This is a genomic window from Sporosarcina sp. P37 (assembly GCF_002109365.1).
Lineage (GTDB): Bacteria > Bacillota > Bacilli > Bacillales_A > Planococcaceae > Sporosarcina.
Genome location: NZ_CP015349.1, coordinates 57672 through 288357, shown reverse-complemented (window position 1 = coordinate 288357; position 230686 = coordinate 57672). Strand labels below are relative to the sequence as shown.

The 230686-nt window shown below is 44.5% G+C and carries 235 protein-coding genes, 1 pseudogene and 1 riboswitch (1 of these 237 running past the window's edge); of the genes and pseudogenes, 75 read left to right on the top strand and 161 right to left on the bottom strand.

Annotated elements, in window-relative coordinates; all coding sequences use genetic code 11:
• The first annotated feature begins 340 nt into the window (after positions 1-340).
• From SporoP37_RS01545 to SporoP37_RS01520, 6 genes are all read left to right on the top strand, one after another.
• The gene (locus tag SporoP37_RS01545; RefSeq protein WP_081242038.1) at positions 341-814 is read left to right on the top strand and encodes a DUF4825 domain-containing protein; all 474 of its coding nucleotides are present in this window, start codon (positions 341-343) and stop codon (positions 812-814) included.
• Between the two features lie 88 nt (positions 815-902).
• Positions 903-1301 carry a VOC family protein gene (locus tag SporoP37_RS01540; protein ID WP_085431620.1) on the top strand — a complete coding sequence of 133 codons (399 nt, stop codon included), beginning with the start codon at positions 903-905 and terminating at the stop codon, positions 1299-1301.
• A 356-nt stretch (positions 1302-1657) separates the two neighbouring features.
• On the top strand, positions 1658-4177 hold the full coding sequence (locus tag SporoP37_RS01535) for an EAL domain-containing protein (protein WP_085430040.1): 2520 nt from the start codon (positions 1658-1660) through the stop codon (positions 4175-4177).
• A 176-nt stretch (positions 4178-4353) separates the two neighbouring features.
• On the top strand, positions 4354-4680 hold the full coding sequence (locus SporoP37_RS01530) for a YnfA family protein (RefSeq protein ID WP_081242036.1): 327 nt from the start codon (positions 4354-4356) through the stop codon (positions 4678-4680).
• Positions 4681-5023: 343 nt separating this feature from the next.
• Positions 5024-6073: a threonine aldolase family protein gene (locus SporoP37_RS01525; protein WP_081242035.1), complete on the top strand. Its 1050-nt coding sequence runs from the start codon at positions 5024-5026 to the stop codon at positions 6071-6073.
• Between the two features lie 247 nt (positions 6074-6320).
• Positions 6321-8000, top strand: a complete 1680-nt coding sequence (locus SporoP37_RS01520) for a sulfite exporter TauE/SafE family protein (RefSeq protein ID WP_081242034.1) — start codon at positions 6321-6323, stop codon at positions 7998-8000.
• A 57-nt stretch (positions 8001-8057) separates the two neighbouring features.
• On the opposite strand, the gene SporoP37_RS01515 is transcribed toward SporoP37_RS01520, so the two are convergent.
• Positions 8058-8756: a pseudouridine synthase gene (locus SporoP37_RS01515; RefSeq protein ID WP_085431618.1), complete on the bottom strand. Its 699-nt coding sequence runs from the start codon at positions 8754-8756 to the stop codon at positions 8058-8060.
• Between the two features lie 367 nt (positions 8757-9123).
• Entirely contained in the window at positions 9124-10374 is a 1251-nt protein-coding gene (locus tag SporoP37_RS01510) for an amidohydrolase family protein (RefSeq protein ID WP_085430039.1), read from the bottom strand.
• A 189-nt stretch (positions 10375-10563) separates the two neighbouring features.
• Here SporoP37_RS01510 and SporoP37_RS01505 point away from each other — a divergent pair, with 189 nt between their 5' ends.
• The 7 genes from SporoP37_RS01505 to SporoP37_RS16790 all read left to right on the top strand — a co-directional run bounded on the left by SporoP37_RS01505 (position 10564) and on the right by SporoP37_RS16790 (position 18308).
• Entirely contained in the window at positions 10564-10977 is a 414-nt protein-coding gene (locus SporoP37_RS01505; protein WP_085430038.1) for a hypothetical protein, read from the top strand.
• A 194-nt stretch (positions 10978-11171) separates the two neighbouring features.
• Positions 11172-13118 (top strand): sigma-54-dependent Fis family transcriptional regulator, encoded by a 1947-nt coding sequence (locus SporoP37_RS01500; RefSeq protein ID WP_085430037.1) that lies wholly within the window; start codon positions 11172-11174, stop codon positions 13116-13118.
• A 261-nt stretch (positions 13119-13379) separates the two neighbouring features.
• Entirely contained in the window at positions 13380-14726 is a 1347-nt protein-coding gene (gene lpdA, locus SporoP37_RS01495; protein ID WP_081242030.1) for a dihydrolipoyl dehydrogenase, read from the top strand.
• Between the two features lie 23 nt (positions 14727-14749).
• On the top strand, positions 14750-15697 hold the full coding sequence (locus SporoP37_RS01490) for a thiamine pyrophosphate-dependent dehydrogenase E1 component subunit alpha (RefSeq protein WP_085430036.1): 948 nt from the start codon (positions 14750-14752) through the stop codon (positions 15695-15697).
• A gap of 18 nt (positions 15698-15715) precedes the next feature.
• Positions 15716-16756, top strand: coding sequence for an alpha-ketoacid dehydrogenase subunit beta (locus tag SporoP37_RS01485; protein ID WP_081242028.1), 1041 nt, complete (start codon positions 15716-15718; stop codon positions 16754-16756).
• Between the two features lie 27 nt (positions 16757-16783).
• Positions 16784-18034 (top strand): dihydrolipoamide acetyltransferase family protein, encoded by a 1251-nt coding sequence (locus SporoP37_RS01480; protein ID WP_085430035.1) that lies wholly within the window; start codon positions 16784-16786, stop codon positions 18032-18034.
• Positions 18035-18149: 115 nt separating this feature from the next.
• Positions 18150-18308, top strand: coding sequence for a hypothetical protein (locus SporoP37_RS16790; RefSeq protein WP_155961284.1), 159 nt, complete (start codon positions 18150-18152; stop codon positions 18306-18308).
• Between the two features lie 423 nt (positions 18309-18731).
• Here the strand turns inward: SporoP37_RS16790 and SporoP37_RS01470 are convergent, their stop codons facing one another.
• The 3 genes from SporoP37_RS01470 to istA all read right to left on the bottom strand — a co-directional run bounded on the left by SporoP37_RS01470 (position 18732) and on the right by istA (position 22160).
• Entirely contained in the window at positions 18732-19913 is a 1182-nt protein-coding gene (locus tag SporoP37_RS01470; protein WP_085430034.1) for an amidohydrolase, read from the bottom strand.
• 106 nt (positions 19914-20019) lie between these two features.
• Complete coding sequence (gene istB / locus SporoP37_RS01465; RefSeq protein ID WP_085430033.1) at positions 20020-20745, bottom strand: IS21-like element helper ATPase IstB; 726 nt, start codon at positions 20743-20745, stop codon at positions 20020-20022.
• Positions 20742-22160 (bottom strand): IS21 family transposase, encoded by a 1419-nt coding sequence (istA, locus tag SporoP37_RS01460; protein ID WP_335696860.1) that lies wholly within the window; start codon positions 22158-22160, stop codon positions 20742-20744. The genes istB and istA overlap by 4 nt, the downstream gene beginning before the upstream one ends.
• A gap of 376 nt (positions 22161-22536) precedes the next feature.
• Between istA and SporoP37_RS01455 the strand changes: the two genes are divergently transcribed.
• Positions 22537-24822 carry a S9 family peptidase gene (locus SporoP37_RS01455; protein ID WP_232329788.1) on the top strand — a complete coding sequence of 762 codons (2286 nt, stop codon included), beginning with the start codon at positions 22537-22539 and terminating at the stop codon, positions 24820-24822.
• A gap of 43 nt (positions 24823-24865) precedes the next feature.
• A complete protein-coding gene (locus SporoP37_RS17675; RefSeq protein ID WP_099662741.1) occupies positions 24866-25141 on the top strand; it encodes a hypothetical protein in 276 nt (91 codons plus the stop codon).
• Positions 25142-25348: 207 nt separating this feature from the next.
• Here SporoP37_RS17675 and SporoP37_RS16785 read toward each other — a convergent pair whose 3' ends face one another.
• Complete coding sequence (locus SporoP37_RS16785; protein ID WP_143565461.1) at positions 25349-25549, bottom strand: hypothetical protein; 201 nt, start codon at positions 25547-25549, stop codon at positions 25349-25351.
• A 469-nt stretch (positions 25550-26018) separates the two neighbouring features.
• Here SporoP37_RS16785 and SporoP37_RS01445 point away from each other — a divergent pair, with 469 nt between their 5' ends.
• A complete protein-coding gene (locus tag SporoP37_RS01445; protein WP_081242022.1) occupies positions 26019-26276 on the top strand; it encodes an autorepressor SdpR family transcription factor in 258 nt (85 codons plus the stop codon).
• A gap of 254 nt (positions 26277-26530) precedes the next feature.
• On the opposite strand, the gene SporoP37_RS01440 is transcribed toward SporoP37_RS01445, so the two are convergent.
• Both SporoP37_RS01440 and SporoP37_RS01435 read right to left on the bottom strand, forming a co-directional pair.
• Complete coding sequence (locus tag SporoP37_RS01440; RefSeq protein ID WP_198160041.1) at positions 26531-28951, bottom strand: ATP-binding protein; 2421 nt, start codon at positions 28949-28951, stop codon at positions 26531-26533.
• Positions 28952-29263: 312 nt separating this feature from the next.
• Entirely contained in the window at positions 29264-30325 is a 1062-nt protein-coding gene (locus tag SporoP37_RS01435; protein WP_085430030.1) for an acyltransferase family protein, read from the bottom strand.
• A gap of 408 nt (positions 30326-30733) precedes the next feature.
• Between SporoP37_RS01435 and arsC the strand changes: the two genes are divergently transcribed.
• The 4 genes from arsC (at position 30734) to SporoP37_RS01420 (ending at position 34208) form a co-directional block, all read left to right on the top strand.
• A complete protein-coding gene (gene arsC / locus SporoP37_RS01430; RefSeq protein WP_081242020.1) occupies positions 30734-31153 on the top strand; it encodes an arsenate reductase (thioredoxin) in 420 nt (139 codons plus the stop codon).
• 13 nt (positions 31154-31166) lie between these two features.
• A complete protein-coding gene (locus SporoP37_RS16780; RefSeq protein ID WP_155961280.1) occupies positions 31167-31322 on the top strand; it encodes a hypothetical protein in 156 nt (51 codons plus the stop codon).
• 45 nt (positions 31323-31367) lie between these two features.
• On the top strand, positions 31368-31580 hold the full coding sequence (locus tag SporoP37_RS01425; protein WP_081242019.1) for an alpha/beta-type small acid-soluble spore protein: 213 nt from the start codon (positions 31368-31370) through the stop codon (positions 31578-31580).
• Positions 31581-32117: 537 nt separating this feature from the next.
• Positions 32118-34208 (top strand): DUF262 domain-containing protein, encoded by a 2091-nt coding sequence (locus SporoP37_RS01420; RefSeq protein ID WP_085430029.1) that lies wholly within the window; start codon positions 32118-32120, stop codon positions 34206-34208.
• A gap of 205 nt (positions 34209-34413) precedes the next feature.
• Here SporoP37_RS01420 and SporoP37_RS01415 read toward each other — a convergent pair whose 3' ends face one another.
• Both SporoP37_RS01415 and SporoP37_RS01410 read right to left on the bottom strand, forming a co-directional pair.
• Complete coding sequence (locus tag SporoP37_RS01415) at positions 34414-35448, bottom strand: S-layer homology domain-containing protein (protein WP_085430028.1); 1035 nt, start codon at positions 35446-35448, stop codon at positions 34414-34416.
• A gap of 223 nt (positions 35449-35671) precedes the next feature.
• Complete coding sequence (locus SporoP37_RS01410) at positions 35672-37855, bottom strand: YhgE/Pip domain-containing protein (protein WP_085430027.1); 2184 nt, start codon at positions 37853-37855, stop codon at positions 35672-35674.
• 244 nt (positions 37856-38099) lie between these two features.
• Here SporoP37_RS01410 and SporoP37_RS01405 point away from each other — a divergent pair, with 244 nt between their 5' ends.
• The 7 genes from SporoP37_RS01405 to SporoP37_RS01375 all read left to right on the top strand — a co-directional run bounded on the left by SporoP37_RS01405 (position 38100) and on the right by SporoP37_RS01375 (position 43994).
• Complete coding sequence (locus SporoP37_RS01405; protein ID WP_081242015.1) at positions 38100-38984, top strand: D-alanyl-D-alanine carboxypeptidase family protein; 885 nt, start codon at positions 38100-38102, stop codon at positions 38982-38984.
• A 182-nt stretch (positions 38985-39166) separates the two neighbouring features.
• Positions 39167-40177 carry a PIN domain-containing protein gene (locus SporoP37_RS01400; protein ID WP_081242014.1) on the top strand — a complete coding sequence of 337 codons (1011 nt, stop codon included), beginning with the start codon at positions 39167-39169 and terminating at the stop codon, positions 40175-40177.
• Positions 40178-40279: 102 nt separating this feature from the next.
• Positions 40280-40711 carry a BrxA/BrxB family bacilliredoxin gene (locus tag SporoP37_RS01395; RefSeq protein ID WP_085430026.1) on the top strand — a complete coding sequence of 144 codons (432 nt, stop codon included), beginning with the start codon at positions 40280-40282 and terminating at the stop codon, positions 40709-40711.
• Positions 40708-41487, top strand: coding sequence for a class I SAM-dependent methyltransferase (locus SporoP37_RS01390; protein ID WP_085430025.1), 780 nt, complete (start codon positions 40708-40710; stop codon positions 41485-41487). The genes SporoP37_RS01395 and SporoP37_RS01390 overlap by 4 nt, the downstream gene beginning before the upstream one ends.
• 372 nt (positions 41488-41859) lie before the next feature.
• Complete coding sequence (locus SporoP37_RS01385) at positions 41860-42447, top strand: YpjP family protein (protein WP_085430024.1); 588 nt, start codon at positions 41860-41862, stop codon at positions 42445-42447.
• Positions 42448-42557: 110 nt separating this feature from the next.
• A complete protein-coding gene (locus SporoP37_RS01380; RefSeq protein WP_085430023.1) occupies positions 42558-43499 on the top strand; it encodes a thymidylate synthase in 942 nt (313 codons plus the stop codon).
• A gap of 12 nt (positions 43500-43511) precedes the next feature.
• Positions 43512-43994: a dihydrofolate reductase gene (locus SporoP37_RS01375; RefSeq protein ID WP_081242009.1), complete on the top strand. Its 483-nt coding sequence runs from the start codon at positions 43512-43514 to the stop codon at positions 43992-43994.
• A 9-nt stretch (positions 43995-44003) separates the two neighbouring features.
• Here the strand turns inward: SporoP37_RS01375 and trhA are convergent, their stop codons facing one another.
• Positions 44004-44639, bottom strand: coding sequence for a PAQR family membrane homeostasis protein TrhA (trhA, locus tag SporoP37_RS01370; protein ID WP_081242008.1), 636 nt, complete (start codon positions 44637-44639; stop codon positions 44004-44006).
• Between the two features lie 82 nt (positions 44640-44721).
• Between trhA and SporoP37_RS01365 the strand changes: the two genes are divergently transcribed.
• From SporoP37_RS01365 to SporoP37_RS01320, 10 genes are all read left to right on the top strand, one after another.
• Positions 44722-45558, top strand: coding sequence for a DegV family protein (locus SporoP37_RS01365; RefSeq protein ID WP_085430022.1), 837 nt, complete (start codon positions 44722-44724; stop codon positions 45556-45558).
• A gap of 25 nt (positions 45559-45583) precedes the next feature.
• Positions 45584-46387 carry a GDSL-type esterase/lipase family protein gene (locus SporoP37_RS01360; RefSeq protein WP_085430021.1) on the top strand — a complete coding sequence of 268 codons (804 nt, stop codon included), beginning with the start codon at positions 45584-45586 and terminating at the stop codon, positions 46385-46387.
• A gap of 8 nt (positions 46388-46395) precedes the next feature.
• Positions 46396-46968: a YpmS family protein gene (locus SporoP37_RS01355; protein WP_085430020.1), complete on the top strand. Its 573-nt coding sequence runs from the start codon at positions 46396-46398 to the stop codon at positions 46966-46968.
• A gap of 13 nt (positions 46969-46981) precedes the next feature.
• Positions 46982-47512, top strand: coding sequence for a peptide-methionine (S)-S-oxide reductase MsrA (gene msrA, locus SporoP37_RS01350; protein ID WP_081242004.1), 531 nt, complete (start codon positions 46982-46984; stop codon positions 47510-47512).
• On the top strand, positions 47509-47934 hold the full coding sequence (gene msrB, locus SporoP37_RS01345; RefSeq protein WP_081242003.1) for a peptide-methionine (R)-S-oxide reductase MsrB: 426 nt from the start codon (positions 47509-47511) through the stop codon (positions 47932-47934). The genes msrA and msrB overlap by 4 nt, the downstream gene beginning before the upstream one ends.
• A gap of 15 nt (positions 47935-47949) precedes the next feature.
• Positions 47950-48174, top strand: a complete 225-nt coding sequence (locus SporoP37_RS01340; protein WP_081242002.1) for a YozE family protein — start codon at positions 47950-47952, stop codon at positions 48172-48174.
• 77 nt (positions 48175-48251) lie between these two features.
• Entirely contained in the window at positions 48252-48956 is a 705-nt protein-coding gene (gene deoD / locus SporoP37_RS01335; protein WP_081242001.1) for a purine-nucleoside phosphorylase, read from the top strand.
• Between the two features lie 81 nt (positions 48957-49037).
• A complete protein-coding gene (locus SporoP37_RS01330; protein ID WP_085430019.1) occupies positions 49038-50534 on the top strand; it encodes a lmo1851 family serine protease in 1497 nt (498 codons plus the stop codon).
• 62 nt (positions 50535-50596) lie between these two features.
• Positions 50597-51496, top strand: a complete 900-nt coding sequence (locus SporoP37_RS01325; RefSeq protein WP_085430018.1) for a CobW family GTP-binding protein — start codon at positions 50597-50599, stop codon at positions 51494-51496.
• A 179-nt stretch (positions 51497-51675) separates the two neighbouring features.
• Positions 51676-52335, top strand: a complete 660-nt coding sequence (locus SporoP37_RS01320) for a CAP domain-containing protein (RefSeq protein WP_085430017.1) — start codon at positions 51676-51678, stop codon at positions 52333-52335.
• A gap of 288 nt (positions 52336-52623) precedes the next feature.
• Here SporoP37_RS01320 and SporoP37_RS01315 read toward each other — a convergent pair whose 3' ends face one another.
• Positions 52624-53976, bottom strand: coding sequence for an MATE family efflux transporter (locus SporoP37_RS01315; protein WP_099662739.1), 1353 nt, complete (start codon positions 53974-53976; stop codon positions 52624-52626).
• 88 nt (positions 53977-54064) lie between these two features.
• On the opposite strand from SporoP37_RS01315, the gene SporoP37_RS01310 reads away from it, so the two are divergent.
• From SporoP37_RS01310 to SporoP37_RS01295, 4 genes are all read left to right on the top strand, one after another.
• Entirely contained in the window at positions 54065-55141 is a 1077-nt protein-coding gene (locus SporoP37_RS01310; protein WP_085430015.1) for an undecaprenyldiphospho-muramoylpentapeptide beta-N-acetylglucosaminyltransferase, read from the top strand.
• A gap of 187 nt (positions 55142-55328) precedes the next feature.
• A complete protein-coding gene (locus tag SporoP37_RS01305) occupies positions 55329-58139 on the top strand; it encodes a 2-oxoglutarate dehydrogenase E1 component (protein WP_081241995.1) in 2811 nt (936 codons plus the stop codon).
• 96 nt (positions 58140-58235) lie between these two features.
• Positions 58236-59465 carry a 2-oxoglutarate dehydrogenase complex dihydrolipoyllysine-residue succinyltransferase gene (odhB, locus tag SporoP37_RS01300; RefSeq protein WP_081241994.1) on the top strand — a complete coding sequence of 410 codons (1230 nt, stop codon included), beginning with the start codon at positions 58236-58238 and terminating at the stop codon, positions 59463-59465.
• Positions 59466-59537: 72 nt separating this feature from the next.
• Positions 59538-59735 (top strand): DUF6501 family protein, encoded by a 198-nt coding sequence (locus SporoP37_RS01295; protein ID WP_081241993.1) that lies wholly within the window; start codon positions 59538-59540, stop codon positions 59733-59735.
• A gap of 337 nt (positions 59736-60072) precedes the next feature.
• Here the strand turns inward: SporoP37_RS01295 and SporoP37_RS01290 are convergent, their stop codons facing one another.
• Both SporoP37_RS01290 and SporoP37_RS01285 read right to left on the bottom strand, forming a co-directional pair.
• The gene (locus tag SporoP37_RS01290; RefSeq protein WP_081241992.1) at positions 60073-61260 is read right to left on the bottom strand and encodes a toxic anion resistance protein; all 1188 of its coding nucleotides are present in this window, start codon (positions 61258-61260) and stop codon (positions 60073-60075) included.
• Positions 61250-61909 carry a 5-bromo-4-chloroindolyl phosphate hydrolysis family protein gene (locus SporoP37_RS01285; RefSeq protein WP_085430014.1) on the bottom strand — a complete coding sequence of 220 codons (660 nt, stop codon included), beginning with the start codon at positions 61907-61909 and terminating at the stop codon, positions 61250-61252. Before SporoP37_RS01285 ends, SporoP37_RS01290 begins: the two co-directional genes overlap by 11 nt.
• A 235-nt stretch (positions 61910-62144) precedes the next feature.
• Between SporoP37_RS01285 and SporoP37_RS01280 the strand changes: the two genes are divergently transcribed.
• Positions 62145-62441 carry a DUF1033 family protein gene (locus SporoP37_RS01280; RefSeq protein WP_081241990.1) on the top strand — a complete coding sequence of 99 codons (297 nt, stop codon included), beginning with the start codon at positions 62145-62147 and terminating at the stop codon, positions 62439-62441.
• 208 nt (positions 62442-62649) lie between these two features.
• Complete coding sequence (locus SporoP37_RS01275) at positions 62650-62850, top strand: cold-shock protein (RefSeq protein ID WP_081241989.1); 201 nt, start codon at positions 62650-62652, stop codon at positions 62848-62850.
• A gap of 59 nt (positions 62851-62909) precedes the next feature.
• Here SporoP37_RS01275 and SporoP37_RS01270 read toward each other — a convergent pair whose 3' ends face one another.
• The gene (locus SporoP37_RS01270) at positions 62910-63599 is read right to left on the bottom strand and encodes a hypothetical protein (protein WP_085430013.1); all 690 of its coding nucleotides are present in this window, start codon (positions 63597-63599) and stop codon (positions 62910-62912) included.
• A gap of 287 nt (positions 63600-63886) precedes the next feature.
• Here SporoP37_RS01270 and SporoP37_RS01265 point away from each other — a divergent pair, with 287 nt between their 5' ends.
• A complete protein-coding gene (locus SporoP37_RS01265; protein WP_081241987.1) occupies positions 63887-64252 on the top strand; it encodes a helix-turn-helix domain-containing protein in 366 nt (121 codons plus the stop codon).
• Positions 64253-64370: 118 nt separating this feature from the next.
• Here the strand turns inward: SporoP37_RS01265 and SporoP37_RS01260 are convergent, their stop codons facing one another.
• Positions 64371-65972 carry an ABC-F family ATP-binding cassette domain-containing protein gene (locus tag SporoP37_RS01260; protein WP_081241986.1) on the bottom strand — a complete coding sequence of 534 codons (1602 nt, stop codon included), beginning with the start codon at positions 65970-65972 and terminating at the stop codon, positions 64371-64373.
• A gap of 130 nt (positions 65973-66102) precedes the next feature.
• Here SporoP37_RS01260 and SporoP37_RS01255 point away from each other — a divergent pair, with 130 nt between their 5' ends.
• The 3 genes from SporoP37_RS01255 (at position 66103) to SporoP37_RS01245 (ending at position 69583) form a co-directional block, all read left to right on the top strand.
• Positions 66103-67308, top strand: coding sequence for an MFS transporter (locus tag SporoP37_RS01255; RefSeq protein ID WP_158233608.1), 1206 nt, complete (start codon positions 66103-66105; stop codon positions 67306-67308).
• A 70-nt stretch (positions 67309-67378) separates the two neighbouring features.
• Positions 67379-68335 carry an LCP family protein gene (locus SporoP37_RS01250; protein WP_085430011.1) on the top strand — a complete coding sequence of 319 codons (957 nt, stop codon included), beginning with the start codon at positions 67379-67381 and terminating at the stop codon, positions 68333-68335.
• Between the two features lie 27 nt (positions 68336-68362).
• Positions 68363-69583, top strand: coding sequence for an AI-2E family transporter (locus SporoP37_RS01245; protein ID WP_231293272.1), 1221 nt, complete (start codon positions 68363-68365; stop codon positions 69581-69583).
• A gap of 87 nt (positions 69584-69670) precedes the next feature.
• On the opposite strand, the gene SporoP37_RS01240 is transcribed toward SporoP37_RS01245, so the two are convergent.
• Positions 69671-70621 carry a substrate-binding domain-containing protein gene (locus SporoP37_RS01240; RefSeq protein WP_369922632.1) on the bottom strand — a complete coding sequence of 317 codons (951 nt, stop codon included), beginning with the start codon at positions 70619-70621 and terminating at the stop codon, positions 69671-69673.
• A 157-nt stretch (positions 70622-70778) separates the two neighbouring features.
• Between SporoP37_RS01240 and modA the strand changes: the two genes are divergently transcribed.
• The 5 genes from modA (at position 70779) to SporoP37_RS01215 (ending at position 74575) form a co-directional block, all read left to right on the top strand.
• On the top strand, positions 70779-71600 hold the full coding sequence (gene modA / locus SporoP37_RS01235; RefSeq protein ID WP_085430010.1) for a molybdate ABC transporter substrate-binding protein: 822 nt from the start codon (positions 70779-70781) through the stop codon (positions 71598-71600).
• Positions 71601-71618: 18 nt separating this feature from the next.
• Positions 71619-72302, top strand: coding sequence for a molybdate ABC transporter permease subunit (gene modB / locus SporoP37_RS01230; RefSeq protein WP_081241982.1), 684 nt, complete (start codon positions 71619-71621; stop codon positions 72300-72302).
• Positions 72303-72319: 17 nt separating this feature from the next.
• Complete coding sequence (locus tag SporoP37_RS01225) at positions 72320-72988, top strand: ABC transporter ATP-binding protein (protein ID WP_085430009.1); 669 nt, start codon at positions 72320-72322, stop codon at positions 72986-72988.
• Between the two features lie 137 nt (positions 72989-73125).
• Positions 73126-74157, top strand: a complete 1032-nt coding sequence (gene fni, locus SporoP37_RS01220; RefSeq protein ID WP_085430008.1) for a type 2 isopentenyl-diphosphate Delta-isomerase — start codon at positions 73126-73128, stop codon at positions 74155-74157.
• Positions 74158-74200: 43 nt separating this feature from the next.
• The gene (locus tag SporoP37_RS01215; RefSeq protein ID WP_085430007.1) at positions 74201-74575 is read left to right on the top strand and encodes an rRNA methyltransferase; all 375 of its coding nucleotides are present in this window, start codon (positions 74201-74203) and stop codon (positions 74573-74575) included.
• Positions 74576-74842: 267 nt separating this feature from the next.
• Here SporoP37_RS01215 and SporoP37_RS01210 read toward each other — a convergent pair whose 3' ends face one another.
• From SporoP37_RS01210 to parE, 14 genes are all read right to left on the bottom strand, one after another.
• Positions 74843-76840 (bottom strand): helix-turn-helix domain-containing protein, encoded by a 1998-nt coding sequence (locus SporoP37_RS01210; protein ID WP_085430006.1) that lies wholly within the window; start codon positions 76838-76840, stop codon positions 74843-74845.
• A 170-nt stretch (positions 76841-77010) separates the two neighbouring features.
• Positions 77011-77997 carry an electron transfer flavoprotein subunit alpha/FixB family protein gene (locus tag SporoP37_RS01205; protein ID WP_085430005.1) on the bottom strand — a complete coding sequence of 329 codons (987 nt, stop codon included), beginning with the start codon at positions 77995-77997 and terminating at the stop codon, positions 77011-77013.
• A 28-nt stretch (positions 77998-78025) separates the two neighbouring features.
• Positions 78026-78799: an electron transfer flavoprotein subunit beta/FixA family protein gene (locus SporoP37_RS01200; RefSeq protein ID WP_085430004.1), complete on the bottom strand. Its 774-nt coding sequence runs from the start codon at positions 78797-78799 to the stop codon at positions 78026-78028.
• Between the two features lie 34 nt (positions 78800-78833).
• Positions 78834-80276: an MFS transporter gene (locus SporoP37_RS01195; RefSeq protein WP_085430003.1), complete on the bottom strand. Its 1443-nt coding sequence runs from the start codon at positions 80274-80276 to the stop codon at positions 78834-78836.
• 149 nt (positions 80277-80425) lie between these two features.
• Positions 80426-81913: an aldehyde dehydrogenase family protein gene (locus tag SporoP37_RS01190; protein ID WP_081241974.1), complete on the bottom strand. Its 1488-nt coding sequence runs from the start codon at positions 81911-81913 to the stop codon at positions 80426-80428.
• Positions 81914-81931: 18 nt separating this feature from the next.
• A complete protein-coding gene (locus SporoP37_RS01185; protein WP_085430002.1) occupies positions 81932-83062 on the bottom strand; it encodes an acyl-CoA dehydrogenase family protein in 1131 nt (376 codons plus the stop codon).
• A gap of 18 nt (positions 83063-83080) precedes the next feature.
• Positions 83081-84277: an acyl-CoA dehydrogenase family protein gene (locus SporoP37_RS01180; RefSeq protein WP_085430001.1), complete on the bottom strand. Its 1197-nt coding sequence runs from the start codon at positions 84275-84277 to the stop codon at positions 83081-83083.
• A 31-nt stretch (positions 84278-84308) separates the two neighbouring features.
• Positions 84309-84731: a Zn-ribbon domain-containing OB-fold protein gene (locus SporoP37_RS01175; protein WP_081241971.1), complete on the bottom strand. Its 423-nt coding sequence runs from the start codon at positions 84729-84731 to the stop codon at positions 84309-84311.
• A 10-nt stretch (positions 84732-84741) separates the two neighbouring features.
• The gene (locus tag SporoP37_RS01170; protein WP_085430000.1) at positions 84742-85902 is read right to left on the bottom strand and encodes a thiolase C-terminal domain-containing protein; all 1161 of its coding nucleotides are present in this window, start codon (positions 85900-85902) and stop codon (positions 84742-84744) included.
• A gap of 30 nt (positions 85903-85932) precedes the next feature.
• Complete coding sequence (locus tag SporoP37_RS01165; protein ID WP_085429999.1) at positions 85933-86358, bottom strand: MaoC/PaaZ C-terminal domain-containing protein; 426 nt, start codon at positions 86356-86358, stop codon at positions 85933-85935.
• Between the two features lie 15 nt (positions 86359-86373).
• The gene (locus SporoP37_RS01160; protein WP_085429998.1) at positions 86374-86817 is read right to left on the bottom strand and encodes an FAS1-like dehydratase domain-containing protein; all 444 of its coding nucleotides are present in this window, start codon (positions 86815-86817) and stop codon (positions 86374-86376) included.
• Between the two features lie 19 nt (positions 86818-86836).
• The gene (locus SporoP37_RS01155) at positions 86837-88987 is read right to left on the bottom strand and encodes an acetate--CoA ligase family protein (RefSeq protein WP_335697517.1); all 2151 of its coding nucleotides are present in this window, start codon (positions 88985-88987) and stop codon (positions 86837-86839) included.
• A 467-nt stretch (positions 88988-89454) separates the two neighbouring features.
• The gene (parC, locus tag SporoP37_RS01150; RefSeq protein WP_085429997.1) at positions 89455-91881 is read right to left on the bottom strand and encodes a DNA topoisomerase IV subunit A; all 2427 of its coding nucleotides are present in this window, start codon (positions 91879-91881) and stop codon (positions 89455-89457) included.
• Positions 91878-93893: a DNA topoisomerase IV subunit B gene (gene parE / locus SporoP37_RS01145; RefSeq protein ID WP_231293270.1), complete on the bottom strand. Its 2016-nt coding sequence runs from the start codon at positions 93891-93893 to the stop codon at positions 91878-91880. The genes parC and parE overlap by 4 nt, the downstream gene beginning before the upstream one ends.
• Positions 93894-94123: 230 nt before the next feature.
• On the opposite strand from parE, the gene plsY reads away from it, so the two are divergent.
• Both plsY and SporoP37_RS01135 read left to right on the top strand, forming a co-directional pair.
• On the top strand, positions 94124-94726 hold the full coding sequence (gene plsY, locus SporoP37_RS01140) for a glycerol-3-phosphate 1-O-acyltransferase PlsY (RefSeq protein WP_081241966.1): 603 nt from the start codon (positions 94124-94126) through the stop codon (positions 94724-94726).
• A gap of 29 nt (positions 94727-94755) precedes the next feature.
• Entirely contained in the window at positions 94756-95049 is a 294-nt protein-coding gene (locus SporoP37_RS01135; protein ID WP_085429996.1) for a HesB/YadR/YfhF family protein, read from the top strand.
• 27 nt (positions 95050-95076) lie between these two features.
• On the opposite strand, the gene SporoP37_RS01130 is transcribed toward SporoP37_RS01135, so the two are convergent.
• The 3 genes from SporoP37_RS01130 to acnA all read right to left on the bottom strand — a co-directional run bounded on the left by SporoP37_RS01130 (position 95077) and on the right by acnA (position 98853).
• Positions 95077-95394 (bottom strand): hypothetical protein, encoded by a 318-nt coding sequence (locus SporoP37_RS01130; RefSeq protein ID WP_081241964.1) that lies wholly within the window; start codon positions 95392-95394, stop codon positions 95077-95079.
• Complete coding sequence (locus tag SporoP37_RS01125; protein WP_081241963.1) at positions 95394-95819, bottom strand: acyl-CoA thioesterase; 426 nt, start codon at positions 95817-95819, stop codon at positions 95394-95396. Before SporoP37_RS01125 ends, SporoP37_RS01130 begins: the two co-directional genes overlap by 1 nt.
• A 319-nt stretch (positions 95820-96138) precedes the next feature.
• Positions 96139-98853, bottom strand: a complete 2715-nt coding sequence (gene acnA / locus SporoP37_RS01120; protein WP_081241962.1) for an aconitate hydratase AcnA — start codon at positions 98851-98853, stop codon at positions 96139-96141.
• Positions 98854-99218: 365 nt separating this feature from the next.
• Here acnA and SporoP37_RS01115 point away from each other — a divergent pair, with 365 nt between their 5' ends.
• Together SporoP37_RS01115 and SporoP37_RS01110 are read left to right on the top strand one after the other, a co-directional pair.
• A complete protein-coding gene (locus tag SporoP37_RS01115; RefSeq protein WP_081241961.1) occupies positions 99219-99767 on the top strand; it encodes a cysteine hydrolase family protein in 549 nt (182 codons plus the stop codon).
• Between the two features lie 132 nt (positions 99768-99899).
• Positions 99900-100154 (top strand): GlsB/YeaQ/YmgE family stress response membrane protein, encoded by a 255-nt coding sequence (locus tag SporoP37_RS01110; RefSeq protein ID WP_081241960.1) that lies wholly within the window; start codon positions 99900-99902, stop codon positions 100152-100154.
• A 232-nt stretch (positions 100155-100386) separates the two neighbouring features.
• Here SporoP37_RS01110 and SporoP37_RS01105 read toward each other — a convergent pair whose 3' ends face one another.
• From SporoP37_RS01105 to SporoP37_RS01085, 5 genes are all read right to left on the bottom strand, one after another.
• A complete protein-coding gene (locus tag SporoP37_RS01105) occupies positions 100387-101070 on the bottom strand; it encodes a lytic transglycosylase domain-containing protein (protein WP_081241959.1) in 684 nt (227 codons plus the stop codon).
• Positions 101071-101090: 20 nt separating this feature from the next.
• Positions 101091-101681: an SCO family protein gene (locus tag SporoP37_RS01100; RefSeq protein ID WP_081241958.1), complete on the bottom strand. Its 591-nt coding sequence runs from the start codon at positions 101679-101681 to the stop codon at positions 101091-101093.
• 119 nt (positions 101682-101800) lie between these two features.
• A complete protein-coding gene (locus SporoP37_RS01095; RefSeq protein ID WP_081241957.1) occupies positions 101801-101929 on the bottom strand; it encodes a YvrJ family protein in 129 nt (42 codons plus the stop codon).
• 70 nt (positions 101930-101999) lie between these two features.
• On the bottom strand, positions 102000-102218 hold the full coding sequence (locus SporoP37_RS01090) for a DUF2922 domain-containing protein (protein WP_081241956.1): 219 nt from the start codon (positions 102216-102218) through the stop codon (positions 102000-102002).
• 23 nt (positions 102219-102241) lie between these two features.
• Complete coding sequence (locus tag SporoP37_RS01085; RefSeq protein ID WP_081241955.1) at positions 102242-102463, bottom strand: DUF1659 domain-containing protein; 222 nt, start codon at positions 102461-102463, stop codon at positions 102242-102244.
• A 133-nt stretch (positions 102464-102596) separates the two neighbouring features.
• Here SporoP37_RS01085 and SporoP37_RS01080 point away from each other — a divergent pair, with 133 nt between their 5' ends.
• Positions 102597-103007, top strand: coding sequence for a DUF2621 domain-containing protein (locus SporoP37_RS01080; RefSeq protein ID WP_081244700.1), 411 nt, complete (start codon positions 102597-102599; stop codon positions 103005-103007).
• A 74-nt stretch (positions 103008-103081) separates the two neighbouring features.
• Here the strand turns inward: SporoP37_RS01080 and SporoP37_RS01075 are convergent, their stop codons facing one another.
• The 8 genes from SporoP37_RS01075 to SporoP37_RS01040 all read right to left on the bottom strand — a co-directional run bounded on the left by SporoP37_RS01075 (position 103082) and on the right by SporoP37_RS01040 (position 111230).
• On the bottom strand, positions 103082-103615 hold the full coding sequence (locus SporoP37_RS01075; RefSeq protein WP_231293269.1) for a CcdC family protein: 534 nt from the start codon (positions 103613-103615) through the stop codon (positions 103082-103084).
• Complete coding sequence (locus tag SporoP37_RS01070; RefSeq protein WP_081241954.1) at positions 103608-103937, bottom strand: thioredoxin family protein; 330 nt, start codon at positions 103935-103937, stop codon at positions 103608-103610. The genes SporoP37_RS01075 and SporoP37_RS01070 overlap by 8 nt, the downstream gene beginning before the upstream one ends.
• A gap of 37 nt (positions 103938-103974) precedes the next feature.
• Positions 103975-104685 carry a cytochrome c biogenesis protein CcdA gene (locus SporoP37_RS01065; protein WP_081241953.1) on the bottom strand — a complete coding sequence of 237 codons (711 nt, stop codon included), beginning with the start codon at positions 104683-104685 and terminating at the stop codon, positions 103975-103977.
• A gap of 131 nt (positions 104686-104816) precedes the next feature.
• Positions 104817-106589: an ABC transporter ATP-binding protein gene (locus SporoP37_RS01060; protein WP_081241952.1), complete on the bottom strand. Its 1773-nt coding sequence runs from the start codon at positions 106587-106589 to the stop codon at positions 104817-104819.
• Positions 106582-108342, bottom strand: coding sequence for an ABC transporter ATP-binding protein (locus SporoP37_RS01055; RefSeq protein ID WP_085429995.1), 1761 nt, complete (start codon positions 108340-108342; stop codon positions 106582-106584). Before SporoP37_RS01055 ends, SporoP37_RS01060 begins: the two co-directional genes overlap by 8 nt.
• Positions 108343-108531: 189 nt before the next feature.
• Entirely contained in the window at positions 108532-109782 is a 1251-nt protein-coding gene (locus tag SporoP37_RS01050; protein WP_085429994.1) for a Y-family DNA polymerase, read from the bottom strand.
• Between the two features lie 202 nt (positions 109783-109984).
• Positions 109985-110398: a pyridoxamine 5'-phosphate oxidase family protein gene (locus SporoP37_RS01045; RefSeq protein ID WP_081241949.1), complete on the bottom strand. Its 414-nt coding sequence runs from the start codon at positions 110396-110398 to the stop codon at positions 109985-109987.
• A gap of 79 nt (positions 110399-110477) precedes the next feature.
• On the bottom strand, positions 110478-111230 hold the full coding sequence (locus tag SporoP37_RS01040; protein WP_081241948.1) for a DUF2087 domain-containing protein: 753 nt from the start codon (positions 111228-111230) through the stop codon (positions 110478-110480).
• A gap of 226 nt (positions 111231-111456) precedes the next feature.
• Here SporoP37_RS01040 and SporoP37_RS01035 point away from each other — a divergent pair, with 226 nt between their 5' ends.
• On the top strand, positions 111457-112236 hold the full coding sequence (locus tag SporoP37_RS01035) for an NRDE family protein (RefSeq protein ID WP_085429993.1): 780 nt from the start codon (positions 111457-111459) through the stop codon (positions 112234-112236).
• 51 nt (positions 112237-112287) lie between these two features.
• Here SporoP37_RS01035 and SporoP37_RS01030 read toward each other — a convergent pair whose 3' ends face one another.
• The 5 genes from SporoP37_RS01030 to SporoP37_RS01010 all read right to left on the bottom strand — a co-directional run bounded on the left by SporoP37_RS01030 (position 112288) and on the right by SporoP37_RS01010 (position 117857).
• The gene (locus SporoP37_RS01030; RefSeq protein ID WP_085429992.1) at positions 112288-112743 is read right to left on the bottom strand and encodes a helix-turn-helix transcriptional regulator; all 456 of its coding nucleotides are present in this window, start codon (positions 112741-112743) and stop codon (positions 112288-112290) included.
• Between the two features lie 203 nt (positions 112744-112946).
• On the bottom strand, positions 112947-114401 hold the full coding sequence (locus tag SporoP37_RS01025) for a carbon starvation CstA family protein (RefSeq protein ID WP_085429991.1): 1455 nt from the start codon (positions 114399-114401) through the stop codon (positions 112947-112949).
• 135 nt (positions 114402-114536) lie between these two features.
• On the bottom strand, positions 114537-115265 hold the full coding sequence (locus tag SporoP37_RS01020) for a LytR/AlgR family response regulator transcription factor (RefSeq protein WP_085429990.1): 729 nt from the start codon (positions 115263-115265) through the stop codon (positions 114537-114539).
• Positions 115266-115271: 6 nt separating this feature from the next.
• Positions 115272-116990 carry a LytS/YhcK type 5TM receptor domain-containing protein gene (locus SporoP37_RS01015; RefSeq protein ID WP_081241943.1) on the bottom strand — a complete coding sequence of 573 codons (1719 nt, stop codon included), beginning with the start codon at positions 116988-116990 and terminating at the stop codon, positions 115272-115274.
• Positions 116991-117023: 33 nt separating this feature from the next.
• Positions 117024-117857: a squalene/phytoene synthase family protein gene (locus tag SporoP37_RS01010; RefSeq protein ID WP_085429989.1), complete on the bottom strand. Its 834-nt coding sequence runs from the start codon at positions 117855-117857 to the stop codon at positions 117024-117026.
• Positions 117858-118118: 261 nt separating this feature from the next.
• Between SporoP37_RS01010 and SporoP37_RS01005 the strand changes: the two genes are divergently transcribed.
• Positions 118119-118802 (top strand): MOSC domain-containing protein, encoded by a 684-nt coding sequence (locus SporoP37_RS01005; protein ID WP_085429988.1) that lies wholly within the window; start codon positions 118119-118121, stop codon positions 118800-118802.
• A gap of 239 nt (positions 118803-119041) precedes the next feature.
• On the opposite strand, the gene SporoP37_RS01000 is transcribed toward SporoP37_RS01005, so the two are convergent.
• From SporoP37_RS01000 to bluB, 6 genes are all read right to left on the bottom strand, one after another.
• Positions 119042-119323: a YrhK family protein gene (locus SporoP37_RS01000; RefSeq protein WP_085431608.1), complete on the bottom strand. Its 282-nt coding sequence runs from the start codon at positions 119321-119323 to the stop codon at positions 119042-119044.
• 167 nt (positions 119324-119490) lie between these two features.
• The gene (locus SporoP37_RS17365) at positions 119491-119649 is read right to left on the bottom strand and encodes a hypothetical protein (protein WP_232329786.1); all 159 of its coding nucleotides are present in this window, start codon (positions 119647-119649) and stop codon (positions 119491-119493) included.
• A 140-nt stretch (positions 119650-119789) separates the two neighbouring features.
• On the bottom strand, positions 119790-120515 hold the full coding sequence (locus SporoP37_RS00995; protein ID WP_335698132.1) for an enoyl-CoA hydratase/isomerase family protein: 726 nt from the start codon (positions 120513-120515) through the stop codon (positions 119790-119792).
• Between the two features lie 204 nt (positions 120516-120719).
• On the bottom strand, positions 120720-121790 hold the full coding sequence (dctP, locus tag SporoP37_RS00990; protein ID WP_081241938.1) for a TRAP transporter substrate-binding protein DctP: 1071 nt from the start codon (positions 121788-121790) through the stop codon (positions 120720-120722).
• A gap of 1206 nt (positions 121791-122996) precedes the next feature.
• Complete coding sequence (locus SporoP37_RS00985) at positions 122997-124607, bottom strand: catalase (RefSeq protein WP_085431606.1); 1611 nt, start codon at positions 124605-124607, stop codon at positions 122997-122999.
• A gap of 204 nt (positions 124608-124811) precedes the next feature.
• The gene (gene bluB, locus SporoP37_RS00980; RefSeq protein WP_085429986.1) at positions 124812-125462 is read right to left on the bottom strand and encodes a 5,6-dimethylbenzimidazole synthase; all 651 of its coding nucleotides are present in this window, start codon (positions 125460-125462) and stop codon (positions 124812-124814) included.
• Positions 125463-125625: 163 nt separating this feature from the next.
• Between bluB and SporoP37_RS00975 the strand changes: the two genes are divergently transcribed.
• Positions 125626-126465 (top strand): pyridoxamine kinase, encoded by an 840-nt coding sequence (locus tag SporoP37_RS00975; protein ID WP_085429985.1) that lies wholly within the window; start codon positions 125626-125628, stop codon positions 126463-126465.
• 92 nt (positions 126466-126557) lie between these two features.
• On the opposite strand, the gene SporoP37_RS16775 is transcribed toward SporoP37_RS00975, so the two are convergent.
• Together SporoP37_RS16775 and SporoP37_RS00970 are read right to left on the bottom strand one after the other, a co-directional pair.
• Complete coding sequence (locus tag SporoP37_RS16775; protein ID WP_155961274.1) at positions 126558-126695, bottom strand: hypothetical protein; 138 nt, start codon at positions 126693-126695, stop codon at positions 126558-126560.
• A 48-nt stretch (positions 126696-126743) separates the two neighbouring features.
• Positions 126744-128207, bottom strand: coding sequence for an MDR family MFS transporter (locus tag SporoP37_RS00970; RefSeq protein ID WP_085429984.1), 1464 nt, complete (start codon positions 128205-128207; stop codon positions 126744-126746).
• Between the two features lie 699 nt (positions 128208-128906).
• Here SporoP37_RS00970 and SporoP37_RS00965 point away from each other — a divergent pair.
• A complete protein-coding gene (locus tag SporoP37_RS00965; RefSeq protein ID WP_081241934.1) occupies positions 128907-129071 on the top strand; it encodes an aspartyl-phosphate phosphatase Spo0E family protein in 165 nt (54 codons plus the stop codon).
• Positions 129072-129645: 574 nt separating this feature from the next.
• Here SporoP37_RS00965 and SporoP37_RS00960 read toward each other — a convergent pair.
• The 3 genes from SporoP37_RS00960 to SporoP37_RS00950 all read right to left on the bottom strand — a co-directional run bounded on the left by SporoP37_RS00960 (position 129646) and on the right by SporoP37_RS00950 (position 134274).
• On the bottom strand, positions 129646-131403 hold the full coding sequence (locus SporoP37_RS00960) for a GMC family oxidoreductase (RefSeq protein ID WP_085429983.1): 1758 nt from the start codon (positions 131401-131403) through the stop codon (positions 129646-129648).
• A gap of 25 nt (positions 131404-131428) precedes the next feature.
• Complete coding sequence (locus tag SporoP37_RS00955) at positions 131429-132220, bottom strand: gluconate 2-dehydrogenase subunit 3 family protein (RefSeq protein WP_085429982.1); 792 nt, start codon at positions 132218-132220, stop codon at positions 131429-131431.
• Positions 132221-133008: 788 nt separating this feature from the next.
• Positions 133009-134274: a YbfB/YjiJ family MFS transporter gene (locus SporoP37_RS00950; RefSeq protein WP_158233606.1), complete on the bottom strand. Its 1266-nt coding sequence runs from the start codon at positions 134272-134274 to the stop codon at positions 133009-133011.
• Positions 134275-135315: 1041 nt separating this feature from the next.
• Between SporoP37_RS00950 and SporoP37_RS00945 the strand changes: the two genes are divergently transcribed.
• The gene (locus SporoP37_RS00945; protein ID WP_081241930.1) at positions 135316-135678 is read left to right on the top strand and encodes a hypothetical protein; all 363 of its coding nucleotides are present in this window, start codon (positions 135316-135318) and stop codon (positions 135676-135678) included.
• A 434-nt stretch (positions 135679-136112) separates the two neighbouring features.
• Entirely contained in the window at positions 136113-136241 is a 129-nt protein-coding gene (locus tag SporoP37_RS17520; protein ID WP_255414208.1) for a hypothetical protein, read from the top strand.
• A gap of 126 nt (positions 136242-136367) precedes the next feature.
• Here the strand turns inward: SporoP37_RS17520 and SporoP37_RS00935 are convergent, their stop codons facing one another.
• Both SporoP37_RS00935 and SporoP37_RS00930 read right to left on the bottom strand, forming a co-directional pair.
• A complete protein-coding gene (locus SporoP37_RS00935) occupies positions 136368-137123 on the bottom strand; it encodes an SDR family NAD(P)-dependent oxidoreductase (protein ID WP_081241928.1) in 756 nt (251 codons plus the stop codon).
• Entirely contained in the window at positions 137110-138051 is a 942-nt protein-coding gene (locus SporoP37_RS00930; RefSeq protein WP_081241927.1) for an MBL fold metallo-hydrolase, read from the bottom strand. Before SporoP37_RS00930 ends, SporoP37_RS00935 begins: the two co-directional genes overlap by 14 nt.
• Before the next feature lie 190 nt (positions 138052-138241).
• Here SporoP37_RS00930 and SporoP37_RS00925 point away from each other — a divergent pair, with 190 nt between their 5' ends.
• The 3 genes from SporoP37_RS00925 (at position 138242) to proC (ending at position 141479) form a co-directional block, all read left to right on the top strand.
• The gene (locus SporoP37_RS00925; protein WP_085429979.1) at positions 138242-139378 is read left to right on the top strand and encodes an SPFH domain-containing protein; all 1137 of its coding nucleotides are present in this window, start codon (positions 138242-138244) and stop codon (positions 139376-139378) included.
• Between the two features lie 9 nt (positions 139379-139387).
• A complete protein-coding gene (locus tag SporoP37_RS00920; RefSeq protein WP_081241925.1) occupies positions 139388-140494 on the top strand; it encodes a TFIIB-type zinc ribbon-containing protein in 1107 nt (368 codons plus the stop codon).
• A gap of 175 nt (positions 140495-140669) precedes the next feature.
• Positions 140670-141479 carry a pyrroline-5-carboxylate reductase gene (gene proC, locus SporoP37_RS00915; protein WP_081241924.1) on the top strand — a complete coding sequence of 270 codons (810 nt, stop codon included), beginning with the start codon at positions 140670-140672 and terminating at the stop codon, positions 141477-141479.
• Between the two features lie 315 nt (positions 141480-141794).
• Here the strand turns inward: proC and rnz are convergent, their stop codons facing one another.
• From rnz to mce, 6 genes are all read right to left on the bottom strand, one after another.
• Positions 141795-142742 (bottom strand): ribonuclease Z, encoded by a 948-nt coding sequence (gene rnz, locus SporoP37_RS00910; RefSeq protein WP_085429978.1) that lies wholly within the window; start codon positions 142740-142742, stop codon positions 141795-141797.
• A 19-nt stretch (positions 142743-142761) separates the two neighbouring features.
• On the bottom strand, positions 142762-143949 hold the full coding sequence (locus tag SporoP37_RS00905) for a DNA polymerase IV (protein ID WP_081241922.1): 1188 nt from the start codon (positions 143947-143949) through the stop codon (positions 142762-142764).
• 107 nt (positions 143950-144056) lie between these two features.
• Positions 144057-144539 (bottom strand): chemotaxis protein CheW, encoded by a 483-nt coding sequence (locus SporoP37_RS00900; RefSeq protein WP_081241921.1) that lies wholly within the window; start codon positions 144537-144539, stop codon positions 144057-144059.
• Positions 144540-144554: 15 nt separating this feature from the next.
• The gene (locus tag SporoP37_RS00895; RefSeq protein WP_085429977.1) at positions 144555-145682 is read right to left on the bottom strand and encodes a M20/M25/M40 family metallo-hydrolase; all 1128 of its coding nucleotides are present in this window, start codon (positions 145680-145682) and stop codon (positions 144555-144557) included.
• An 18-nt stretch (positions 145683-145700) separates the two neighbouring features.
• Entirely contained in the window at positions 145701-147248 is a 1548-nt protein-coding gene (locus SporoP37_RS00890) for an acyl-CoA carboxylase subunit beta (protein WP_085429976.1), read from the bottom strand.
• A 3-nt stretch (positions 147249-147251) separates the two neighbouring features.
• On the bottom strand, positions 147252-147659 hold the full coding sequence (mce, locus tag SporoP37_RS00885) for a methylmalonyl-CoA epimerase (RefSeq protein ID WP_085429975.1): 408 nt from the start codon (positions 147657-147659) through the stop codon (positions 147252-147254).
• 124 nt (positions 147660-147783) lie between these two features.
• Between mce and prli42 the strand changes: the two genes are divergently transcribed.
• Positions 147784-147879: a stressosome-associated protein Prli42 gene (gene prli42 / locus SporoP37_RS16770; protein ID WP_155961272.1), complete on the top strand. Its 96-nt coding sequence runs from the start codon at positions 147784-147786 to the stop codon at positions 147877-147879.
• 85 nt (positions 147880-147964) lie between these two features.
• On the opposite strand, the gene SporoP37_RS00880 is transcribed toward prli42, so the two are convergent.
• The 10 genes from SporoP37_RS00880 to SporoP37_RS00835 all read right to left on the bottom strand — a co-directional run bounded on the left by SporoP37_RS00880 (position 147965) and on the right by SporoP37_RS00835 (position 159846).
• Positions 147965-148147 carry a hypothetical protein gene (locus SporoP37_RS00880; protein WP_085429974.1) on the bottom strand — a complete coding sequence of 61 codons (183 nt, stop codon included), beginning with the start codon at positions 148145-148147 and terminating at the stop codon, positions 147965-147967.
• Positions 148148-148158: 11 nt separating this feature from the next.
• A complete protein-coding gene (locus tag SporoP37_RS00875; RefSeq protein WP_081241916.1) occupies positions 148159-148599 on the bottom strand; it encodes a BrxA/BrxB family bacilliredoxin in 441 nt (146 codons plus the stop codon).
• 116 nt (positions 148600-148715) lie between these two features.
• Positions 148716-149765, bottom strand: coding sequence for a methylmalonyl Co-A mutase-associated GTPase MeaB (gene meaB / locus SporoP37_RS00870; RefSeq protein ID WP_085431604.1), 1050 nt, complete (start codon positions 149763-149765; stop codon positions 148716-148718).
• 32 nt (positions 149766-149797) lie between these two features.
• Positions 149798-151954 (bottom strand): methylmalonyl-CoA mutase, encoded by a 2157-nt coding sequence (gene scpA / locus SporoP37_RS00865; RefSeq protein ID WP_081241915.1) that lies wholly within the window; start codon positions 151952-151954, stop codon positions 149798-149800.
• Positions 151947-153620 (bottom strand): methylmalonyl-CoA mutase family protein, encoded by a 1674-nt coding sequence (locus SporoP37_RS00860; RefSeq protein WP_081241914.1) that lies wholly within the window; start codon positions 153618-153620, stop codon positions 151947-151949. The genes scpA and SporoP37_RS00860 overlap by 8 nt, the downstream gene beginning before the upstream one ends.
• A gap of 222 nt (positions 153621-153842) precedes the next feature.
• Positions 153843-155192 carry a dihydrolipoamide acetyltransferase family protein gene (locus SporoP37_RS00855; protein WP_085429973.1) on the bottom strand — a complete coding sequence of 450 codons (1350 nt, stop codon included), beginning with the start codon at positions 155190-155192 and terminating at the stop codon, positions 153843-153845.
• Positions 155193-155210: 18 nt separating this feature from the next.
• Positions 155211-156194, bottom strand: coding sequence for an alpha-ketoacid dehydrogenase subunit beta (locus tag SporoP37_RS00850; protein WP_081241912.1), 984 nt, complete (start codon positions 156192-156194; stop codon positions 155211-155213).
• Positions 156194-157198: a thiamine pyrophosphate-dependent dehydrogenase E1 component subunit alpha gene (locus SporoP37_RS00845; RefSeq protein ID WP_085429972.1), complete on the bottom strand. Its 1005-nt coding sequence runs from the start codon at positions 157196-157198 to the stop codon at positions 156194-156196. Before SporoP37_RS00845 ends, SporoP37_RS00850 begins: the two co-directional genes overlap by 1 nt.
• A 13-nt stretch (positions 157199-157211) precedes the next feature.
• Complete coding sequence (lpdA, locus tag SporoP37_RS00840) at positions 157212-158639, bottom strand: dihydrolipoyl dehydrogenase (RefSeq protein WP_085429971.1); 1428 nt, start codon at positions 158637-158639, stop codon at positions 157212-157214.
• A 112-nt stretch (positions 158640-158751) separates the two neighbouring features.
• Positions 158752-159846, bottom strand: a complete 1095-nt coding sequence (locus SporoP37_RS00835) for a Leu/Phe/Val dehydrogenase (protein WP_085429970.1) — start codon at positions 159844-159846, stop codon at positions 158752-158754.
• Between the two features lie 209 nt (positions 159847-160055).
• On the opposite strand from SporoP37_RS00835, the gene SporoP37_RS00830 reads away from it, so the two are divergent.
• Complete coding sequence (locus SporoP37_RS00830; RefSeq protein WP_081241908.1) at positions 160056-160298, top strand: DUF2627 domain-containing protein; 243 nt, start codon at positions 160056-160058, stop codon at positions 160296-160298.
• 15 nt (positions 160299-160313) lie between these two features.
• Here the strand turns inward: SporoP37_RS00830 and SporoP37_RS00825 are convergent, their stop codons facing one another.
• The 22 genes from SporoP37_RS00825 to SporoP37_RS00725 all read right to left on the bottom strand — a co-directional run bounded on the left by SporoP37_RS00825 (position 160314) and on the right by SporoP37_RS00725 (position 179530).
• Entirely contained in the window at positions 160314-161033 is a 720-nt protein-coding gene (locus SporoP37_RS00825) for a glycerophosphodiester phosphodiesterase (RefSeq protein WP_081241907.1), read from the bottom strand.
• Positions 161026-162588 (bottom strand): flagellar assembly protein A, encoded by a 1563-nt coding sequence (locus tag SporoP37_RS00820; RefSeq protein WP_085429969.1) that lies wholly within the window; start codon positions 162586-162588, stop codon positions 161026-161028. Before SporoP37_RS00820 ends, SporoP37_RS00825 begins: the two co-directional genes overlap by 8 nt.
• Before the next feature lie 271 nt (positions 162589-162859).
• Positions 162860-163654 carry a sporulation transcription factor Spo0A gene (gene spo0A, locus SporoP37_RS00815; RefSeq protein WP_085429968.1) on the bottom strand — a complete coding sequence of 265 codons (795 nt, stop codon included), beginning with the start codon at positions 163652-163654 and terminating at the stop codon, positions 162860-162862.
• Positions 163655-163880: 226 nt separating this feature from the next.
• Positions 163881-164834: a SpoIVB peptidase S55 domain-containing protein gene (locus tag SporoP37_RS00810; RefSeq protein WP_085429967.1), complete on the bottom strand. Its 954-nt coding sequence runs from the start codon at positions 164832-164834 to the stop codon at positions 163881-163883.
• Between the two features lie 110 nt (positions 164835-164944).
• A complete protein-coding gene (gene recN, locus SporoP37_RS00805) occupies positions 164945-166645 on the bottom strand; it encodes a DNA repair protein RecN (RefSeq protein ID WP_081241904.1) in 1701 nt (566 codons plus the stop codon).
• Positions 166646-166662: 17 nt separating this feature from the next.
• Positions 166663-167112, bottom strand: coding sequence for a transcriptional regulator AhrC/ArgR (gene ahrC / locus SporoP37_RS00800; protein ID WP_081241903.1), 450 nt, complete (start codon positions 167110-167112; stop codon positions 166663-166665).
• A gap of 78 nt (positions 167113-167190) precedes the next feature.
• Positions 167191-168012 (bottom strand): TlyA family RNA methyltransferase, encoded by an 822-nt coding sequence (locus SporoP37_RS00795; RefSeq protein WP_085429966.1) that lies wholly within the window; start codon positions 168010-168012, stop codon positions 167191-167193.
• The gene (gene dxs, locus SporoP37_RS00790) at positions 168009-169907 is read right to left on the bottom strand and encodes a 1-deoxy-D-xylulose-5-phosphate synthase (protein ID WP_081244695.1); all 1899 of its coding nucleotides are present in this window, start codon (positions 169905-169907) and stop codon (positions 168009-168011) included. The genes SporoP37_RS00795 and dxs overlap by 4 nt, the downstream gene beginning before the upstream one ends.
• 139 nt (positions 169908-170046) lie before the next feature.
• Positions 170047-170931, bottom strand: coding sequence for a polyprenyl synthetase family protein (locus tag SporoP37_RS00785; RefSeq protein WP_081241901.1), 885 nt, complete (start codon positions 170929-170931; stop codon positions 170047-170049).
• Positions 170924-171166, bottom strand: a complete 243-nt coding sequence (locus SporoP37_RS00780) for an exodeoxyribonuclease VII small subunit (protein ID WP_081241900.1) — start codon at positions 171164-171166, stop codon at positions 170924-170926. The genes SporoP37_RS00785 and SporoP37_RS00780 overlap by 8 nt, the downstream gene beginning before the upstream one ends.
• 2 nt (positions 171167-171168) lie before the next feature.
• Positions 171169-172518, bottom strand: a complete 1350-nt coding sequence (xseA, locus tag SporoP37_RS00775) for an exodeoxyribonuclease VII large subunit (RefSeq protein ID WP_081241899.1) — start codon at positions 172516-172518, stop codon at positions 171169-171171.
• 67 nt (positions 172519-172585) lie between these two features.
• Entirely contained in the window at positions 172586-173452 is an 867-nt protein-coding gene (folD, locus tag SporoP37_RS00770; protein ID WP_081241898.1) for a bifunctional methylenetetrahydrofolate dehydrogenase/methenyltetrahydrofolate cyclohydrolase FolD, read from the bottom strand.
• Between the two features lie 79 nt (positions 173453-173531).
• On the bottom strand, positions 173532-173906 hold the full coding sequence (gene nusB, locus SporoP37_RS00765) for a transcription antitermination factor NusB (RefSeq protein ID WP_081241897.1): 375 nt from the start codon (positions 173904-173906) through the stop codon (positions 173532-173534).
• Positions 173907-174248: 342 nt separating this feature from the next.
• Entirely contained in the window at positions 174249-174635 is a 387-nt protein-coding gene (locus SporoP37_RS00760) for an Asp23/Gls24 family envelope stress response protein (protein WP_081241896.1), read from the bottom strand.
• Between the two features lie 16 nt (positions 174636-174651).
• Positions 174652-175998, bottom strand: coding sequence for an acetyl-CoA carboxylase biotin carboxylase subunit (accC, locus tag SporoP37_RS00755; protein WP_081241895.1), 1347 nt, complete (start codon positions 175996-175998; stop codon positions 174652-174654).
• A gap of 13 nt (positions 175999-176011) precedes the next feature.
• A complete protein-coding gene (gene accB, locus SporoP37_RS00750; RefSeq protein ID WP_081241894.1) occupies positions 176012-176524 on the bottom strand; it encodes an acetyl-CoA carboxylase biotin carboxyl carrier protein in 513 nt (170 codons plus the stop codon).
• A gap of 281 nt (positions 176525-176805) precedes the next feature.
• On the bottom strand, positions 176806-177357 hold the full coding sequence (locus SporoP37_RS00745) for a SpoIIIAH-like family protein (protein WP_081241893.1): 552 nt from the start codon (positions 177355-177357) through the stop codon (positions 176806-176808).
• Positions 177344-177766, bottom strand: coding sequence for a hypothetical protein (locus SporoP37_RS00740; protein ID WP_085429965.1), 423 nt, complete (start codon positions 177764-177766; stop codon positions 177344-177346). The genes SporoP37_RS00745 and SporoP37_RS00740 overlap by 14 nt, the downstream gene beginning before the upstream one ends.
• A gap of 65 nt (positions 177767-177831) precedes the next feature.
• On the bottom strand, positions 177832-177999 hold the full coding sequence (locus tag SporoP37_RS16765) for a hypothetical protein (protein ID WP_155961270.1): 168 nt from the start codon (positions 177997-177999) through the stop codon (positions 177832-177834).
• A gap of 9 nt (positions 178000-178008) precedes the next feature.
• Complete coding sequence (locus SporoP37_RS00735; RefSeq protein WP_081241891.1) at positions 178009-178923, bottom strand: stage III sporulation protein AE; 915 nt, start codon at positions 178921-178923, stop codon at positions 178009-178011.
• A gap of 20 nt (positions 178924-178943) precedes the next feature.
• The gene (locus tag SporoP37_RS00730; RefSeq protein ID WP_081241890.1) at positions 178944-179321 is read right to left on the bottom strand and encodes a stage III sporulation AC/AD family protein; all 378 of its coding nucleotides are present in this window, start codon (positions 179319-179321) and stop codon (positions 178944-178946) included.
• Positions 179321-179530 carry a hypothetical protein gene (locus tag SporoP37_RS00725; RefSeq protein WP_029054553.1) on the bottom strand — a complete coding sequence of 70 codons (210 nt, stop codon included), beginning with the start codon at positions 179528-179530 and terminating at the stop codon, positions 179321-179323. The genes SporoP37_RS00730 and SporoP37_RS00725 overlap by 1 nt, the downstream gene beginning before the upstream one ends.
• 74 nt (positions 179531-179604) lie before the next feature.
• Between SporoP37_RS00725 and SporoP37_RS16760 the strand changes: the two genes are divergently transcribed.
• Positions 179605-179745: a hypothetical protein gene (locus SporoP37_RS16760; RefSeq protein ID WP_157118602.1), complete on the top strand. Its 141-nt coding sequence runs from the start codon at positions 179605-179607 to the stop codon at positions 179743-179745.
• A 75-nt stretch (positions 179746-179820) separates the two neighbouring features.
• Here SporoP37_RS16760 and efp read toward each other — a convergent pair whose 3' ends face one another.
• The 4 genes from efp to SporoP37_RS00705 all read right to left on the bottom strand — a co-directional run bounded on the left by efp (position 179821) and on the right by SporoP37_RS00705 (position 182402).
• Positions 179821-180378 (bottom strand): elongation factor P, encoded by a 558-nt coding sequence (efp, locus tag SporoP37_RS00720; protein ID WP_081241889.1) that lies wholly within the window; start codon positions 180376-180378, stop codon positions 179821-179823.
• A gap of 24 nt (positions 180379-180402) precedes the next feature.
• The gene (locus tag SporoP37_RS00715) at positions 180403-181461 is read right to left on the bottom strand and encodes a M24 family metallopeptidase (protein WP_081241888.1); all 1059 of its coding nucleotides are present in this window, start codon (positions 181459-181461) and stop codon (positions 180403-180405) included.
• The gene (gene aroQ, locus SporoP37_RS00710; protein ID WP_081241887.1) at positions 181458-181904 is read right to left on the bottom strand and encodes a type II 3-dehydroquinate dehydratase; all 447 of its coding nucleotides are present in this window, start codon (positions 181902-181904) and stop codon (positions 181458-181460) included. Before aroQ ends, SporoP37_RS00715 begins: the two co-directional genes overlap by 4 nt.
• A gap of 72 nt (positions 181905-181976) precedes the next feature.
• Positions 181977-182402, bottom strand: a complete 426-nt coding sequence (locus SporoP37_RS00705) for a hypothetical protein (protein WP_081241886.1) — start codon at positions 182400-182402, stop codon at positions 181977-181979.
• Between the two features lie 122 nt (positions 182403-182524).
• Between SporoP37_RS00705 and SporoP37_RS00700 the strand changes: the two genes are divergently transcribed.
• Positions 182525-183520: a DUF1385 domain-containing protein gene (locus SporoP37_RS00700; RefSeq protein ID WP_081241885.1), complete on the top strand. Its 996-nt coding sequence runs from the start codon at positions 182525-182527 to the stop codon at positions 183518-183520.
• Between the two features lie 82 nt (positions 183521-183602).
• Here SporoP37_RS00700 and SporoP37_RS00695 read toward each other — a convergent pair whose 3' ends face one another.
• From SporoP37_RS00695 to SporoP37_RS00685, 3 genes are all read right to left on the bottom strand, one after another.
• Positions 183603-185030, bottom strand: coding sequence for a carbon starvation CstA family protein (locus SporoP37_RS00695; protein ID WP_085429964.1), 1428 nt, complete (start codon positions 185028-185030; stop codon positions 183603-183605).
• 245 nt (positions 185031-185275) lie between these two features.
• Positions 185276-187837, bottom strand: a complete 2562-nt coding sequence (locus tag SporoP37_RS00690; RefSeq protein ID WP_085429963.1) for a vitamin B12-dependent ribonucleotide reductase — start codon at positions 187835-187837, stop codon at positions 185276-185278.
• A gap of 163 nt (positions 187838-188000) precedes the next feature.
• Complete coding sequence (locus SporoP37_RS00685) at positions 188001-188834, bottom strand: lipoate--protein ligase family protein (protein ID WP_081241883.1); 834 nt, start codon at positions 188832-188834, stop codon at positions 188001-188003.
• A 129-nt stretch (positions 188835-188963) separates the two neighbouring features.
• Between SporoP37_RS00685 and SporoP37_RS00680 the strand changes: the two genes are divergently transcribed.
• Together SporoP37_RS00680 and SporoP37_RS00675 are read left to right on the top strand one after the other, a co-directional pair.
• A complete protein-coding gene (locus tag SporoP37_RS00680; RefSeq protein ID WP_081241882.1) occupies positions 188964-189359 on the top strand; it encodes a rhodanese-like domain-containing protein in 396 nt (131 codons plus the stop codon).
• Positions 189360-189414: 55 nt separating this feature from the next.
• Positions 189415-190680 carry an ATP-binding protein gene (locus tag SporoP37_RS00675; RefSeq protein WP_085429962.1) on the top strand — a complete coding sequence of 422 codons (1266 nt, stop codon included), beginning with the start codon at positions 189415-189417 and terminating at the stop codon, positions 190678-190680.
• An 80-nt stretch (positions 190681-190760) separates the two neighbouring features.
• Here the strand turns inward: SporoP37_RS00675 and SporoP37_RS00670 are convergent, their stop codons facing one another.
• Positions 190761-191231 carry a peptide-methionine (S)-S-oxide reductase gene (locus tag SporoP37_RS00670; protein WP_085429961.1) on the bottom strand — a complete coding sequence of 157 codons (471 nt, stop codon included), beginning with the start codon at positions 191229-191231 and terminating at the stop codon, positions 190761-190763.
• A gap of 169 nt (positions 191232-191400) precedes the next feature.
• A complete protein-coding gene (locus SporoP37_RS00665; protein ID WP_085429960.1) occupies positions 191401-191949 on the bottom strand; it encodes a DUF7010 family protein in 549 nt (182 codons plus the stop codon).
• A gap of 379 nt (positions 191950-192328) precedes the next feature.
• Between SporoP37_RS00665 and SporoP37_RS00660 the strand changes: the two genes are divergently transcribed.
• Positions 192329-192586, top strand: a complete 258-nt coding sequence (locus SporoP37_RS00660; protein WP_085429959.1) for a hypothetical protein — start codon at positions 192329-192331, stop codon at positions 192584-192586.
• 174 nt (positions 192587-192760) lie between these two features.
• Positions 192761-193027: pseudogene (locus SporoP37_RS00655) on the top strand (catalase); the annotation flags it as partial.
• Between the two features lie 54 nt (positions 193028-193081).
• Here the strand turns inward: SporoP37_RS00655 and SporoP37_RS00650 are convergent.
• The 3 genes from SporoP37_RS00650 to SporoP37_RS00640 all read right to left on the bottom strand — a co-directional run bounded on the left by SporoP37_RS00650 (position 193082) and on the right by SporoP37_RS00640 (position 195747).
• Entirely contained in the window at positions 193082-193918 is an 837-nt protein-coding gene (locus SporoP37_RS00650; protein ID WP_085429958.1) for a malate synthase, read from the bottom strand.
• A gap of 538 nt (positions 193919-194456) precedes the next feature.
• Entirely contained in the window at positions 194457-195302 is an 846-nt protein-coding gene (locus tag SporoP37_RS00645; RefSeq protein WP_085431602.1) for a metallophosphoesterase, read from the bottom strand.
• 88 nt (positions 195303-195390) lie between these two features.
• Positions 195391-195747 (bottom strand): hypothetical protein, encoded by a 357-nt coding sequence (locus SporoP37_RS00640; protein WP_196796822.1) that lies wholly within the window; start codon positions 195745-195747, stop codon positions 195391-195393.
• A 241-nt stretch (positions 195748-195988) separates the two neighbouring features.
• On the opposite strand from SporoP37_RS00640, the gene SporoP37_RS00635 reads away from it, so the two are divergent.
• Positions 195989-196801 carry a hypothetical protein gene (locus tag SporoP37_RS00635; RefSeq protein WP_085429957.1) on the top strand — a complete coding sequence of 271 codons (813 nt, stop codon included), beginning with the start codon at positions 195989-195991 and terminating at the stop codon, positions 196799-196801.
• A 210-nt stretch (positions 196802-197011) separates the two neighbouring features.
• On the opposite strand, the gene SporoP37_RS00630 is transcribed toward SporoP37_RS00635, so the two are convergent.
• From SporoP37_RS00630 to SporoP37_RS00415, 46 genes are all read right to left on the bottom strand, one after another.
• Complete coding sequence (locus SporoP37_RS00630; RefSeq protein ID WP_075528296.1) at positions 197012-197212, bottom strand: cold-shock protein; 201 nt, start codon at positions 197210-197212, stop codon at positions 197012-197014.
• 605 nt (positions 197213-197817) lie between these two features.
• Positions 197818-198744, bottom strand: coding sequence for an alpha/beta hydrolase family protein (locus SporoP37_RS00625; protein WP_085429956.1), 927 nt, complete (start codon positions 198742-198744; stop codon positions 197818-197820).
• Between the two features lie 265 nt (positions 198745-199009).
• On the bottom strand, positions 199010-199468 hold the full coding sequence (locus tag SporoP37_RS00620) for a GNAT family N-acetyltransferase (RefSeq protein WP_085429955.1): 459 nt from the start codon (positions 199466-199468) through the stop codon (positions 199010-199012).
• A gap of 346 nt (positions 199469-199814) precedes the next feature.
• Positions 199815-201302, bottom strand: a complete 1488-nt coding sequence (gcvPB, locus tag SporoP37_RS00615; protein ID WP_081241872.1) for an aminomethyl-transferring glycine dehydrogenase subunit GcvPB — start codon at positions 201300-201302, stop codon at positions 199815-199817.
• Positions 201295-202641: an aminomethyl-transferring glycine dehydrogenase subunit GcvPA gene (gene gcvPA, locus SporoP37_RS00610; RefSeq protein ID WP_085429954.1), complete on the bottom strand. Its 1347-nt coding sequence runs from the start codon at positions 202639-202641 to the stop codon at positions 201295-201297. Before gcvPA ends, gcvPB begins: the two co-directional genes overlap by 8 nt.
• Positions 202642-202662: 21 nt before the next feature.
• Complete coding sequence (gene gcvT / locus SporoP37_RS00605; RefSeq protein ID WP_085429953.1) at positions 202663-203763, bottom strand: glycine cleavage system aminomethyltransferase GcvT; 1101 nt, start codon at positions 203761-203763, stop codon at positions 202663-202665.
• A gap of 164 nt (positions 203764-203927) precedes the next feature.
• Positions 203928-204020, bottom strand: a riboswitch (glycine riboswitch).
• Positions 204021-204154: 134 nt separating this feature from the next.
• Positions 204155-204661: a shikimate kinase gene (locus tag SporoP37_RS00600; RefSeq protein WP_081244692.1), complete on the bottom strand. Its 507-nt coding sequence runs from the start codon at positions 204659-204661 to the stop codon at positions 204155-204157.
• 162 nt (positions 204662-204823) lie between these two features.
• Positions 204824-205258, bottom strand: a complete 435-nt coding sequence (gene comGF / locus SporoP37_RS00595) for a competence type IV pilus minor pilin ComGF (RefSeq protein WP_158233573.1) — start codon at positions 205256-205258, stop codon at positions 204824-204826.
• The gene (locus SporoP37_RS00590) at positions 205255-205554 is read right to left on the bottom strand and encodes a hypothetical protein (RefSeq protein WP_085429952.1); all 300 of its coding nucleotides are present in this window, start codon (positions 205552-205554) and stop codon (positions 205255-205257) included. The genes comGF and SporoP37_RS00590 overlap by 4 nt, the downstream gene beginning before the upstream one ends.
• Positions 205547-206002 carry a competence type IV pilus minor pilin ComGD gene (comGD, locus tag SporoP37_RS00585; protein ID WP_198160040.1) on the bottom strand — a complete coding sequence of 152 codons (456 nt, stop codon included), beginning with the start codon at positions 206000-206002 and terminating at the stop codon, positions 205547-205549. The genes SporoP37_RS00590 and comGD overlap by 8 nt, the downstream gene beginning before the upstream one ends.
• Positions 205989-206264 carry a competence type IV pilus major pilin ComGC gene (gene comGC / locus SporoP37_RS00580; RefSeq protein ID WP_081244691.1) on the bottom strand — a complete coding sequence of 92 codons (276 nt, stop codon included), beginning with the start codon at positions 206262-206264 and terminating at the stop codon, positions 205989-205991. The genes comGD and comGC overlap by 14 nt, the downstream gene beginning before the upstream one ends.
• Positions 206265-206553: 289 nt before the next feature.
• Entirely contained in the window at positions 206554-206796 is a 243-nt protein-coding gene (locus SporoP37_RS00575; protein WP_085429951.1) for a DUF3006 family protein, read from the bottom strand.
• Positions 206793-207857 (bottom strand): MBL fold metallo-hydrolase, encoded by a 1065-nt coding sequence (locus SporoP37_RS17645; protein WP_085429950.1) that lies wholly within the window; start codon positions 207855-207857, stop codon positions 206793-206795. Before SporoP37_RS17645 ends, SporoP37_RS00575 begins: the two co-directional genes overlap by 4 nt.
• Before the next feature lie 119 nt (positions 207858-207976).
• Entirely contained in the window at positions 207977-208303 is a 327-nt protein-coding gene (locus SporoP37_RS00565; protein WP_232329785.1) for a YhjD family protein, read from the bottom strand.
• 199 nt (positions 208304-208502) lie between these two features.
• Entirely contained in the window at positions 208503-209630 is a 1128-nt protein-coding gene (locus SporoP37_RS00560) for a HEPN domain-containing protein (protein ID WP_232329784.1), read from the bottom strand.
• 55 nt (positions 209631-209685) lie between these two features.
• Entirely contained in the window at positions 209686-210411 is a 726-nt protein-coding gene (locus tag SporoP37_RS00555; protein ID WP_085429948.1) for a M15 family metallopeptidase, read from the bottom strand.
• Position 210412: 1 nt separating this feature from the next.
• Positions 210413-210697, bottom strand: a complete 285-nt coding sequence (locus SporoP37_RS00550; RefSeq protein ID WP_085429947.1) for a phage holin — start codon at positions 210695-210697, stop codon at positions 210413-210415.
• Positions 210698-211234, bottom strand: coding sequence for a phage holin family protein (locus SporoP37_RS00545; protein ID WP_085429946.1), 537 nt, complete (start codon positions 211232-211234; stop codon positions 210698-210700). It abuts the gene before it with no gap.
• 73 nt (positions 211235-211307) lie between these two features.
• A complete protein-coding gene (locus SporoP37_RS00540; RefSeq protein ID WP_085429945.1) occupies positions 211308-211526 on the bottom strand; it encodes a hypothetical protein in 219 nt (72 codons plus the stop codon).
• A 53-nt stretch (positions 211527-211579) separates the two neighbouring features.
• On the bottom strand, positions 211580-211711 hold the full coding sequence (locus SporoP37_RS17515; RefSeq protein WP_252118139.1) for a CD1375 family protein: 132 nt from the start codon (positions 211709-211711) through the stop codon (positions 211580-211582).
• A gap of 58 nt (positions 211712-211769) precedes the next feature.
• On the bottom strand, positions 211770-211895 hold the full coding sequence (locus SporoP37_RS17720; RefSeq protein ID WP_369922305.1) for a CD1375 family protein: 126 nt from the start codon (positions 211893-211895) through the stop codon (positions 211770-211772).
• A complete protein-coding gene (locus SporoP37_RS00530) occupies positions 211892-212137 on the bottom strand; it encodes a hypothetical protein (protein ID WP_085429943.1) in 246 nt (81 codons plus the stop codon). The genes SporoP37_RS17720 and SporoP37_RS00530 overlap by 4 nt, the downstream gene beginning before the upstream one ends.
• The gene (locus SporoP37_RS00525) at positions 212134-213954 is read right to left on the bottom strand and encodes a DUF6273 domain-containing protein (protein ID WP_085429942.1); all 1821 of its coding nucleotides are present in this window, start codon (positions 213952-213954) and stop codon (positions 212134-212136) included. The genes SporoP37_RS00530 and SporoP37_RS00525 overlap by 4 nt, the downstream gene beginning before the upstream one ends.
• Before the next feature lie 2 nt (positions 213955-213956).
• Positions 213957-214562: a hypothetical protein gene (locus SporoP37_RS00520; protein WP_085429941.1), complete on the bottom strand. Its 606-nt coding sequence runs from the start codon at positions 214560-214562 to the stop codon at positions 213957-213959.
• Between the two features lie 16 nt (positions 214563-214578).
• Positions 214579-214791, bottom strand: coding sequence for a hypothetical protein (locus SporoP37_RS00515; RefSeq protein WP_085429940.1), 213 nt, complete (start codon positions 214789-214791; stop codon positions 214579-214581).
• Positions 214791-215825, bottom strand: coding sequence for a hypothetical protein (locus SporoP37_RS00510; RefSeq protein ID WP_085429939.1), 1035 nt, complete (start codon positions 215823-215825; stop codon positions 214791-214793). The genes SporoP37_RS00515 and SporoP37_RS00510 overlap by 1 nt, the downstream gene beginning before the upstream one ends.
• Positions 215815-216141 carry a hypothetical protein gene (locus SporoP37_RS00505; protein ID WP_085429938.1) on the bottom strand — a complete coding sequence of 109 codons (327 nt, stop codon included), beginning with the start codon at positions 216139-216141 and terminating at the stop codon, positions 215815-215817. The genes SporoP37_RS00510 and SporoP37_RS00505 overlap by 11 nt, the downstream gene beginning before the upstream one ends.
• On the bottom strand, positions 216141-216896 hold the full coding sequence (locus SporoP37_RS00500; RefSeq protein ID WP_085429937.1) for a putative phage tail protein: 756 nt from the start codon (positions 216894-216896) through the stop codon (positions 216141-216143). Before SporoP37_RS00500 ends, SporoP37_RS00505 begins: the two co-directional genes overlap by 1 nt.
• Positions 216889-217935, bottom strand: coding sequence for a baseplate J/gp47 family protein (locus SporoP37_RS00495; RefSeq protein ID WP_085429936.1), 1047 nt, complete (start codon positions 217933-217935; stop codon positions 216889-216891). The genes SporoP37_RS00500 and SporoP37_RS00495 overlap by 8 nt, the downstream gene beginning before the upstream one ends.
• Positions 217935-218357 (bottom strand): DUF2634 domain-containing protein, encoded by a 423-nt coding sequence (locus SporoP37_RS00490; RefSeq protein WP_085429935.1) that lies wholly within the window; start codon positions 218355-218357, stop codon positions 217935-217937. The genes SporoP37_RS00495 and SporoP37_RS00490 overlap by 1 nt, the downstream gene beginning before the upstream one ends.
• A gap of 14 nt (positions 218358-218371) precedes the next feature.
• The gene (locus SporoP37_RS00485; protein WP_085429934.1) at positions 218372-218755 is read right to left on the bottom strand and encodes a DUF2577 domain-containing protein; all 384 of its coding nucleotides are present in this window, start codon (positions 218753-218755) and stop codon (positions 218372-218374) included.
• Positions 218755-219732 (bottom strand): XkdQ/YqbQ family protein, encoded by a 978-nt coding sequence (locus tag SporoP37_RS00480; RefSeq protein ID WP_085429933.1) that lies wholly within the window; start codon positions 219730-219732, stop codon positions 218755-218757. Before SporoP37_RS00480 ends, SporoP37_RS00485 begins: the two co-directional genes overlap by 1 nt.
• A complete protein-coding gene (locus SporoP37_RS00475) occupies positions 219729-220400 on the bottom strand; it encodes a LysM peptidoglycan-binding domain-containing protein (RefSeq protein WP_085429932.1) in 672 nt (223 codons plus the stop codon). Before SporoP37_RS00475 ends, SporoP37_RS00480 begins: the two co-directional genes overlap by 4 nt.
• On the bottom strand, positions 220393-224316 hold the full coding sequence (locus SporoP37_RS00470; protein WP_085429931.1) for a hypothetical protein: 3924 nt from the start codon (positions 224314-224316) through the stop codon (positions 220393-220395). Before SporoP37_RS00470 ends, SporoP37_RS00475 begins: the two co-directional genes overlap by 8 nt.
• Positions 224316-224477, bottom strand: coding sequence for a hypothetical protein (locus SporoP37_RS17190; protein ID WP_099662708.1), 162 nt, complete (start codon positions 224475-224477; stop codon positions 224316-224318). Before SporoP37_RS17190 ends, SporoP37_RS00470 begins: the two co-directional genes overlap by 1 nt.
• Positions 224478-224518: 41 nt before the next feature.
• Positions 224519-224968: a phage tail assembly chaperone gene (locus tag SporoP37_RS00465; RefSeq protein WP_085431598.1), complete on the bottom strand. Its 450-nt coding sequence runs from the start codon at positions 224966-224968 to the stop codon at positions 224519-224521.
• A 113-nt stretch (positions 224969-225081) separates the two neighbouring features.
• Complete coding sequence (locus tag SporoP37_RS00460; protein WP_232329783.1) at positions 225082-225534, bottom strand: phage tail tube protein; 453 nt, start codon at positions 225532-225534, stop codon at positions 225082-225084.
• 41 nt (positions 225535-225575) lie between these two features.
• On the bottom strand, positions 225576-226970 hold the full coding sequence (locus SporoP37_RS00455) for a phage tail sheath family protein (RefSeq protein ID WP_085429930.1): 1395 nt from the start codon (positions 226968-226970) through the stop codon (positions 225576-225578).
• Positions 226967-227221 (bottom strand): YqzN/YkzM domain-containing protein, encoded by a 255-nt coding sequence (locus tag SporoP37_RS00450; protein ID WP_085429929.1) that lies wholly within the window; start codon positions 227219-227221, stop codon positions 226967-226969. The genes SporoP37_RS00455 and SporoP37_RS00450 overlap by 4 nt, the downstream gene beginning before the upstream one ends.
• On the bottom strand, positions 227218-227658 hold the full coding sequence (locus SporoP37_RS00445) for a phage portal protein (RefSeq protein WP_085429928.1): 441 nt from the start codon (positions 227656-227658) through the stop codon (positions 227218-227220). The genes SporoP37_RS00450 and SporoP37_RS00445 overlap by 4 nt, the downstream gene beginning before the upstream one ends.
• A gap of 12 nt (positions 227659-227670) precedes the next feature.
• A complete protein-coding gene (locus tag SporoP37_RS00440; protein ID WP_085429927.1) occupies positions 227671-228171 on the bottom strand; it encodes an HK97 gp10 family phage protein in 501 nt (166 codons plus the stop codon).
• Positions 228168-228521, bottom strand: coding sequence for a DUF3599 family protein (locus SporoP37_RS00435; RefSeq protein WP_085429926.1), 354 nt, complete (start codon positions 228519-228521; stop codon positions 228168-228170). The genes SporoP37_RS00440 and SporoP37_RS00435 overlap by 4 nt, the downstream gene beginning before the upstream one ends.
• A complete protein-coding gene (gene yqbG, locus SporoP37_RS00430) occupies positions 228518-228895 on the bottom strand; it encodes a protein YqbG (protein WP_085429925.1) in 378 nt (125 codons plus the stop codon). Before yqbG ends, SporoP37_RS00435 begins: the two co-directional genes overlap by 4 nt.
• A gap of 4 nt (positions 228896-228899) precedes the next feature.
• A complete protein-coding gene (locus tag SporoP37_RS00425; protein ID WP_085429924.1) occupies positions 228900-229094 on the bottom strand; it encodes a hypothetical protein in 195 nt (64 codons plus the stop codon).
• 15 nt (positions 229095-229109) lie between these two features.
• The gene (locus SporoP37_RS00420) at positions 229110-230057 is read right to left on the bottom strand and encodes a phage major capsid protein (RefSeq protein WP_085431594.1); all 948 of its coding nucleotides are present in this window, start codon (positions 230055-230057) and stop codon (positions 229110-229112) included.
• Positions 230058-230083: 26 nt separating this feature from the next.
• Positions 230084-230686: the 3' portion of an XkdF-like putative serine protease domain-containing protein gene (locus SporoP37_RS00415; protein ID WP_085429923.1), read on the bottom strand. Its footprint extends 537 nt past the window's final position; only the last 603 of its 1140 coding nucleotides appear in the window; the start codon falls outside the window, past its right edge; the stop codon is at positions 230084-230086.

Sequence of the window (230686 nt, the reverse complement as noted above, 5' to 3'; positions counted from 1 at the left end):
GAAATCGACGAAATGCGGGCGAAACGAATCGCTGCTTCATTATCAATGAAAGTACTACTTACCTGTGATTTCGGTTACATATAAGCTCGCATGCAGAATCATTCATTCCCCAGGAAATGAATATAGCGCCAAAGGAAATGCCTTTTGCAGCAGCTGTTCAATGAGGTGCAAAACCAAATCGACCACTTCTTTTATACGGCATAAGACACCAGGCAGACCGACATAACAGCGGCTGTCTTGTATCTTTGTTATAATATTAAGGAATAAAATAACTGCAATGCTGGGATTGGATAAGTATTGAGACGGTTTCTGTATAAAATGCAGTACGGGGGGAATGCCTATGAAGCAAATAACTGCACTTCTGTCTTTTTTATTGTTGGCAATTTTATTTATAAGCGGGTGTAATACAAGAAGTGCGGATGAAGATGTATTTATATTTAAAGGATCATACGTCGGAGACAACAGTGCGGTGGGGAACATTGTAAACCACCTGAGGTTTGCGGGCCATTTCAAAGAATTTGAACTTAAGACAAAAGAAGAACCGTATGGCATTGTATTGAATTATGATGAAGCGGAAACAGAACAACACAATAAAGAGACGGCTATTTATAACGCCACATTTTTATTTGCGCTGATTCAGAATGCTGACTGGATCATCTGTAACTTTGATGGTGAAGAGTACAAAATAACAAAAGAAGATCTGCAAAGCTGGTACGGAGAAGATTTCAGCGCATTTGAAAGTGAAGACGAACTAAAAACATTCATACAAAAACATTTGGATGATAAAGATAAATTGAACCAGATATTCGTTTAATGTGCGCCGCTATTACAGAAGAATGCGTCGGATACACGGTCAAAGGGAGATTAGACGAAGCAATTTAGAGGAGAAAGGAAAGTTGAATATGAAGAGTGCAACACCATTTTTAATGTTTCAGGACGGTACAGCAGAAGAATTTATGAACGTTTACACATCGCTTATAGAGGATTCAGAAATTAAACATATTACAAAATACGGAGCTGAAGGTCCCGGAGAAGAAGGTACAGTTATGCAGGCTGTATTTACGTTAAAAGGACAGGAATTCATGTGTATAGACAGTCATGTGAAACATGAGTTTACTTTTACTCCGTCATTTTCCATCTACCTTACCTGTGACACCGAAGAAGAAATAGACAGGCTTTATAATAAAATGATGGAAAACGGCACAGCGCTTATGCCTATAAATAACTATGGATTCAGTAAAAAATTTGGATGGCTGAATGATCATTTCGGTGTATCCTGGCAGTTGAATTTGCCTGAGTGACTAGGTGGCATTATCTGATCAGATCCAGACATATCATAATCACGCAAGACAATAACGACATCAGATATCAGGCATAGGACCTACCCTCACTGTAAGGAATATATTCTGCAGCTATAGCGACAGCTGGGCGTAAAATAGGCCGTTTAATAAAAGAAGACCGTCAAAGTGATGGTCTTCTTTTATTGTCCGAATCATTCAAAAAATTTTACGGTATAATTTGAAATATATACTTCAATTAATATTTTCTTACTATTTAGTATCAATAAAAATAATATCTGGTACTATAATAGGTATTATTATAATATTTTAACTAGTTGAAAGTGAGTATTTAGACTGAATGTGAGAGGAAGCTGTGAATGGAAAATGTAGATAAAGATACATTTTATAACTCCATGTTTGAGAATAATCCTGATATTGTACTTTATTTAAATAGTGATAATCTAATAGATCATGCAAATAAGAATTTGGAAATACTGATCGGTTATTCAGTTGAAGAAGTTTTGAACACACCGCTAACCGGCTATTTCCTGACTGACGAACGGATAAATTATCAGGAAAACCTCACAAAAGTTCTTGACGGAAAAACAAAGAGCATGGAATCTTTTCTAGTTCATAGAAACGGAAAGAGTATACCGATTCATATTACCCTTATTCCCGCGATTATAGAGGGAAATGTAACCGGTGTGTTTGGAATTGTGAAAGATCAAGCGGAAGCCAGGAAAATTGAAAATCAATTGCTGGAGTCCGAGGAGAAATTCAGGGGTATTGTGGAAGAAGCTTTGGCAGGTGTGTTTATTTTACTGGATGGGAATCTCTTGTACGGTAATCCATACTATCATCAGCTTCTCGGAACTAAGTATCCTGACACCGGTTTCAGTGTGTTCCATTATGTTCATCCTGAAGATCTAAGTGAACTGCAATCTGACTTCGATTGGCTGCAAGGTAAAGAGGAAGGTCTGACACATTATACTCGCGTTTTGCGTGAGAATGGATCTGTCATAAAAGTCGAATTACATTCCAAAATGATCCATATAGACAAGGGACCGATCATTTTAGGTACAGCCATTGATATTACCGAGAGAGAAAAATCTTGGGAGCAAATTAATTATCTTGCCTACTATGACCAATTAACTGAACTGCCAAATCGAAAATCTTTTGAAGAAAACCTAGAAAAAGAATTACTGATAGCCGAAACGTTGGATCAAAGACTGGCTATTGTGTATCTGGATTTGGACCGATTTAAATATACAAATAATACACTTGGCCATCGTGTCGGAGATGAGTTACTGAAAGCAATTGCCAAACGCTTAACGGCAGTACTTGGGGATGAACACCAACTGTACAGGATGAGCGGTGACGAGTTTGCAATCATTTCTCCCGACTGCAAAACCAGCAATAGAGTAATTGAAACAGTAAACCAAATTATCAGTTCAATGGAAGAAGAATTTACCATAGACCCATACCGGCTTTTTATGACGGCGAGCTTCGGGATCAGTATGTTTCCGACTGATGGGAAGGATTCAATCTCTCTCATGAAAAATGCGGATATAGCCTTGCACCACGCAGAGCGGAAGGGGAAAAGCACCTTTAAAATATATTCTTCTACTATGGATATCAGGAAATTCAGAGCCTTTAAGTTAGGGGCAGACATTCGGCAAGCGCTTGAAGAGAATCAGCTGGAATATTACTTTCAGCCAAAGGTCAGTACAAAAAATTACGAAATTGTCGGCGCTGAAGCGTTAATTAGATGGAATCACCCGGAATGGGGAATTCTGTCTCCAGACGAATTCATCCCGATCATAGAAGAACAAGGATTGACAGCTGAAGTAGGCCGTGAAATGAATAAGAGGGCAGCTCAACAAATGAAGAAGTGGCAAGAAATGGGTTTGCCGTCCATTCCTCTTTCAGTGAACTTATCGGCAAAACAATTTATGGATAAAAGTCTTGTTGAGGACTTCCAGGAGATTTTGACGGATGCCCAGCTTGGATCTGAATTTATCGAAATAGAAATTGTTGAGACTTCGATGTTAGAAAATGAGAAGATTGTGCTGTCAACTTTAAGTGACTTGATCAGCACAGGAGTAACTATCTCCTTGGATGATTTCGGGACAGGTTATTCCTCACTGTCTTCTTTAACCAAGTTTAATAAATACATCCATACATTGAAAATTGACCGTTCTTTTGTAGCTGACTTAAGCACCGATGATGAAAATGAAACGAATCTTATTACTCAGGCTATAATTACACTTGCCGAAAGCCTGAACATGAGCGTTGTAGCGGAAGGCGTAGAAACATATGAGCAATATCATATTCTAAAACAAATGGGATGTAAGATTATTCAGGGCTATTTATTCTCAAAGCCTGTACCCGCTGATGAATTTGAAGAATTATTAAGGATGAAGACTATTAATATACCAAATGAGCATACATCAGAAAATGAAGTGTTCGAAGAAAAAAGAAAATTTTTCCGGGTTCCTCTTCATTACCCGCTAAGCGGTTCAATGACTCTCACACGCATCAATGGCCGTGCGGTGGATGTAGGCAAAACAGCAGTATTAATCGAAAATATCGGAATGGGCGGCCTTCGCTTTTTAACGGATTTAAAGCTCACAGTAAATCCCAATATCATTCTGAAATTTGAGACGTATATATTCGGAGAAACAATTACGCTGCTTGGCTCAATTGTATGGATGAATGAAATTAAACCGGATATTTATCAATATGGTTTGGAATTCACCATTAATGAAAGTGAACGGGCAATGATTACCCTTGTTTTACACAAATTGGCTATAGAACTTCGAAGGAATTCTTTAGTCCCTGACTGTAGTTTTGAAACCGGGAATCGTTATACTTTTATTAAAAAATTACGCGGCTGATTAATTGTGTCATACTTTTTTAAGCGAGTTCAGTCATGATAGGTGCGGATCACCATTAAGCGGACGCGCAGTTGTCTGCAGCAGGTAACAAGGTTCCCGGACAGGTTCAGCAGCTGCAAAAAGACAGCGCTGCGACAAGACGATTTTAATCAGATGAATAAAGTGAGGTTTTATGGATGTTTAAGGTGGCTGTCATTTTCATTTTAGCTGGCTTAGCTGAAATTGGCGGAGGTTATCTTATTTGGCAATGGCTGAGGGAGGGGAAATCCGCTGTTTTAGGACTGTTAGGGGGAATCGCCTTAATTTTATACGGTGTAATCGTCACCTTCCAAATGTTCCCGTCATTTGGAAGGGTGTACGCTGCCTACGGAGGGGTTTTTGTTTTTCTGTCCGTATTATGGGGATGGGGTATTGATAAAAAAACGCCAGATGTGTACGACTTTCTAGGTGCAGCAATCTGTCTGATCGGTGTTTCAGTAATCCTATTTGCGCCGCGCCAATAAGATCGCTGATTGGTGTGAAAAGCATCTGCCCGAAACGGCGCTCGACGGAGTACGATTAAGATTCAGAGAGCAGTTAAAGAAATTATCAAACGGCAGAGTCTTAACTGAATGAACTGCAAATTAAAAAAATGGTCCCGTATATACATAAAATGCATAAACAAGCAAAGACCTGACTGACGGTTTTTCGCTTGTTTATGCATTTTTTCATTAACTATTTTTTGTAAGAAAATTCACGCTTAACGGAAGAGTTTTATCATTTTATAAGCAGTACTTCAACGAATAATAGTACGTGTTTTTATGTTATACTGACAAACAAACTAAGCAGTTTGGAGAGGGACGTATCATGATACGATTTGATAATGATTATACAGAAGGAGCACATGAACGCATTTTACAACGATTGATCGAGACGAACGAAGAACAGACGGCCGGATATGGAACAGATGAACACTGCGAAGTTGCCCGTGAATATATCCGCAGAGAGTGCGGAGCTGAAGATGCAGATATACATTTCCTAGTAGGCGGGACTCAAACGAACACTACGATTATCGCGTCAATATTGCGTCCCCATCAAGGCGCAATATCTGCAGTCAGCGGACATATCGCATCGCATGAAACGGGAGCCATTGAAGCTGCGGGACATAAAGTGCTGACTTTGCCGAGTGAAGACGGTAAAATTAGTGCGGCGCAAGTGAAAGATTTATATGACGCGCATTTTACTGATGATTCCCAAGTGCATATGGTGCAGCCAGGTTTAGTTTACATTTCTAACCCTACTGAATTTGGTACCACGTATAATAAAGCTGAATTAGAAGCCTTACGTGACGTTTGCAGGGAATGTAAGCTGCCGTTAATCATGGACGGCGCCAGACTGGGCTACGGGTTAGCTTCTGCCGATAATAATCTGACGTTAGCGGACTATGCCAGATTATGTGATGTGTTTTATATTGGCGGTACGAAAATAGGTGCCATGTTTGGTGAGGCAGTCGTGATCATAAACGAATCATTAAAGAAAGATTTTCGATACTTTATCAAACAGCGCGGCGGTTTGCTGGCTAAAGGCAGATTATTAGGGATACAATTTGAAACCCTATTTGAAGATGGTTTGTATTACGAAGTTTCAAAACACGCTGTGGAAATGGCTTCGATTATTCGGGAGGCATTTATTGAGAATGGATTTACATTGCGTTATGATTCTCCGACAAATCAACAATTCCCGATTTTACCTGATTATGTCGTGACAGAATTAAGTAAAAAGTATTCCTTCACCCATTGGGAAAAATTTGACGCGACCCACAGTACGATTAGAATCTGTACTAGCTGGGCTACAAAAAGAGAGCATGTAGACATGCTGATAAATGATTTACATCATATATGCGTTACTTCATCATAACGCCAATATACAATGAAAAAATATCTGTGTAAGAACAATTACATGTTCTTCACAGGTGTTTTTTATTATATGTTCATATATGAAACATCTTCCGTTTAAGAACAGCAAACGTCATGGATATGATCTGGAGAATAAAACATCTGATGCTTAAGGACATGAAGAATTGAGCATATGTTGAAACGATTTCCAATCTCGCACGTATATGTAGCAAGGAATAAAATCTTGAATGCGGAAAAGAGTGTTGTTTATGTGGAATTTGCTGATATTTTCATTACTTGCGGGTGTTGTCGCCAGTGTTATTCTGGTTCCAATCCTTTCTGTAACTGCAAAAAAAGAATCCTTGTCTTTTAACCGCTGGACTGCTTTGGTGATGATCACAGCGATTAGCACAATTGGTGTCTTTATCTTTTATTACGTAACGAATCTAGATCGTAATTGGACCTCACTTTGGGCATTGCTGCTCGTTGCCGCAATTGCAGGCGCAGTTGTTTCGACAGGTATCGAACGCAAAGTGAAAATGATCGTATCGCTGGCCGCACTGATGATTGGTGCATATGTGTTAAGTGCACCGCTATTCAACGCGAATAAAAAGTATGACATAGTGGAAATGTCCCAAAAAGTAGAGATTACTGCATTTGACGAAACGAAAACACCGGCCAGTGTACCTCCGAAATTTGCGCGAAATAAAATGAAAAAGGCTTTTGGTCAGGTGCCCAATACGAGCTATTATGAGCTGGGTCATTTACAGATTCAAAGAGTAAATAATCAATTTGTGTATATTGCCCCTGTTGAATTTTCAGGTTTTTTTAAATGGTTTAATGGAAAAACGACACCGGGTTATTTTACGATGAGCGCAACAGATTCAGCGGATAATCCGAAATTTATCCAATCGGAAATGGCCTACACACCATCATCTTTTTTCCATAAAAAAGTGGACCGTAAAATGCGGATGGAAATGCCGGATTTAATATTTTATGGAGACGTACAATTGGAAGTCGATGATGAAGGAAAGCCGCATTATATTCGCACATACGGTGAATTCATATCTGCGCGGAACGGGTTCAATGCTAAAGGAATTGTGATGCTGGATCCTGAAACGGGTGCAACGAAAAAGTTTGCGCTGCAGGATATTCCTGAATTTATTAATGGAGCGGTTTCCCCTGAAGCAGTAAGCCTTCAAAATAGTTATTTTGGAAATTATATTCATGGTTTCTGGAATTCACTAGTCGGGAAAAAAGATGTGAAGATTCCTTCAGATGAAGGTACGGAAGCAAATGTCAGCCCTATTTTTGATGCGGATGGACATATGTATTACTTCACTGATTTCACTAGCCCCAAAGAAGGCGTTGATTCAATGCTTGGCTATTCATTAACAGATGGGCGGACTGGGAAAGCAACGTATTATACGGGAAATCTGGAAGAATCATATATGGATTCCCAAGGGGCTCTTCAGATCATTGAAAAGAAGTTTATAGAAAAGAAATGGAGCGGAGAAATGCCGGTTCTGTACAACTTTTATGGTGAAGCCAGCTGGTTAACGCCGGTACTTGATTCGAATGGATTTCTGCAAAACTACTTCATCGTATCCGCTGCAAATCCTGAGATCTCTGTATTTGCAAATTCACCGAATGAAGCGTTGAAATTGTATAAAACGGCACTTCAACGGGGCGGCAGTACAGTTGATGGAAGTTCCGGTGCAGAAGAAGCGAAGGCAAATATTACAGTTACACGCGTATTCAAAGAACGGGTCGGTGATTTCACGCTAGTCTCTATCCTGGCAGAAGATGGCCGCAATTTCCTGGTATCATCAGAACTAGAGCCGCTGTCAATTTATATTGAAGCAGGCGATCAGCTGTCTATAACGTATTTAGAAACGGGAGAACTGTTCCTGCCTGTAAAAATAGTAAAAAATAATAGTATGAAATAAGTAAAATAACCTGGCATCGCATTTGCGTTGTCAGGTTATTTTTATGAAGGTATATGTTTACACTTTGAGTCCTGCAATTTCCTCATCAGTTAAATAGCGCCAGTGACTGCGCTCCAGCGAACCAAGTTGAATGTTTTTGATCCGGACTCTTTGCAGGCGCGTGACGGTATATTGATATCGTCTGCACATTCTGCGGATTTGCCGGTTCAATCCTTGTGAAAGCGTCATACGGAATGAGTATTCATCCAGCTGAATGACACGGCAAGGATTGGTTCTCGTATAGTCTTTCTTTTTCGGGTTATAAATATCTACGCCGCTTGATAAATTTGTAATAAATTCATCTGTGATGATTCTGTCGACAGTTACGATATACTCTTTTTCCTGATTGTTTTCCACTCTCATTAATGCGTTTACAATACTTCCGTCATTTGTTAATAAAATGAGGCCTTCTGTTTCTTTATCCAGACGCCCTACTGGAAAGATGCGTTCCGGATAGGATACAAAGTCTAAAATATTATCCGAAACAGCAGGAGATGCTGTACAAATAATTCCACGCGGTTTATTCAGCATAATATAAACTGTTTCAACAGTATGTGTGATTCTATGACCGTCAACTTCGACCTGGTCATCATCTTGAACAAAATAAACATGAGACGCAACTATTCCGTTTACCAGAACTTTTTCAGCAGTAATATACCGCTCTGCCTGTCTTCTGGAACAGAATCTTGAAGAACTAATGTATTGATTCAACCTCAATATTTCCGCCCCTTGTCTGTCTGCCGCTTCATTTTCTTTAATTATAGCACGAGTACCTATACGCAATATGCATCCATTTGAATTCAGCCGCTGTATGAAATCTGCTTGTCCTTGATTTCTTATGGAATTATTCATAACGACGACATGAATCCCGAAAATGTTTGGTATAATCATAAGAAGGAAGTATGTGGAAGATAAAAGGTATGATTTAACTGGGCTTGACTTTTAAGATGATAACAAGTGAGGGCAGTTTACCGAAAGGCCTCAGAAAGCAAAAGTTCAAGTCGATTAAAAACTGATCGATCAGCAAATAAAAAATTCTCCTCAACATAAAGTTTGAGGAGAATAAATTCTTCAGGTAATTTTATTATTGTTTTAAGAAATCTATTTCTATTTCATTTCTTCGCGGTTCACGTTTGAATAAATACTTGCCATTCCTGACGGACATTAGTACTTCCGATCGCTCGCGAATTGCTTCATACGCGTCTTGTGCATCCAGCACGATAAAATTAGCCGGTTTTCCTGCTTCAATACCATACTCATCAGTAACCCTCATAATATTTGCGCCGTGATAAGTGATAAGATTGAACGCCTTATTAATTTCATCAATATGTGTATAATGTGCTAAATGAATTCCATTGTCTAAAATATTCATCATATTTCCATTGCCTAACGGATACCAGTAATCAGCAATTGAATCTTGAGCAAATGCGACGTTATTTCCGTTTTCCAACAACTCTTTTACCCTGGTTAAGCCGCGGCGTTTAGGATAACTGTCGCCGCGTCCTTGCAGATGTGCATTTTCAGTTGGGCAAGAAATAAAGTTAATCTGTGATTCTTTAAATAACCCCAACATTTTATTGGCATAACTGTTATCTACTGAACCGAAGCTGCATGTATGACTGGCTGTTGTATATTTCCCATAATTCTTCTCCATAACGAGCGCATTGAGCACTTCCAAAAATCGGCTATTAGGGTCATCATTCTCGTCGCAGTGAATATCGATCATCACATTATTTTTTATTGCCATATCAACAATTCTTTTCAATGATTCAACACCATGTTCATATGAAATTTCAAAGTGGGGGATTCCACCTACTACGTCAGCACCCATTTCAAGTGCTTCTTCCATTAAACGTTCGGCGCCTTTGTATCTGAAGAAACCTTCTTGAGGAAATGCTACAAGCTGTAATGTAACAATATCTTTTAATTCCTCGCGCAGTTTAACTAAAGCCTTCATCCCTGTTAAATTAGGGTCAGTAATATCTACATGTGTACGGATAAATTGAACGCCTTTACTTAATTCTTTTTGAATTCCTTTAATTGCACGCTCGCGCACCATTTCTTCAGTCAGTGATTTCTTATTATCACTCCAGCGCTGTATACCTTCAAATAATGTACCTGAAACGTTCGCATTTCCTTCTCCAAGGCCTGAGAAAATATAGTCTAAATGTAAATGCGGATCAACGTAAGGAGGCAGCACTAAACGGCCTTGTAAATCAATTACTTCATCTGCTCCATGTAAGTCGTTGCCAATTTCTTTAAACTGGCCATTTTCCACTAAAAATTCACGGGATTCCGAATCCCCATATATAGTCGCATTAATAAACTTTTTCATAGTATCCATAACTCCTTTGTCAATTCTGCTATACTGCCCGGTTACATGATCCAGTATAACAGTTGTGAAAGATAAACCAAAAATCTTACCCTTCGCATAACATAATACATCTGCACAGAAGCGAAGTAGTTGAAGATCATTATGTCAAAGCGCGGAAGAGTCATTATAAAAACGAGAGGGGGCAAGTTTATGAGAAAGTTCTTTTACTATTTTGGATGGACGATCGTTTTGGGAATTATAATTTATGCAAGTGCCCAATACCAGATGGTGTTGAAACAAGAATATATGAAAAACTATAATCCATCATCCTTTGTATTATTTTCAGCAATATTTCCTATTCTGATTGGTATACTGCTCAGGTTGCCAAAACTTATACAGGAAATCAAAGTAAGTAAACAATGGACCTTTAATTGGGCAAAATTCATAGGGGCAGGGCTGCCGTCTCTTTGTATTTTAGCATTGCCTGTCTTTGTACTTTCGCCGTTCGGAGTAAATTTTTTGCCGCTTTTGCCGGAGTTGATGTATGCGGGGAATTCAACAATCCAAACGATAGCTGGTTTGGTATTTGGATTTATCTTTTTAGACAGTGTAAAGATTGCATGATAGTGAGCCGTCCTCAATCGGTTAGGGAGGACGGCTTATTAAGTGATTTGCAAAGTATGAATATACCCTTAACCAAACTATTTCTATTACAATGTGTATTTGAATACGCTTACATTTTATTATTCAAATTATGGTATAGTGTACATAATAAGCGGCAGCTGCCAACCAATGAAGAACAGTATGGGGGTAATGATATGAATCAATTACTTAGAAAAGCTATTCTTGAGCCGAATGAATTCAATCTTTCCACTAAAACTGCTTGGAAACAATATCATGAGATAGGATCACTTACTGACGGATCAGTAAGAAAGGAAATTTCTGATTCTTGGGAAAACTCGAAGTCCATTGGTGTTAACCCATTTCAAACTTCCATTGAAGAAATTTTGACACATCATGAACTGGAGAATTGTTTGCTGCAAAATGAACAATTACTATCGTTTGCCACTCCACGTGCAGAAAGTCTATTGGATATACTGCATGAATCGGAAACGATGCTATCCTTTACTGATTTTAACGGCACAATATTACAATCATTTGGTCATCGAAAAACATTGAAACGTGCGGAACTGCTCAATATTTTTACCGGCGGTACGTGGACTGAACAATCTGCCGGTACGAATGCTGTAGGTGTCGCATTAAAAACCAAAAGTCCTGCCCAAGTGCTTTTCTCTGAACACTTTTGTAAGAAAAATCATGAATGGTATTGTGCAGCCGCCCCTATGATTGCACCCTTCACAAGGGAAGTGTTGGGCGTTGTCAATATTGCAGGTTCCAATCCTCATATTCATCCGCATACATTGAGATTAATTATATCGGAAGCGCACAATCTGTCTAATACGATCATTAACCAAGTATATGAAAGCATTTTACATGACAATCTTTCCCTTACAAATTCAATGGAAGATTCGCAAGATGCAGTTTTAATAGTCGACAGCAAGAAAAACATAGTACAAAGAAACGCTGTTGCAAATAACCACTCTTATATTTCCGATATCCTGCATACTCAATTCCTGGAAGGATTAGATGAACTTGTACATTATGCGATGCTCAGCGGGAAGGCGGTTATAAGAGAAGTAATACAGGATCAGCGGCTAAAACAATTGTATCAATGTTCAGTACAACCCGTCTTATTTCAAAATATATATTTAGGCGCTATCATTTTTTTGAAAGCTGGTAATTCAGCAACTCATGCTAAAAAGCAACACAGTCTAACATTTGATGAAAAGAAACAAACGGACCCGTTTCAAAAGATGATCGGGTCATCTGATTCCTTTTCATATGTTCAGAAGCAGGCGAAAAAGGCAGCGGCAATTGATGCGACAATTTTTCTTGCTGGGGAAACAGGTACCGGAAAAGAAGTATTTGCCCAAGCCATTCACCAGGCAAGCAATAGAAAAGACAAACCATTCATCGCTATTAACTGTGGTGCAGTGCCGCGCAATCTGTTAGAAAGTGAACTTTCTGGATATGAAGCCGGCGCATTCACCGGCGCCCGTGCTAAAGGAAGTCCGGGGAAGTTTGAAATGGCTCAGGGCGGAACCATTTTCCTCGATGAAATTGGTGACATGCCGTTGGATCTCCAAGTCCATTTGTTGCGGATTCTTGAAGAACGCGAAGTGACCAGAATCGGCAGTTCAAAAGCTATTCCAATTGATGTGAGAATTATTGCGGCTACACATCGCAATCTGTCAGAAGCTGTGTCAGATGGACATTTTCGTGAAGATCTGCTGTATCGTTTAAAAGTTATTCAATTAACTGTTCCGCCGCTTCGTGATAGGGCTGAAGATATATCAGCGTTAGCGTCTCATTTTGTTAAGGAGTTAGCTGGTGAATTTGGAAAGCAGCTCATGCACATTTCTCCTGCGTTCATAACATGCCTCCTTGAATACCATTGGCCCGGTAATGTCCGTGAGTTAAAAAATGTTATCCAACAAGCTTTATTTAATGCAGATGGAAATATCTTAACGCCGTCTCATTTGCCACCTGAGATGACCAGAAACACACAATTAACAGAAAAAGAGCAACTTCAAGAAGCTTTACGAGCCGATAATGGAGTGGTCGCTCACGCAGCAAAGCGTATGGGTATATCACGTGCTACCATGTATCGAAAAATGAAACAATATAATGTGGTTGCCCATTAATACAGCCCTGAACTAACCCATGGTTTAGTTCAGGGCTTTTTTTGATACACTGAGACACTTCTCTGTCTTAATGAGACACTTTATTCAAGTGGAGAAACCTACAGAATATTGTCAAGTGCCTAATTAATATGATGGATTCAAGGCTTTTTACTATATCTGAACTTATTTGGCACGCTTCTTGCATTTATTATAGATGAACCTCAAGTAACGAAATGAATAGAGAACTTGGGTAATTCTGGCGAAAGCAGGTGATGCGAAGTTATGCAAAAGTTTGATGTAACGGTAATTGGCGCAGGGCCCGGCGGTTATGTAGCGGCAATCCGTGCAGCGCAGTCAGGTAAAAAGGTAGCGCTGATTGAGAAAAATAAACTGGGCGGCACTTGTCTGAATGTCGGATGTATACCGTCCAAGGCGCTTCTGCAACATAGTGAAGTGATTCAAACTATCAATCAAGCGAATGAGTGGGGTATTACCACAGGCGAGGTATCAATTGATTTCCCGAAATTAATGAAACGGAAAGATCAAGTGGTAACGGCGTTAGTACAAGGTATACAGTATTTGGTTAAGAAAAACGAAATTACTTTGTTTCATGGCACTGCTTCGGTCAATCAAGAACAGATCATCACGGTAAATGAGCAACAGCTGCAAACAGAAAACTTAATCGTCTCTACAGGAAGCAGACCTTTTGTTCCACCCATCCCCGGTCTGGAACAAGTCGATTATCTGACAACGGACACGTTTTTTGATATTCAGAAATTGCCTGCTTCACTGGTAATTATAGGAGGCGGTGTGATTGCGATTGAACTCGCTTTTGCTATGGCGCCGCTTGGTACAAAGGTAACTGTAATCGAAGCAGCAGATGACATTTTAATGACTGAAGATGCGGATGCCCGAAAGATTATAAGACAGCGCTTGCAAGAACTGCATGTGGATGTCTTAACCAATGCAAAGATCGAACACATCACAAAAGAATACGTGTTAGTGAAAGACAAGCGCTACCCATTTGATCATTTACTTGTGGCAACTGGCAGAACCCCTACTCTTGATGCAGTTACAGAATTGAAACTTGACTTAAAAGAAGGCTATATTTCTGTCAATGAACGCTATGAAACGAGCGTCAAAAATGTATACGCAATCGGAGATGTAATTGGCGGCTATCAACTCGCTCACGCGGCCAGCGCTGAAGGATTGACAGCTATTTTAGCCATTTTAGAAGAGGACGTTCATCCGTTAGATCAATCTGCTATCCCGCGCTGTGTTTACACGCAGCCCGAAATCGCTTCGTTCGGGTTAAATGAAAAAGACGCAGCAGCAAAAGGATACCAAGTCAGAACTTCATTTTCCCCTCTTTCTGCAAACGGCAGAGCACTCGCAATGGGTGAGACGGAGGGATTTATTAAGATCATTGCGGAGGAAACGTATGGAGAAATTCTCGGTGCAGTGATCGTTGCGTCGAATGCAACAGAATTGATTCATGAAGCAGCGGTGTTGAAGCATGCGGAAGGAACGATGCACGAATTGGCAAATTTCGTACACGCTCACCCAACTGTTTCAGAAGCAATCGGTGAAAGCGCGAACGCATTTTTCGGACGGGCTATTCATCAATAAAATTTATAGAGGGAGGAATTTTTATGGTTCAGCAAAAAACATTGTGGATTTACCAGAAGATGAATGAAATTCGATTTTTCGAAGAGGAAGTACATCGTACATTTGGAAAAGGGCTTATTCCTGGATTCGTTCACTTATACGCAGGAGAAGAAGCTGTCGCTACTGGTGTAATGGCACTTCTTGACGACGACGATTATATTACGAGTACCCATCGCGGTCACGGGCATGCGATTGCAAAAGGCTGTGACATTAAAGGTATGATGGCTGAAATTATGGGTAAACGGGATGGACTTGGCGGAGGAAAAGGCGGATCGATGCACGTTGCTGATGTAGACAAAGGCATGCTTGGTGCGAATGGAATTGTCGGCGGCGGCTTTGGTTTAGCAGCTGGTGCCGCATTGACTATTAAAACACTTGGACAAGACCATGTAGCCGTTTGTTTCTTTGGTGACGGCGCATCCAACGAAGGAACATTCCATGAAGGACTTAATTTAGCTTCTATTTTAGACTTACCTGTTATTTTCGTTTGTGAAAATAATCAATTTGGGGAAGGTACACCTTTCCGTTATGCATCTGCTTCAGAAACGGTTGCTGAAAGAGCACCTGCCTACAATATGCCCGGCATTCGTGTAGACGGTATGGATGTGGAAGCGGTATATGAAGCTACTAAAAAAGCAATTGAACGTGCAAAATCCGGTGAAGGCCCTACTTTAATCGAATGCGATACGTATAGACATTACGGACATTTTGAAGGGGATGAACAGAAATATAAAACAGATGATGACCCAAACAAAGATCGTGATCCGATCACAGAATTCCGCGAAAAAGCTATTAAAAATAAATGGATGACAGAGAAACAAGCCGATGAAATTGAAGAGAATGCCAAGAAAACAATCGATGAGGCAGTAGCGTTCGCAGAGAAAAGTCCGCTTCCGGATATCTCTACTTTGTATACGGATATTTTTGCATAAGAAAAGGGGGAACTTACGATGACGGAAAGAAAACTTACATTCATGACAGCAATTAACGAGGCGATGGCACAGTCTATGCGCAATGATGAAAAAGTAATTTTAATTGGAACAGATGTAGCAGGCGGTGCTGAAGTGGATCACTTAGTTCAAGATGACGGAAGATATGACGATGCATTCGGCGGCGTGTTTGGATTATCGAGAGGTCTGGTAACAGAGTTTGGACGGGAACGTGTAATTGATACACCGATTGCAGAGCACGGGTATTTCAGTGCAGCTGTCGGTGCAGCTGCAACTGGCTTGCGTCCAATTGCGGAATTAATGTTCAACGACTTTGTAGGTTTCGCGCTGGATCCTATTTTGAACCAGGGAGCGAAAATGCGCTATATGTTTGGCGGCAAAGCAAAAATACCGCTTACTGTACGAACAGTTCACGGAGCCGGAGCAGGGGCGGCGGCACAACACTCACAAACATTGTATGGCCTATTCGGTGCCATTCCGGGTGTAAAGGTCGTAGTGCCTTCCAACCCGTATGATGCAAAAGGTCTTATGCTAGCGGCGATTGAAGATGATAATCTAGTGGTCTTTTCAGAAGATAAGATGCTGTATGGAATGAAAGGTGATGTTCCTGAAGAATATTACACCGTTGAAATTGGTAAAGCGAAAGTGGTGCGTGAAGGAAGTGATCTTACCATTGTCGCCATTGGGAAAATGGTTCAAGTCGCGGAAGAAACAGCAGACCGCTTAAGCAGTGACGGGGTAAAAGTGGAGGTAATTGATTTACGCACCATCTCGCCGTGGGATCAGGAAACTGTCATAGAGTCAGTTAAAAAGACAGGACGCCTCATCGTAATTGATGAATCGAATCCACATAATAACACCGCGACCGATGTGGCGTCCGTTGTAGCTGATAAAGCATTTGATTACTTAGATGGACCTATTAAAACAGTATGTGCGCCTAACACACCGGTGCCTTTTGCAGCCAATTTAGAAAAAGCATATATTCCAGATGCGGACAAAGTATTACGTGTAGCTGAAGAAATTATCTCAGATTTAAAGTAATTGAGACGATCCAGGAGGTGAATACTAATGAGCGAAACAATTGTAATGCCAAAGTTAGGTATGACGATGACAGAAGGCACTATCACGGAATGGTATAAAGAAGTGGGTGATTCAGTTACGAAAGGTGAACCGGTGCTGATGATCAGTTCAGAGAAACTAAATCAAGACGTGGAAGCTCCGTGTTCAGGTGTTTTACTGGAACAACTCGGTGATGTGGAAGATGAACTGAAAGTTGGGGAGGCACTTGCAATAATTGGAGAAGAAGATGAAAAAGCTTCTGCAGCAGACAAACAGGATACGAATGCCGTCAGCGTAGAAGTTACAGAATACGAAAAGCCCGGCTCTTCAGCAAAGCAACCTTCAATGAACGCAAAAACGGAACAAACGTCCCGTGAACGAATTTTTATTACACCGCTTGCCAGACGAATGGCAAAGGATCAGGCGATTGATATTGAAACAATAAAAGGTTCTGGCGGAAACGGCAGAATTACTAAACGCGATATTGAGCGGGTGCTGGCCAGTGGCTCGTTCAAGAATACACAGCAGCCAAAAGAATCTTTACCACCACAAACAGTATCTGGCACATCTATCGGCGAAGGGCTACCACCTATGAGAAAAGCCATCGCGCGCAATATGCGGGAAAGTTTAGCACAATCTGCGCAGCTTACGTTACATCGTAAAGTTGACGCGGATCAGCTGATCGAATTCCAGCAAACATTGCGAAATAAAGTAAGTGCCAGCCATCCAGACATAAAACTAAGCATAACTGTTTTATTGGCAAGGGCAGCCGTATTAGCACTGCAGGAAGTGCAATCGATGAACTCCAAATATCATAATGGGCAATTAACAGTGTATAACGAAGTTCACTTGGGAATCGCAACGTCACTAGACGATGGCTTACTCGTCCCTGTCATTAAAAATGCACAGCAAAAAACTATTGGGACGCTTGCCGATGAAATGAAGAAGATTACAGAAAAAGCACGAAGCGGTGAAGCAGGTTCAGACTTACTTTCAGGTTCGACATTCACTATCACAAACTTAGGTGCAAGTGGAATTGAATATTTCACGCCGATCTTAAATCCAACTGAAACAGGTATTTTAGGTATTGGATCTCTCCAAGAGGAGCTGGCACTTACGAATGAGGGAACCGTTACTGCGTGCAAGAAGATTCCACTCAGCATAACATTCGATCATCAAATCGTGGACGGTGCTACGGCGGCAGAGTTCTTATCTGCTTTAGCAAAATATATCGAGTCTCCTTACCTTTTAGTTTTATAATACCGGCCGCAGGAAGTAATTCTTCCTGCGGATTTTTTGTCTACTTAAATGAAATAAAGATATACTGCAGGTTTGATGCGCTGCTAAAAAATGTATAGAGGCTACGGAGAAGGCTATGGAGAAAGCAACTCAAAAGGCAGAGGAAGAGAAGAATAGAACGGCTCAAAGTCTCTTAGCAATGGGAGTAGAAGTTGAGAAAATTGCTGTGGCTGCAAAACTTGATAAACAGGTTGTTCTTGATTCCAGGAAGACAGGCACTGTGAATGAAAAGTGAAAAGTACCTGTACAAGAAACAAACGTGAATGTGTAAACAAACACGAAAGTTTTCTGCACGGGTACTTTTTTTACTGAAAGGAAGTGATGGGTGTTGGCAGGGGCTATTAAACTGGTTGTAGCGGGTGTAGTGCTCTTTTTGTTCTTTATTGCTTTGCGAAAAGATATAAAAAATCTTACGGAAGATCAACGCAAGCGTCCATTCTTATTTATTTGGGAGTTGCTTCCTATTATTGGACTCTCAGGACTTTGCAGATTTTCATTTACAGTTCTTCCTAGTTCACGGAAATTTTTTAAATGTCCCAATGTTACCTATAGCTTCTAATGAGTAACGCAATATAAGCTCATCATGACCTTCAAATAGGATTGAGTACCCAAGAAAGGCAAAAGACTGGCCACACCTAGCTAGTCTTTTGTTGCTATCCTATTTATTATAACTGCAAACAACTTCTGCCACTGCTTTTGCTGCAACAAGTAGGGCATCTTCATCAATATCCCATTTCGGATGGTGGTTAAAATATGCTTTTTCTGCGCCTTTCGGTTTGCTGCCAATAAAGAAGAAGCAAGCCGGGAATTTTTCTGCGTAGTATGCAAAATCTTCTGATCCCGAGAAACGTGGAAATTCAACGATCTTATGAATTTCTGGTTCACTCGAATTTTCAATGGTCTTTACAACATCGGCTGTGATTTCAGGATCGTTGTAAAGTGGGGGATAATCCGGAACGTACTCCAGTTCGCATGTAACGCCGAATTCTTCTTCAATGCCCTTTACGATTCGATGTACTTCGTTGTCGATCAATTTCTGTGTAGCCGAGGTCATATAACGTACATCACCTTCAATTGCAATAGAATCTTTGATGATGTTAAATTGCCCTTTACCATCGAAGGATCCAATGGTTATCACGCCCATGTCAAACGGATTCAATCGACGGCTGATCACGGTTTGAACGGCTGTCACGAAATGCGCACCCGCTACAATCGCATCATTTGCTAGATGAGGAAACGATCCATGCCCACCGACACCTTGTATTTTTAATTTGAAAAAGGAACGGCCTGCCATTGTATAGCCGCTGCAGTAACCCACATCTCCAGCAGGATTTGTTGGAAAAAGATGAATGCCATATACCGCATCCAGGTCGTCAAGAAGTCCGGATTCAACCATACTTTTGGCGCCACCAGGCGGTACTTCTTCCGCGTGCTGATGAATTATTTTATAAGTCCCAGACAACTTTGATTGCAGTTGAATCAAACAATCCGCCAGAACGAGTAAATACGCTGTATGTCCATCATGTCCACAAGCATGCATAACGCCTTCATTTTTTGATTTGAATGGTACATCTGTTTCCTCATGGATGGGGAGTGCGTCAAAGTCCGCACGAAGACCAATTGTTTTACCGGGGCGTTCACCTTTGATCGTAGCGATGATCCCGTAGCCATTCCCAACATTTGTTTGAATGTCAACATCTTTTCCTTTGTAAAAATCGATGATATATTGCGCTGTCTTTTCCTCTTCAAAGGATAACTCAGGATGTTCGTGCAAATAACGCCGGATTTGAATCATTTCTTCTTTTCTATCCTCAAGCATTTTCATGAGTTGTTCTTTCATTATAAATCGCCCCTTCGTTTATAAGGTTCACTTATGTGTTTTGCAAGATAAAAGTGCAGAAGAATGCAAAGTAAAATACATAAGCTTGCCAGCCTTCATTTCAGTATTATTTTTGACGTGATAAAGCGTTTGTTACTCTAAAACTATCTCCCGTAAAATTCAATATATGGGCATGATGTATCACCCGATCTACTAATGCTGCAGTCAATCTAGAATCGCTAAAAACGCGATTCCACTGACTAAATTCCAAGTTTGATGTGATGATTAAACTTTTTTGTTCGTACCAGTCAGAAATCAGCTGAAAGAGGAGTTCTGCCCCTTCCTTATTGAATGGTATGTACCCCATTTCATCCAATATGATAAGGTCTACGTTTTTAAAACGCGCTCTAAACTGCGTTGACTTTCCCTCCTGCCAGGATTTCTCCAATGCTTCTGCTAGATCTGAAACCCGGTAAAATCGTACTTCAAGCCCTCTTTTACACGCATCATAACCAATGGCCGTAGCTAAGTGAGTCTTTCCTGTACCGGGCGCACCGGTTAGAATGACATTCTCTTTGCGCCTGATGAAACTTAACGTACATAATTCTTGCGAATCAATATGAGAGGGAAAATGAATCTGTTCATTCCATTGAAATGCCGAAAGGGACTTCTTTTGCAGAAATCTTGCTTTCTTAATCAATCTCTCGGCTTTCGTTTCTTCCCGTAACTGCAGCTCTTTTTTTAATAAAGCTTCAAGAAATTGAGCAGAATTTTCAAATGGGATATCTGAATAAACATCATGCACGTGCGCTAAGCGCAATGCTTTGCACATGGTCTGTAAATCTTGGGTCATTTCCCCTCACCTTCAATCTGAGGAGCACTCTGAAGCTGATCATACTTGCTCCAATCAATGTTATAGGGATGCGCATCTGGCTCTTTTAACTCGTCCGATTGACCACTTAAGAGTTCGTAGAATTGATTATTGATTTCATTCATTTCATACGTAGCTAAAAGCCCGATAATCCATTGAATACGCTCTTTGCGAATCGAAAGATTAGAGATGTTTAGATATTCAAAGAGTCGACCAGGTAAATAAGCTGAATAACGTGAATAGCTTACTGCCCGTGGTTTACTCAACCATGCTTTCAAGATGGATTGCCAAGGAATCTCGCGATTCTTATGCATATAGGGTCGGTTGTCTTGATATAACGGCTCTCCGTGAGGAGACACCACCTTAAAGCGATCCCAGTACTTCACTACGGATAATTGACTGTAATTATATCCTTTTGGAACATACACCTTCGTTTTATCTAACGTGATTTCTCCATACTTATTCGCTTTTGTTTTCTCCTCTTTGAATACTGGATATTCTTCTTCAGGTAATGCTAAAAGATATTGATGCTCCTCCTCCAGTAACTCTTGTAACGGAACTTGCTTCTTATAGTGAATACGTTGTCGATCTGTCGTTAGTTGCTCTTGCAGTAGCTTTGTCAAGTGGTCTAAGTCCTCTATAACAGGGGCCGGAGTGATAAAGTTATATCGAACATATCCCACCTTATTTTCTACATTTCCTTTTTCGTGACCAGAATATGGATTACAGGCTTGTGGTTCAAATCCATAATGAGTGGCGAACTGTAAAAATTCTTGGGTAAAAGCAGCCTCTTCATTTCTATTCCTTGGTTTCACCACTGCAGTTTTCATGTTATCAATACGGATTGTTCTTGGAATACCACCAAGTTGATCGAAGATAAGTTTCATACCGTGTAAAAGACACTCTTGATTTTCTGCTGGCAATGGGATGGCAAATGCACTGTTACTAAAAGGAAGCGTCATAACCAAACAATGAACATCTCGGTATTTTCCATCCTGCACAGCTTGCATCAATCCGAAATCTAATTGTGCCTCAGCAGGGGGATGGATGAGTCTCTCATAGCTTTTGTCTTTCGTTTCATCCTCCAGGTCTTCTCTTCCTTCACGCCATTCTTGAATATAGTTTGAAACAGTCCGATAGGACCCCTCGAATCCCATCTCTTGCAAGGCCTTAAAAATTCCTTTATTAGTTCTTCTATCTTTTCTTTTAAGCTTCTGATCTTCCCAAAGCCAATCTCCAACAATTTCTCCCCATTTTTCTCTATACATCATTCCCGATCTTTTTCTCTTTGCTTCTTTAGGTAATAGATCACCATCAGCATACTTTTTAGCAGTTCTCCAATTAATTCCTAAGGTTTTAGATATCTTGTTGATAGATAATGATTTCTGATTTCTCATTAGTTTGATACAATTAATTTCAGGCATTGTCAGCATTCCTTTCAACCTCCACTGGTTTTGATTCGACACCAATACAGTAGAGAAGTTTGAAGAGGCTGGCAAGCCTTTTTTTATTGAAACTTACGTTGCAATGTTATGTACTTTTTCATTTCAAAACTATGTACTTCTATTTTGCACTAAACAACTTACTTATCCTTCCACAATGCTATACGATTAAAGCACCCATTTATAGTAATCGCTACTTATTTTTCTTAATGGAATCCCTCATGACTGCATGTCATATAGCTCATTCCCGACATATTTCTGTATTGAAAACAAGCCAATGAAACATACTACATTACCGCAATTATTACTACAGAAAAGGGGGGATTAACCAGTGAAAAAACAAGCTTTACTAGCAGCAATGGCTTCCGCACTTCTTGTATCCTATCCACTCGGTGCCAAGACCAATGAAATGGTTCGGTCGCTTAGCTGGGAGACTGCAGGTGTTGCGGGAAATATGAAAGTTAATGATACTGTGTCTGTTCATGACTTTATCCAATTCGCTTTAAATGAACTAACGTACCAGCATGGATCAAAAGAAATGAGAGATGAGCTCGTTCAGCAGTGGGTTGGGGCAGATAGATTGGATTTTGAAGAACAAATCACAAAGGGTCAAATCGCTAAAATCTTAGTCCACGCTCTTCAGATTGAGGAACAGGAGAAGTCCGCAGCAGATTATATGCATTCTGCACAAATCTATCAGCTTTTAAAGGTTTACAGCCAAGAGGATGAAACCGTAACTGCTAAAGAAATGGAAAGCATTATTAATAATGCAAAGGAAATTGCTTCAAAAGAAGTTAACAATAAAGGGGTAAAAGAAATCTCCGTAGAAGGTTTCATGAAAAACCCAGGAGACTTCGGTTATCAAATATCGCCGGATGGTGAGTATATCTCGTATAGTTCCGAATGGAAGAACCGAATGAATGTCTTTGTCAAAAAGATGCATAAGGAGGATGAACCTATTCGGGTGACGAGCTCAACCGATCGGGACGTCGCTTCGTCGTTCTGGAAGGATAATCACATCCTTTATTTGAAAGATAACGGTGGTGATGAAAATTTTCATATTTATGCGTCCAGATTCAATGGCCAGGAAGAACGGGATTTGACACCTTATCCGGGTGCCAAAGTGCAATTGATCAGCAACTTATCTGGTGTTGAAAATGAAATTCTTATTGGCTTGAATAAAGACGATCCGACGGTCTTTGATGTTTACCGATTGAATGTTAAAACGGGTGACCTAGACCATGTGGCGAAAAACCCCGGCAATATTACCGACTGGCTCGCAGACCATGACGGCAAAATCCGAATTGCGATTGAAACGGATGGTGTAGATAGTACAATTCTTTATCGAGAAACGGAAGAGGATGATTTCAAACCGTTTGTCCAAACAGAAGAAAGTGATGTCATTTCACCAATCGCATTTTCAAAAGATAATCAATCCATTTATGCTTTATCCAATAAAGGTCGGGATAAGATGGAAGTCGTTGTGTTCGATTTAGATGCAAATGAGAAAGTCCTTTATTCCCACCCACAGGCAGACGTGACGAACACTCTCTACAATAAGAAAAAAGATGCACTTGCAGCAAGCATGTATGTAACAGACAAATCGCATTATGAGTTTTTCGATAAAGAATTAGAACGCATTTTCCACAAGGTGAAAGACGAACTTCAAGTGGATGAAAGCGAACTGACGCTTAAGGATTATAATGAAGATATGAACAAATTTATTGTACTTGTTTCAAGTGATAAAGATTATGGCACGTACTACTATTACGATTCGACAACAGATGAACTGACGAAATTGACGGAACTCTCTTCGTGGCTCGATCAAGATCAATTAGCCGACATGCACCCCATTTCCTATACAAGCAGGGACGGGCTCACCATCCATGGCTATTTGACAGTGCCAAAAAATAAAAAAGTGGAACAATTGCCGCTTATCGTCAATCCGCATGGCGGTCCTTGGGCACGGGATGTGTGGGGTTTCAATCCGGAAGTGCAGCTACTTGCCAACCGCGGATACGCAGTGCTTCAAGTGAACTTCCGTTCTTCGACTGGTTACGGTAAAGCATTTACTGATGCGGGCAACAAGGAATGGGGATTAAAGATCCAAAATGATATTACGGACGGTGTGCAATGGGCCATCGATCAAGGTATTGCAGATCCCGATCGGGTGGGAATTTACGGGGCGTCCTTTGGGGGCTATGCGACCTTAGCCGGCATCACTTTCACCCCGGATCTTTATGCTGCAGCTGTAGACTATGTGGGCGTCTCCAATATCTTTACGCTGCTCGAAACCATGCCGCCATATTGGGAAACGATTCGGAATGACCTATATAAAAGGGTTGGCCATCCAGTCAATGACAAAGAATTGTTGGAATCTGTCTCACCCGTCTTCCACGTTGATAAAATTAAAACACCTTTATTTGTAGCACAAGGTGCAAATGATCCACGTGTCAACCAAGCTGAATCGGACCAAATCGTAGAAGCTTTGCAGAAGCGAGGCATTGATGTGGAATATATGCTTAAAGAAAACGAAGGTCATGGCTTCCGAAATGAAGAAAATCGAATTGAGTTTTATCATGCGATGATCGAGTTTTTTGATAAGCATTTGAAGTGACATTTTATTGAAAGTACGCATGTAGATACAAGCATTCCACTACTTGATAAAAGGTCTGTTGCTGAAAGCCATTAGCGACAGTCTTTTTCTTGTATTCGTGCAGGGGGAGGCAACGCGCCAAAGTGTATGCGAACCGAGCGAAAAAACGGGGAAACGCGCCAAAGCTTCGCCTAACCGAGCGTTAGGCGAACAATTGACTACGACATTTGATGCGGCGAAATATACGGATGAGTATCGATCGGCCCTAATGGAGTTGATTGAACAGGAGAAATCTGACAAGACCGTAACACCAAGTGAGAAAGGGCCGGGCAAGCCGTAAAGTGTAATGGATCTAATGACTGCTCTTTAGGCTTCTCGTTATTGCAACGAGAAGCTTTTTAATAGAGGGAAAAAAGCGAGATGACTTTGCTGTTCTTCGTTCAACTGTTATGCTCATATAAACTAAAACAGTTCTAATCAGATGTTTCTTCTGACTAGAACTGTTTTTCTTGTGTACGGTTATGGTGTGGTTTCTATCTCTACGTAGTTACTTATGATCTAGTTCAGACCCACTTTCGATTTTTTTTGCTAGTACTTCATAGATCTCATTGTACGTTAAACCGGAGTTTGCATTTTGCTTTTTTACTTCTTCAATATTCGTGCCTGCAACCGTATACTTGTCTGAATTGGAGTTTTTTTCTTTCATCCCTATCACCTCAATGCTTGTCGGTTTTTTTATTCGACACAACTTATGATGTCCTTAATAGTGAAAGTTATGTAGCATGGTACATCGAGTGTCCTTATTTTTTTATAATACCGGTCGCAGGAAGTAATTCTTCTTGCGGATTTTTTGTCTACTTAAATGAAATAAAGATATACTGCAGATTCTTAAACGGCATACATAATTTTCACTCTTACAAAGCGACTGTGTAAAGTGAATGTAAAACATAATTGAATAGGAGGAAAAGCAGGAAGGCTGGCACGGTATGATCTCGTCAAACAGTTAATCCTGCAAATGAAAGCTGAAACAATACAGACAGAACAGGGAGAATTATTAAGGGTTATAGAATCTTAACGGGAAGGTCAATTGAGATTAATTCACTATTCATATAAGTATTCAGAAAAGACTTTCTTAATTTATTAGATTGGTATATAATTAGTTGAATACCTAATTAGATAATAATCTAATTAGACTTTCAGCGGAGGAGGAACTCACTTTGAACGAAATTTTTAAAGCATTAAATGATGAAACAAGGCGTAACATATTAACCATTCTCAGCGAAAAAGGTTCTTTGTCTGCCAGTGAAATACACGACCAATTCGAGATGAGCAAGCCCAGCATTTCCAATCATTTAACGATCTTGCGAAATGCGGGGCTTGTCACATCTGAAAAGAAAGGGCAGTACATATACTACACTCTTCATACTGCAGTTCTTCAAGATCTTCTGGTTTGGATGATAAAATTGAATAAATGAGCGCGACGGGAGATGGGGGACAGGTCCTGGCATATGTTAATTATAACGAGGGGGCTGGCTCACAATATATAAGGAAAAATATCAAGAACCTATTTCTAATATGGTTGAAAACTCCAAGTAGAATTAAAAAGCAAACAAACCTTTAATTTGTTTACTTTTTAATTTTCGAAGGATGATCCTGTTCAAGAATGTCTATGTTACAAACATCTAAATGTTTTACATCAATAGTGTTTCCTTATACACAGAAGGGGCAATCACTTCTCCTGCTCCTTCGCCAGTTCCATAAACATCCGTAACTTTTCAGCAACTTTTCCATATACAGTTTCTTTATCATAGTCGCCGTGTTCATTCGGCTGTCCGGCTGGAATTCCTGTTAATATTTCTATCCCTTCTTCTATAGTTTGCACTTTATAGATATGGAACTGACCATCACGGACTGCCTGAATCAATTCGTCATTCAGCATCAAATTTTTTACGTTTTGGTGGGGGATCAGCACACCTTGTTTGCCTGTAAGCCCTTTATTTTTACATACATTATAAAATCCTTCTATTTTCTCATTGACGCCGCCTATTGGCTGAATTTCGCCGTTTTGATTCACGGAGCCGGTTACAGCCAGCCCCTGATCAATTGGAACTTCGGCCAGGCTTGACAGAATTGCGTACAGCTCTGTACTTGAGGCGCTGTCACCGTCGACACCGCCATACGATTGTTCAAATGCAATATGCGCTGTCAAAACTAACGGATATTTTTGAGCGAACTTTTGTCCTAAATATCCCCCTAATATATACACACCTTTATTATGCGTATTGCCGCTCATTTGGCTTTCCCTTTCAATATTGACAAAGCCTTTCTTTCCCATAAAAGTTGTTGCTGTAATTCGCGAAGGTTTGCCGAAACGGTATTGTCCTAAGTCATAAACTGCTAAGCCATTAACTTGTCCGATCTTTTCTCCTTCTGTATCAATCAGAATACTTCCTTCATCAATGCTTGCCTGTATCTTTTCTTCATATAAATTTGAGCGGTATCTTTTTTCATTAATGGCTTTTTCAATATGTTTTGCAGACACGATGTCATCGCCCATCATGTCTGCCCATGCATCCGCCTCATACAGTATTTCTGCCTGCAGATTAAACCGTGTCGATAATTTGTTTTGATGCCCGACAATACGTGAGCTGTATTCAATAATTTTTGCTACAGCTGACGGATCAAAATGCCGGAGTCCATTCATTTTACACTGCGTATGAATAAAACTTATCAGCCCTGTAATATTATCCTGGTTGTACTTCATTTCGGTATCGAAATCCACGCGAATTTTAAAGAGTTTACGGAAATCTTCATCGCCATTGTAAAGAATTTGGTAAATGCTCATATTTCCAATAATAATTACTTTGACATCAAGCGGAATGGGGTCTGGATTAACTGAGGCGGTAGCGATCATGCTTGCGTGTTCTCCCAGATTTTCAATTTGCAGTTTATGGATCAATAACGCTCGCTTTAATCCTGACCAAGCCTGGGTTTTTGAAAAAATATCTTTTGCTTGAATGATAATATACCCGCCATTTGCCTCATGAAGATATCCAGGTTTTATTTTTGTGAAATCAGTACTCATCAGACCCATCCGATTTTCATATTCTACCTTGCCGATTAAATTATAAAACGTAGGATTATCCGCTGTGATGACAGGCATGCCTGACGTTTCACTGTTGTCGACAAGCAGGTTGACAGTATATTTTTTAAACGCTTGTTGTTCATCTTTAAAAAGTATGCCAAGATGCTCTTCTTCTTTTTTAGGTTCATGAGGCAGAAACGCGTGAAAATTAGTTACCAGATCTTCTCTGACAGCCTTTAGATAATGGATCACATCAGGACAATCTTTATATATCTTTTTTAACTCGTCAATATGATAATCTATTGCCATTAAAGCAGTTTTGTGGTCAAAGTCTGCTAATAGCTTTTTCAGCTCCTGCTCAAATTGTATGATGGATTTCGTAGCTTCCCGTATGATCTCTTGCAGTTGAGCAGAGCTTTGTTCAATATGTTTCAATTGTTTTTCGTCTAATGCTTTATATGCTTCTTCACTGATCGGCTGTCCATCTTCGCCCATTGGTATGGTCAGAACTGTCGAACCGTTTTGCTTGAGGATAAACCCTGATTCAGCCGCAATTTCTCCTGTTTCCTTATATACTTTCTCCACTTTTTCTTTATATTTATTTATGATTGAAATACGGTTCTTTTGTTGACTGTCTTCCTTAAAACGGTTAGGAATATCTACTTTCAAGTCATTCACAAGACTTTCCATAGATTTTTGCAGTTTCTTGCCGACTCCGACAGGTAATTTCAACACTTTCGGTTTATATTCATCCTCGAAATTATTTACATAACACCAATCGTATAGTTCAGCTTCCCGGTCGGAAAAGCTGTTTACGACCGAATTTACAAAAGCTGTTTTTCCGGTTCCTTCTATTCCGGAGACGTACATATTATAACCGGGTTTATTGACGTGAAGTCCAAAATTCATGACAGAACGTGCGCGTTGTTGTCCGATAATCGTTGTTAATTTTTCAACCTGTTCTGTTGATTCGAATGTAAACATGGAGTAATCTACAACTTTTTTTAATTCGCCAGCTGGTAAAGAAGCACTTTTTTTAATAGGTTGCTCGTTAGATTGCTTCAATTGAACTCACCTCACTATTTTCCTCTATATTCTCTTACTACCCTAAAAAAGGGCGATGCACGCATTGTTTAAAGAATTTTCAGTACACTCAATTTGTAAATTAAACATCACAGGGGCAACTTCTGATCCCGCATGTAAGAATGCTGCTGGACCAAATGAAATATATGCGATTTGTTAAGAGAAATAAAATGAAAAAAGCACTTGTGTCAAAACATTCATGAATGTTTCCTGCACAAGTACTTTTAATTTTGTGTAACGGTGACGCAGTTCGTTACGTTCGTTTCTATATTCACTGCAAATAGGAGAAGTGCCTTACTCAGTTATTGGGCGATTCGCAGTCATCCTTTTTTGTGAAAATCCGCCAAGGAGCACTTTTCCATGTGGTATAAAATTTTGTATAATGACTGAAAGTGCAATTGGCACAGTAATTCCAAATGCTGTGTACCCAAGAATGCCATACGTAATATAATCGTTTAACAATTTATCTGTAAAGATGTGCAAATACATAATCGTTAACGAATGCTTCTCGATATTTTGCAGCCATGTTAAAGACAAATTAGAGGCGACGAGCTGGAAAATCCCGACTATTACAAGTGTGAATGAAAGCGGAATGATCAAATCCAAAATAAAGTGGTCATAACGCAAAAACTTCATGCTCAGATGATAGTCAATCACATGACTCCTATCAAGTAAAACCGCTGTGATACTTGCAATTAATCCAGCCAGCAGCCAGCCTCTGGATACTTTCATCCAAATGTTTTTCATATAATAACCAAAGGCGAAATAGACGACTGCGATGAGTGCAACATCTATGTTCCAAATCATAGGAATCGTTTGGGACGCAGAAGATGGCGTGCCGTCAATGACGCGCATCGCAAATACGCTTTCAACGTGGGCAATACTGTAAAAGACAGCCAATATCACAAATTGTTTCGTGCGGCTAAAATATTTAGTCATCCATAAGAAAATTACATACGTAAAGAAAAGTGTAGTTATAAACCAGAACACACCGTACGCACCACGCACAAAACGTCCGCCGACAGCAAGTGTCCAAAGATCATTTACGTACCAAGAAAAATCCAGATTACCTGAACTAATCTCTATGCCGTAGCGAATCAGTGTAATACTTACCAGGAAAAACAAGTAAGGGACAATCAACTGCATAAATCGTTTTTTTATCGACTGTTTCATTAAACCTTTTTCCGCAGCCGGCTTAAAGAACAAGCCGCTTAAAATAAAAAAAGCGGGCATGTGAAACCAATAGATATACTGATCAAATGGAAAATCAAGCTCTCCAGGATAATGACCAATAACGACAAGAATCATTAAAAACCCTTTGACGGCATCAACCCAGGATAAACGTTTCTTATTCATAATCAGGCTCCTAACGAAAATTGATGTACATCGATTGTACAACCTATCGATAGGCAGGAATGTAATGTTACAAATTTGACTCAAAATTGTAAGCTAGTTGGTAAATATCAGGAGAATTTTATTGATTTATTACGGAAGACTGACTGCTTTGAATATTTTTGAAGTGGCATCAAAAAATATTGACTGCTATTGTTCTTTTATTATTGAAAAAATATCGGTACTAAGGAAGAGGTAAAAACGGAATAGACTCAATCGGCTGATGAGTGAAGTCGGGGATTCTGTTATAATCTAATTCATATAAGTACGGACTTATATGAATGCATAGGAATTAAAGAACCTGCTTGTACGTGGGAGATAGGAATTGAATGAAAGCATTTTTAAAGAAAAATTAAAAAGGGGAATATCATTATGTCTAAAAAAACACTGTACTTTTTATGCACAGGCAATTCGTGCCGAAGCCAAATGGCTGAAGGCTGGGGCAAAAAGATTCTTGGTGAAGAGTGGCGGGTTCTTAGTGCAGGAATTGAAGCTCAGGGCGTAAATCCGAATGCAGTGAAAGCTATGCAAGAAGTAAACATTGACATTTCAAATCAAACTTCTAATGAGATAGACCAGGAAATTTTATTTGCTGCAGATTTTATCGTTACACTTTGCGGAGATGCTGCTGATAAGTGTCCGGTGACGCCGCCTCATATCAAAAAAGCTCATTGGGGTTTTGACGACCCTGCAAAAGCAGAAGGAACAGAAGAGGAAAAATGGGCATTCTTCCAGCGTGTACGCGATGAAATTGGTGCCCGGATTGAACGCTTCTCTAAAACAGGTGAATAAAAAGTATTTGATCATGTACTTAAAAAGAGTACTTGTGTCAGAAACAATCGCGAGTGAAGAAGCAGCCGCGAACGTTTCTGCGCAGGTGCTTTTTTTAGAAATCCGCGCTGTCTGGGCAAGTGCAGATGTTCAGCAATCCTTAATATATTTCCATGCATTGCCAGTATGATATTTCAAATGTGGAGCATTCTAATGTCACAAGGAGGTGGACAACATGCCAAACAGCAACAGCAATAACAACTCAAACCAGCTTTTAGTTCCTGGAGTACAACAGGCGATCAACCAGATGAAGGAAGAGATTGCATCTGAGTTTAACGTGCAGCTAGGACCAGACTCCACATCGCGTGCCAACGGATCCGTCGGCGGAGAAATTACAAAGCGATTAGTGCGTCAGGCTCAGCAGCAAATGAAAGGATACACGGAATAATCAGTTTCGCTGTATCTTGAAAAGGATCTGTATCATAAAAAATTGACAGGTTCTGTTTAACCTCCCGCTTTGTCGTTAACCGACATGGCGGGAGGTTATTTTTATGGAGTAAGTAATGACAATTCCTTATATAACCGTACGAGAACTTACAAATGCACGGATTCCTAAAATCGATGTAGTCATTTTGAAACTTTATCCGCTATTCTCCGTCTGTACGCTGCAGGAATAGCGGGGAAATATAAAAAAGAGACGTCACTACATATGTTGCATTCCTATTTGGATTTTCATACATTGAATTCGTCTAAAAGGCAGCAGAAGCCGGAAGTATTCCACCGAAATGTAAAAGCGCAGGATGTGTAAGCATAGTTTTAAATGCAGACAGAGGGAATATTTCACCAGGAATGTTCGCGGAATTCGGCCGATTCATCTGGCAAATAGCAGACATACTCGTATAATAGAACAAACAGTGCCGTCCTTTTATATAAGCTTCTATACATAGAAAATTTATTCCTATCATGACTTTAGGGGAGTGTCGCAATGAGTAATCTGCAATCATTATCAGAAGTATTTCAAAATAAGTTATTCCGTATCCCTGATTACCAGCGGGGATACGCTTGGAAACGAAGTCAGCTAATTGATTTTTGGGAAGATATTATGAATTTGCGGGAGGGAAGATTTCATTATACCGGCATGCTGTCATTAAAAGCGGTTCCGCGGAAAGAGACGCAGAACTGGGGAAATGATACGTGGCTGCTTGATACGGGATACAAAGCGTATCATATCGTGGACGGCCAGCAGCGGATCACTACTTTTTCTATCCTGATCAATGAAATGGTATCTTTTGTGAAACGGCATGCATGTAATATCGGTAAAAATGAAGAAGACATTGTAATTTGCTATCAAACACTGCAGTCCATACGCACGAAATATATTTCTAAGAAGCGTCCGCCGCAGAATCTGATCACAACGTATTTATTCGGTTATGAGACGGACAATCCAAGCGCTGAATATTTAATTCACAGAGTATTTGACGAACCCTACAGCGGTACGATTAACGAGACATACTATACGCAAAACCTGAAATATGCCAAGGATTTTTTCTCTGCGTGCCTGCAGAAACTGTATGAAGAAGACGGCGTGGAAGGTATCGAAACTCTGTTCCGTAAACTGACGCAGCAATTGATGTTCAATATCCATGAAATAGAAGAAGATTACGATGTTTTCATCGCGTTCGAGACGATGAATAACCGCGGCAAAAAACTGACGAATCTCGAATTACTTAAAAATCGGCTGATTTATTTAACTACGCTATATGATGAATATCAATTGGATGGAATGGATAAAACGGCCTTGAGAAATCGCATAAATGATACGTGGAAAGAAGTATATTATCAGCTTGGCAGAAACCAGAAGTCTCCGCTCTCAGATGATGAGTTTTTACGGGCACATTGGATTTTGTATTTTAAATATACCCGTAAAAAAGGGGATGACTATATTAATTTCTTACTGAATTATTTCTCTTCCAAGAAAATATTTGAAAAGTATGAAGTAGCAGTGGAAGATGAAGTGCCGGACAGTACAGGTCCTGAAGTAATGGAGGAAGATGAAGAAAATCTGCTGCCTGCAGAAGAGGAAACTAAGGCAGAGCACAATAAGCTGCGGCCAGAGGATATTACAGAATACGTGAACAGTTTGAAACATACGGCTGAAAACTGGTTCTATTCCTATTTCCCGCAATATGGAGAGTTTTCCGGCGAAGAAAAAATCTGGTTGGAGCGACTGAATCGTATTGGAATTGGTTATTTCAGGCCATTGGTGACAGTTGCACTTTCTTTACAGACGAAAGTTGCAGAGTCTGAGCGAATTGATTTGTATAAAACGATTGAGCGCTTTATATTTGTAATGTTCAGGATGGGTGTTTTCCAGTCCAGTTTTAAAAGCAGTGACTATTACCGGAAAGCACGCAGTTTATACAGGGGAGAACTGTCAATTGAAGAAGTGACTCAGTCATTAACCGAAATTACTGATGAACGAATGGGCAGTGCTATCAAAAGCTTTATCACCCGTACCGAAAACCGTTTTGCAAATGGAGACGGTTTCTATGGCTGGCGGGATATTCGGTATGTTTTATATGAGTATGAATATGAAAAAGCGAGAAAAACAGGCATTGAAAAAATCGGTTGGACCCCATTTACCAAAGTTGAAAAAGATAAGGTTTCCATCGAACATATTCTTCCGCAAACTCCCGCTGACGATTACTGGAAAAATCAGTTCAAAAACTATACTGCTACTGAAATCAAGATATTGTCCGGTTCGCTCGGAAATCTTTTGCCGCTGTCACAAAGTGTAAATTCCTCTTTGCAGAATACTAGTTTTCCAAACAAAAAATCATCGAAAACTAATGGCAGAAGAGGATACAGCGACGGATCACACTCTGAAATCGAAGTATCTTTGGAAACGGATTGGAATGCGGAAGGTATTCTTGCGCGCGGACTGAAACTGCTGAATTTTATAGAAACCCGGTGGAATGTTCAGTTTACAGACGAAAAACAGAAAATCGAATTGCTTCATATTCCGTTTGTGCGGGATGGACGTGGGGAAGTGGCGGGTGTTGCGCCGGCTGATTAATAAAAGTGGGGTTTTTACGTAAAAAGCAGCTTATTTTATACTGATAGAACAGCAGTCTTTACAAATCGCACTCTAGCTATTCGGCTATCAAACCGGTATAAAGAACTTCTGACTAGAAAAATCGTATGGGGCAGATTACCGCGTCTGCTTCATACGATTTTTTTAATGTGGCGTATAGAATATCTATTTTTCTACTTCTGCTGTATTAGTACGGCATAAATATTAATTCACCGGACGTATATACTTCTTTGTCATGAACTTGCAGCAGGGCATGATACCCTTTCTTTTCCCAAACGGAGATGAATTCTGTATAGCCTTCCTGGCCTTCATACAAGGGAGTGCCTAATTCGTTTTTCGCATTGTCATTCAGGATGACATAAATTGTTTCGATTTCATCTGAACTGTGATAATACGTATCATCAGCGAGAAAATCATAAGCAATTGCGCTCAGTTTATTGTTTTCGAAAATATAAATAAGTTCAGCGTTATAACCGTATTTCGTGACTCTGTACACAAGTGCGACCAGATTTCCTTCGTGAAACTGCCCCATAAAGACTGCCGGCGATGATGCTTCGATCTTCTTCACTTGGCTCAAGTTCATAGAAAAATTAATACCGCGCGTCACTGGAACAGGCGGCACCGGTCTGAATGACGGATCCATTGCTCTTGCGATGAACGCTGCAATGTGTGAACGGGTGAGTGTTTGATTGGGCTTAAACGTGCCATCTGGGTAGCCCGACGTGATGTTGGCATGTGCTAACTTACGTACCGCATGGTAAGAAGTAGAGCCTTTCGGTACGTCTTTGAATGTAATGTTTTTCTCTTCTTTTAAATGAAATGCGTTCGCAATAAAAGCAGCCATATGACCTCTCGTTACGTTCTGTGTCGGTTTGAATGTACCGTCAGGATAGCCGTTAATGATTTTCGCCTTCGCTGCAGAATTGATGTATCCTGATGAAAATCTGCCCGCGGGTACATCTTTAAACTTCGTTTTCGTTTTTCTGCCGTCCAGACCCGTCGCTTTGGCAACCATGATCGCGACTTCCTCCCGCGTGACCTTATCGTCGAGGCCAAATCGTTTCTGCGGAGTGAGTACACCTTGATCCAGCAGATACATAATCGCCGAATAGTTCGGATGATTTTTCGGCACGTCTGTAAATATGTGAGAAGATGCCTCCGTCTTTGGTGCCAAAGAGAATAACAATACGAACGTTACGATCATGATTTGCATTTTCCTCATAAATATCCCTCCTCTTACACTATTAAACCAAATATACTATATCACAGACAGTAAATAATTAGACCTATAATTTGTAAAAATTTAGAATGTCCTTTTAATAAAAATAACCAATAACGTATCGTTGCCTAGCTGCATGGAGTACATGCCAAAAACCTCCTTACACCGTAAGAAGGTTTTGCGATGGACAAGATCCGGAATTTTACAGTCACGGCGATTCGCAAATTTAATGAAACAAATCTGTCTCCCGTGATTTAGCTAACAGCCGGTTCGTAGCTTTGTTCGTTTTCTCCTTACATATTACACCAAATATGATCAGCAAGACGCCAACGCCCGCCAAGAACAAAATATCTTTTACAGCGCGGGCCCAGACGATCCCGCCAACTGCCTCTCTCATTAAATCAATCGCATAGGTGAATGGCAGAAAGGGATTGATCCATTGAAAGAACGCAGGAAGCAGCATAATTGGATACGTGCCGCCTGAGCCGGCAATTTGCAGCACCAGCAACACAATCGCCATCGCTTTGCCGACGTCCCCGAATACCGAAACGAGTGTATAGACGATAGACATGAACACGATGCTGATGAAGAGTCCAAACAGCATGAAGACTATCGGCTCATCGGCTGTTACACCAAGAAGAATGATATCACCAGCCGTTACAATGAGCGTCTGTACGAAACCGATTGTCAGGAACGTCAGCAGCCGTCCGATATAAATTTGCTTCGCCGTAAACGCACCTTCCCTGTGAATATCTGTAGAAAGCAAAGAAATGAGCAATAAACAACCGACCCAAATCGACAGTACGGTATAGAACGGTGTCATTCCTGTCCCGTAGTTTTTAATAGGAAATAGCTTTGTTTCATTCAGAATAATCGGCTCTTCAAAGAAACTGCGTTCAGCTTCTGGATCGTTTTGCAGCAAGTCGATGATTTCGTTAATGTCTGTCTCTCCTTGAATGTCCCTGATCCGTTTTGCGAGCCGGTTCACTTTATCGTAGACGTACGGGTATTGATTCAACGCTTTCTCGGCTTGCTGTTTTCCGTCAGTCAACTGTTGATTGGTGCTGTGTAATACCTTTTCTGCTTCAGGAATGGTTTTCTGTACTTCCTTCAACAGCGAGTTCGCTCTTGATAACGTCTTCAGCGCTTGGGCGATTTCTTTACGGACCAACGGCTCGATGGTATCCGTATATTCCGTCAGAAATGAATTGGCCTTGATAGAAGTATTTTCGGCAATTTTTTGCAGATCATTTATACTGTTTTTCAGCCGTTCTTCTTCGCCCTGCACGAGAGAATTTACCGAATGCGCATTTTGCTGCAGTTCATTCAACAGATTTTTGAGGTCTTTCACTTTTTCTAAAGCGCCATCTATAGGCAGGGGCGGATTGGCATCACCTGTCTGCTGAGTATTCAGCTGCTCAGCTGCCGTTTTTATATTCGTCAGATCCGCTTCAAGTCCATCCAGCTTTTCCATACTCGCTGTCACCTGGGCATCTATTGATTGTTTTGTTCGATCCCATTCAGTGAAGTCCAGCGTTGTTTGCTGAATCTGTTTCAAAAAGTCATTGGTTTCATTTGTAATAGCCGTTATTTTTTCAAGATCTGTCCTGATGCGTGGTGCGGCTGTTTCAAGGCGCTGTTGTGCTAATGTCAGCTGATCGATTGTGTTACTTACGGTTTGCAGACCTGCGGAAGTGGTTTGTTTCGCCTCAGGCAACAGCTTTTGCGCTTTGTTAATAATGTGCTGGGCAGAATTCGCATCGGCTACGATCCCTTCGAGTGTCTGATGAATAGCTGGCAGTTGATTTTGAAGGTCAAAAACATATTCTTCGAACTTCTTAATATCGGGCAAGTTTTTCTCAATCTCGATTCCAAGTTCATTAAACAATTTGAGTACGACACCGTTGACCGTGGAAATGAACTGTCTACTCACTTGATCTACAATGACAGAAGCTCCTTTTTCTGTGATTTTTGGGGCGATAGAATTCAGCTTTTCATTGACATAATAACTGATCTCCGCTTTTTCAGGCTCACCCGCAATGACTGTTCCCAGTTTTCTGGAGAAGTCTTTAGGAATAATAATCGCCGCGAAATAATCGCCATATTCCACACCGTCCATCGCGTCCTGCTTTGCAGTAAATGACCAATCCATATCTTTATTGTCCTGCAGATTTTTCACCAATTCGGCACCGACATCAATCCGCTTGCCGCGAACCATCGCACCTTCATCTTCATTGACAAGCGCAACAGGCAAGTTGTTTGTATGGCCATATGGATCCCACGTCGCATAGATGTTTAGCCAGGCGTACAAAGAAGGCAGTACGGTCAGCCCTCCGATTAATAAGGCGGCTACCCAATTTTTACGAATATGGTGCAAATCCATTTTAAAAATATTCCAGCCTGTTTTCATTACATTGCCTCTTTTCCATTGGATATTCTTAGTAGCCATTATGCCCATCATGATAAAATTCAACTGAATTCTTTTGTAAGTCTTTGCTGGGCTGCGGTGAAAGGAATACGAAAGCAAATCGACATGTGAAAAATATTTCCGCCATAGGTGTTTTTATTGCGTATTCTTCATACAATCTTCAGAAACAACCGCTACTATTGTGCAGACTTCTGCTGCATAATAGACAGTTGAGGAAGGTGAATGTATGAAAAAGCTGTTATTCGCTCTGCTCTTATGTATCAGTGTGTATCTGGTCATTACGGAATGGAAAGATTCACAGCAAACCGTGCAGGAGTGGAGTGTTTCCTCCGATGCGATGATTTTGCTGAACGCGGAGACAGGGAAGGTAGTTTATGAGGAAAACAGTAAAAAGCCATTGCCGATTGCCAGTATGACCAAGTTAATGACACAATATATCGTGTTGAATACAATTGAAAACGGCACACTCACCTGGGATACGATGTATCAGCCGAGTGAAAATGTACTGAACTTAAGCCAGTTTGCGAGTGCAGCCAAGCTGGGCATGAAAGCGAATGAAAACTATTCTGTGCGCGAACTGTTTACCGCAATGACGGTCATTTCCGCAAATGATGCGGCACTTGCCCTTGCTGAACTTGCGGGCGGCACAGAAGAAAAATTTGTCGCAATGATGAATGAACAAGCGCAGGCATTTAACATGAAGGACACAATGTTTTACAACCCGCACGGCTTAGATGGTTTCTATTTAGGGAGAAATCCAAGCGAAAACAATGTGGCGTCCGCCCATAACGTTGCTGTTTTGGCAGATCGCTTAATCAAAAAACATCCCGAAGTGCTGGAATTTACGAAGATGCCGAGTTTTACGTCAAGACAGGGGATGACGATGTGGAACACGAATCTACTGTTACCCGGCATGCGTATGCAAATGGAGGGAATGGATGGATTAAAAACCGGCTATACGGACGCAGCAGGTTCTTGCTTTACCGGCAGCGGGGTGTTTAACGGGCAGCGGATCATAACGGTGCTGATGGGGGTGGAGGAAGTGGATGGGAATACTGTCGACCCGCGCTTTACTCTGACACGGGAAATGATTGAGCGATTTATGAAGTAATGTGAAAGCATATCTGTACAAGCGGCTTGGAAACTGTTGCTTGTACAGTTTTTAATTGCCGCATGTCGTTTCATTTGTAAACGTACCTGTTTATGACTCATTACAATATTCTATAATTGCTTTTCATTCATATGTTATCGTTATGACAGGAAGAGCATGATCAAGAAAGGGGGGCTTGTGCAGTGAAAACATATATTTTCTTGGATACTAATATTCTCGATAAACAATTCACTTTTAACCCGGATATTGAAGAGCTGCTGCGGTATGTACATAGGAATGATGACTGTGAAATTATTCTTCCGGAGATTGTCAGTAAAGAATTGATTGACCATGCAAAAGACATCATCTCCAGTAACAATATGAAAATTCAGTCTGTCAACAGGCTAAAGGAATGGAATGAGCAGAGTCCGGTGCGGATGTTTGAGACGGACCTGCTGCTGACACGGTACGAAAAACAGCTGAATGAAAATTTCACTGTTTTCAAACCGGACTCTGCAGTGTATGAAAAAGTTTTTACACGATACTTTGACGGGCTTAAGCCGTTTGAAAACAGAAAACAAGAGTTTAAAGATGGGCTGCTTTGGGAAAGTCTGCTGCTTTTTAAAGAACAACATCACCTCGAATCTGCCCAATATTTCTTTATTACAAATAACTTCGCCGACTTTGCGGCAGATAAGAGAAATAAAAAAGTCTTGCACACCGATCTGCAAAAAGAATTCCCGCAATTACAATTAGAGAACAGTGTGAAGGAGTTTCTGGCGGCACAAGAATATTACAGTGAATTCGTAATGAATGACTGCGTAAAGTCCTCGCTGCTGCTAGTTTTGCAGCAGAGCATGGAAGATCTCTGCTGGCGGCTCGGTGAAACATTGTACAGTTATGTATTTAAGAAGAATCAATCTTCTAAAGAGGAGTTTTTCTTGAATTCAGTAGGCAGACTGGAAAACATAGCTGTCAGTACGGCATCAGCAGCAAAAAAGTCCGATCACTATGTACATGTTCCCATTACAGCGGACACACAAGTCTCCCTCTATAAGCGGATGTACGTTGATCCGTCGTATGGGTATGCCGATGAACATCAGGAAACAGTCAGTGATCCGGTACGAATAACGTGTGAAGCCGTATTTTCTCTGGAGGGCGGGCAATACGAAGTGAAAGCGTTGGATAAAATCGTTATCACTGAACGGAACTGACCGTCCTGAATCTCGATACTTGGCATTTACTGAATATATGCTTTACTATTAAAAGCGGTACGGTATAAAACATACAACACTATGAAAGGCGGAGATATTCACATGAACGCATACGATGAATACATGCGCGGGATTGTAACCCCGATGCGCGAAGAACTGACAACTGCAGGATTTACAGAACTGACAACAGCTGAGGAAGTTGACAGTACATTAGAGGGTCTGGAAGGCTCTGCTATTATTGTCATCAACTCTGTGTGCGGCTGCGCGGCAGGCCTGGCACGTCCTGCTGTTCGCGAGGCAGTGGAAGAAGTGAAACCTGACCACTTATTTACCGTTTTTGCGGGACAAGACAAAGAAGCAACAGCGGCATTCCGCGCGTACTTCCCGGAAATTCCGCCAAGCTCACCATCTATTGCCATTTGGGATCAAGGCAAAGTGGTCTACTTTATTCCGCGTGAGCAAATTGAGAACTTCCAGAAAGACCAAATTAAAGAACACCTCGTCGATGTCCTGACGAAAGTCGTCGGTCAATGAACGTGATCATTACGACAGCAGGGCGTCCTGATGAACAGTCGGCTGTACTGGTGAAACACGCAGCGGACGCATTGCAGGCGCCTGCCGTCGAACGGAAAAAGCGGTCCGTCCCCAAACTGCAGGACATCTATCAATGTGATGTCCTGGTGGCGGGGAAGGACCGCTATTCGTTTTATAAAAGAGGAAGCGAACAACCATTCTTTTTCCATCCGAACTCTGCAACGTATCGTCTGAAGCGTATAGAGAAAGGTGAAACTGATCCGCTCGCGGCAGCTTCCGGTCTTATGCCGGGAGATGCATTTTTGGATTGCACCTTGGGACTCGGCTCGGACGCGATCATCGCAGCCAGCATAGCAGGAGAAGACGGAACAGTGGAAGGAATTGAAGCAGATAAAGTCATCGCATTTTTGACAAAGACCGGTCTGCACAGCTTTCCGATTGATTTTCCGCTCCTGCAAGAGGCAATGAAACGTATTGAAGTCATTCATTCGGAAGCTGTTACATTCTTAAAATCATGTCCGGACAATTCCCGCGATATCGTCTTTCTCGATCCGATGTTCACCACACCCATCGAGGAATCAGCTAACTTTGAAGTTCTGCGTGAAATCGGCGCGACAAACAGTGTAACAGAAGAGTGGGTGACAGAAGCAGTGCGTGTATGCAGACGCCGGGTGGTGCTCAAAGACCACTATCAGTCGCCGGTGTTTGAGCGCTTCGGCTTTAATCAGCAAATACGGTCCTATACGAAAGTTCACTACGGTGTGCTGGAGAAGTGATAACTAGCTGCGCTGGCGCGGCGGCGGGATGCAATAGCGCGCACAGAAAAAGACAGTATGAGCTTTTTGCTCATACTGTCTTTTTCGGCGTTCACCGCTTTAGGATCAATGTGTAAAGTTAAGGGAGCTCAAGTATAGAGTCAATACAAGCATACCGATACCCAGTAGTAAGTTAACATCCATTGTTGCGACCTCCTTTATGTAGCGCGTTGGTTTCCATCCGCTTAACTTGCAATCAAAGAACAATTTTGTGAAAAGAATGATTGAAGTTTGACTTTATTGTACAATGAAATAGAAAAAGATGAAACCTTTTGTGATGCTTTTCGTATGAGTTATCAAGATGTATGACGGAATGTTGAAGGAGTGACGAATATGAAGCGATGGTTACAGCGGCTGATGATTGCATCCGTCGCCGTACTGACACTGGGCGTCATTACACCCGATCATGAAATTTGGACAAGCTTGCAAGACAAACACGAACCGAATGAAACCGGCGCCCGCGCAGAAGGCACAGCGTATTCACTGGAACTGCGCAGCGAAGCGGCCGATGTACTTGCGCTTGACAGCCGCGCAGAAGATCAGCAGCTGGTCGACCATGCACGGTTATTGTCATATGAAAAATTCGGACAGCGTATTGGCCCGGTCATTCAGCATGAATTTGATACCGAGATTTTTCCGAGAATTGAAGCAGTAATTCAAACGACTGTACATAATGCAGCAGATCGCCGTCTTGCGATTACCGAGCAGCCTTCCGGCGATTACGCAGAGAAGATTTTCCATGTTCATGATCAAACGGCAAATCAGGATCTTATCCGCTTTCATGTACGGACGGAAAAACGTCCCATTGACGGATACTTTTACAACTTCCACTACCACACAGCGGAAGACGGATTTGTTGCACACCACTCAGTGGGCTATATTTACTGGTCCAAAAACACACCACCGAAATGGCTTTCGTAAGCAGCCGTTCCGGGGTGTGTTTTTTTGTGCCCCGGTTCTAGTGTCTTTCTCTTTGTACAAGGGCAAACAATGTTATAATAGGTGTAATTTCAGAAGAGGGAGCTTGAAGCATGAAGCAATATTTAGATCTTTGTCAACATATTCTGGATACAGGCACGAAAAAGGGAGATCGCACGGGCACCGGAACGTACAGTGTCTTTGGCTATCAGATGCGCTTTGATTTGGCGCAGGGGTTTCCTTTGTTAACGACAAAAAAGACGGCTTTTCGTCTGATTGTCTCAGAATTACTATGGTTTATAAAAGGGGATACCAATATTCGCACGCTCATTAAAGAGCGTAACGCAATATGGGATGAATGGGCATTTGAGCGGTATGTACAAAGCGAAGCGTATACGGGTCCGGATATGACTGATTTCGGCCGCCGTGTATTAAAAGACGAAGAATTTGCGAAAGTTTATCAGGCAGAGCTGGCTTCGTTTAAAGAGAACATCCTGGCTGATGAAGAGTTTGCGGAGCAGTACGGCGACCTCGGACCGGTTTACGGCAAGCAGTGGAGAGCGTGGGAAAGTGAGAACGGCGTCATCGATCAGCTTGCACAGGTGATTGACAGCATCAAAAATAACCCGGACTCACGGCGGCACATCGTAACGGCGTGGAATCCGGCGGAAGTGGACGATATGGCCTTGCCGCCATGCCACTTATTGTTCCAGTTCTACGTAGCGGATGGTAAATTGTCATGTCAGCTTTATCAGCGCAGTGCAGACGTCTTCCTTGGCGTGCCGTTTAACATCGCGTCTTATGCGCTGCTCATTCACCTCATTGCACATGAATGTGGTTTAGAAGCCGGCGAATTCGTGCATACATTAGGTGACGCACATTTATATCAGAACCATATGGATCAGGTAAAAGAGCAGTTAAGGAGAGAGCCGAAAGCGCTGCCGACATTGAAGGTTAATTACGGCGGCCGGTCGATTTTTGAATTGACGACGGAAGATATTTCGATCGAAGGCTACGATCCGCACCCAAGAATCAAAGCACCGATTGCAGTATAAGGAGGAATTTCATTGATTTCATTATTAGTGGCACATGATCTCGGCCGGGTAATCGGCAAAGACAATGAGATGCCATGGTATATTCCGGAAGAACTTCAGTATTTTAAAGAAAAAACGATGGGCAAGGCGATGATCATGGGACGCAAGACGTTCGAATCGATCGGCCGTCCGTTAAAAGGCCGTTTAAATATCGTGATTACACGCAATCCAAGTTATGAAGCTGACGGTGTTACGGTCGTGCACGATATGGAGAGCGCGGTACAACTTGCGAAAGATTACGCGGACGAAGTGATGGTCATTGGCGGATCTGAGATTTTCCAAATGGCGATGGACGACGGAGCAGACAGACTGTATGTCACCATCATCGAGAAACATTATCCGGGCGACACGTTTTTCCCGGAATATGAAGAAACCTATACATTAACGAGCAAGTCTGAGCCGCACTATGCGCAGGACGGCACACCGTATACGTATCAAATTTGGGATAAAAAATAACGCCCTTCTCTACACATAGAGAAGGACGCTGAAGTACATTGCCGCACTGCCCGCCATCACGAACAGATGCCAGATCGCGTGATTATACGGCACACGGCGCGTCATATAGAAATATGAGCCCGCTGTATAGAATAATCCGCCGATCACGAGCAGCCAGATACCGGCTGGCGGCAGTGCGTCATATAATGGTTTAATCGCCAGAATGATCAGCCAGCCCATGAAAATATACAGGGCAAGCGATAATTTTGCGAAGCGGTGAATGAAAAAGATCTTGAACAAAATACCGAACAAGGTCAGTCCCCAGATGATGCCAAACAGCGTCCATCCAAGCGCACCTTTTAAGGTGACCAGCAAAAAAGGCGTATACGTCCCGGCGATGAGTACATAAATGGCGGAATGGTCAAGAATAGCGAAAAAAGATTTCACTTTGACCGGCATACTATGTAAGAGTGTACTCGCGAGGAACAGCAGCAGCATGGACACGCCGAATATCGTGAAGCTGACGACGGCGATTCCGGTGCCTTGCTTCACACCTTTTAAGATCAGAAAGACTAATGCAGGTATGCTGAGTAAGAAACCGATTGCATGGGTGATCGCATTCCAGCGTTCTTCATGCAGGTTCTTGTAATCGAATGATTCTTCCAATCGAACTGCACCTCCTGCTACTCACTATACCAAATACACAATGAAAAATCGCAGATAGTCACACGCGAAGGAGATAGAAATCATGAAGAAAATTCATATCGTCACGGATTCCACTGCAGCGTTAACGGATGAACTGATCGATCAATACAATATTCACGTTGTTCCGCTGACGTTAATTATCAATGAAAAATCCTATGTTGACGGCATCGATATACAGGCGGAGGAATTCATGGATTTGATGCGTGATGCTGAAGAACTGCCGAAAAGCTCACAGCCGGCAGTCGGTGTATTCCAGCAGCTGTACGATGAACTCGGTGCAGACGGGTCACAGATTATTTCGATCCATATGACAGGCGGCATGAGCGGAACGGTAAAATCTGCAGAGACAGCTGCCCGCGCCTCTTCCTCAGACGTCACGGTTATTGACTCTATGTTCATCTCGCACGCCCTCTCATTCCAGGTGCTTGAAGCTTGCAGACTGGCAGAAGAAGGAAGAACAGTAGAGGAGATCGCTGCGGCCCTGGAAAGTGTCCGCAAACGCTCATCGCTGTTCGTTGTAGTCGACGTGCTTGATAATATGGTCAAGGGCGGACGAATCGGTAAAGGCAAAGCGATGTTCGGTTCGTTGCTGAATATTAAACCGATCGCTACATTAAAAGACGGTGTCTATACGCCGATTGCAAAAGTGCGCAGCCATAAACAGGTTGTCTCGTATTTAGCGGAAGAGTTTAAGAAGGAAACGGCGGGGAAAGTCATCCGCAGTGTCGGCATTGCGCATGCTAACGGACTGGCGATGGCGGAACCGCTGAAAAAGAAGATTGAAGAAATGGGCATTCAGGTGATGCTGACATTCACGACACCGATCGTCAGTACCCATACGGGAGAAGGCGCAATCGGGTTCATGTATTATACCGATTAATTTCAACGGCAAAGGATATGACATTATGAGAAGAATAGCAGTGTTATTATTTGTCTTCTCATTGTTCTTAGCAGGGTGCCAAGCCCCATTCAGCCAAAAAGATACGACGCTTTCAGAACGGGAGACCGTGGCTTTTGAACCGTTTGTCGTGCCCGAATACTTTGTGCCCAAACGTGTGAATGTTCTTGGATTGGGCGATTCCTTGACACAGGGTGTCGGCGATGAGCGGAAAGAAGGCGGTTATTTCGGACGGTTAACGTCGGATATGGAACAATGGAAAGGCATATTGGAGGTAGACGCCGTAAACTTAGCGAAACGCGGACGGCGCAGTGATCAATTTATCAAACAGCTTGAAAATGAAGATGTCCAAGAAGCCGTCATTCAGGCGGATTACATCGTCTTCACAATCGGCGGAAATGACATCATGAAAGTCGTTAAAGGGAATTTCATGCAGATGAAACTGTCTGATTTCTATAAAGAGCTTGGCAAATTCGAAAACCGCATCGAGGAGTTATTCGATTTATTGCGGTTGTATAATCCGACGGCGCCGATCATTGTGGCGGGACTGTATAATCCGTTCTCCGTTGTAACTAGCGAAGTGCAAGAGTTTGAGCAGATCATCGCAGATTGGAACCTTTCGATTGAAGAACAGGTCGAAAAAGACGGGATGTCCTGTTTCGTCCCGGTGGAAGATTTATTTAATTCGAATGAAAACCTCGTTTATCACACAGACTTCTTTCATCCGAACAGTAAAGGGTATGATCTGATGGAGGAACGATTCGTAGACGAAATCAAGAGTTGTGCAGCCGTTGAGCTGGAAGTGGAGTGAACGATATAATGAATGTTTGGAAAGCAGCATTTTTCAGCCTGGCAGGACTGGTGGCGGCGGCGTTGGTCGTTTTAATCATTTTAATCGGCGGCACCACCGCTTCTTCACCTCTCCCTGAAGACACGGCGAAACAAGACGAAGGGTATACGCTGGCGCTGAACACCACTAAGAAAAATTTTGAAGGCATTGCGAACACTTATATTCGCAAAGCGGTAAAAGACTCATTGCCGGTCGAGCTCGAAATGCGTGATGATGTGCTGCTGACATCGGAACTGACAGTGTTTTCGTATACACTGCCGCTCGCCATGCATTTTGATCCGATTGTACGCGAAGACGGAAACTTAATTTTAAAGCAATCGTCCATGGAATTAGGTGATTTGAATATTCCGCCTTCTACTGTACTCAAGTTGCTGAAAAATTCGGTAGAGCTTCCGTCATGGATGATTGTACGTCCGAAAGAAGAAGAAATTTTCATCGATTTGGAAGATTTGCCGATTTCCGGTGACGTCCAGGTCAGAGCAAAAGAAGTGAATTTAGCGCAGGATGAGATTATATTGGAAGTATTGATACCGAAAAACTAAGGAGGCTACAATTATGGCAACACAATACGCAACATTTGCAGGCGGGTGCTTCTGGTGTATGGTCAAGCCTTTTGACCTATACGATGGTGTGCATTCAGTAACAAGCGGTTATACCGGCGGACATACTGTTAATCCAACGTATGAAGAAGTGTGTTCCAATACAACAGGCCACCGCGAAGCTGTACGAATTGAATTTGATGACACGGTCATCAGTTATGAAGAATTACTGAATATTTTCTGGCAGGTAATTGATCCGACTGACGCAGGCGGACAGTTCCATGACCGCGGCGAATCGTACAAGTCCGCCATCTATACTAACTCTGAAGAACAGCAGAAAGCGGCGGAACAGTCGAAAAAAGAACTGCAGGAAAGCGGGAAATTCAATGCGCCAATCGTGACGGAAATCTTACCGGCCAAGGAGTTTTATGCAGCTGAAGACTATCACCAGCAGTTTTATGAAAAGAACCCAGACCGCTATGCGAGCTACACTGTCGCATCAGGGCGTGCAGGATTTATCGAACAGCATTGGGGGAATCGTTCATGAAAAAAGATTTGCGCGATCGCTTGACAGAAATACAGTATCATGTGACGCAGGAAAACGGGACAGAACCGCCGTTTCGTAATGAATATGATGCGCATTATGAAGACGGAATCTATGTCGATATCGTCTCTGGCAAACCATTATTCAGCTCAAAAGACAAGTATGATGCGGGATGCGGATGGCCAAGCTTTACAAAACCGATTGAAGCGGCAGAAGTGACGGAGCATTTTGATGCGACTCACGGCATGCGGCGAACGGAAGTGCGCAGCAAGACAGCGGATTCTCACCTTGGACATGTCTTCCCCGACGGACCAAGCGAACAGGGCGGACTGCGCTACTGCATTAATTCCGCGGCTCTGCGTTTTATTCCCGTACAGGACCTGGAATCAGAAGGCTACAGCGAATACAAAAGGTTATTTGAGTGAGGGAAGGTGACGGTGATGGATCGATCCTTTTATCATTTCGCGCTGAGATTTCGCGGCGGCGGAAGCGATGATGTAAAAGCGCTGTTTGCAGAAAAAATGTTCCGCGATGCAAGTTTTCCGAAGGATGAAGAGGATTTCGATTCCTTGTCCCGTTACGTTGAAGACAAAGCGGATGATGATTTACGTTCAACAACCTTTGATGAACTTTATGCAATGTATACAGACTTATGCAGCAGGTAACGGCTAAGGCCTTCATTGCATCTCGTTCTAAATCACTGTATGATGAAAACAAAATAATGAAATGAGGCGGACAATGAATGAGTATACATATTGATGCAAAACCAGGTGATATCGCGGAAACGGTTCTTCTTCCCGGAGACCCGCTGCGTGCAAAATATATTGCAGAGACATTTCTAGAAGATGTGGTGCAGTATAACGAAGTTCGGAACATGTTCGGCTTTACCGGCACATACAAAGGAAAGCGTATTTCCGTGCAGGGCACAGGGATGGGTGTACCGTCCATTTCGATTTATGCAACAGAACTGATCCAGGAATTTGACGTACAAAAATTGATCCGTGTCGGTACGTGCGGCGCGATCCAGAAAGACGTGAAAGTACGTGACGTCATTCTGGCGCAAGCGGCAACAACGAATTCCTCATTAAATGATGTGTCATTCGGACCGATCCGTTTTGCGCCGATTGCAAACTTCGACTTACTGTTGAAAGCGTATCATGCAGGGAAGGAAAAAGGTCTGCACCTGCAAGTGGGGAATGTCTACACGGAAGATTTCTTCTATAATGAAGACGCACAGCATGAAAAACTTGCCCGCCACGGCGTATTGGCAGTGGAAATGGAAGCGGCGGCTCTGTATACGCTCGCAGCCCGTTACGGCCGTCAAGCATTGGCAGTGTTAACAGTAAGTGACCATATCATTACAGGCGAAATCACAACACCTGAAGAGCGTCAGACGACATTCAACGAAATGATTGAAGTGGCACTTGACGCAGCGATTGCGGACTAATACAAATGGATAGAGAACTTGTGAACAAAGACCGCTCCTGGCAGCGGTCTTTTCACGGGATTTTAGAAAGTAGGGAAGACAATGAACGAAAACGATTCGCGTGAGAACGGAGAACAGGAGCCGGACGCGCCGAAATCCGGCCGCTATCTCCGAATCAAACCGTTTTCATTGATCATGCTCATTTTTTTCCTTGTGCTGTCGACAGCAGCCGTCACATTCTTCGCGCTGACGGTCGGTGATGAAAAGGTTGTAGAAGTCGTCAAGCCACAGCAAGTGGGAAGTGAACGAAAAGAGTTTAAAAAACTTTTCGATGCATATGATCAACTGAAAGAAAACTATTTTGACGATGTGGATGATCAAGTCGTTATTGACGGTGCGATTAACGGAATGGTTGATTCTCTGGGTGATCCGTATTCCGATTACCTGAATGAAAAAGAAGCGAAACAATTGAATGAAAGTATTTCTTCAAGCTTTGAAGGGATTGGCGCGGAAATTCAAGAATCAAACGGTTATATCAGCATCGTTTCACCGATTAAAAATTCGCCCGCTGAAAAAGCAGGCTTACTGCCAAATGACGTCGTTCTCTCCGTAGACGGCGAAAGCATACAAGGCATGTCTTCATCTGAAGCAGTGCTGCTGATCCGCGGTGAAAAAGGCTCGACAGTTACATTGTCTGTTAGACGCGGTGAGAAATCGGATCCATTTGACGTAAAAATCGTCCGTGACGTGATCCCGATCAATACGGTCTACGCAGAGATGCTTGATGATAATATTGCACATATCAACATTACATCGTTCTCTGAACACACGTATGAGGAATTACTCGAGGCATTCAATGAAATGACCGATAAAGGCATGGAAGGCGTCCTCATTGACGTGCGCCAGAACCCGGGCGGCATTTTAAGCGGTGCCATCGACATTTCCGATCTCTTTGTGGAAAAAGGAAAGATCTTATTCCAGACAGAAGAAAAAGGCATGGCGCCTGAAGCATATCCGGCATCAGACGGACAAAAAGTAACAGTTCCCGTCGCATTGATCGTAGACGAAGGCAGTGCATCTGCTTCTGAGATCTTAGCCGGGGCGCTGAAAGAGTCTGCCGGAATTCCGATCGTGGGTGTGAAAACGTTCGGTAAAGGAACGGTCCAGACACCGACACAATTGCCGGACGGATCAAACTTGAAGCTGACAACTGCTAAGTGGCTGACACCTGACGGCAACTGGATCCATAAAAAAGGCATCGAACCGGATGTGAACGTGCCTTATCCGTCGTATGCATCACTGCCGTACTTGGATTCATCCGAAAAGATGGACGAAGGGCTCGTATCGCCTTCCGTGCAGGCAGCTGAAGAAATGCTTGAAGCGGTCGGCTATGATCCGGGCGAGGCAGATGGCCTTTATGACAGCAATACAACTGAAGCAGTTAAAGCACTGCAGAAAGATCTGTCACAGGATCAGACAGGTGTGCTTACTGGTGATACGACAATTGGCTTAATGCAGAAATTACGGGACAAAATGAAAGAAGATGACCCGCAATTGCTGAAAGCGAAAGAAATTGTCCTGAAAGAAATCAACTCATAATGATCTGAACACGCGTCCAGCTACGGTTGGACGCGTGTTCTCTATGGAAAGGATGAAAATTCATGATGGATGTATATTTACTCAGCGGCTTTCTCGGAAGCGGCAAAACGTCGCTACTTGTTCAATTGGTGGAGCAGGTGAAGAAGTCCGGCAGACAGCCCGCCGTTCTGATGAATGAATTCGGCGAACTGAATGTCGACAGTCGAATTGTAGAGGATGCGGGAGAAGTACCGCTAAAAGAATTATTGAACGGCTGCATTTGCTGTACAGGTGCTGAATCAACAGAGGCGCAGTTACAGGGGCTGCTGACAGATTACCCTGAAATTGATGTGCTGTTTATTGAGACGACAGGCGCTGCACATCCGGTGGAGGCGTTAGACGCTGTCTGCTCTCCGTTATTCGCTGATCAGCTGGATGTTAAGGGGATTGTTACCGTAGTCGATGCAAAGCGCTGGATCGACCGTGACAAGCTCTCTCCGCGCATGCTTACATTATTCCTGGAGCAAATTCGCCACGCGAACTTTCTGCTGCTGAATAAAACCGATCTGCTGACAGACAGCCAGCTGGCATTTGTGACGATGCAGGTAACGCAATTCAACAGCTATGCACCGCTTATACAGACGGTGGAAGCGAAAGCTGATTTCAGTTACATCGAGAAGAGGGTAAACGCGGCAGCGCCGAAGCAACCCGTTGCGACAGGCAGCGGATTACCGCTCACTTCCAAAACGCTGTCATTCGATCAGCCGATCAACCAAGAGCACTTTGAAGACTGGGTGCGGACAATACCGGACTCTGTCTATCGGATGAAAGGGTATATTCAGCTGGAAGGCTCGCGTTACTCTCATTTATTTCAATACGCATACGGAATGGTCAACTGGATGCCGGAATATATCCAGATTCCATCGAAATTAGTGATCATCGGCGAACAGCTCGACAATATCCAATATGTGCCTGAAAACTAGGTGTCAATAGCTTTTTATTGGTAATAGTCAGCTTTGACGGATAATGTTGCCAAAACTCAGGTGACTCAAACTCTCATTTCATAGCTTTGTAGAGTTCACTGGACAAAATGGTTTGATTTACCAAGATTTCTCCTTTTCTCTGACGTTATGATAGGTTGCGTAGAAAAGGAGGGACCAAGATGAAAAAATCGTTATCCGTCATCTTATTAAGCTCAGCTATTCTTTTGCCTGTTCATGCAGCAGAGGCAAGCACGACAAATCAGGTACAAACAAAGACGTACACATGGAATGTATCAAATCAGCAAGTGTACTCGTACTACTGGGGAAATTACCATTATCAAAAAACGGCACCGCAGAAACCAAGCAGACCGGTGCAGAAACCGACACCGCCTGCGCAGCAGCAGCCGGCACAGCCAAGTAAACCGCAAACCAATAATCCGTCCCAGCAGCAAACTGCCAATGTTTCTGCCACGGAACAGGCCGTGCTCGATTTAACAAATGCACAGCGGACCAAAGCAGGCCTCAAGCCGCTGCAGATTGATGCGGCGCTTCAGAAGTCAGCAAAACAGAAATCAGCAGACATGGCGGCGAATAAGTACTTCTCGCATACTAGCCCGACATACGGTTCACCATTTGATCAGATGAAGATGAATGGAGTTACATACCGTTCGGCAGCAGAGAATATTGCGATGGGCCAGCGCGGTGCACAGGAAGTCGTTACTGCGTGGATGAATTCCGCAGGACACAGACAGAATATCCTGACACCGGGCTTCACACACATCGGAATCGGCTATGATGCCAATGGACATTACTGGACACAGCAGTTCATCCAGAAATAAAACGAAAGCCGGTGGAAGCGCTCCACCGGCTTTTTTTGTATATAGTAATTGCTGAAGTTATAGTTTGCCAGAATACGGGGGGCGTATTGAGCGGTTAGGCGGCAAGTATGAGCGTGTGACGTAATTAATGAGCGCTTGCTGAAAGTTATGAGCGCGTAACAAGGTTGAATGAGCGGTTAACCAGTCAGAGTAAGAGCGCTTGACCGAGGTTATTGAGCGTTTATGTGGATTCAGTCTGTTCACTTCATCAAACAACACCCGTTATTCGTAAGCAGAAGGCAGCTCGAATTACATCACGCGGTATTTGTTCTGTATATAGCGTAAACGGAATGACAGAATCACCGCACCGACTGTCAATCCCACGATAAGACCGACCCAGTAGCCATACGCGCCAAGCTCCGTGAAGCGTGCGAGTACGAAACCTGTCGGCAATCCGATGAGCCAGAATGACACTACGCCGACGAGGAATGTCATGGTTACATCCTTATACCCGCGCAGTGCGCCTTGTATCGGCGCTTGTACAGCGTCCGACAGCTGGAAGAATGCCGCATAGACGAAGAAATGAATGGCGAGTGTAATAATCGCAGCGTCTGCCGTATACATAGAAGCAATGGACTCACGGAACGTCAGCAAGATGAATATGGATAGAAAACTGAAGACCACTGCGAATGCGATGCCCAGGTATGTATACTCCCGTGCATCTTTTGATTGATTCGCACCAACCGACTGACCGACCAGTATTGTTGTGCCCATTGATACGCTAAGAGGCACCATATAGAGAAGCGATGTAAAGTTCAGTGCGATCTGATGGGCAGAGATCACCTGGGCAGAATAGCTGCTCATGAGAAGCGTCACGACAGAGAAGATGCTTGTCTCGACGAAGATGGATAAACCGATCGGCACACCAATCAGCAAAATCTCTTTCCACTTGACGAAAGAAATTCCCTGCCAGTTACGAAACAGCATGTACTCCTTGAAATGTCTTGACGACCAGGCAATCAGCACCGCAATGATGAACACCAGCCAATACGTAAAGCCGGACGCATATCCTGCACCCGCGCCGCCGAGTTCAGGGAATCCGAAATTACCGAAGATTAATAGATAGTTCAGCGCAATATTGATCGGCGCTGACAATAAAATAATGAACATTGAGACTCGGGTTGCACCGAGGGCGTCAAAGAATGAACGCAGTACAGTATAGGCCATTAAAGGGACCAGACCGATACTCATTCCGGTCAGATAGGAAGACGCCACTTCAATAACAGGTGCATCAAGCGGCATTCTCGTAATGGCGGGCAGCACCACCCACCTGATCAAAATGAAAATCATTGCCGAAAGAGCGATAGAAACGTATAATGCTTGCTGGACAGTAGGGCGGACATCTTTTTTATTCTTCGCACCGATGAGCTGTGCGATAATAGGAGTCAGACCCATCAAAATTCCTGAGAGGCCGGTATATACCGGTATCCAGAATGAACTGCCGATGGTTACGCCGGCCAGATGGAACGTATCATAACGTCCTGTCATCAGAATATCGAAGAACGACATCAGATAGAGTGCCACTTGCGTAATAACAATCGGAATCATGATTTTAATGAATATAGACGTTTTTTGCTGTAAAGGTTTCGCTGCAGTAGTCATAGTTTTACTATCCTCAACTTTCATTTTTTACATTGACTATTGTAGCATGAAATACATATCGTTAAAGACATAGGGAAGGATGGAATGAATGAAACAGCCGGTAGTGGTGTTAACAGGTGGCGGGACTGCAGGACACGTTTCCGTGAATCAGGCATTAATTCCCGTTTTTTTGGGTAAAGGGTATGGTGTGCACTATATTGGTTCCCATGAAGGAATCGAAAAAGAACTGATCGGGTCAGGGCATCCCGAGGTCGTTTATCACGCAATACAAAGCGGCAAACTGCGCCGTTACTTTTCAATGAAGAATTTTACAGACCCATTCCGGGTAGGGGCAGGGACATTACAGGCTCTCGCGATATTGCGCAAAATTAAACCGGAAATCATCTTTTCAAAAGGGGGGTTCGTTTCAGTTCCTGTCGTAATGGCGGCCAAACTTGCCAACGTGCCGGTCGTTGTTCACGAGAGTGATGTCACACCCGGGCTTGCGAATAGATTGGCACTGCCGTTCTCGTCGCACATCTTCACTGTCTTTGAACAAACATTACAATATGTCCCGGCAGCTAAATCTGCGTGCACCGGCCCGATTATCCGTCCCGAATTATTCAGCGGCGATAAAGAGCGGGGGCTGCGCATGGCAGGATTGACAGCGGAGAAGCCGGTGTTTATCATCATGGGCGGCAGTCAGGGCTCCGCTGTTTTAAATGAGACGATTCGTGCAGAGCTGCCGGAATTGCTGGCACGCTATCAGCTGATTCATTTATGCGGCAAAGGAAATGTGGATCCGCAGCTGTCTGGTGTGGCAGGCTATGCACAGTATGAATATGTCACAGATGAGCTGCCTGATCTGCTGGCGGCTGCAGATTACGCAATTTCACGTGCCGGCTCGAATGCGATATTTGAACTGCTCGCCATACACAAGCCGATGCTTCTGGTTCCGCTTGCTGCGTCAAAAAGCCGCGGGGATCAGATATTAAACGCAAAGTACTTCGCATCCAAAGGTTTGGCGCTGCAAGTGGAAGAGGAACAGTTCGCAGATCAGCCGGTTGCAGAACAATTTGCTGAACTTGTGAAGGAGAAATCCCGATTGCTGTCGAATATTGAAAAGACGACAGAACCAAAAACCCCTGAAAAAATGGCAGATTTGATTTTATCGTTCCAGAAATAAGAAGTGCGCGCAAGTTACCGTGCAGACAGAGTTTTCGCTAATATCGCAATATTTTTCAGTCACTTTGCAGAAAACTTCGGAACTTGGTATTAATCCCTTTCAGTTATAGGTTTTGCGTGCTATTATTGTATAGAAGCAGTGAAAATAAACACAACAAGCCAATAGGCAAATGTGGAGGTCATATTACATGTCGAACAATGTGGATTCCCATCGTTCCCCGTATGCAGCATTTTCGGGTCCAAACCTTGGGTATGTAATGGAAATGTACGATCTGTTCAAAACAGATGCAAATGCAGTAGATCCTGACTTAGCTGAGCTATTCAGGAATTTTGGTGCGCCTCAGATGGATGATTCAGGTCAACAGGCAGTCGTAGCGCAAGGTTCACAAACGGATCTGCGTAAAGTTCTTGCCGTCTATTCGTTACTTGAAGCCATTCGTTCTTATGGGCATCTTGCAGCGGACATTTATCCATTAAACGATCGGCCAAAAGATACAACACGTCTTGAACTGTCATACCATGGGTTGACGGAAAGCGATCTGGTCGGATTGCCAGCAACTTTGTTCTTGAAAAACGTTCCAGCGACAGTGGAAAACGGATTGGATGCGATGAATTATCTGAAGTCTCTTTACACAGGCTCTATCGCATATGAATTCGCTCACTTGATCGATGAAACAGAACGTAACTGGATTCAAACAAAAATTGAAAACGGCGAAGTAACGTCGAATATGTCAGGGGAAGACAAGAAAGAACTTCTTGAGCGTCTGACGAAAATCGAAGGCTTTGAAAAATTCATTCACCGTACATTCGTCGGTGCTAAACGTTTCTCTATCGAAGGTGTAGACACGCTAGTCGTCTTAATCGATGAATTAGTGCGCCGTTCAGAAGAAGCAAAAGTGAAGAAAATGCTGATTGGCATGGCTCACCGCGGACGTCTGAACGTGCTGACACATAACTTAAATAAACCATACGAAATGATGTTTGCAGAATTTGCAGGCGTTCCGGCTTCTCCGTTCTTGCCAAAAGACGGATCATTGGAAGTAACGCGCGGCTGGTTCGGCGACGTGAAATACCATATGGGTGCGCTTCATAAAGGAAAATCTGGGATGGAACGCTTCTTGGCGTATAACCCGTCCCACCTGGAAGTCGTAAACCCTGTAATTACCGGACAGACACGTGCTGCTCAGGAAAACACCGATAAACCCGGTATTCCGCAACAGGATACAAATGCTGCGTATGCAGTGCTTGTACACGGAGATGCTGCATTCCCGGGACAGGGTATTGTTCCGGAATCATTCAACTATTCCCGTGTCCGCGGATTCAGAACCGGCGGATCTATTCACGTAATTGCCAACAATACAATCGGCTTTACGACAGAATATTATGATTCCCGTTCTACACATTATGCGTCCGATCCTGCAAAAGGCTTTGAAGTGCCTGTATTCCACGTGAATGCAGATCATCCTGAAGAAGTGCTTGCAGTAGCAAAACTGGCATTTGAATATCGTCAGAAGTTCGGCAAGGATGTGTTAATCGACTTAATCGGTTACCGCCGTTACGGACATAACGAAATGGATGAGCCGCTAGTGACGAATCCGGTGATGTACCACGAAATCCATAAACATCCGACAGTCCGTGAAATTTACGGACAGCGTCTGGTCGAGCAGAAGATTATGACAGACGATGAAGTTAAGGAAATGGACAAGTCAGTCATCGCAACAATGCAAGAAGCGTACGACCACGTAAAAGAAGCTTCCGCTGACGCACCGGAAATTTCCAATGCCACACCTGAAGGGGTACTGGCCGGACTTCCGCGCGACTTGGAAACAGGCGTACCAGAAGAACGCCTTCGTAAAATGAACGAAGAACTTCTGACCTACCCGGCTGACTTCTCTGTATTCAGCAAGCTGGATAAAATCTTGAAGCGTCGCGAAGAGCCGTTTAAAGGCAAAGGTAAAATTGACTGGGCACATGCGGAGCAATTGGCGTTCGGTTCTATTTTGCAGGACGGCAAGCCGATTCGTATGACTGGACAAGATATTCAGCGCGGTACATTCGCACAGCGTCACTTAGTGCTGCATGATGATAAAACAGGCGAAGAGCTTGTTCCATTGCACCATATCAGCGGATCTAATGCTTCATTCGTGGCGTATAACAGCCCACTGACAGAAGCAGGAATTGTCGGATATGAATTCGGTTATAACCTGGAAGAAGACAAAACAATGTCCATCTGGGAAGCACAGTATGGCGACTTCTCCAACATGGCACAAGTAATGTTCGACCAGTTCGTATCTTCAAGCTACTCGAAGTGGGGTCAGCAGTCAGGATTAGTTCTATTGCTGCCGCACGCATATGAAGGTCAGGGGCCGGAGCACTCCAGTGCACGTATCGAGCGTTATTTACAGCTTTGTGCGGAAAACAACTGGACAGTTGCGAATATCTCCAGTGCAGCAAACTACTTCCACGTATTGCGCCGCCAGTCGAAAATTCTCGGCAGCGAGGCAGAACGTCCGTTAGTTATTGCTACACCTAAGTCACTTCTGCGTCACCCGCTGGTGGGAGCAGATGTTGAAGACTTAACAGAAGGTCACTTCAAGACAGTTCTTGAACAGCCTGGCACGGGAACGAAGCCTGAAAAGGTGAAGAAGATTCTATTCGCAAGCGGGAAGATGGCAATCGACCTGGCTGAGAAAATCAAAGACGGTGAAGGATTCGACTACTTGCATGTGATTCGTGTAGAGCAGCTGTATCCATTCCCATCAGAGAAGATTCAGGAAATTCTTGCACGCTTCCCGAAAGCAAAAGATTTAGTATGGGTTCAGGAAGAGCCGAAGAACATGGGAACATGGTCATTCGCTTCTCCGTACCTGGAACAGCTGGCTGACGGCAAGAAAATTTCTTACGTGGGACGCATTAAGCGTTCAAGCCCTTCTGAAGGTGACGGGGCTTCCCATAAGAAAGAACAGAACCGAATTATTGAAGAAGCATTGAAAAAGTGATATAACAAGTAAGGAAGCTTTACAATTAAATAAAAAACTACTTATACAAAGTAGCCTATCCGTTAAAAACGGTATACCTACGAGGAGGAATTTATTGTGGCAGAGATCAGAGTACCTGAACTAGCAGAATCGATTACAGAAGGTACAATTGCAAAATGGTTGAAACAACCCGGTGAAAACGTGGATAAAGGTGAATTCATCGTTGAATTGGAAACAGATAAAGTGAACGTCGAAGTCATTTCAGAAGAAGCGGGCGTTTTGTCTGAACTATTGGCTGCAGAAGGCGACACAGTTGAAGTTGGCCAAGTAATCGCGATTGTAGGCGAAGGTTCAGGTGCACCGGCACAACAAGCTCCACAAGCTGCAGAGGCAGCACCGGCTCCGGCGCAAAAAGAAGAAGCTCCTGCTCCAGCAGCTGCTGCAGCGGAAGAAACAACTTCTTCTGACCGCACTATTGCAAGTCCGGCAGCACGTAAGCTTGCACGTGAAAAGGGCATTAATCTTGCAGACGTATCACCGGTTGATCCGATGGGCCGTGTACGCGCGCAAGACGTAGCTGCACACGGTAGCGCTCCGGCTCCTGCAGCACCTAAAGCTGCACCGGCTGCAGCAGAAGCAAAAGATGACGGCCGTATCACTCGTCAGAAAATGACTCGCCGCCGTCAGACAATCGCAAAGCGTTTGCTTGAAGTAAAGCAATCCACTGCAATGCTAACAACGTTTAACGAAATCGATATGACAAACGTAATGGCACTTCGTTCACGCAAAAAAGATCAGTTCTTCGAGCAAAACGATGTACGTCTGGGCTTCATGTCGTTCTTCACGAAAGCAGTAGTTGCTGCATTGAAGAAATACCCATACGTTAACGCTGAAATCGACGGCGATGAAATTCTATTGAAGAACTACTTCGATATCGGTATTGCTGTATCCACTGAAGGCGGATTGGTTGTACCAAACGTTGTGGACGCAGACCGTAAGAACTTCGCTGAAATTGAAGCATCTATCGGTGAGCTTGCGAAAAAAGCACGCGACAACAAATTGACAATTGCTGATATGACAGGCGGTTCATTCACAATTACAAACGGAGGAGTATTCGGATCACTATTGTCTACTCCAATCCTTAACGGTACTCAAGTAGGAATTTTAGGTATGCATACTATTCAAAAGCGTCCAGTAGCTGTTGGCGACAACATCGAAATTCGTCCGATGATGTATGTAGCACTATCTTATGACCATCGTGTAATTGATGGTAAAGATTCAGTAGGATTCTTGAAGATGGTTAAAGAGTTGCTTGAAAACCCTGAAGACCTTCTGCTAGGTTCTTAATTCACACAAACAAGCGGCCCGCTAATCAGCGGGCCGCTTGTTCTTTAACGTTTCCAGGAAAGGAGAGATTTTATGTCTTATTTAAATTGGCTGAATGCGCCAACGCTAAAGACGGTGACTTGTACGCATACCGATGCAGAAAAGTATGTGGTGAATCATATGCTGACGGCAGGGAAGTCCTATGAAGTGAAAAATGAAACGGAAGAGTTTATTTTTGTAGTAGATAATTCCGGAAAAGTCGGCGGGTATTACAAAACATATTTTGAATGAGAGCAAAGAGGCGATTCTTAAACGGATCGTCTCTTTTTCATTTGGAAGAAAGGGAAGGACAGGCGGTTCCTATTAACTGTGGGAAGATGTGATGGAATAACGCTCATAATTTACTGGCACCGATCATAATGGATGTCTAGCCGCTCTATGTTCCATATTAAAAGATCATATCGATGGGTGAACCGCTCATAAACTATAATTAAGCGATCATAGACGGCGTCTAACCGCTCATTACGTGTTTTCTTAGTTTCACAGCACATCCGGGTCTTGAACTTACAGAATGTAACTGCACGTCTAACAATGACTGGTCTTTTATTGCAGTTAAAAACCGTCTCTCTTATGAGGGACGGTTTTTGGATTCTTCGTATACGGACAGGAGACGTGTTTTGAGATCTTCTTCCATGCGGGCAATTTCCTGCTCCGCTTCTCTCCGTTTAGCACGGCCGTCTGCCTGGATCACCAATGTTTCTTCAATTGTCTGTATCAGGTTTTCTTGTGTCTTCTTCAAGGTGTCAATTTCAATAATACCTTTTTCATTTTCTTTTGCTGTTTCAATGCTGTTTACTTTCAGCATCTCTGAGTTGCGAAGGAGCAGGTCGTTTGTTGTTTTCGTCACAAGTTTCTGTGACTCCACAGCCTTTTGCTGACGGTTCAGTGTCAAGGCAATGGCAATCTGGTTCTTCCACAGGGGAATAGCCGTCATGATGGATGCCTGGATCTTCTCAGCGAGTGTCTGGTTGGTTTGCTGGATCATCCGGATCTGCGGTGCGCTTTGGATCGTGATCTGGCGTGACAGCTGCAAATCGTACAGACGCTTTTCAAGACGGTCAACGAATTGTGCCATGTCATTAACTTCCTGAACCATCATCTGGTCATTGGCTTCCTGTGCTTTTTTGTGCAGTTCAGGAATGATTGTATTATTAATTTCTTCCACTTTCAATTCGGCAGCTGCGATATAGACGTTCAGCGCCTGGAAGTAGGTTTTATTTTGTTCGTATAAATTATCAAGCATGCGGACATCGTCCATCAGACCTTTTTTAGAATGTTCAAGCTGGACAGAGATCTTATCAATCTGTGTGCCCAGTTTCTGATAGCGTGTCAGTATTTCCTGAACCGGACGTGTTGCTTTGTTAAACAGCCGGCTCAAGCCGGATTTCTTTTTATCCGACAAATCGTCGGGGTCAATTTCCGAAAGCTTGGACATTAATTGATTCAGCACGTCACCGACAGGGCCGATGTCATTGCTTTGCACATGGTCAAGCATCTTATGCGAGAAGCGGGACAGCTCGTTCTGTGCGTTGGCGCCATAAGAAATAATGGACTCATAGTTGCCGACAGGAATTTGTGAAGCCAGTTGCTTTGCTTTGTCCTGCTCTTCAGGTGTCAGACGGTCGATTAATTTTACAGCCGCTTTACTGTCAGATAGCGTATTTTCCATTTCTTGCGGCAGCAGGCTCGCGTCCATATCAAATGGATTGCCCAGCAGATCATCTACCGTTTTTTCTTCTGTGTATTTATCTGTCATTAGATTTTTCCCCTTTCGATTCAAGCAGCGGTTTATCCCTATTGAGTGTAATATCAACGAAATCAATTTCCATTTGCAGCTGCTCCAGATCAGTTGCCACTGCATGGCGCAGATCCTTTTCCATTTCCAGACTCAAGTCAGACAACGTTTCCCGTGTATGCTGCAGCGCCACTTTAATCTCCTGATCCTTCAGCGGCTGGTTGACCAGAAGGCTGTACTTAGAAGTTAATTCTACAGCTGAATCTAAGTGTGCATAAAAAAAGCTTTCCACTTGATAAAACTTTCTCGGGTTAGCCTGGACAATTTTAATGACCCGTCTTGCCATCATAGACATGTCATATACCTGTCTGAATGCCTGAATGGAGCGGACCTGACCATACATACTTGAAAGTTTTTTCAATTTTTGCTTTGACTCATTCACTTGATGCTCTATGTGCTTATATTCAGAGCGCGCCATCCCGAATTGTTTAAGATTGGAGCGTAACTGCAGTTCTTTTATGGCGACATTGCCTCCTGCGTACAGGCCGATTCCGATTAATGAGCTGATGGGGAAGCCAAGGCTTGTCCCGGTTATAAGGAACACCCAAGTCAATAAACTGGTCGGGCCTATAATTGCATGCCGTGTCAGAAAGTTTTTTATATGATTCATTACAGTTCAGGCCACCTTTCATTCTTACTCTATATACTACATACGGATTAACAGCAAAAAAGTTTCATTTAACATGCGAACAGTAAGATTACCGGAGCCTGCTTTAATTATAGCCGAAATGCATCGAAAACTCATATATTACGGCCGCGTCAATCATTTTACTTTGCTATATGTGTATTGTTTGATAAAATTACAATCATTCATGCATAGCGCAGCGAAAAGGGGTGCATACTAAATGTATGAAGTAGTGTACATGAAGGCAGACTTTGAACCTTGGTGGATGTTTGAAGAGTGGAGAGAGTATACCGTCTCATCCAAAACATTTGCGAATAAAACAGATGCAGAAGCATATATTGAAGAAGTGACAGGGAAGATGGAATCCTATTTTGAGCATTATGAGAGACGCAAAGGATGTTTTCATGCATTCTGGTCCACATCTGAAAAACATTATTGCGACGGCTGCGAGGGAGACCTTCAGTTGTATCACGGAATAGTCGTGCTTGTTGATGGTATTCCTGATATATCGTCCTAACTTTCTGTATGTTGTTTACATTTTTAATTGACAATTAAAATGAATATGGTATACTAACTCTTAAGTAAATTAATCGAACGACCGTATGCTAAGTGATTCACCTATTACAAAAGTGATCGGCGTCGTCGGCACCTTTTGTAATACGTGAATTTTTTTATGCAAAGGTTCGTGTATTAACAAGTACTTATTTATTTTTGGAGGTAATCGAATGAAACAAGGTACAGTAAAATGGTTTAACTCAGAAAAGGGCTTCGGTTTTATCGAAGTTGACGGAGAAGAAGATATTTTCGTACACTTCTCAGCTATCCAAGGCGAAGGATTCAAATCTCTTGACGAAGGTCAGCAGGTTGAATTTGAAGTTGTCGAAGGTAACCGTGGTTTACAAGCAGCTAACGTTGTGAAACTATAATCCACTAAGAAAAGGCGCCCATCCCGGCGCCTTTTTGCATGGGAAAAATTCTTCTATTTTTACGGCTGTGTGACGGTTTCCAGTGTAGAGGTAACCACGAACTCTTCTTCGCCTTCCATCGACATGATGGATTCACGTTTAATTTCTCCAAAATCTTTTACCAAGTAAATTCTGTTTACGAAGTCCTGTTCAGCTTGTTCGATTACTACTACGTCTTCAAATTGCTGATAAGGGGTTTCAACCGAAGCATTCATTTCAACAATTTTCCAGTCATCAAATGTTGTACCCACTTCGATCGGTCCTTTTAAATACGTACGAATCGGCTCCATGGCCTTGAGTTCTTCGGTAGTCGGAATCCCTGCATCCAATTCTGCATGTTCTTCCTGAAGCACTTGAATTTCATCTCCGTTGAGTTTATAAACTTTCTGGACGAATGAACCGCCATTATTTTCATGGATGACGACGTAATCTTGTGCAGGCCTTGCTACCGTAATATCAAGCTCGGCGAATTCATTGCCTTCACCCTTGTAATGCGCAGCAGAACCGTCGGGGAGAAAGTAATCAAGCAGAGACACTTCGGTCTTCTCCGAATTTGCATTTGCGTCCTGTTCCGTCGGCTTATCGGAAGTGTCATTGACATTCGTCTCGGGAGCATCTGTCTTGCCGTCAATGGACGTCGCGGGCTTTGAAGTACATCCAGCAAGCACCAGCAACAGTGCAGCCATTAGAAACCAAAGATTGCGTTTCATTGTGAAAAACCTCCTTTTATTTTGTGTTATTCCCCAAATAGAAATAACCATTCATAAATTATAAAAAACAATGGACAGTACACAGTTTTGGAATGGACTTTACGAGAACCAATACAATGAATTGAAATATTTTTGAAAAATATTTGGTCAAGTAGTCACTTAAACTCTTATTTATTCATAATGAACATGGTTCCAAATAATCCTTCTTCACTAGACTAATCCTCGCACAACATAATTTGCTATACTATAACTATCTCACGTACAGCAATCAAGGAGGAGGAATATGGATGAAGAGTACATTTGTAATTCGTCAGAGAGCTTTTCTGAAGCTCTATATGCTCCATAAGGCAGAAGAAGGGAACTTGTATGGCCTGCAAATATTAGATGACCTCCTGGAGCATTTCAGGGACCTTGGATATCGTCCAACTAAATCTGAAATATACAAATCCCTGCATGATTTACTTCACGACGGTCTTATTGTCAGACATCCAATCCACAAGCAGGGGACGGAGATGCAGACACTTTACATATACCGCATAGGTGACAAGGAGAAAGTGAAGGCTTACAAAGATACTATAAAGTTCGAGCTGGATCGATCTGTATCATTACTTAAAAGAGCGCTGGAAGATAATTATTCGCAAAAAAGGCAATGAGAAAGAGAAGCAGATGAACGGTTTCTCCGCGTTAATAAAGTTCATCACATATGACTTACATGAGCAAAAAAGACTGCCTCAGAAGCAATAACTTCTGAGGCAGTCTTATGTCAAATGTTTATTTAACTTTCTGGCCTTTAAATTCTAAATACTCATCGTACGTCATCATCTTATCAAATATCGTTCCGTCATCATGGATCTCGATAATACGGTTGGCGATGGTCTGGATGAACTGATGGTCATGAGATGTAAAGACCATTGCGCCCTTGAATGCGATCAAACCATTATTCAGCGCCTGGATAGACTCTAGGTCCAAGTGGTTTGTCGGCTCATCCAGCAGCAATACGTTTGCACTTGTCAGCATCATTTTAGACAGCATACAGCGAACTTTCTCTCCACCTGAGAGCACGCTTGGCTTCTTATTTACTTCTTCACCCGAGAATAGCATACGGCCGAGGAATCCGCGCAGGAATGTTTCCGTTTCGTCTTCTGGAGAATACTGACGAAGCCATTCAACCAGCGTGGACTCAGATCCTTCGAAGTACTTGGAGTTATCGATAGGGAAGTACGCCTGTGTTGTCGTCACTCCCCATTTGATTGATCCTGTATCCGGTTCTGTTTCTCCTGCCAGCATATCCAGCAGCGCAGACTTCGCAAGCGGGTTGCCAAGCAATACTACTTTATCTTCTTTGCCGAGTGTAAACGATGCATCTTTAATGAATGTTTTGCCATCTATTGTTTTCGATACGTCTTTGATCGTCAAGACATCGTTACCGATCTCGCGCCCCATGGTAAAGTTGACGAATGGATAGCGGCGAGAAGATGGTTTAATATCATCCAAGTCGATTTTTTCCAATGTCTTTTTACGGGATGTCGCTTGTTTGGATTTAGAAGCATTCGCACTGAAACGCGCGATAAACGCCTGTAATTCCTTCACTTTTTCTTCTTTTTTCTTATTTTGCTCCTGCGACAGTTTCAATGCCAATTGGCTTGACTCATACCAGAAATCATAGTTACCGGCATAGATTTGGATTTTACTGAAGTCCAGGTCTGCGATATGTGTACATACTTTGTTCAGGAAATAACGGTCGTGGGAAACGACGATTACTGTGTTTTCAAAGTTGATCAGGAATTCTTCCAGCCAGCGGATCGCTTTGATATCCAAGTGGTTCGTCGGCTCATCCAGAAGCAATACGTCCGGCTTGCCGAATAACGCTTGTGCAAGCAATACCTTTACTTTGTCAGAACCGGTAAGTTCAGACATTTTTGCATGATGCAGGCTTTCCGGAACACCGAGTCCCTGGAGGAGTACAGATACTTCAGACTCAGCTTCCCATCCGTCCATCTCTGCGAATTCACCTTCAAGTTCAGCGGCCCGCATACCGTCTTCATCAGAGAAGTCTTCCTTCATATAGATTGCATCTTTCTCTTTCATCACTTCATACAGACGCTTATGGCCCATGATGACGGTTTCCATCACTTCATATTCTTCAAATTCGAAGTGGTTCTGACTTAATACAGCCAGACGTTCATCTTTGCCTAAAATGACATTACCTGTCTGCGGTTCAAGTTCACCTGATAAAATTTTAATAAAAGTTGATTTTCCCGCGCCGTTTGCCCCAATTAATCCATAGCAATTGCCTGGATTGAATTGTATATTTACGTCTTCAAACAGCTTGCGGTCGCCGAAACGAAGACTTACATTACTCACTGCTAACATATATTAAATCCTCCTAATTTCACAATGCTCCTAGTATACATGAAAATTCATTGAAATGGAATATTTCAACTGGCACTGTTTACAATTTCGGTTTACGATAGACTGGAGACGGTCATTATATCGATATCATATGAAAAAAGGAGTTTTGGCATTGCGTTCGAGATCTACTCAGCTTCTATTAATCGCTGCGATATTCATGGTCACTATCAATTTGCGTCCGGCGATCACTTCGATAGGACCCATGCTGGATATTATCCGCGATGATCTGTCGCTTTCAAATACGCAAGTAAGTCTGCTGACTGTCATTCCCGTAATTTGCATGGGGGTATTTGCCATGCTGGCACCCGTTCTGAATAAAGCGATCGGCCTCAATAAGACCATGTATTTCATGTTACTGCTGCTGGCAGCTGCAACAGGCATCCGATTTTTTGTTGCATCGTTCAATGTCCTGCTTGCGACTGCCTTTGTCGCAGGTATTACAATTGCCGTTATGGGGCCGTTATTGTCTGCTTTAATCAAACAGTATTTCCCAAAGCATGTAGCTGTCGTGGTCGGGATTTATTCATTCGGCATGGGGATGGGGGCGACATTGAGCACAGGGTTAACTGGCGTGCTGTATGAAGCTGCCGGTTCTTCCTACACGACCGCACTCGCAGTCTGGGCCATTCTCGCAGTTGTCGGGATCATCGCATGGACATTCACTGCAATACATCCGATTGAAGTAAAACAAGTGGCGAAGCAGCCGGTGCAAACCGGAGTGAATCCGTGGCGCAGTGCGAAGGCATGGAGCTTCCTCGTCTTTTTTGGACTTCAGTCAGCCTTATTCTTTTCGGTTCTGACGTTTCTTGTACCGATTGCGACGGCGAACGGTATGACACTTTTGAAGGCAGGAACACTGCTCAGCATGATGACCATCGTGCAGATTTTCATGAACATCGGATTCCCGGTGATCCTGCAGAAGTTTAACAGCCGAACACCTGCATTGGTGACGATTCTCGTCCTTGGCATTCTCTCGGTCGGCTTGATGTGGACAGCAGATCCGCTTTGGTTCGCAATCGGTGTACTGATTATGGGGATTCCACTCGGCGGGCTGTTCCCGATTTGTCTGCTGATGCCGATGGATGCGACTGAAACGGCAGACGAGACCAATTCCTGGACGGCGATGATGCAGACAGGGGGATTCATTATAGGGGGAATCTTGCCGTTACTGATTGCCTCTTTATATGATTACACAGCAAATCATCAGGTCACGTTATTCGTATTTCTTCTTTTATTTGTGGCTATGCTAGTACTGGCTTTACAAATCGGCCGATCCGCCGGGAAAGCCCGCAGCTAGACGCAACCCCCCGTGAACATATACGTCCTGATAACAGGATAACTAGTGATAATGGAGGAATGAAGGCCACATGGAAGAACACTTCGAAGAACAACATCCAGAGCGGAAGAGAAAGAGACGTAAATTGCGTGTTGGCAGAGTTTTTATCACAGCAGCAATATTTTTTATGATGGTGATAGCAGCGTACAGTTATTTTCAATATAAGCAAGGCAAGGCATTGACAGCCGGCAGCAAAATTGACCCCGGAGAGTTCCAAGGGGATTTGCTGAATCCGCAAGAACCAACGAGGGAAAATTATTTATTGCTAGGCATCGATAATGACGGTTCCGGAAAATACCGGACGGATACAATGATGGTGCTGTCATGGGACCAAGCCGCCGGAACGGCACATTTGATTTCATTTATGCGTGATATTTACGCACAAATCCCGGGCTATCAGTCGTATAAACTGAATACCGCATATTATTTGGGCGGTGTCCAGACAGCCAAAGAAACCATTTCAGGTATGTTTAATATTCCGATTCATCATTATGCTGTGGTCGATTTCGATAACTTTGAATCAATCATGGATATCGCATTTCCAAAAGGACTGGAAATAAATGTACAAAAAGAAATGTCCGAAAAGATCGGCGTAACACTAAAACCGGGTGTGCAGCGATTGAACGGCAAAGAATTACTCGGCTATGCGCGCTTCCGATCGGATGAGGAAGGTGATTTCGGCCGCGTTGCCCGTCAGCAGGAAGTGATTCAGGCGGTGAAAGACGAACTGTTCAGCGTCTCGACCGTTATGCAGGCGCCAAAAGTTGTAGGCGCACTTGATAACTTTATTGAAACGGACCTGACTTCGAAGGACGAGCTTACGAAAGTGCTGACAGTCATTGCAAAACGTAAACTGGATCTTCAGTCTTTGCGGATTCCGGTAGAGGACAGCTATTCGTTTACTTCATACAGACATGCAGGTTCCGTTATTGAAATCGATTTAGATAAAAACAGGGAAGCAATCCGTTCGTTCTTAGCCACTCCATGACGGGTTGAATAAAGGGGGAGTGAATTCTTGAGGCAGCCACCGAAAAAGAATTCTTTACGGGATTTCTGGTCGATTCGTTCGACATCACCGATTGTCGGATTCCTTGGTGGTCAATCTACATTGTTTGTGCTGCTATGTCTATTGTTCATTGGATTGATCATTTTAGTTTTCACACAAGTTTCATTTATTTTCTATCCGATTCGTGTATTTTTCTCAACTGTTGTACTGCCCGTAGTATTGGCAACAATTTTGTATTACTTAATGCGTCCAATTCTCAGATTTCTGGAAGTACGCTTGAAAATACCGCGTGTCTACGGAATTCTGATCATCCTGCTGGCAACCGCGGGGTTACTGACACTCGTCGTTTTCCTTGTGCTGCCGTTCTTGCGGCTGCAGACCATTAATTTGTTTGACGAGTTTCCGTCATATTTCAAGCAGCTTATATTGGATACAGACCGGTTTTTCCGGAATTCCATATTTGCACCGGTCTATGAAGGATTCAACTTCAATGTTAACACCTTCTTGGATTCGGGTTTTGCCAGTATCGGTGAATTCTTTACCGACACACTCGGCGGGATTGCATCGGGTGTCACTTCATTCATATCAGCGTTTACAGGTTTCATTCTGAGCCTGTTTACCGTGCCGCTCATTCTGTTTTACTTATTGAAAGACGGCGAAAAGCTGCCCCAGATGATTTTGCGCATGCTGCCGCCGCGTCTGCGGGACGATGCATCCATCATCTTCCGCGATGCTGATAAGCAAATCAGTGCATATATTCAGGGGCAGATTCTGGTCGCAATCGCCATCGGTATTATGGTGTCGATCGGGTTCCTGATTATTAAAATGAAATATGCATTATTGCTCGGCGTTCTCGCGATGTTCACAAGTATCGTTCCGTATCTCGGTCCCGTGATTGCAATTACGCCAGCCGTCATCATCGCAATCGTCACATCACCTTTCATGCTCGTAAAGCTGGCGATTGTCTGGACGATTGTGCAGGTGGTGGAAGGGAAGTTCATCTCGCCGCAGATCATGGGCAAGTCGCTGCATATCCATCCGATTACTATTATCTTTGTCTTGCTGACGGCCGGTTCATTGTTCGGCGTAGCGGGAGTGATTCTCGGAATTCCGGCATATGCGCTGCTGAAAGTCGTCGCCAGCCATGTTTTCTACTTATTCACATTGCGTTATAATCGTTTTGAGACAGATGAAGAGATGTATTACGATACGGATACAGTTGAGGAATAGTATGACGATACAGAATAACCCGCCAAGGACGGCGGGTTATTTTTTATGCGGAAGCGGATTGCAGGCTGGGGCAGCCGGTTGCTCTCTTTAGGGTGTTTCATATAAGATCATGCCTGTTTTCGATAAGTCATAGCCGCCGACTGCAGCCAGTTTCTCCTTAAATGATTTAGAGTTCAATGTGCTAATGAGTAATTCACGAAGTTTTTCATTTTCGGCTGTTTTAATCAACACCAGATCATATTGCTCCTGAATCAGCGGGATGAAATCAACATCGATCAGCCGCGCGGTTTTTTCGATACCGATCGCTGCATCTGCCTGTCTGGATGCGACACGTGTTGCTACCGCCATGTGGTTTTGTTCCTCGTCTTCATAACCTAAAACAGAAGACGAGGAAATGCCGGCGAGGCGCAACTGCTCGTCAAGAAGCACACGGGCGCCGGAGCCTATTTCCCGGTTTACAAGCCGGATGCCGAGCTGTCCAAGATCTGCCCATGTTGTCAGTTGTTTCGGATTACCTTTTTGCACATATAATCCTGCCGTCCTGCCGAGCAAATGAATGACCAGATAGGACCGGCCAGTAAGCAGACGGTTAATATACGGCAAGTTATATGTGCCAGTGTCTCCGTCAAACAGATGCGTACTGACGATATCCGCCTGTCCCTGGTACATCTTCACCAGACTGTTGAGACTTCCCGAAAAAGAGCGAAGCGGCCGGTAAAGGCCTGATTCCTCTATGCAGCCTGCAAAGATATCGAGACTCAGATCCTGTCCGCTGATAATAAGTTGCGCATCACTCGGAGACGCGGGCGTCAAAACAGAAGTGCCGGGCGGAACTGCCGCTGCCGGAGCAGAGCCGCCGCTTTTCAGACGTTCTTTATAAGCAGTCAAGTCTACGGCGTCCACCCGCATTTGCCGTCCCACGCGGTATGCCCGGATTTCGCCCTTTTTGATAATATCGTAGACTGTCAGCTTCGAGACTTTCAATAATTGTGCGATTTCATCTGTTGTATAGGATATATCATTATTTATATTTGCCATCTTTCAGCCCTCCAATGATCGTACTTTAATCTTCCGTCATTTCATCAAAAAAAGCAAAATTGACAATTTTTCCAAAGCATATTATGATATTTTAAAACATAACTAGTTATATGTAGTTATATCTAGTTATATATAAAGTGAAGAGGGGGCATTCACAGTGAAACGATGGGTATTTGCTGCTGCGCTGATTATACTGCCGGCTTTGCTGGCCGGCTGCTCTGATTCGCAGCAGACCGAACGTATAGACGGAGCAGATCGGGAAACCCCCAAGGCCAAAACCAACTTGGCAGAAGAAGCCGAGCTATTGATTTCTGCTGCGGCCAGTCTGACAGATGCATTAGAAGATTTAAAAGACTCTTTTGAGAAAACCCATGAAGGAATTACCTTGACCTACAATTTCGGCAGCTCGGGCAAATTGGCTGCCAATATTGAAAACGGCGCACCATCCGATGTGTTCTTATCCGCAAGTTCAAAGGATATGGATACTATGGAAGACAAAGGTCTGATTGTCAATGAATCCAGGACAGATTTCACATCAAACACACTTGTCTTAATCGCACACAAAGATTCTGACAGCACAATTTCTTCATTTGAACAGATTGATCCGGCTTCTATCGGTCACTTCGCGGTTGGTGAGCCTGAATCCGTTCCTGCAGGCCGTTATACAAAAGAAACATTGGAACATTTGAATTTGTGGCAGCCTTTGCAAGACAGTCTGGTTCTCAGTTCGGATGTTCGTCAAGTACTGACATATGTAGCAATGGGTAATGCTGATTACGGTACAGTATATTCAAGTGATGCATTCATTTCAGATGACGTGAAAGTACTCGCCGAATCCAAACCTGAATGGCATGCCCCGATTGTCTATCCCGGTGCAGTCGTGGCAGAATCAAAGCATCAGGAAGCCGCACAGCAGTTCCTGGATTATTTGACTGGAGACGAAGGACAGGAAGCGCTGCAGAAATTCGGATTTAAGTAAAGATAAGGGGGAGAAGGCATGCCCGGAATGGATTATTCACCTTTGTTATTATCGCTGAAAGTGGCTGCCATCTCCACTTTCTTTGTGTTTGTCGCAGGAGTTGTGATTGCTTATTTGTTAGCGAAGCGGGAGTTTTTCGGAAAAAGTATATTGGAAGCACTGTTTTTACTGCCTCTAGTATTGCCGCCGACTGTTGTAGGTTTCGGCTTGCTCATATTATTCGGTAAAAAAGGCTGGATCGGCAGCTGGCTGCTTGAATGGTTCGATTTTCAGATTGTTTTTACATGGATTGGCGCAGTCATCGCATCGATTGTTGTATCATTTCCATTGATGTATCAGAGTGCCGCCGCTGCGTTTGAAAGTCTGGATGAGCGCCTGTCGAATGCAGCACGGACGATGGGCGCTTCTGAATGGCGCGTGTTCTGGTCAGTCGTATTTCCGTTGGCGTGGCCAGGCTTACTGGCAGGATTGGTGCTTTCATTTGCCAGGGGGCTTGGTGAATTCGGAGCGACACTTATGCTTGCAGGATACATACCGGGCAAAACCGATACTATTCCGATGGCGATTTATTTTGCTGTAGAGTCGGGCCAGATGGAAAAAGCGGCATTTTGGGTCGCCATGATCATTACATTCGGATTCAGTTTAATTTTATGGGTGAACTGGTGGAGCAAACGTAATATTCGACGGTTTACAAGGACTTAATGATGGGAGGAATCAAAATGCTGCAAGTGCAAATACATAAACAGCTGGCCCATTACGAGATGAAAATTGATTTTAAGATGTGCGCGGAAATCCTCGTATTGGCCGGCCCATCCGGTTCGGGAAAGACGACGATTTTAAACAGCATTGCCGGTCTTTCCCATCCTAACCGTGGAATGATTCTGTCTGGTGAACGGGTATTTTATCAAAGCGGCGAAAAACCGATGCCGGCACGAGATCGTCAAATCGGCTATTTATTTCAGGATTACGCATTATTTCCTCATATGACCGTGGAAAAAAACATTTGGTACGGTGTGCAAAAGAAGTTGCGCAAGGATAGTAAAGAAATAATTCATCAGCTTCTTCAGGTGCTGGGGATCGAACATCTGCTGCAAAAATATCCGCATCAAATATCAGGCGGGGAAAAGCAGCGTGTCGGCCTGGCGAGAGCGCTGGCTGCACGGCCGTCTGTTTTATTGCTGGATGAGCCGCTGTCCGCGCTTGATAAAGAAACGCGAAAGCAATGTCAGGATGAGCTGTTGAGACTTCACAGTATATGGAAAATTCCATTCATCATCGTTACGCATGATCTCGAGGAAGCAGAACGCCTTAGCGACCGGATTATTTATCTGGATGAAGGACGGATTACAGATGAAAAGCGGAAAAAGCAATTAGTAGCTGCCCATTAATGCGAACGAAGCCCCAATTCCATCAATTGAGGCTTTTCTTTTACTCAAAAAGCCAGCAACACGCGGTGATAACTTGTATTTAGCTAAGAAAATCGCCATACTAAAGGGTAGCAATGTATCGAAATGGAGCTGAATTCATGGGCAAGAAATTGAACGACCGGAAAGCACAGCATATTCAGATTGTGCTGGACGAACAGGTGACTGGACATACGATCACGACAGGTTTGGAAAATTATCATTTCTTGCATAATGCATTGCCGGAACTGCCGTTTGATGATATTGACATCGGGCAAATATTTTTAGATCAACCTTGTAAAACGCCGTTTTTAGTCAGTTCGATGACAGGCGGTGCAGATTTCGCAAAAACTATTAACCGGAACCTGGCGCTTGCTGCGGAAGACAGAGGCTGGGCACTTGCATTAGGCTCGACGCGTGCCTTAATAGAAAGTGAAGCATTCCGGCCGTCGTTTGCGTTGAGAAAATATGCCCCGACCATTCCGATTATCGCAAATTTAGGCGCTGTACAGCTGAATTACGGATTTTCAGCGGATGAATGCCGTCAAATTATTGACTATACCGGCGCTGACGCACTGGTTCTTCATTTGAATGTTCTGCAGGAAGTGATTCAGCCTGAAGGAAACACCAATTTCAGCGATTTGTTGCTGAAGATCGAAAAATTATGCAATGAATTACGCGTACCTGTCGGCGTAAAAGAAGTAGGGTGGGGAATAGACGGATCTACCGCTAATAAACTGCTGGATGCCGGGGTATCATTCATCGATACCGCAGGCGCAGGGGGAACGTCATGGAGCCAGGTGGAAAAATATCGCACAACGCCAATCAAACAGCAGGCTGCCGATGCATTTAGCGAATGGGGTATTCCGACAGCCGATTCTATACAACTCGTCAAACCCTATATGAAAGAAAAGCTGCTGATTGCAAGCGGCGGAATCCATACAGGCGCAGATGCCGCAAAATGTTTTGCCTTAGGCGCAGATTTTGTCGGTTTTGGCCGGGCTATTTTAGAAGAAGCGACTGTGTCAGCTGAACGGGTTTTCCAGTCAATGGAAATTAGAGAGCTCGAATTGCGAATGGCCATGTTTGCGACAGGCTCAGCGAATATTAATGAATTGCAGCAAACCGATCGATTACAAAGAATAAACCCGTAAATGGACAATTTGCGGGTTTATGACAACTAAGGAGGAAATAATAATGTGGAAATTAGTGAACGGGAAAATGATTCAGACAACAGATGAAACGCGAGTTAAATTTCGAACAAACATCAGCAAGGAAATCTTGGAGCAATTAGAAGCATTATCAGAAGAACATAATACATACAGTAATTATTTATTGGAAAATGGATTACTGAATGTATTAGCTGCTGGAAATATTGAATACGATAAAAATTTACGGCCGACAGATCGTATTCAGTACAAAACAACATATGACCAGGAATTGCTGGAATCGGTAAAACAGCTGGCGAAAGATCATAAATTATTTATTAATGATGTAATTGAGTATAGTGCAGGGTTTATCAACACAGAAGATGTTAAAAGAAGAGAACATAAAAATCGCTTGGAAAGCTAGGGCGAGAAGGCTGCGGTGAGAATAGAATATGTATGGATCGTAGAACGCCCCGAACATAATATAAATTATAGGAAGTTATGTATCAGTGCTAAGTATACTTGAGATAGTGAGATAAAATCGGATTTTTCATGGATTTATCCTTAATCACACAATGAATGATTATAATACATTATTGCGTATTTTACGAGCGAATGTTCTGCAGTTCAGCGATTGATCTGCAATTTGACCAATCGCTGCAGTTTTTTCTGATTTTTGAACAGCAGTCTGTCATTCATTACATTCTAACCAATTCTGCATGCGCTGATAGATATTCTTTGACGGTTTTGATGCGCCTCTTTCGATATTGCTTATATAGGACGTGGAGATGTTCAATTGATCAGACACATCCTCCAATGTGTATCCGAGCTGCCGGCGCTTCTTTTTAAATTTGGCTCCAATCTCTCTGTCAGTCTCATCCTTCCCTGCTGCCGGCGTAAGGCGTGCCGCGCCGGCCTTTTTTCGCTCAATCGGCTGATAATAGCTGATAATTTCGTCAGGCGGTGCGATGATAATGGTCGTCTCCAGCCAGATCCGCAGCCATCCTTTCTTCGTCATGCTCTCTTCATTCCATTGGTTGTATTGCCAAAACGTAATAATCCCTTCGTCTTCCAATGAATCAAGGGCTTTTTCGAAACGGTCTCGAATGCGTGAAGGTGTCTGCGAATCCGCCTGTACGCCAATTTTTTCAAGTAGCGTACTGACTTTATGCGGCTGCAGATAGCCGGCATTGCGTGCCTGGGTTCGCCAGCGCCAGCTGATATAGCGGATCAGCTTCTTTTCCCATTTCTGTTGGTGCGGATTAAATTCAATTGCCTGATTCGGCAATAATTTTACTTGTCTTGCCGATCCTTGTAAAAAATGATCAAATACATCGCCAATTGCCATATAGATAGTGTCAGGTATCGTTTCAGCTGTAAATAGATACGGGCTGCCATCCTCATGAAAAAATTCGAATACGCGCCCTTCCATACGTTTGCTGACGGGTTTTCCTTGTTCGTAGATCCGTACGCTGTCCATTTCAATCCATACATACTGAATAACAGAAAGCGCTTTCAATAGACGGATGCGCTGTTCTCTTTCATAACCCCCGCGCCGGCCTGTTCCGCCCAATTTTGTTTTCAATCCCCGGATTTTCAGTAAATCATCCAGACGAATTTCTGTGCGGCCGTCTGTTTGCGACTGCGCCAAATACATATGGCATAGCGAGTCCAGTACATCCACATCAAATTCTGTCAGACTTGCGGCATACTCTCGTGCTTTTGCCAAACTGCCTGCGTTTTTTTCCTTATCCGGCGGCATCAAATATAACGAGCCTGAAAGCGTCGCATTTTTAATTGATGCCTGCGGCCACTCATCCGATGCGCATTGAAACTTTTGGTTGGAGATCGCTTCCGTTACGAATTGATAAAGAGCATTGCTCATGACGGTGAGGTGATTGGATTTTGCTTCAGTTTCCACCGATTGATGGTCAGCTAAACGGGCTCCATCACCGAATAATTCATTAATTTGTTCCATGGAGTCTTTCTCTAATTCAAACAGCGCAAGAATTTCAGACACCATTTTTTCAATATACAGATTGACATCTGCTGTGAATGCATTCAGGAAGCTGTCATCGGAAGCAAAGCTGGCATTCAGTTTTTCCAAAAACAAAAGGTTCAGCTCTTCTCTATCCATGGCATTCAGCTTGCCGTAACCGTATTCTGTTAACAGTTGATTTACCGTATGATTCAGCAGATACGTTCTATACCACGTGCTGAACACACTCCAGGCTTTTTCTTCGTTAAGCCGGGCATGTGAACTCAGCATAGTTTCATACTTGCGGTATAACTTATTGATTATTTCCCATTTAAGCGTCGGCTTATTTTCGAGCAGCGGTGTCAGATGACTTTCATACGTTCTGAAGAACTTTGCTGTCATAAATTCAGTTACTTTTGCCAGCAGTTCGTATCTGGCGTTCAAGCGCAATTTAAAAAACAATTGAATATTTTCCTCATAGTTTTTCTGCCTGACAATAAATGTTTCGTTTTTGACTCTGGGAAAAATTCGGTTTGTATCAATTTTATTTCGGACTTTTTTACTTGGGAAGTTCATTAAATAGTTGTAATCAAAGAAATTAGGCTGGCGATCGTACATGACGATTACCTGGAAGCGGTCGATTTTTTTGGCAATGTTTACATGATCAGTCAATTCATCAGTATTATCATTCAACAGCAAATCATAATTCATCAAACCTATTCCTCCCGGTGTACCGTAATTTTGATTAGTATACCATGAATTCAGAAAATTCCCTATTCAATTATAGTAACAGAGCGTGTTGCCGGATTTGGAGAGTTGCATGAAAAAGCAGCCGGAATGTTCATTTATTGAACATTCCGGCTGCTGTGTGCATTTGCTGATTACTGAATAACTGCACCTTCTAATTTCAACTCTTCAATCAGCAATGGAAGAACTTCAAACAGATCGCCGACAATTCCGTAATCTGCTATGTTGAAGATGTTCGCTTCTGCATCACTGTTAATTGCTACGATGACTTTTGAGTTGGACATGCCGGCCATATGCTGAATAGCTCCGGAAATGCCGACTGCAATATAAAGATCAGGTGTAACCACTTTTCCTGTTTGACCAATCTGCAGGGAGTAATCGCAATAATCGGCGTCACACGCGCCCCGTGAGGCTCCTACAGCGCCGCCAAGCAAGTCTGCCAGCTCATACAACGCCTGGAAGCCTTCCGCGCCCTTAACGCCACGCCCGCCCGCTATAACGACTTTCGCTTCCGATAAGTCGACACCTTCATTTTTTCGGCGGATGACTTCTTTTACAATTGTGCGCAGATCTTTCACATCCAGCTCTAAGGCTGATACTTCACCCGTACGGTTTGGGTTATATTCAAGCGCTGGTATATTGTTCGGACGGATCGTTGCGAAAAGCAGGCCTTCATCTGTTATAACTTTCTTTTCGAATGCCTTGCCTGAGTAGATTGGCCGCGTAAACATTATGTTACCGTCTTCTTTTTCGATTGCCACAGCATCCGAAATTAAGCCCAGTTCCAGACGGCCTGCAATTTTAGGTGTTACGTCTTTACCGACTGATGTATGGCCCATCATGACGCCGGACGGATTTTCTTTCTGCATAACTTCCAGAATGACTTGCCCGTAAGCTTCTGATGTATAATTATTCAAGTTCGCATGTGCGACCGTAATGGCACGGTCTGCACCATAGCGGATCATTTCTTCTGCCGGCTGCTGCAAATTCCCGCCGCCCATCACAAGGGCTACAATTTCTGCATCGGCATCTACTTGTTTCGCAGCCGCGATTGTCTCGTAACTTACTTGACGGAGAACACCTTGCTGTAATTCTCCGATGACCAGTATCTTTTCACTCATAATAAAACTCCTTTCCGTCCGTGGGTGTTTAGAGTACTTTTGCTTCTTTCGTCAATAAGCTGACCAATTCTTTTACCTGGGCTCCTGTCTCGCCCGCCAGAATACGCCCCGCCTGTTTTTTGGGCGGCATGAAGACCGCGACTGTTGCCGTTTTGGCCCGCACATCTTCTTCATCGAGATCCAGATCGTCCAGTTCCAATTGCTCAAGCGGCTTCTTCTTCGCTTTCATAATACCCGGCAGTGATGTATAGCGCGGCTCATTCAACCCCTGCTGACAAGTTACGAGCAGCGGGAGAGGAACTTCAATTTTCTCGAGATCCCCTTCGACATCTTTTTCTATCTTCGCTGTGCCGTTTTCAATTTCCAGTTTGACGGCAGTCGTGATAAAAGGCATGTCTAAACGTTCTGCCAGGCGGGGACCGACTTGTCCGCTCGCCTCATCAATTGCCACATTGCCAGCTAAAATCAAGTCTGCTTCCTTTCCTTCAAAGAACTTCTCCAGAATTTTCGCTGTTGTGAACTGGTCACCTTCGTCCAGATCCGCATCTGTGTCAATGAGAACTGCATCATCCGCTCCCATCGCCAATGCCGTGCGAAGCTGCTTCTCTGAAGACTCATCCCCAACCGTCACGACAGTTACCGTACCGCCGTGCTGATCGCGCTGAAGAATCGCTTCCTCTACCGCATATTCATCGTACGGATTGATAATGAACTCCGCACCGCTTTCATCAATTCGGCCGCCCGACACAGAAATTGTTTCCTCTGTGTCAAATGTTTTTTTCAGCAAGACATAAATATTCATGGTAAAGTCTCCTCTCTATACGTTACAGCGAAATTTATTTTATCCCTTCTGCTTTCAATGGTTTCGGAACTACACGGGTATCGAGTAAATCTTCTTCACTTGTATGAATGCCGGGGATCGCCCGCGGAATCAATGGTAAGAGCAGTAATGCAATGATGATGAAACCGATGATCACCCAAGATGTATTCACTACGGCCGCCACATTGTTGCCGCTTGCACTAAATATGGAGAAAGCAACCAAGGCAAACGATGCGCCCATTCTCTGTGCAAGGTTTTCAATAACCGTATTCGTAAAAGTCACCACATTCATCCGTTCCACTGAAGCTTTAGAAACGATCAGCCCCTTGACAACAGGCGTTTGGAATCCGACCCCAATCCCGACGAAACTCATTGAGATGAACAGATACGCAAATGATGTCGTTAGGGTAACGAAATTCAGCATGATGATTCCCGAAGCGAAGATGAGAATACCGAAACCGATCACGAGACGTGCAGACAATTTTTTGATGATCCTGCCGCTTACATAAGCCGCAGCCGATGTACCGAGGAAAACTGCCATCTGCAGAAAACCGACCGTAGTGGCCGCCTTGCCCTGGACGTTCTGTACGAAGAATGTCAATAAGTACATTACGCCTGTATATCCAAGGAATATAAACACAGCAATCATTGTAGGTGCCCAGAAGTTCCGGTTGACGACATACTCCATATCAAGCAGCGGAGCTTTTTGCTTTTTCTCTACAAAGACCAGAATCAGTAATGCAGCAGCAAAAACAAGCAGTGACGGGATCCACATTCCTGATTCAATACCATAGCTATTGATGAATGTCGGAATTGTCAACAGACTCACTAACAGAAGAAGGACGAAAATTAGACCGAGCACATCCAATTTTTGACGTGCCTGCACTTTCACGTGCGGAACAAAAGTGAATAATGCGATCCCTACGCCGCCCAGCAGCGCAGTGAACAGGAAGCTTGCTTGCCAGTTGACCGCATCGACAATCATTCCGCTCAATACCGGACCGAATACCGAACCAATAGTGATGAATGCGGCAAATGTCCCCATAGCTTTTCCGCGCTGTGTTCCGACCATGTACTTCCCCGCATAAGCAAATCCCGATGGCGCAATCGCCGCTCCGGAAATCCCTTTAAAGAACAAACCGAGCACGAGCACCCAGAAAGAAAATGAGAAAGCCACCAGCACGGAACCGATGATCATAAACACTCCGCCGATCATTAGGACAATTTTTATTCCGAACGAATCCCCGATCCATCCGAGCAGCGGCTGAAAACCCGTCAGCCCGACAGCCAGACCCAGCTGCATCCATACCGCATAACCCGGCGCCAGATTAAATTCTGCAATCATATGCGGATATGCGGGGAGATGCGTTGCTAAACTGAACATAATAAAGAACGCTCCAAAACTGATGAATAAAAAACCTCTAGTAATCGACTGATCCTTCCATGCCGTTTCACTCATAAAATGGCCTCCCTTTATCGATCATGTAATAGTTTGAAAGCTTTATTCATTATGCCGTATTTAGTCAGGGTCTACAGTGAAGATCTGCAGAAGATGTTTCAGGTATATTTGCACCCGGAACACTCTTGCCGCAGATTATGTCCGGCTCATCAGCCGATATTGATGACACAGGCTTTTTCCTGTGTATAATCGAGAATTGAATCTGTTCCATAGCCGCTTTCCTTCATTCCGCTGAACGGCAAATCCGCTCCTACTCTAGCGTACGTGTTGACCCATACATTGCCGGCCTGCAGCTTATCGATCATTCGGTGAGCCAAACCAAGGTTTTGTGTCCATACACCCGCTGCCAGACCGAAATTCGTGTCATTTGCGATTTGTACAGCTTCTTCTTCCGTATCAAACGGAATAGCGACCGCCACAGGCCCAAAGATTTCTTCACGGGCCAGTTTCATACTGTTATCCGCCACCTTTACAAGTGTAGGCTGAACCCAGTAGCCGTCAGCAAATTCCGGCTGGCCAGGCAACACTTCGTTTCCGCCGTATTTTCCGCCGAACACTATTTCATAGCCCTCGTGTGATGCCTCATCAATGTAAGAGCAAACAGACTTATACTGTGATTCATTGGCGATGGGCCCCATCGTGTTATTCGTGTTTAGTATATCGCCGTGCTTAACGAATTCACTATCTGTCATTAAATCCTTCAGCCGTCCGATCACTTCATCATAAATGCTGCGCTGGATAAGCATACGCGAGCCCGCCACACATAACTGTCCGGAGTTGCGAGTGAAGATTCCATGAATCAGACCGTATACTGCCTGATCAATATTTGCGTCTTCAAAGACGATATTCGGGGACTTGCCGCCGAGTTCAAAAATTAATGACTTCGGTGAATGAGCGGTCGCTTTCGTGATGCGTTCCGCTGTCGCTTTTGAACCTGTCAAACTTACCTTATTTACTTCTTTGTGACCTACCAGGTAATCTCCAATTTCTCTGCCAGCACCTGAAATGACATTGAGCACACCCGGCGGCAGAATTTGTGAAATCAGTTCGCCGTACCGCAGCGAACCGACTGCCGCACTTTCAGATGGTTTAATAACGACCGTATTGCCCGCCGCGAGCGCATAGGCTGCCTTAATGGTGAATGTAAACAGCGGTGCGTTCCAGGGCAGGATTAAGACTGCCACTCCGTAAGGCTTGCGTGCTGTAAATCCGAAATCACCCGCACCCATCTGGACAGTACGGCCCTGAGAACCCACTAATGATGCCGCACCTGCCGCGTCATACCAAATTTGCTTCAATACTTCCGCTAAATAGCCATACTCATCAAGCACCCAGCCATTATTTCGTGTTTCCAGTTCCAGCAATTCCGCAGCATACTCGGGAATCATATCCCCAATCTTACGCATATAGTCACCGCGTGTACGGGCCGGCAGATCCGCCCAGTCTGCAAACGCCCCGCGTGCTGCCTGGATCACCATCTCCGCATCTTCTTTTTTACTGGAAGGAATCATGGCCCACACTTTCCCGGTGGACGGATCGATACTGTTTGTCACAGCGCCGTCTTGCGCTTGCATCGTCTTGCCGTTAACGACATTGCCATAGGTCTTCACTTTGGATCTCTCGGTTACATTCGTCATATACTCTCCTCCTTCTGATTACCAGCCCAGTGACGTGACTACTTTTTCCTGATAGAAAGGGGTTGAACCCAGATATTGATCATAATAGCGTGCGCGTTTTACATATAAATGGCAATCGATTTCTTCCGTGAATCCGATTCCGCCATGAATTTGAATGTTTTGAGCAGATGCTTCGATGAATTTCTCTGTTGTGTACGTACGTGCACTGTATACTGCCGCTTCCCGGTCTGCTTCATCGGTGTCTGCCACCCAGTTTGCGTAATAACTTAAAGACCGGGCAATTTCCAAATGCACTTTCATATCTACAATACTGTGTTTGATTGCCTGGAATCGTCCGATTTTCTGACCGAACTGCTCACGGATATTTGCATAGTCCGCCGCCATGCTGACCACACTCTCCATCGCGCCGACCATATACGAACTGAGAGCTGCGTTGAAATACAGCAGACCTTCCTGCAAATTAGCCCAGCCCTTATCCGCTTCGCCTACGATTTGCTCTTCCGTAATCGTATAATCGGTAAAGTCTAGTTTCGCCACGTGCTTCGCTTCATCAAAAGACGCCTGTTTTGTTATTGACAGCTCATCTGTCTTATCGATCAGCACAAGCGCCAAACCGTCTTCCTGATCGCCGCTCGTCCGGACCAGCAGCAGGAATGCCTCTGCGAGTTCTGCTTCAGGCACGAGAAGTTTTGTGCCGTTCAATACGTACTGCCCATCTTTTTGCTGCAAAGTACATTGAATCCCTTGCGGAGAAAAGTCATGGAACGGCTCAAGTGCCGCAAAGGAGATATGTGTTTCCCCCGCCGCAACAGCAGACAAATAATTTTGCTTTTGTGCGTCTGTCCCGTATTTCTTCAGTATTGGCACTGCGAGCGCATTCGTTTCCATGAACAAGCCGGGAACGAGAGACCGTCCGAGTTCTTCGTACGTTGGAACCAAGTCAAGTGATTCGAGATCCAGTCCGCCATACTCCTCTGGAATATTGATGGCCGTACACCCAAGTTCCGCCAATGTATGATAAAGTTTCTTCAAATTTTCCGGTTTGTTTTCAATCATTTCGCGTGCCACTTGCGTACCGCCGAACGTATCCAGCATTTTCCGGATATGTCCGCGGAACGTTTCTTGATCTTCAGTCAGTGAAAAATCCATTTTGCATCCCCCCGTCTATTAACGTCCCATGTCTTTGGGCAGTCCAAGCACTCTCTCACCGATTGTGTTCCGCTGCACTTCACTAGTTCCTCCGCCAATCGTTTGACCGAATGAAGCCAGGAATAAACTTTGCCACTTAGAATCGGCCGGTGCATCCTGATCCCACAGCACACCATGGTGCCCTTGGATCTCTACCGCAAATGAAGACAATTCTTTGTTGAGCTCACTGACAACCAGCTTATCGATCGAACTTTCCGGACCGGGCCGCCCATTCTTTAACGTGGTCGTCAGGTTTCTGTAATAATTCAGCAGTGATCCGCGAATACGTGCGTAGAAGCCCGCCATCTTCTGTCTGATCATCGGATCCTGAATTAATGGCCGTCCGTTAATTTTGTATTGCTGAGACATTTTGACTGTATCGTTAAACTGCTGTTCGAGCGTGAACAGCTCCGCACCAATTCCCGTACGTTCATGCAGCATGAGCGCGATTAATACGTGCCACCCTGAATCCAGCTGGCCGACGATATCTGCGTCGGTCGCTTCCGCATCCGTCAAATACACTTCGTTAAATTCTTTATGTCCATCCATTTGGACAATGGGCAGTGTTTCTACTCCCGGCTGGTCCATATCTATCAAGAATACTGTGATGCCGCGGTGCTTCTTTTCAGGATGATTGCTCGTTCTGGTCAGCAGGAAGCATTTATCCGCCACATGACCGAAGCTCGTCCAGACTTTTTGTCCGTTGATCAGCCAGCGGTCTCCGTCTTTCACAGCACGTGTTTTGATGGCCGTCAAGTCGGATCCGGCGTTAGGCTCTGAATAGCCCTGACACCATATTTCTTCACCTGTAAGGATTTTCTTCAAGTATTTCTCTTTTTGCTCGTCCGTACCCATATCGATTAACGTAGGACCCACCATATGGATACCTATGTAGTTAATCAGCGGCGGTGCTTTGACTCTGACCATCTCCTGATGATAAATAATCTCTTCCATCAGGCTGGCATCCCGTCCGCCATATTCTTTTGGCCAGGCGATGGCTGCCCATCCGCCCTCGTACAATTTATTTTGCCAATCACGCAATACACGTGAATATTCTTCGATATCTTCCGGTAAGTCCCGCTTGCCTTCCAGCCATCCTTCCGGGAGGTTTTTTTCAAGCCACGTCCGCAGTTCGGTTCTGAATTTCTCTTCCTTTTTTGTAAATGTGAAATCCATGATTCATCATCCTTTCTTCCGCGTCTGTCGATCAGTTCGTAACAGGCTGCCATTGCGGCAACGCGCGGTCTTCTGTAATATCAACCCACGTCATTTGAACCGGCATGCCAATCTGCACATCTTGTTCATCGCAATTCAGAATATTTCCCATGATCTTCACTTCCGGCACACGGTCCAGCTGCGCCAACGCAATAATTGTTGGCAGTTCATCCTGGAAGCCGGGCAGGAATGGACGATAAGATACGACATAAGAATAGACGGTCGCTTGCACATCATTCCCCATCTTTTCCCACCCTACATTTGCACTTCCGCAATTTGCGCATGTCGGGCCGGGCGGCTGCGAAAACGTCCCGCAGTCATTACATTTTTGCAGTACGAGCTCATGCTTATCCGCTGCATCCCAGTACGCTTGATTGTCTTGATCTTTCAATGGAATCGGTTTTTGGTACGTCATACTATTCCTCCTAGTTTCGTAAAATCATCGCGCCTGCAATATCCGGACCGGCCCAGCCGGTACAAATGCCGATCTTGCAGTGTTCTACTTGGCGATCAGTTCCTTCATAGTCATGGCGCAGCTGTCTGACGATTTCGATGGCATTATTCATTCCGTGCGTATAGCCTTCAGACAGCATGCCGCCTGCTGTATTGGTTGGCAATTTTCCGCCCATCTTTAAATTTCCTTGTGCAACAAATTCTCCAGCTTCCCCGCGTTTCGCAAAGCCATACGCTTCCAGCTGGCGCAGCACTACCCAGCTGAAACAGTCATAGATGGCGGCAACGTCGATATCTTCCGGAGTCACACCTGCATTTTCATACAGCTCTTTCGCTACGTAATCGGAAGCTACCTGATCAATATCGTTCCAATAATGCGCGTGCGGATGACATTGTCTTGCCGACATGCCCATAATGTAGACGGGTCTTGACGTACAGTTTTTCGCGTTCTCCGCAGAGGTTACGATCAGCGCATTTCCTTCATCCAGCTCCAGGCAGGAATCATGAATGTTAAAAGGCGAACTGATATCCGGTGTTGCCAGATAGTTTTCCATCGTCAGCGGCTTGCCGTGAAGAAACGCTTTCGGATTGCGCTGTGCATGCTCATAAAAACTCAAGCACACGTGTCCGAGATGTTCTTTTGTTGTACCTGTTTCATGCATATGACGCATGGCATACATTCCAAACCACTGGGACGGGCTCGCCGATCCATAAGGAATCACGAAACTTCCGCCTGCAAGAGCACCTTGAAGCATATCGGGATCATAGCCGCGTCCTACACGCGTGCCGGAACTGCCGTTTAATGAACGGTAGATCAACACTGTATTCAGCTGGCCCGCCTCAATGAGTGCCACCGCATCTGCAATCAGCATCTCAGTACTTGCTCCGCCGCCCTGGATATCTTTGACGTATTTTGGCCGCACACCGAGATACGTCGCCAATTGGTGGGACGTACAGGAGTCTCCTTCGTTATAGTTCATGAATCCGTCGATGTCTGTTGCTTTCAAACCTGCATCTTTAATCGCTGCATTTGCCGCATCGAGCGCTAAGTGAAGAGGCGTTGTTCCCGATTTTCTTGAGCGTTCACTTTCTCCTACGCCGACAATGGCATAGCGGTCTTTTATAGTTCCCATAAATAAATTCCTCCTATTTCCCAATTGCTTTTACGTAAGTTGTAAAATGGCACTACCGGAACCGACTGCTCCCCCAGATATCTTCTCGGCTGTCAGGTCCAGAGCGATGCACCGCTTGCCGTCTTCCTCATATATCCGTTCCACTGTACCCGTGCAGCGGATTTCGTCGCCCGGTACAGTCATTTTGCCAAAACGCATCTTGATCGCTGAGACTTGTGCTTCTTTGCCTGCAATCTTCATGACGTATTCGCCAAGGAAGCCCATGATCAGCATGCCGTGTGCAATGACACCCTCCATGCCTATTTTCTTCGCGAATTCATCGTCCAGGTGCAGCGGATTAAAATCTCCGGAAGCACCTGCATACTGTGCAAGCTGCACTTTCGTAATCGGCGGTTTCACCATCGGTTCAAGTTTCTGGTCTACAGTCAGCTCTTCCAACACCCAATCTTTGATCATATGACGTCCCTCCTGTCAGTTCGCCGGTGAGCGATAGACGATATTCATCCGGCTGATACAAACCAGATCGCCTGTTTCGTCTTTCATTTCCGTATCAAGTTTTAAAAACTGCATTTTCCCGCTTTTACCTTCTTTGTCATACAGATCGCTTACTTTGATCTGGCAGCGCAGCCGGTCGCCAATGCGGATCGGCTTGTAGTAAAGAAACTCCTGCTCGCCGTGCAGCATTCTGCGCTGGTCGAGATGAAGCGGCATTTCCGTCTTTCCGTCATTTATCGCAATCGGAAATGTCGGCGGCACGATCAGTCCTTCGTACGCTGATTGCTTTGCGTAACTTTCGTCCGTATAGAGTGGATTATCGTCTCCGATTGCAGCTGCGAATTGACCGACATGCCGGCCTTCTACTTCAAACACATACTCATCGCTCGTTAAACCAATGACGCTGTGATCCAAGTTCATTTTTTATCCTCCCCACGCATTACTTTGTAATAATTAGTGCATCTGCCGCTATAATGCCTTTCTCGTAGACAATTAACGGATTGATGTCAATTTCTTTGATTTCATTAGAATAATCTTGAATCAATTCAGATACTTTCAGCAGCACATCGATAATCGCTTCTTGGTCGACCGGCTTTTTATTTCGTACACCTTTTAATAACTCATAGCCTTTCAGACTTTTCATCTTATCGATTGCATCTGCTCTGGTGATCGGCGCAACACGGAACGATACATCTTTAAACACTTCAACGAATACACCGCCGAGACCGAACATGATAACCGGGCCGAATGTCGGATCATTCGTGACGCCTACAATGACCTCTACGCCTTCTGGCAGCATTTCCTGCACAGCCACACCGTGAATTTCGGCTGCCGGACAGTTCGCGGCCGCATTATGACAGATCTCCTCATACGCCTTTCTGACTTCTGCCGCATTTTTTACGTTTAATCGGATGCCGTCTACTTCGGTCTTATGGGGAATATCAGGCGAATCGATTTTCAGCACGACAGGATATCCAATGCTCTCCGCACACGCCACTGCTTCTGCTGAAGACTGTGCGAGTGCGCGTCTTGCAGTAGGAATTCCATATTCATTCAAAATCGCAGCAGACTGTGATTCACTTAATGTCTGATTTTCCGGGAATAAATGGCGGATGTTCGTTTTATTGACTTTCTCCGGTTCGGCCTGCGTTTTTCGTTCTCTAGCCTTATCGCACGCTTCTCTGTACTCTGCCAGCTTTGCCAGCGAGCGGATAGGATCCATATCACCTCTTACAAACGGAATGCCATGGTCTTCCAGATACTGGACTCCTTTTGGAACGGACATGCCTTCAAGCGGGAACGTAGTCACGAGAATGAACTTATCGGAGTTCTCGCAAAGCGCAACAAATTCCTGCAGTTCGGGTGTGTTTTCATCCCAGTGCATAGGGAATTCAGAAAAAATGATAATATCTGTCTCCGGATCATTGACCAGTACTTTTAACGGCTCCACAAACAGCTGCGGGTGGGTGATGGATGCTGCGGCTGTCAGATCAATCGGGTTGGAAGCGCTTGCGTAACCAGGAATATTTTTTTCAATTGCCTGTTTTATTTTGTCGCTCAGGGGATGGATAGTCAGGCCGAATGATTCACAGCGGTCAGCTTCATTGATCCCTCTTCCGCCGGAGCTTGTAACAATTACGGTATTTCTTCCCGCCGGCATTTTATTCGACATGAACAGTTTTGAGAAAGAAATGATGTCATTGTAATCATCAGCGCGGACAATGCCGGTTTGTTTGAAGAATCCGTCATACACTTGATCGGCTCCCGCTAATGAACCTGTGTGTGATGCCGCGGCACGGCTTCCTGCGCTGCTCCGTCCGGATTTCATGATGACGATCGGTTTGTTGATTTCAAGAGCAAACTTCGCAAGCTTCCGCAGCTTCTCCGGATTTTTCTCTCCTTCCAGATATCCGCTCGCAATTTTCGTGTACGGATCATGCAGCATATACTCGATCACGTCGGAAAAAGCCACATCGACTTCATTGCCAACGCTGACGAAATAGTTGAATGTCAGTCCTTGCTGGGCAGCCGCGATATATGTCAGTACACCAAATGCTCCACTCTGTGTTACGAAGCCTGCTTCCCGTTTTTTATTTAGCGGCATATTCGTCAAGCCCGGTGAGAATGTGCCCATTAAGCCGTTTGTTGTGTTAAGCAAACCGACACAGTTCGGACCGATAATCCGGATATTGTACGTGTCAGCCAGTTCTTTCAGGCGGTCCTGTGCAGCTATGCCTGCTTCTCCGATTTCAGAGTATCCCGCCGCGAAGACGATGGCTGCTTTGACACCGCTTTCACCGCATTCAATTAAACATGTCTCCACTTGATCAATTCCGACACAAAGGATGGCAAGATCTACTTGATCCGGCACATTCTTAACACTTGGATAACACGTCAAGCCTGCGATTTCCTTGGCACTGCGATGAATCGGGAAAATATCCCCTGTAAATCCGCCGTCAAGCAGCGCCTTGAGCTGCAAGTACCCTATTTTATTTGTATTTTCCGAAGTTCCGAGTACGGCAATCGTGCGTGGATGGAATAATGGATCCAATTCTGCATTCAATCTAGTTTTTTCATTCATCAGTTTCATCATCACTTCACCTCTGACGCTTATATTTTGTCTAACTTGTATAGAATCATAGCAAACGGTTTTATTTTCTATTTTTATTTTTTAAGGATTAAGTAATTAATGTTATTAGTGCTGGAAAAATAATGAGTGGCCTTGCTGAAGCGCTGGCAATACAAGGTTTTTTGTTTTCAATATATTCTGAACGGTATAAACAAACCCGACTTTCGCGGGGGATGACCGCGACATTGGAGACAGATCACCGCTCTTTTAACGGATTACACAGGCTATTGTTCTTATATAGAGCTAACACTGAATATGTGCGTCACTGGAGTACATAAAAGGAGCAGCGGACGCATCGGGAAGGCGGCACGTTCCTGTGCAAATGAGATTTCCCGTCCTGTTTTCTGCACAACATCCGAAACATAAAAAAAGAGCCGCCACAGCAAGTCGTCATATAACGACTTGCCGGGCAGCCCGCATGGATCAGCTTATTTACTTTCTTTCTTTATTGTGGAAACTTGTATGACTTTACCACTTTTTGCTTCATCAACTACGGCGCTGCCTGTAGATTGACGATTGGTATTTTTCAAAGCCATTGGATCCACTTCAATTTTCTCGTTCTTTTCAGTCAGCAAGACCATTTCCTCATCGTCTTTTACTGCTTTCATATCAACAATCCGGTGTGGGTTAGATTTTAGCTCTTTTACTATCGTCACGCCGCGGAGTGCTCTAGAGCTGACTTCAAACTCTGATATATTCATTCGCTTTACTGATCCGCGCTGTGTGGCCAGAAAGACATTCTTCGTTTGCGGTGTAATTACTTCAAACGCCGCCAGCTCGTCTTCAGGCTTTAAGTTGATGCCTTTGACACCGGCTGTGCGAATACCCGTAACCGCGAGCTCAGACAATGCAAACCGCAGCGAATAGGCTTGCCTGCTGGCCAATAAAATATCTTCTTCGCCTGTTATTATGCGGGCACCGACGAGCCGGTCATCCTTTTTAACATTCATCGCTCTGAATGAACGGTTAAAACGCTGTACTTGGAAATCCGTCAGTTTCGAGATTTTTACATTGCCGTTCGATGAAGCGGTCAATATACTCTGTTCTTCATCAAACTTGTCAAGGCCTATGACGTCCACCAGCTCTTCGCCCGGCTCCATGCCGACGATACTGGATATATGCTGACCCAGATCACGCCAGCGGATGTCCGGCAGCTCGTGAACCGGCTGATAGATATAATTGCCGAGAGAGGTGAACAGCAGCAAGTGATGCTGCGTGTTCATCGCTGATTCAAGCAGATTATAATCCGATTCTCTCATTTCCTGGCCTTTTCCGTTCGACGCCGAATAAGAGCGCATGCTGGTGCGCTTAATATATCCGCCTTTTGTGACGGAGACCATTACTTCTTCACTCGGAATCAGAATATCCAGATCCACTTTCAGCTCTTCGATTTTCTCCTCGATTACTGAACGTCTTGATTCGGCGAATTGCTTGCGGATCGCCTTGATTTCTTTTACCAAAACCGCCTTTAATTTGGATTCACTCGCGAGGATCTCTTCCAATTCTGTAATCATACTGCGCAGTTCTTCTTCCTCTTTTTTCAATTCCGTAATATCGGTATTGGTCAGGCGATATAACTGCAAGGAAACGATAGCCTCCGACTGAACTTCCGTGAAGTCAAACGCGTTAACCAAGTTTTGTTTGGCGTCCTTCTTATCTTTTGACGCACGGATCGTCTTAATGACTTCATCAAGGATCGATAATGCTTTGATTAGGCCGTCTACGATATGCAGCCGTTCCTTTGCCTTGCGGATATCGAATACAGAACGTCTGGTAATGACATCTTTCTGGTGATCGATGTAGGCATCAAGCAGCATAGGAAGTGACATGAGCATCGGACGTCTGCCAGCGATTGCAATCATATTGAAATTATACGTAATCTGAAGGTCGGTATGTTTCAATAAATACTGCATGATGGCTGTGCCGTCTATTTCCTTCTTCAGTTCGACGACGATGCGCAGTCCGGTACGGTCGGATTCATCCCGAATTTCTGCAATGCCGTCCAATCGGCGGTCATGGCGCAATTCATCCATTTTCTTCACTAAGTTAGCTTTATTGACATCATACGGAATTTCCGTAATAACGATCTGTGATTTGCCTGCTTTCAGCTGTTCAATTTCCCACTTTGCCCGGATAATGAAACGCCCTTTGCCTGTCTCGTAAGCAGTGCGAATTCCATCCGTTCCCTGGATAATAGCTCCTGTCGGAAAATCCGGCCCCGGAATGACCGTCATCAGCTCATCTACACTGACATTTGGCTTTTTCAGCCGCATCAGAACGGCATCGATGACTTCATGCAGTGCGTGCGGCGGTATGTCGGTCGCATATCCTGCAGAAATACCTGTGGATCCGTTCACCAGCAAGTTCGGAAAACGTCCCGGCAAGACAGTCGGCTCCAGCTCCGTATCATCGAAGTTAAATGCGAAATCTACGGTTTCTTTACGGATATCGCGCAGCATTTCACTCGCGATAGCAGAAAGCCGTGCTTCCGTATAACGCATCGCAGCTGCAGAGTCTCCGTCAATTGATCCGTTGTTTCCTTGCATATCCACCATTTCATGGCGCAGTTTCCATGACTGGCTCATCCGCACCATCGCATCGTATACGGACGTATCACCGTGCGGGTGATAGTTACCGATGACGTTACCGACCGTTTTAGCGGACTTACGGAACGCCTTGTCATGTGTATTGCCTTCGTGGAACATCGCATATAAAATACGGCGCTGCACCGGCTTTAATCCGTCCCGGGCATCCGGAATCGCACGGTCTTGAATAATATATTTACTATAACGCCCAAAACGGTCACCAATTACTTCTTCCAAGGGCAGATCTTGAAAAGTTTCTGAATGGGTCATTCCATATCCCCCTCAACATGTATATACGCATTGTCTAGAATATTATGTTCTTCAATCAAGCCGAAATCGACGTTTTCTTCAATCCATTTACGGCGCGGTTCGACTTTATCACCCATCAGTGTTGTGACGCGGCGCTCGGACTTCGCACCATCTTCAATCGTTACACGAATCAGCGTGCGCGTGGCCGGATCCATCGTTGTTTCCCATAATTGATCCGCATTCATCTCACCGAGACCTTTATAGCGCTGAAGCATATAGCCTTTGCCAACCTTTTCAATTGCTTCTTCGAGATCATCATCCGTCCATGCGTAGGCCAGCTTTTCACTCTTGCCGGTGCCTTTAAACACTTTGAATAATGGCGGCAGTGCAATATACACTTTCCCCGCTTCGATCAGCGGCTTCATGTAACGGTAGAAGAATGTCAGCAGAAGCACTTGAATATGCGCACCGTCCGTATCGGCATCGGTCATGATGATGACTTTGTCGTACGCCGCATCTTCAATTTGGAAATCTGCGCCGACGCCGGCACCGATCGCATGGATTATTGTATTAATTTCTTCATTTTTCATGATATCTTCAAGTTTTGCTTTTTCCGTATTGATCACTTTACCGCGGAGCGGCAAAATGGCCTGGAACGTACGGTCTCGTCCTTGTTTTGCTGAACCGCCTGCCGAATCACCCTCAACTAGGTATAATTCATTCTTCGCTGCATTGCGCGACTGGGCCGGCGACAGTTTACCGGACAGCAGTGTATCAGACTTTTTGCGCTTTTTACCAGAACGTGCTTCTTCCCGCGCCTTACGTGCTGCTTCTCGGGCCTGATGCGCACGAATTGCTTTACGCACGAGATTCGCGCTCAGTTCTGCATTTTCTTCAAGGAAATACAGCATTTTTTGCGATATGACAGCGTCTGTCACTGTCCGCGCTTCACTGGTGCCCAGTTTTCCTTTTGTCTGACCTTCAAACTGCAGAATTTCTTCTGGTATACGCACAGAAACAATTGCCGCAATCCCTTCACGAATATCCGCGCCGTCGAGATTTTTATCTTTTTCTTTCAGCAAGCCTGACTTGCGTGCATATTCATTCACCACACGTGTCATCGCAGCTTTCGCACCGGTTTCATGCGTCCCGCCGTCTTTCGTCCGTACGTTGTTGACGAATGAAAGTATCGTTTCAGCATAGCCGTCGCTGAACTGGAAGGCAAATTCGACTTCAATGCCATCGTTTTCGCCTTCAAGATACGCCACCTCATGGAGCACTTCTTTTTCTTCATTTAAATACGCAACAAACGCTTCAATACCTGACTCATAATGGAAGACATCGTGCTTATCTGTGCCTTCTTCTTTCAAGGTAATCTTTAAACCTTTCAACAGAAAAGCAGACTCACGCAATCTCTCTGCCAGTGTGTCGTATTGATATTTGATTGTGGAGAAAATTGTCGTATCCGGTTTAAAATGAATAGCTGTGCCTGTTTCCTTCGTTTTGCCGATCTCTTCAAGTGTCGTAACCGGCTTACCCCCATTTTCGAAACGCTGAAGGAATTTCTTGCCGTCCCGGTAAATCGTCACTTCAAGCCATTCTGACAATGCGTTGACAACAGATGCACCAACGCCGTGCAGGCCGCCGCTTGTTTTATAGCCGCCCTGTCCGAATTTACCGCCTGCGTGCAGCACAGTCAAAATAACTTCTGCCGTCGGTTTGCCCGACTCATGCTTGCCCGTCGGCATGCCGCGCCCATAATCCCGCACACTGACGCTGCCATCTTTATGGATCGTTACATCGATTTCATTTCCGAAGCCTGCCAGCGCCTCGTCCACTGAGTTATCGACTATTTCATACACTAAGTGATGCAAGCCTCGCGTATCGGTAGAACCGATGTACATTCCCGGTCTTTTCCGTACCGCCTGCAGACCTTCTAAAATTTGAATGGAACTGTCATCATACGTATTTTGTATTTTCTGTTTCGTCAAAATGAAACCCCCGTCAAACAAATGTTCTCTTATTTTCATCATACAACTTCTGATAAACCTTGTCAAATCAACGTTTTGTTTCAGCTCAACCTATTGTATAGAAGAAATGTAAGGATTGCAATGCGGAAACGGTGACATCGTTAGGAACGATTTATCCGAATAACGGTTTCGCGCCTGCTCTTTCGCATTCGCTGAAATTCTATTATTGTCCGTCCCTTATGCATCTGCTACACTTATAAACAAACAGTCAATCTTGCACAAAGGGGTTCGCTATGGAAAATTACATTATCATTCTGACAGCCTATTTGCTCGGTTCGATCCCTTCCGCACTATGGATCGGCAAGCTATTTTATAAGACCGATGTCAGACAGCACGGCAGCGGAAATATGGGTGCCACTAATACGTTCAGGGTACTCGGAAAGAAAGCGGGCATTGTCGTCACACTGCTCGATATCTTTAAAGGAACGGCAGCTGTTCTGTTACCGCTGTTGCCGTACTTTCAGGAGACTACGATTCATCCGCTGGCACTCGGCATTGTAGCGGTGCTCGGGCATATCTTCCCTGTTTTCGCGGGTCTGCGCGGCGGAAAAGCTGTCGCAACTTCAGGCGGTGTCTTACTGGGCTATAACTGGCCTATTTTCTTACTTGTCATCATTACGTTTTTAATTGCGCTGAAGCTGACAAAGATGGTATCGTTGACGTCCATCATCGTCTCAGTTCTCGGGCCCGCCTACTGCTTTATTTTCTACCTGATGGGCGGAGATCTGTATTTATTCTTAGTGGTTTCTCTGATGGGCTTCTTTATTTTCTATCGTCATCGCGCCAATATTGCCCGTATTAAAAACGGAACCGAACCAAAAGTGAAGTGGTTATAGGTGTCACTACTGGAAAGGATGTATGCTGCATGAATATTCATATTTCCGAACAAGCAGTTCAATGGTTTGAGAACGAAATGGAAGCTGCTGCAGGCGATTATGTAAAGTTTTTCGCGCGTTACGGCGGTTCGAGTCCTCTGCATGAAGGATTTTCCATCGGAATTACGAAAGAAACCCCTGACGAACCGGTTGCCGAAAAGGTCATCAACGATGTTCATTATTATGTGGAAGAGCGGGATCTTTGGTTTTTTGATGGACATGACCTGCATGTCGATACGGATCCGGCAAGCGAAGAGTTATCTATCCACTACCGCGTTTCGTAATCGCAAATGAAATGGTAAGCACAGCTCCTATAGGGAGTTATGCTTACCATTTTTTAATCGTGTTAATTGGTGTAATTGCTCCTCCTGCTTCAAAATATCTACTTGACGTTTCCCCATCAGGTCAAAATGCGGATATTCTTCGCGCGCATGAATCCATTCCGGCTTTAACCCATATTGTCTGCCCCACTCCGCGAGTGTCCCGATATCGCTGCATCCGACTTTCGTCACTGTATTAATATCCGGAAATCGGTCATCAAGCCAGTAATGAGTCAAAAAAGCAATCTCCCCGCGTTTCACCGCACTCTTCCACTCCCGCAATTGCCGCCGGTTGATTCCAAATGCCATCAGCTGTTCCCCCGCTGAATTTCCAAATAAGCAGCGTCCCACTCCGGATGAATTTTACGCAATGAAACGGGCCGGAAACTGTCTTTCTTCACGAGCACATGCTCTGAAACAGCCGTTGCTGCAATACTTCCGTCCGCATGCAAAATTTCATAGCCATAGACTGTACGAAGCTTGCCATGGGATTCTACCCATGTCTTCACGGTAATCGTCTCACCATATGTAATCGACGTCTTATATTTCACAGACAGCTCCGTTACAGGCGATAGGTAGCCGTCGCGTTCAAGCTGCGCATATTCGTACCCCAGGTCTTTAATAAGCGTTGTACGTCCGATTTCCATCCAAATTAAGTAGTTGGCGTGATAAACAACGCCCATCTGATCCGTTTCTGCATAACGGACCTCAATTTCTTTTTCACTGGAAAACATGTGATCACCTCATGAACTAGTATAGCGAACTGGAAAATGGATTGCTTGAAATACACATTTCATGAAAAGAGTTTTATTTGTTTCAGGTCAAACTCAAGGAGGCGCCGGAGGGCAATGAGCGGCTATGAAGCATGTATGATCGCTTGCAGACTGTGATAGAGCAGCTGCGCGTCTTCATAGAGCGCTTGTCTGTCGCTATAGAGAGGTTTGCCGTGAACGATGAGCGCTTGCGATGGACATATGATCGAGTGCCGCACCGCCTTTGCTCGCCATCAAAAAAGAATGCCCGGCTAAGCCGGACATTCTGATCAGCGTATAATTATTTTGCTGCTAATTTATTACGTAGAACCATTTGAAGGATTCCGCCGTGACGGTAGTAGTCCACTTCAACTTCAGAGTCGAAACGAGCCAATACTTCAAATTCTGTTTCCTTGCCGTCTGGAGCTTTCGCTGTAACTTTAAGGATTGAACGCGGTTTTACGCCTTCTGCGATATTCACACAGATTTCTTCTTCACCAGTTAAGCCTAGAGACTCAACGTTTTCACCATTGATGAACTGAAGTGGAAGTACACCCATCATCACTAGGTTAGAACGGTGAATACGCTCGAAGCTTTCTACGATAACTGTTTTGATGCCAAGCAAGTTTGTACCTTTTGCCGCCCAGTCACGTGAAGATCCCATTCCGTAGTCTTTACCGCCAAGTACTACTAAGCCAGTTCCGTCTTGCTGATACTTCATAGCTGCATCATAGATCGGCATAACTTCTTTAGTTGGCCAGTACGTAGTGAATCCACCTTCAGTGCCTTCTGCGATCTGGTTACGAATACGGATATTCGCGAACGTTCCGCGCATCATCACTTCGTGGTTACCGCGACGTGATCCGTAAGAGTTAAAGTTACGCGGCTCTACGCCGTTTTCACGCAGGTAGATTCCTGCAGGTGTGTTCAAACCGATAGCTCCGGCAGGTGAAATGTGGTCAGTTGTGATAGAATCACCGAACTTACCGATTACACGCAGGCCTTCAAGCGGCTCAATATCAGCCGGTTCTTTCGAAAGATTTTCGAAGAATGGCGGGTTTTGGATATATGTTGAACTCTCATCGAAATTGTACAGAGAATCATCTGTTGTTTCAATTGCGTTCCATGCTTCGTTTTCTGTGAATACACGAGCATATTCTTTGCGGAACAATTCAGGTGTAACTGTTGCATTCAATACATCATTTACTTCTTGAGTAGAAGGCCAGATGTCTTTGAAGAATACATCGTTACCGTCTTGGTCCTGTCCGATTGGATCTTTAGCAAAGTCAATGTTCACTGTTCCAGCCAGTGCATATGCTACAACCAATGGAGGTGAAGCCAAGTAGTTCGCTTTCACGAATGGGTGTACGCGGCCTTCAAAGTTACGGTTACCTGAAAGGACAGATGTTACTAGAAGGTCTTCGTCACCAATTGTTTTTTCGATTTCTGGAAGTAATGGACCGGAGTTACCGATACATGTAGTACATCCGTAACCTACTGTGTTGAATCCGATTTTATCCATATAATCAGACAGACCAGAATCATTCAAGTAGCCAGTTACAACTTTTGAACCTGGCGCCAATGAAGTTTTAACGTATGGCGGAGGTGTCAGTCCTTTTTCAACAGCCTTCTTCGCAACCAATCCAGCCGCCAACATTACGTATGGGTTAGATGTGTTTGTACAAGAAGTGATAGCTGCGATTGCAACGTCACCAGTCTTCAATTCTACTTTACGTCCGTCTTCGAACTTGATCGTACCTTTTTTCTCAAGCTCTTTTGGTGTCAGACCAAAGCCTTGTGTTCCTTCTGGAGCTACAACTGCGTCTTTGAAAGACTGTTGCATTTCAGTCAATGGAATCAAGTCTTGCGGACGTTTAGGGCCTGATAGATTTGCAGCGATATCGCCAAGGTTGATTTCTACAACTTTAGTGAACGTCGGCTCTTCCTTTTCAGGAGTGAAGAACATGTCGTTTTCGATCAAGTATTGCTTAACTACCGCAATATGCTCTTCGTCGCGGCCTGTTAAACGCATATAGTTAAGTGATTCTTCGTCAACCGGGAAGAATCCGCAAGTAGCACCGTATTCAGGAGCCATGTTTGCGATTGTTGCACGGTCAGCAAGCGGTAATTTAGAAACACCAGGGCCGAAGAACTCAACGAATTTACCTACAACGCCTTGTGCACGAAGAGTTTGAGTTACTTTAAGCGCTAAGTCAGTTGCAGTTGTTCCGTCCGGAAGATCTCCAACTAGTTTTACACCGATAACTTCTGGAATTGGGAAGTATGAAGGCTGTCCAAGCATGCCAGCTTCAGCTTCAATACCGCCAACGCCCCATCCAAGTACACCGATCCCGTTGATCATTGTTGTGTGGGAGTCAGTTCCTACTAATGTATCCGGGTATGTTTCGAATGTTCCGTCCTCGTTTTCAACCGCATGAACAACGTTAGCCAGATATTCAAGGTTTACTTGGTGAACGATACCAGTTGCAGGCGGTACTGCACGGTAGTTATCGTATGCTTTTTGTGCCCAGCTCAAGAACTGGTAACGCTCAGCATTACGTTCGAATTCAAGTTCCATGTTCTTTTGCAGAGCTTGCTGTGTACCATAGCTGTCTACCTGTACGGAGTGGTCAATTACAAGATCCACTGGGATTTCAGGGTTGATCTCGTTTGGATCTCCGCCCAGTTCGTTCATTGCAGAACGCAATGAAGCCAAGTCCACTACTACAGGAACTCCTGTGAAGTCCTGAAGGATTACGCGTGATGGTTTGAATGGAACTTCAGCATCTGCGTTTTGCACAGTGCCCCATTTCGCTAAATCTTCAACGTGATCGTCTTTAATCACGTATCCGTCATGCTGACGAAGTACTGATTCTAGTAACACTCTCACTGAATAAGGAAGTTTTGAGACTTTTGTGATGCCTGCTTCTTCTAAAGCTTTCAAACGGTAGTAGTTATACGTCTTGTCGTTTACTTTGAAAGACTGACGGCTATTATGCAAATTGCTTTTTGCCATGATTTGATTTCCTCCCTTTATGTACTGAAAGATAAAAATGCACATCTTTCCTCTATTCCATCTTAGTATAGCAAAGAACAATAGTAAAATACATATAAATTATAAGCAGACATAAGAAAATGTGATGACTAATTGAAATATCATTAAGAATTCTCAATTAGTCGGCTTGATTCTCAAATAGCTTCAGTTTTTCTGATGAAATTTATAGTTTGTGTCAATTTATGTCTTTTATTCTTGTTGCGTCTGCTGACAATCTTTTTATGGATTCCTGTATTTTTGAATTATTTCATCCTTATGATGTCTTTACATTTGTCTGGTCAATCAGCCGCAGCTGTGGCAAAATACTAAGAAAGGAGATGTTCCAGATGAATAAAGCATTACTCGTGATAGATTACACAGTCGATTTCGTAGCGATTGACGGCGCACTGACTTGCGGCGAACCAGGCATCGCATTGGAAGAGTATATTACAAATACGACGGAAGACTTCGTAAAACAGCAGCTTCCCGTATTCGTAATCAATGATCTGCATGAAAAAAATGATCCGTATCACCCGGAAAGCAAACTGTTCCCGCCTCATAACATCAGAGGGACGGAAGGCCGCCGCCTGTACGGGAAACTGCAAAATTTCTGCGCCGCACATACCGGCGATATCATCTGGATGGATAAGACGCGTTACAGTGCATTTGCCGGGACCGATCTCGATATCCAGCTTCGTGCCCGCGGCATTACAGAAATCCATCTTATGGGTGTCTGTACGGATATTTGTATTTTACATACTGCGGTTGACGCATACAATCTCGGTTATACAATCGCCGTTCATGAAGGCGGCGTCGCAAGCTTCAGCGCGGCGGGTCATGACTGGGCACTTTCCCACTTCCAGCATACACTCGGCGCAGCGGTCATCACGAAATAAAATCCGTCAAAAGTTCAGCAGAACTCATTCTGTCTGGACTTTTTTTATTGAAAAATGTTTGATGTATTAAAAAGACGGTTATACAAATACTAAGCAGGAGCTACATACACATTATAAAAGGAGATGAACAGCATGAGCTTTTTATGGTTCTTGATTATCGGAGGTATTATCGGTTGGTTAGCTGGACTTATTGTAGGCAGAGATATTCCGGGCGGTATTATCGGTAACATTATTGCAGGTATTGTCGGTGCATGGATTGGTGGCGCACTGCTGGGCGAATGGGGTCCACAGATTTCCAGCTTCTATTTCGTACCCGCATTAATTGGTGCCATCGTACTTGTATTTATTGTTAGCCTGATTATGAAGAGTATGCGCAAAGCATCATAAGTTTAAAATGGAAAAACGTGAAGTTTGCTAAAACGGCGAACTTCACGTTTTTTTGTAAAAATTGTATAGTCAATGTCAGTCAACTGATGTCTTTCCTATGAGTGACGGCAACTTTTGGAGATGTTGCACATCGGTGCCGCCCATTACACTTTTAACTCCCTTTCCAGCCACAGTTTGATGAAAAACCATCCATAAAAAAACGCAGAGTCACCGGTTAGGTGAACTCCGCGTTTTATTTTTTCGCACGTTTTTCTGACTGCAGACGCTGTTCTTCAAATTCATTGTAATACCATATGACATCTTCTACATACTGATTGCTGTGATTGTAGGTAAACACAGCTTTTTCAATATTCCCGTCAGCTGCCCCGCTTTGGGATAAATAATTGGCAGCGCTGAAGATCGCGTCTTCTATATCGAATGGATCGGCGATTCCGTCACCGTTCGCATCCACGCCGTATCCGCCGTACTGCTCGATTACGGCCGGATCAATTTTGTCGCGTTCCGGAATATCGCCTTTGCCGAGCTCTTTACAGCCGGGATAGTCCCAGCCGACGAATGTGCAGGGCATAAACTGCATTGGACCTTCTGCCCCAACCGGTGAAACATCGGTCTTCATTGTGGAGAAGCGTGTTTCAATCCGGTGATGCGCGGCAAGCAAAGTCCAGGGGATGTCGTACTCCTTAGCGGCCGCGATGTAAATAGGAATAAATTCCTGCGGTATCGCTTCCCCCGTCTTGCGGTCCTGTATATGGAATAACGCAGAAGCCGTTTCTGTTATTTTGTCATGTTTTCCGAAATTTACCCACAGAATGGCGGAAATCGTAAAGAGTGTGACAGCAACAGGTACTAATAAAACCAAAAAAGCGACCATTACGCGTCCCGATCGACTGAGTCTCTTTTTCTTTAATTTCTTCATTGCCTCACCCCTTCCGTAGATTACTTGCCTTCTTTGATGAGTGCTTTTATATCATTGACGATTGTATCATAATCTACATCTTTACTGCCGCCATATAACTTTACAACTTCATTCTGCTGATTGACAAGTCCGAATGAAACGCCGTGTAACACTTGGTCGTCGTTAGGTATCTGTTTCACTAGTTGTTTAAACGAAGATGCGGCTAATTTTTCAATCGTTTTCATGTCATACCCTGTCAGCATCTGCCACTTGCTTTCATCCGGCGCACTGAACATGTCCAGATACTTGGCGAGTTCTTCAGGTGTATCCACATCCGGGTCTACACTGAATGACACGATATTGTAATCCTCAATCTTATTGTCAATTAGCTTTTCTTGTAAAGTAACCATATTACTCATCATCGGCGGGCATACGGTCGTACATTTCGTAAAGACAAATTGTGCCAGCCAGACAGAGCCTTCCAAATCTTTATCGGTTACCGTTTCGTTATGCTGATTGGTGAATTCAAATGAATCCACTTTATATTTATGGTCCGGCTTAAAGCTGCCGCCGCATGCACTCAATATCAGCACGAAAATCAGTGTCAGCGGTAATAAAAACTTTTTATGCATAGTTGATTCCTCCACCTTATACTAGTCACTTTATCATAACTAAAGTTCCCATCCCATACAAGGCGTAGAGCCGCCGCTATTTGGCTAAACATTGACGAAATCATGAAGTTCCGATGAAGTCACCTGTTTTTTATATCCGAGAGAACGCCATGAATCGCTTCAAGCTTTACTTCCAGCCGATGCAGCAGATAAAACGATACGAAAATCGGAAATCCGACATCCTGGATTAGTTGCAGCCAATGTTCCATTGTTCACTCCTCCTTCCTATGAATCAAAAAAGCCGGCTTCCAGTACATGACTGAAAACCGGCTGTATCCGTTAACGAGTGACGAGTGTTTGTGTTTCGCGCAGTAATGTGCGCGCACCTTTAATCGCAGCAAGCGGTGATTCCTCTACAATGAATACATTGCTTGCGATGATTTGCTGCATCGCGGATTCCACTTGCTCTGTTGTGAGATCTTCACGCGGTTCGTCCACCGTTAATTTTACGGGCTTGCCGTCCGCTGTCAAAAATGTCAATTCCAATACTTTTTCCATGCATTTTCTCCTCCTGTACGGGTTTAGTTATGAAGATCTTCTGTCAGAACCTTCTCGAACTGGATTGTCTGATAGCTTGATAAAGAAGACAGTGTAGTAAAAGCCGTATACAAGTTTGCCGGTGTTGCCCCGTTGTGTACAAATCGGTACGTTTTTACTTTGCGGATGAAATTGCCCTTTTCATTCACGCCGGCGTTGAAATGAATCTTCCCTACCGCCTGTTTAAATTCTAGTGCAGCTGCCATGTGTATCACCTCCTTTCACCCGCTATATAGACGCGAAAGAAAGAATCGGATACTTTGTTAGTGAAATATTTCTCAAATGCTTTTATAATGAAGAATAGAATGGAAGAGGTGAAAAACCGTGCAAGACCTATTTATGTGGTTCATCCTGTTTTGGGGTATTGTGTTGATCGGGTTATTCGCCATTGGCGGGTTCTTCATGTTCCGGAAGTTCTTAAAAGTGCTGCCGAAAGAAGACGGTAAATCAACGCTGGACTGGGAAGAACATTATGTCAACGAGTCCCTGCATTTGTGGAATGACGAAGCGAAAGCCATGCTGAATGAACTTGTCACGCCTGTGCCGGAACTGTTCCGTGACGTGGCAAAGCAGAAAATCGGCGCCAAGATCGGTGAAATCGCGCTGGAAGACCGCGCCAAGACTATTGAATTTGACCATATTATTAAGGGCTATATTCTCGCTACTCCCAAGCGCGACCATAATTTCCTTCGCAAGAAACTCAAGCAAATGGAAATAGATGTTCAGCCGTATGAGCATTTATTCATCTGAACATAGCAAAAGGATGTCCGCATAGGTCATCCTTTTTTGCATCAAGTCAACATTCACATGCAAAAAAGGAACCGTCACAAAGACAGTTCCTTTTTTCGCATACATTTTTCCAGTTTTTTATACTTCAGCAGCATTCCAATCCGCCACGGCAGGATCATCGAGAATGCCAAAATGAAGAACATGCCGCCAAGCTCGCCCACATCAATCGAATTGCTGAGCACAATCTTCCCGACTGCGCGGATTACCAGCAAACCGAGTAAAATAATGAGAAACGCCTTGGACTTCTTCAGATAGATTCCGTCATTCTTCAGCTCGAATGTTGTTGTATAAATTAGAAAAGCTGAAAACACGACCCCGACCAGGCTGGCTTCTAGCACTTGCGTCCACGGCACCTGGAATTCATCGAATAAAAACATCAGCATCCCCGTTGACATAAATAGCGGCGGAAGGATGATTTTCCTTGCCTGGATCGGCTTATTCGACGCCTTCGCCCGCATCGTATAGACGAACGTCGTCATAACAATGAAAATCAGCGTAGAGCCAATGATCAAATAGATCGATGGAATACTTGTGAAAATATAATCTATCCATCCCTGTATCTTATTCATCAGCGTCCCTCCACTGCACCAGCTCATCGAGACGTTTCTTCAAATCGTTCATTGGAACAATCCGCGCGAAACGGGCTAATTCCTTCTGCTCGTGAAACAGTAAAACGACAGGTGCGGTAAAGAGTGCCAACTGCCCCGCCATTTCCGGTACTTCCGCTGCATTCACCCGGTAAAAGCCGAAAGGGTAGTCACTTTCAAGTTCCGCCACCTGCGGATACAGTCCTTCGCAGACAGAGCAGTTATTCGTCTTCACAAACAACAAAAACTGCGGCGTTGATTTCAGCACATCCTGCCATTCATCAAATGAAGTGATTTCTTTCATACTACACCTCTTTTCTGCTCATCAGCCTGCATTAAAATTAAAAGCCTTGGAAATCCCCAAAGATCGGGCTAAGCAAACTAGTTAAATAGACCATTCCATTAAAGAATAACAAAATACCAAACACGATCATCAAATAGCCGCCCACTTTTGTAATCTTCATACTGTGCCTGCGGATCCAGCCGATTCTTGTGATAAAGAATGACAAGAAGAAGAATGGAATTGCAAATCCGAGCACATACAGCATCATATACAGCATACTCGACGCAGGGTTGGTGGCTGCGAGATAAATAATCGCACCGATAATCGGCCCCATGCAAGGCTGCCAGCCGGCTGCGAAAGCCAATCCGATCAGCGCCGTGCCAAGATAGCCCGCCGGACGATTTTTAAATTGCAGCTTTTTCTCTTTCATCAGAAATTCGGGTTTAAATACACCAATCGTCATCAGACCAAAGATGATGATAAAGATCGCACCCAGCTGACGAATTAAGTCCTGGTACTGTAAGAAAATAGATCCGATAAATGATGTACTGAATCCAAGAATTATGAATACAATCGAGAATCCGAGTAAAAAGAACAGCGTATGCAGAACACCCGCGCGGCTCATTCCTTTTTTCTTATCTCCCAGATCATCCAGTGACATACCGGTAATGTACGATATAAAGGCCGGGTATAGTGGCAATACGCATGGAGAAATGAAACTCAGGAAACCTGCTCCAAACGCAAAGAATATATTAACATCCGTCCCCAACAAAATTCCTCCTTTAACAGTAGGACAAGTAGAATGCCGGCAAACCGCCAGCATTCCCACTCTATCGTACCAAACAAGTGCATAGATTACGCTTCATTTGATTGTGAAATCTTTTTGACAATCGCGCAATTCTACTCTTGTTCACCGTTCTGTAACTCATACATCGTGTAATACAATCCCTTTTGCGCAAGCAGCTCTGTATGCGTCCCGCGTTCGACGATTTCGCCGTGGTGAAGCACGAGAATTAATTCTGCATCTGCAATCGTACTGAGACGGTGTGCAATCGCAATCGTTGTACGGCCTTCACGCATCTTCGATAGACTTTTCTGAATGGCGACTTCCGTTTCCGTATCAATATTCGCTGTCGCTTCATCGAGCACAAGCACTTTCGGGTTCATCGCAATCGTCCGCGCAAATGCGATTAACTGCCGCTGACCGCTTGACAGCGTCGAGCCGCGTTCCGTCACTTTCTGCTGATAGCCATTCGGCAGCTCATTAATAAAGTGATCAGCCTGCACAAACTCTGCCGCTGACCGTACATCTTGATCGGTCAGCTTTTCATTGTGCAGACGGATGTTGCTCGCGATATCGCCATAAAACATGAACGGATCCTGCAGGACGAGTCCTACTTTTTTACGCAGTTCTTCCATTGGATACTCTTTCAGCGATACCCCGTCAATCAAAATCTCACCGCGCTCATATTCGTAAAAGCGCATGAACAAATTAATGATTGAACTTTTTCCGCTTCCCGTATGACCGACAAGTGCGACTGTTTCTCCTGCATTCGCAGTGAAAGAAATATTTTTCAACACATCATTTTTGCCGTCGTAACTGAATGTCACATTACGGAACTCGATTGTGCCTTCCGTGATTTTCTGATCAGACAGCGCTTTTTGTGCCGGCTCAAGTTCCGGATCATCAATCAGTGCAAATACCCGTGCTGCGGACACGATAGCCTGCTGGAACATGGACAGCCGCTGCATAAGTTGGTGAATCGGCTGGAATAAACGTCTCAGCAGCGTAGTAAATGCATAGATAATACCGACATCTACTGCAGACGTCAGCGATGCCGAACCAAAATACGCCAGCACAGCAATAATAGCACCTGCATACATCAAGTCGATAAATGGTCCAAGCATCAGGCTGTCAAAACGGATATTTCGCAGTCCCGCGCGATAATGCCCCTCATTCACTTCGACAAATTCATCAGACAGACGCTTTTCCTGACGAAACGCCTGAATTATGCCCATGCCGGACAATGACTCCGAGATTTTCGCATTCAATTGACTGAGCCGTTCCCGTATATCCTGGTAGAAGTCGGCACTGTAATAGCGGTAGACTGATACGAGGATCAGGAATAATGGCAGCAGAATCAATGTATAGAGCGCAAGTCTGCCGTCGAGAGTGAACAGCGCAATGTAGACACCCGCAATCCCGAAAATCGCCTGCATGAACGTAACCGCCACACTGACGAACATTTCCTTGATCGACTCGGTATCATTCGTTACACGTGACACGATTCCGCCGGCCGGTGTCTGATCGAAATAGCGCAGCCCGAGCTTCTGGACTTTCGTAAAGACATCAATCCGGATTTGCTGGATGATCGCGAGTGCGAGCTCCTGAAAGCGCAGCGTCTGGAAATACGACCCGACAATATTGACGAGCTGCAGCCCGATATAAACGAGCGCAATAATCCACACGTCTTTTGCCGGAAACTCCAGCGGCACGACATAGTTATCAAGAAACCGCTGAATGACGAGCGGCCCGAGAATCGTCGATGTCACCGTCAGCACTAACAGCAGAATTGCGATTAGGGCGCTTTTCTTCATAGGCAGTATATATTTCGCCAACCGTACAAATGTTTTGAACTGATCTCTGGCGGACATCTTCAGTTTGTTATTCATCTGCGCCGCCTCCTTGCTCTACGATCGACTCCAATTGCTGCAGATCGTACATTTCCTTATATACGCCATTTTTCGCAAGTAAAGTCTCATGGTCACCGATTTCTGCCACTTCGCCTTCTTCCATGACGATGATGGTGTGGGCGTGCTGGATAGCACTTAACCGGTGCGACGTGATAATCGTTGTTTTGCCAGCTCTTTCTTCTTTCAACGAACGCAGAATCGCTTCTTCCGTCCGGGCATCCACTGCGGACAATGAATCATCGAGCAGCAGAAGCTCCGGATCCATGAGCAGCGCACGTGCAATTGATACACGCTGGCGCTGTCCGCCTGATAACGATACACCGCGTTCTCCGACAATCGTCTTGTAGCCGTCTTCAAACGACAATATCTCTTCGTGGATCTGTGCAGATTTCGCTGCTTCGACAATTTTCTCCGGATCAATGGCCGGATTCGTAAAGGCGATATTTTCACCCAGTGTAGTCGAGAATAAGAAATGATCTTGAGGAACATAGCCGATAGCCTGGCGTAAACACTCCTTCTTATAACGCGTGATCGGAATTCCGCCATACGTAATCGTTCCCGTATAGTTTTCAAATTCGCGCATCAGCAGCTTAAGAATCGCTGTCTTGCCTGAACCGGTCTTCCCTACGATACCGAGCGTTTCACCCTGTTTAAGCGTGAAATGCAAATTACAGAGTGACGGCCTTGTATCATCAGGGAACGTAAATGTATCCACGTCAAACACAATATCTCCGTGCGGTAATTGACTGACCGCATTCGGATGGTCTTGGATTCCCGGCTCAACCGAAAGCAAATCCTGTATCCGGCTGTACGACGCATTTCCCCGTTCGACAATATTAAACAGGAAACCAATCGCAAGCATTGGCCACGTCAGCAGTCCTAAATAGGAAGTGAAGGCGACCAGATCCCCAATCGACAGCTCACCCGATAAAATGAAACGCGTGCCGAAATAGAAGGACAAGATGTAGGAAATCGCAAAAACCCCTGCAATCGTCGGATCGAACAGCGCGTCAATTTTCGCAACGCGCATATTTTCTTTCACGACTTGCTCTGAACGTGCCGTGAATGATTCGACATCCTCTTTTTGCTGGCCGAACGTCTTCAGCACTTTGATGCCTGAAATACTCTCCTGCGTTTTATCATTCAGATCAGAGAATGCTTCCTGCGCCACACGGAACCGGCTGCGCAATAAACGCCCGTAATAGCTTGTCAGGAAAATCATCACCGGAATCGGCAAGAGGGCAATCAGCGTTAATTTCCAGCTGATTGTTATCGCCATCATCAAAATAACGAAACCGCCCGTAGATATGGAATCGAAAAGTGTCAGAATTCCTGATCCCGCCGTTTGCTGCACCGCATTGATATCGTTCGTTGCGTGCGCCATCAAATCACCGACCCGGCGCCGCTGATAAAATGACGGCGACATGCGTGTGAAATGCGTGAACAGCCTCTCTCTCATGACACGCGCGAGATATACTGACGATCCGAAAATCATCACGCGCCAAGTATAGCGCAAGACATACATCAGCACACCCGCCACTGCGAGGATAATCATCCAGCGTGTCAGCATCGGTCCGGTCAGTTCATCTTTCGCTACAGCATCGACGATGAAGCCGATAATTTTCGGCGGCGCCAGTTGAAGCAAGGCGACAATCATCAGGGCCGTAATTCCTATGCTGTATTGTTTTTTCCGCTCAGAAAAAAACCAGCGTAAATCCAGTAATACTTTCACCGGCTCTCCTCCTTTTGTCTGCACGTCTCTTGCTGCAGTATGATATAGTACAAGTCCTCTCGCTATTTGATTCTAGCAAAACTTTTATGTTATCGAAAGTTACGGAACTTGGATATTTCAGTTTGTGAAATACAATGCGAATATCCAAACTGCGGCGGGCAATCTGCAGCAGCATATTCGGCCCGTGATTCATTTATAATGGCCGCCGATTAATTTGTTTCTGCGGTAAGCCGTGCCTCCCGGCGTAACCGAAACAGCGCGCAGGATGGCTGTGGATCCGTATTTCACACGCAATTTATCCATCACATGTCCAAGTTTTTGCTGCTTCCAGTCTGACGGGTCAAATAAACTGAGCTGGAAACTGTTTTGCTCTTCAAGATTCGTCAGGCTGACGGAAATATGACGCACCGGCCGCCCGTCATGGCAGAGTTCAAACAGTTCAAGACAGACACGATAGATGGCAAGCGTTTCATTTGTCGCTTCCGGCAAAGTTTTCCTGCGCTGAAACCCGCCGCCGTGCGCGTGCTTCGAGTAGCCGAACGACAGCTGGACCGTACGCCCTTTCTTTTTCGCAAGCCGCGCACGCATCGCCGTATCTTCACACATTTCGAGCACAACAGTCAGGATTTCATCGGTCGTTATGTAATCACGCAGCAAAGTCTGGCCTTTTCCGTAACTCACCTGTCCCTCGATCAATACGGAACCGAGCGTCGAGTAATCAATGCCATGCGCATGATAATACAGCTGATTACCCATCACACCGAATTTCTTCTCCAAATTCTCCAGCGGTGTCTGCGCCAGATCTCCGACCGAATAGATGCCTATTTCTTCCAGTGTGCGCTCAAGCCGCCGGCCAATTCCCCACATTTTATGAAGCGGCGCGACCGGCCACAGTTTTTCGGGCACATCTTCATACGTCCAGTATGCTACGCCTGTTTTCTTCGCTTCAAGATCCAGCGCAAGCTTTGACAGCAGCATATTCGGACCGACCCCGCACGCAGAGCGCAGCTGGAATTGCCGGTACAACTCATCCTGTATGCGGCGAATCACATGATCCAGAGGACCCCATAACAGTTCCGTTCCGGTAAAATCCACAAAACTTTCATCGATGCTGTACACATGAATCGCTTCTTTAGGCACATAGCGATTCAGCAATTTTGTCAGTTCCATTGAAACATCTATAAAAAACTGCATTTTTGGTTCAATCAAATGAATGCTTGGGTCGTTCGGGATTTCATACAGACGCATCCCCGTCGTAATACCAAACTGCTTTTTCAGCGGCGGCGAGGCAGCGAGCACGACACCGCCTTTTCGCTCAATATTGCCGATAATCGCAATCGGCGTTTTCATCACATCCAGTCCTTCCATTGCGGCTGCACAGCTGGCGTAGAAACTGCGCATATCCAAACAGGCAATCTGTCTATTAGGCAATGGCTTCATATGGCTTTCACTCCTCGCAGGAACAAGTGTTCTTACGGGATAGTATACCCTCTTTCGACGCCGTCAATCAATGGAAATTCGCGGGTTTTTCGTATATTTGTGGCTAACTTGCTCAGTACGTAAAAATATCCCGGAAGCCGGAGTATGACCTCCGGCTTCCGGGATACATTATTAAAATATATTTTTTCAGCATACTAATTATTTACAGGGAAATATCCTGCGGCGGCTTTCCTGATTTATTCATCAGCCGGATTGCGTCCGGTTCAATTTTTAAAATGACAAGATTCGGGTCTTCCGGACCATCAAACCAATTCTTCATATGTTCGTTCCAGATTTTCTTTTTCAGTTCTTCATCATCGGAAATAGATACACGGCCAGAATACTCAACAAACGCATCACCGAATCCTTCGCCTTCATAACCGAGCAAGATGTGCGTGTACGGATTATCTTCCAGCTCATCCACCTTTTCCGTCTTTTTATTAGTGGGTGTATACAAAGTCAGGCCATCACTCATGAAGGTCATGTAACGGCTGTACGGCTTATTATTGTCCACCGTCGCCATTGTTCCAATCATACTTTCATCCAAGATTTTCAGTACTGTATCTTTTGCAGTCATGCACTTCCGCTCCTTTCATGATTACTGCTAGTCTTCCCGGCAGCTGAAATTCTAAACATCAGCGGCTGCATCTGTCTGCCTACTTCAGCCAGTACTGACTGCCTGAGCGTGTCTGACCGAAAAAACCATATTCCGTTAAATAATTTCGAAGCGTAATGAAATCTTCATGAATCTCTGAAAGCGCTTCATTCATTTCATGCTTACTGTAAGATACATCACCGTCAAAGCGCTTACTGATTTCCCGGAGAATAACGCGCCGCTGTTTTTCGGTCACCGGCATTTCATTCAGCCGGCCGTCAGTTCCTTCTGGGAAAAACATCCGCAATATCGCGTGCTGTTCCTCTTCAGCCAACTGATCATCATCGTGAAACAGCTGGGCCGCTTTATGCGGAGGTATAAAAGCGGATTCATACTCATCGCGTTCTTTCAGCAGTTCCATCATCGCAAGAAAGACTTTTGCCTGACGTTCTTTTTCCTTCAGTGCAAAGCGGTGATGCCGCACGGTTGCCGCACTGCCAATTTCAAGTTCCTCCTGTACTTCTTTATCGCTTTTTCCCTGATAAAACAAACGCAGCAAATCACCTTGGTGGCCGGTTAGCCCCGTCGATTTTTTGTCGAGTTCAAGCAAGTATGCAAAAACCGACTGATGCGCATGCTCGATATGCACGGCCATAAACCGCTCCGCTTCATAGAGCGTGTTCTCATATGGATAAATAACCCCTTTTTCTATTCGTTTGCCGCAAAGCAAACAATCATATGAATTGTTGCTCTCTGTATATCCTTGTTTTAATTCAATCAGCGTAGCTTCCCAGAACGCTTCCGTATGTCCCATAGTAACAGCACCCCATTAACAAATTTTGCACAACAAACAAACTGATCATTTGTTTGTCCTTTTTGAATCATTATAACGCGTAATTTCAAGCACTTCAACTCGATACTAAACAGTACTGAATTTTGTTTGCCTGAAAGATGAAAGGAATAAATACATAGTCGCCAAATAAAACGGCACATGATACACTAGCGCCATACTGAATTTAGAGATCAATGGGGTGGATGAGATGTGTTTACTGGCTTTTCAACTGCAAAGTCATCCGAAGTACAAATTAGTTCTGATGGCAAACCGGGATGAAGCATACGGACGTCCGACAGCTCCCGCAAATTTCTGGAGTGATCATCCTGAAATTCTTGCCGGACGTGATATGGAGCAGATGGGTACGTGGCTTGGCATCAATAAGCGCGGCAAAGTGGCTGCGCTGACAAATTATCGTGACTTTACATTGCCTGAAACCGGCAAACTGTCACGCGGTCATATCGTGTCGTCTTATTTACAATCCGACGTCAAGGCAGCTGAATTCATGGAGCTGCTGCACATAAACCGGGGTGATTACGCAGGATGCAATGTACTGGCGGGGTCAGCAGAAGAACTGTATTACTACTCAACAATCGGGCAATCTATTAAGCGGCTGACGTCAGGCACACACGGCCTCAGTAATGCGTTTCTGGATACCCCTTGGCCGAAAGTGAATAAAACGAAAGCACTGCTGGCTGATTATTTACAGCAAACGAATGAGATTGATCCCGAAATTTTATTCGCTATGATGCAGCGCGCGGAACGCTTTCCGCCAGAGCAGCTGCCTGATACCGGTGTCGGTGAAGAACTCGAAAGCTTGCTGTCATCGATATTCATCACATCTGAAGATTACGGGACCCGCTGCACAACTGTATTGACGATTGACAGTGATGATTACGTGCAGTTTGAAGAGCGGACCTATACAAACGGTATATTTACGGGCACCCAGAAATTTTTATTCCACATCGAAAAACCGGCAGGCTCCTGATGGGTACAGCCGGTTTTCTTCTGTTTTTCATAAATTATTTTCATATAACTATTACATAATATCCATATACTTTTTGAATTGTGCAAGTGCTTTTTCGCGATCTCCTGTACTGAATAAACGCTTCCCGCCTTCGCCGATAATGCGGTAATGACCGCCCGCTGTGTGCTGCTGAAGCTTATATTGCTGCCATTGACCGACCTCTATCCACCAGTTCACGGAAGCGCTGGCCGCCGTTTCTCGCGAATGAATCTCCGCATGCACAGCGATTTCCGCCAATTCCACCGGATCATCACCCATAACCGAGCGCAGCAATGCACTCTCCCGAAACAGCGCGCAAACAACCACTGCCACTGCCCATCCCAACTCCTGGCGGCCTTTCTCCAGCTGTACGAGGGTCTTTTTCGAGATGCCGATAATGTCCGCCATCTCATCTTGCGTATAGTCCATTTCCGTCCGAATTAACTTCATACGGGGTGACACTAAGTCGATTACCGTCTGCTTATTCAACGCTTTTCACCTCTTTACACAAATAGTGTATAATTACACTATTTATTACTTAAGTTATTTTTAGTGTGTTTGCCGTCTTTTTTTATATTTTTCTTTCATTCGTGCACTTAGGTCTAAACCTGTACGAAAAGTATATCATATCCAAAAAAACGCATAGAAAAAGCCTGCTGAATCAAGGCTCAGCAGGCTGCTTCCATCATATATTAAACCGTTTCCGGAGATTCCCAGTCTGTAATATCTTCCTCAAGCGGAATTTGTGCAGCCCGGGCTTTCACCGCCGCATTAAAGAACAAGGCTACCAAGAAGATGGAAATGACAGTTGCACCGATATAAGAGACATTCATCGGCAACCCAAATCCAATGGCTGCGTTCAGTATATACGTTGTCGTGGCCATCAGCATGAATGTGCCGGGTATGAGTGCAACCCAGTAGTTCTTGCCGGCAATGAAGAGATACATTGCTCCTACAAACAATGCGATCACGGCTGTCGACTGATTCGCCCAGGAGAAGTAACGCCACAGAATATTGAAGTCTATTTGCGTCAATGCAATCGAGACGGCAAACATCGGTACCGCAATCAACAAACGGCTTGTGACTTTCGCCTGCGGATACTTGATATAGTCCGCGATGATCATCCGTGCACTGCGGAACGCGGTGTCGCCAGACGTGATCGGCAGAATGATAACGCCAAGAATAGCGAGAGTACCGCCGACTGCGCCGAGCATAACCGTTGAAACTTCGCTAACAATTACTGCAGGTCCGCCAGCTGCCAGCAATTCACTCAATGTTACACCATTGAACAATGCCATACCGGCCGCTGCCCAGATCATAGCAATAATTGCTTCTGCAATCATCATACCGTAGAAAATCTTGCGTCCCTGACTTTCTTTTTGAGTCGTCCGGGAAATAATCGGAGACTGCGTCGCATGGAAGCCGGACAGCGCTCCGCATGAAATCGTCAAGAACAATAACGGGAAGATAGGCAAATTATCAGGATGTAAATTTGCAAATGTTAATTCAGGAATCGGAACACCTTTAATGACCATCATACCGCCGATACCTACTGCACTGATTACAAGCAGCGCACCGAAGATCGGATAGAAACGGCCAATCACTTTATCGATCGGCAATAATGTTGCCAAAATATAATAAAGGAAAATAAGTGCAACGATAATACCCAATGCCATCCAGCCGTCCATCAGATTGTACAGAAGGCCTGCCGGCGCCGAAACGAATACCGTACCGACCAGCACAAGCAGTAACAGTGCGAAGGCATTCACAACATGTTTCATGAACTTGCCGAGAAATTTACCTGCCAGTTCAGGCAAGTGCGCTCCGCGGTTCCGTATAGAAATCATCCCCGTCAGATAATCATGCACCGCGCCTGCAAAAATTGCACCGACGACAATCCAGACAAATGCGACAGGCCCGTAAAGCGCACCCATGATTGGTCCGAAAATCGGTCCGACACCCGCAATATTAAGTAATTGAATTAATGAGTTCTTACTTGTGCTCATCGGCACGTAATCGACACCGTCCGCGCTGGTATACGCTGGCGTAGCACGGTCTTCTTTTACGCCGAACATTTTGACGATGTACTTGCCGTACGTGAAATATCCGACGATTAATAAAACGATCGAAAATAAAAATGTAATCATAGCTTCTTTCCCTCCTAATGTTAACGCTTACATTAAGTATAATAGATATACACCTGCCTAATGACAAAATCTCGCAACATGTCAAAATCGCGAAGTAAGATGCACTCCGGGAGATTAACAGGTTGCGAGATGTTTTTAGCCTTCTAAACGCTGACGTAATTCCTTTACATAATTCCGGCTGACGGACAATTTTTCGGGCCGCTGATCAATTTCCAGCTGATAGGCACCGTTAAACCAGGGAGTCAAACTGCTGACATGGGCCAAGTTCACGAGGAAGCTTTTATGAATGCGGAAGAAAGATGAAGGAGTCAGCTTCTGTTCCAGCTCTTTTAACGTCATACGTGTTTCATATTCCCGTGAAGCCATGACGATTTTCGTCCATTTCTCTTCCCTGTGCACATAAAGAATGTCGCGGATCGGCAAATAGTGGATTTCACCTTCCGTTTCAACGGGCAGACGGTCAATTCGCTTCGGTGAGGCTGAAACCGCCGGCGGATGAAGCGCTTCTTTAACACGTGCAACAGCCTGACGAAGCTGATCTTCATCATACGGCTTCAATAAATAATCGATCGCATGAATCCGGAACGCTTCCGCAGCGAATTGAGGATAAGCGGTCGCAAACACAATATACGGCACTTTCTTCAGTGCGCTCAGCGTCTTCGCCACTTCCATGCCATCTACTTTCGGCATCTCGATATCAAGAAAAACGACGTCCGGCTGCAATTGCATCACTTTAACAATCGCATGCTCCCCCGAATCCGCTTCTCCGATCACCTTCACTCCGTCACATTGTTCCAGCAAATAAATCAGTTCTTCACGTGCGTAGCGCTCATCATCCACGACCAGCGCACGAATTTGCGGCATGCTTCATCACCTCCTTGGAATCTGGAATGAAATGCTCGTTCCTTCATTCGGCGTGCTCTGTATTTCAAGTCCTGACTTTTCATCAAATGACATCATAAGACGCCGGTTCACATTATACAGACCGAGTCCTGTTCCTTTTTCAGATAGGACCTGCTGCCGGCCGAGCTGCGCAAGCCGCTCGCAGTTGATCCCTTTGCCGTTGTCTTTCACCATAATATGAATGGTGTCACCGTTATCATGTATCGAAATATGGACGACCGCGTTTTCGTCAAGATCTTTGATGCCATGCGTGATTGCGTTCTCGACAATCGGCTGCAGTGTCAGCGGCGGAATTTTCACCTGCATGATGTTCGGGTCCGCATCGATGCGAATCTGTAATTTATCAATGAAGCGCGCTTCTTCAATCATTAAATACGCTTCGACATGTGCAAGTTCCTGCTGCAGCGTCACCATTTTAGCGGTCGTCCCTTCGAGGTTCTGACGCAGAAAGAATGACAGTGACGAAAGCAGTTTACGCGCTTCATCAGGGTTCGTGCGAATTAAGGAGATAATAATATTCATCGAATTAAACAGGAAGTGCGGACTGATCTGCGCCTGCAATGCTTGAATTTCCGCTTCTTTTGCGAGTTGATGCGCACGATCAGCCTCTGCGATTTCGAGCTGATTGCTTAATAATTCCGCAAGACCCGCAATTAATTCAATTGTCACGCCTGTAATTGCTTTGCGTGAAGGATAAAATAATTTCAGCGTCCCTATTGTTTCGCCGCGCGTCTTCAACGGCGCAATGACGATTCCGCCAAACTCGGGCACTTCCGAATGCGCATGGGTTACGGCATCCGTAACGATCAGCCGGCCTTCCTGAATCACTTTTCGCGTCATATCGGTCCGGATGGCACCTTGCATCACATTTCCCCCAGGGCCAACAAATGCCAAAATGTCCGTTTTATCTGTCATCGCGACAGCGCCCGGCTGCAGCTCGTCCATCAAGATGCCGCAGACAGCTGCAGCAGTATCTTTCCGCATGCCTGTCCGTAAATATGCGAGTGTCTGATCCGCAATGCGCAACGTTTTTTGGGCATGCAGCGCTGTGATTTTCTCTTGATCACTGATGACATTATACGCAATCAGCATAAAAAGTGCTGCACCCATGCCGTTGGCGAGAATCATTGGCAATCCGATCGCCTGGACCAATGCAAACGCTTTCTCAAACGGCTCCGAGATGAATAAAATCAGCGCCATTTGCAGACTCTCCGCAGCTGCGCCGATCGCAAATGCGGTGAGCGGGCTGATATGCTTGCCCTTTTTATAGAAGAAACCCGCCAGCACACCAGAAATAATTGTTGAGATCCCGCAAGAAACCGCCGTAAATCCGCCAAGCGATATGCGATGAATGCCGGCAATCAGCCCGGCGCCAATCCCAAGTCTATAGCCGCCAAGCAAACCGGCGACAACAACTCCGATTACCCGCGAGTTCGCAATCGCCTCATCAGTCTCCAGCTGCCACGACATATTTTCAAAATGAAACGTCTGCATGTCAAGTGCCACGCCGAAATAGGTCCCAAAAATACCGAATAAACCAAAAAAGAGAATCGCCGTCAGTTCCTGCCGGCGATCCAATACGTCCTGGTGAATCATATTTGGAAAAAAACGAAAACGGGTCAGCAGGAAAGCGACTGCCACAATCATCCCGACCCGCTCCAGCATAATAATCATCAAATCGAGCATCGCTATCCTCCGTTCGTCCGGTCAGCCGTTCTTTTATTTTAGAATCGCTTTGTTAACGACCGATACAACTTCCATTCGGGACATCTTCTCGCGCCCTTCTTTCAATGCATCCAGCGTTGAATGTGCAAGTGCCAATGGAATATTACAGAAGTTCAAAATTGTCTTCGTCTGAATATCTTCAATATATGCGTCCGCAAGCGCTAAATTCTCTTCTGCATACGCGAACATCTCCGGCAGTTTCCAGTCATTCGGGAAGAAATTCACATCGCGCACTGCATCTTCTTTATAATTGCGCAATATATTCACTGACTGCAGTCCGCGGCCAAAGCCAATCGCCAGGTCCCGGTCTGTTTCCGTGCCGTCATACCAGCGCCAAATATCCGCAAGCATCACGCCGACGAGCCCCGCCACATAGTACGTATAATCATCCAGTTCTTCACGCGTGTTAATGACCCAGTTCTTCCCTGCCCACTTCGCCATGCCTCTGCCCATGATCGCTGTGGATTCAAGAACTTTATTGCGCGCCGTCTCCGGGCAGAAATCTACCCAATCCGCAAGACGCAGCGTCACTTCAGGCAGCTGTTCGCGATGCGGTGCGAATAATTCGTCGAGTGCATGATGCATCGGTTCGCCGGTTGCGATCGTATGATCAAGAATGTCGCTGACGTTATTGAGCAAGTCGATGACAATGTTGACGTCCAGCTGCTCGTGGTCTTCGATTTCATCGATTGCGCGCATGCACAAGTATGCGGACGCAACCGCTTCTCTGACAGTTGGTTCGAGCAATTTGATTGGTATATAAAACGTACGGCTTGTCTCTTTAAGGACTTTCATTGCTTCTTTTTGTAGTTTTGCATCGGTTTTCATGTAAGGTTCCCTCCATCAATCGTTACACAGCACTAGTGAGTTATATAGAATGTGTTTATTATAGCATTGAATGTCGGATCATGAGTACTGAGAAGGTGTTTTGGAAATAGAAAGATAAGAAGCGGAGCAGCATTGTTCCACAGGGAAGCCTCTTTACATTTAGTGGAGGTGAATGTGTAACGCTGGAGATATTTACCGAGATTCATTGAAAGTGATACACTTATCTAAAAGATGATTTACATTATACTGGAGGAGAAATCTATGGAAAAAGCGGAGATTCTTTCGTTAAACGTTGGAAAACCGAAAGAAAAGGACTTTGGAAAGAAATCTGTTACGACAGGCTTTTTTAAAAAGCCGATCCAACAGGCAGTTTTTTTATCTTCTGTGAACTTCACCGGAGACGGCCAGGGAGATCTTGTTCATCATGGCGGTGTCCATAAGGCCGTTTGTGTGTATCCGTTTGCGCATTATGCACATTGGGAAAAAACGTTAGGAAGAACATTATCGTACGGCGCATTCGGAGAAAATCTCACAATCACAGGACTGACAGAGGAAAATGTCTGTATTGGTGACTCTTTTCAGCTCGGTGAAGCGATTGTTCAAGTGAGTCAGCCCCGTCAGCCTTGTTTCAAATTAGGGCTTGTCTATGAACGGAAGGATATGCCGCTCCTTGTACAAAACACGGGCTATACTGGCTTTTATTTCCGTGTGCTGCAAGAAGGTATGGTATCATCAACGGATATGTTATTTCCATTAACGCGTCACGTCCATGGCATTACAGTGGCGGAAGCGAACCGGCTGATGCATCATGATAAGCAAGACTTGGACGCTATTCGCCGTTTGCTGGAAGTGGAAGAACTGTCTCCAAGCTGGCGCAAAACTTTTGAAAAGCGGGCAGCGGGTCAAGAGGTCGATACGAGTGAACGGATTTCCGGAGAAAAATAAACTAAGGGCCAGGAAGGTATTGGATTGATGTCATGCTGTTGCGTAGATCATGAAGCGGAAAATGTAAAAGCAGAAAGCGATATTGGCGGAAAAAACCAATTGACGCGGGCAGTTCGCAAAGAATTAAGGAGATATCTCGTATTCGGTTTTCTCGTTCCTCGCCAGTCCGCTTTCCACTTTCGCCCAACATTTACCAATGACTCAGCTGCTCTCTGATCTTATTTGTCTGTTTTACGCCTCTACTCACTCCATTCTTGCTCTTGACTGGACTGGCTAATTTTCCGCAGCGTGGTAGCATGAAGTATTTTTAATACCGGCCGTATGAAGAGCTGCGCACTGCCTACAATGAATAGAATAATTCCGGCGGTTTTTAAGGTTTCAAAAAAGAAGAACACACTGCCCATTATAAATATAATCCCTAATACTAATTCGTTGATGATGAAAATATAACGGTAGTTTTTGTTGAAGAAAACTACGTGCTTCCCCAGCTTAACTTCATACTGCTGGTTGTTGTTTGTCATTTTTGGCAATTTCGTCCCCTCCTGCTTCTTTAATTTCCCGCATTTCACTGATATAAACGACACTGAAAGTAGAATTAGAGGGGCAGAGCATTCATGAGAAGTCCTCGGATGTTAAGTCTTATTTCCGTTGTGTCTGGTATATAATTTTCACAGCTGCAGTCTAGTTATCAAGTAATGGATTGTTTCGTTTCTGCATAAGTATGCTGCTGGGTTTTATACAGGCACTGTTTCAACTGCGGATGTTTGTAAATTTCAAACAGCATTGTGAAGGCTGATTCGCAATAATGTTCATAGTAATAGTAGAAACTTTTCGGTACCTTGGTCAAGAAGCAGCTCATGCATCTATTGTATTCTCTGGTCAAAGAACGTGTAAGCAACCTGCAGAAAACCTTAAACAGCCTTCTTTGCGATTGAATAATCGGCAAAGAAGGCTGTTTGGCATGTACACTGAAGAGGTTCGTGCTTTCTATTTTGATATAAACTCAGGAGTGCGTTTCTCCATGAAAGCACTAGTTCCTTCATTTTTATCTTCTGTTGAAAAAAGAATAGCTTGCGCCAATTCCTCTAGTAATTGGCCCGTTTTCATATCTGTATCAAAACCTGCATGAATAACCACTTTTGCGAGTTTCACAGCCACTGGACCTTTGGACAAAATTTGGATTGCCGTTCTCTCCACAGCTTCCTTTAATTGATCAGGAGGGACAGCCTCTGAAACCAGCCCTATTTTCTCAGCTTCTTCTGCAGAAATCATTTTGCCGGTTAAAATTAATTCAATGGCTCTTCCTTTCCCGATTAATCTGGCCATTCGCTGGGTTCCGCCTGCCCCCGGTATGACACCCAGATTCAATTCTGGAAGACCAAATTTTGCATTGTCAGATGCAATCCGAATGTCGCACGCCATAGCAAGCTCACATCCTCCGCCCAGTGCGTATCCATTGATCATGGCGATTGTCGGCTTTTCATATGCTTCAATATAATCGTATATATCCTGCATACTGCCGGTTGCAAGTACGTCCAATGGCGAACGATTTTTTAGTTGGCTAATATCTGCTCCGGCTGCAAATGATTTTTCTCCTTTGCCGGTAAAAATTATACACCCTGCGTCATGATCTGTTTGCAGCTTCTCCAGCGCATCTTTTATTTCAGTAAGGGTTGTTTTACTTAATGCGTTTCTTTGCTCTGGCGAGTTAATAATAATGTAGGCTAGCTGTCCCGTTTCTCTACTAGAATTTTTTTATAAGTAATAGCTTTTCACCCCGTCATAAGTTCATTTAATTAGTTATTATTTACATACTTGATTCTTATTATCAAAACAAGTTTCCTATTGGAATTTACAGACAGTCATATGACCCGCCAATCAAAATTTCTCAAACGACGATTAGTACCTTTAGCTTACTCAGCGATACTTCTCTGAAATTTCCTTAAATGCGGTTAACGTCTCTTGAAATTCAGGTTTATTTACTTTATCGACCCAATCCGCTTCAATTTCGGCAAAGTAGTTATTCCACGCTTCTTTATCCGCTTCAGTCAATTCATAAACTTCGATGCCGTCTTCAGTGAACTTTTCAAATGTTTCCGATATATATTCATCTGATCTGATCGCATTACTCTCTGTCAATTCTTCTCCTACTTGCTGAATGATTTGCTGAACATCTTCAGGCAATCCTTGAAACACTTTCTCATTAATAACTAAACCTGCCGCAACACTGCCAAAGCCCATTCCTCTAGTTCCGTACTTTATCAATTCAGCCATTCCATAATCCCTGGTAGATTGAGCATTTAAATTTAACACATCGTAAACTCCTCTATCAAACCCCTCATACATGTCTGACAGTGTAATGTTTACTGGATTTGCATCAAGCGCAATCATTGCATGATTTAACACTTCGCCTGTAACCCTAACTTTTAATCCTTTAATATCTTGCGGAGTTTTGATAGGTTTCTTTTTTGACCATAATTCGTTCCCGGGAGCATCATAATTAAAAATAGGTCTGACGCCATTATTCAGGAAATCCGTTTCCAAAATAGGACTATTATCAATTAAATCATGATACGTCATAGTACCTTCATAAGCAGTTTTATATAAGCCCGGTATCCCCAGCAATGCGCTTGAAATAGGCATTTCATTAGGGGTGTAAGCCGCAACATAGTAACCTATGTCTGCTACGCCGGTACTGACTAAGTCATATAAATCAGCAGCTTTTCCTAATTGCTCTGCAGGATAAAATTCAAATTCAACTTGCCCATCAGTTTGTTCTGTTACTTTTTCCATCAACGGTTTAAAAACGTGTTCAGTCATAGAGTGAGTATCAGCTTGTGCCGTAGCAAGTTTCAGCGTAATCTTTTCTTTCTCATCTGCTGCGACTTTTTCAACTATTTTTTCGCCATCATCAGCGCTGCTGTTGCATGCTGCTAAAATAATAACAGTCAAGATCAGTAAGAATGAAATCAGATAATTTTTTCTCATTTTTATTCCTCCGCATACTCGATTTTTTAGTGTTGAATCGATTCCGACTAGAGACAGATAAATGATTTTTGATTAACAGAAACATACAGCCAAAGCATCATTCCTTTCCTTCTATGTTTTATTCAAAATTAAGTGACTGGCAACAGGATATTCATAGGCATGCATTTGGACTCCCGAATCTGAATTACTTACAGCGTATAATTTGCTGTTGATGTAAGGCAGAAATAGATAAAAACATCTGTCGTCCGCGACAATGCCACACAAATAAGTGAAGCCATTACTTGAATTAAAACCAGTTTTATCATTTTGTTTTATCCTTATATTTCACCCACTCTTCTGAACATGCTGCCTGATCGTCTATTTGTCCAGAGGGCACAAGTTTTCTTATCTGTTTTCTCTTGCAGGTCTCTTTTCAGGTATTTTTCTACGAGTAATTGCCAGGTTAATAACAGTGAGGAAACAGCGATTCTATATGCTTTCCTTCATACCCCTATGTGCATGCAAACATATAATTAACACCGTTTTTATTTGTGCGCCTTTTTCTAGATGGCCGCATTGGAATATCTTTACTACTGCTTATTTTACGTATAAAAAGCAATTTGTCAACGCAATTCCGAATATTTTAACTACTTTAAGCGAGAAAAAAATATTTATTTTACTAGCAAAATAAATAGCATGTTTTGTGTATGCAGATCGCAGTTATTTACCCATTTTCCCTGGTAAACTAAGAAATATTGCAAGCTAACGGTAAAGTCTTGCTGATTGCCAGATAGATCACCTGCTTGCGCTAAAGGACTGGCTTAGCTTCTTTGAGCAATATTGGGACAAAAGGCTGTTAGCCCTTAAAGAATATGCAGAGGAAAAGGAGTAGCAAGTAAAGGAACCGGGATTATACAATTTGTATTCCCCGGTTCTTTTATTTGATGGAAAAGCCTGCATAGTATCTCTGACATGTTAACAGCCACTTCCATTCTCGTTTTAAAACGGTACTTCCAAGTCATAGCAGAAGTGCTGAATATTTATAACTAATGAATTGCCTGTAGTCAGTGAAAAAATTGATGCAGTAGTAGAAAAACACCTGCGTAAGATACAAACGTGATTGCTTGAACAGTAACGTTTGTTTCCTATACAGGTGTAATACATCTCAAGTTTACAACAAATTTTTAGTCAGTTAACCGAGGCTGTCTCTAGCCTTATGACTCTTCGTCAATAAGGATCTGCTTCACGGCCTTTATCCGCTGCATCTGCTGCCGCTTTTGAAGAATCAGGTGTGCCTTGCCCAAATTTTGACTGGCTGGCTTCACGGCCGGGGACGTCCGGCTGTGAAGCAGAGCTTTCTAGTTCTTTCATTTTCTCTTCAATACCCGCTTTGACTAGGCGGCCATACTCTTCGTCTGCTTTACTGAAATGTTCGATCATTGCCTCTTGAATCCGCACATCGCATGCGGCGAGTGCTTCTGAGAGATTTTTGATTAATTCCTCCCGTTCCCACTCTTCGAAACGGCGGAATGTTTCACCTGCCTGCCCATAGTTATTCGGCCGGTCAATTGGCGCGCTCATCGCTGCTGCGTTGTACGTTGGTCTGTGCGGGGGACGCGTTTCTCTAGCAGCTTCCTGTAATCCGCCGAGCATAGAAGGCTCATAATTAATATGCGGATTCTCCCCTGCTTCGCGCCGATCCCGATAATCCATTTGACCGCGCTGCTGGTTTGTCCGCACCTCTTTTTTCGGTGCATTTACAGGTAACTGCAAGTAATTTGTGCCGATCCGATGCCGCTGCGTATCGGAATACGAGAATGTACGGCCTTGCAGCATCTTATCATCGGAAAAATCCATTCCATCCACCAGCACGCCAGTTCCAAAAGCGGCTTGCTCAATATCCATATGAAAATCATCCGGATTGCGGTCTAATACCATCTTACCTACGGGCAGCCAGGGAAACTGTTCTTCCGGCCAGAGCTTCGTATTATCAAGAGGATCAAAATCGAGTTCCGGATGGTATCCGTCTTCCATAAGCTGCACGAACAGTTCCCATTCAGGATATTCTTTACGTTCAATGGCTTCAGACAAATCTTGCGTCGCATGCCCGACGTTTTTCGCCTGCACGGCGTCAGCATCTTCCTGTGTTAAATTTCGGATACCTTGCTTGGGCTCCCAATGATACTTCACCAGAACTGCCTCGCCCTTGTCATTGACCCATTTGTAAGTATTCACACCGGAGCCTTGCATGTGACGGTAGGTGGCAGGAATTCCCCACGGCGAGAATAAAAACGTGATCATATGAATAGATTCCGGCGAACGGGAGACAAAATCAAACATGCGCTGCGGGTGCGGTACATTGGAAGCAGGATCCGCTTTAAACGCATGAATCATATCAGGAAATTTCATCGCATCACGAATGAAAAAGATCTTCAGATTATTACCGACCAAATCCCAGTTGCCGTCTTCTGTATACATCTTTACAGCAAACCCACGCGGGTCCCGGGCTGTTTCAGGCGAATCTTTAGCACCTGCTACAGTGGAGAATCGCGCGACTAGCGGCGTTCTTTTTCCGGCACCAGAAAATACTTTCGCGCGAGTATATTTTTCAACCGGCTCGCCGCCGACTTTTCCGTAGGTTTCAAAATAGCCAAATGCCCCCGAACCTCGTGCATGAACGACCCGTTCAGGTATTTCTTCCCGATCGAAATGTGATATTTTTTCGATAAAATGATAGTTCTCAAGAGTAGCGGGACCCCGGTCACCAATCGTTCGGATATTTTGATTGTCCTGTACAGGATGCCCCTGGCGTGTTGTTAGAATTTCCCGCTTATTCATTTCCGCTTCGCTCTGTTTATGTTCGTTATTCTCCAAATAAATCGCTCCTCCACAACGTACTTTCCGTAAAAGAATGTGTTTCTTTACGGATGTGTATCCATTTCTAACGGGAGTATAACCACCAATCAGACACGATAAACATCTGTACTATGAAGGGTTATCTTGCTTCAGAGCTATGAAAATAAGAAACTTATCCTTTACATTTTATGCTTCAGGTTTCACGCCCCATTTATCCGCAAAAATCAGCTGATCCAACACTCTTCTTTTTTCCCAGTCTGCTGATTCCAATATAGGTTTGGTCGGATAATGTTCCGTGTAGCCAATCGACAGCAGTGCAACGGGGTCGATGTGAGGAGGAATCGCTAAAATGTCACGCACATCATTTTTCTTGTAAAAACTTACCCAGCCAAGAGCCAATCCTTCCGCACAGGCTGCCAGCCACATATTCTGTATGGCGCACGCTGTGGACAGCACATCCGTCTCGGGGATCGAATTGCGTCCGAGTACATGGGATCCGCCGCGCGTCGGGTCGCATGTGACACAGATGGTCAGCGGCGCTTCTTTTAGGCCCTGCACTTTCAGACCTAAAAACTTAGTCTCTTTTTCACCTTCATAATGAATTGCCAGCGCCCGCCGCTCCTTCTCCGCAGCCCAGGATAATTTTTCTTTCACTTCATTTGATGAAACTAAAATGAAATTCCATGGCTGCATAAATCCCACGGAAGGTGCGTGGTGGGCTGCATCCAATATACTGCGAACCGCTGTTTCCGGAATGGGATCCGGCAAAAAGCTTCGCACATCTCTTCTCGTGTAGATGGCTTTGTAGACTGCGTCTTTTTCTTCTTGTGTAAACATTTTTTCTCCCCCTAGTATACGTGCTGCAGTACGTTGATTGTAGCAGATTTTACAGCAGGCCAAAAGGATAAGTATATCTCGAATGCTCCCGTGCATATGCCGTAAAACTATAGAAATTATATGGTATGATACGTATAATACATAGCTGTTTACGGAGGTACTCATGAAAAAAGTTGCTGTTATACAAGATCTGTCTTCATTTGGCAAGTGTTCGCTGACTGCCGCCATCCCGGTGCTTTCTGTGATGGGCGCTCAGGCATGCCCGCTGCCGACCGCGGTTTTATCTGCACAAACGGAATATCCAAGTTATTTCTGCGAGGACCTCACTAGCGCGATACCTGTTTTCAAAGATGAATGGAAAAAACTCGGTGCTTCATTTGACGGTATCCATACAGGCTACATAACCGGTGAAGAGCAACTTCGCCACATTCTTGATTTTCTTGAAGTGTTTTACACCGACGAGACACTTTTGCTTGTAGATCCCGTCCTCGGTGATCAAGGAGAAGCATATAATCATTTTACTGACGGGCTGCTTGAGCAGATGAAAGTTCTAGCTGCGCAGGCAGACATTATAACACCGAATATTACGGAATGCTGTCTGCTGACCGGATCTTCATATGACGCACTGCACCGTTTGACGAACGAACAGGATTACTTGAAAGCCATTGAAGAAGCGGGCCGGCAGATGCAGCAGGAAACCCGCGCTGAGATCATCATCACAGGCATCAATCCGCCCGGCCTGCAAGCCGCTGTCGGCAACATGTACATTAATGATGCACATACGATCTATAGCTCTGTTTCATATAATGGCAAAAGCTATTCCGGCACAGGTGATTTATTTGCTTCTGTACTTATGGGCGGCCGCATGCGCGGCATGAACTTAGAACAGTCTATCACGCTGGCAGAAAATTTCTTGTCTGCCGCGATACAGGACACGGATTTGAGCGAGACGCCAGTCGTCGCGGGAGTGAATTTCGAGAAATACTTACGGATGTTATTATGAAAAAGTACGGGTTCTGAAAACGTTCATTAACGTTTCAAATCCCGTACTTTTTGTTTAGCCGCATCATTTCGATTTACAGCCCCCGCGCACGTTCAATTCGTCAATCGCTTTACGCGGCCATCTTCTTCCATAGGCTGTATGCGGCCAGAACTGCGCATCCTTTTCTGATCTCTCTTCATTACGTGCTGATCCGTAAATGAAATCAATTCTCTTGCCTTACTTACATTCATTTAACAAGAAAAAATCCTCAATCCTGTGAATAGGATTAAGAATCTTAATTAGCGCGTTTCCTGAACATCATCTTCTGGCTTGGCGCGGTATACGATAAACGACAGGATAACTGCCGCAAGGGACATCGCAAATGCAATGAAATAGACAAGTTCCACACCGGCAACCAGCGCCAAATCGGCAGTCAGCGGATCTCCGGGTGCAGCAGATTTCTCCAGGAAGTGTAATTGTCTTGCATTCATAACACTGATGAAAACTGACACACCGATGGCTCCGGCAACAGGCTGCAGCGTTGACATAACCGCTGTCCCGTGCGGATATAAACGCTTCGGCAGCTGATTCAGCCCATTGGTTTCTGCGGGCATCATAATCGCAGATATAGCCAGCATGAGCAGAATATAACTAACCACAACAACCCAAATTGGTGTATCGATGGTCAACCGGCTCATCGTGAACATCGTTCCGCTCAGTACGATCGTTGAAGGAATCATCAGCACCCGAGGTCCAAATTTATCAAATAAAGAACCCATGAACGGTGACATGATGCCATTTAATACACTGCCAGGCAATAAGATCAGGCCCGCGGTCGCGGCAGAAAGTGCGAGAGGGCCCTGCATATAGATCGGCAAGATGATTTCTGACGCAAACATCGCCATGATGATAATCAGGAACATGAACACTGCGTGTGTGAACATCGGATAGCGGAACACGCGCAAGTCCATGACTGGTTCTTTCAGCTTGAATTGTCTTATGGCGAATAATATAATGCCCGCCACTCCGATACCGATGAACAGCAGGACAAGCGGACTTGCAAAACCTTTCGCGCTTTCCCCGACAGAACTGAATCCATAAACGAGAGAGCCGAAGCCCGCCGAGGAAAATACGAGCGACAAATAATCAATTTTCGGCTTCGTAACTTCTGTTATATTGATCAAATATTTATAGCCAAATGCAATGGAGAATAATGAGAAAGGAATGACGAGCAAGAACAAGTATCTCCATCCTAAATATTCCACAATGACTCCGGACAATGTAGGACCGATCGCAGGCGCAAACATGATCACCAGTCCAATGAGTCCCATGACTTTCCCGCGCCGATGCGGCGGATAAATTAGGAGGAATACGTTGAAGATAATCGGCATCAGCAATCCTGTTCCCACAGCCTGAATGAGCCGCCCCGTCAATAAAATCGGAAATGCAGGCGCACTGGCCGCCACAATCGTCCCGACAGTAAATACACTCATCGTCCCAATGAATAATTGACGTGTCGTGAACCATTGAAGCAGCAATGCTGAAATCGGTATGACAACGGCCATGACAAGCATAAAACCCGTTGCCATCCATTGCACTGCCGGTAACGTGATGGAAAACTCATCCATCAATGTGATCAGTGCAATATTCAATAAAGTTTCATTTAAAATGGCAAAGAATGCACCAATGATAAGCGCCAGCATGATGGGCAGCACTTTGACATTCGGATTATCCGCCAGGAATTCATATTTCTTTTCTTCCATTTAACAACCTCTTTCATCGATCCGGAATGCTCTGCAGATAATGTTCGTTCACCACTAATTTTTGATTCGTAATATCTGTCCGACGCATTACTTTATCAACGTTCCGGCACCTATTTTCTTTACGCTTATATCATTATAATTCCTAACCCGCTGAATGCAAGTTTCAGTACGTATATCGCCTTTTATTTCCTTCTTTGCTAAAGTCCAATACAAAGAAATAAAGCGCAGTATGAATGGCATTTATTTTCATATAAGAAAACCATTACAAAATCTGTAGCTTCGATAAACTTCTATACAATATCTCTTTTAACACGAACACGTGACAGTAAGTCAATTAAATTCGCACTATAAATTTTGCAGGACCCTTCCTGCTTATTTTCAGCAGGATTTTGTCTGGTCAACCGTATATAACCTGCTTTCTTCCGCAAGTACAAGCAATTGCTTTTCGCAGAATGTCCGCATGCCATGAAGTGTTTGTAGCTTTTCAGATTATGTGCAGGCCTGTATTTTTCAAACAAAATGCATGAATATTCAATCACCATACACAGTGTTGTCACAAACGGACAATGATTTTACTGTCGGCCATAATCCGACATCCTTTTCAACACAGATTATATATGATAGACAGGTTGCTTCTATGCGCACATCAAGAAAATAGCACCATAGTTGAAGCGTAATTATCATTACGGAGGAATAGAAATGAATATAGCTGTCAAAAAGTATTACTTATTGTGTAGAATTAAGGTAAATAGAATAGTTATGTATAAGAAAGCGGAACATTTCGGATTTACTCATCCAAGTGTTATAAAATGCAGCCAAAAACTGGACAATCTATTGAATAGAGTACAGGGCATTTGCTCATAATTTTAGATGCTAAATTTGCCGCGTCAAGAATAACATTACATACAAAAAGACAGTTCCAATTATTGGGACTGTCTTTTTGTATGTGCTACAGCTTGGTGATGGCATAAAGCTGTAATTTCACGAAAATTTCAGGTACAGTATACCTTGCAAATAGTGAGAACCGAAAAAAAGTAAAAGGACAATTGAACAAAGCTGTGAAGAATCTAAACAATCGCTATGTTAAAAACGTAGAAAGCCTTCTGATATACATGATTCAGATATGATAGATGAAGGTGCTTTAACAGGTGTTCACTCTTACAGTAGGCTGCAGCAAAAATCCGAGAATTCTCAGCCGCAAGAAACGATCCATTCACGCCAGACGTTACTTGAAAGACATAGGGATTTGACAACCGTTTACTTTCATCTGCGGCCAGACTATCCCCGGGCGGATTCACCAGTCGTCTACTATTTACATTCAATAAATGAAAATACCTGCAGGTTGCACACTCTTTTTTCAAGTGTCCAGCTTGCAGGTATTTATATAGAAAAAGAAATAGGAACGGTAAAAGAACCGGTCTATAATATGGTCTTACAATTACGCATTACTCGTTTGTTTAGCTTCCACTAATAATCCGCCGTCTCCTTCGAGATAGGTGATCATCCCTTCTGACGCACGGTAAGCAAACGCACCGATTGTTTCAGTCGGATCGTGGTTACTGTTATGCGGGAACGAAGAACCGCCAAGCACAAACAAATTCTCCATATCCCACATTTGTGAATAAGTATTTACGGCAGACGCAGCAGGATCGTTCCCCATGATCGCACCACCAAGGAAATGGTTGGTATAAAATTTATGATCAAATGTCACATCATCCGGCACATCAATCAAATCCACGATATCGGCGCCCATTTCTGTCATAATTTCTTTGCAGCGTTCGACGCCATGCTGGGCACGTTTAATATCTTGTTCTTCATAATGCACTGTCGCACGGATTAGAGGGTCTCCTAATTCATCTTTATAAGTAGGGTCCAAATCCAGGTACGTATACCTGTTAGGCAGGAATCCCGTTTTGGCTCTGATAATTAAATTGCGGTTATGATAAAATAAGTTCTTCTCTTTATATTCTTTCCCCCATGCCGGTGTTCCTTCTGGCACATGGTTATTATCAATGGGACGCTGCCCTAAATGGTAATAGCGAATCTCATAGCCGTGAAGGAAATCAAGATCAGTATGATCCATATTGTCTCCTGAGAAATCATCGACTGTTGCACCGAGTGCCCCTGTCCCCATCGACAGATTCCATTTTTCATCATTAAAGAAGCCGCGCGCACCAATATACGTACTGATATTGCTGAAGTGTCCTGTAAAGTTTTTACCGATGATGCCTTCCCCTGTTTCAGGGTTATACGGTTTGCCAATTTTTGATTTCAATAATAATTTATTATTTGTAAAGACAAAGCCGGCTAAGACTACAATATCCGCAGGCTGAATAAACTCCTGTCCTGTGATATTGTCAATATATTTTAATCCAATGGCTTTCGTTCCATCATGAATCACCTCTGTAACCGTGGATTCGTTGCGGATTTCAAAATTACCTGTTTTCTTCGCTGTTTCCAATACTGTGACAATTGGATCACCTTTGGCTCCGAAATCACACCCGTATTCTTCACAAAATGCACAATACATACAAGCGTTTATCGTTTCACCGTCAGGATTTGTATATTGCTGGGACATGTTGGCGGCCGGCAAACGATACGGATGGTAACCAAGATTTGTCGCTGCTTTTTTAAACAGCTCAATCGAAGGAGTTGTTTTCAGAGGAGGATTCGGATATCCGTCTGAACGCTTATGTCCGAGGGGATTTACCTCACCTGAAACCCCGGCCGTTTTTTCAAATTTATCATAATACGGCTCTAATTCATCGTATGTAATCCCCCAGTCTTGAATGGTACAGTTTTCAGGAATCTTACTTTCTCCGTATCTCTCAATCGTTTTGCTGCGAATTTCAAAATCATAAGGAAGCCAGCGTAAGCTTACACCGTTCCAATGTACACTTGCACCACCCATGTCATTGCCAATACGCGCATGGCTGTTATTTCGAACCGGTCTGGCCGTTTCCTCCATACTGGTTCTAGTAGTCACAGTATCTTTAGACAAATCCTGCATCATATCATATCGGATGGAATATTTTAATTCATCTTTTGCTCCAATAAAGTCTTCTCTTGATTGTTCTTTACCTCTTTCAAGAGAAACTACTTTATATCCTTTTTTTGTAAGTTCAGCAGCCGTGATTCCGCCGGCCCAGCCAGTACCTACGATGACTGCGTCAACTTTTTTTAATTCTTTCGCCATACACGTTACCTCCTAAAAATAATGATCATTTATTTCTCTGGTATTCTGTCAAACTGACCGGCTCCATTTTCACGAATTCTTCAAACTCTATGACATTTGCATAAGACATCTGTGCGCCCCCAAATTCTTTCATGTGCCAGCCTGCCATATTTTTGTTGCCGCCATACAGCGGATCACAAAATGCCCCTTCCAATGTGGCTTGTTTCAATAATGCAAAGAAACCTTCTGAAGGAATGGACTTCATCTCAAGTTTACCGTTTTCTAAATCACTCATAATCTCAGACTTCTGTTCCTCACTAGCCTCGTCAAAAGAACTATCAAAACGCTTTTTGCTCTCAGCATTCATTTTCCGCAAACCTTCGAGAAAGATTTTCCCCCGGTTACTACGTGTGTGATTTGCTTTGTCGTCATCTTTTAATTTCTTTAACTTTTCAAATTCGGTAAACGGCGCGTGGCGGTAATCATCGCCATTTACCCCCCAAGTGCCTGCCAGTTGTTTATCAATATAATAAGGCACATCTAATTCTATAGCCCCCGGTCCGTTATCATCCTTAGGGAAGATCAGTTCAGTGGCGTGCGCAAGTACAATGAAATCCTCATAGCGTCCAAAGAACATTCGTGCTCTGGCTGGGTGAGCATTTTTACTGTCAGTTGCCGCATTTTCTTTCCCTTCATCACTTGACCGGGACTGATTAGTAAATAAACCGCCCAACAGTGAACCCCCTGCTACACCGCCAACAACCAGACCGGTATTTTTCAAGAAATTCCTGCGACTTGGATCATGACCGTTTTGAGTTGGATTGTTTTTCTCCGTCATTTTATTACCCCTTTACTGGAAAATTAGTAGTTAAATCTAACTTACCTCAATTCCATTATTTTATTTGAATGTGATCCGTTTTCAACTGCAATACTGCATCTAGTCTTCTGAGAATATAGTTCTTATTCCTAAGTTGGTGAGAAAACACCACTGTTTTATCCAGTAATGTTCAAATATTCAATATTGTTCCGACCTTACTATATTTCATTTGGGCGTTCAATATATTATGTAATAATCTATAAATGATTTAATTTTATTTATGTAATTACACATGACAAACGCAGGTCATAGAACCTACTTATGATAAATTAACAAGCAGGCCTTTAGGTCTTACATATAAATAATATTATAGAATTGAGTGGAAAAACTTTATACTACTCATCATCTCTTTTATTTGAAAGAGAACGGCAATGACTTAGTCTTTTATTCAATATTTTTCCCTCATGATGTACTAAACAGATTACGAGATAAAAGTTCTAGCCTTTGAATAAATAAAATTCTGCTGATATGAGCAGTTTTTTATCATATGATAGGACTTCCTCCGTCGACAGACCGTTGATTTAACAAAAATATACTGTTTAATTCCAACATCATCATGTAAAAAGCTGAATAATCTAATCGTTTTTACTCTGCCTTATTAGCCGGTATATAAAATTCATTACGGTTCTGTTGAAATGACCAAATTAAAAAAGGTAACAGATCCACTTTTTTTCAGGGACCTGCTGCCTTTTAATTTATCTTTTTGCCTGAGCACTTTCCTTGCACACGTTTGACATTCAGAGCGCGTATTAGACTTCTTCCGCGGAAGTCTCCTTTATTGAGAAATTAGTTAAGGCAGGTTTTTCTTCCAGTTCAGTTACATCCAAATCCACCGCATGTTTATTCATTCGAATAGACAGCAAAAACGCGAGTGACAGAAGCGCACTGCACATGATCAACGCCAATGGAATCTGCTGAAAATGATCAATCAGCCAGCCTCCTATACCAGGTCCGAGCAACTGACCTGCTGCAAAGAAAAACGTTACATAACCAAGAGCAACCGGGGCATAAGTCGGGTGAACCTGTTCAGTGGAAAGCGCCTGACAGAGTGACAGCATCCCGACAATCGTCATTCCCCACAGGAGCTGACTGACGATGAGGCCGGCATAAACCGGAAATACTGCCGGAATGATCAGCGACACCGCGCCAATTCCGAGTGTTGCAAGCAAGGCAGCTTTCCGTCCGATCCGGTCAGATACCCCGCCCCATAATGGACCGCTAAAAATAGCCATTGTTCCACTAACTGCCATAATCTGACCCGCCTGGAACTTCGTTAATCCTACTTCGAGAATATAACTGAATAAGAAACTTTGCGGCACCAGATACGCAAACCCGACAATACCATATATCACTGCGACACGCAGTACTCGTTTATTTAAGTATACTTTCGTCCAGAACGACTTCTTCTGCTGTTCCTTCCGAAGTAATGGAATTGGAGGATCACGTAAAATTATCACTGCGATGACGATCGATACGATCGACAAGGTGCCATAGAATATCCATAAATAACGCCATCCCATCTCACCAAACCATGTCGTGAAGAATGGGATTAATGTACTCGAAATCAATGTTCCGAGTCCCATGCCGCTGACAAGAAAACCTATCAGCATTCCGCGCTTTCTTGGAAACCAGCCGACTAGTATCGTGATGAGCGGTGTGTACGTGAAAGCGGTTCCGATCCCGAGCAGCAGCATGGCTAACAGCGTCCACTTATAGCCTGCAACGAATCCCAGCATACATAATCCGAATGAAACCAGTCCTGTTCCAAAAATCACTAGCTTCTTCGCGCCGAACTTTGCAGCGAGCAGACCGACGAAGATAACCATCAGTAAATACCCGATGGACACAACTGTCGCAAGCATTCCCGCCTGTTTGTAGGACATCGCCAAGTTCTCCTTCATGAAAGGCATTATGATTCCATACGACATCCGTCCAAAGCCGAGCGTGCTGACAGTAACCGCGACACTTGCAAAGGCATACTTCCAAATATTTTGATCATGCTCTCTGGCTAACATCTGAATCCCACCCTTTCCATGCTTCGTCATGCGTTTTCATCTGAAAGACTTCACTCAGAAGCGCAACGGGGTGTGGAATTCTGGCAGTCTGGCAGCATTTCTGAGACATGATGAGCTTGTGTCAATATTGTGAACTCTTTCACTTATACTATACCATTGAAGCTGGATTATTTAAACTTCTTTTCTATTGGATGAGAGAGAAATAGAAAATCTTTCTTTTCTTCAGCCTATGTCTGTATTCGTTTGATTGCCTCTCTGTCAGCTGATGGTTAACATTTTGTTTGTGCGGTATAGCAAGATCGAACTTTACATAATATTATTATTTTTGGTTTCGGGTCGTTGCTCGACTCGTTATCGGGGATTGAAGTTAGCGAGTGTCCGCTCTTAGGACCCGCGCAGGCACGTGGGGGATTGCCTTTCGTCATGAGCCAGCTGGCGATAGAGCGCGCCAGTTGTCTCATGACTTCGGCCGACCCCGCAGTTGTGTCTGCGCTGCTGAGTGGAAGCAATCCAGGTTGTAGTTTATAGGAGAAGAAGTTCAGTGACACGTTGCCGACTGGCGTATGCTTTAGCAAAAGAAGTGTCATATCTTGCTTCACCCTGACTAAACGGAGGCGCCTCCCAAGCGGTCGGCGAAGTGATGAGACTGACAGGATGCTCTTCCCTGTCTGGCTCATTGCGTAGCCATCCGCTAGCGCCGCAGTGACTTCAATGCCGTTCTGTCTCTGGTTTCGGGGTCGTTGCTCGACTCGTTATCGGGGATCGGAGTTAGCGAGTGTCCGCTTTTAGGACCCGCGCAGGCACGTGGGGGATTGCCTTTCGCCATGAGCCAGCTGGCGATAGAGCGCGCCAGTTGTCTCATGACTTCGGCCGACCCCGCAGTTGTACCTGCGCTGCTGTGTGGGAGCAATCCAGGTTGTGGTTTATAGGAGAAGAAGTTCAGTGACACGTTGCCGACTGGCGTATGCTTTAGCAAAAGAAGTGTCATATCTTGCTTCACCCTAACTAAACGGAGGCGCCTTACAAGCGGTAGGCGTAGCGATGAGACTGACAGGCGCACTTCCTGTCTGGCTCATTGCGGAAGCCATCCGCAAGCGCCGCAGTGACTTCAATGCCGTTTTGTCACTGGTTTTGGTGTCGTTGCTCGATCGGCTGTCGGGGATTGAAGTTAGCAAGTGTCAGCTCTTAGGACCCGCGCAAGCACGTGGGGGATTGCCTTTCGTCATGAGCCAGCTGGCGATAGAGCATGCCAGTTGTCTCATGACTTCGGCCGACCACGCAGTTGTGTCTGCGCTGCTGAGTGGAAGCAATCCCAGTACTCTTTTAAAAGAGAAGAAGTGCAGTGACTCGTTGCCAACTGGTGTACGCTTTAGCAAAAGAAGTGTCATCGTCTGCTTCCCCTAACTGAACGGAGGCGCCTTACAAGCGGTCGGCGAAGTGATGAGACAGCCAGGCGATCTTCCTGTCTGGCTCATTACGTAGCCATCCGCAAGCGCCGCAGTGACTTCAATGCCGTTCTGTCTCTGGTTTTGGTGTCGTTGCTCGATCGGCTGTCGGGGATTGAAGTTAGCAAGTGTCAGCTCTTAGGACCCGCGCAGGCACGTGGGGGATTGCCTTTCGTCATGAGCCAGCTGGCGAAGTGCATGCCAGTTGTCTCATGACTTCGGCCGACCCCGCAGTTGTGCCTGCGCTGCTGAGTGGGAGCAATCCAGGTTGTGGTTTATAGGAGAAGAAGTTCAGTGACACGTTGCCGACTGGCGTATGCTTTAGCAAAAGAAGTGTCATATCTTGCTTCTCCCTGACTAAACGGAGGCGCCTCCCAAGCGGTCGGCGTAGCGATGAGACTGACAGGCGCACTTCCTGTCTGGCTCATTGCGGAAGCCATCCGCAAGCGCCGCAGTGAGTTTAAAGACGCTCCCCTCTCTCATCATAATGCCGTCACCCCGTGTAAACCAGTAATGATGTAAAAAACAAAACCTATATTTCTCTCTCTTACTAAACAGAATCACCTCCTGCCCAAACAAAAAAAGCGCTCCCCCGCAAGCCGCATCATGGCGACTTGCGGGACAGCACTCTGCTGACTGCCTTCGAGTTCACTTCTTATAGAAAAACGGACGCCCGATCGTTTCCACCGCGGAAGGCGCCAAGGCATATAACTTGCTTGTCAGGCCTGTAATCTTCGGCAAATTCACCTCGCGCCGCGGACGCATAATCGTCTCTATTACAGACTGCACCACCGTCTCGATGGAAAGCAACTGGCTGCCCATCGCCTGTTTATAACCGCCTGTCGCGTCCGCCAGCTCAATGAACGGCGTATCGATCGGGCCCGGATGGACAACTGACACATGCACATCATACGGTGCGACTTCCATGCGCAGAGCATTTGTATACCCGATGAGCGCATGTTTCGTTGCCGCATAGACCGATGTCTTCGGTGTCGCGACTTTCCCCGCCTGCGAACCGATATACAATAAATGACCTTGTCTGCGCTTCATCATGGCAGGCACCATGCGTGCCGTCAGCTGCATCGGCACCAGCACATTCGTTTCGAGCATTGCTTCAGTTTCTTCATCTGTCGTTTCATGCGCCAAATGAAATTTCCCGACACCTGCTGAAAAGACAATCAGATCCGGCGTGCCAATGCAAGACACAAGCCAGTCGAGCTGCTTCGGGTCGCGTAAATCTGCACAATATCCTTCGATGCCGAGCGTCCGCAGCTCTTCGAGGGCTTTCGCGTTCCGCCCTGTCGCAATGACCCGATACGCATCATCGGCTGCCAGACGCTTTGCCAGTTCAAAACCGATGCCGCTTGTGGCACCGGTAATCAGCACTGTTTTAGATGCGGACATAATGATGCACTCCCGCCGAATCAGCTGTTTCTGAAATTAGCTCGTGAGCCGTCAAATAATCCAGCTGACCGATGGTTTCCGATAATGTCAGTCCCAGTTCCTTTTCATATACCGCAGGGAATAAACGCTTCGTCACATCAAAGACTGTCTGCGGTTCATCCAGCATCGCCAGCACCTTCATTGCACGTTCCTTTTGTTTGGCGAGACGGTCTGTAACCAGCGCATGAGGCGAATGAATTTCTCCCCCATGCCCCCCGTAGACAAGCGACAAAGGCAGGTCCAGCAAGCGCTCAAGTGATGCATTATATTGCAGCAATGATCTTGGCCGTCCGTGTTCTTCCTTATAAGGCGGCTCAATTAATGGATTGGATGACACTTTCTCAAGCAATAAATCGCCGCCGATCAAAATGCCTTGCTGCTCATGAAACAGCGACAGATGGCTTTGTGCGTGGCCCAGTGACTCTTGTACTTTCCAGCCCGGATGCCCCGGCAGATCATCTCCTTCATTCATCATACGGTCAACAGGACGATCTCCCATCAGATCAACAGAACGGCGGAAACGTTTGACCCATTTCCTGTAATGCTCCGGGACACCTTCTTCAAGAAGCGATTGCTCATAAAAGCGGTCATGTCTGTCTAAGAACTCGGAATCCCGCGCCAGCCAATAGTTCAAATACGGATGACCGAGGATTTCCGCGTTGTCAAACGCCTCTACCCAGCCGCAATGGTCTGGATGGTGGTGTGTCACGAATACTTGTTCAATATCTGCAAATGAATAACCCATTTCTTTTATTTTTTGCTGAAGCACTTCATACGCTTCCGGTGTTTTCGTCGCCGCATCCACCAGCGTCAGCGTGTCGCCTTTCAGTAAAAAGCAATTGACGTCGCCGACCGCGAATGGAGTGGGTGTAATAATTTTGGTGATCATACCTAAATTCCCCCTAAAATGAATGACAGTTCAGTCTATTGTACTCTCTTTTCTTCTCAGCGTCACGTACTGATTCCCGATTAGCCAAAAGAACTTTCGCGCAAAGTGAAACCATTCGATCCATTCTCCGTATGGTATACTACAGGAAATCGCATGATTTGTTAGATCATGTCGAGTTGGAGGGATATTTATGGGGTTTTTTAACTTTTTCAAAAATCAATTCATTGAAGTAATCGAGTGGCAGGCGCAGGATGCCAATACATTGGTTTATCAGTTTCCCGTGCATAATAATGAAATCAAAATGGGGGCAGAACTGACGGTCAGAGAATCACAGGTCGCTATTATGGTGAATGAAGGCGAACTTGCTGACGTCTTCGGACCGGGCCGTCATATTCTATATACGCAAAATATGCCGATTCTGACGAAATTGAAATCATGGAAATATGGATTTGATTCACCTTTTAAAGCAGAAGTCTATTTCATTAATACGAAACAGTTCATTAATCAAAAATGGGGAACGTCTAATCCGATTATGATGCGCGACCCCGACTTCGGCATGATTCGCCTTCGCGGCTACGGAATATACTCCTATCGCGTGTCGGAGCCGACTGTCTTCCTGCGTGAATTATTCGGCACGAACAGCTCGTACGACACAAGTGCTGTAGAAGGTCATCTCAAGAAAATGATCATTTCGGGACTGTCTGATTTATTTGCTGAGTCGCAAATCCCTGCGCTTGATCTTTCTATGCATTATGACGAACTAAGTGAAAAAGGAAAAGAGAAAATGCTGGCGCGCTTTGCAGCTTTCGGATTTGAGATTACGTCTCTTTATATCGAAAATCTGTCCTTGCCAAAAGACGTAGAGGAAGCGATGGATAAACGCACGTCGATGGGTGTGCTCGGCAATATGCAGCAGTATCAGCAATATCAGGCAGCAGAAGCGATGCGTGATGCAGCCCAAAATGAAGGCGGCCTTGCAGGAGCAGGTGTCGGAATGGGTGCAGGCTTCGGAATGGGCCAAATGATGGCAAACGCGATGAACCAAAACGAGCCGCAGCAGCAGGCTCAGCCAGCTATGAAATCTTGCCCGCATTGTCAGTCGACCATTAACGCAAATGCAAAATTCTGCGGACAGTGCGGAAAATCAGGTGAATCAGATAAAGTTCCTTGCGTTCAATGTGAAACACTCCTCCCAAAAGACGCCAAGTTCTGCTTTGCTTGCGGCACACAGCAAGTTACGGAGAAAGTCTGTCCGGCGTGCTCACATGCTAATCTGCCCAGCGCAAAATTCTGTGCAGACTGCGGTGAGACGTTAGATGTGAAGTGAGGGATCTATGTGACTTCATTTGATGAACAAAACACCGTCATAGAAGATACGGAAAATATTAAGTGTCCTTCCTGCGGCGGCAACACGGCCTATAATCCGGAGACGCGCGGTCTGAAATGTCCGTTTTGCAGTCATGAAATGCCAATCGAAGCAACAGTTGATCATCGAATTGAACTCGATTTTAATGAAGCAGGAAATAACTTGCACCATTTATGGAATGAAGAAAAACGGGTCTTTTCCTGCAGCAGCTGCGGGGCTGAATCTGTACTTGACGCCAATATCATAGCGGATTTCTGTTCGTTTTGCGGCTCATCCCATATTACGGTTACCGAACAGAACGCCGGTATACAGCCGGGACTGCTGATTCCGTTTCAAATCAGTCAGGAGCAGGCGCACGCAAAGTTCAGGGAATGGATCACTGGACATTTTTTCGCGCCGAATGCCTTAAAGAAAACGTACCGTCTGCGCAAAATATCCGGTGTCTATCTGCCCTACTGGACCTATGACAGCCAGACACGCTCGCACTATGTCGTGCGAGTCGGGAATTACTATTACGTTACAGAAACGCGCACCGTCTATGAAGACGGCAAAGCAAAAACTGTGACCGAGCAAGTGCGAAAAATCCGATGGCATCAGGAAAGCGGGAATTACAGTGAGTTTTTTGATGATATTTTAATTAAAGCATCCACCACTGTCGATCCAAAGCTGTTGCAGAAAGTGCAGCCCTTTCAATTGAGCAGTCTTACAGATTACAAAGTGGAATATATGTCTGGCTTCCTCGCTGAGCGCTATTCAGTCTCTTTGCAGCAAGGGTTTACGCAGGCACAGGATGTGATGACGAGAGGAATTGTGAATGGAATTGAACGGAGTGTGGCGGGAGATATCGTCGAAGTTGTAAATGTTTCGACAGATTACTCCGACATCACCTACAAGCATATTTTATTGCCAATCTGGATTTCCTCATTTCATTTTAAAGACAAAATCTATCAGTTTATCGTCAATGGCCAGACAGGTAAAGTGTCAGGAAACTATCCGCTCAGTATCATGAAGATCGTTTCACTGTCCATTTCAATTATCATCATAGCTTTGATCGTCTATCTGTTCATTGATGGCTGAGGACCGTTTGACAATTCATTTCGTACATGACATAATCATGAAAATAGAACGGAACGTGCAGGTGGAAATGGTGCAGTCTGTATCAGTGAAATGTAGGCGGCACCGCGGAAACCGAGCGTTTTCGTCCTGAAATGCAGGGCGGAGACGCTTTTTTATGTTGGGGAGGATGTTGGAGATGGAGAAGATTTTATTTGTAGGCGCCGGATCGATGGCTGAAGCAATTATAGCAGGAATCGTTAATAAACGGGTGCTGCGCGAAAAGAATGTTTATGTGATGAACCGGTCTGATAAAAGTCGCCTGGATGAACTGCAGGCGCGTTATGGAATTACCAAAGTATGCGAGGATCGTTCATTCGTCAAGCAGGTTGATCTCGTCGTGCTGGCGACAAAACCGAAGGATATTCATAAAGTAATGCAAGATATTCAGCCGCTGCTCGGAGAAAACACCGCAATTCTCTCCGTAATTGCCGGCGTTTCTATTGATACAATGGAAAAAGGACTTGGCAAACGACCGATTGCCCGCTCGATGCCGAACACATCCGCAACGATTGGTAAATCAGCAAGCGGCATCGCATTCAACAGCACCGTGCCGGAAAGAATGCAGCAGTCCATACTGAGCCTGCTGAACGCAATCGGAATCGTTAAAGTCGTCGAAGAAGATGACTTGCACGCTGTAACGGCTCTTTCAGGAAGCGGCCCCGCCTATATCTACTATCTCGTGGAGGCACTCGAGGAAGCAGCCGTAACACAAGGTCTCGACGCTGCGGACGCACGCGAATTAATTGTCCAGACACTTGAAGGCGCAGCAGCTATGCTGAAGAAAACAGGCGAAGAGCCAAGTACACTGCGCACGAACGTCACAAGTCCCGGCGGCACAACCGCAGCCGGCCTCAAAGCACTCGAGAATCACGAATTCAAAGCAGCGATTGCAGACTGCATCAAAAGCGCAGACGAACGCTCACGTGAACTCGGCGCATTATCATAAAAACAAGGGATGTTCCGGAAGCTATGGCGCTTCATGGACATCCTCTTTTTTTGTGCGGCGAGTTGTTGTGCTGGGCTGTATGAGCGCTTGCAGGGCCGGTATGAGCGCTTGCGGAAGGAGTATGAGCGCTGGCCGGGACTATTGAGCGGTTGCGAGGAAGGTATGAGCGCTTGCCAGAATTAATGAGCGGTTCCAAAGGAGATATGAGCGGTTGGCGCGAATTAATCAGTCACACAAGATTCAGCGCAGCCGGAAACCTGCAATCAATACATTTCACAAAACATTAAGCATCCGCCCCTTAGCGGGAATGGATGCTTAGTTTTTTGCCAGTTTCTTCAGCTCACCGCGTTTCCATTGAAAGCGTGCGAAGTCATCTGCGATATATATATGCGGGAACACTGCTGTGCCTTCTGCTAAAAAGGCAGGCATTTCACTTGGCAGGAAACGCGCACTAATATGATTAGCAATGAGGTTCTTCACATGCGCTTCATTTGCTACAGTCGCCGCGTCTACAATCGTAGAATGTCCAAATTCTCTCGCGCCTTCAGAAAACTCCTCCGTAAATGTAGCTTCGTGAATCAGAATATCCGCATCCTGTGACAGCTCCACCGATGCATCACAGTACGATGTGTCACCGATTACACTAATGACAAAGCCTTTTTTCTTCTCCGTCGTGACGTCTTTACTGTAAACTGTTTGACCGTTTTCCAGTTCTACGTCCTGACCGTCTTTCAGGCGCTGCAATAACGGCCCTTTAGGCACGCCTTGTTCAATCGCTTTATCGATCAGTAACGTCCCGGGCAAGTCCTTCTGTTCGATCCGGTAGCCAAAGCTTCTAACGACGTGCTGCACTTCCTTCGCGAAAACCTTGAATTCATCGGTTTCGAGGATCAGTCCGTCATGTACTTCATGAACGTTCAGCTTATAAGGCAAGTACGTCCCTGTGAGCTGATAAGTGTGCTGCAGCCATTCTTTTAAGCCGGCCGGTCCGTATAAGTCCACAGGGTCTTCTCCCCCCAGAAATGCGCGGGAGCTGAGGAAGCCTGGAAGTCCGAAAATATGATCGCCGTGGAGATGTGTAATGAAAATTTTAGTGATTTTTTTGGGCTTAATCGCGCTGTACAGCAGTTGGTGCTGCGTTGCTTCTCCACAGTCGAACAGCCAGTTTTCATTAATTTCATCCGTCAGATCCAATACTAGGGCGGATGTGTTTCGCTGTTTGGACGGCATGCCTGCACCGGTGCCAAGAAATTCAATATCCATTCGGATTGCCTCCTTCCTATTATTTCGTAAACCCTTTTTTAATAATACCATCGCCGAAGCGCTTCGTCAGATTAGATACAAGCCGTTCCATTTCATATTCTTTTTCCTGCTGTTCAAAATTATCGAAAGACAGCTGTTTGACCATTTCATGCCGTTCGATAACATTTGCGACAGTGATTCCCAGCAAACGGATCGGTTCGTCATTCCAGTGCTGGCGGAATAACTGCAGTGCAATCTTCGTTATATCTTCCTCGAGATAGATTGCCTGCTGCAATGTTTTGCTTCGGGTCGTATTTTGCCAATCGGCATATCGTATTTGAATACTGACTGTAACTCCGGCCAGCTGTTTTGCTTCAAGCCGTGCCGCCACTTTCTTCGCAAGGCGTTCAAATATCGGCACACATTCAGTGTATTCCGTCAGATCAATCGGGACAGTCGTGGAACTCCCGATGCTTTTGCGTTCTTCTGCACTTTCCGGATCTACCGGACGCGCATCCACACCATTTGCGCGCTGTTTCAGACGCAAGCCATTTTTGCCGAGCAGCGCTTCCAGCGTAATCTTTTCAGCGGCTGCCAAATCGCCGATCGTCTTTATATTTTCACTGTGCAGTTTCTCCTCGGTGCGCTTGCCGATGCCGTGCATCTCAATGACAGGCAATGGCCAAAGCACTTTTGGCACCTCGCGTTTGCGCAAAATAGTGATGCCCATTGGCTTTTTCATATCAGACGCTGTTTTCGCAAGAAATTTATTAGGTGCAATGCCAATCGAACAAGGCAAATCTAATTCCTGTAAAATACGCAGTTGAATCTCCTGGGCGAGGTCGTATGCACGCGTCAGTCCGCCGATTTCCGTTGTATCAATATACGCTTCATCAATCGATACCGGCTCCACCCGTTCCGTATAGCTTCTAAGAATTTCAAATACAGAATCAGACATTTGCCGGTATAATTCATGGCGCGGCGGAATAATGGTCAGGTTTGGACAAAGTCTTTTAGCTTCTCCCACTGTCATCGTAGTATAGACGCCGAATGCCCTTGCCTCATATGAACAGGTCACGAGAATTCCCCGTCTTTCTTTTGGATTGCCGGCAACCGCCAAAGGAATGCCCTTTAATTGCGGATTCGCAGCCTGTTCAACAGAGGCAAAGAAGCTGTTCATATCAAGATGCATAATGACACGCGGCGTCGCTGTCGTTGGATGCGTCATGTAAACACCTGTCTTTCCACGGAATAGTTACGTAATAGGAAAAAGCGGCAAACCGAATGCAGTTTGCCACTCTTCCCATTTTATCAAGTTTCTATACTGCTTGCCTACTAATTTGATTGATGCTGTTCCTTCATATAGCGGGAAATTTCATCCATGCCCTGAAGTGAATTTGCCATAATCATCGGATCGATGACGGTCACGACCCGGTGATCCAGATTAGCTACCGTTATGAAATAAGGTGTCTTGGAATAGGCTTTTAACGCTGCGGACGTTAAGCGGTCTTCTGGTAATTCCAGAATTTCTCTTGCATCCAGCACTAATAAACCGATTTCCAGTTGATCTGTTTTTACTACGACCACATGAGATTCTGCATCCCGCGGTGTTGCGCGGCGGTAAAAGATCTGGCTCATATCCAGAATAGGCACCAGTTCGCCGCGGAACCTCATCAAACCGAGTAAATAATCCGGCAGATGGGGAATCGGCGTGACGTATCCAAGTTTCTCAATCGAAATGACTGATTCTACAGGCAATGCATATTCTTCGTTCCCAGTGCGCACAATCACAGTTTGCATAGCTGCACCTTCTTTCATACAGTAGGCTCCGGATCATTCAGCCGTTTTCGCTGCCTGACTGACAATTTCAAGTAATAATTCGGTCAGTACTTCCAGCTCTTTAACCGGCATGCGTTCATTTTTTGTATGAATTTCTTCGTAGCCGACCGACAATGTCACTGTCGGCACGCCCATACCGTTAAAGACGTTTCCGTCACTACCGCCGCCGCTTGTCATGATATTCGGTTCACGGCCGACATTACGGATGGCTTTCATCGCGACTTGTACGACTTCTTCGTCATCTGCAATTGAGAAGCCCGGATACATCAGTTGTGTTTCCGTCTCTGCTCTTCCGCCTAATGAAGTTGAAGTGGAAGAAAACTTCTCCGTCATCATTTCGATCTGTTTCTTCATTTTCTCAGGATTGATGGAACGGACTTCTGACAGGATGAATGCTTCTTCACAGACAATGTTTGTCGCTTTGCCGCCTTCAAACCGGCCGATGTTCGCCGTTGTTTCTTCGTCGATTCTGCCAAGCTTCATACCGGCAATTGATTTTGCAGCTAATGTAATAGCGGAAATTCCTTTTTCAGGAGCCACGCCTGCATGAGCTGTTTTTCCATAAATTGTCGTCCACAACTTCGACTGGTAAGGAGCGGCAGTGACAATGCCGCCCACCTTGCCGTCACTGTCTATTGCAAAGCCATATTTAGCCTGCAAATGAGAAGGATCCATCGCTTTCGCGCCAACCAATCCGCTTTCTTCACCCGCTGTGATTATGAACTGAATCGGACCATGCGGCTTATCTGTCTCCTGCAGCACCTTCGCCATTTCAAGCAGTGCAGCAATGCCAGCTTTATCGTCAGCGCCCAAAATGGTTGTGCCGTCGCTGTAAACATAACCATCTTCTTTGACCACTGGCTGAATAGACTTACCTGGAACGACAGTATCCATATGACAGGTAAAGAAGATTGGATCCGCGTTTGGGGCCGTACCCGGTAAATTGGCAATCAAATTACCGGCACCATGCCCTGTCTTTTTTGCTGAATCATCTTCTGTTACGTCAAAGCCCAGTGCCTGCAGCTTTTTCGTAAGGATATCTGCAATGTTTCGTTCATTTTTCGTTTCAGAGTCGATTTTGACCAGCTCTAAAAACTCTTCCAGTAATCGTTGTGCATTCATGATGAAAGTCTCCCTTACTTATAGAGGTATATTGCCGTGTTTTTTCTTCGGACGGTCCTCATGCTTGTTGCGCATCATTTCAAGCGCCTGTAATAATTTAATACGTGTTTCACGTGGATCAATTACATCATCAATCATACCATGTGAAGCTGCAACATACGGGTTCGCAAATTTCTCACGGTATTCTTCGATCTTCGCTGCACGTGTAGCTTCCGGATTTTCACTCTTCGCAATATCACGTGCAAAGATGATGTTTGCCGCGCCTTCTGCTCCCATAACTGCCACTTCCGCATTCGGCCAAGCGTAAACTACGTCTGCACCAATCGATTTAGAGTTAAGGGCTACATACGCGCCGCCGAATGCTTTTCGCAGGATCAATGTGATTTTTGGTACAGTTGCTTCCGAATATGCATAAAGAATCTTCGCGCCGTGACGGATAATCCCGCCATGCTCCTGTTTGATCCCCGGGAAGAAGCCTGTTACGTCTTCAAATGTGATCAGCGGGATGTTGAATGAATCACACGTACGGATAAAACGCGCGATTTTATCTGAAGAATCGATATCCAGTCCTCCAGCCATTACTTTCGGCTGGTTACAGATGAAGCCGACCGTTTCACCTTTCATGCGTGCATATCCAACTACTGCGTTCTTTGCGAATTCAGGCTGAATTTCGAAGAAAGAACCTTCATCCACGACATGCTCAAGCACTTTGCGTACGTCATATGGGCGAATCGTTTCATAAGGTACGACATCCGCCAAATCTTCACGGTAGTCGTCCTGTTCTTCATATGGCTGAACCGGTGTTTTTTCTGTGTTGTTTTGTGGCAGATAAGACAGCAAGTCACGTACTTTTTCTAGCACGTCTTCTTCGTTTTCCCCGCGAAGGTGTGCGTTACCGCTGATTGAGTTATGAACTTTCGCCCCGCCCAGTCCTTCAGACGTAATTTTCTCGCCCGTTACAGTTTCAATAACTTTTGGTCCCGTAATGAACATCTGGCTCGTTTTATCCGTCATAATAACAAAGTCTGTGATTGCTGGTGAATATACTGCGCCGCCCGCACAAGGCCCAAGAATTACAGAAATTTGCGGAATTACACCAGAATAAATTGCGTTTCGGTAGAAAATCTCACCGTATCCGTCAAGAGATAATACACCTTCTTGAATACGTGCGCCGCCAGAATCATTTAAACCAATGAATGGCGCCCCGTTTTTCGCTGCCAAATCCATTACATTGGCAATTTTCATTGCATGCATTTCCCCAAGTGCACCGCCGAAAACCGTAAAGTCCTGGGAGAATAAATAGATGGGACGGCCATGGATTTTACCGTAACCTGTTACGACACCGTCGCCGGGTCCTTCCAGTTGATCCATGCCAAAATCACGTGTACGGTGAACGACGAATGGATTTAATTCAACGAATGTGCCTTCATCTAGCAATAATTCGATCCGCTCACGTGCTGTAAGTTTTCCTTTTTCGTGCTGCTTGATGATGCGCTCGTCGCCTCCACCCAGCTCAATTTCACGCTTTTTATCGTACAGTTCATTAATTTTATCATAAATATTCATCTATTATTCCCCCTTAGTCTTTTCACATAATTCATATAGCACGCCGTAAGATGACTTGGGATGCAGAAATGCCACTTCTGCTCCGCCGGCACCCGGTTTTGGTTCCTCTGAAAGCAGTTGGACGCCCTTTTCTTCCAATTCCTTCATTCTTGAACGGATGTCTGATACGCCGAATGCGATGTGGTGCACTCCTTCGCCGCGTTTTTCAATAAACTTTGCAATAGGGCTCGTTTCGGTCATTGGCTCAAGCAACTCAATCTTTACATTATGTGCATCAATGAAAGCCACTTTCACACCCTGGCTTGCCACTTCTTCAACCGCTTTCACAGCAAACCCGAGTGTATCTATGTAATATGGTAATGATGTTTCAATACTCTTCACAGCGATCCCGATATGATCCACATTGTTCATATGACATTCCCCTTTTACTACTTTTCTCGTGTCTGTTTCATAGAACAGCCATTCCAGTTGTGAAAATCCTTAATTCTGTTAAAATAGAATCAAACCTATTCCAATGTGTAAGGAGTTATGTTGCATGAGTAACAAAAAAATTCAGAAAACGGTTGTTTACCTGATGATCATCGCAATGATTGCATCGACAATGTTCATGGGTCTCAGCATGTTCTTTTAACTTAATGCAGTTCGCATGTTTGTACATGCGAACTGTTTTTTTTCATCTAGCTGCATGCGCCAGCCTCTCGGAGCGCTTTTAGTCCTCAGGCAAAAATCGCCTTTTGCTTCAGGCCTTCCAGCGACAGTCGGGGCTGGGCAGCGCATTTCGCTTTTGTTTCATCCAGCTGCATGCGCCAGCCTCTCGGATCGCTTCGGTCCTGAGTCAAAAGGCAAAAACCGCCTTTTGTTTCAGGCCCTCCAGCGTCTGTCGTGGCTGAACGGCGCATTCCGCTTTTGTTTATAGTTCTTCGCAGTGTTCTTCAAATTGTTCTTGAAGGTTTACTACTACGGACATCGGGTCATGGCCTTCGATTTCATAACGTCCTACTTCACCGATCAGCTTGCCGTCTTTCAGCAGTGCGAATGATGGGGAGGACGGGATGTGGTCTTCTCCAAAGTGCATGCGCGCCTGTGCTGTAGCTTCTTTATCTTGACCGGCGAACACTGTCACCAAGTGGTCAGGACGCTTGTCGTAGTGCACCGCGTGGGCAGCTGCCGGACGTGCGATTCCTCCTGCACATCCACAAACAGAGTTCACCATTACCAATGTCGTGCCCGGGCGTTTGAATGCCGCCTCTACATCCTCAGGTGTCTTTAGTTGTTCATAACCGCTGGCTTCCATTTCTGCTCTCGCCTGGTTCGTCATATCGTTCATGTAAAAATCAAAGTTCATTGTCATTTTACAGTATCTCCTCTCTAATTGCGTATAATTGTGACAGCCGCTTCAATGGATGCAGTGCGCTCACTGACAGTATGCGGGCCATCCTCTTCAATCATAGCATATTTGGACAGGAATCAAGAAGAAAACAATCGGTCAATTGCACCAGTTACGGTCAAATTTCCTTCAAGCAGCTCTTCTTCAAGCGCTTTTACCTCTGTTTTCCGTCCCTGCTCCGAGAAAAACGAATCAATCAGATGGTCGCGGATCATCGAATGGAACCAGTCCCTTGTCTGATGCTGACGTCTCGTATCCCAATGGTTAAGTTCTTTCATTTTCTTCTCAAACTTCAGCACGGTCTCCCATACTTCTGCAAGTCCCGTATGTTCTATAGAAGAAACGGGCTGCGCGGTCGATGTCCAGTCAGGTGAAGCAGGCTGCAGCATATGCAGGATCCGCGTATACTCCCGAACCGTCTTTTTCACAAGCGGCTTGTTGGCGCCGTCATTTTTATGCACAACAATCCCGTCAGTCAGCTCCATGATTCCTTTTTTCATACCTTGCAGTTCGTCGCCGGCACCAGTCAGCACGAGCAGCATGAAGTAATCGACCATTCCGCGCACAATTGTTTCACCTTGTCCAACACCGACTGTTTCAATCAAAATCACATCATAGCCCGCCGCTTCGCAAAGCAGCATCGTTTCCCGTGTCTTCTTATGAACCCCGCCAAGTGTTCCCGCTGACGGAGATGGGCGGATAAACGCGTTCTTATGCCGCGCCAGCTCCTCCATACGGGTTTTATCGCCTAAAATACTTCCGCCTGTTAATGTCGAGCTCGGGTCAATGGCAAGAACCGCCACTTTATGTCCCATATCCGCAAGCATCAGGCCGAATGCTTCAATGAATGTACTCTTCCCGGCACCGGGCACACCTGTGATACCAATTCGAATGCAGTTTCCTGTCTTCGGAAGAAGGCTGGTCAGCACTTCCTGCCCCACTCTCTTATCACTTGGCTTAGTACTTTCAAGCAACGTAATTCCTCTTGCTAAATGAAGGCGTGAACCGCTCTCTATTTCTTTCTGCAATATATCCAGGTTTTTATGAGATGGATCTTTTTTAACAAAGCGTTTACGGGAAGAGGCAACAAACCCATCATGTGTGGATTCTATTCCGCGCATCACATGCATTGCTGATTCATCTCGTTCGTTTTGTTTATCCGTCAATCCGTCACTTCCTCGTAGCCCAGCTGTCGGTAAATCTCCTCGATGACTTTTTGAGCCGCCACCGGAATGACTGTACCCGGGCCAAAGATTGCTGCTGCACCGTTCGTACGCAAGAACTCATAATCCTGGGCAGGAATTACTCCGCCCACCACCACAAGAATATCTTCACGGCCGATTTTCTTCAGCTCTTCACGCAATGTCGGAACCAGCGTCTTGTGTCCTGCTGCAAGTGAACTGACTCCAATGACATGCACATCATTTTCTGCCGCCTGCAAAGCAGTTTCTTCTGGAGTCTGGAATAAAGGTCCGATATCAACGTCAAAGCCAAGATCAGCGAATGAAGAAGCGATTACTTTTGCTCCGCGGTCATGTCCGTCCTGCCCCATTTTGGCAATTAAAATACGGGGACGGCGACCTTCATTTTCAAGAAACTCGTCTGTCATATCTTTTACTTCCTGAATTTCCTCTTCATTTGAGAAGTTTGAGCTGTATACACCACTCACCGAACGGATCACCGCCTTATGTCTGCCGGATACAGATTCAATCGCATCCGAAATTTCACCAATTGTCGCGCGCGCTCTTGCAGCGTCAACTGCAAGCGCCAACAGATTACCTTCGCCGCTCTTCGCAGATTCTTTAATCGCAGCAAGCGTTGCCTGTACCACGGCCTCATCACGCTTGTCTTTCATGTCATGAATGCGGTCAATTTGCTTTTGGCGCACCAGCGTATTGTCGATATCCAAAATATCAATCGCATCTTCCGTATCCAGGCGATATTTATTCACGCCAACAATTGTCTCGGCGCGTGAATCAATTTTCGCCTGACGCTTCGCCGCAGCTTCCTCGATTTTCATCTTCGGCAAGCCTGTCTCAATTGCTGCAGCCATACCGCCAAGAGATTCGATTTCCCCGATAAGTTCCCATGCTTTTTCTATTAACTCTTCTGTTAATTTTTCCACATAGTAGGAACCGCCCCAAGGATCAATTACTTTCGTCATCATCGTCTCTTCCTGCAGGAACAACTGCGTATTACGCGCAATACGTGCAGAGAAGTCTGTCGGCAACGCAATTGCTTCATCAAGTGCATTCGTGTGCAACGACTGAGTATGGCCCATTGCGGAGGCATTCGCTTCCACTAGTGTACGTGTCACGTTGTTGAACGGGTCCTGTTCTGTCAAACTCCATCCAGACGTTTGAGAGTGTGTGCGCAATGCGAGTGTCTTCGGATTTTTCGGATCAAATGACTGCATCATCTGCGCCCAAATCTTCCGTGCTGCTCTCATTTTCGCCACTTCCATATAGTAGTTCATGCCGATTGCCCAGAAGAATGACAAGCGCGGGGCAAATGAATCAATATCAATGCCCGCCTTCAAGCCTGTCCGAACATATTCCAGTCCGTCTGCCAGCGTATATGCCAGCTCGATATCTGCTGTCGCTCCCGCTTCTTGCATGTGATAGCCCGAAATGGAGATCGAGTTAAATTTCGGCATGTTTTGCGATGTATATGAGAAGATATCCGCAATAATTCGCATCGACATAGCCGGCGGGAATATATACGTGTTCCGAACCATATATTCTTTCAAAATATCATTCTGGATCGTACCCGACAATTTTTCTGTAGGTACCCCCTGCTCTTCTGCCGCTACAATATAAAACGCCATGATCGGCAATACAGCACCGTTCATTGTCATCGACACTGACATTTGATCAAGCGGAATACCGTCGAATAAAATCTTCATATCTTCAATCGAGTCAATCGCAACTCCGGCTTTCCCTACGTCGCCGGTTACACGCGGATGATCGGAGTCATACCCGCGGTGCGTAGCGAGGTCGAATGCTACGGAAAGTCCTTTTTGTCCCATCGCAAGGTTCCGGCGGTAGAACGCATTACTTTCTTCAGCAGTGGAGAAACCTGCGTATTGACGGACTGTCCATGGGCGTGCCACGTACATTGTCGGATACGGTCCGCGCGTATTTGGCGCAATTCCCGGGAAGTCTTTCAGGTGTTCAGTATGTTCGATATCTTTTGCTGTATAGACGGGCGCTACATCGATTCCTTCATTCGTCACGAAGTTCTCTTTTGCTGCTGCCTGCTGTGAGAGTTCATTGAGTGACTGCTCTATATTCACTTTGCGAAAATCAGGTTTACTCAACGGAACGGCCCCCTTTTGTATTAGAAATAATATCATTCAGCTTCTCAATTTTATCCTGACCGGCGAAAATGAAACCATTCAATCCATTTGCCTGCCAGTGATCTGCTGTTTCCTGCGCGTATTTTCCTGCTGCATCAATGACGCAATTCCCTTTATACGATGCCAGGAAGTTCGTCACCGCTTCTTCTGCATCTGCTGAGGACGCACAGATTACTGCATAATCAGGCTGCTGTTCTTTGATCCAATCGAGCGCTTGATCGTTTGACTCGAACGATGGGCTCCAGACGGCTTCGATGCCGCCAACTGCAAGAAATCCGCTGACAAAATCTGCACGCGGTTTATAATCTTTCAGCGCACCAAAGTTGAGCAATACCGTTTTCGGTAATTCGCCCTGCTGCTTTGAACGAAGATTTTCAAAAGGTTCTGCCAGACGTTTCGATACTGAAACTGTTGCCGCGTCTTCGAAGCTCAAATCTGTCAATTCAGCATACACATTCGTACCGATTAACGTCTTCTTGCCTGTGGCCAATTCTTTCTGACGCTGAGCATAGAGCTTACTCAATTCCCCAGATTGCAAGAATGCTTGGCTGCCGCCCATTTCTTCAATTTCAAGGAATTTCTTCCATGCTTTGCGAATTAACTCTGATGTCAATGATTCGATGAAATACGAGCCGCCAGCCGGATCAAGCACCTGGTCAATATGCGTCTCTTCTTTCAGAATTAGCTGGATATTTCGCGCATATCTGTTCGAACTCTGCGATGTGCCAGTCAGCACGTCGTGAGGCAATACAGTCAGCCAGTCCGCGCCGCCAAGCACCGCTGCGAATGCCGAGTTGCCGCCGCGCAATAAGTTGACATATGGATCCAGTTTAGAATATGAACGCAGTGACGTGATGCCGAGCAATGGCACCTGTTGCGGGTGATCCACACCGTATGCTTCATTAAACAGCTTCCAAAGTACACGGAACGCACGGAACTTCGCGATTTCCATGAAGAAATGAGTGTCAGATGCAAAGCGCACATAAAAGCTCTTCGTAAATTCTTCAAATGAAGCGGCTTCTTCCGCACGTTCAGCAGCAATTGCAAGTGATAACGCGAGCTCCGTCACTGCATCCGCTCCTTCATGATGCGCTGTCCATAAATCGGCGCCTTTAGCACGCACACCGTCAAATCCTTCAGGCAGTACAGGGACTTCACTGATACAGATTCCTTGAACTTCTGCACGCTTTGATTCCTCAACATATGTGAATGCGCGCAAAATCGGATCATTACTTTGCACTTCTGTAAATAAAATTGGATACTGCGTCATAAGCTCAGCGACTTGCTTCAGATCTTGTTCCGCCCAGACGAGCGGCTTCAAACCATTGTATGCAATTGCCTGATTGCCTCTATCCAGTGATTCTTTCATTTGCTGCACATACTGCTCCCCATTAGCTGCACTCACCGGCTGCGCAATTGTCCAGCCAAAAGCCGGCTTCGTCACACGTGAAATTTCAAGCTGATCTGTATCCTCTTTTGTGTAAAGAGGTTTCAGTTCAATCCCTTCAGGTGTTTTCGTGTTTAACGACTCAAAAGGTTTTCCCTTTAAAGTGGTTACAGCCGCTTCTTTCCATTCGGTAAAGCTCGGGGCTGTAAACTTGAATGTTTTCATTTTATGTATAGGCATAATGGTGCTCCTTCCCCTTTTTTAAACCATTAATAGTTCAAGTGTACCGTAGACTGCGAAATGATGGAAGAGGAAAAACCGAATTATGGTCTAATTTTTCATAACAATACAAAAAAGGGACCTGTTTTTCATTAGTGAAAATATTACGTGCATTCATCTGTAAACTGCACGTACCGATATATACAAAACAACCCCCAAAGCTTCTTTGGAGGTTGCTGGCTATTAATATAGTGAAGTTTTATCTTTGGACATATTTTCCAGCAATTCTTTCACGCGGGCGAGGAAACGTCCGCAAACTAAACCGTCCAGGACCCGGTGATCGAGTGACAGGCACAGGTTGACGATATCGCGCACTGCGACCATGCCGTTGTCCATGACAACAGGGCGCTTGACGATTGTCTCCACTTGTAAAATAGCAGCCTGCGGATAATTGATGATCCCCATGGACTGAACGGAACCGAATGATCCGGTGTTGTTCACGGTGAATGTTCCGCCCTGCATATCTTTTGCCTGCAGCTTGCCTTTACGCACTTTTGCTGCAAGCTCATGAATATCGCGGGCAATGGCTTTAATCGTTTTCTCATCCGTCTGCTTGATGACCGGAACATATAATGCCTCATCTGTTGCCACTGCAATCGAGATATTGACATCTTTTTTCATGACGATTGTATCACCGGCCCACATAGAATTGACCGCAGGGAATTCCTTCAACGCCTGTGAGACAGCCTTGATGAAGAAAGCGAAGTATGTCAGATTAAATCCTTCTTTTTCCTTAAATTCGGTTTTAACACTCTCACGAAGCAATACCAGTTCCGTTACATCCACTTCTACCATCGTCCAAGCATGCGGCGCTTCTGTCACAGAACGCACCATGTTTTTCGCAATTGCACGGCGGACGCTTGTTACCGGAATCTCGATATCGCCGTTTTCGAGCTGAATGTTCGGCGTGACGTGCTGTGTAAACGACGGCTGGTCCGCCTCAGACAGTGTCAGCTGCTGCTGCGGCTCTTCCTTGGCGGGAGGAACTGCAGCTTCCGGCGCCGGCGTTTGCTGCTGTGCTCCGCCATTATCGATTACAGCCTGAATATCTTTTCGGGTAATTCTTCCTTCACGTCCCGTTCCGCTTACCTGTGTCAGGTCGATGCCGTGTTCCTGCGAGAGTTTCAGCACAGCGGGCGAATATCTGCCTGCCGCTTTGCCGGCAGGCGATGCAGGTGCGTCAGACTGTTTTAGTTCTGAAGCTTTTGGTGCTTCAGCAGCCGGTGCTGATACTGTTTCGGATGGTTCTTCAGGCGCAGAAGCGGATGCGTTTACAGACTGCGGGGCAGTACCGTCTGCTTCGATCAGACAAACTGCTTCCCCCACTTCAATTGTGTCGCCTTCTTTTGCCAGGATTTCTGTGATCGTACCCGAAAATGAAGATGGTATTTCCGCTGTTACTTTATCTGTCGTTACTTCAGCAAGTGAATCATATTTAGCCACTGTATCACCAGCAGCGACGAGCCACTTTTCGATGATGCCTTCTGTAACACTTTCACCCAATTTCGGCATGGTGATTTTTTCAATGCCCATTTTCATACGCCTCCTCAGTTAAAATTCCGCTAAATCCCTAGCTGCCTTTTCGACCTTTTCAGGATTCATCATAAAGAACTTTTCCATAGAAGGGGCATACGGCATCGCAGGCACGTCAGGTCCTGCCAATCGTCTAATCGGGGCATCCAACTCGAATAAACAATTCTCTGCGATAATGGCAGATACTTCACTCATGATGCTGCCTTCCAGGTTGTCTTCTGTCACTAACAATACCTTGCCTGTTTTGGAAGCTGCTTCAATAATGGCTTCTTTATCCAGCGGGTACACTGTGCGCAAATCAAGAAGATGAACCGATATGCCGTCTCCCGCCAGACGCTCCGCAGCCTGCAGAGCGAAATGAACGCAAAGTCCATACGTGATAATCGTCAAATCTTCCCCTTCACGTTTGACGTCCGCTTTGCCGATCGGCAATACATAATCGTCATCAGGAACCTCGCCTTTAATCAGACGGTAGGCACGTTTATGTTCGAAGAATAATACAGGATCTTCATCACGTATCGCTGCTTTCAACAAGCCTTTCGCGTCATATGGTGTAGACGGGATGACGATTTTCAAGCCCGGCGTGGAAGCAAACATAGATTCCACCGATTGGGAATGATAAAGCGCTCCGTGAACACCTCCGCCGAATGGAGCGCGGATGACGATCGGGCAAGACCAGTCGTTATTGGAACGGTAACGGATTTTTGCGGCTTCCGAGACGATCTGATTGACTGCCGGCATAATGAAATCCGCGAACTGCATTTCTGCAATAGGACGCATGCCATACATCGCAGCACCGATTGCCACACCGGCTATGGCCGATTCAGCCAGCGGTGTATCAAGGGAACGATACTCGCCAAACTGATCGTAGAGACCAATTGTCGCCTTAAATACGCCGCCTTTACGGCCAACGTCTTCCCCCAGAACGAAAACTTGGTCATCCCGTTCCATTTCTTCTTTCATCGCCAAGTTGATGGCATCTATAAATGAACGAACGGCCATTACGCGTCGCCTCCTTTTTCATCATAGACGTAGCGCAGTGCATGTTCCGGCTTTGCATAAGGAGCCAGTTCCGCATATTCTGTCGCTTCATCAACGAGCTGTTTTACCCGCTCTTCAATCTCATTGTGCTTCTCTTCTGTCAAGACTTTCTCTTTTTGCAGATAATGAATGAATGTCAATAAAGGATCAAGCTTCTTCTCGTCCTCAAGTTCCTGCGCATCACGGTACAGACGCTGATCATCATCCGAAGAGTGTGCAGTCAAGCGGTAGCATACCGCCTCCACCAGTGTGGGTCCTTCACCGCTTCTCGCGCGGTCTGCGGCTTGTTTCACCACTTCATAGACTGTCAGCGGATCTGTTCCATCCACTGTATAACCAGGCATCCCGTAGCCTACTGCACGGTCAGATACTTTTTCACAGGCAAGCTGCTTCTCGACTGGAACTGAAATTGCATATTTATTATTTTCGACCATCACAATAGTAGGCAATTTATGCACGCCAGCAAAGTTCATTCCTTCATGAAAATCTCCCTGATTGGATGAACCTTCCCCCAATGTGACGAACGTAATGAAATCTTCATTATTCATTTTAGCGGCAAGCGCTACGCCGACAGCGTGCGGTAATTGGGTCGTAACAGGCGAAGATCCTGTTAAAATACGATTCTTGCGCTGACCGAAGTGGCCTGGCATCTGCCGTCCGCCGGAATTCGGATCTTCCGCTTTTGCAAACGCGGACAGCATCAGCTCTTTCGGTGTCATTCCAAAGTGCAATACAATCCCCATATCCCGGTAGTAAGGCGCTATCCAGTCTTTCTCCTGATTCAGCGCGAATGCAGCTCCGACCTGCGCCGCTTCCTGTCCCTGACAGGAAATGACAAAAGGAATCTTCCCGGCACGGTTCAGCAACCACATTCTTTCATCTAATCGACGTGCAATCAGCATCGTCTCATACATGTGCAACACATCTTCATCTGTCAAACCCAGCTCGATATGCCGATTACTCATTCCACTTCCTCCTCTACATATGAATGGCAAGGCCTTCCGCTGCTAATGCGGCTTCGGCGAATGCTTCTGATAACGTCGGATGCGGATGAACCGCTGAAGACACTTCCCACGGAACCGCATTCAATACCATCGCAAGTCCAGCTTCTGAAATCAGATCTGTCACATGTGAACCTGCCATGTGAACACCGATAATATCATCTGTCTGCTGATCAACGATAATTTTAACAAAACCGTCTGCATGGCCATTCACTAATGCCTTACCATTCGCCATGAATGGAAACTTGCCGATTTTCACGTCAATCCCCTTATCTTTCGCCTGCTGTTCAGTTAAACCTACCGCAGCTGTTTCAGGATAAGAGTAGACACATCGCGGCACCAGATTATAATCAATCGAATCCGGCTGCTTCCCTGCTATATGTTCTATCGCGTGCAATCCTTCATGCTCCGCCACGTGCGCCAGCTGAAGGCCGCCGATTACGTCCCCGATTGCATAAATATGATCATCTTTTGTTTGATAATGCCTATTTGTCTGAATCGCTCCGTTTTCTACTTGGATATCGGTATTTTGGAGTCCAATATCCTCAGTGACCGGTGCGCGGCCAACGGAGATCAGCATTTTTTCACTCGTAACAGAATGTTCTTCGCCGCCGATCTGATAGGAAATCGTTACTTCACTGCCGTTATTCTGCAATGAATCTATCAGTATTTCTGCACCGAGAATAAATTTCACTCCGCGCTTTTGCAATGCTTTGTGCACAGCAGCTGCCGCTTCATGATCTTCCGTTGCAAGAATCTGTTCCAGCCTGTCGAGCACCGTAACCTGGACACCGAAGTCCGTCAGCATAGATGCCCATTCAATGCCTATGACACCGCCGCCAATAATCGTAATCGAGGATGGAAGCGCCTTCATTCGCAAAGCCCCGTCAGACGTCATCACATTCGTTTCATCGACTGCCAGACCAGGCAATGTTTTCGGTTTTGACCCTGTCGCAATTACAAGGTTTTTTAGAATTAGGATTTCATTTTCTTCTCCATTATCCATTTCCACGGAAATCGTGCCGGGCATCGGAGAAAAAATAGATGCACCCAGTATTCTGCCTGTACCATGGTAGACATCGATTTTGCCTTTTTTCATCAAACCTTGAATGCCAGCATGCAGCTGATCGATAATTTTATGTTTGCGTTTTTGCACTTGCGTGAAATCAAGTGAGACTTCACCAGTCTGTACCCCGAATTCATTCGCTTCGTCGCGTGTGACACGGTAGACTTCCGCACTTTTGAGCATTGCCTTACTTGGGATACACCCGCTGTGGAGACATGTGCCGCCAAGTTGGGATTTTTCCACAATCGCAGTTTTCAAACCCAGCTGCGCCGCACGGATGGCAGCTACATATCCACCCGTTCCGCCGCCTAAAATCACTACATCATATTCAGTACTCAACGTTTAGGACTCCTTTCGCTGTGCGGCTGTTCATTCTGTCCGCTACAATTGCGCAGGCAAGTTAAGCGGTGGACGGGTGTGCCCCGCCGACCGCTGCATTGTGCCTTGCTGATTATTTATTGGATAAGATGTTTTTTTCGCTGCGCAAGAATGTATTTCTGGTTGCACCGACACGTGCGATGCGTTCTTCAGCCAAGCGGTCAGCTGCCTGGTAGGATGGAATGCCGTCACGTTTTGAAATGGCGAAGATTTTTAGAATTGTGTCGTAAATTCCTTCTACGCGCTTAATTGCACGTTCTTCATTGTAACCGATCAATTCATCGGCGACGTTGATGACGCCGCCTGAGTTGATCACGTAATCCGGTGCATACATGATGCCCATTTCATGCAGCCGGTCTCCGTGCTCAGGATTCTTCAACTGGTTATTGGCAGAACCAGCGACAACTTTAACTTTTAACTGGGGAATCGTTTCATCGTTGATGACAGCGCCAAGTGCACATGGAGCGAAAATATCCGCTTCCTGTGAGTAGATTTCGTCCGTTGCGACAGCCGTGGCGCCAAATGCATCCACCGCACGCTGTACTGCTGCTTCATTGATATCTGTGACAATCAGTTTTGCGCCTTCTTTATGCAAATACTCGCATAGCGTATAAGCCACGTTTCCAACCCCTTGAACCGCAATCGTTTTATCCTGTAAGGAATCGTCGCCGAATGCTTCTTTTGCTGCGGCTTTCATTCCTTTATAGATACCGAGTGCCGTAACAGGAGATGGATTTCCTGAAGTGCCTTCACCTGAAGAGATACCCGCTACGTAATTTGTTTCCAAGTGGATCAGATCCATATCGAATTCGGTTGTGCCTACATCTTCCGCCGTGATATAGCGGCCGTTCAATCCTTCTATGTAGCGGCCCAGCGCCCGGAATAACTCGTCGTTTTTATCTGTCTTCGGATCTCCGATAATGACTGTTTTCCCCCCGCCGAGGTTTAAGCCTGCAGCCGCATTCTTGTACGTCATTCCTTTAGCCAGACGCATTGCATCTTCAATCGCTGCTTCTTCGCTCGCATATGTCCACATGCGTGCGCCGCCGAGTGCCGGTCCGAGAGTTGTGTCATGGATAGCAATGACTGCTTTCAATCCGGATGTTTTGTCGTGGCAAAGAACCAGTTGTTCAAAGTCGTGATCTTCCATATACGTAAATAATTCCATAAGTACCCCTCCAGGCTATTTCAAATTGTAAATATTCGTGCACATGGTACTGATTTTAGAATTCTTGCGGCCAGAATGCAACTCTAAGAGACAATTGAAGTCCCCGCCGCGGGTGTTTATAAACAATCTACCTATATCGTACATGATGACAGAGTCCTTGACAATCCATCACCACACGGTAAAATTAAAAGAGTAAGGAGTTGAATGGTGTGGCACGTCTTGCTGCGTTTATTGTGCTGTTGATTCCAGGGATTGGAGCTGCCCTGGGTATAAAATTAATGCGTGATTCTTTGTTCGGGCATCTGTTCCCGCCGTTTCCGTTTATTTGGCTGCAATTTCTGGGCGGTTTAGTCCTGTTTATTGCAGGCTTAGGATTTTTCGCAGGCTTTCTATTGCGCCGTGACCGCAGAAACGGACGGGCAGCTGACCGATTTAAAAAAGATTTGAAATAAAAGGATTAAGGTACTTTACCTTGATCCTTTTATTTTTTTGCGCACGCGGCTTGGGTAATCTGTAATCCACCCTGTCACTTCAGGTGTACTCGCCAAAAATGCTTCTTTTCCGGTCACTCCATACATTCTCAATATCTTGCCGCTTTCTTTCAGCCGGGTTTTATAAGGTTCTTTCCAGAGACGCTTATGAAAATGGAATGCATGGACATCATAATCGTCCAGATGTTCCCAGTCGACTGTTTTTTTCTTCAGCAATAAGGCAGTCTCCAGCCTCGGATTTTGTTCTGTGACAAGCTGCAGCGTCGGATAATCAAAGGATGAGATGTGTACCTCCTCCAATTTCTCCACGTAATGAAGGATTTGCTCGATGACGGCAGGCTGACCGTAGACTGTTTCTTTCAGTTCGATATTAAGCGCTACATTATGATCCGCGCAGAAAGAAATGACATCGAATAAATCGGGGATGGAATGACCAAACATACGCCGATATCCGCTCTTCCCGATTTTGATATGCTGAAGTTCCGCAGACGTCAATTGATCAATCCGCTGATCAATTCCCGCAACGCGAAGCAGATGATCATCATGAATGACTACCAGCTTGCCGTCTTCCGTTTGTTGCACATCCAGTTCGATACCGTCTGCGCCTTTTTGAACAGCTCCTAAAAAAGCACGCATCGTATTTTCAAAATAGCTGCCTGATGCTCCCCGGTGGGCAAATATTTGAGAGTCAGACATTTAATAACCCCTCGCCTGTCAATTCAAAAACACCTTTTGTCACACTGCCGAGCATCCTGACTTGCTTGCCGATTTCGATTTGCACGCCGGGAAATGCTTGTTTTGTAATTTCAATTTTAGGTGTGCTTGCGATTTGTACGAGCTGCAGTTTATTTTTAATTGTTTGGTCAAGCGACAGGATTTGCTGCTGTTTCATTTGCATAGTTGCGTTCATTTTCTCCAGTATCTCCAATTGCTGCAGCGGAAGATTTGCCTTCATGCTCTCCATCTTATCGAGCGTCACCCGGATTTTCTTCAGTTCCGCATGTTCCACTTTCAGCCTTTCCGCCAGCCGCTGGATTTCTTCTAGTTCAGACTCTTTATTGACACCTTTGACAATCAGCCTTGTCAAGCGTTCATGTGCATTGCCTGCCGAGCCGCATTCGATAGAAAACACAGCCTCCACAATCCCGCCAATCACCCTCCCTTTATGCTTATCGATGGAAATATGGTCGCCGTACAGTTCAGAACCAAGCGAATAAAGACCGACATTGACCTTCTCACCATAAATTTTACAATTATTCGCATGTTTTACGAACACATTCTTTTTGGCTTCGATGACTGTTTCACCGCCGCCGAACACGCCGCCTTTAATATATACGTCGCCTTCTTCCGAATGAATCTCCTTCGCATTCGTCACGCCATCTTTTCCTTCAATGGAAATATCACCTGTGGCATTGACCGAGAAACCTGCCGACACGGTTCCAAGCACACGAACCGCACCATCAAATGTGATTGAACCGGTTTTTGTTCCGACATCTTCCGGTATAATCAGCTGTTTTCCGACACTGACCGCGCCGTTTAGATCTTCCAGCGCACCGCCGTGTAAGGCCCGCAGCACAATCTTGCCTTCCTCTTCAAATTCACCGACAGATTTGCGGTCATACACTAATTTGATATCATCACCTTTTTTTGCCGCTATTGGTTCGCCGAACACATTGCATCCCTCGACTCCTTCTTTAGCAGGCGTTTTCTCACCCAGCCACTCGTCTTTAGCGATTGACGTCACAAAATTTAACTCATAGTGATCAACTGAGCCGTCTTCACGAAGAACGGGTTTACGGTCCGGCATAGCAATGTATTCAATATGTGCATTCTCGCCTTTAATCGGCTCAGTACCTGTCGCTATGATAATCGGGTTGTTCGGAAGATAGGACATGCTGCGCAGACGTTCTTTGTCATATACGATTCCTCTTTGATCGAGCAGTTCTTCCGCCTGTTGCAGAAATTGCTCCTTATTCGCAAGAAATTCATCTGTTTTTGCGTGAATATACAATTCTACTTTCATCTGGCTTGGTGATACATATACTTCACAAGGCGCTGAATACGTGCCTATTTCGTGAGTCCCAATGGTTTGCAGTGCCTTCATCAGCTCTTTGAATGAATTCAGTTTCAATCTGGGAATATCAGCAGTCAGTGCATCAAATGACTTGATTGGAAAGCCTTCTTTTTTTGTATTCATGATAATTTTATTGTTCACTTCTAAAAGTTCAAAATGTTCATTTTCAGCCAACAACGGAATCCCTCCCTGTTTATTTACTAGTATAGAAGATTACCCGCTGTTGGAGATAGACCTTTATGCACAACCGCGGCGTAAATAAGTATTTTCTCACAGCATTTTTCGATTTCTGTAATAGCATCGGTAAATCCTGACTTTCTTCCTACAAATCATACTTCGTATAGTTTATGCATGTATACGCTCTGTTTCATCTGCAGGGATGAAGAAAAACCAACTAACAAAATTCATTAGTTGGTTCAATCGAATAAGTTATCTATTTATTAATGACTTAGCTGACCATATGTTCAAGCCGAATTTTATCAGCGATCATGGCAATGAACTCGCTGTTTGTCGGTTTGCTCTTCAAGTGATGTACTGTATAACCGAACGTTTTCGAAATGAGATCGTAATTCCCTCTGTTCCACGCCACTTCAATCGCATGGCGAATGGCACGTTCTACACGGGATGGTGTCGTATTATACTTCTTGGCGATATCCGGATACAGAATCTTCGTCACAGAACCAAGCAGCTCCACATCGCTGTATACCATCTGAATTGCTTCGCGCAAAAACGCGTAGCCTTTAATATGAGCCGGTACTCCAATTTCCTTAATCATAGATGTAATAGCAGTATCAAGCACTTTTTGGGTCACCGCCCCCGTCGGCTGTGCCGGCTGCTGAACAAAAAATGACGGCGTGCTGGCCTTCGGTTTTCCGGCTACTTTGAATATTTGTCCAATCAGACGGTCAAACTCGAACGGCTTCAGCATAAAGTAAGAAGCGCCGAGGTTTGCAGCCTGTGACATCACAGTTTCCTGTCCGAATGCAGTCAGCATCATGATTTGCATATCCCCCATTTGATTCGTTTCCTGCAATGTTTCAAGGACCCCAATTCCGTCAAGATGCGGCATGATGATATCCAGCAGTAAAATATCCGGTTTCTCCTGTTCCAGCATAGACAAACAGACTTGTCCATTATTCGCTGTCCAAATTACTTCTATTTCAGAATGCTGTTCCAAATAAGACATCATTGTTTTAACAAGTTCTTTATTGTCATCTGCAATTGCGACCTTCACATTTTCCATTACCCATTCCCCCTGATATAAAATCGACGAAGCATTTCATTTCCGCTGTTTGCTCTCTTAATATCGTAAGTCATAATTTTTACAATTTCTACTTTAACTTAAAAGTTTATCTAAAATGATACTTCTGAACGACACTTTCTACCTATTTCGACTTTATTCTGTATTCTTCTCATCGAACACACATACGAAAAAGCAGCTTGCGCAAAAATAAGCGCAAGCTGCTTTTTCATTGCTCATTCGTTCTCATCGTTTCCAGAAAAAGTGCGGCCCCTTTTTCCGGCTCATCCACGAACATATGCGTAATGGCTCCGACAAATTTCCCGTTCTGGATTACGGGACTTCCGCTCATGCCCTGCAAGATACCGCCTGTCTTTTTCAGCAATTTCTGGTCAGTCAAATGGATCTGGAATTGTTCTTCTTCTATCTTCGTAATTTGGATGGTGAATTTCTCAACTGTTGAACCTTCGACCGTCGTATATATTTCTGCCGGTCCGATCATCAATTCAAACGGCTGCATAATTTCAAGCGGTTCTGCCAACACTTTGTGATAAGCGTTTTTCCAAATACCAAAAATCCCATGCACATTATTGATCTGAATATTTCCAAGGAAATTATTCTGATCAATAATGGAGGATATTTTATATCCCGGAAATCCTGGAGAACTTTTCTTTATTTGACTGATTTCCGATAAATAAATTGCACCTTTTTCAAACGAAGGTGCTGACTGCAGTGTACTGTCGATGATTTGATGCCCCAGCGCACCGTACGTTCCGGTCTTTGGGTCGACGTACGTTAATGTGCCGGTACCTTCCGTGCGGTCCTTTAAAAAGGGTGTGACGCGCTTAATGAGCGACGGATCTGCCTGAATGGTTTGGTTTTTCCCATTACGCAAAACGTCGAGCTCCATCGTAGCACTGTCATTTTGCAGCGCACGCTCGAAGTGAACGAGCTGTTTCATTTCAACGCCGTTCAGCCGGCGAATCACATCGCCTTTTTTCAGCCACTCCTGCTGATCGACTTTGACATCACTCGTTACATAAATACCGCTTAAATCCATTTGAATACCGATGGAATGTCCCATTGGTATAAGGGTTTCCTCTTTTGCCAGAGATATGCCGGGCGCCAGGCAGAGCAGTAAGACGAGAGCGATAAGTGTTTTGAAAGTTTTATTCCATCCCATGTTTCACCTCCTCAACGAAAGATACCATTGGTATGTCCGTTCGCTGAGAAAGTATGAAAGGGTAAAATAAACAGTCGCTGTTTCCATGGTAAACCTTGATAATTCAAGCTTTATTTACGGAATTCCTGTTTGCGCTGGGCCGCCAGAATGAGCAATTCTTCTGCGTGCTGCAGCGTCAGCGGTGTAATTTCCGCACCAGAAAGCATGCGGGATAATTCTTCTGTCCGTTCTTTTTGCATCACATCATGGATGGCAGTCGTCGTCCGGCCGTCATGCACTTCTTTTTTAATGAGGTAATGATGGTCCGCCATCGCAGCCACTTGCGGCAGATGTGAAATACAAAGAACTTGCGAATGACTGGAGATCATGGAAATTTTTTCTGCAATTGATTGAGCAACCCGCCCGCTTACACCGGTATCAACTTCATCAAAAATAATTGACGTAATCCCTTGATGCTGTGAGAAAATCGTCTTCAGCGCCAGCATCATTCGAGATAATTCGCCACCAGACGCCACTCGTACCAACGGCTTGAGCGGTTCACCCAAGTTAGTGGAAATCATAAACGTCACTTCATCAAATCCGTTTGCATCAAACTGCAGAGGTTCTTTTTGCTTTATTTGCACTTTGAATGTAGCTTTTTCCATATAAAGCTGTTTTAGCTGCTCTTCTATCCCTTTTTCCAAGGAAAGGGCTGCTTTTTTGCGGATAATGGATAATTCATTTGCTTCAATTGTAAGATCTTCTGTGTATTGTGCCAACAATTCCTGGTTTTGATGCAATCTTTCATCGCGATTCACCAGCTGATCCAGTGCATCGGCAATTTTATCGCGATAAATTAAAATATCTTCCAGCGATTTACCGTATTTTCGTTTCAGTGTCAAAAACAGCGCCAGCCGCTCTTCAACAAAATCCAAACGATCCGGCTGAAATTCCATACTGTCGATCTGACGTTTCAGATCATGTGAGACATCTTGCAGTGCATAAAACGATGAATTGACTGTTTCCGACAATGTTTTAAGCTCTTCATCAATCGAAGCTGCCTCTTCCAGGTCACTCATCGAATTGCCGACCCAGTCGAGTCCGTGCGACTCAAGGGACAATGCTTCATATGAAGTATTCAGGCGGTCGAATAAGCGGTTAAAATGCTGAAGCTTCACACGCTCGGCTTCCAGTTCCTCTTCTTCGCCGATCACTAAATTAGCCGCATCAATTTCTTCCAGCTGAAACTTATATAAATCAATTTTTTGCGCGATTTGCTGTTCATCCTGTGTTTTAGCCGCAATCAGTTGCTGCAGCTTCCTATATTTCTCATAGAGTTCAGTATACGTGGACATCGCACGGTCAATTGGTTCCCCAATAAAAAAATCGAGCAAATGAATATGTCGTTTTTCATTCATCAATTCCTGATTCTCATGCTGGCCATGTATATCGATCAGCAAGGAGCCGATTTCACGCAAAATGGCAATAGTGACCAGTTTGCCGTTGACACGGCATACAGACTTTCCGCTTGCGTTCACATCCCGGCGTAAAATCACAACACCTTCTTCTGCGTCAATTCCGAACTCTGTCAGCTTTTCCGTCACGGCATCGATATTATTATCGATTGTAAACAGGCCCTGAAGCTCGGCCTTTTTTGCGCCGTGACGAATGAATTCCTGTGAACCTCTGCCTCCTGCTAGAAGTTGGACAGCATCAATGATAATCGACTTACCTGCGCCTGTTTCACCGGTCAGTACAGTCAGTCCGTCGTCAAATGCGATTTCAAGCTGTTCGATAATAGCAAAGTTTTTAATCGAAAGTTCGCTTAACAAGGAAATCCTCACCTCACTTATAGCATTGCTAATAATTTATCTTTAACGTAATCAGTCATGGATTCTTCGCGGCAGATAATCAGGCATGTATCATCACCGCAGATTGTTCCTAACATTTCATCCCAGTCCAGGTTATCGACCAATGAGCCGACTGCCTGCGCATTGCCGGGAAGCGTTTTCAACATGATGAAATGGCTTGCACTGTCTATCCCGACAAATGCATCTTCAAGCATTCGCTTCAGTTTTTCTTCCGTATTAAAGCGCGGAACTGTCGGAAGACTGTATTTGTAATTTCCTGACGGTGTTGGAACTTTAATCAGATGCAACTCTTTAATATCCCGGGATACTGTTGCCTGCGTCACATCCACTCCTGCATTTTTCAGGCTGTCGACCAGCTGATCCTGCGTTTCAATTTCGTTGTTTGTGATAATATCTCTAATGCGAATATGTCGCTGTCCTTTATTCAATTTTCTTCACTCCGATTCTCTTGAGTCCCTAACATAAAATTATACATAGCATCTAAAAAACGCGCAACTCATTGCGCGTTATGTTAATTCAGTATGTGCTTGTTTAACTAATTGTTTAAAGTCGTCTGCTGTAAAGTGTGATACTGGCTGTTCTTCGGATACCAGATAAAACAGAAACTCAATATTTCCTTCACCGCCTGTAACGGGGGAATAGGTTGCTCCTTTTACAGAAAACCCTTCAGAATTTGCCATGTCAGCTGTTTTTTCCAGTACTTCAAGATGTGTCGCCTGCTCACGGACAATGCCTTTTTTCCCGACTTTTTCCTTACCCGCTTCGAACTGTGGCTTCACAAGCGCTACTACTTGACCGCCAGGAATAATAATTTTCTTCAGTGCAGGCAAAATTAGCGATAATGAAATGAAGGATACATCTATGGTCGCTATTTCCGGCAATCCTTCAGTGAACATATCTACTGTTGCATGGCGGAAATTTTGCCTTTCCATGACCGTTACTTGTCCATGCTGCCGAATCTTCCAGGCAAGCTGATTGTAACCGACATCCAGTGCATAACAATGCTTCGCACCGTTCTGCAGTGCACAGTCCGTAAAGCCGCCTGTGGAGGCACCGATGTCGAGTACGATCTTCTCTTTCACAGAAATAGGAAAAGACTGCAGCGCCTTTTCAAGTTTTAATCCTCCGCGGCTTACATATTTGATTGCAGGACCTTTGACAGTCAACGGAGCGTCGGCTGCAATTTTTTCTCCTGCTTTTTCAATTCGTGTCGAATCGGAGTAGACGAGTCCCGCCATAATAGAGCGCTTCGCCTGTTCGCGTGATTCTGTCAGCCCGCGTTCCACAAGCAGCAAGTCTACCCGTTCTTTTTTTATATTCGCACTCATACTTTTTCGCTTTCCGCAGTCTGCTGAATAGCCGCTGCAGTAACTTCAGCTACGTGTTCAGGTGTCATATGAATTTCGACTAATAATTTATCAACACTTCCATGCTCGATGAAGTCATCAGGAATACCGATGCGTTCAAAGATCGTTGACGTGTGATTCATTTGTTCTGCATATTCAAGCACCGCACTGCCGAATCCCCCGGCTAATACCGCCTCTTCAACAGTAATAATCGGTTTGCCTTTGGCAAATAACTCGTCCAGCAAATCAGTATCCAACGGTTTAATAAAGCGCGCATTGACAACCGCTACATTTTTCCCCTGCTTTTTCAGCTGCTCGGCAGCGGCAAATGCCATAGGGATCGTCTGACCAAATGTCAGAATGGTGGCATCTTCACCTTCCTGCAGCACTTCCCATGTGCCGATCGGAATCGTATGAAGTTCCTCATCCATCGGTACACCGTAACCGTTTCCGCGCGGGAAACGCATAGCGATCGGTCCTTCATCGTACTCAATCGCCGTCTTCACCATATGCTGGCCTTCATTTTCATCTTTTGGCATCATAATCACGAGGTTCGGCATATGACGCAAGAATGCAATATCAAATACGCCGTGATGGGTTTCTCCATCCGCGCCGACGAGTCCTGCACGGTCGATTCCGATAAAGACGTTCAGTTTCTGACGTGTAATATCATGCAGCATTTGGTCATACGAACGCTGCAGGAATGTCGAATAAATCGCTAGGAACGGCTTCATTCCAGTCGTTGCAAGACCCGCTGCCATTGTGGTTGCATGCTGTTCTGCAATCCCGACATCAAAGAAGCGGTCAGGGAATTCTGCCGCGAACGATTCCAGTTTCGACCCGACTGGCATAGCAGGGGTAATAGCGACGATACGGCGGTCTTTCCTTGCCAGCTTGCGCACTGTTTCAGAAACGAGCGCACTCCAGGCCGGACCTTTAACCGGAGATTTCACGAAATCTCCCGTTTCAATTTTATATGGTCCTGTGCCATGCCATGTACCAATCTTATCCATTTCGGCCGGGCTGTACCCTTTACCTTTTTTCGTGATGACGTGAAGAAGTACCGGGCCTTCCATTTTCTTTGCATACTGGAGAGAACGCTCCAGTTCTGCTAAGTCATGGCCGTCAATCGGTCCGAGATACGTAAATCCGAGCTCTTCAAAGAAGACACCGTTTACGACTAAATATTTCAGGCTGTCTTTCACTCGCTCCGCAGCGGTGGCCACACGCCCGCCAACTGCAGGGATCTTACGCAAGAGGAATTCCAGCTCGTCTTTTACATTATTGTACTTTCCTGCGGTGCGCAGTTTACCGAGAATCGAATGTAATGCGCCGACGTTCGGGGCAATCGACATTTCATTGTCATTCAAAATGACCGTAATATTCGTTTTCTCATGCCCGATATGGTTCAGTGCCTCAAGCGCCATTCCGCCCGTTAATGCTCCGTCGCCGATTACAGGAATGACATAGCTGTCTTCCCCTTTAATATCCCGTGCAACAGCCATTCCCATAGCTGCAGACAAAGACGTCGAACTGTGGCCGGTTTCCCACACGTCATGTTTGCTCTCCGCCATCTTAGGGAATCCGCTCAATCCTTTATACATTCTAAGAGTATCGAATTCGCCGGCACGTCCGGTCAGAATTTTATGAACGTAAGACTGATGCCCCACGTCCCATATAATTTTGTCGGATGGGCTGTCGAAAATACGGTGCAAAGCAATAGTCAATTCCACCACGCCAAGATTTGGCCCGATATGACCGCCTGTCACCGATAAGTTTTCAATTAAGAAATGACGGATATCCGCCGCCAGTGACTCTAATTGTTCTTTATCGAGCTCTTTAATAAAAGATGGATTGGTAATCGTTGTTAGATCCATCATGATCACACACCTTCATCAAGTAAGTAGTTCTTTCCAGTAGGACATCACGTGCTTCTGCTGAACAGTTCCATTCGCTGCTGTTTGTTTTCTACATTATAACAGTAACAACGTGCGACACAAATATAACGGTTCCGAATCACATATTTCGTTCGATAATGTAATCCGCCAGCGATTGCAAAAGAGATTCTCCTAAACCAATGGCCTGCAATGCCTTTAGTGCTTCTTCATGGCGCAACTTTAACTGTTCCTGCGCACCTTCGAGTCCAAGCAATGAAGGATATGTCGACTTCTCACTCGAAGTATCACTGTTTGCCGGCTTGCCCAACTGCTCGGTCGTTGCCGTGACGTCAAGGATATCATCCTGAATCTGGAATGCCAGCCCAATATTGCGGGAGAACCGGCGTAATTGCTCACGCTGTTGTTCTGTAGCCTGTGCCAGTACAGCACCTGCTTCAATACAGTAAGAAAGCAGGGCACCCGTTTTGTGAATATGGACTTCTTCCAGTTCTGCCAGCGGTAATAATTGATGTTCACCTTTCATATCCAGAACCTGGCCTTTTACCATACCTTGTGCGCCGGAAGCTTTTGCCAGCAGTCCGACCAGTTCAATTGCTGCTGCCGGCGGTGTTTCGCGCAGATCTGCAAGTGCCTGAAATGCCAGCGCCTGCATCGCATCACCTGAAAGTGTTGCGACGTCTTCCCCGTAAACTTTATGGTTCGTCGGTTTCCCTCTTCTGAAGTCATCGTCATCCATGCAGGGCAAATCATCATGTATTAGGGAGTATGTATGTATCAATTCAACAGATGCGGCGACTTTTAGGGCATCTGCTGAATCCGCCTTTAAGTCATGAAGCACTGCAAGCACCAGCAATGGGCGGATACGCTTTCCGCCTGCTTCGACGGAGTACGTCATCGATTCATGTAAAGCATCCGGAATATCGGACTTCGCCAGCTGATTGGTCAGTTCACGTTCGATCTCCGGAATCATTTCATCCATAAATGTCTGTAATTTTTCATTCATTCGGCTCACCTGCTGTTGGATCAAATGAGGACTCATTTCCTTCTTGGTCAATCATTCGAATTAATTGTTTCTCTGCATGCTGCAGTTTCTTCTGGCAGTACGCGGAAAGTTCCATCCCTTGTTTATATAACGTAATAGTATCATCCAAAGGCGCTTCTCCAGCTTCCAATTTCTGTACGATTTCTTCCAATTGGTGCATTGCCTGCTCGAATTGCATATTTTTTTCTTCTGCCATCCTTACTTAACCTCCTTTGGAATGATCTGCTCCACTATTGCTGAAACGGATCCGTCTGCTAATTGAAGCGTTAATTTATCTCCGCTCGTCACATCTTGAACAGATTTAATTACTTCGCCGTCTTTATATCCGATGGAAAACCCTCTTTCCATCACTTGTAATGGATTCAGCGCTTGCATCATGCGCATGAGTGATACAAAATGTTGCTGCCGCTGTCTGATCGTTTGCTCTGCTGCGCGATTCAGACGCATTTCAAGCTGCTCCGTCTGCTGTTGTTCAAGCTGAATGCGTCTAATCGGCATGTAATACTGGAATCCAGCATACAGCCGGTCGAAATGCATTCGTTTTTCTTGAATGACGGCGGCGCTGCTGCGCTGAAGCCGGTCTTCCAGATGATCCAGCTTCTCAATAAACGGCCGGTACAGCCGATCCGGATACTGCAGAGGATAGGCGGCCTGCGCGGTTTCTAAACGTTTGTTTAATTGTTTCAGTAACGTCTGGACTGCTAAATACATCGAACGCTGCTGATTTTTCAGATGCCGGAATAGTTGAAGCTGATCTGGAACGGCCATTTCTGCCGCCGCGGTAGGCGTTGGTGCGCGCAAATCCGCGACATAATCCGCAATGGTTGTATCCGTTTCATGACCGACGGCGCTGATAATTGGGATGCGGCTTGAGAAGATGGCACGTGCCACGTCTTCCTCATTGAATGCCCATAAATCCTCTATGGAGCCGCCGCCCCGTCCGACAATCAATACATCCAGTGAACCTGTACGGTTAGCCTGCTCAATTGCTTTGACGATCGATGGCGCAGCTGTCGGTCCTTGCACTAGCGCAGGGAACAGGTGCATTTCTGCCATAGGAAAGCGTCTGTTGATTGTCGAATACATATCACGCAGTGCAGCTCCAGATTCCGCAGTAATGATGCCGATTCGTTGCGGAACTTGTGGAATCGGCTGTTTAAATCTGGCTTCAAACAATCCCTCTTGCTGCAATTTCTTTTTCAACTGTTCAAAAGCTAGGTACAGCGCCCCAATACCATCCGGCTCCATTGTTTGTACGTAAAGCTGATACGATCCCGCCGTCTCGTACACTGTGACGTCACCGGTAATCAGCACATTCATGCCGTTTTCCGGTTTAAATTTCAGCGTGTTGGAACGGGAACGGAACATTGCTGCCTGGATTCTTGTTTTGTCATCTTTCAGCGTAAAATATATATGTCCGGACGGATGCATTTTTACGTTGGATAGTTCGCCTTTCACATAGACATTACGCAAATGCGGATCCGCATCAAATTTACGTTTGACATATTTCGTTAGCGCTTGAACGGTTAAAAAAGTTGGATTGGACATGTTTTTGTCACCTGCCCTCTTATGTATAGAGAGGCGCCCGTAGTTAGGCGTCTCCCTGATTGGTGCATTATTTTTTTGCACGTGCGTTCATTTTATTTTCTGCACTTTCTACTGTGTTCTTCAAAAGCATAGTAATCGTCATCGGACCTACCCCGCCTGGCACCGGCGTGATGGCGCTCGCCTGCTTTTCTGCTGATTCATAATCGACATCCCCGCAAAGTTTGCCGTTTTCATCCCGGTTCATCCCAACATCAATAACTACTGCGCCTTCTTTGATGTAATCGCCTGTAATGAATTTAGCCATGCCGATTGCGACGATCAGAATATCCGCCTGCTGCGTGAACTTTTTCAAATCTTTTGTACGGGAGTGACAATAGGTTACTGTCGCATCTTTTTGCAATAGCAACTGCCCCATTGGTTTCCCGACAATATTACTTCGCCCAATAATAACCGCATGCTTGCCTGCAATTTCGACGCCTGAACGTTCAAGCAGCTGCATGATGCCATATGGCGTACATGGCAGGAATGTCTCCTGTCCAATCAGCATCTTTCCTACGTTCATCGGATGGAATCCGTCAACATCTTTTTCGGGGCTGATTGCGCGGATGACTTTGTTTTCGTCAATATGCTTCGGCAAAGGCAACTGCACCAGAATGCCGTCGATTGTATCGTCCTGGTTGAGTTTTTCCACTTCTGCCAAAAGATCATCTTCCGACACGGTATCCGGCAATTTAATCAGTTCAGATTTCATTCCGGCTTCCAAACTGGATTTCTCTTTGTTTTTGACATATGTTTGCGATGCTGGATTTTCTCCAACTAAAATAACAGCCAGGCCAGGTTGATATCCTTGTTCCACTAATGAAGCGACTTCCGCTTTTAGTTCATTTCGGATTTCTTGCCCTATTGCTTTTCCATCAATTTTTTTACTGGACATGATTTTCCCACCAAACTTTTTGTTTTTTGTGTTGAAAGTTGATCGAGCCCAAACGTATACCTAGCAGTGACGAATTGGCTTACTTAAATTTAGAAAGCACTCCATTGACAAAACGGCCTGATTTCTCATCGCCGAACGTTTTGCACAGTTCAATTGCTTCGTTCAGGATGACCCGGTCGGGAACTTCCTCATTATGCAGAAGTTCATAAACAGCAAGGCGCAAAACAGTCCGTTCGATTTTCGGCAGCCTGTCGATGGTCCAGTTTTCTAATTTATTTGTAATTTCACTATCAATTTCTGTCAGATTTTCCGCTGTGCCGCGAACCAATTGTTCGTAAAATGAATCTAGCGGGCCTTCCACGATATAACCTATCGCTTCATCCACGTTCATTTCGCTGTTATCCAGCTGAAACAGCGTTTGAATTGCTTTTTCACGTGCTTCTCGTCGTTTCATAATTATTGTCTCCTCTACCGCGCATCTTCAAAACCTAATGATAGCACAAAAGGAACGAAAAGAACTAGTGGAATCAGGCGATTTTATGTCATGAGTTTTCATTTCCAGCCGGGATTTGCAGTTTCCCGGCCTTGTCGGCCGGCCACACTTCCCGTTGAACACTCCGCCTTGCTGTGCAGTCACTTCATATCCACAACCGGGAACATCTGGTCAGCCTTTCAGATAGACTGAAACTGAGAAGTCACTGACAAATCAGTTCAACCGCCCTTTTCCACGCAAAAAACTGAAGACATCCTACCGTTCGTAGGAATTGTCTTCAGTTTGTATTGTCCGCAACCCCGCTCAGTCCTCGAAATGAATGCCCGTTATGTGGACATTGACTTCGTGTGTATCGAGTGAGGTCATGTGGTAAATTGCCTGGCGTATTTCGCTTTGAATTTCCGCCGCAACGGTGGGAATGGAATGGCCGTATTCGATAATGCAATACACATCAATTTTCAGTCCTTCATCTGCCCACTCGGTTTTTACTCCTTTGCCGTACATCGTTTTGCCCAATTTCTCCGCAACACCTGTTGCGAAGTTTCCCTGGGTGGCAATTACACCACTGACTTCTGTGGTGGCGATGCCGATGATGACTTCAAGTACTTCGGGTGCAAGTTGAACCCGGCCCAGTGCTGCATTTCCAGACGGTGTCATTCCGACAAACGATGGATTTGTTTTATCAGCCATTACACTTCTCCTCCAATTATTTCATGACGTCGTACTTTTCCAAGAACTTTGTATCAAAATCACCTGACTGGAATACTTCGTTATCCATCAGATTGGAGTGGAAAGGAATCGTTGTATGTACACCTTCCACTACAAATTCGTCCAATGCGCGTTTCATCCGAGCGACCGCTTGCTCACGCGTATCCGCATGAACGATCAGCTTTGCGACCATTGAGTCATAGAACGGCGGAATCGCATAGCCTGGGTAAACTGCTGAATCGACACGTACACCTAAACCGCCTGGAGGCAGATACATAGTGACTTTTCCGGGTGACGGCATAAAATTCTTTTCAGGATTTTCTGCGTTAATCCGGCATTCAATCGACCAGCCGTTGATTTTAATATCTTTCTGTTTGATGGATAACTTTTCGCCAGAAGCTACTTTCAGCTGCTGTTGAATCAAGTCTACGCCTGTGATCATTTCCGTTACAGGGTGTTCCACTTGAATACGAGTATTCATTTCCATGAAATAAAACTTCTGATTTATATGATCGAAAATGAATTCTACTGTTCCGGCACCGCGATAGTTACAGGCTTTTGCAGCTTTAACTGCCGCTTCGCCCATTTCTTTACGCAGTTCAGGTGTTAATGCAGGAGACGGCGCTTCTTCCACTAACTTTTGCATACGGCGCTGAATGGAACAGTCACGCTCACCTAAGTGGATCGTGTTGCCGTATTTGTCTGCAAGTACTTGTACTTCTACATGACGGAATACCTCAATATATTTCTCGAGATATACACCCGGGTTGCCGAATGCTGCGGCCGCTTCTTTTTGCGTGATGTTGACGCCTTTAACGAGCTCATCTTCATCGCGTGCAACACGAATTCCTTTACCGCCGCCGCCTGCTGTTGCTTTGATGATGACAGGGAACCCGATGCTTTTGGCAATTTCTAATGCGTGGTCCGCATCATCAACCAGTCCGTCTGAACCGGGAACGATTGGAACCCCAGCCTCTGCCATTGTATTGCGCGCAATATCTTTGGTACCCATTCTCGAAATCGCATCCGAAGTCGGGCCGATGAATTCAATATTTACTTCTTCACACAACTCTGCAAAACTGGCATTTTCTGCAAGGAAACCATAGCCTGGATGGATGCCGTCGCAGTCAGTCGCCTTTGCAGCGCTGATGACATTAGAGAAATTTAAATAGCTGTCTGTTGATAAACGGGGTCCAATACAAACTGATTCGTCTGCCAGCTGCACATGCAGCGCATCCTGATCTGCTTCAGAATAGACTGCTACAGTTTTGATACCCATTTCTTTACATGCACGAATAATACGTACTGCAATTTCACCGCGGTTTGCAATTAAAACTTTTTTCATTAGTTACTCCCCCTTAGTTCTCTTTTACAAGGAATAAAGGCTGTCCGTATTCCACAAGTTGACCGTCCTGCACTAAGATTTCAACGATTTCTCCAGAAACTTCTGATTCGATTTCGTTGAATAGTTTCATTGCCTCTACGATACAAACGATAGAATCAGCCGTAACTTTATCGCCTTTTTTAACGTACGCTTCTGCGTCCGGAGATGGAGCCTGATAGTATGTTCCGACCATTGGGGAAGTGATTTCATGCAAAGCTTCATCTGCCGCCGCTTCAGCTGCAGGAGCTTCCTGTGCTGCAGGAGCAGGTGCCGGTGCTGGTGCTGCTGCCGGTGCAGGAGCTGCTGGCGCCGCTGCCGGTGCTTGTACCGCTGCTGGTGCTGCAGGAGCTTCTGAAACTGCTGCCGCGCTTTGTCCGTCTTTTTTCTCTAATTTGATTTTCCCTCCGTCTGCTTCAAATGTGAACTTTTGGATGGATGATTGATCAATAAGCTTGATGATTTCTCGGATTTCTTGAATTTTCAACATATCTGATTCTCCTAACTATATTTTCTTACTGCCATTTACTATGATAGTCGTTTTAGAATCAATATGGAATAGCAAATTCGCAAAATAGTCTATATTTCTCGTAAAACATCAGCATGTTTCCAAATCTTATGACTAATTAGTGAAGTTTTTGCAATTGCGTTATCACCGCGCGTTCAAAGGTTAACCTATATGTCCCTTTGGAGAAATTTTTAACTGTCGCTTACCAATTAAAAATCTGGCATGAACGAAAAACGGAAGCTGCAGGAGCTTCCGTTCTTAAATTATTCTTTTGTCTCTGCAAAATCCACTTTGACAGTTTGTGCCCCGTCCCAGCTTGACATGACATACTGTGTAATTTCATCCGCCATTTTTGGTGAATGGCTTTCATTCGATAGCACCGTTACATTCACGCGGTCATTATCAGCCCGTACGAACACTTCCGGATAACCGAGTGCCTGGATTTGCATTTCCATCAACGCTTCAGTGGAGCTGATTTTTCGAAGTTCTGCGATTTCATTGAAAATTTCATTCTTCTGTTCAGCAGTGAAGTCTGAGGAAGTCATTTTTTCAGTCAGCTGCTGTACTGTTTCACTGCGTTCGTTACGGACTTCCATTCGCATATCCTGGAAAATATATGATTCTGCGAAGACCGGCTGCACTTCCTCGGTTTTACCTTCTTTTTCAAGTAACTTTGTTGCGTCCTTTGATTCTTTCGTAAAGATGGCAACTCCGTCAAACGGCATAGGCGCTTCCGTTTTCACATAATAAATGGAGATCACTGCGACTAGACTGAGTAATGTTAAAAACCACACTGTTCGTTTATTGGCTTTCATGTTGATTCCCCCTTTTCTTCATTTCCACGATGACGATACGATGTTCGGGCAGTTGTAGGACATTGGCTAATAATTGTGAAAGTCCGTTTCGCACCGCCGGATCTTCCGCCCCTTCTGCTACGACGAGCAATCCCTGCAAAGGTGAATGGTTTGTCGTATTGGATGAAACGGAAAAGTATCCGGCCAACGGGCTCTCTGCTTCTTTTTCATCATAATGAAAATAGACCGTCACTTTTCCTAGCCCTTCCATTTGTTCAAGTGTTTCTTCAAGTGTCGACAGCATGCGCTTCTCGTCTTTTTTCTGCTTCTCCCCTCCTACATTCGCCGTACTGGTGATGTATAAAACACTAAACACCATGACCATCAAACCGATCACCAACAATCGGGATTTCCCTGCAGGCTTTTCCATAGTTCCATCACCATCTCAACGTGACATTACTAAAAATGAAATCTACATTTGAATAGTATGTACCGTCACAGGTACTTATGACTTGCGAATTGCAAAATATATTGCAAAATCCAAATGCCAATCGCTACCTTACACAAAGGAATGAATATTCTTTCCATCTCCTTGCCCGCCATCAGCTGAATGAGCAATGAGAGTATAACCAGGTTCGCCAGTCCCGCCAGAAACAGATGCATACACTCGCCTCATTTCCCGAGCGTCATCAGCTTAATGAAAGTCACAATAAAAATCGTCGTATAGATGAAGGCAAATGACAGCAAAAATGAAATCGCGCATAACACAAATAATGTGCGTCCGATATCATCCAGTAATCCGCATACTTCTTTTTGTGAAAAAGGTTCGATAATCGCCGCTGTCCATCTGAATAAAAAAGCAATGCATAAAATTCTTACTGCCGGCAATAACGCTATCGTCCAAATTGATACGAGCAGCCAGACACTCATATAAGCCGTTGCACCGGAGGAATAGCGTCCAATCGAACCGAGAGTGTCAGTCAAAAGTGAGCCGATCACCGGAATATTTTGCTTGATTAATTCTTTCAGCGGTTCATTCAAAGCTCCATTCATCGTCCAGGACAGCGCACCGCCCGCCGTAATGAAAATAGAGTACGCTGCAACGAGGGCAGATACTATCGCAAGGAGCGATGTACGAAGTAAATCAGCCATCTTGTTGAAGACAATTTCGGGTACCAGCCGGGTGAAAATATCCAGCAAAAGCGCAGTCAGCAGCACAGGGAGCAGGAATTTATCTGCAAAGACGACTGCCCCTTGCGCAAACAGCAGCAGAGCCGGCTGAAAATTCAAGACGCCAAACGTTGCCCCTGAAGCCAGAATCATTGCCGCAATGAGCGGATACATCCCGAGAAACAAAGAAGCGATCGAATGCGTAATCACTTGAATTTGCTCGAAACTGTCCTTCGCCGGTTCAATCAGTAAGACCAAAATCAGAATGAGCAACAGGAATCTCGTCCATTTTTGGAATGCCGGGAAGAAAAAATCAACGAGTGAGGCGAGCAGCAGCATGATGAGTAACAGGAAAAACGGTCCGACTACACCGGCGATACTTTCATGCAGGAAATTCAGCATAGAGGTCTCGTCCATTCATGTTTGAATTGATTCGTTCACCAAGGAATCAGCGCATGGATTGTCTCGATTAATTGTGTAATATACGGCAGCCACAAGGACATAATGACAATTTTCATCGTGGTCTGGAACAGCTGACCAAATGCCCCGTATCCTTCATCTTTCATTTGAAGCGAGAGAACTTCCGCCATATAATACAGTCCCGCGCTTACCACCAGAAGTGTTGCATACGGCGCCGGCAGCTTTTCAGTCAGTGACAGCAACGTCGATCCGAACGGCACAAGGACCGTTAGTAATACATAGACCGACACCATCAAGAACATTGTGGTATAAAGAATGGGATGCAGGGCGGGTGCCGCAAATGAAAGCAGAAGCAACAACAGATACACGATGAATAATTGAAAGAGAACCGCCATTACATCGCCATCGATAACCAGCTGAAGAATTCCGTGATCTCAGTGAAGAATATTCTGAGGAACATTAATAACTCTATCGAGATGTACAGGTAGGCAAGGAAAAACAAAAAGAATGAAAACTCCTTCTTGCCTGTCTGCTCGAAGAATACATGCAGCACCCCAATCACCAATCCGACGCCGGCGATGCGCAATAAATCATTTAGTTCCATCCCGCTACGCCTCCTCCATAGTCCACTCTATGAAGCTTGGGCAAAAGATATGCAGGCTGCTGAAAATTGAAAAGATGTCACGGACAGGAAAACTTGGAGGAAGACAATACGTGCTGACGCTGCGGGCTGCGCTTTGGAGAGGCGTACATATGAATGGTTTACGTTCATCCGCTGAAATGGCAGGATTCACGCGGATCAAAATGCGCCGCCGGTAAGCGGCCTTTTACATGTAATTCTAAGACATAAAAAAAGGATGCCCCAAAATGGGACATCCTTTTTTATGCGTACTATTATGCGCGGGAAACGTATTCTGCTTCTTCTGTGTTAATAACCAGCATATCTCCTTGGTTCACAAAGAATGGCACTTGTACGATCAATCCGGTTTCCATCTTAGCCGGCTTGGAACCGCCGCTTGCTGTGTCTCCCTTGATGCCCGGCTCAGTTTCCGCCACTTCTAGAGTTACCGTCACCGGCAGCTCTACGCCAAGCACTTCATCTTTATACGTGATGACGTGAACTTCCATATTCTCTTTCAAGAATTTCAGTTCATATTCAAGCTGTTTCTCAGAAAGCTCAAGCTGCTCGTATGATTCATTGTCCATGAAGACGTGCTCGTCACCATTTGCATATAAATACTGCATTTTACGATTGTCAATTTGTGCTCTTGCCACTTTTTCGCCTGCACGGAAAGTCTTTTCATTGACGTTGCCTGAACGAAGATTACGCAGTTTCGAGCGAACGAACGCTGCCCCTTTACCCGGCTTTACGTGCTGGAAATCCATTACGCGCCAAATGTCGCCATCCACTTCAATTGTTAATCCTGTACGAAATTCGTTTACTGAAATCATTTGTATTCCTCCATTTTTAACCGTTTATAAAATAAGCAGTTCTTTAGTAGACTTTGTCAAACGTTCGTTACCTGTTTCTGTGATCAGTATATCATCTTCAATCCGCACGCCGCCTACGCCAGGCAAATAGATTCCCGGTTCCACTGTCACCGTCATGTTCGGCACTAACACTGTGTCTGAACGGAACGACAGCGAAGGGGCTTCGTGGACTTCCAGCCCGATCCCATGGCCTGTAGAATGACCGAAAGCTTCTCCGTAACCTTTCGACTTGATATAGTCGCGCGTAATCGCATCGGCTTCAATCCCTGTCATGCCAGGCTTAATCTGTGCCACACCAAGCTCCTGGGCATGTTGTGTCACTTCGTAGATTTCACGCAGCTTGGCAGAAGGTTCACCGATCGCAACCGTTCTTGTGATATCAGAGATATACCCATTATAGAGGGCGCCGTAATCCATTGTAACTAAATCACCAGTCTCAATCACTTTATCAGAAGCTACCCCATGCGGTAAAGCCCCTCTTTTGCCCGAAGCGACAATTATATCAAATGAGGAGGAAGCTGCACCTTGTTTACGCATGAAGAACTCCAGTTCATTAGCAATTTCCAGTTCTGTTTTACCTGCTTTAATGACCGAACAAATATAAAGAAATGCTGCATCCGCAATAGCTGCCGCCTGCTTTAATACTTCAATTTCTTCAGGTGTTTTAATGAGGCGAAGCTTTTCTACTAAACCGGCGACAGGAACTAGTCTTGCGCCGACCAGCTCTTCATACTGCTCAAACTGGCTGTAGCTGAGATCTTCTTTTTCAAAACCGAGTGTCTCAATTTTCATTTCTTTCACTTGATTTGCAACTTCCTGAATCACCGTGCCGGTATGCTTGACGATGCGGTAGCCCGTCAGCTGTGAATTGGCCTGCTCGACATAACGGAAATCGGTAATGAAAACTGCATCTTCACGTGAAATGACGGCGACGCCTGCTGAACCTGTAAAATTCGTCATATAGCGGCGGTTAAAAGGATTAGTGATCAATAACGCATCCAGCTCGTGCTCTTCCAGTTGTTTTCGTAAATTCTCTATCTTCATGACTTCTTCTCCTTTCTTTGCAGCAGAAATGCTTGGAAGGCGAGATCATAACCCGCCGTGCCGAAGCCGCAAAGCTGTCCTGCAGCTACAGGTGCAATCACAGACGTGTGCCGGAATTCTTCGCGAGTATGTATATTAGAGATATGAACTTCAATTACCGGGACAGAAATAGAAGCGACCGCGTCACGCAGCGCAATGCTGTAATGCGTAAACGCCCCCGGATTGAAGATGATGCCGTCAATTTCCCGCTCGCCTGCATCATGAATCCGGTTGATCAGCTCACCTTCTATATTTGATTGGAAGCACGAAAGCGTGACGTCCGATTCATCTGCCAGTCGGCGGATTCTGTTTTCAATATCAGACAGCGTTTCAGCGCCGTAAATATCCGGTTCTCTCTTGCCAAGCCTGTTCAGGTTCGGGCCATTTAAGAGTAACAGCTCCATGTAATCCCCTCCCACTCTTTTTCTTTCCTATTTTAGCACAATGAGGCAGCGGGACAAACTAATACTATTTGGTCAGCCAAAGGTTTTTCGCATATAAACGGATGTTCCGATGACAAACCGGAAAATCATCGCAAACAGACAAGCGAATGGAATTGAAATTTTCTTAATAAATTGTGTCATCGTCAAATCTGCCTTCACATGAATCATCCATTCAATGAAAAAAATTGCGATGACTGTGACAATCAGCGAAGAAAGAGTCGGCGGAATCTTGAATGTCAGGCGCGCAATGAAATATAGAATAAAAAATAACACAAAGCAGATCACCCATAATAAGATCCATTTAACCAAGCCCGGCGTTTCCGCAAACATTTGGAACTTCTTTGTCCAGCCGACCGGTGACCATTTGATAAATTTAAAGACTTTCAGAAATTTTAATGCAATAACGGATAAAACTGCAGCCATAATCGCTGTCCATACATGTGTTGAAGTGATTTTCATGACAATACCTCCCATTCCAGTGTCGGGTTTTTTACACATTTTTAAACATCTGAATGGTGCATTTTCAGTTTTTTTAGTACACTAGAGATATCGTTTCTAACGAAAGAAAGCGTGGGTATGTTATGAGCCAACCGAAAACCCCTCCTGTATACGGAGGTCAGGCACTTATAGAAGGTGTAATGTTTGGCGGTAAAAAGGATACAGTGACTGCAATTCGCCGGAAAGATGATTCTATTGAGTACTATCACGTGCCGAGAGAATCGCATCCCGTCCGCACAAAACTGAAGAAAATTCCTTTCGTCCGCGGTATTGTTGCATTGATTGAATCGGCGGGTAACGGCTCCAAGCATTTAACGTTTGCGAGTGACCGCTATGATGTGATGCCGGGCGAAGAAGAAGAAAGCGCGAAAGAAGAAGAGACATCGAAGCTTGCGATGATCCTTGGAGTGGCAGCTGTGGGTGTGCTGTCGTTCATCTTCGGAAAGTTTGTCTTCACACTCGTTCCTGTTTTCCTGGCGGAGTTATTCCAATCTGTCGCACCCGGCAAGACCGCGCAGATTATGCTCGAGAGTTTCTTTAAATTATTCCTGCTGCTGACGTATATTGGGTTGATTTCGATGACACCGCTCATTAAACGCGTATTCCAATATCACGGCGCGGAACACAAAGTGATCAATAACTACGAAAATCAGATGGAGATGACAGTAGAAAATGTTCAGTCGCAATCCCGTCTGCATTATCGATGCGGAAGCAGTTTCATTTTATTCACGGTTATTGTCGGGATGTTCATCTACTTCCTCGTACCGACCGATCCGCTCTGGCTGCGCGTGCTCAATCGGATTTTATTAATTCCCGTAGTGCTCGGTGTGTCGTTTGAAGTGCTGCAGCTGACAAATGCGGTCCGAAATGTGCCCGTCCTTCGTTTCCTAGGCTATCCTGGACTTTGGCTTCAGTTACTGACAACAAAAGAGCCGGACGACAAGCAAGTAGAAGTCGCTATTGCTTCATTTGAGAAGCTGCAGGAAGTGGAGCAGCATGGTGTGAGTGCGCTGAATCCAAAAGTTGCGGTTAACGCAGATGAGTCCAATGAACCGAAAGCTATGTCGGTTCTTTCCTAAGTTAACTGGTGATTTTAATCATGCAGCCTGATTTACTGCAAAGAAAGGGTTCCCGGCATACTCGCTGGGAGCCCTTTCTTTTTTAGTTTTCACTGACTATAACCTGAACATGTTTCGATTGAATAGCTTTAACTGCATAAAATACACCGATGGCACCTGATACCGCAATCCCTGTGCCTACAGATAAACTATAGCCGTGATGCAGACCTTCAGGAGCATACATCCAGTATGTCACAACCACTGCCGTCATAAACATCGCAGGAATTCCTGCGATCCAGTGGGCTTTGTTCTCCCTCAACAAATAAGAAGTGGCTGTCCACAGCATAACAGCTGCAACTAACTGATTCGTTCCGCCGACATAACGCCATAAAAATGAGTAGTCGATTGTCGATAGGTAGAACATCGGAACACCGAGCAGCAGTGTGCTGGCAAGAGTTACCCATTTTTTATTCGGATTTACCCATGCAGAAGTTGCTTCCGTAAAAATCATCCGCGCAGAGCGGAGTGCTGTATCGCCCGTTGTAATCGGTAAAATAATTACACCTAAGATAGCCAATAATCCGCCAAACGAACCGAGCAATGTACTCGAGATCTCATTCACCGCACCAGCCGGCCCCCCGGCAGCCAGCGCCTCCTGAAGACCCCCTGTGCCTCCAAAGAATGTCATTCCTGCCGCAGCCCATACCATCGCTATGACGCCTTCCGCAATCATTGCGCCATAAAATACTTTACGGCCTTCCGACTCCTTCTTCATCGTCCGTGAAACAATCGGACTTTGCGTACAGTGGAATCCAGAGATCGCACCGCAAGAAATGGTCACCATTAATAATGGCCAAATCGGCAATTCACCCGGGTGCAAATTCTGCAAAGTAAGATTCGGTATTTTTTCCGGTCCGAATAATAATGCGCCGCCGATTCCTACCGCCATGACGATCAATACGATTCCAAACAGCGGATACAAACGGCCAATAATTTTATTGATCGGCAAAATAGCTGCTAACACAAAATAGCCGAATATGATAATAAGAGAAACCATAAATGACAGCGGTGTAATGGATGAAATCAGTTGTGCGGGACCTGCAGTGAAAGCAGCCGCCACCAAAACCATCAGAACAATCGAAATCACGTTAATAAACCGTCTGGCGATATCACCTAAATACTTACCTACAATTTTAGGGAATTGCGCACCGCCGTGCTTTAAAGACAGCATCCCTGAAAAGTAATCATGTACCGCACCTGCAAAAATACTGCCGAAGACAATCCAAATAAATGCAACCGGACCGTATAATGCACCAGCTATCGCTCCGAAAATCGGACCCAGTCCAGCGATATTCAGTAATTGGATCAGCCAGCCTCTCCACCAGCTCATCGGTACATAATCCATCCCATCCGACTGTGTATAAGCGGGTGTCTTCCTTGCGTCATCAATTACAAACACTTTTTCGACCACTTTTGAATACGTCAGATAACCAATAATTAATAAGACGATGGATGATAAAAACGTCAGCATGAAACCCCTTCTTTCTCGTCTGCTTTTAATTCTTTTAATGAATGAAAATCAAAGAATTTACTATGTTAGTATATAATAGTTAGAAAATTGTATCAACATAGACTTTTGTAATAAATCAATTTTTATCACTGACAGTATTTGTTCAAACCTCACTGAACGAGCAGGAATATGAGTTGCATAAGCTGACGTTTCTCTATAGAAAAAACCCGGATGCAGTTCACATCCGGGGTGCAGCTGTTATTTTATTATAGTCCGCACTTCAATTGCGCCTGGCAATTCGTGCATGTATTACATCCGCCGATTTCTTCTACTGTTCCTTGTCGGCAAACCGGGCAAGTGTCGCCTACTTCTGAACCGATCGTAACATTTGTCGAACGCAATGCCTGAATCGTGTTAACGAGCACCACTTTCGGCTGGTCCGTCACTTCGACCACTTCTTCTGTATCCGGAATATTGTCTTCCGCTTTCAGGGTCAGCACTTGTGAATCACGGCTGCCGTCCACGTAAACAGTTCCGCCTTTAGCTCCGCCTTTATACAATCTTTCATACACACTTTCTACTTGCTTCACTGTATAACCGCGCGGTGCGTTGACAGTTTTTGAAATCGAGCTGTCAATCCATCGCTGAATGATGCACTGCACGTCCGCATGAGCTTCTGGTGCAAGTTCCATAGAAGAAATGAACCAGTCCGGCAAATTATCCGGATCAGCATCAGGATTAGCCTGCAAATATTCTTCTACAATTTCAGCTTTTACTTCAATGAACTTTCCAAGACGTCCGCTTCGGTAGTAAGTAAAGGAAAAGTATGGTTCTAAGCCCGTTGAAACTCCTACCATGGTTCCCGTAGATCCAGTCGGAGCAACAGTCAGTAAATGCGAGTTACGAATACCGTGCTCGAGAATCGATTCCCGAATATCTTCCGGCATACGCTTCATGAAACCGGAATTAATAAACGCCTGACGCAGCGCCATCGTTTCTTCATCCGTTTTCCCGATCAGGAACGGGAAGCTGCCCTTTTCTTTCGCCAATTCAATCGACTCGCGGTAAGCCGTTGTCGCGATAGTTTCAAATACTTCGTCCACTAATTGATTGCCTTCAGGTGAGCCATACGTTTTTTCACAATAGATATGAAGATCAGCAAGCCCCATTACCCCAAGACCTACACGGCGTTCACCAAGGGCTTGTACTTTGTTTTCCTCGAGGAAGTACGGTGTGGAATCGATGACATTATCTTGCATGCGCACACCTGTCCGTACCGTTTCTTTTAACTTTTCAAAGTTAACAGTCTTCGTATCTCTGTCTGCCATTTCAGCCAGATTGACAGCAGCCAAATTACAGACAGAATATGGTGCAAGCGGTTGTTCACCACACGGATTCGTCGCTACAACTTGCTGTCCGTACGCCTTCGCATTCGTTTCATCATTTGCATTATCAATGAAGAAAATGCCTGGTTCAGCTGAATATGTGGCACAGATATTGATTAAATCCCACAGCGCGCGGGCTTTAATAGTGCGGTAGACACGGACTTCATGCCCCTGGCGTTCCCATTCGCGCACATCGCCGACTTCATGCCACTGTTCATTATAATAAGCCATTTCTTCAGGCGAATAATTTTCGACAGCTGGGAATCGCAAATCATAATCCGCGTTTTCTTCCACTGCTTTCATGAAATCATCTGTCAATGTCACGGAAATATTTGCACCTGTCAGGAATTCAGGATTATGAACCGTATACGTTCCGCCGTCCTGCAGTTTCAATTCCGCATCGCGAATAATCGCTGCATTAAAACCGCCTTGGCCCGGGATATGTTTATAATTCGTAATCCCCTGATACATCGCTTCTTCTTGTGCTGTCAATGGCTTGAAATTCAATTTCTCATATGCCAGCTTCTTGATCGTTTCGTCTTCCGTGTTTTCGATCAAATAACGCAAAATTCGCGGATTTTGCATCTTGGAGATGATAAATTCACAAATATCCGGATGCCAGTCTGCCAGCATAATCATTTGCGCTCCGCGTCTTGAACCGCCCTGCTCAACCAAATGGGTCAGCTTCGCGATATCGTCAAGCCATGAAACCGAACCTGATGATTTACCGTTGACTCCGCGCGCCAGTGTGTTGCGAGGACGTAATGTAGAACCATTCGTTCCTACTCCGCCGCCGCGGCTCATAATCTCCATCACTTGCTTGCGGTGATCGGAAATCCCTTCGCGTGAATCCGGTACGAACGGCATGACGTAACAGTTAAAGAATGTAACATCCGTATCCGATCCCGCTCCGTACAGCACGCGTCCTGCCGGAATGAAGTTCAATGCCTTCAGCTGATCGTAAAACATCTCATACGACTGTTTTTTTCTGTCGTCCGTCTTCTCGACAGAAGCAAGTCCAGTCGCATTTCGTTTTGCGATCTGCTCATAGAACACCTCTAGCGGCTTTTCAAGCACATCGAGCGGACGGGTAACGATTCCTTTTTGCTGCTCGTCCATATCATCGATCGAAGAACGGTACTCTTCTTCAATCCAGATATCCGCCTTTCCATTTTCTGCATCAAGTTTCGTAATATAACCAAGTCCGCGCGCCGGAAATTTCGGATCTTCTCTTACCGTCAGAACAACGAAGTCCCCTTCTTTTAGCGTCTTCTTTTCCATATCTTTAAATGAATAACGGTCAATCATGACTAAACGGGAAACCCCGCTGTGTGTCAGTTTCATATCGTCTGTAATCGGGTGCACTTGAGGGAACTTCGCAATGTCCTCATTCAGCTGCTGCTTGTCGAGCAGCGGCTCGCCTCGTTTCGACATCGTAACCATATAACATCCTCCTTCTACCACATCAAACACAATATATAGTGTTTGTCTTACTGAATAATCTACTACATATTGAATGTTTTATCAATCGTCCGTTTTCGTCAAAAATCCTGAAAGACTGATGCAACAATATTTCACCAAAAAAAATAAAACCAAAGCACCAATTTTATTTTTTGAAATTCCAGTGATCATTCGCATACTTTTCATTCTCAATCTGGTGCACCAGAGCGAGCTGTTCATCAGTCAGTTCAAGCGGTTCCAATATGATATCAAGCGACTCTTCAAACCCTTTTGAAAAGGCTTGTTTGCATTCATCCATTGAAATATCGCGGTCAGTTAACCGGTCAATCGCAATCGCCCGGTCCGGCAAGGTTCTGCGGACACGTTCTTTTAATGCAGGAGATGAATACGTGAAGATAGATGTCAATTTATCGACATCCAGACTCATTAAAATCGCACCATGCTGCAAAATTACACCTTTTTGACGTGTTTGTGCACTGCCGGCGACCTTTTTGCCTTCGACGACCAGTTCATACCAGCTCGGAGCATCAAAACAGACACCGCTTTTCGGGCTTCGCAGCTGCTCGGTTACGTCCTTGTCAGGAATCGAAAACTCTGCCTGCAGTCCAAGGTTGCGGAACCCATGCAGCAGCCCCCCGGAAATTACACGGTACGCTTCGGTCACCGTCTCAGGCATATTCGGATATTTCTCACTGACAATGACACTGTATGTAAGCTCATGTTCATGAAGGACACCTCGGCCGCCTGTCGGTCTGCGGACGAATCCAAGTCCTAATTCTTTCACTTTCTCCATATCGATATCTTTTTCAATACGCTGAAAATACCCGATCGATAGCGTAGCGGGCTCCCATTCATAAAATCGCAGTACCGGACCGATTTCTCCTCGGCTATGTAAATCAAGAAGCGCTTCATCCAGCGCCATGTTGAAGGAAGGACTGCATTTTCCCGAGTCAACGTAATGCCAAACAGCTTTTGTCATATTCATTCTCCTTCGTCTGTCATACTGAACTAATAGTATAGGAAATCGTGAACGAAAAAAACAATAACGCTTTTCATTTTAGCATTACGATTGAACTGATGCCAGATAATCTTTATAATAGAGATATTGATGAAGGGGGAAGTTTTTTTGAGTTATTATATTTTAGGGGCAGCTGTGCTCGCGGTCATCTTGTATTTTGTCATTACTTACATACGTGTCGGAAAAGCATTGACTACTTTAACGCAAGAAGAATTTATAAAGGGTTACCGCAAAGCACAATTAATCGATGTGCGTGAGCCGAAAGATTTTGAAGCCGGACATATTTTGGGCGCCCGCAATATTCCATTCACACAGTTTACACAGCGTTATAAAGAAATTCGTCCTGACAAGCCCGTCTATCTTTATGATCAGAACACCAGCCGCACCGGACGTGCTGCATTGTTTTTGAAGAAAAAGGGCTGTACGGAAATTTATCAGCTCCGCGGCGGATTCAAGCAGTGGTCAGGTAAGATCAAAACAAAATAATTTACATAGATCCTCCTTTTAGGGGGATCTACTTATTTATAAGGAGTGTTACACAATGAAGCCATCGTTTTTAATTCCTCTCCATTCGTCACAATACGAAAAGCTTACGCATTATCAGTATTACGGTGTTGTCATTGAGGCGATACTCGAAACCCTGCAGGAACGGTCTCCGGCTGATTGGCAAATAATCCAAGTCGATGAATTCTCTTCATACACGGAAACCATGCTGCCAGAACTGATTCACCGCAAACAACTGCCGTACGAGTCACTTTGTCATATTTATCCCACTCTGCCAACAGAAAAAATCCAGCAAGATGAAACAGTGAATGCGTTTGCCCTGCGAAATGCAGAAACCATCGACAATCAGCTGATTTTCTTTCCGCAGCACCGAATTGCTGTGGCCAATATCAGTTACTATGTCGCAACAGGTTCCACCTGGTCTGAACATACTGTGTTCGCTCCGTCTGCTGCACATGTTAAAAAGTTCATTGAAGCATTAAATGAACTGCAGCGGGAAGCGATGAAAACGAATATTACGTATTTGGTGGACACTGAAGAAGGTATGGAGAAAAAGACATATGCAGCCGGGACACAAATCAATCGATCAGACGTCCTGCTCGATGAAAAATTGAAAAATGACCTATTTCGTTCAATTGATGAATTTTTCCGGGATGGCGGAGCATTTTTCAAAGAGTACGGCTTGCCGTATAAGCGCGGTATCCTGCTGTATGGCTCGCCCGGTAATGGCAAGACGACGCTCGTCCGTTCCATTACAGGCACAACTGATGCACCTGTTGTATACTGGCAAATCACAGAATTTACCGGCAGCCATTCGGTGCAAGAAGTATTTAACACGGTGGAACGCCTTGCCCCTGCCATTCTTGTTATCGAAGACATGGATTCCATGCCTGAACATATGAGAAGCACATTTCTCAATATCCTGGACGGCGTACATGTCCGTGACGGCTTATTTATCATTGGAACGACTAATTACCCCGAACGCATCGATCCGGCCCTGATCAATCGCGCAGGTCGTTTTGACAGCACATATGAAATCAAGTCCCCGACGGAAGAAGTACGGAAGCAATATATGGAAAAACTGGACCGCAAACAGATTCTGTCAGCTGAACAAATTACAGATATTGCCCGGGAAACAAAAGGGCTTTCCGTTTCACAGCTGAATGAGCTGTATATGTCAATTGCACTCACCTATCACTATGAAGCGGTGATTCAATACAAAGATCGTATCCGCCAGCTGCAAAAACAGCATAGACAAACCACAAGGAACGACTGGGAAACGGATTCGCCAATCGGTTATTAAAACACAGAAAAGAGGCCGCACCGTAAAAAGGCAGCCTCTTTTCCAATGTATTAAATGTATACACAGATTCATTGGACCATTCACTTATACTTGGTCAGAATGTCTTCCGGAATATGACAATAATCATCCGGACACTTGTCTAACCTGTTCTGATGCTCTTCTGCACTTCTCACATAATTTGTTAAAGGAAGTACTTCCACCATAATTTTGTCATAGTCATTTCTGCTGCGCAAAAAGACTTTCGCCTCTTGGAGATGTTCGGGCTTTTCACTATAAATCCCGGTTCTGTATTTTACTCCGACATCCTGTCCCTGTTTATTCAAACTGTACGGATCAATGATTTCAAATAAATACTCCATTAAATCTGTTATCGTCATGACGGATGGATCAAATTCCGTTTTTACGCACTCAGCGTATCCATCATACTCCCCTTCAAGTGTATGACCCGTTCCGTTCGCTCTTCCCGCTTCTGTAACTTGGACTCCGGGCAACGTTTTGATAAAAGCCTGTACTCCCCATAAACACCCTCCGGCAACATATACCTCTTCCATATCTCCTGTCCTCCCATCTGCAAAGCAAATTTATTTGTTCCAATCAGTTTGAAGCGCGGGCACAAAGATCAGCAATACACTATATTTCACAGATTGTTTATAGAAAACCGCATTGCCTGATTCCATCCTGTACTGCTGTCTGAGTGCGCAAAGGACAAGACACTGTAAATCACATTCTTTTCTTTGCCGCCCTGAAATCCAGATAAAGAGAAATGACTAACATCAATAATAACACTGTCATGAAGAAAGGCAGCAGCCATAAATGATCCGGAGCTGCATACAGCCCCAAAAACATCATACTCATCGCAATAATGGGTGCCGCGTAATAATAAGGTTTGGCATTATAAAACCAGCCATACGGGAAAAAGTGAGCGCCGGTTATGACAGCAAATATCATAATTGCATCGTACGGGCTTTTTATCATAGCCCAAAACAGAATCGGGAAGTAGATAATCTGCGCCAAGTTTAAAAATAGCCCCAAAACCCCTAACTCGTGATCATCAAATTTCCAATCAGCATTCAGTAATTTGGACAGAGCCAAAGACAGCGGAAACATCAAACCTGTCGAAAACATCATAAATATGTTTTTCTGGCTCATTTCAATCGGCTGCAAAAATATAACGGTAATGATTGACCAGATGACAACGGCAGACAATAAGAACGCGATCCCATTCTTTCCTCTTATCGAAATATCATTTCTGGCTTCAAACAAATTCAAAGAACACCACCACTTTCCCATATATTTCCCACAACACGAAAGACCAGAGTAATAAACTTCCGGGAGCTGCTCTTTTAACATGTAATAGAAACATTGTAATAGAGTATATCATGACAGTTACAATTTATTTACCATACTGCTGGATGAATCTGCTCTGCAGCCTCCTTGCAATTTATGTTCACTATATTTCTTTATTTTAGTTTACGGGTGTTTTTTCTATCCTATTAAAACGATTTCATGCAAATATAAACAAGTATTCAGCGCAGCTGCATTATAAATCAGTATCTATATCCAGGGTGCCAGCTTTTACCGCTTACATGATTTTGTTGCATGTCACATATAAATGGAACACTCAATAACTGACAGAGGTTGTGAAATAATGGATAACATTCAGACAGATAAAAATTTTGAATCAGCAGAAATTTATGCAGCTAAACTGGAGTTTTTGGGCAGTGTGCTGTCCATAGCAGGTGAATCTCTTCAAATAGCGGCCGCAATTACACTGCAGGAATTGGAAAATGAAAAGAAGAACAAACGAAAAGCGCAAAAACAATCCGAACGAACAATTCAATTCGAACTAATACAGAAACAAATTGATGACTTAACTAAAAGGGTGGAAAAGTTAGAGCGGAAATAGGTGTCAAGTCCATTTTACTGTGTAAAAGTGCAGGTGCATTCACCTTATTAGACGATCTTCATAATTATGCAGCTGCTCTTCACTTCTTGACTCCATCGTATTTTCCATTTCTCTGTTTGTGCTATTTTACAGAAACTCCACATACAGTATGGATGAGCTAATCCCATAATAAATGGAGAAAAAACGTTCGTAAAGTTTCATTGCAAACCTGTACTTGGAGTACATTCACTCGTTTGGGATGAGGAACAGAAAATCGCTGGGAAGGATGCAGACTTTCAGCGCAGGGATTTGTGGGAATGAATCGAAAATGGCTATTTTGCTAAATATGAATTTGGCTTACAGTTGATTGCGGAAGAAGATGAGTTCATGATTGACTTTGATATTTTTGACGCGCCAAAACTATGGCCCGAAGAGATTGTCTCTTTGAAAATCATCGATAAAAAGAGCGCCACTCTGCGGGAGAGTGGTGCTCTTTTTCTTATCTACGCATAAAGTTTATTGTATAGCACCGCTTGCTTCAGGAATATTGTCTACATCCAAAGCATTCAGTTTGCAGAAGTATTCCAGAAAATCTTCTGCTTCCTTGACCTCATCTTCATCCGTTCGTAATGCTATGATATCTTTTAGCATCTGAGCAGTCCATACATTGTCAAAGTAACGGAATTTGCCTGAATTCCATGAAGTTCGATGAGGGTAGTTTTTATTTACGTAATACTTCCAGAAGAGCATTTTCTCAGCTTCCTGTTCTGTTAGCTGAATTCTGAAATCTTCATGATATGGCACTAGCCCATCATCGCCTATCGTGCCGGTAAATATGTCATTTACCATGAAGAGACCGACGATCCGTCTTTCTGTTTCCTCTTGATCTGAATTTCGCACAGTCAGAACACCTGCACTGTTCGGACGCAAACGGGTTACCGGGTTTGGCCGTCCTTTATTTTTTCCGCTTTGAATACTGCCGGTCGATATTTGCCAGTCGTTAAACAGGTTAGATTGCTCCTCTTCATCCAGCCAAAAAACAATTTGTGAGCTTACATGAATTTTGTTGTTCTTAAGTATATCTCTTCGCTGCTGTTCAAGTAACCGGATCTTTTTTTCTTCTTTGCGCTTCTTTTCAAGCACCGCTTCTTCCGCTCTCTTTTTTAAGAAAACTTCCTCTAAAGATTTAGCGATCGTTTGATCATTTAGTGTAATGAAATTGTCGAAAGCATCAGGATAAACGAACTTTTTAAGAACGTTATTAAAATCTACGACAATCACCGAGTCCTCGTGTTCGACAATACTTCCTTCACCAAACACGTTGTGTGTTATTCCTTCATTAATTAAATTCATCAGACATCTCCCTTTACATAAATTCGTTAACTGCTCTGAAAATGAAAAAACGCACTCCATTCCTTGCTGGAATAAGTTGCGCGGAACTGCTGATTGCACCCTTAATTATTATTGTATATTGATTATACCATATAATCTGAAATTTTTCAAATTTATGATTGACATTGAGCATTTGTTTATCGTACAATATAGGATTTTCGATTTCTATATGTGTGTATGACACTCGTGATTTATTGAGATAATCAAGCCATTTCTGGAAATCAAAATCTATTAGGCTAAAATTTCATCAGACACTGTATGGGAGCTTAACTGGCAGATGAAATATTTTCAACCAGCCTTATCCTTCACCGGAATTTCGTTCATATGAAAGTTTTCATTTTCCAGCGTAATGAAGCAGTAAAAAAATCGACGCTGCCGTCAGCGCCGATTTGAGTCTTTATACATTACTCCTTACTGCTTACAGTAAATAATGAAATCATCTTACTATCCAACTGTCTTTGCCTTCAGCGAGATCAGCAGATTGGATGACTATATGTGCTTACTCGTCCGCAGCCTCCAATGTTACTGCGACAATCTCAGGACGATTGAATACTCTCAACGGTATAATGCTGTTGCCGAGTCCCCTTCCAACCATCATCACTGTATGATTCAGCACATATTCACCGGCAGTATAAACGGGCAGCACTCCTTGATTTGGCGCAATCAGACCGCCGACAAAAGGAAGTCTGATTTGTCCCCCATGTGCATGACCGGAAAATACTAGATCAAAATCAGACTCCGCGTAAAGCGGCAGCAGCTCGGGACGATGTGCTAACAAAATTGTAAAAGTATCTGTTGTCATTTCTTCTGCCAGTGTTTTTATATCTTCCATGGCTATTTCCCGTTCCGATACACCATTGACACCGTGCGCCGGGTCATCAATACCCGCAATATGGATGTTATCATCCCCCATTGCCAGCGCAGACTGCTCATTACGTAAAACATGCACGCCAATAGTATTCAATGAACGTTCCAATGAATTGAATGTCCCAGACCACCATTCGTGATTTCCTGTCACATAGTATACAGGAGCAACTTTCGTCAGCTCTTTCATTAACAGCAGCCCTGCTTCATCCCCCGTCCTGTTGGAATCGATGAGATCACCGGTATAAACTATGATGTCCGGATCAAACATTGTGACTTTCCGGACTATTCTTTGCTGATTCTTCCCAAAGCTTTTATTGTGAAGATCGGTCAAATGGATAATCTTGAACTGATCAAAACTGGCAGGCAGGTTTGCAGAACGGATCTCTGTCTTGCTCATGGTAAGTGAATTATTTTGAAACCAGAAAAAATAGCTGATTGTTATAATCCCAAGCACACTATAGAGAAGTCTTTTCTTCATTTCCATATCAATTCCTATCCGGAAGCTGTAATAGATTGTTTCTGTAAACCCTTATACATAAAATCCTTTGTTTGCTTTTGGCAAACGTTTATTGGAAGCGGTTCTTCAAAGATTCGACGGACAGGTTAATTGCAGTTAAACGGCGCTCATTTAATGTTTTTTGAGAACTGCCATCCTTTGCCTTAACTAGTTGTTTTTCAATAGACGGAACAATGCCCTGCAAAGTTTTTATAGAAGTTAACATGATTTCATCGTCACAAATAAACTCCTCCGCGTTCCAATCGCACCTAAGGCTTTCTAACCCGGTTTTCACAGCGTCCCTTCTCATTTTTACAAGAGCCGTATTTGATCCCTTTTCTGTCATGCTTTCATACGCAGTTGAAAGCTTATGCAAAGTCGACTCTAACGATCTGATGTACAAATCTTGGAATTCTTGGCTTATCACCTTCTTATGCCACCTTTCTTCTTTATGCTGATTAATAATTTTTCAAATCCTTCAGCTGCTATTAGCATATTTATTCAATTTGATAGTGCATAGAATTCCGGGTAGTAAACTATATAAAATTTAGAGATTTCATGAGGTAAAAGAATGTTTGTCTAACACATCACTAGGTGTTCATACAAACAGGTCTTTCGCATTTGAATATGATAGGTTCTATTGAAAATTATAATAGGAGTGATTCCTTGTGGGTGAAAAACGGAAATCAAAAAAAGGAAATAAGTGCAAATGCTGTTGTAAATGCTGCCGTGAATGTCATAAACCTCAACCTCCAGAAATAGATGATGATCCTATTTCTTTACCAATAACACCAGAACAAGGTCCGACTGATACAGCTGGCCAACTTTTTTCATTTGTTGCTGTTCAAGCTTATTATTTACCTGGTGCCGAAACAACCAGAAACGGGAACGATCGTTTTGGAGAAGATATGACGAATGTGTCTCAGATTTGGGGGTTTCCTATCATAGCAATTCCTGGCGGGCCTGTACAACTTACAGATACAGATCTAGGCGCCGATTTTTCACTGCCATCAAACTTGGGTAATTTGAACTCCGACAATCCCAGCTTCAGAAGATTACAGCAAATCCATGCAGATAGATTTCCAAACACCACAAAAATAATTGCAGTATGGTATGCACCGTTTTCAGAACAAACATCAGGAATAGCTGGTAGAGCTTTTAGTAATATAGATTTAACTAATCAAAATACAGCTTCCCGATTATTTAATCATATTGTAATCTGTAATTTCCCAAATGACTCATTTAATACTTCGCTCTTAAAACATGAACTCGGACATATCTTCTTTGGTACAGCAACTATAGAAACGCCCGGATCAGATAGACTTATTCCCGTGAATAATAATTGTGATCCTTCCTCCCCAAACTGTTCTAATACTCATAGTGCTCAGGCGGGGAATCTAATGGAACCAACACCAGGCAATAAAACCTCTTTAACTCTTGAGCAACGTCAAAAAGCAGGTTCTACTTTTTTAACTCTATAAGAGATGTCTCTTGCAGATTGTTGGATTTTACTGAGTTGCTTTGAACTTCTCATTAAATCAGTTCCAAAAGAATATTAATATTCCTTATCTCTGCGGCTCGCTGAGTCTTAGGGTCCGTCCCAATTTAATCATGCGAGAATTACCAAAGGATATAACATAAATTACGATAAAAAAAAGACCCTAGATGCAGGGTCTTTTTTAAAGCCGTTATTAAGCTTTTTGAACGTTTGCAGCTTGTAGGCCGCGCTGTCCTTCTTCAATTTCAAATGTTACGCTTTGACCTTCGTCTAAAGATTTGAAACCTTCACTTTGAATAGCTGAGAAGTGTACGAATACGTCCTCTCCTGCTTCACGTTCGATAAATCCAAAACCTTTTTCTGCGTTGAACCACTTAACTGTACCTTGTTCCATTATTATTGCCTCCTAGTACGGATATCCGTACAATATGTTACTATTTTTGCTCAAATACCTTAGACGAAAAACAAAACCTCTTCTTTAGCTGAACAGAACAAAAATAACTCTTCCTTAGTATAACAGACCTGTGATGAAATAGATAGTGGATTAATTGACTAATACTGTGGATGCAGCTATTTAATTCCGTCATTACTTAAAAACTCATTATCATACAGCGTTTATCCGTACTTGCCGCACTGAAAAAAGCACAAAAATTTTTTATTAAATCACTCATTAGATGGAATTAGTTCATTTATTGCTATAATCAGGATGAATACTGCGGCAGTGTTCATTTCCTGTGGTCTTTTATGGATAGACAGTTCAGCCCCGCAGCCGCCGCAGTGATGATAATTTCCTGATAGTATTCTTACCTAGGATTTGAGAAATCTGCTGGAGCATCGTTATCTCCTTCTTATATGTTGTGTAAAATCTCATAAATACCATATCCTAGAAATACATTACCCACCTTTCATAAATATAAGCATGCAGTCTGTAATCCCGTATTTCAGCAGCCTTAAACCCCTTCAGCAAGGTCGTTTAGTAATACTGTGCTTACATATTTTTCATAACGAATGAATCCAATCAGAAATATCATGTATTACTTGCTGATCGATATGCTGCGCCACTTTATACTCTTTTTTCGCTTTTCGTATGTCCCCATACACAGATGGCATAAACGCATGGTTCAAATTGGGATACAGTTTATACGTAACAGTTGGTTTGTCACCCAATATTTTTTTATAACCAGTAAAGTCTTTTTCCACTGATACGTGAAAATCCTTTTCCCCTTGCATGATAAATATGGGCTTATGTAATGCAAGAAGATAGTCAGCAGATGGATGGTCACCCATTTCTTTTAAATAGTAGGCCTTCACATGCTTTCCTAAAACCGGAGTTGATTTTGCTTCTTCATCACTCAAATCAGAGATGTTCTCCAGCTTTGACGACAATGCCGCTATTTGTTTTTTTGCAATTGCTTTCAAAAATTTATTCAAAGAATTTAAAACATCATTATTTTGATCCATTAAAATTTCTTCCAACCGGCGGGGAGTCCCGGCCATTATAATGATGCCGGCGAAATTTCCGCCTTCTGCATCGATTCGCGGCGCCAGCATTCCTCCTAAACTGTGACCGATAATAAATATTTTGTCTGAATCAATACGTGAATCCTTTCGCAGCAAATCAGCGGCAAGAATTGCATCTTCTATCGTTTCTTCTTTTACTGACAGTGAACGATTTTTTCTCATTTCTTTGCCATATACGTATGTCCTTTTATCATAACGCAGCACTGCAATCCCTTTTTCAGACAACCCTTCTGCCAGGTCTTTAAAAGGATGTACTTTACCAATTTTTTCATCCATATTGCTTGGACCGGAACCATGAACCAATACAACTGCAGGCACCAATTCATTTGCTCCATCCGGAATCGTTAATATACCATTTAGCGGGTATTTTGTTTCAGCACCTACCACTATTCTTTCGTCAGCCATTATATCTCCTCCTTAAAATTAGACTCTATGTGTCTGACGGGGACCTATTAAAAAACGCTTATATACCAACCGATCTCGTTAGCTCTATACATAGCAGGATAGTACAGACAGCATCCAGCATAGGCAGCTTCTCTCTTTCGGCATATTATCCATAGAAAGATACCCTCAGCCGCCACCCCAGCCCCTATTAGAAAAAATATACCGATTCGCCAGGACTCATCCGTAACCACCCCATTCAAAGCCTTTTATAATTCGGCGGCATGCTTTATCTGGTGAGTTCCTTACTAAAATGAGTAAGGGATAGATTTTCTGCAACTGTTTTTTCCCCTGTTTTAGAAAAACCATTTTTTATATAGAAATTCACGGCTGGTGTATTTTTAGTCCCTGTGGATACCAGAATCGATGTAATTTCTTTCTCATTGCACTCTGCAAAGTCCAGCAGTTTTTGGGCAATTCCCTTCCTGAAATGTGCCGGATGTACGATTAAACGCTGTATTTCCATTACTTCCCCGTCCGTTTGTATGGATATCACTCCGCATAATTCACCATTTGTATAATAGCCATAGAAAGTCTCCCCGCTTTGCTGCAGAGAATGAGCGGTGTCTTGCAAAGGCGGCAGATCAAAGCAGCCAATTAATTCCGCCTCCGCCAGGTAAGAAGGGAGCTGAACAGCTAATACGTCTTCCGCACAATTATTAGCGTTTATATCCAATTTATGAATCACAGCTTTACCTCCAGTTTGAATGATGCAAGAACATTAAAAGGCTGCAGTCGTATTTCAATTAGCAGTTTGTCCAGTTCAAAATAGCAATGCAGAAAGAAGTAATGCCAGCAAAGCAGTTTCTCCGCAGCACTCCCCCGCTTCTAGTTTAACTAAAATTGCATGCAGATTCAGGAATCAAACATCGGATCATGTTTCAGATAAATATGATGAACGACTGATTTAAATATACCACGAATAACCAATAACCCTTTACTGAAATTCAAATTTTCTGCCGATTATTTTAAGCAAGTAAACAAAAAAAGCACCGCTGTAAAATTCAGCGGTGCTGCTTACTTTCCTATTCCTGTCAGCGTACAGTTTCTGCTACTGCTGCAGCTTCTTTTGTGTAACGCAATACCGGTTTACGCGCTGCCTGCGTTTCATCCAGACGGCCGATCACTGTTGTATGCGGTGCTTCCTGAACGATTTCCGGATTTTCTTCTACTTCTTTCGCAATCTGGATCATTGCTTCTATGAAGTTATCCAATGTTTCTTTTGATTCCGTTTCTGTCGGTTCGATCATCATTCCCTCTTCAACATTTAACGGGAAGTAAATCGTTGGCGGATGATAGCCGAAATCCAGAAGTCGCTTCGCCATATCCAGCGTACGCACGCCCAGTTTCTTCTGGCGGCGGCCCGATAAGACAAATTCGTGTTTACAGTGCTGTGTATACGGAAGGTCGAAATAAGGCTCCAGACGACGCATCATATAGTTGGCATTTAACACTGCGTATTCTGTTACTGCTTTCAAACCATCCGGCCCCATGGAACGAATATACGTGTAAGCACGCAGATAAATACCGAAGTTGCCGTAGTATGGTTTGACGCGCCCGATAGACTGCGGTACGTCGTAATTCAATACGAAACGATCGTCCACTTTTTCGATGACCGGCTTCGGCATAAATGCGGCCAATTCATTTGTTACACCCACTGGACCTGAACCTGGACCGCCGCCGCCGTGAGGGCCGGTAAACGTCTTGTGCAAGTTCAAGTGCACAGCGTCAAAGCCCATGTCGCCAGGCCGTGCTTTAGACATAACCGCATTCAGGTTGGCGCCGTCATAATACAGCTTTCCGCCAACGCCGTGAACAACAGCGGCCATTTCCAGAATCTCTTCCTCAAAAAGCCCAAGTGTGTTCGGGTTCGTTAACATCAATGCTGCTGTATCAGGTCCGACTTTTGATTTTAAGTCTTCGAGGTCTACTAAACCATGCTCATTCGATTTTACCGTCACGGTATCAAATCCAGCTACTGTGGCAGATGCAGGGTTTGTACCGTGTGCTGAGTCAGGAACCAATACTTTAGTGCGCCCTGTATCACCGTTTGCTTCATGGAATGCACGGATCATCATTAATGCTGTCCACTCACCATGCGCACCTGCTGCGGGCTGCAATGTAACTTGCGGCATGCCTGTAATTTCAGCTAAATGTTCCTGCAAATCATATGCCACTTCAAGCGCACCCTGTACAGTCGATTCATCCTGCAGCGGGTGAACGCGTGCGAATCCAGGGAAGCGTGCAACCGCTTCATTGATTTTCGGATTGTATTTCATCGTACAAGAGCCGAGTGGATAAAATCCTGTGTCGACGCCATGGTTACGATTGGACAATGCTGTATAGTGGCGCATAATATCCAATTCGGATACTTCCGGCAGCTCGGCATCTTCTGTTCGAATCAGCCCCTGCGGCAAAATGGACGCAACGTCTACTTCCGGCACATCTAATTCAGGCAAACTGTAGCCGATACGTCCAGGCTTGGATAATTCAAAAATGAGTGATTGATTTTCGTTATGCATGGATAGCCTCCAATTCTTGCACGTATGCATCGATTTCTTCTTTCGTACGTTGTTCTGTAACGGCAATCAGCGCGTGATTAGCCAGATTTTCATCGACAAGACTTAGATCATACCCGCCGATAATGCCGCGTTCCAGCAAACGCTTATTTACCTCTTTGACAGGTTCTTTGCAATCTACTACGAGTTCATTGAAATGAGCAGAACCGAACTTCACGTCAAATCCGGCTTTTTCAAATGCCTGTTTTGCATATGCTGTCTTCGCAAGGTTCTGATACGCGATTTCTTTAATTCCTTCTTTTCCGAGAGCTGTCATCGCAACAGATGCCGCAAGAGCATTCAATGCCTGATTGGAACAAATATTGGATGTCGCTTTATCACGGCGAATATGCTGCTCGCGCGCCTGCAATGTCAATACGTAGCCTCTGCGGCCCTGATCGTCATTCGTTTCCCCGACCAAACGGCCCGGAACTTTACGCATCAACTTTTTCGATACTGCGAAATAACCACAATGCGGTCCGCCGAATGATTCTGCAATGCCAAGCGGCTGTGCATCTCCAACTGTAATATCCGCACCAAGTGCTCCTGGCGGCGTCAGTATTCCTAATGCAAGCGGATTTGCCGATACGATAGACAGCGCACCGTTTTCATGGGCAATATCACTGATCGCCTGAAGATCTTCCACTTGTCCAAAGAAGTTTGGATATTGAACAAGCACGCCTGCTGTCCCGTCATCAATTAACTCTTTTAATTGATCGATATCTGTGACGCCGTCTTTATGAGGAATTGTCACAACTTCGATAGACTGACCGTCAGCATAAGACTTCACAACTGCCTGTGACTCAGAATGAACTGCAGCTGATACAAGCAATTTCTTACGGCGTGTATGTCCGGCAGCAAGTGTACCTGCTTCTGCAAGTGATGTCCCGCCGTCATACATAGAAGAGTTCGCAAGTTCCATTCCTGTCAGTTCGCAAATCATTGTCTGGAATTCAAAAATCGCCTGCAATTCACCCTGTGAAATTTCCGGCTGGTACGGAGTGTACGCTGTGTAAAATTCGGAACGCGAGATTACATGATCTACGATAACCGGACGATAGTGGTCATATACACCTGCCCCCAAGAAAGAAGCATAATCTTGCGCGTTGACATTTTTCGCAGCCAAACGGGCAAGTTCTTTCAATAAAGAGGTTTCCGATTTCGCCGGCTTGATGTTATATTCACCCGTGAAACGTACTTTTTCAGGAATATCGGAAAATAGTTCATCGATGGACGACACACCAATTGTGTCGAGCATGTCTTTCTTGTCTTGCTCCGTCATAGGAAGATAACGATGCTTCATAATTGTTTTACCCCTTTTCACTTATGATCTTTTATAGAAAGGTGTTGCAATAACTTTTGCTTTCAGACGTTTTGAGCGGATTTCCACTTCAACCTCTGTACCAGGCTCTGTAAAATCAGCAGACAATAGCGCAAAGCCGATGTTCTTCTTTAATGTAGGAGACTGTGTGCCAGTTGTGACTTCGCCAATTTCGCGGTCGCCCGAAAATACTTTATATCCGGTACGCGGAATCCCTTTATCAATCATTTCGAGCCCGACCAGCTTACGCTCCACACCTTGTTCTTTTTGCTTGATTAATACATCTTTACCAATGAAATCTTCTTCTTTATTCACTTTCACGACAAAACCAAGACCTGCCTCGAGTGGAGAAATATCTTCTCTCAGCTCTTGACCGTATAATGGCAAGCCGGCTTCAAAACGCAATGTATCCCGTGCACCGAGACCGGCCGGCACTGCACCGTCCGCTTCACCCGCCTGCAAAATCTTTGACCACAAATTCTGGATCGCGGCAGGGGCACCGTAGATTTCAAATCCATCTTCACCCGTATAGCCTGTACGTGAAACGAGCACATCTTCCCCGCCTACCTGAACATGATCTTTGAAGCGGAAGAACTTAATTTCTTCCAGTGGCTCATCTGTTAATTTTTGCAATACTTGCTCTGCCAAAGGTCCTTGCAATGCAAGTAACGCATAATTGGAAGACTGATTGTCGATGACAACATTTTCCGACTTCTGCTTTTCCATCCAAGCCACGTCTTTTTCGATATTAGATGCATTTACCACGAGTAAATAGCGCTCATCCTCTAATTTGTAAATTAAGAAGTCATCGATCGTGCCACCCTGCTCATTACACATGACCGTATACTGCGCCTGGCCGATTTTCAGTTTTGAAACATCATTTGTTACGAGCTTCTGCAAATAATCCAGCGCACCGCTGCCGCTGACAAATACTTCCCCCATATGAGAAACGTCAAAGAGGCCTGCTTTCGTACGAACGGCTTCGTGTTCTGCTTTAATACTTGAAAACTGCACAGGCAATTCCCAGCCGCCAAAATCGATCGTCTTGCCTCCATACTTTTTATAACTTTCAAATAATGGTGTCCGTAATAATTGATTCGTCAAACTGTTTCCTCCTTTTTGTTCTGATCAAAAATTGATCAGCGTATAGGTCATCAAAAAAAGGACAGGGGTCTCCTAATAAAAGAGAACCCCTGTCCTTTTGCCTGAAAGCTTTACAGTTTCCATACTTTCTTCGGCCGCTGATTGCTCAGCACTCTCCAGAGATGCGTCATGTATGCGTTTTGTTACCTGAGAGATTCATAACATTTGTTACTTGCTCCTTCGGCGGCGCCTAATGCGCGCTCTCCCCATACAATCATTCGCATTATTAAATTACTTTTTTCTTCACTGATATCTTAACATTTAATTTTAGTAAGCGCAATCTATTTATTAAGAACGCTAAAAAACGAATGATTTATGAGAAATAAATATAATCATTCGTTTTTACGCTCAGTTATTTGTATCTTTCGATTTGAAAGATAATATATTCTGCAATATCCGTCAATGATTTGCCAGTAGTTTCTACCGTGAAATGTGATGCCTGCAAATACTTCGGCTTACGTTTCTTGTAAAGTGTTTCAAGCTGCTGCCGCGAGGATTGCTGTACGATCGGGCGGTTAACATCAGTCGATATTCTTCGCCAAATATCACGGAATGAAGCATTAAGGAAAAAGACGATGCCGGTTTCTCTCATCAGACGAATATTTTCTTCTTTTACCGCGACGCCGCCGCCAGTCGCCACGATACAATACTCTTCCGGAAACTTCTCCAAAAACTCTGTTTCGAGTTGCCGAAAATATAATTCCCCATACTGTTCAAAGATTTCAGGAATCGTCATATTCATTTGTTCTGTAATTTCATGGTCCATATCATAGAACGGGATATCCGTCAGCGTATGCAGCCGCTTGCCGATTGCGCTTTTCCCGCATCCCATGAACCCCACCAAGTAGATTCTTTTCATTTTCATCCATCCCGTTTCATTAATTTAACTGCTTCCTGCTCATAATAGTTTTCGAGCCAGTCGTATATCTTGTAGATACTATCATGCCATGAAACGAGGGAGAAAAGAAAGAGACTTACCAAAAATAATAATACAATGGCGAAAAGAAATGAACCTCCCCTCTCATTCCGAATTTTTCCCAATCGCAAATGTCCTTTCTTTACGGACACCATTCAACATGACAACAACGATATGCAGCTGATCATCTAAAACGGTAAAGTTGCAGTTTTTTACATTCATCAGCAGCGGTACATGCCCTGCACCGTCGACCAGTTTGCGCAGCATCTTGTCATAATGTTGTATGGTAATCCTTCCTCTTTCCGTGCGGAATGCAAAACTTGTTTTTGTCGGCTCAGTTATCGACTCCACTTCTTTTAATAATTCTTGAAGTTCCAAAGAAAATAATTCCCATTCACCAAGCAGTTCTTCCTGATATACTTTTTCCACCGGTGCCTGCCAGTAGAAAAACAGTACAGTCATCTGAATAATGACAGAGAAAATAAGTAAGTGAATAATACTTTCCACAAGCGAAAACCCTTTGTCATTCAGCCCCTTCATAATTTCACACATTTACTGGCCGCGGCATGAAGCACTTCGTAAGCTACACAGATCTGGCCTGGATCCACAGACCAGTCATAATGGATCTCTTCATACGTTCTGCGGCCGGATGTTCGCCCGCTTGTTTTGAAGTGAATAGCGGCCTGATAACTTGTCTCTGCCGCAATCATAGCCTGTTTTTTTGCGGAGATGGAAGACGTCATAGTTGAAGCCATCGGTAACAGCGAACCGTAAATTATTATAACGATCAGTAAAGCCAGCATTGCTTCAGGCCAGGATTGCCCTTTTTCATCCACTGACGATCATCCTCCCTCTTTCCAGCTGAAACGTTATGGACATTTTCCCTCTGCTTTTTGTGTAAAAGATCATTTTACCCGTCTTCTGCAAGTAACCTGTTCCGGCGAAATCCAATTGCCGAAACGCTATAGAAGAACCCAGATACATGCCTGGCGGGAAATCACCTTCTAAAATAACTTCCGATTCACCTGTAAATACTTTGTATGTTGTACCGCCGTTTTCAAATTTCAGAGTTACTCTTTCCCGATGCGTAATCGCATATAATTGTGCCTTATGAACAGTTGTCATAAACTGCTCTAACGCATCATCTTCACTGATTTTTTGCAGACGTTTTTCACTGAAAGGTAAAATAACCGCCGCCAAAATCATGACAATGGAAAGAACCAATAATAGCTCAAGGAACGTGAACCCCAGCTGGTTCCTGATTATACGATTATCCTCCTCCATTTGAAGCTGAAACTTTTCCTTCCGCGTCAATTGCGATTGCACTGCCATTAGGACACGCAGGACTTTCCGGCAGATAACCGCCTTCCGTCAATTTAGTAATTGTCGGTATTTCTTTCTTATCCATTTTATATGCCTGAACCTGTCCTTCGACCATTTTCACGTAGGCGTCACAACCTTTGTCGTCTATTGATTTCGAGTGTTTCGTTACATTCGGAATGGCTATTAAAATCAACACGGTGATGATCAGCAGCACGATCATCATTTAAAACTACTTTTACTGTAGTTTTCAGTACACACAAAAGCTTGATTTAAAGAGGTATAAATCACTTCCTTTGTCTATTTTCTTTGCTACGTTTGTCTGTCCTTGTATATTTCCGTGGTTTTTATGTGAGTTGACCACTTAAAAAGACCACATTCCGTAGTATTAAAATGTGGTCCCCCGAAAAAAGACCACATCTGATTAAGAACCTTCTATATAATGTACCGTTTTTCTAATGCGTCCAAAAATTAAAACAGCCACCTTCTCAATAGAGTCGGCGGCTGTTTTCACATCATTTTTTATTCTTCAGTTTTTCTAATAAATTGTTCACTTTTTCACGAGTGATATGTGTTTCATCAATCAACAGTTCAATTCTGTATTGCTGTTCTTCTGAGCTGATAGAGACTATATCGCCCTCATGAAAGATTTCATCTACTTGATCAACCTGTATCAGGAGTTGATTCTCCTCTTCAGGATATTCTAAAAATACGTATTTTCCTTCTTCAATTCTGTCCAGTGTATACTTTTTGCTCATCGCTCACACGCCCATCCATCTTTATCTCGGTCCATCTCGGACTGATATGCAGGGTGCCCCTTAGATACACCGTTAGGATAAACTTTGCGCAACTCTGTGCAGTTCTTGAAATTAGTCTGAGTCACAGGCTTTGTAACCGGTTTAGGAGGGACTGGCTTTGGTTTGACTGGTGTCGGTTTTGCTACCGGTTTAGATGGTTTAGGCTTCGCAACAGGAGTGGATCCCTTGCCGCAACTATTTGCTACCGAGTGCTTTACACCATTAGTCGTCACCGTGATATTGCAGTGAATAGGTGTTTTGTAAGTCTTCGCTCCAACATTTTTCAAACGCGCTTCGATAGCGGCATGTGGGTGTCCGTAGCTATTCTTTTTGCCATAGCTTAGTATTGCTACACTTGGCTTGACATTGCTGATAAATGCAGCTGAACTACTCGTTTTGGATCCGTGATGACCATTTTTAAGAACTGTAGCTTTGACATCATATTTCGATCTAATATAATCCTCTGTAACAGTATCAGCGTCACCCATAAGCAAGAACGACACTTTATTATAAGTAATTTTCAAAACGATTGATGCAGCATTGCTGTCTTTTCCTTTTTCATCTGCAAATAGTACACGTGTAATTAATTGTGGATCAAGTGCCAACTTGTCCAATTCCTTTGCAACTGTAAACTTAATATTCTTTTTGTCGATTAGCGTCAACAGATTATAGTATGTTTGTGATGTATGTACATATCCAGAGTCAACAAAGTTGGTTACCGGGAACGCATTTAGTACAGCTTCCAGTCCACCGATGTGATCTGCGTCTGGATGTGTCGCTACTACGTAATCCAAACGTTTAACGCCTTTTTCTTTCAAAAACGAAACGACTTTACTTCCAGCAGCCTTAGGACCACCATCTACTAACATGTTTTTACCGTTCGGAGATTGGATTAATACTGCATCTCCCTGACCCACATCAATAAAGTGGACCTTTAATTCTTTTGCGGCCGCATCTGTAGAGATGGGCAGTAGACTGATGGCTAGCACCATAGTCATGAAAATCATTGTTAATTTCTTCATTTCAACACTCCTTTTGACATACTGATATAATCATAGTGCGTCAAAAGTATAATGTCTAGATGATTTTTCCAATTCAGACAAATAAAAAAGCGGCTCTGTCCGGTCATGGATATAGTCGCTTATTTTTTCTTTATTTTAGCTTTTGAAAAGTAAATATTCATTAACTCTTCAGTATGATTTCGCAACCGCACATTTGCGTAATTTCTTCTGTCTTCATAGCCGTTATGTATAAAGATGTATTCTGTGAATATACCCTCTCTTTTACCTTGCGCAAGTTTCATCTGATTTCGCCGTAAGTAATCGTGCGTCTGTTTTAAGTCTGATTGAACTGCCGACATAGTGTCGTCAATAAAATCAATATAAGGTCCAGTAAACTTTAAAGGAAGTTTTTCGATCCGCTGGCGATCACTTGATAAAATCGTCATAATCATTGGTAAGTAAATCATGTTTTCGAAATGTGGAATAGATTCAGTTGGAACCATTGCCAATTAAATCACCACTCTTTCCAATGTTCTCGGCACAAGTGTTCCCACCCTTGAATTAATTATAAGGAATGTACGTTCGTTTGTAAAGAAAATAAAAAAGCAACTCCGTCCGCAAAGATAGAGTCACTTTAACTTGGCATTGTTCATTTCCTAAACTAAGTTACACTTTTGATGTGTTGGTGAATAATAAATCGTTAAAAAAGTCATCTATTTCATTGTCTTTCTTAGAAAACACTTCATGTTCTTCTTTAAGTAACCCTCTCATTATTTCATCCAAACCAATCGAAAGTTCAACTAAACTATCTTCACTACCTTTTAAGCTAGAGCCATGTACTATAGTTGAACGATGACCATACGCTTTTTTTACAGCCTTGAATAACTCCTTTTTCTCTTCTCCGGTTGTACCTAACAAAACAGCAACACGCTCTGCAATTTTATGACTTACCTCTAAAGTTCCTGTAGTGAATAGACATTCAAGCGCAGTACAATAAGATAAAATTTTCATTGGTATAGTTGAATTCAGCCTAGCATTCATAGTAAAATATGTTGCTCTTTCCATGCGAGTAGAGCCACTATTTTTATAAAAATGTTCAGAGCTAGCTTTTTTTAAGTCTTCATAATCCGAACCGTCTTCTGGCCAAGGACTATATTTTTTTATAGCGCTTGATATTTCTTTATCTATAAATATTGAGGGCTCATATGAACCATCAGCTTTAGTAAATATGCCAGATAACGACGCTTTATAAACAAGACCATTCGTAAAATGATCTGTAGAAACAAGTAAATAACCGTCTCTGATATATACATTACTATCTTTTACTTCCCATAACAAAGATGCGAAATGTTGAGCGCTTCTCAAATGATAAAATGCCAGTCTTGCACCTTCCCTATCTCTGTCCTCGTTTTCACCTATCCATGAAGAAAATCCTTCGAATTCACCATCTATATATAAATAAGTTTTTCCTTTAAATTCATTAATCGCATAAGAACCTATTACATTCATAGCTAAAGTATCATGCAACGTTTCCTCCAGAATTCTTGAGCCATTTGTGATTCTTGCTCTAGGAGATAATTGAGTACCTCTATTTTTCGAACTATCTAATTCCAAATTATGTAGTATGGTCATGAATCTATATTTCATGGTTATCTCCTTCCTAAAAGTTATTTGGACGAATGCTAATGCACCTTCCTCTCCTACATCTACTTTCGACAAATTTTTACCTTTCCCTCTAATAATATCAAAAAGCCCTCTCCGTCCGCGATGGATAGGGAGGGCTTTAACTGCCATATGGCCATAACAAAAACCGTTACAAATTAACGTTTGTCATTTGGTCATATGCGTCTTATTTGTTTCTATTTGGATTATGTTCACGAACGGCACCGAGTAATCCAAGCACCGCCTTATCTTCTGGTGTAGCTTTTTTGTCAGTTTTCCACTTCTCTGAAAATCCCTGATCCACCGCAAGATTCACCGCAATCTCCTGATGCGCTTTACTTTCCAAAAATGCTAGAAACTCTTTTTCTAATGTCGGACTTGTCAATTCAATCCACACACGATTACCTCCTTCTTTTTTAGGCTCCTCTTTTTCAGATGGTGCACCTGCAACATTAGTCACCAAATTAACTCGTGTATTACTGCTTGTAGGGATTGTTACCGTACCCTCCAATTGATAACCTTTAGGCATGGTCCAGCCTGGCTTAATCTCGAAGTGTGGACGGTCAATATTTTTAGCCGCCCAATCGCCGCCCCAATTAATGCCTAACTTGCGTGCAATAGCTCCGCATTTGTTTAGTGTAGCGATATCATACAAGTCTTTCGGCGGCGCTACTGCGATATCCCACGCCCTCCTGCTAGCATGGTTGCTGTTTAACGTCCACGTTACTTTGATGCCTGGACGGGTCCGGCCTTGTGCATATAAATATCTTTGCCTTTCCTGACTACGATAGGTTTCCGTGACGAATACATCAGTGATACCGGCTTTGTAAAACTCCTGAAACAGCAGCTTGATAGCCGTCTGTGCAGCTGATGACAACTCCGAAATGTTTCTGCTAGCTTTTGTTACACTCATGTTATTTCTCCTCCTTCTTCCGCGGACGCTGATAAGTCAATGCCTGCCGACTGTCACCGATGCCACCTACTGTCGGATCTGTTAGCGCATTGTAAAAACCATAAATCATAGTACCGATTACAAACGGATTAGAAAACGCATCTTTTAACAACCCAATCAACGCGAGAAAAGAAGTAATATCCGTTGGTACTAAACCATAATAAACAAGCACCGGACCAAATACAGTGAGTAATAGTTGACCGATAAATACCGGATTTTTAAAGCGTACTCTCCAATTAATTTTCATTTATTTATCCTCCTTCTGTTTTTCTTTCTGTAATTCACTTTGCAAATGTTCGTTCTCCCTCATAATCGCAACTTTATCAATACGATCCATATCTGGATTACGAGCTACTTGATTCTCTTTGCCATATGGATCTTTATGGAGCTTTTCCAATGCATTGAATAAAATAGGTGGGATCGGTAAACCTAACTGCGCGCAATTTTCTAATATGCTAATTCCTTCGTTAAGGATAAAGAAACTTGTCACACCTAGAATTAACACACCTTTGCTATCTTGTCCTACCGACTGCATCATGTACTCAATCGCGCCAGCCATACCAATCAATAAGATGACTGCTACCTTTTTAATGATGCCTGACGCGCCTATCGTGCTATTCCAACTCTTGGTCATAAACGACCTCATGACACCTGTGATCATATCTACAAGCATTAAAAAAACGAGGACAATTAGCGCCTCGTTAACAATATCCATCATGTACATAGTAAAGCTGGCGATTAATGCGCCAATACCTTTAATGCCTGTAACTTGCATACGCGTCATCTACCTCCACTCCCTTCATATGCCCACCCCTTATCTCTATATTTAATAAAAAAGAACGCCCCGAAGGACGCTCTCACTTAAATCTTGTTTTAATGTCTATCACCTTGTCATAATCCTCAAAATTTAGATCCATGTAATTAGCAGGGTGATTGATTTCCATGTTGACCACTTGGAGATCCAAGCCGTTAACTTCCCACCTTGCGCCCTTTTTTACGGAATGATTTTGAGAAGTGATATGATCAACCGTTGTTTCTTTGATGATTTCGTCTTTGTATTTGATGTTAACTTTCATAAACTTTCCCCCTTTATGTCTGGTTAATTCGACAAAAGGGGAAGGAATCCTTTTTACTCAGCTAACTCTCCATACCCAAGAAGCTCCAACTGACGCTTAACTTCCGGCTGTACGTGTTTCGGTACTTGCGTATACGTCTTATCCCCACTCATTATAAGAGCTACATAAATCACTGCGATTGGCATATTGTCACCACCCTTCGACACTACTAAAAGTAGCCGTAATAAAAACGCTTGAATGAGCTTACGCATTAGCCTCACCAGCGTCTAGATACTTCTGCACGTCCTTGCGTAGATGTGCGGGCACTTGTTTAATTTTCTTGTCGCCACTCTTTATGAGTTCTGCGTAGATCGGGATAATCGGGTTCATTCAGTAACACCTTCTTCCGCGTACACCTTTTCGTACAGGTCTGTAATGACCATCATGACGTTCCTGTTCATCTCTTGTAGGTCCATGTTTTCCTCATACATATCCGTGACCGTTAACATGAGCGCCTTATTCATGTCCTCTAGCGCCTTTACTTTTTCTTCTGGTGTCATGCCTTTAAAAACATTCTGAAAGTCTCCAAATGTGCCGTCATCCCGTCTTTCTCGACGTTCCAAGAAAATCATGCGAACACCCCCGTGATCTTTGTGATACCCTTTTCACTTGCTGTGCTAGTCCGTTTTTGGGTTATTTCCAAGATGATGTTCGATTTGTCTGCCCCTGCATCAAGCAAATACTCATCTTCTTCGATTCCTTCACTGACAAAGGCTGTTTTGTTTTTCGTCATTGGCACGAAGTGTTCGGGTTCACCCGCTGATGTCATGCTAATTCTGGCATCGACAACCAGATCGCCTACTTCGCGTTCAATCCATAGGAGAACTCCTTTTGCTGTGCCGTTTGGTGGCAGCATCTTGTACCGCGTGACCGCTTGTTTTAGGGGAATTACATTACCCGTCTTGGTAATCGTGATAGTTTTGGCGTCGACTGCGCCGAAGTGGTCAGTTGCGCGAACTGTAAGCGAGTTTGCGCCTACTACCAATTGCGATAAACTAATACGGAACGAGTATTCACCGCCTGCTCCATCGGAAGTGTACACTTCATTAAACGCGCTATTACCAATTTTGTAATGTACTTTTACACCGTTTGCATCTGGATTGTTGACCGTACCCTTGATTTCGAACGAGTCCGAATCAATCATGTCCGACTTTGGCGTGATTGGGTCAACGGTTATTTTAGGCGGTCTATTTGGAACAACGTAGAATGTACGTGTGACTTCCGCTGATTTGCCGCCTTTGTCATCCTCTGCCCATACAGTCAGGACATGCTGCGTCCCTTCTGCGAGTGCAGTTGTGACCGCTGTTGTTCCGTCGAATAATTTTCCTTCTTTAAAGATGAGCGAACGATTGAATGGGAATTCTGCGCCTGTCGAAACGGGTGAAGCGATGGTGCGTGCTGTGCCGTTGTTGATTTTGTATTTGACCATTACTACGTCGCCCGCGTTTGTATCTTGTGCTGTGCCACTGATTGGAAATGTATCGGATTCATAGAAAGTGCGCTCATTTGCTGTAGTGAGAATGGCCGTCGGGCTATCGTTAGTGATTATCACATATGCTCCGTCGGCATCAGGTGAATCTTCTACCATCAAACCATCTGAAACGTTCATCATTGGACGAACACCTCTATAATAATTGGCGAAAGAAGAACCTGCTTTACCATCTTTCACTATATTTTGATTTGACGAACCTCCGCTACCTGATCCAACTGTTGAAACTGACCTGGTCATGTACGAATTTTTCATATCGGCAGTAATCGTGAAAGGCCTAAAGTTTATCTGATTCAGCGACTCGGTTGTTGGGGTGGCTGCTTTTCGGGCGATCGCAAATCCCTCAAAATACTCCAACTCCCCTTCTCCATCAACTACATTGTTAGATGATGAAGGCGGCTGCAAAGCTGATGCGGCAGGAAGGAAAACAAAATCAGAATGGTTTGTGTAGCCCCCACCGTCATTTTTATCTTTCGCTGTCCTTAATGATGTTAAGAGTATATTTTTCTTTAATGCATATGAAATGTTTCTCATAAAACCCGGTTCGTCAAGCAACTCCTGTATAGGCGGTTCATCGTAGGTGTGCTGTTTTTTATACCAATTCACAACATCGGAATTCAACCAATTCCTAATGTTAGAAATGTGATATTGGTTGTTCCCGTATTTGTCGCGTCCGTTGTCCAATTGACCATAGCTGCCAAAAGATAGCGGGTTTGTAGGTTCTCTTTGGTCAAATGGTCGATGTGTGATAATTTTCTTGGTGATCAACGATACTGAATTCGTCGGATAACTAACATGGTTTTTCGCCACTACTAGAAATTCAATAGGAACACCTAAATACAATGTATCTTTATCTTTCACGACGCTGCCGATAGGCAAAGATTTCAATGGTATAGCCATAATCAAACCACCTCCGTAATATCAACCGAATAACTTCCCCAGTTACCGACAGATAGTTTTTTGTTACTTAAAACCGAATTGCTCCGTACAACTCCTGCGCCTTTTTTATACGAATTGACAAGGTCGGCAACTGTAATGTCACTTTCCGAAACGCTCGTAACTGTCACATCTTCTTGCTTTTCATCATCAAAAATTGTCAATACTTCCCCGACTTTGAACGGCACTTTATCAAGTTTGATTGTTGTTTCTCCTGCGCTTATAGCAAGTTGAACAATCGCCGATTCAGTCAATATTGTTAGTGCTTTCGCCGACTCGCCATCCAACGGGTCAAAGAATGTACCGTTGTTTTCCTTCACCCGACCAAGCATTTCAATCTCGATTTTCAGGCGGTCATTTTCCGATTTCAGACGGTCGATGCCGCTGTGAACTCCAACAATTCCATCCTCAATATTATTCATGCGCTGTGCTGCGAACCGTGTGCCTTCTTGAATTACTTTTGGTTTAGGTTTGCCCGTGTATTCGTCTATGATGATGTTGCCGTCTTTGTCCTTTTCGGATTGCGTCGGGTCAACGATATGATCTCGCCATTTTGTTGGTACATACGCCATGCTCTCACTCCTTAAATTATGAAATATCAAATCGAATCAACGTATCGAACGTCAGTTTCCCATCTTTTATAATGCCGGTACTGGACAGCCTGGTCATACCCAATTGCGTTGACATATCATCTGTAAAGTTGATCGGTCTGTAAAAGTCTTTTAAGCCGTTTGTAGTCATCACTTTACCGATGACTTTCCGATACCGTAATCCATCCCATACCTCAATATCTTTCAGCATTAAATCACCTTCAGAACAATGTCATTCGGTTGCAAAGGTGGAATGTCGCTATCGGAATAGGAGACATGAATCCTGTCAGCGTTAGATTTTACATATTCGCTGTCATTTGACAGCTGGCTTGTCTTAGTTGGGATTGTAGGTTTATTCGTTAAGTCTTTGTAGTCGTGTGTATGATTTTCAAGCTCTTCAATTTTGACTAAATCAATTCCTGGCTTGGAACCAGAATATGTCAGCTTGTCGAGCGTGTCTTTATTTTCGTGCGTATGCAATTGACCGCTTGAGTTTTCCAACTCGGCAAGACGCCTCTCCTGATTGGTAATCTCGGAAAATTCACTGTGCATATGATTAGCAGGCGCTTTACTCCGCATCATAGTATCAATTTCCGCAGTGCTGTACTTATCCAAATCGGTGATGTCAGATTCCGTATGCTTGTGATCTGCATCGCTTTTCAGTCGCAACTTGGCATTGACTTCCTCTTGTGTATACTTGTCCAAGTTTGTAATGTCTGATTCGGTGTGTGCGTGAGCCGATGGGATAAACGTCGTAGGCTTTTCTGTAATATTACCCCACGACAGGACGATATTTAGATTTTCAGAGTCTGCAGTTTTGATGTACTCCGCACCGTTCCACACGTATTCTTTCCAACTCTCTCCGAGCATCACCATGACGCGTAAGCCCTCGAATGTTTCTAAGGCGTCGCGCTCTTCTATGCTGTTGACAAGGCGGATCTCTTTTAGATTAGACGGCAACTGCGAAGAAGGGATAATCCCCTCTGCATTAAGCGTTGCAATGCCGTTTGGTTTAGCCTTGCTAGTCTCCATTGCCTCGACACGTTCTTCAACCTGTTGGATATGTTCCTCTTGCGCAGTTAAATCGTTACCGTGAGTTGCGACGGTTGCTGGTAGCTTGTCCAATTCGACCAATTGACCCTCGATCTTATTCATGTTTTCCGCGTTGTACGGCGTGCCTTTTTGCAAGACCTCGCCGTCCGCGTCATATGTCGTATTGATCCACTTTGTCGGATTATAAGGCATCAGAAACACCTCGCTCTCGTACTTGGATATCGAATTCAAACGCGATGATTAGACCGTCATCCTTCTTCTCTATTGAAAATGGTTTGACCGCCCAAACTTCACCGGATGCTGTGAGCAATTGCGCTTCTTCCACATAACCTTCTTCAGTTTCGAGATAGACATAGATACGCAACGTGTTTTCATCTCGCATTTTCTTATAAATCTCATAGTTTACGTATTGCCCGTTGAATTTGACCTTGCTTCGGTGCGCCTTGTCTTCCAGTAACGCACTGATCCAGTCAATGACGACCGGTTTGACCACTTGATTTTCTGCCATTAAATTTCACCTTCTCCTGCGTATATGGTTCCTGCTCGTTTATATAAGATGTCGTTTGCGCGATACTCCGCTGCCAATGTGATATTGATGTGCTCGTTTTGTGAGATAACAGATGATGTCACAAATGTACCGCAGATTGGATAATTAGCATTAAAAGCATAAGAGCGTGTGTCGATTGTTGCCAATAACTCTGACAAGACGCCTGGTATGTCCGCTGTATGAAATGTATTACAGATCGGATAGGTGACGGGGAAGTCATACGCATACCCAGAAACCTGTATTGCCTCAGCTTCAATTAGAGCCAAAATCTCATATTTCAAGTGAGCTGGTTTCATTTCTTCAATAATATTGGTCAGCTTTTTAGGCAACCATTCACCAATTGCATCCAGCGGGATAGTAATTTCCATTGCATATCTACCTTTTATTAGCCGCACCCGAGATAATGCATTCTTTAAGAATCGATTAATTTCATTTTCCAATACCTTATAGTTCGTCGGCGTCTGATTTATCAACTCGCTGATAATTTTGTTGCGCCGATCCTGAATATCGGTAGTTGTTGGCAAAATCTCCAATTCATCTTCCCACTTATCCAGCCCCCAAGTAGCTGTTTCAACAAAAAACTGATTCAGCACATCATCCATTGCACTATCTAACTCGCCGAAACGCCGATCGCCGTCTTCTAATATTGCAACAATCTCAGGGGATTCAGCAAAATGCTCAGGGAGATAGGATTTCATGCGTTCTAACCTATTCATAGAGATCCACCGCCAGTAAATACGGAATTTCTACGTCTTCTAGCTCCAAGTTAGCAGCAAGCCCATTGATCAGCACATCCGAATAGTCGCTGATCCACTTGTTTGCATAAAGAATATTGCTGACTGCAGCTACTTTAACAGCAGCTTTTTCGTTTAAAGGAAAGTCCTTGAACGACAAACCTTTGAACATTAATTTCAATTCTTCTGCCACTTCAGCAGAAACAGCTTCAATCGTATTTCCTCGCAAAGAAACCATCGCACGAATAGTGATTTCTTTATTCTGTGCGCTTTCAACTGTTAAGGTAGCTCCAATCGGTGCCTCACCTTCCCCCATGCCTGGTATGGGATCTATATAATCTTTCACTGCCTGCACTAATTCAGGAGAAGCGGGCTTCATTTCTGAATTGGCAATGATAACTTTTACAGTTCCTTCACCAGCCCATAAAGGAAAGACTTTCGCTTTGCCTACTCCCTCGACTTCCTCAGCCCACTTTTTATAATGAGCCTTGTTAGCGCTAGTGGCTTTTCGTCTTCGCTCAATCAGAAAACGCTCGAGTAGAGACAGGTCTGATTCCTCTTCTTCCCCAGGGATAATGACCTCTCCAAGAATTGCGATTTCCAACTTTGGAATATTACTGACTGGCAAAAGTTCCGAATCATTCGGCGGCCGGTTGCCAATCGTTCCTTCTTTTTCGCATTCCACTATGCCATTTTCAATGACGCGATAAAACAAATCGTCAACAAAAAAACGCTCCCCATTCTCTACCGGAATGTTGAACGTCGCTCTTCTCTTTGCCTTCACCGCCGGATTTCTATCGATTCCTGCCTCGTATGCTCGTTTCTCCAACCACTCACCGCTAGAATCCTGCGCAAAAGCTAACTTCAGTATTCTACCCAGCCAAATATACATCTCTGCCATTTCCATATTATTGACGGCGACTGCTGCATAGATAATACTGCTGGTCCGCTTGTCCAAGTGCAGTGGAATCTCCGGCAAAGACTTCTCCATCAGGTGCTCGAATGTCTTATGTTCAAACATCAATACACCTCCCGGATCGATAGATAACCCTCTACCGTGTCGACTTCAAAACTTACATATAACGAATCTTCTTTTTCGGTAATAATAAAGCCGTACACTCGCTCAATACGGTCATCATAAACCAATGCTTCTTCTATAAGCCGAGGCAATTCAGACTTTTTGAAAGCAATTGTATTAGTTGGATCCTCAACGCAGTCATGGACTTCCTCGCCGATTTCATCTGGATAGACCGGATGAATAAAGCGCCGGGTCCGCAGCGTCAAGTAGATGAATTGTTCAATCGCGTCAATCCCATCAATGACTTCGCTTGTTATTCGATTCGTTTCGAAGTCAAACCGAAAAGTTGCAGACGTTTCCGGTGGACTATTATCATCAAAATCAAAGCCATCCACGTCTATATCTATTTCAGGCGAAATACTCATATCTATCACCTCTTTTATTCATACCTGACCACTCGATCTGCAATGTAATAAGTCTGGCCGCCTTGCAAAGCAGTAACCAGCACTTCATCACCCGCTTTTAGCTCATCTAAGAATGTGACTTCGGCTTCTGTCATGTCGATCGCTTCGTATCCATGGACATGATTATCGGCCGACATTGTAAAACCTTTGATATCACTGCTTTTTATCTGTACTTTACGTTCATGCCGGGTAAGATGCTCTGCTACAATAATGATTTCTTTCGGGATCGGCAGCTTGGAATCGTTCTTCAGCTGAATAGCCAAATCAGGTGGCGCTTGCGTGACAACTGCTCCTATCAACTCGACAGGACCGCTGGCGTTTACCCCTTTGAGCGCATTTCGCTTGATAATATCTAACATCAGGACACCTCCGGCATAGCGTTATTGTCGATCAGAACAAGTGACATGACGTGGCGATTACCGTAAAACTCGTGCACATCGCTATCAATATAGAGGATCTTGTTCAGTTCAATTTCCTTCTCGATGACGCGCACTGGCTCGCCGCTTATTAGATCAGGAATCCCTCTAGCTTCAATCGTTAGTTCCTTCTTGACGCCTTTCTTGCGCTTTAGCGCTTTATCTGCACGATTCTTCAGCTGCGCCTTGTTGACCTTGTCAGTGACCTTCTCATAGTACTGAAGGACACCGTATTTTTTCTTTCCTTCTTCGTCTTTTACGGTTACGGAAATCTGCTTTTTCTCTTCGCCGGCCACCATAGTTACTTGTGTAGCTGTTTCCTCGATGCTGGTCGTGTAGTTATAATCTTCAATATTTACGCCTGTTTCTAGGACCCATACATCATTCGGCAGTTCGAGCGGGCGTAGCATAAACTTACCCTTTTGTGAATACATGCGAAATCGCTTACTGGTTGACTTCAGCGTTTCGATCATTGCATCCAGTATAATGTCATACAGGTTGGTCTCGTTTTTGTGAGTCCGTGTTTTCATGACGTGCCCTGTATTTACAATAGATCCGATCGGTATTTCGAATTCTTTCAGCAGAGTGGTGGCAATCTGGTCTGCTCGCTTATTGACAAATACACGTGCTGTCTCATTGAGCAGTAGGTACTGCATGATGTCATAAGCTACCACGGTCATCATGCCACCTTTAGTTCGGCCCCTTGCAAAGACAGTTCCGCGGAACAGCTCTTTTTTGAACCACTTGAACAGCAGCGTGTCGCCCTCTTCAATTTTCACAATCTTGTGTCCTGTGTTGTGCTTGGCAAGTATTCTAGCTTCGATTTTTCGAGCGGCATTGTAACGCTTCCCAGACCACTTAATAGACTCTGTCGGAATTTCCACTACTTCTTTAGGTGTAACCAAAAATAGCTCCATCATGATGGCAACCTCAGATTGAAACCAATATGGATCCAGCGGCCGGGCTGTTTCTGATTGCGTTTATCCCGCTTGATCAGCGCGGCCTTATTCAGCTTCCAGATGTCATTCCAACGCTTACTGTCGTTATAGTACTTTCGAGCAATCGTAATCAGTGTCTCTCCCTTTTTCACGGTGTGTGATTTAGGAACGTTTTTGGTATTCGGCCTGGTCTTAGTCGGTTTCTTCTGCGTTCTCGGCATCTTGCGCCGTTCAATAAATTGGTACTCCTTGAGCAACAACTCGAAATCATAATCCCCTACATCCTTCTCACCTTCGCGATACGGAAAATCCTCGATAGAGACAGCATAGTTGATTGGTGTGCCCGTCACGATGAAGCGAGCGGGCTTGCCGCTGTTCTTCCATCGTTCAATCATTTTGATATAATCCCATGGATACAGAATTCCTGTATATTCCGTCAAAGGGGATTCCTCACGCGGAAAGAACGAGCTGAAATGAAAAGTTTTCGCGATAGGATCCTGAATAATCGTCACTTCGCCAAGCTTTGAAATCATCACGCTTTCGTTATCAGAGCCGTTACTCACGTTTAAAACGCCTGGCATGACGGGGAAGCGTAACTTTTCTTTCCCGCTGCCAAACGTCAGCCACATTTCATATTTGCTTTTAGACATCGATCACCATCTCTCCTCCCTCGAATTCTTCGGCTAATAAAGCTTTCCGGATATATTCATATGCCGTCTTGCCGACTTTCTCAGCATCCATATCGTTTGAATAATAGTTGTCACCAGTGATTTCTACCTTGACATCACGGATACCGCCTCTTGATGAGCCGCCCCCTCCTGTTGAAGAGGATGTAGCAGCACGAACCTGACCTTCAGAAAGTACAGCTCGCTCTTCTTCAAATCCAATACCTTCCGCATAAGCAGGGGCCTGATTCAGATAAGATACTGTATTTCGGTGCGACAGCACTTCCGTTCCTCTTGGAAGATTCAGCAAGGTATCTGTCGCTGGAGATAGCGCCATTCGTCCGTTAGGGAATCGCATTAATTCCTCTCCGCCACCGTCACCGACGATTGCGTCACCACCCGGGTGGAATCGCGTACCTTTTGCATAGGCTTTTGGGCCACCACCGGGTGCGCTGACTGTAGGAGTCGGTACACTGGCGATACGAGCAGCTAAGTTACTCAGGGCGGATTTAACCGCAGCTGCCCCGCTCTGGATTCCGTTCAGTGTGGACACCCAGCCAGAGGCCTGACCAAGGATGGAAGCAAGTCGCATGGTATTGCCGTGTAACATGGGACCGGATCCAGCCAAAGGCATGAATGCCCCAGCTACTATAACGGATGCTACACCCAGTACCATACCGAGAGCCATAGTGTTTTGATTAGCCATGGCCCCCGAAGCAGCCAGCGGCAGATATGCTCCAGCTACAATCACCGTAGATTCTCCGAGTATGAGACCCAAGGCGGAAGTGTTCTGCGTTAGCGTTGCCCCTGCGCCTTGTAGCGGGAAGAATGTGCCTGCGATCCACCCTGCAGCCTCTCCGGTTGTCATGGTCAACGCACTGATATTATGCACTAATCCAGCGGTCGTACCCTGCAACGGATAAAACGCTCCTACCACCCAGCCGGATGCTTCGCCAGTCACCATGGTCATTGCACTGATGTTGTGAACGAGCCCTTGTGTTGCCCCCTGTAATGGATAAAAGGCCCCGACAATCCAACCGGACGCCTCGCCCATCACCATCGTAATAGCACTGATATTATGCTGCAGACCATCCGTCATACCTTGAAGGGGATAGAAAGCTCCTACCACCCAACCAGCAGCTTCACCAGTCACCATCGTAATAGCATCGAGATTTTGGCTCAGTCCATCAGTCGCTCCCTGTAGCGGGTAGAATGCTCCGACTACCCAGCCGGATGCTTCGCCGGTCGTCATGGTGAGTGCGTCCATGTTATGAGACGCTCCTTGAGCTTTGTCCGCCATTGCTGATAAGGCAGCTGCTAATGCTTCAGCGTATTGATTGAGTGCAGTGAAGTCCGGAAGCTGTCCAGGAACTTCACTACCGACCGGCAAGGTCCCTCCTGCCATATTAGGCATTTCTTCCGCTTCCGCCTTTCCAGGGAAGAATCTGTCTTTGATCCAACCAGCTACCTTTTGACCAAGATCACTGCCGAGCATACTTCCTCCGAACATTCCAAGGACGCCGCCGACGGCTGTGCCAAAACCGGGTATAATGGAACCGACTGACGCTCCGATAGCGGCCCCTGTAGTTCCGCCTGCCACCGCTCCTGCAAAACCCCCTGCCGCCTCTGCTTTTTCACCTTTAGGTGCCATAGCGATTGTAGCAGCACCAAATAAGGTACTTATAAGAGGGACACCCTTTACAAACTTGCCTAACTTCTCAATTCCTTTGGTAAGTTTGGAATTTTTCGGGTTAATCTTGTCGATGAACTTTTTTGTTTCTTTAGTAGAAATTTTCGTTTGGTTGCCGCTGACAGTTTTCTCCGGTTTGGAACTGGTCGTCTTCGTTTGCTTCGTTGAGTTGCTGAATTGTTTCTGCTCTGTTTTTGATGTAACTGTTTGGGGTTGTGGCTTGGTTGATTGAATCGGTCTGCCATGCTGATCCACAATAACCGGTTTAGTACTAGATGTGCTTTGCTTCCTGTCCGGAGTTGACGTCTTGGGTTGCGGTCTGTCATTGGTAGGCACGACCGTAGGTGTAGCGGGTGTTTTTTCTCCTCCCTTACCTCTTCTGACCGTTTTATCTAGAATCCAGCTACCTAAATCTTTTAGCGGTTTGAATTTAGATAATATAGTAGACACGACAGCCAAAGCTACAGTATCTGCCACTACCGCTCCGCCAATAGAACCTGACTTCTGCAGCTCCTCATTCCCTGTCGCATGACCCCAAGCAGACTTTGCTGCATCCACGTTAATGTCTTTTAACTTAGCGCCAATCTTCATGGATAAATCCACTGGATCGATCGCTTCCAAGAAACCTTTCACAAAACTTTTCCCGGAGGTAATACCGGCGTCCACAAAGGCGTTACCAGTTTTATCGGATTCACCGCCAAGCAAAGTAAGAACCGCAGAACGAATGAAGCCACCGTAAGTGCTACCAATACCTTCTCCTACACGTTCAGCATTGGCTTTACCGGTCGTCTGCCACCAATCACCGATAGCATCCTTCGTTGTATCGACTACGAGACGCCAACGAGTCTCAAACGTCATATCACGGTACTTTTCCAGTGACTCAAACCGAGCTTTAAAAGCAGGATCCTCTTCAAACTTTAACTTCATTGTCTGGGTCCACTCTTTAAATTCCTCAGGCTGCATTCTGGCCATGGCCTGCGCTGCATTCTCCCCGGGGAAAAGAATTTTCATCTGATCACCAATAAATTTGAAAGCGGGTTTGAACGGGTTGAGTAGGTTTTTCGCAAAATCAGAACCCGATTTCTTCAATTGTCGCGACATATCCGATAAAACAAATGAATATTCGCCGCGCCACTTTCTAAATGAAAGCAAAGCAGGCTTGAATACATCACGCAAACCTTCTCCCCACGGCATAAGAATGGAGTTTCCGACAAATGACTTTACGCCAAGCAGCAGGTTATTCATGTTGCCTGACATCTTTTCCATCATGCCATTGTATTTGCTGAATTCCTTCGTAACTTGCGGCCAGATTTTCTCAATCTTTCCACCGCTTTCAGCAAGAGCTTCAATCTTCGCGCGAGACTTACCGCTGATCGCGCCCATTTCTTGCAGTCTGCTTGTCGCGGCTCCGATAGGGCGGCCGGATTCTAGCCCGTCATACAAACGACCGAACCACATTGCTGTCTCTTCAAGATCTGTTTGTGTTCCGACTGCTACGTCACCAACTAACTCCATGCCTTCGGCTGTCGCCAAAGCGTTTCCGGTGAATGTCTGCAAGATACGGCTAGAACGGAAGATTTCATCACGAGCCAGCGGTGTTCTGCCTGCAAACTCAGTCAGTTCTTTTAATCGCTTGTCGGCAGCGTCTTTACTACCTAATGTAACTTCAAAAGCGGTGGTCAAATCTTCTCTTTCCGCGACCATCTTAATTGGTACGACGATGCCGCCACCAATACCCCCGGCCACTCCTAACAAACCAAGCGTAGAAGTAGCTGCGCTTGCAATCGCTCGCAGCGGCCTTGTCGCAAGATCCACTACACGAATTGTACTGCTAACCGCTTTTGGCACATTGCGCTGAGTAAAGTTAGAGATATTCCGAACAGTCCGGCTGGCCAAGTCATTCGCCCGAATCGTAATTCGATAGGCTTTCCCAAGCGAAGAACGAGCCAGACGACCGACTCTTGTAATGACAGGAGAAGCCCGGTCAATAGCACGGATAGTCAATGACCGCATCTTCGGAAATCTTCGAGCAGCAAAGGAATCGAAACGTCTCAGTGCAGAAGTAGCCCGATCTCTTACGGTGATCAACATGCGCACCGGTTTGTTGAGCTTGTCTCTTGTCTTTGCCAACGACTCAGCTTCTCCCCGGATTGTCCTGAGGCCCTTACTGATTTTGTCCTTCATATCAAAAATCGCCGTTAACTTTGCCATTATTTTTTACCTCCTTCCTTGTTCATTTTCTCGACTTTTGCACGCTCTTCTTCAAGTTGTTCAAGCTTATAGCTGATACAGCCATTCATGAGCGCTTTAAAATTACGCGGCGCTTCGTGCCATTCTTTTAAATCAGAAGGGGAATAATTCTTTTCCATCATCAGAAAGTAAAAATAGACGGCCTCCTTATTCCCCTCCTCAATTAGTTTTTTGCTGCTTCTTCCAGATCTTCGAGTGTATCATCGAAGCCGTTGACTTCGTTTGCCGCCTTGAGCCACTCTGCGTATTCACCCGCAACGTGCAGCATCTTCTTTGCTACGTCGATCGGATCCTGTTGCTTGTAAGCTTTACGCAATTCTGCAGAACGGAAATTTGGATACAACGTAGTTTCCACAGCAATCAGCGCCATATAACGAGCGTTATTCAGCTGTTCGCCGATTTTCTTCTTTCTGGACCCAGTATAGACCGGCTCCATGCACATTTTTTCAATCTCTTCTACCCGGGCCGTTGAAATAGCTTTGAAACGGAAAGGAATAACCTTGCCTTCTTTGTCTTTAAAGCGTCTGGATACAGGCAGCGCCACTTCTTCTGTTTCCTCTACGTTCTCCGGCAAGAAGAACGATAAGTCATCTACCACTTGTGATAGCTCCATTTCCTCGCGCTCAACCTCTTCATTATGTTCAACTGTTTGTTTGTTTTCTGTCATGTCAATCTCTCCTTTTGTTTTGGTATGTAAAAAAAGAGCGAATCACTCCGCTCTTTCGATCAGTTAAAATCTTCTTCCAACTCTTCTGGCATATCGATGTCTTCGAATGTAAACGGGATTTCTTCCTCGACTGGATCTCCTTCAGCTGATAGGCTGGCTACTTTTGCGCTGTCAAAGTTCACATCAAACAGCGTGACCCGTTCTGTGCCCCGGCGCGATCCTTTATCGTCCAACACTGACTGGAAAGTAAAGTACGGATCAGGCCCGCCCTTTGCGTATTCCATCATGATGCGAACAAATTTGGACGTAACTTTGTAAAAAGTTGCTGTTCCTGTTCCGCTGCCGCCAACCGACTTATGACCCATCATCCGACGGCCCATAATCGGAACTTCCCGTTTGTCTTTTTCAATTGTTGCTTCAAATTCCTTGATATAGGCAAGCTCTTCACCATCAAGGAATAAGCGACCTTCCTTACCGCTGATCGTATCAAACGATCTCATTTTGCTAGTCATTTGTCATTTCCCTCCTTCTTTGCATACAAAAAGAGAGGCGATTAGGCTGCAATCGCGCTCTCTTGTGAAACAGTTGTGTCGATGTAGTATTTCTTCGCTGCGTAAACCGGCTGTGCATGGATTCCGATGTAAAAGCCATCACCGTCTTCGGTAATGCGGACGTCGATGTCTGTGTTAGCATCGAAGTTCTTGATAGCTCCTGCAGTTTGCAGTTCATTCATGTACACAGTGATCAGTGTTCGAATGTATTGAGCTCCATCGTCATCCGTCCCGATACTCCGGTTTGCTTTATTGCGCGTTTTAATCGCATGCTTGATTTCGCGAGTAACGTCGTTATTCATGCCATCCAGCACACGCATAATCTTATTGTCGGAGAACTGCTTGTCTTTTTCGTCGGTGAACGATGTAAAGGAGTTGATGTCCATTTCGACCGTAACTTCCTTGTCGCGCGGATCGTAAGAGAAAATAAACTCTCCATTCCGCACCGCATCCTCCTTCGCATAAGTATCCATTCGGACCGGTACATCCACCGCACCCTCATATTCCACAAATGTAAGAGATTTCAGGGAAGAAGCACCTGCGCTGGCTCCTGTGGCCCAAGCGACCGATTCGGCAGTCGTCAGTTCGCGTTCTACAAACTGCCCTTTCACTGAGCCAGGTACTTTAATCGCCACGTTATTCGTAACATTAGTAATTCCTTCAAAATCAGCCGCATAGTTTGCCATCACAGCCCCGACTTTGATGCCTACCTGATCACGTAGCCGCTTTACGAACGAAGCGAATACTGCTTTTAATTCTTCGTTGTCATCAACCGGCAGACCGATTGTGTCGAAGTATTCCACTTCTGCTGCATCCATGAAGTCCATGTAATCTTCGTTTGTTACATCGCCATTTGCACCACCAGCAAGAAACTTTCCTGCAGTCAGTTCGAGCGGACCAGTACCAGACAATTCGACATAGTCATTCGCTTGGAAGTCAGCGATGTTTTCAATCGTTTGCCTGACAACTCGCCGAAGACCGAGAAATACGGTGACGTCCTGCTTGGCAGGATCCAGTACGTTTTCCGCGACTCGAATTTGCAGTTTGTTCCCGAGCTCTCCGCCATACTTGGCTGTCGCAGTATTACCTGTGCCGAGTTCAGCGGTCGCTTTTGTCCCTTCATTCAGGCGATAGACCAGAACGGTCTTCGCTTCCTTCTTGGCTTCCTTGACGAGAAGTAAAGAGGGATCATCAATTTCAGCCCCCAGATACTTCACTGTATCCTTGTCTTCATTGATGGCAATAAAACTTTTCGGCTTCCCCCAGCTCAATACAAACGGCAAGGCCGCTGTACCGCGTTCACCCACTTGTGCACGCTTTTTAGCTGCAGATTGAAAGCGGAAATAAATACCCGCCAGAATCTTTTCTACGCCTTTTTCAAATGTTCCACCGTTCATTGTTCACCCTCCTTTTCTTTGCCGACTTTCTTCTTCAAAAAGGTGTCGATCTTGTTTTTCGCTTCGGATTTCGTCACCTGATTGGACGGGTGATTCTTAAAAACGCCATCCAATACTTCAGGCTTCACGCCGAACAGCTCACGGCTGTGTTCCCGCAGCTGATGGATATAAAAAAGAGACTCCGTTGATTTGCTTTGATCAGCAACAGGAATCTCTTCTGGTACTTCTTTTTTTGTTTTTTCCTTTGTCATCTTTTCACCCCGTTACTTAATTTGAAATATTGCAGCGGCACATGGTCCGGACGGTCATAGTGGTATCTACTGTCCCAGTTGACCAGCAACGTGACCGCGCCTTCCGTTTGTCTGACGTCAATCCGATTGATGCGGACAAAACCGCCTGCAGAACTGCCGTCTGGATTGATCAGCGGGATCTGCCCGCGTTTCCACCGAACAGTATCGACAATCCGTTCCGCTTCTGCATAAGCCTGCTGTGCGTCCTTATGAAATAGCTTCACAGGCAGCGTGTAGGTCTTCATGAAAGTTGAAGTGGAATCATTCCCATCGAATGACTGCGGAATGGGAAAATACATAGAAGGCACCACAAAGTTCTGCGGCACCTCTTTTGTGTACACTTTGCAAGGAAACAGCTGATAAAAGTACGACATGATGGACCCTACTTCTGGATTCAACCGCTCACCCCCTTAAAAGTTTGCATCAATCCATGCCTGCAGCTTCTGATCCAGATTCTTACCGAACATCTTCTCGAATATAGCAAAGGCAAAATCCCAGTAATGTGTGCCAGGTACCCACTGCTGTTTAAGCAGCATACCTGTATCGGCCCCAGGCTCATAGACAAACCGGTTGCCGCTCCAATGACCAGGCACCCAGCGTGTTTCCACACCGTCAGGGTTGGTCATATGGCCGTCATTGACGTAAACAGCATAGTCTACGTTGGTTCCGACTTCGATTGTCAGGCCGCCGTTAGATGCCCTCCATACGTTGTCGCCGTCGCCCTTGCCAAATGAATTCAACAGCCGGCCGGTGTCCACTGTGCCGGTGCCAATGATCTCATCCTGAACCACATCCAGAAACTCCAAGCCCATCATATCCAGCCACAATGCCATTTCATCCCTTAGACCGCCGTTGGAGGCTTTGTCGAGAGCCTTCATGAAGGCATCCAGTCCTTCGATTTCAAACTTCATAAGCTTCCACTCCTGACTGCCACCACTTCAATGTGATGGTTCTTAATTTTTCGCGGAATCTGCAGTTTGAATTCTGTTTCATTCCATACCACCTTATCATTGACGCGAACATCAGTAGTCGGCATGAAATGCACAAGAAATGACTGGATGACCGTCGGATTAGGCTCGCCCTGAACAATAGATTGGTTCCGTTCCGTGAAATAACAGCGCACTCCTGCATGGTCTGGGTTGTCATGGTATGAATATGACTCGTCCAGATCAGCGCCGGGAATGCCGAAGTCTCCGGCCCCTGTCTCTCTATGCAAGTGATAGACGTCACACCGATGTGTCAGCAGCTCGGCATAACTCATAGCGGCCGCATCCTCATGAAGAACCCCGTCTTGGACTCTCCCACCTTTGCATAATCTTCGAGCAGGGTGGAAACATCCGGTGGAACCAAGCCTGACCCATCGCCCATCGTATAAGAATAGTCGCCAATCTTTTCAGACTTGAAGCCTTTCGAAATGGATTCATCGCTGTTAATCAATGCGAAATACTGCGCCACTTTCAGCGCAGCAAGCCGGATTTCAGCGGGTAGTGGCACATACTCTGCGAGCGGTTTTTCCACTTGCTTCTGTATGTTCGCCTCCGCTTCCAAAATGTCCAGTTTCAGCAGCGTGTCAGCGCGCTCTTTCACCGCTTCGAACGCACTATATTCCTTTAATTCGAGTGGAGTAATGACCATGAGCTCACTCCTTTGATTTCTTGCCTTTTGGTTCTTTAACTTCTTCCTCAGTCTCTTTTATTTCTTCGAGATCTGGATAAGTTTTTAGAAGCTCATCCCGTTCTTTTGCGGTGACCTCGACAGGCTGTTGTCCATAGAAAAAACGCCCGTCACCAATGTGTAGAGCGCCCTTCTCGTTCTTGTATTGAATTTTTGGCAATGGAATCACTCCTTCTTACAATTTTTCGCCAGACATCCAAGCAACTGCATCCACTTCACGCACTACAGCGTCGAGATATGCATACAGCACATGATACGTCGCGTCTTTAGCAGCCGCAGTAGCACCATCAGCCGTGCGAATGTAACGCAATTGACGAGTGAACACAGGCTTCAAGTTACTGCGCGGTGTCAGTGCAGCGAACCCGCTCTGCATTTCCGCTACCACTTCTACCGGATAGCCAGCAATACGAACAATCTTACCGTCTTGCAGGACAGCGTCACCAAAACCTGTCTGACGTTGTGAAATTAGTGCTACCAGTTTGTCGTTTGTCTTCTGCGTAATAAACCAAGCGATGTCCGGATTGCTCTTATATCGCTCAGGTAACAGCTGAATGTGATTAACGAAATCAATAATTGTGGGCTCGTTTGCAGCCAAGTCCGTTTTGTTGGTAGACTTTTTCATTTTTTTGATAAAGCCATCCAAGATAGACAAGAACGGATCAGCAGCCGCATCTGGATCGTCGCTCACTTTCGCTTCCGTATCTCCGTTAAAGATCAGGTCTTGCAAATCTACTCCAAATTGCTGTTGGATCATACTGATGACCTTCTGTTCGACATTATCGCCACGTGCAGCGACAGAGTAGAAGACGTCGTCATTCTGCAGCCATTCATCCCATTTGACCTTACGGACCGCATATGGAATCTTGCGGTTTGCGATTGCATCCGTACCCGTCGGCAAGTCCTCTCGACCCGCTTCACGGATTTTACGGCGTCCAACTGACAACGCGTCCAGATTACCCGCCGCCACGTCGCGATAGATTGGCTGTAGTTTAGGCAGTGTAGAAGCTGTGTTAATCGTATCGACCAAGAACGCTTCTGCATCACTGATCGCCATTGGAATATCAAGATTCTTCTTGATTCGAGCGACGGTAGATTCTTTACTTAAAATAGTTTGATTGCTCATTGGCATGTTCTTTTCCCCCTTTTACATTAGGCACCGAAGTGGCGCATGTATCCTTTTTGAATTGGTTGCCCTTGCTGTCCTGGCAGATGATCAGTATCTGCTTGTTTGGAAATACCTCGAGCTTTCTCTACAGCTTCCAAACGAACATTAAGTGGAGAGACTGCATTCTTGATAACTTCAGTAAATTGCTTCATCAGTTCTGCGTTCTCATCTCCTACTCCTTCCACTCCGCCCTGTCCGGCAGGTTCTTCTGGATTTAATTCTTTCTCCATCGCCGCCAGCTTCTCATTGATTGGAGCCAACGCTTCGTCAACGGCTTTCTTAATATCCTCAGCTTTCATTTCATCCTCACCCTTTCGAATAGTTTCCGGCTTCTCTTCTAATGCTTTCGCAATGTCGCCGGATGATTTGATTTCCTGCAGGATCTCTAAAAAGTCCTGCACCCCTGCTTCCAACCGCTCAAAGTCCGCAACGTCCGGTGTACGATTATCCCACATAGAATCGTAGTACGTGCTCTCCATGCCGTCCCAGACAGCCCAGAGATTACGGCGCTTCTGGTTGTCCTCGTAGCGGTCCCGCACTTCTCCCTTTTGAATCTTTTCTCCAGTGAAAAAGTTTTTCAGCAAAGC

What these genes read in the sequence shown, in the direction of transcription:
- SporoP37_RS01485 (WP_081242028.1), top strand. Translation starts at nt 15,716, where the DNA reads ATGACGGAAAGAAAACTTACATTCATGACAGCAATTAACGAGGCGATG.
- SporoP37_RS00930 (WP_081241927.1), bottom strand. Translation starts at nt 138,051, where the DNA reads ATGATCACCAAAATTATTACACCCACTCCATTCGCGGTCGGCGACGTC.
- SporoP37_RS01320 (WP_085430017.1), top strand. Translation starts at nt 51,676, where the DNA reads ATGAAAAAATCGTTATCCGTCATCTTATTAAGCTCAGCTATTCTTTTG.
- SporoP37_RS00825 (WP_081241907.1), bottom strand. Translation starts at nt 161,033, where the DNA reads ATGTCTGACTCTCAAATATTTGCCCACCGGGGAGCATCAGGCAGCTAT.
- SporoP37_RS00560 (WP_232329784.1), bottom strand. Translation starts at nt 209,630, where the DNA reads ATGGCAGTTAAAGCCCTCCCTATCCATCGCGGACGGAGAGGGCTTTTT.
- SporoP37_RS00945 (WP_081241930.1), top strand. Translation starts at nt 135,316, where the DNA reads ATGAGACTGACAGGCGCACTTCCTGTCTGGCTCATTGCGGAAGCCATC.
- SporoP37_RS16775 (WP_155961274.1), bottom strand. Translation starts at nt 126,695, where the DNA reads ATGAATGTAAGTAAGGCAAGAGAATTGATTTCATTTACGGATCAGCAC.
- SporoP37_RS00845 (WP_085429972.1), bottom strand. Translation starts at nt 157,198, where the DNA reads ATGAGTAATCGGCATATCGAGCTGGGTTTGACAGATGAAGATGTGTTG.
- SporoP37_RS01265 (WP_081241987.1), top strand. Translation starts at nt 63,887, where the DNA reads ATGAAGAGTACATTTGTAATTCGTCAGAGAGCTTTTCTGAAGCTCTAT.
- SporoP37_RS00545 (WP_085429946.1), bottom strand. Translation starts at nt 211,234, where the DNA reads ATGACGCGTATGCAAGTTACAGGCATTAAAGGTATTGGCGCATTAATC.
- SporoP37_RS00440 (WP_085429927.1), bottom strand. Translation starts at nt 228,171, where the DNA reads ATGAAGTTTGAAATCGAAGGACTGGATGCCTTCATGAAGGCTCTCGAC.
- SporoP37_RS00470 (WP_085429931.1), bottom strand. Translation starts at nt 224,316, where the DNA reads ATGGCAAAGTTAACGGCGATTTTTGATATGAAGGACAAAATCAGTAAG.
- prli42 (WP_155961272.1), top strand. Translation starts at nt 147,784, where the DNA reads ATGAGTAACAAAAAAATTCAGAAAACGGTTGTTTACCTGATGATCATC.
- SporoP37_RS01470 (WP_085430034.1), bottom strand. Translation starts at nt 19,913, where the DNA reads ATGAAAGAACAACTCATGAAAATGCTTGAGGATAGAAAAGAAGAAATG.
- SporoP37_RS01500 (WP_085430037.1), top strand. Translation starts at nt 11,172, where the DNA reads ATGAATCAATTACTTAGAAAAGCTATTCTTGAGCCGAATGAATTCAAT.
- SporoP37_RS00905 (WP_081241922.1), bottom strand. Translation starts at nt 143,949, where the DNA reads ATGACGCATCCAACGACAGCGACGCCGCGTGTCATTATGCATCTTGAT.
- SporoP37_RS01135 (WP_085429996.1), top strand. Translation starts at nt 94,756, where the DNA reads ATGAATATTCATATTTCCGAACAAGCAGTTCAATGGTTTGAGAACGAA.
- SporoP37_RS00760 (WP_081241896.1), bottom strand. Translation starts at nt 174,635, where the DNA reads ATGGCTGATAAAACAAATCCATCGTTTGTCGGAATGACACCGTCTGGA.
- parE (WP_231293270.1), bottom strand. Translation starts at nt 93,893, where the DNA reads ATGATGAAAATAAGAGAACATTTGTTTGACGGGGGTTTCATTTTGACG.
- dctP (WP_081241938.1), bottom strand. Translation starts at nt 121,790, where the DNA reads ATGAGAAAAAATTATCTGATTTCATTCTTACTGATCTTGACTGTTATT.
- SporoP37_RS00985 (WP_085431606.1), bottom strand. Translation starts at nt 124,607, where the DNA reads ATGAATAAGCGGGAAATTCTAACAACACGCCAGGGGCATCCTGTACAG.
- SporoP37_RS01075 (WP_231293269.1), bottom strand. Translation starts at nt 103,615, where the DNA reads ATGAATAAGATACAGGGATGGATAGATTATATTTTCACAAGTATTCCA.
- istB (WP_085430033.1), bottom strand. Translation starts at nt 20,745, where the DNA reads ATGACCCAAGATTTACAGACCATGTGCAAAGCATTGCGCTTAGCGCAC.
- SporoP37_RS01020 (WP_085429990.1), bottom strand. Translation starts at nt 115,265, where the DNA reads ATGCCGCAAATTCGTGCGCTGGTCGTGGATGATGAGCGCTACGCACGT.
- SporoP37_RS00880 (WP_085429974.1), bottom strand. Translation starts at nt 148,147, where the DNA reads ATGCGCCGTTCAGCCACGACAGACGCTGGAGGGCCTGAAACAAAAGGC.
- gcvPB (WP_081241872.1), bottom strand. Translation starts at nt 201,302, where the DNA reads ATGCATAACGAAAATCAATCACTCATTTTTGAATTATCCAAGCCTGGA.
- SporoP37_RS00785 (WP_081241901.1), bottom strand. Translation starts at nt 170,931, where the DNA reads ATGAATGAAAAATTACAGACATTTATGGATGAAATGATTCCGGAGATC.
- SporoP37_RS01510 (WP_085430039.1), bottom strand. Translation starts at nt 10,374, where the DNA reads ATGAAAAAGTTTATTAATGCGACTATATATGGGGATTCGGAATCCCGT.
- comGF (WP_158233573.1), bottom strand. Translation starts at nt 205,258, where the DNA reads ATGAAGGGGCTGAATGACAAAGGGTTTTCGCTTGTGGAAAGTATTATT.
- SporoP37_RS01425 (WP_081242019.1), top strand. Translation starts at nt 31,368, where the DNA reads ATGCCAAACAGCAACAGCAATAACAACTCAAACCAGCTTTTAGTTCCT.
- SporoP37_RS00890 (WP_085429976.1), bottom strand. Translation starts at nt 147,248, where the DNA reads ATGAATATTTATGATAAAATTAATGAACTGTACGATAAAAAGCGTGAA.
- comGD (WP_198160040.1), bottom strand. Translation starts at nt 206,002, where the DNA reads ATGGAGGAGGATAATCGTATAATCAGGAACCAGCTGGGGTTCACGTTC.
- SporoP37_RS01060 (WP_081241952.1), bottom strand. Translation starts at nt 106,589, where the DNA reads ATGAATAACAAACTGAAGATGTCCGCCAGAGATCAGTTCAAAACATTT.
- SporoP37_RS00960 (WP_085429983.1), bottom strand. Translation starts at nt 131,403, where the DNA reads ATGGCGAAAGAATTAAAAAAAGTTGACGCAGTCATCGTAGGTACTGGC.
- SporoP37_RS01410 (WP_085430027.1), bottom strand. Translation starts at nt 37,855, where the DNA reads ATGAAAACAGGCTGGAATATTTTTAAAATGGATTTGCACCATATTCGT.
- nusB (WP_081241897.1), bottom strand. Translation starts at nt 173,906, where the DNA reads ATGAAACGACGAGAAGCACGTGAAAAAGCAATTCAAACGCTGTTTCAG.
- SporoP37_RS01390 (WP_085430025.1), top strand. Translation starts at nt 40,708, where the DNA reads ATGAACGTGATCATTACGACAGCAGGGCGTCCTGATGAACAGTCGGCT.
- SporoP37_RS00685 (WP_081241883.1), bottom strand. Translation starts at nt 188,834, where the DNA reads ATGACAAAAGCTGTTTGGCATTACGTTGACTCGGGAAAATGCAGTCCT.
- SporoP37_RS00745 (WP_081241893.1), bottom strand. Translation starts at nt 177,357, where the DNA reads ATGAAAGCCAATAAACGAACAGTGTGGTTTTTAACATTACTCAGTCTA.
- SporoP37_RS00730 (WP_081241890.1), bottom strand. Translation starts at nt 179,321, where the DNA reads ATGGCGGTTCTCTTTCAATTATTCATCGTGTATCTGTTGTTGCTTCTG.
- SporoP37_RS01240 (WP_369922632.1), bottom strand. Translation starts at nt 70,621, where the DNA reads ATGGCAAATATAAATAATGATATATCCTATACAACAGATGAAATCGCA.
- SporoP37_RS00460 (WP_232329783.1), bottom strand. Translation starts at nt 225,534, where the DNA reads ATGACTAGCAAAATGAGATCGTTTGATACGATCAGCGGTAAGGAAGGT.
- SporoP37_RS01540 (WP_085431620.1), top strand. Translation starts at nt 903, where the DNA reads ATGAAGAGTGCAACACCATTTTTAATGTTTCAGGACGGTACAGCAGAA.
- SporoP37_RS00725 (WP_029054553.1), bottom strand. Translation starts at nt 179,530, where the DNA reads ATGGAACTAAATGATTTATTGCGCATCGCCGGCGTCGGATTGGTGATT.
- comGC (WP_081244691.1), bottom strand. Translation starts at nt 206,264, where the DNA reads ATGATGATCGTGCTGCTGATCATCACCGTGTTGATTTTAATAGCCATT.
- SporoP37_RS00500 (WP_085429937.1), bottom strand. Translation starts at nt 216,896, where the DNA reads ATGAATAGGTTAGAACGCATGAAATCCTATCTCCCTGAGCATTTTGCT.
- SporoP37_RS01015 (WP_081241943.1), bottom strand. Translation starts at nt 116,990, where the DNA reads ATGCTCGATTTGATGATTATTATGCTGGAGCGGGTCGGGATGATTGTG.
- SporoP37_RS00540 (WP_085429945.1), bottom strand. Translation starts at nt 211,526, where the DNA reads ATGAAAGTTAACATCAAATACAAAGACGAAATCATCAAAGAAACAACG.
- istA (WP_335696860.1), bottom strand. Translation starts at nt 22,160, where the DNA reads ATGAGAAATCAGAAATCATTATCTATCAACAAGATATCTAAAACCTTA.
- SporoP37_RS00860 (WP_081241914.1), bottom strand. Translation starts at nt 153,620, where the DNA reads ATGCCTATACATAAAATGAAAACATTCAAGTTTACAGCCCCGAGCTTT.
- SporoP37_RS00550 (WP_085429947.1), bottom strand. Translation starts at nt 210,697, where the DNA reads ATGAAAATTAATTGGAGAGTACGCTTTAAAAATCCGGTATTTATCGGT.
- SporoP37_RS00510 (WP_085429939.1), bottom strand. Translation starts at nt 215,825, where the DNA reads ATGCCTTATAATCCGACAAAGTGGATCAATACGACATATGACGCGGAC.
- SporoP37_RS01285 (WP_085430014.1), bottom strand. Translation starts at nt 61,909, where the DNA reads ATGAATCATATAAAAAACTTTCTGACACGGCATGCAATTATAGGCCCG.
- SporoP37_RS01260 (WP_081241986.1), bottom strand. Translation starts at nt 65,972, where the DNA reads ATGTTAGCAGTGAGTAATGTAAGTCTTCGTTTCGGCGACCGCAAGCTG.
- SporoP37_RS01215 (WP_085430007.1), top strand. Translation starts at nt 74,201, where the DNA reads ATGTGGAAATTAGTGAACGGGAAAATGATTCAGACAACAGATGAAACG.
- gcvPA (WP_085429954.1), bottom strand. Translation starts at nt 202,641, where the DNA reads ATGAAGCATCGTTATCTTCCTATGACGGAGCAAGACAAGAAAGACATG.
- SporoP37_RS01170 (WP_085430000.1), bottom strand. Translation starts at nt 85,902, where the DNA reads ATGGGAACTATAAAAGACCGCTATGCCATTGTCGGCGTAGGAGAAAGT.
- SporoP37_RS16765 (WP_155961270.1), bottom strand. Translation starts at nt 177,999, where the DNA reads ATGCATCTGTTTCTGGCGGGACTGGCGAACCTGGTTATACTCTCATTG.
- SporoP37_RS01270 (WP_085430013.1), bottom strand. Translation starts at nt 63,599, where the DNA reads ATGAAACGCAATCTTTGGTTTCTAATGGCTGCACTGTTGCTGGTGCTT.
- SporoP37_RS01355 (WP_085430020.1), top strand. Translation starts at nt 46,396, where the DNA reads ATGAATGTTTGGAAAGCAGCATTTTTCAGCCTGGCAGGACTGGTGGCG.
- SporoP37_RS00780 (WP_081241900.1), bottom strand. Translation starts at nt 171,166, where the DNA reads ATGGCAGAAGAAAAAAATATGCAATTCGAGCAGGCAATGCACCAATTG.
- SporoP37_RS01325 (WP_085430018.1), top strand. Translation starts at nt 50,597, where the DNA reads ATGATGGATGTATATTTACTCAGCGGCTTTCTCGGAAGCGGCAAAACG.
- rnz (WP_085429978.1), bottom strand. Translation starts at nt 142,742, where the DNA reads ATGGATATTGAATTTCTTGGCACCGGTGCAGGCATGCCGTCCAAACAG.
- SporoP37_RS17720 (WP_369922305.1), bottom strand. Translation starts at nt 211,895, where the DNA reads ATGAACCCGATTATCCCGATCTACGCAGAACTCATAAAGAGTGGCGAC.
- SporoP37_RS00645 (WP_085431602.1), bottom strand. Translation starts at nt 195,302, where the DNA reads ATGAAGAAAAGACTTCTCTATAGTGTGCTTGGGATTATAACAATCAGC.
- bluB (WP_085429986.1), bottom strand. Translation starts at nt 125,462, where the DNA reads ATGTTTACACAAGAAGAAAAAGACGCAGTCTACAAAGCCATCTACACG.
- SporoP37_RS01005 (WP_085429988.1), top strand. Translation starts at nt 118,119, where the DNA reads ATGGAAAAAGCGGAGATTCTTTCGTTAAACGTTGGAAAACCGAAAGAA.
- SporoP37_RS00950 (WP_158233606.1), bottom strand. Translation starts at nt 134,274, where the DNA reads ATGTTAGCCAGAGAGCATGATCAAAATATTTGGAAGTATGCCTTTGCA.
- SporoP37_RS01545 (WP_081242038.1), top strand. Translation starts at nt 341, where the DNA reads ATGAAGCAAATAACTGCACTTCTGTCTTTTTTATTGTTGGCAATTTTA.
- mce (WP_085429975.1), bottom strand. Translation starts at nt 147,659, where the DNA reads ATGAACAATGTGGATCATATCGGGATCGCTGTGAAGAGTATTGAAACA.
- msrA (WP_081242004.1), top strand. Translation starts at nt 46,982, where the DNA reads ATGGCAACACAATACGCAACATTTGCAGGCGGGTGCTTCTGGTGTATG.
- SporoP37_RS00690 (WP_085429963.1), bottom strand. Translation starts at nt 187,837, where the DNA reads ATGGTTACGATGTCGAAACGAGGCGAGCCGCTGCTCGACAAGCAGCAG.
- SporoP37_RS00955 (WP_085429982.1), bottom strand. Translation starts at nt 132,220, where the DNA reads ATGACGGAGAAAAACAATCCAACTCAAAACGGTCATGATCCAAGTCGC.
- accC (WP_081241895.1), bottom strand. Translation starts at nt 175,998, where the DNA reads ATGAAAAAAGTTTTAATTGCAAACCGCGGTGAAATTGCAGTACGTATT.
- SporoP37_RS00850 (WP_081241912.1), bottom strand. Translation starts at nt 156,194, where the DNA reads ATGGCCGTTCGTTCATTTATAGATGCCATCAACTTGGCGATGAAAGAA.
- proC (WP_081241924.1), top strand. Translation starts at nt 140,670, where the DNA reads ATGGAGAAGATTTTATTTGTAGGCGCCGGATCGATGGCTGAAGCAATT.
- SporoP37_RS01420 (WP_085430029.1), top strand. Translation starts at nt 32,118, where the DNA reads ATGAGTAATCTGCAATCATTATCAGAAGTATTTCAAAATAAGTTATTC.
- SporoP37_RS01190 (WP_081241974.1), bottom strand. Translation starts at nt 81,913, where the DNA reads ATGACGAATGTAACCGAGAGATCCAAAGTGAAGACCTATGGCAATGTC.
- SporoP37_RS00530 (WP_085429943.1), bottom strand. Translation starts at nt 212,137, where the DNA reads ATGATTTTCTTGGAACGTCGAGAAAGACGGGATGACGGCACATTTGGA.
- SporoP37_RS00485 (WP_085429934.1), bottom strand. Translation starts at nt 218,755, where the DNA reads ATGTTAGATATTATCAAGCGAAATGCGCTCAAAGGGGTAAACGCCAGC.
- SporoP37_RS00970 (WP_085429984.1), bottom strand. Translation starts at nt 128,207, where the DNA reads ATGGAAGAAAAGAAATATGAATTCCTGGCGGATAATCCGAATGTCAAA.
- SporoP37_RS17645 (WP_085429950.1), bottom strand. Translation starts at nt 207,857, where the DNA reads ATGAAGAAATTAACAATGATTTTCATGACTATGGTGCTAGCCATCAGT.
- SporoP37_RS00795 (WP_085429966.1), bottom strand. Translation starts at nt 168,012, where the DNA reads ATGAGTGCGAATATAAAAAAAGAACGGGTAGACTTGCTGCTTGTGGAA.
- SporoP37_RS00515 (WP_085429940.1), bottom strand. Translation starts at nt 214,791, where the DNA reads ATGCTGAAAGATATTGAGGTATGGGATGGATTACGGTATCGGAAAGTC.
- SporoP37_RS01115 (WP_081241961.1), top strand. Translation starts at nt 99,219, where the DNA reads ATGAATAAAGCATTACTCGTGATAGATTACACAGTCGATTTCGTAGCG.
- SporoP37_RS01185 (WP_085430002.1), bottom strand. Translation starts at nt 83,062, where the DNA reads ATGGATTTTTCACTGACTGAAGATCAAGAAACGTTCCGCGGACATATC.
- SporoP37_RS00480 (WP_085429933.1), bottom strand. Translation starts at nt 219,732, where the DNA reads ATGATGGAGCTATTTTTGGTTACACCTAAAGAAGTAGTGGAAATTCCG.
- SporoP37_RS00660 (WP_085429959.1), top strand. Translation starts at nt 192,329, where the DNA reads ATGGATAACATTCAGACAGATAAAAATTTTGAATCAGCAGAAATTTAT.
- SporoP37_RS00835 (WP_085429970.1), bottom strand. Translation starts at nt 159,846, where the DNA reads ATGGAATTATTTACGTATATGGAAGATCACGACTTTGAACAACTGGTT.
- SporoP37_RS00900 (WP_081241921.1), bottom strand. Translation starts at nt 144,539, where the DNA reads ATGAAAGAAGGTGCAGCTATGCAAACTGTGATTGTGCGCACTGGGAAC.
- SporoP37_RS00600 (WP_081244692.1), bottom strand. Translation starts at nt 204,661, where the DNA reads ATGAAAAGAATCTACTTGGTGGGGTTCATGGGATGCGGGAAAAGCGCA.
- SporoP37_RS01305 (WP_081241995.1), top strand. Translation starts at nt 55,329, where the DNA reads ATGTCGAACAATGTGGATTCCCATCGTTCCCCGTATGCAGCATTTTCG.
- SporoP37_RS01405 (WP_081242015.1), top strand. Translation starts at nt 38,100, where the DNA reads ATGAAAAAGCTGTTATTCGCTCTGCTCTTATGTATCAGTGTGTATCTG.
- SporoP37_RS01130 (WP_081241964.1), bottom strand. Translation starts at nt 95,394, where the DNA reads ATGGCATTTGGAATCAACCGGCGGCAATTGCGGGAGTGGAAGAGTGCG.
- SporoP37_RS00420 (WP_085431594.1), bottom strand. Translation starts at nt 230,057, where the DNA reads ATGAGCAATCAAACTATTTTAAGTAAAGAATCTACCGTCGCTCGAATC.
- SporoP37_RS01295 (WP_081241993.1), top strand. Translation starts at nt 59,538, where the DNA reads ATGTCTTATTTAAATTGGCTGAATGCGCCAACGCTAAAGACGGTGACT.
- aroQ (WP_081241887.1), bottom strand. Translation starts at nt 181,904, where the DNA reads ATGGAGCTGTTACTCTTAAATGGCCCGAACCTGAACAGGCTTGGCAAG.
- SporoP37_RS00650 (WP_085429958.1), bottom strand. Translation starts at nt 193,918, where the DNA reads ATGAATTTAATTAATGAAGGAATAACACACAACGTGTTTGGTGAAGGA.
- SporoP37_RS01205 (WP_085430005.1), bottom strand. Translation starts at nt 77,997, where the DNA reads ATGAGTGAAAAGATACTGGTCATCGGAGAATTACAGCAAGGTGTTCTC.
- SporoP37_RS01250 (WP_085430011.1), top strand. Translation starts at nt 67,379, where the DNA reads ATGGAAGAACACTTCGAAGAACAACATCCAGAGCGGAAGAGAAAGAGA.
- SporoP37_RS00555 (WP_085429948.1), bottom strand. Translation starts at nt 210,411, where the DNA reads ATGAGTGTAACAAAAGCTAGCAGAAACATTTCGGAGTTGTCATCAGCT.
- SporoP37_RS00495 (WP_085429936.1), bottom strand. Translation starts at nt 217,935, where the DNA reads ATGTTTGAACATAAGACATTCGAGCACCTGATGGAGAAGTCTTTGCCG.
- SporoP37_RS17515 (WP_252118139.1), bottom strand. Translation starts at nt 211,711, where the DNA reads ATGCCAATCGCAGTGATTTATGTAGCTCTTATAATGAGTGGGGATAAG.
- SporoP37_RS01380 (WP_085430023.1), top strand. Translation starts at nt 42,558, where the DNA reads ATGAAGCAATATTTAGATCTTTGTCAACATATTCTGGATACAGGCACG.
- SporoP37_RS00935 (WP_081241928.1), bottom strand. Translation starts at nt 137,123, where the DNA reads ATGTCCGCATCTAAAACAGTGCTGATTACCGGTGCCACAAGCGGCATC.
- SporoP37_RS01480 (WP_085430035.1), top strand. Translation starts at nt 16,784, where the DNA reads ATGAGCGAAACAATTGTAATGCCAAAGTTAGGTATGACGATGACAGAA.
- SporoP37_RS01490 (WP_085430036.1), top strand. Translation starts at nt 14,750, where the DNA reads ATGGTTCAGCAAAAAACATTGTGGATTTACCAGAAGATGAATGAAATT.
- SporoP37_RS00695 (WP_085429964.1), bottom strand. Translation starts at nt 185,030, where the DNA reads ATGCTGACGTTTTTATCATCCATCGTCTTATTAATTATTGGTTATCTG.
- parC (WP_085429997.1), bottom strand. Translation starts at nt 91,881, where the DNA reads ATGACCCATTCAGAAACTTTTCAAGATCTGCCCTTGGAAGAAGTAATT.
- SporoP37_RS01090 (WP_081241956.1), bottom strand. Translation starts at nt 102,218, where the DNA reads ATGGAAAAAGTATTGGAATTGACATTTTTGACAGCGGACGGCAAGCCC.
- SporoP37_RS01040 (WP_081241948.1), bottom strand. Translation starts at nt 111,230, where the DNA reads ATGGGACATACGGAAGCGTTCTGGGAAGCTACGCTGATTGAATTAAAA.
- SporoP37_RS00520 (WP_085429941.1), bottom strand. Translation starts at nt 214,562, where the DNA reads ATGGCGTATGTACCAACAAAATGGCGAGATCATATCGTTGACCCGACG.
- SporoP37_RS00475 (WP_085429932.1), bottom strand. Translation starts at nt 220,400, where the DNA reads ATGTCTAAAAGCAAATATGAAATGTGGCTGACGTTTGGCAGCGGGAAA.
- dxs (WP_081244695.1), bottom strand. Translation starts at nt 169,907, where the DNA reads ATGGATCTAACAACGATTACCAATCCATCTTTTATTAAAGAGCTCGAT.
- SporoP37_RS01100 (WP_081241958.1), bottom strand. Translation starts at nt 101,681, where the DNA reads ATGCATAAAAAGTTTTTATTACCGCTGACACTGATTTTCGTGCTGATA.
- SporoP37_RS00490 (WP_085429935.1), bottom strand. Translation starts at nt 218,357, where the DNA reads ATGAGTATTTCGCCTGAAATAGATATAGACGTGGATGGCTTTGATTTT.
- SporoP37_RS16780 (WP_155961280.1), top strand. Translation starts at nt 31,167, where the DNA reads ATGTACTTAAAAAGAGTACTTGTGTCAGAAACAATCGCGAGTGAAGAA.
- deoD (WP_081242001.1), top strand. Translation starts at nt 48,252, where the DNA reads ATGAGTATACATATTGATGCAAAACCAGGTGATATCGCGGAAACGGTT.
- SporoP37_RS00740 (WP_085429965.1), bottom strand. Translation starts at nt 177,766, where the DNA reads ATGGAAAAGCCTGCAGGGAAATCCCGATTGTTGGTGATCGGTTTGATG.
- SporoP37_RS00855 (WP_085429973.1), bottom strand. Translation starts at nt 155,192, where the DNA reads ATGGGCATTGAAAAAATCACCATGCCGAAATTGGGTGAAAGTGTTACA.
- SporoP37_RS00875 (WP_081241916.1), bottom strand. Translation starts at nt 148,599, where the DNA reads ATGACAATGAACTTTGATTTTTACATGAACGATATGACGAACCAGGCG.
- SporoP37_RS01530 (WP_081242036.1), top strand. Translation starts at nt 4,354, where the DNA reads ATGTTTAAGGTGGCTGTCATTTTCATTTTAGCTGGCTTAGCTGAAATT.
- SporoP37_RS01160 (WP_085429998.1), bottom strand. Translation starts at nt 86,817, where the DNA reads ATGAACTTGGATCACAGCGTCATTGGTTTAACGAGCGATGAGTATGTG.
- msrB (WP_081242003.1), top strand. Translation starts at nt 47,509, where the DNA reads ATGAAAAAAGATTTGCGCGATCGCTTGACAGAAATACAGTATCATGTG.
- SporoP37_RS00735 (WP_081241891.1), bottom strand. Translation starts at nt 178,923, where the DNA reads ATGGACGAGACCTCTATGCTGAATTTCCTGCATGAAAGTATCGCCGGT.
- SporoP37_RS01200 (WP_085430004.1), bottom strand. Translation starts at nt 78,799, where the DNA reads ATGAATATTTATGTCTTGCTGAAAAAAACATTTGACACAGAGGAAACA.
- SporoP37_RS01165 (WP_085429999.1), bottom strand. Translation starts at nt 86,358, where the DNA reads ATGATCAAAGATTGGGTGTTGGAAGAGCTGACTGTAGACCAGAAACTT.
- SporoP37_RS01395 (WP_085430026.1), top strand. Translation starts at nt 40,280, where the DNA reads ATGAACGCATACGATGAATACATGCGCGGGATTGTAACCCCGATGCGC.
- SporoP37_RS00450 (WP_085429929.1), bottom strand. Translation starts at nt 227,221, where the DNA reads ATGACAAAGGAAAAAACAAAAAAAGAAGTACCAGAAGAGATTCCTGTT.
- SporoP37_RS01360 (WP_085430021.1), top strand. Translation starts at nt 45,584, where the DNA reads ATGAGAAGAATAGCAGTGTTATTATTTGTCTTCTCATTGTTCTTAGCA.
- SporoP37_RS01535 (WP_085430040.1), top strand. Translation starts at nt 1,658, where the DNA reads ATGGAAAATGTAGATAAAGATACATTTTATAACTCCATGTTTGAGAAT.
- SporoP37_RS00810 (WP_085429967.1), bottom strand. Translation starts at nt 164,834, where the DNA reads ATGGGATGGAATAAAACTTTCAAAACACTTATCGCTCTCGTCTTACTG.
- SporoP37_RS01290 (WP_081241992.1), bottom strand. Translation starts at nt 61,260, where the DNA reads ATGACAGATAAATACACAGAAGAAAAAACGGTAGATGATCTGCTGGGC.
- SporoP37_RS01110 (WP_081241960.1), top strand. Translation starts at nt 99,900, where the DNA reads ATGAGCTTTTTATGGTTCTTGATTATCGGAGGTATTATCGGTTGGTTA.
- SporoP37_RS00505 (WP_085429938.1), bottom strand. Translation starts at nt 216,141, where the DNA reads ATGGCAGAAAATCAAGTGGTCAAACCGGTCGTCATTGACTGGATCAGT.
- SporoP37_RS16790 (WP_155961284.1), top strand. Translation starts at nt 18,150, where the DNA reads ATGGAGAAAGCAACTCAAAAGGCAGAGGAAGAGAAGAATAGAACGGCT.
- fni (WP_085430008.1), top strand. Translation starts at nt 73,126, where the DNA reads ATGGGCAAGAAATTGAACGACCGGAAAGCACAGCATATTCAGATTGTG.
- xseA (WP_081241899.1), bottom strand. Translation starts at nt 172,518, where the DNA reads ATGTCCAATCCAACTTTTTTAACCGTTCAAGCGCTAACGAAATATGTC.
- accB (WP_081241894.1), bottom strand. Translation starts at nt 176,524, where the DNA reads ATGTTGAAAATTCAAGAAATCCGAGAAATCATCAAGCTTATTGATCAA.
- SporoP37_RS01000 (WP_085431608.1), bottom strand. Translation starts at nt 119,323, where the DNA reads ATGACAAACAACAACCAGCAGTATGAAGTTAAGCTGGGGAAGCACGTA.
- yqbG (WP_085429925.1), bottom strand. Translation starts at nt 228,895, where the DNA reads ATGGTCATTACTCCACTCGAATTAAAGGAATATAGTGCGTTCGAAGCG.
- SporoP37_RS00705 (WP_081241886.1), bottom strand. Translation starts at nt 182,402, where the DNA reads ATGAAAATCACTTCAACACATGTATGGACAGCGATTATGGCTGCAGTT.
- SporoP37_RS01520 (WP_081242034.1), top strand. Translation starts at nt 6,321, where the DNA reads ATGTGGAATTTGCTGATATTTTCATTACTTGCGGGTGTTGTCGCCAGT.
- SporoP37_RS00575 (WP_085429951.1), bottom strand. Translation starts at nt 206,796, where the DNA reads ATGAGCAAAAAGTATACACTGGACAGAATTGAAGAAGGAAAATACGTA.
- SporoP37_RS01010 (WP_085429989.1), bottom strand. Translation starts at nt 117,857, where the DNA reads ATGAAAACCGATGCAAAACTACAAAAAGAAGCAATGAAAGTCCTTAAA.
- SporoP37_RS01255 (WP_158233608.1), top strand. Translation starts at nt 66,103, where the DNA reads ATGAAAAAAGGAGTTTTGGCATTGCGTTCGAGATCTACTCAGCTTCTA.
- SporoP37_RS01525 (WP_081242035.1), top strand. Translation starts at nt 5,024, where the DNA reads ATGATACGATTTGATAATGATTATACAGAAGGAGCACATGAACGCATT.
- SporoP37_RS00895 (WP_085429977.1), bottom strand. Translation starts at nt 145,682, where the DNA reads ATGAATGCACAACGATTACTGGAAGAGTTTTTAGAGCTGGTCAAAATC.
- SporoP37_RS01435 (WP_085430030.1), bottom strand. Translation starts at nt 30,325, where the DNA reads ATGAATAAGAAACGTTTATCCTGGGTTGATGCCGTCAAAGGGTTTTTA.
- SporoP37_RS00675 (WP_085429962.1), top strand. Translation starts at nt 189,415, where the DNA reads ATGAAGCCATCGTTTTTAATTCCTCTCCATTCGTCACAATACGAAAAG.
- SporoP37_RS01025 (WP_085429991.1), bottom strand. Translation starts at nt 114,401, where the DNA reads ATGATTACATTTTTATTTTCGATCGTTTTATTAATCGTCGGATATTTC.
- SporoP37_RS01125 (WP_081241963.1), bottom strand. Translation starts at nt 95,819, where the DNA reads ATGTTTTCCAGTGAAAAAGAAATTGAGGTCCGTTATGCAGAAACGGAT.
- SporoP37_RS00965 (WP_081241934.1), top strand. Translation starts at nt 128,907, where the DNA reads ATGAATATAGCTGTCAAAAAGTATTACTTATTGTGTAGAATTAAGGTA.
- SporoP37_RS01275 (WP_081241989.1), top strand. Translation starts at nt 62,650, where the DNA reads ATGAAACAAGGTACAGTAAAATGGTTTAACTCAGAAAAGGGCTTCGGT.
- SporoP37_RS01210 (WP_085430006.1), bottom strand. Translation starts at nt 76,840, where the DNA reads ATGAATTATGATTTGCTGTTGAATGATAATACTGATGAATTGACTGAT.
- SporoP37_RS01180 (WP_085430001.1), bottom strand. Translation starts at nt 84,277, where the DNA reads ATGGATTTCACATTTACAAAAAAGGAAGAGAAATTCAGAACCGAACTG.
- SporoP37_RS01085 (WP_081241955.1), bottom strand. Translation starts at nt 102,463, where the DNA reads ATGGCAGCTGCACTAGAATTTAAACAGGCGGTAGGGAAGATTCATTTC.
- SporoP37_RS00525 (WP_085429942.1), bottom strand. Translation starts at nt 213,954, where the DNA reads ATGGCTATACCATTGAAATCTTTGCCTATCGGCAGCGTCGTGAAAGAT.
- SporoP37_RS00455 (WP_085429930.1), bottom strand. Translation starts at nt 226,970, where the DNA reads ATGAACGGTGGAACATTTGAAAAAGGCGTAGAAAAGATTCTGGCGGGT.
- SporoP37_RS01035 (WP_085429993.1), top strand. Translation starts at nt 111,457, where the DNA reads ATGTGTTTACTGGCTTTTCAACTGCAAAGTCATCCGAAGTACAAATTA.
- SporoP37_RS00680 (WP_081241882.1), top strand. Translation starts at nt 188,964, where the DNA reads ATGAAGGGGGAAGTTTTTTTGAGTTATTATATTTTAGGGGCAGCTGTG.
- efp (WP_081241889.1), bottom strand. Translation starts at nt 180,378, where the DNA reads ATGATTTCAGTAAACGAATTTCGTACAGGATTAACAATTGAAGTGGAT.
- SporoP37_RS01280 (WP_081241990.1), top strand. Translation starts at nt 62,145, where the DNA reads ATGTATGAAGTAGTGTACATGAAGGCAGACTTTGAACCTTGGTGGATG.
- SporoP37_RS01045 (WP_081241949.1), bottom strand. Translation starts at nt 110,398, where the DNA reads ATGACTGCAAAAGATACAGTACTGAAAATCTTGGATGAAAGTATGATT.
- SporoP37_RS16760 (WP_157118602.1), top strand. Translation starts at nt 179,605, where the DNA reads ATGTCACGGACAGGAAAACTTGGAGGAAGACAATACGTGCTGACGCTG.
- SporoP37_RS01050 (WP_085429994.1), bottom strand. Translation starts at nt 109,782, where the DNA reads ATGAAGCCATTGCCTAATAGACAGATTGCCTGTTTGGATATGCGCAGT.
- SporoP37_RS01415 (WP_085430028.1), bottom strand. Translation starts at nt 35,448, where the DNA reads ATGAGGAAAATGCAAATCATGATCGTAACGTTCGTATTGTTATTCTCT.
- plsY (WP_081241966.1), top strand. Translation starts at nt 94,124, where the DNA reads ATGGAAAATTACATTATCATTCTGACAGCCTATTTGCTCGGTTCGATC.
- SporoP37_RS01340 (WP_081242002.1), top strand. Translation starts at nt 47,950, where the DNA reads ATGGATCGATCCTTTTATCATTTCGCGCTGAGATTTCGCGGCGGCGGA.
- lpdA (WP_081242030.1), top strand. Translation starts at nt 13,380, where the DNA reads ATGCAAAAGTTTGATGTAACGGTAATTGGCGCAGGGCCCGGCGGTTAT.
- SporoP37_RS00565 (WP_232329785.1), bottom strand. Translation starts at nt 208,303, where the DNA reads ATGATTTACTTACCAATGATTATGACGATTTTATCAAGTGATCGCCAG.
- meaB (WP_085431604.1), bottom strand. Translation starts at nt 149,765, where the DNA reads ATGCATGTGATGCGCGGAATAGAATCCACACATGATGGGTTTGTTGCC.
- SporoP37_RS01225 (WP_085430009.1), top strand. Translation starts at nt 72,320, where the DNA reads ATGCTGCAAGTGCAAATACATAAACAGCTGGCCCATTACGAGATGAAA.
- SporoP37_RS01385 (WP_085430024.1), top strand. Translation starts at nt 41,860, where the DNA reads ATGAAGCGATGGTTACAGCGGCTGATGATTGCATCCGTCGCCGTACTG.
- SporoP37_RS01315 (WP_099662739.1), bottom strand. Translation starts at nt 53,976, where the DNA reads ATGACTACTGCAGCGAAACCTTTACAGCAAAAAACGTCTATATTCATT.
- SporoP37_RS01175 (WP_081241971.1), bottom strand. Translation starts at nt 84,731, where the DNA reads ATGACGTACCAAAAACCGATTCCATTGAAAGATCAAGACAATCAAGCG.
- SporoP37_RS00630 (WP_075528296.1), bottom strand. Translation starts at nt 197,212, where the DNA reads ATGGAACAAGGTACAGTTAAGTGGTTCAACGCAGAAAAAGGTTTTGGA.
- SporoP37_RS01505 (WP_085430038.1), top strand. Translation starts at nt 10,564, where the DNA reads ATGAGAAAGTTCTTTTACTATTTTGGATGGACGATCGTTTTGGGAATT.
- SporoP37_RS01310 (WP_085430015.1), top strand. Translation starts at nt 54,065, where the DNA reads ATGAAACAGCCGGTAGTGGTGTTAACAGGTGGCGGGACTGCAGGACAC.
- SporoP37_RS00435 (WP_085429926.1), bottom strand. Translation starts at nt 228,521, where the DNA reads ATGAGTTATGCCGAGCTGCTGACACATCGGTGTGACGTCTATCACTTG.
- SporoP37_RS01195 (WP_085430003.1), bottom strand. Translation starts at nt 80,276, where the DNA reads ATGAGTGAAACGGCATGGAAGGATCAGTCGATTACTAGAGGTTTTTTA.
- SporoP37_RS01365 (WP_085430022.1), top strand. Translation starts at nt 44,722, where the DNA reads ATGAAGAAAATTCATATCGTCACGGATTCCACTGCAGCGTTAACGGAT.
- acnA (WP_081241962.1), bottom strand. Translation starts at nt 98,853, where the DNA reads ATGGCAAAAAGCAATTTGCATAATAGCCGTCAGTCTTTCAAAGTAAAC.
- SporoP37_RS00700 (WP_081241885.1), top strand. Translation starts at nt 182,525, where the DNA reads ATGAGCCAACCGAAAACCCCTCCTGTATACGGAGGTCAGGCACTTATA.
- SporoP37_RS01095 (WP_081241957.1), bottom strand. Translation starts at nt 101,929, where the DNA reads ATGGAACATTGGCTGCAACTAATCCAGGATGTCGGATTTCCGATTTTC.
- SporoP37_RS00465 (WP_085431598.1), bottom strand. Translation starts at nt 224,968, where the DNA reads ATGGAGCTATCACAAGTGGTAGATGACTTATCGTTCTTCTTGCCGGAG.
- arsC (WP_081242020.1), top strand. Translation starts at nt 30,734, where the DNA reads ATGTCTAAAAAAACACTGTACTTTTTATGCACAGGCAATTCGTGCCGA.
- folD (WP_081241898.1), bottom strand. Translation starts at nt 173,452, where the DNA reads ATGTCCAGTAAAAAAATTGATGGAAAAGCAATAGGGCAAGAAATCCGA.
- SporoP37_RS00625 (WP_085429956.1), bottom strand. Translation starts at nt 198,744, where the DNA reads ATGGCTGACGAAAGAATAGTGGTAGGTGCTGAAACAAAATACCCGCTA.
- SporoP37_RS00715 (WP_081241888.1), bottom strand. Translation starts at nt 181,461, where the DNA reads ATGAAGATAGAGAATTTACGAAAACAACTGGAAGAGCACGAGCTGGAT.
- modB (WP_081241982.1), top strand. Translation starts at nt 71,619, where the DNA reads ATGCCCGGAATGGATTATTCACCTTTGTTATTATCGCTGAAAGTGGCT.
- SporoP37_RS00975 (WP_085429985.1), top strand. Translation starts at nt 125,626, where the DNA reads ATGAAAAAAGTTGCTGTTATACAAGATCTGTCTTCATTTGGCAAGTGT.
- SporoP37_RS00670 (WP_085429961.1), bottom strand. Translation starts at nt 191,231, where the DNA reads ATGGAAGAGGTATATGTTGCCGGAGGGTGTTTATGGGGAGTACAGGCT.
- SporoP37_RS17520 (WP_255414208.1), top strand. Translation starts at nt 136,113, where the DNA reads ATGAGACTGACAGGCGCACTTCCTGTCTGGCTCATTGCGGAAGCCATC.
- spo0A (WP_085429968.1), bottom strand. Translation starts at nt 163,654, where the DNA reads ATGGAAAATGTGAAGGTCGCAATTGCAGATGACAATAAAGAACTTGTT.
- SporoP37_RS17190 (WP_099662708.1), bottom strand. Translation starts at nt 224,477, where the DNA reads ATGATGGAAAAGAATTATTCCCCTTCTGATTTAAAAGAATGGCACGAA.
- SporoP37_RS01080 (WP_081244700.1), top strand. Translation starts at nt 102,597, where the DNA reads ATGTGGTTCATCCTGTTTTGGGGTATTGTGTTGATCGGGTTATTCGCC.
- SporoP37_RS01155 (WP_335697517.1), bottom strand. Translation starts at nt 88,987, where the DNA reads ATGAAACTGATGAATGAAAAAACTAGATTGAATGCAGAATTGGATCCA.
- SporoP37_RS01330 (WP_085430019.1), top strand. Translation starts at nt 49,038, where the DNA reads ATGAACGAAAACGATTCGCGTGAGAACGGAGAACAGGAGCCGGACGCG.
- SporoP37_RS01070 (WP_081241954.1), bottom strand. Translation starts at nt 103,937, where the DNA reads ATGAAAGAAATCACTTCATTTGATGAATGGCAGGATGTGCTGAAATCA.
- SporoP37_RS01105 (WP_081241959.1), bottom strand. Translation starts at nt 101,070, where the DNA reads ATGAAGAAATTAAAGAAAAAGAGACTCAGTCGATCGGGACGCGTAATG.
- SporoP37_RS00925 (WP_085429979.1), top strand. Translation starts at nt 138,242, where the DNA reads ATGGGGTTTTTTAACTTTTTCAAAAATCAATTCATTGAAGTAATCGAG.